The sequence below is a fragment of the Caldanaerobacter subterraneus subsp. tengcongensis MB4 genome (assembly GCF_000007085.1).
GTDB classification, from domain to species: domain Bacteria; phylum Bacillota; class Thermoanaerobacteria; order Thermoanaerobacterales; family Thermoanaerobacteraceae; genus Thermoanaerobacter; species Thermoanaerobacter subterraneus.
This window is the reverse complement of record NC_003869.1, coordinates 433528-664213: the sequence shown is the minus strand read 5'-3', so window position 1 is coordinate 664213 and position 230686 is coordinate 433528. Positions and strand designations below refer to the sequence as shown.

Annotated in this window: 227 protein-coding genes, 13 tRNA genes, 6 pseudogenes and 3 riboswitches (1 of these 249 cut by a window edge); of the genes and pseudogenes, 42 read left to right on the top strand and 204 right to left on the bottom strand. The window is 37.5% G+C overall.

Annotation, left to right across the window (positions count from 1 at the left end; all coding sequences use genetic code 11):
* From wecB to TTE_RS03110, 16 genes and pseudogenes are all read right to left on the bottom strand, one after another.
* On the bottom strand, window positions 1-796 hold the 5' portion of the coding sequence (gene wecB, locus TTE_RS03175; protein WP_011025069.1) for a non-hydrolyzing UDP-N-acetylglucosamine 2-epimerase. It extends 296 nt beyond the left edge of the window; only the first 796 of its 1092 coding nucleotides appear in the window; it begins with the start codon at window positions 794-796; the stop codon falls past the left edge of the window.
* 26 nt (window positions 797-822) lie between these two features.
* A complete protein-coding gene (locus TTE_RS03170; protein WP_011025068.1) occupies window positions 823-2043 on the bottom strand; it encodes a glycosyltransferase in 1221 nt (406 codons plus the stop codon).
* Between the two features lie 12 nt (window positions 2044-2055).
* Window positions 2056-2994, bottom strand: coding sequence for a D-glucuronyl C5-epimerase family protein (locus tag TTE_RS03165; protein ID WP_011025067.1), 939 nt, complete (start codon window positions 2992-2994; stop codon window positions 2056-2058).
* Window positions 2991-4133 (bottom strand): glycosyltransferase, encoded by a 1143-nt coding sequence (locus TTE_RS03160; protein ID WP_011025066.1) that lies wholly within the window; start codon window positions 4131-4133, stop codon window positions 2991-2993. The genes TTE_RS03165 and TTE_RS03160 overlap by 4 nt, the downstream gene beginning before the upstream one ends.
* A gap of 19 nt (window positions 4134-4152) precedes the next feature.
* The gene (locus TTE_RS03155; protein WP_011025065.1) at window positions 4153-5526 is read right to left on the bottom strand and encodes an O-antigen polymerase; all 1374 of its coding nucleotides are present in this window, start codon (window positions 5524-5526) and stop codon (window positions 4153-4155) included.
* 79 nt (window positions 5527-5605) lie between these two features.
* A complete protein-coding gene (locus tag TTE_RS03150; protein WP_235619557.1) occupies window positions 5606-6706 on the bottom strand; it encodes a glycosyltransferase family 4 protein in 1101 nt (366 codons plus the stop codon).
* A gap of 228 nt (window positions 6707-6934) precedes the next feature.
* Complete coding sequence (locus TTE_RS03145; protein WP_011025063.1) at window positions 6935-7642, bottom strand: N-acetyltransferase; 708 nt, start codon at window positions 7640-7642, stop codon at window positions 6935-6937.
* Window positions 7643-7647: 5 nt separating this feature from the next.
* Window positions 7648-8751, bottom strand: coding sequence for a Gfo/Idh/MocA family protein (locus TTE_RS03140; RefSeq protein ID WP_011025062.1), 1104 nt, complete (start codon window positions 8749-8751; stop codon window positions 7648-7650).
* Between the two features lie 8 nt (window positions 8752-8759).
* Window positions 8760-10097 (bottom strand): nucleotide sugar dehydrogenase, encoded by a 1338-nt coding sequence (locus TTE_RS03135; protein WP_011025061.1) that lies wholly within the window; start codon window positions 10095-10097, stop codon window positions 8760-8762.
* 4 nt (window positions 10098-10101) lie between these two features.
* Window positions 10102-11217 carry a DegT/DnrJ/EryC1/StrS family aminotransferase gene (locus tag TTE_RS03130; RefSeq protein WP_011025060.1) on the bottom strand — a complete coding sequence of 372 codons (1116 nt, stop codon included), beginning with the start codon at window positions 11215-11217 and terminating at the stop codon, window positions 10102-10104.
* Window positions 11218-11350: 133 nt separating this feature from the next.
* A complete protein-coding gene (locus TTE_RS14150; RefSeq protein ID WP_011025059.1) occupies window positions 11351-11872 on the bottom strand; it encodes a DUF4351 domain-containing protein in 522 nt (173 codons plus the stop codon).
* A gap of 13 nt (window positions 11873-11885) precedes the next feature.
* Window positions 11886-12128, bottom strand: a complete 243-nt coding sequence (locus tag TTE_RS14455) for an Rpn family recombination-promoting nuclease/putative transposase (protein WP_011025058.1) — start codon at window positions 12126-12128, stop codon at window positions 11886-11888.
* A 29-nt stretch (window positions 12129-12157) separates the two neighbouring features.
* A pseudogene (locus TTE_RS14450) lies at window positions 12158-12361 on the bottom strand (flagellar biosynthesis/type III secretory pathway protein); the annotation flags it as partial.
* 281 nt (window positions 12362-12642) lie between these two features.
* Complete coding sequence (locus TTE_RS03120) at window positions 12643-13497, bottom strand: methyl-accepting chemotaxis protein (protein WP_011025056.1); 855 nt, start codon at window positions 13495-13497, stop codon at window positions 12643-12645.
* Window positions 13498-13630: 133 nt separating this feature from the next.
* Window positions 13631-14116, bottom strand: coding sequence for a hypothetical protein (locus TTE_RS13285; protein WP_011025055.1), 486 nt, complete (start codon window positions 14114-14116; stop codon window positions 13631-13633).
* Between the two features lie 93 nt (window positions 14117-14209).
* Window positions 14210-16693 carry an O-antigen ligase family protein gene (locus TTE_RS03110; RefSeq protein ID WP_011025054.1) on the bottom strand — a complete coding sequence of 828 codons (2484 nt, stop codon included), beginning with the start codon at window positions 16691-16693 and terminating at the stop codon, window positions 14210-14212.
* Window positions 16694-16856: 163 nt separating this feature from the next.
* On the opposite strand from TTE_RS03110, the gene TTE_RS03105 reads away from it, so the two are divergent.
* The 5 genes from TTE_RS03105 to TTE_RS03085 all read left to right on the top strand — a co-directional run bounded on the left by TTE_RS03105 (window position 16857) and on the right by TTE_RS03085 (window position 22063).
* Complete coding sequence (locus tag TTE_RS03105; protein WP_011025053.1) at window positions 16857-17867, top strand: ABC transporter substrate-binding protein; 1011 nt, start codon at window positions 16857-16859, stop codon at window positions 17865-17867.
* 62 nt (window positions 17868-17929) lie between these two features.
* Window positions 17930-18676 (top strand): ABC transporter ATP-binding protein, encoded by a 747-nt coding sequence (locus TTE_RS03100; RefSeq protein WP_011025052.1) that lies wholly within the window; start codon window positions 17930-17932, stop codon window positions 18674-18676.
* Window positions 18669-19481: an ABC transporter permease gene (locus TTE_RS03095; RefSeq protein WP_011025051.1), complete on the top strand. Its 813-nt coding sequence runs from the start codon at window positions 18669-18671 to the stop codon at window positions 19479-19481. Before TTE_RS03100 ends, TTE_RS03095 begins: the two co-directional genes overlap by 8 nt.
* A 71-nt stretch (window positions 19482-19552) precedes the next feature.
* A complete protein-coding gene (locus TTE_RS03090; protein WP_011025050.1) occupies window positions 19553-21184 on the top strand; it encodes an NAD+ synthase in 1632 nt (543 codons plus the stop codon).
* A 12-nt stretch (window positions 21185-21196) separates the two neighbouring features.
* On the top strand, window positions 21197-22063 hold the full coding sequence (locus TTE_RS03085; protein ID WP_011025049.1) for a DMT family transporter: 867 nt from the start codon (window positions 21197-21199) through the stop codon (window positions 22061-22063).
* A gap of 27 nt (window positions 22064-22090) precedes the next feature.
* Here the strand turns inward: TTE_RS03085 and TTE_RS03080 are convergent, their stop codons facing one another.
* From TTE_RS03080 to TTE_RS03010, 15 genes are all read right to left on the bottom strand, one after another.
* Window positions 22091-22507, bottom strand: coding sequence for a F0F1 ATP synthase subunit epsilon (locus TTE_RS03080; protein WP_011025048.1), 417 nt, complete (start codon window positions 22505-22507; stop codon window positions 22091-22093).
* 10 nt (window positions 22508-22517) lie between these two features.
* A complete protein-coding gene (gene atpD / locus TTE_RS03075; protein ID WP_011025047.1) occupies window positions 22518-23903 on the bottom strand; it encodes a F0F1 ATP synthase subunit beta in 1386 nt (461 codons plus the stop codon).
* A 15-nt stretch (window positions 23904-23918) separates the two neighbouring features.
* Window positions 23919-24806 carry an ATP synthase F1 subunit gamma gene (gene atpG / locus TTE_RS03070; RefSeq protein WP_011025046.1) on the bottom strand — a complete coding sequence of 296 codons (888 nt, stop codon included), beginning with the start codon at window positions 24804-24806 and terminating at the stop codon, window positions 23919-23921.
* On the bottom strand, window positions 24806-26326 hold the full coding sequence (gene atpA / locus TTE_RS03065) for a F0F1 ATP synthase subunit alpha (protein WP_009610842.1): 1521 nt from the start codon (window positions 26324-26326) through the stop codon (window positions 24806-24808). The genes atpG and atpA overlap by 1 nt, the downstream gene beginning before the upstream one ends.
* Before the next feature lie 26 nt (window positions 26327-26352).
* Window positions 26353-26886 (bottom strand): ATP synthase F1 subunit delta, encoded by a 534-nt coding sequence (gene atpH, locus TTE_RS03060; protein WP_011025045.1) that lies wholly within the window; start codon window positions 26884-26886, stop codon window positions 26353-26355.
* Window positions 26874-27380: a F0F1 ATP synthase subunit B gene (gene atpF, locus TTE_RS03055; RefSeq protein ID WP_011025044.1), complete on the bottom strand. Its 507-nt coding sequence runs from the start codon at window positions 27378-27380 to the stop codon at window positions 26874-26876. Before atpF ends, atpH begins: the two co-directional genes overlap by 13 nt.
* A 21-nt stretch (window positions 27381-27401) precedes the next feature.
* The gene (gene atpE, locus TTE_RS03050; protein WP_011025043.1) at window positions 27402-27623 is read right to left on the bottom strand and encodes an ATP synthase F0 subunit C; all 222 of its coding nucleotides are present in this window, start codon (window positions 27621-27623) and stop codon (window positions 27402-27404) included.
* Between the two features lie 71 nt (window positions 27624-27694).
* Entirely contained in the window at window positions 27695-28348 is a 654-nt protein-coding gene (locus TTE_RS03045) for a F0F1 ATP synthase subunit A (protein WP_011025042.1), read from the bottom strand.
* 114 nt (window positions 28349-28462) lie between these two features.
* On the bottom strand, window positions 28463-28825 hold the full coding sequence (locus tag TTE_RS03040; RefSeq protein WP_011025041.1) for a DUF2294 domain-containing protein: 363 nt from the start codon (window positions 28823-28825) through the stop codon (window positions 28463-28465).
* Window positions 28826-28975: 150 nt separating this feature from the next.
* Window positions 28976-29560, bottom strand: a complete 585-nt coding sequence (yihA, locus tag TTE_RS03035; protein WP_009610832.1) for a ribosome biogenesis GTP-binding protein YihA/YsxC — start codon at window positions 29558-29560, stop codon at window positions 28976-28978.
* On the bottom strand, window positions 29550-31886 hold the full coding sequence (gene lon, locus TTE_RS03030; protein WP_011025040.1) for an endopeptidase La: 2337 nt from the start codon (window positions 31884-31886) through the stop codon (window positions 29550-29552). Before lon ends, yihA begins: the two co-directional genes overlap by 11 nt.
* 95 nt (window positions 31887-31981) lie before the next feature.
* The gene (gene clpX, locus TTE_RS03025) at window positions 31982-33259 is read right to left on the bottom strand and encodes an ATP-dependent Clp protease ATP-binding subunit ClpX (RefSeq protein WP_009610844.1); all 1278 of its coding nucleotides are present in this window, start codon (window positions 33257-33259) and stop codon (window positions 31982-31984) included.
* A gap of 25 nt (window positions 33260-33284) precedes the next feature.
* Complete coding sequence (gene clpP, locus TTE_RS03020) at window positions 33285-33872, bottom strand: ATP-dependent Clp endopeptidase proteolytic subunit ClpP (protein ID WP_041587108.1); 588 nt, start codon at window positions 33870-33872, stop codon at window positions 33285-33287.
* Between the two features lie 5 nt (window positions 33873-33877).
* Window positions 33878-35176: a trigger factor gene (gene tig, locus TTE_RS03015; protein WP_011025038.1), complete on the bottom strand. Its 1299-nt coding sequence runs from the start codon at window positions 35174-35176 to the stop codon at window positions 33878-33880.
* Between the two features lie 222 nt (window positions 35177-35398).
* Window positions 35399-35659, bottom strand: coding sequence for a stage V sporulation protein S (locus tag TTE_RS03010; RefSeq protein ID WP_031313958.1), 261 nt, complete (start codon window positions 35657-35659; stop codon window positions 35399-35401).
* A 250-nt stretch (window positions 35660-35909) separates the two neighbouring features.
* Between TTE_RS03010 and TTE_RS03005 the strand changes: the two genes are divergently transcribed.
* Window positions 35910-36395 carry an ECF transporter S component gene (locus TTE_RS03005; protein ID WP_011025036.1) on the top strand — a complete coding sequence of 162 codons (486 nt, stop codon included), beginning with the start codon at window positions 35910-35912 and terminating at the stop codon, window positions 36393-36395.
* 333 nt (window positions 36396-36728) lie between these two features.
* Here TTE_RS03005 and TTE_RS03000 read toward each other — a convergent pair.
* Window positions 36729-36813: transfer RNA gene (locus TTE_RS03000), tRNA-Leu, on the bottom strand.
* A gap of 198 nt (window positions 36814-37011) precedes the next feature.
* Between TTE_RS03000 and TTE_RS02995 the strand changes: the two genes are divergently transcribed.
* The 8 genes from TTE_RS02995 to TTE_RS02960 all read left to right on the top strand — a co-directional run bounded on the left by TTE_RS02995 (window position 37012) and on the right by TTE_RS02960 (window position 37719).
* Window positions 37012-37085 (top strand) — tRNA-Gly (locus TTE_RS02995).
* A gap of 4 nt (window positions 37086-37089) precedes the next feature.
* Window positions 37090-37166: transfer RNA gene (locus tag TTE_RS02990), tRNA-Arg, on the top strand.
* Window positions 37167-37177: 11 nt separating this feature from the next.
* Window positions 37178-37254 (top strand) — tRNA-His (locus tag TTE_RS02985).
* Window positions 37255-37257: 3 nt separating this feature from the next.
* A tRNA-Gln gene (locus TTE_RS02980) sits at window positions 37258-37332 on the top strand.
* Window positions 37333-37336: 4 nt separating this feature from the next.
* Window positions 37337-37412: transfer RNA gene (locus tag TTE_RS02975), tRNA-Lys, on the top strand.
* 38 nt (window positions 37413-37450) lie between these two features.
* Window positions 37451-37537, top strand: a tRNA-Leu gene (locus tag TTE_RS02970).
* A gap of 5 nt (window positions 37538-37542) precedes the next feature.
* A tRNA-Gly gene (locus TTE_RS02965) sits at window positions 37543-37618 on the top strand.
* Window positions 37619-37643: 25 nt separating this feature from the next.
* Window positions 37644-37719: transfer RNA gene (locus TTE_RS02960), tRNA-Lys, on the top strand.
* Between the two features lie 55 nt (window positions 37720-37774).
* Here TTE_RS02960 and TTE_RS02955 read toward each other — a convergent pair.
* Genes TTE_RS02955 through rph form a run of 3 tightly spaced genes read right to left on the bottom strand, consistent with a single transcriptional unit; the run spans window position 37775 to window position 39621 of the window.
* Window positions 37775-38275: a metallophosphoesterase gene (locus TTE_RS02955; protein ID WP_011025035.1), complete on the bottom strand. Its 501-nt coding sequence runs from the start codon at window positions 38273-38275 to the stop codon at window positions 37775-37777.
* 1 nt (window position 38276) lies between these two features.
* A complete protein-coding gene (rdgB, locus tag TTE_RS02950) occupies window positions 38277-38876 on the bottom strand; it encodes an RdgB/HAM1 family non-canonical purine NTP pyrophosphatase (RefSeq protein ID WP_041587280.1) in 600 nt (199 codons plus the stop codon).
* Window positions 38836-39621 carry a ribonuclease PH gene (rph, locus tag TTE_RS02945; RefSeq protein WP_011025033.1) on the bottom strand — a complete coding sequence of 262 codons (786 nt, stop codon included), beginning with the start codon at window positions 39619-39621 and terminating at the stop codon, window positions 38836-38838. The genes rdgB and rph overlap by 41 nt, the downstream gene beginning before the upstream one ends.
* A 124-nt stretch (window positions 39622-39745) precedes the next feature.
* On the opposite strand from rph, the gene TTE_RS14550 reads away from it, so the two are divergent.
* Window positions 39746-39925 (top strand): hypothetical protein, encoded by a 180-nt coding sequence (locus TTE_RS14550; protein WP_011025032.1) that lies wholly within the window; start codon window positions 39746-39748, stop codon window positions 39923-39925.
* Here the strand turns inward: TTE_RS14550 and TTE_RS02935 are convergent, their stop codons facing one another.
* The 6 genes from TTE_RS02935 to TTE_RS02910 form a co-directional block, all read right to left on the bottom strand.
* The gene (locus tag TTE_RS02935; RefSeq protein ID WP_011025031.1) at window positions 39926-41473 is read right to left on the bottom strand and encodes a hypothetical protein; all 1548 of its coding nucleotides are present in this window, start codon (window positions 41471-41473) and stop codon (window positions 39926-39928) included.
* 61 nt (window positions 41474-41534) lie between these two features.
* A complete protein-coding gene (locus tag TTE_RS02930; RefSeq protein ID WP_011025030.1) occupies window positions 41535-42497 on the bottom strand; it encodes an ABC transporter ATP-binding protein in 963 nt (320 codons plus the stop codon).
* Window positions 42490-43521 (bottom strand): ABC transporter ATP-binding protein, encoded by a 1032-nt coding sequence (locus TTE_RS02925; protein WP_011025029.1) that lies wholly within the window; start codon window positions 43519-43521, stop codon window positions 42490-42492. Before TTE_RS02925 ends, TTE_RS02930 begins: the two co-directional genes overlap by 8 nt.
* Before the next feature lie 12 nt (window positions 43522-43533).
* Window positions 43534-44451 (bottom strand): ABC transporter permease, encoded by a 918-nt coding sequence (locus TTE_RS02920; protein ID WP_011025028.1) that lies wholly within the window; start codon window positions 44449-44451, stop codon window positions 43534-43536.
* A 2-nt stretch (window positions 44452-44453) separates the two neighbouring features.
* Entirely contained in the window at window positions 44454-45383 is a 930-nt protein-coding gene (locus TTE_RS02915) for an ABC transporter permease (RefSeq protein ID WP_011025027.1), read from the bottom strand.
* Window positions 45384-45475: 92 nt separating this feature from the next.
* Window positions 45476-47119 (bottom strand): peptide ABC transporter substrate-binding protein, encoded by a 1644-nt coding sequence (locus tag TTE_RS02910; protein ID WP_011025026.1) that lies wholly within the window; start codon window positions 47117-47119, stop codon window positions 45476-45478.
* Between the two features lie 186 nt (window positions 47120-47305).
* On the opposite strand from TTE_RS02910, the gene TTE_RS02905 reads away from it, so the two are divergent.
* Window positions 47306-48709: an ISLre2 family transposase gene (locus TTE_RS02905; protein ID WP_011025025.1), complete on the top strand. Its 1404-nt coding sequence runs from the start codon at window positions 47306-47308 to the stop codon at window positions 48707-48709.
* A 474-nt stretch (window positions 48710-49183) separates the two neighbouring features.
* Here TTE_RS02905 and TTE_RS02900 read toward each other — a convergent pair whose 3' ends face one another.
* From TTE_RS02900 to guaB, 27 genes are all read right to left on the bottom strand, one after another.
* On the bottom strand, window positions 49184-50833 hold the full coding sequence (locus tag TTE_RS02900) for a peptide ABC transporter substrate-binding protein (RefSeq protein WP_011025024.1): 1650 nt from the start codon (window positions 50831-50833) through the stop codon (window positions 49184-49186).
* A gap of 448 nt (window positions 50834-51281) precedes the next feature.
* Window positions 51282-52709: an Asp-tRNA(Asn)/Glu-tRNA(Gln) amidotransferase subunit GatB gene (gene gatB / locus TTE_RS02895; RefSeq protein ID WP_011025023.1), complete on the bottom strand. Its 1428-nt coding sequence runs from the start codon at window positions 52707-52709 to the stop codon at window positions 51282-51284.
* Window positions 52709-54175, bottom strand: a complete 1467-nt coding sequence (gatA, locus tag TTE_RS02890) for an Asp-tRNA(Asn)/Glu-tRNA(Gln) amidotransferase subunit GatA (protein WP_011025022.1) — start codon at window positions 54173-54175, stop codon at window positions 52709-52711. Before gatA ends, gatB begins: the two co-directional genes overlap by 1 nt.
* 13 nt (window positions 54176-54188) lie before the next feature.
* Window positions 54189-54476 carry an Asp-tRNA(Asn)/Glu-tRNA(Gln) amidotransferase subunit GatC gene (gene gatC / locus TTE_RS02885; protein WP_011025021.1) on the bottom strand — a complete coding sequence of 96 codons (288 nt, stop codon included), beginning with the start codon at window positions 54474-54476 and terminating at the stop codon, window positions 54189-54191.
* A 52-nt stretch (window positions 54477-54528) separates the two neighbouring features.
* A complete protein-coding gene (ligA, locus tag TTE_RS02880) occupies window positions 54529-56529 on the bottom strand; it encodes an NAD-dependent DNA ligase LigA (RefSeq protein WP_011025020.1) in 2001 nt (666 codons plus the stop codon).
* A 16-nt stretch (window positions 56530-56545) separates the two neighbouring features.
* Window positions 56546-58669, bottom strand: coding sequence for a DNA helicase PcrA (gene pcrA, locus TTE_RS02875; RefSeq protein ID WP_041587107.1), 2124 nt, complete (start codon window positions 58667-58669; stop codon window positions 56546-56548).
* A 37-nt stretch (window positions 58670-58706) separates the two neighbouring features.
* Window positions 58707-59015, bottom strand: a complete 309-nt coding sequence (locus TTE_RS02870; protein WP_011025018.1) for a YerC/YecD family TrpR-related protein — start codon at window positions 59013-59015, stop codon at window positions 58707-58709.
* 181 nt (window positions 59016-59196) lie between these two features.
* Window positions 59197-59514, bottom strand: coding sequence for a PTS lactose/cellobiose transporter subunit IIA (locus tag TTE_RS02865; RefSeq protein WP_011025017.1), 318 nt, complete (start codon window positions 59512-59514; stop codon window positions 59197-59199).
* A 20-nt stretch (window positions 59515-59534) separates the two neighbouring features.
* Window positions 59535-60845: a PTS sugar transporter subunit IIC gene (locus tag TTE_RS02860; RefSeq protein ID WP_011025016.1), complete on the bottom strand. Its 1311-nt coding sequence runs from the start codon at window positions 60843-60845 to the stop codon at window positions 59535-59537.
* 12 nt (window positions 60846-60857) lie between these two features.
* On the bottom strand, window positions 60858-61184 hold the full coding sequence (locus TTE_RS02855) for a PTS sugar transporter subunit IIB (RefSeq protein WP_011025015.1): 327 nt from the start codon (window positions 61182-61184) through the stop codon (window positions 60858-60860).
* Between the two features lie 2 nt (window positions 61185-61186).
* On the bottom strand, window positions 61187-61435 hold the full coding sequence (locus TTE_RS02850; RefSeq protein ID WP_011025014.1) for a hypothetical protein: 249 nt from the start codon (window positions 61433-61435) through the stop codon (window positions 61187-61189).
* Window positions 61436-61445: 10 nt separating this feature from the next.
* Entirely contained in the window at window positions 61446-63530 is a 2085-nt protein-coding gene (locus TTE_RS02845; RefSeq protein WP_011025013.1) for a BglG family transcription antiterminator, read from the bottom strand.
* A gap of 187 nt (window positions 63531-63717) precedes the next feature.
* The gene (gene spoVB / locus TTE_RS02840; RefSeq protein ID WP_011025012.1) at window positions 63718-65274 is read right to left on the bottom strand and encodes a stage V sporulation protein B; all 1557 of its coding nucleotides are present in this window, start codon (window positions 65272-65274) and stop codon (window positions 63718-63720) included.
* Window positions 65275-65624: 350 nt separating this feature from the next.
* On the bottom strand, window positions 65625-66794 hold the full coding sequence (locus tag TTE_RS02835; protein WP_011025011.1) for a M20 metallopeptidase family protein: 1170 nt from the start codon (window positions 66792-66794) through the stop codon (window positions 65625-65627).
* 14 nt (window positions 66795-66808) lie between these two features.
* Window positions 66809-67603, bottom strand: a complete 795-nt coding sequence (gene murI / locus TTE_RS02830; RefSeq protein WP_011025010.1) for a glutamate racemase — start codon at window positions 67601-67603, stop codon at window positions 66809-66811.
* A gap of 11 nt (window positions 67604-67614) precedes the next feature.
* Window positions 67615-68223, bottom strand: coding sequence for a class I SAM-dependent methyltransferase (locus TTE_RS02825; protein ID WP_011025009.1), 609 nt, complete (start codon window positions 68221-68223; stop codon window positions 67615-67617).
* A 58-nt stretch (window positions 68224-68281) separates the two neighbouring features.
* A complete protein-coding gene (gene purD, locus TTE_RS02820) occupies window positions 68282-69535 on the bottom strand; it encodes a phosphoribosylamine--glycine ligase (RefSeq protein ID WP_011025008.1) in 1254 nt (417 codons plus the stop codon).
* 13 nt (window positions 69536-69548) lie between these two features.
* Window positions 69549-71075: a bifunctional phosphoribosylaminoimidazolecarboxamide formyltransferase/IMP cyclohydrolase gene (gene purH, locus TTE_RS02815; RefSeq protein ID WP_011025007.1), complete on the bottom strand. Its 1527-nt coding sequence runs from the start codon at window positions 71073-71075 to the stop codon at window positions 69549-69551.
* Window positions 71075-71698 (bottom strand): phosphoribosylglycinamide formyltransferase, encoded by a 624-nt coding sequence (gene purN / locus TTE_RS02810; RefSeq protein ID WP_011025006.1) that lies wholly within the window; start codon window positions 71696-71698, stop codon window positions 71075-71077. The genes purH and purN overlap by 1 nt, the downstream gene beginning before the upstream one ends.
* A complete protein-coding gene (gene purM, locus TTE_RS02805; RefSeq protein WP_011025005.1) occupies window positions 71695-72705 on the bottom strand; it encodes a phosphoribosylformylglycinamidine cyclo-ligase in 1011 nt (336 codons plus the stop codon). Before purM ends, purN begins: the two co-directional genes overlap by 4 nt.
* 101 nt (window positions 72706-72806) lie before the next feature.
* Window positions 72807-73514, bottom strand: a complete 708-nt coding sequence (purC, locus tag TTE_RS02800) for a phosphoribosylaminoimidazolesuccinocarboxamide synthase (protein ID WP_011025004.1) — start codon at window positions 73512-73514, stop codon at window positions 72807-72809.
* Window positions 73515-73666: 152 nt separating this feature from the next.
* The gene (locus TTE_RS02795; protein WP_041587106.1) at window positions 73667-75103 is read right to left on the bottom strand and encodes an IS200/IS605 family accessory protein TnpB-related protein; all 1437 of its coding nucleotides are present in this window, start codon (window positions 75101-75103) and stop codon (window positions 73667-73669) included.
* The gene (locus TTE_RS02790; protein WP_011025002.1) at window positions 75084-75677 is read right to left on the bottom strand and encodes an IS607 family transposase; all 594 of its coding nucleotides are present in this window, start codon (window positions 75675-75677) and stop codon (window positions 75084-75086) included. The genes TTE_RS02795 and TTE_RS02790 overlap by 20 nt, the downstream gene beginning before the upstream one ends.
* 66 nt (window positions 75678-75743) lie before the next feature.
* Window positions 75744-76205 carry a 5-(carboxyamino)imidazole ribonucleotide mutase gene (gene purE / locus TTE_RS02785; protein ID WP_041587279.1) on the bottom strand — a complete coding sequence of 154 codons (462 nt, stop codon included), beginning with the start codon at window positions 76203-76205 and terminating at the stop codon, window positions 75744-75746.
* A 55-nt stretch (window positions 76206-76260) separates the two neighbouring features.
* Complete coding sequence (locus tag TTE_RS02780; RefSeq protein ID WP_011025000.1) at window positions 76261-77595, bottom strand: NCS2 family permease; 1335 nt, start codon at window positions 77593-77595, stop codon at window positions 76261-76263.
* Between the two features lie 152 nt (window positions 77596-77747).
* A riboswitch (purine riboswitch) is annotated at window positions 77748-77849 on the bottom strand.
* 83 nt (window positions 77850-77932) lie between these two features.
* A complete protein-coding gene (gene guaA / locus TTE_RS02775; RefSeq protein WP_011024999.1) occupies window positions 77933-79471 on the bottom strand; it encodes a glutamine-hydrolyzing GMP synthase in 1539 nt (512 codons plus the stop codon).
* A 13-nt stretch (window positions 79472-79484) separates the two neighbouring features.
* Window positions 79485-80939 carry an IMP dehydrogenase gene (gene guaB / locus TTE_RS02770; protein WP_011024998.1) on the bottom strand — a complete coding sequence of 485 codons (1455 nt, stop codon included), beginning with the start codon at window positions 80937-80939 and terminating at the stop codon, window positions 79485-79487.
* A gap of 396 nt (window positions 80940-81335) precedes the next feature.
* Between guaB and TTE_RS02765 the strand changes: the two genes are divergently transcribed.
* Window positions 81336-81938, top strand: coding sequence for a GNAT family N-acetyltransferase (locus TTE_RS02765; protein ID WP_011024997.1), 603 nt, complete (start codon window positions 81336-81338; stop codon window positions 81936-81938).
* A 155-nt stretch (window positions 81939-82093) separates the two neighbouring features.
* Here the strand turns inward: TTE_RS02765 and TTE_RS02760 are convergent.
* The 5 genes from TTE_RS02760 to TTE_RS02735 form a co-directional block, all read right to left on the bottom strand.
* Window positions 82094-82170: transfer RNA gene (locus tag TTE_RS02760), tRNA-Arg, on the bottom strand.
* Between the two features lie 86 nt (window positions 82171-82256).
* Window positions 82257-83879 carry a chaperonin GroEL gene (groL, locus tag TTE_RS02755; RefSeq protein ID WP_011024996.1) on the bottom strand — a complete coding sequence of 541 codons (1623 nt, stop codon included), beginning with the start codon at window positions 83877-83879 and terminating at the stop codon, window positions 82257-82259.
* 13 nt (window positions 83880-83892) lie between these two features.
* Window positions 83893-84177, bottom strand: a complete 285-nt coding sequence (gene groES / locus TTE_RS02750) for a co-chaperone GroES (RefSeq protein WP_011024995.1) — start codon at window positions 84175-84177, stop codon at window positions 83893-83895.
* Between the two features lie 236 nt (window positions 84178-84413).
* Window positions 84414-85364: a hypothetical protein gene (locus TTE_RS02745; protein WP_011024994.1), complete on the bottom strand. Its 951-nt coding sequence runs from the start codon at window positions 85362-85364 to the stop codon at window positions 84414-84416.
* A 352-nt stretch (window positions 85365-85716) separates the two neighbouring features.
* Entirely contained in the window at window positions 85717-85902 is a 186-nt protein-coding gene (locus tag TTE_RS02735; RefSeq protein ID WP_011024993.1) for a hypothetical protein, read from the bottom strand.
* Between the two features lie 307 nt (window positions 85903-86209).
* On the opposite strand from TTE_RS02735, the gene TTE_RS02730 reads away from it, so the two are divergent.
* Complete coding sequence (locus tag TTE_RS02730; RefSeq protein ID WP_011024992.1) at window positions 86210-87448, top strand: S8 family peptidase; 1239 nt, start codon at window positions 86210-86212, stop codon at window positions 87446-87448.
* Window positions 87449-87465: 17 nt separating this feature from the next.
* Here TTE_RS02730 and TTE_RS02725 read toward each other — a convergent pair whose 3' ends face one another.
* The 33 genes and pseudogenes from TTE_RS02725 to TTE_RS02580 form a co-directional block, all read right to left on the bottom strand.
* On the bottom strand, window positions 87466-88155 hold the full coding sequence (locus tag TTE_RS02725; protein WP_011024991.1) for a DUF554 domain-containing protein: 690 nt from the start codon (window positions 88153-88155) through the stop codon (window positions 87466-87468).
* A complete protein-coding gene (locus TTE_RS02720) occupies window positions 88156-89049 on the bottom strand; it encodes a DNA-3-methyladenine glycosylase family protein (protein ID WP_011024990.1) in 894 nt (297 codons plus the stop codon).
* A gap of 117 nt (window positions 89050-89166) precedes the next feature.
* A pseudogene (locus TTE_RS02715) lies at window positions 89167-89382 on the bottom strand (hypothetical protein); the annotation flags it as partial.
* Window positions 89383-89521: 139 nt separating this feature from the next.
* Window positions 89522-90958, bottom strand: coding sequence for an IS200/IS605 family accessory protein TnpB-related protein (locus TTE_RS02710; protein ID WP_011024988.1), 1437 nt, complete (start codon window positions 90956-90958; stop codon window positions 89522-89524).
* Window positions 90939-91528 (bottom strand): annotated as a pseudogene (locus tag TTE_RS02705) (IS607 family transposase). The gene TTE_RS02710 and the pseudogene TTE_RS02705 overlap by 20 nt, the downstream one beginning before the upstream one ends.
* 25 nt (window positions 91529-91553) lie before the next feature.
* Window positions 91554-91709, bottom strand: a complete 156-nt coding sequence (locus TTE_RS13905) for a hypothetical protein (protein ID WP_157858512.1) — start codon at window positions 91707-91709, stop codon at window positions 91554-91556.
* Window positions 91710-91846: 137 nt separating this feature from the next.
* Window positions 91847-93241, bottom strand: a complete 1395-nt coding sequence (gltA, locus tag TTE_RS02700) for an NADPH-dependent glutamate synthase (protein WP_011024987.1) — start codon at window positions 93239-93241, stop codon at window positions 91847-91849.
* Window positions 93231-94082, bottom strand: coding sequence for a sulfide/dihydroorotate dehydrogenase-like FAD/NAD-binding protein (locus TTE_RS02695; RefSeq protein ID WP_011024986.1), 852 nt, complete (start codon window positions 94080-94082; stop codon window positions 93231-93233). Before TTE_RS02695 ends, gltA begins: the two co-directional genes overlap by 11 nt.
* A 17-nt stretch (window positions 94083-94099) precedes the next feature.
* The gene (locus tag TTE_RS02690) at window positions 94100-94912 is read right to left on the bottom strand and encodes an Asp23/Gls24 family envelope stress response protein (protein WP_011024985.1); all 813 of its coding nucleotides are present in this window, start codon (window positions 94910-94912) and stop codon (window positions 94100-94102) included.
* 288 nt (window positions 94913-95200) lie between these two features.
* Complete coding sequence (locus TTE_RS13415; protein WP_022588134.1) at window positions 95201-95332, bottom strand: cyclic lactone autoinducer peptide; 132 nt, start codon at window positions 95330-95332, stop codon at window positions 95201-95203.
* A 255-nt stretch (window positions 95333-95587) separates the two neighbouring features.
* Window positions 95588-96121 (bottom strand): accessory gene regulator AgrB, encoded by a 534-nt coding sequence (locus TTE_RS02685; RefSeq protein ID WP_226990184.1) that lies wholly within the window; start codon window positions 96119-96121, stop codon window positions 95588-95590.
* A 25-nt stretch (window positions 96122-96146) separates the two neighbouring features.
* Window positions 96147-97016, bottom strand: a complete 870-nt coding sequence (locus tag TTE_RS02680) for a sensor histidine kinase (RefSeq protein WP_011024983.1) — start codon at window positions 97014-97016, stop codon at window positions 96147-96149.
* A gap of 16 nt (window positions 97017-97032) precedes the next feature.
* Window positions 97033-97743: a LytR/AlgR family response regulator transcription factor gene (locus TTE_RS02675; protein WP_011024982.1), complete on the bottom strand. Its 711-nt coding sequence runs from the start codon at window positions 97741-97743 to the stop codon at window positions 97033-97035.
* Between the two features lie 20 nt (window positions 97744-97763).
* Window positions 97764-98222: a hypothetical protein gene (locus TTE_RS02670; protein WP_011024981.1), complete on the bottom strand. Its 459-nt coding sequence runs from the start codon at window positions 98220-98222 to the stop codon at window positions 97764-97766.
* A gap of 124 nt (window positions 98223-98346) precedes the next feature.
* On the bottom strand, window positions 98347-98547 hold the full coding sequence (locus tag TTE_RS14140; protein WP_011024980.1) for a hypothetical protein: 201 nt from the start codon (window positions 98545-98547) through the stop codon (window positions 98347-98349).
* 26 nt (window positions 98548-98573) lie between these two features.
* Window positions 98574-98912 (bottom strand): hypothetical protein, encoded by a 339-nt coding sequence (locus TTE_RS14135; RefSeq protein ID WP_011024979.1) that lies wholly within the window; start codon window positions 98910-98912, stop codon window positions 98574-98576.
* Window positions 98913-98948: 36 nt separating this feature from the next.
* A complete protein-coding gene (locus TTE_RS02660; RefSeq protein WP_011024978.1) occupies window positions 98949-99929 on the bottom strand; it encodes a 3-oxoacyl-ACP synthase III family protein in 981 nt (326 codons plus the stop codon).
* A gap of 16 nt (window positions 99930-99945) precedes the next feature.
* Window positions 99946-100842, bottom strand: a complete 897-nt coding sequence (locus TTE_RS02655; protein WP_011024977.1) for an intracellular short-chain-length polyhydroxyalkanoate depolymerase — start codon at window positions 100840-100842, stop codon at window positions 99946-99948.
* A 116-nt stretch (window positions 100843-100958) separates the two neighbouring features.
* Window positions 100959-102170 (bottom strand): esterase/lipase family protein, encoded by a 1212-nt coding sequence (locus tag TTE_RS02650; RefSeq protein WP_011024976.1) that lies wholly within the window; start codon window positions 102168-102170, stop codon window positions 100959-100961.
* Window positions 102171-102218: 48 nt separating this feature from the next.
* On the bottom strand, window positions 102219-103514 hold the full coding sequence (locus tag TTE_RS02645; RefSeq protein ID WP_009610861.1) for an acetyl-CoA hydrolase/transferase family protein: 1296 nt from the start codon (window positions 103512-103514) through the stop codon (window positions 102219-102221).
* Between the two features lie 38 nt (window positions 103515-103552).
* Window positions 103553-104581: a 3-oxoacyl-ACP synthase gene (locus tag TTE_RS02640; protein WP_011024975.1), complete on the bottom strand. Its 1029-nt coding sequence runs from the start codon at window positions 104579-104581 to the stop codon at window positions 103553-103555.
* Window positions 104557-105396 (bottom strand): alpha/beta fold hydrolase, encoded by an 840-nt coding sequence (locus tag TTE_RS02635; RefSeq protein WP_009610846.1) that lies wholly within the window; start codon window positions 105394-105396, stop codon window positions 104557-104559. Before TTE_RS02635 ends, TTE_RS02640 begins: the two co-directional genes overlap by 25 nt.
* A 38-nt stretch (window positions 105397-105434) precedes the next feature.
* The gene (locus tag TTE_RS02630) at window positions 105435-105851 is read right to left on the bottom strand and encodes a MaoC family dehydratase (RefSeq protein ID WP_011024974.1); all 417 of its coding nucleotides are present in this window, start codon (window positions 105849-105851) and stop codon (window positions 105435-105437) included.
* A gap of 280 nt (window positions 105852-106131) precedes the next feature.
* Entirely contained in the window at window positions 106132-107541 is a 1410-nt protein-coding gene (locus TTE_RS02625; RefSeq protein ID WP_011024973.1) for a sigma-54 interaction domain-containing protein, read from the bottom strand.
* 136 nt (window positions 107542-107677) lie between these two features.
* Window positions 107678-108862, bottom strand: a complete 1185-nt coding sequence (locus TTE_RS02620; RefSeq protein ID WP_011024972.1) for an acetyl-CoA C-acetyltransferase — start codon at window positions 108860-108862, stop codon at window positions 107678-107680.
* Window positions 108863-108883: 21 nt separating this feature from the next.
* A complete protein-coding gene (locus tag TTE_RS02615) occupies window positions 108884-109729 on the bottom strand; it encodes a 3-hydroxybutyryl-CoA dehydrogenase (RefSeq protein ID WP_011024971.1) in 846 nt (281 codons plus the stop codon).
* A 109-nt stretch (window positions 109730-109838) separates the two neighbouring features.
* Entirely contained in the window at window positions 109839-110846 is a 1008-nt protein-coding gene (locus tag TTE_RS02610) for an electron transfer flavoprotein subunit alpha/FixB family protein (RefSeq protein WP_011024970.1), read from the bottom strand.
* A gap of 14 nt (window positions 110847-110860) precedes the next feature.
* Window positions 110861-111643: an electron transfer flavoprotein subunit beta/FixA family protein gene (locus TTE_RS02605; protein ID WP_011024969.1), complete on the bottom strand. Its 783-nt coding sequence runs from the start codon at window positions 111641-111643 to the stop codon at window positions 110861-110863.
* A gap of 13 nt (window positions 111644-111656) precedes the next feature.
* The gene (locus TTE_RS02600) at window positions 111657-112799 is read right to left on the bottom strand and encodes an acyl-CoA dehydrogenase (RefSeq protein ID WP_011024968.1); all 1143 of its coding nucleotides are present in this window, start codon (window positions 112797-112799) and stop codon (window positions 111657-111659) included.
* A 60-nt stretch (window positions 112800-112859) separates the two neighbouring features.
* Entirely contained in the window at window positions 112860-113642 is a 783-nt protein-coding gene (locus tag TTE_RS02595; protein ID WP_011024967.1) for a short-chain-enoyl-CoA hydratase, read from the bottom strand.
* A 79-nt stretch (window positions 113643-113721) separates the two neighbouring features.
* Window positions 113722-114396 (bottom strand): redox-sensing transcriptional repressor Rex, encoded by a 675-nt coding sequence (locus tag TTE_RS02590; RefSeq protein WP_011024966.1) that lies wholly within the window; start codon window positions 114394-114396, stop codon window positions 113722-113724.
* Window positions 114397-114525: 129 nt separating this feature from the next.
* Window positions 114526-115239 carry an OmpA/MotB family protein gene (locus tag TTE_RS02585; protein ID WP_009611186.1) on the bottom strand — a complete coding sequence of 238 codons (714 nt, stop codon included), beginning with the start codon at window positions 115237-115239 and terminating at the stop codon, window positions 114526-114528.
* Window positions 115220-116041 (bottom strand): flagellar motor protein, encoded by an 822-nt coding sequence (locus TTE_RS02580; protein ID WP_011024965.1) that lies wholly within the window; start codon window positions 116039-116041, stop codon window positions 115220-115222. Before TTE_RS02580 ends, TTE_RS02585 begins: the two co-directional genes overlap by 20 nt.
* Before the next feature lie 127 nt (window positions 116042-116168).
* Between TTE_RS02580 and abc-f the strand changes: the two genes are divergently transcribed.
* Window positions 116169-118061 carry a ribosomal protection-like ABC-F family protein gene (abc-f, locus tag TTE_RS02575; RefSeq protein WP_011024964.1) on the top strand — a complete coding sequence of 631 codons (1893 nt, stop codon included), beginning with the start codon at window positions 116169-116171 and terminating at the stop codon, window positions 118059-118061.
* A gap of 7 nt (window positions 118062-118068) precedes the next feature.
* Here abc-f and TTE_RS02570 read toward each other — a convergent pair whose 3' ends face one another.
* From TTE_RS02570 to hpf, 24 genes and pseudogenes are all read right to left on the bottom strand, one after another.
* Window positions 118069-119013, bottom strand: coding sequence for a D-2-hydroxyacid dehydrogenase (locus TTE_RS02570; RefSeq protein WP_009611181.1), 945 nt, complete (start codon window positions 119011-119013; stop codon window positions 118069-118071).
* 150 nt (window positions 119014-119163) lie between these two features.
* Window positions 119164-120189: a tRNA (adenosine(37)-N6)-threonylcarbamoyltransferase complex transferase subunit TsaD gene (gene tsaD / locus TTE_RS02565; RefSeq protein WP_011024963.1), complete on the bottom strand. Its 1026-nt coding sequence runs from the start codon at window positions 120187-120189 to the stop codon at window positions 119164-119166.
* An 11-nt stretch (window positions 120190-120200) separates the two neighbouring features.
* Complete coding sequence (gene rimI, locus TTE_RS02560) at window positions 120201-120647, bottom strand: ribosomal protein S18-alanine N-acetyltransferase (protein WP_041587105.1); 447 nt, start codon at window positions 120645-120647, stop codon at window positions 120201-120203.
* A 3-nt stretch (window positions 120648-120650) separates the two neighbouring features.
* A complete protein-coding gene (tsaB, locus tag TTE_RS02555; protein ID WP_009611185.1) occupies window positions 120651-121343 on the bottom strand; it encodes a tRNA (adenosine(37)-N6)-threonylcarbamoyltransferase complex dimerization subunit type 1 TsaB in 693 nt (230 codons plus the stop codon).
* Window positions 121343-121798, bottom strand: coding sequence for a tRNA (adenosine(37)-N6)-threonylcarbamoyltransferase complex ATPase subunit type 1 TsaE (gene tsaE, locus TTE_RS02550; RefSeq protein ID WP_011024961.1), 456 nt, complete (start codon window positions 121796-121798; stop codon window positions 121343-121345). Before tsaE ends, tsaB begins: the two co-directional genes overlap by 1 nt.
* A gap of 83 nt (window positions 121799-121881) precedes the next feature.
* Window positions 121882-122466, bottom strand: a complete 585-nt coding sequence (locus TTE_RS02545; RefSeq protein ID WP_011024960.1) for an ECF transporter S component — start codon at window positions 122464-122466, stop codon at window positions 121882-121884.
* 98 nt (window positions 122467-122564) lie between these two features.
* Window positions 122565-122684, bottom strand: a riboswitch (FMN riboswitch).
* Between the two features lie 79 nt (window positions 122685-122763).
* A complete protein-coding gene (gene arcC / locus TTE_RS02540) occupies window positions 122764-123705 on the bottom strand; it encodes a carbamate kinase (protein ID WP_011024959.1) in 942 nt (313 codons plus the stop codon).
* 22 nt (window positions 123706-123727) lie between these two features.
* Window positions 123728-124669: an ornithine carbamoyltransferase gene (gene argF / locus TTE_RS02535; RefSeq protein ID WP_011024958.1), complete on the bottom strand. Its 942-nt coding sequence runs from the start codon at window positions 124667-124669 to the stop codon at window positions 123728-123730.
* 69 nt (window positions 124670-124738) lie between these two features.
* Window positions 124739-125979 (bottom strand): annotated as a pseudogene (gene arcA, locus TTE_RS02530) (arginine deiminase).
* A 249-nt stretch (window positions 125980-126228) separates the two neighbouring features.
* Window positions 126229-127380 (bottom strand): amidohydrolase, encoded by a 1152-nt coding sequence (locus TTE_RS02525; RefSeq protein ID WP_011024956.1) that lies wholly within the window; start codon window positions 127378-127380, stop codon window positions 126229-126231.
* Window positions 127381-127451: 71 nt separating this feature from the next.
* A complete protein-coding gene (locus TTE_RS02520) occupies window positions 127452-128123 on the bottom strand; it encodes a TVP38/TMEM64 family protein (protein ID WP_011024955.1) in 672 nt (223 codons plus the stop codon).
* 151 nt (window positions 128124-128274) lie between these two features.
* Window positions 128275-129711: an IS200/IS605 family accessory protein TnpB-related protein gene (locus TTE_RS02515; protein ID WP_011024954.1), complete on the bottom strand. Its 1437-nt coding sequence runs from the start codon at window positions 129709-129711 to the stop codon at window positions 128275-128277.
* A complete protein-coding gene (locus tag TTE_RS02510; RefSeq protein ID WP_011024953.1) occupies window positions 129692-130282 on the bottom strand; it encodes an IS607 family transposase in 591 nt (196 codons plus the stop codon). The genes TTE_RS02515 and TTE_RS02510 overlap by 20 nt, the downstream gene beginning before the upstream one ends.
* A gap of 87 nt (window positions 130283-130369) precedes the next feature.
* Window positions 130370-130897 (bottom strand): cob(I)yrinic acid a,c-diamide adenosyltransferase, encoded by a 528-nt coding sequence (gene cobO / locus TTE_RS02505; protein ID WP_011024952.1) that lies wholly within the window; start codon window positions 130895-130897, stop codon window positions 130370-130372.
* Entirely contained in the window at window positions 130887-131186 is a 300-nt protein-coding gene (locus tag TTE_RS02500; protein ID WP_011024951.1) for a hypothetical protein, read from the bottom strand. Before TTE_RS02500 ends, cobO begins: the two co-directional genes overlap by 11 nt.
* Window positions 131187-131309: 123 nt before the next feature.
* Entirely contained in the window at window positions 131310-131978 is a 669-nt protein-coding gene (locus TTE_RS02495) for a copper amine oxidase N-terminal domain-containing protein (protein WP_011024950.1), read from the bottom strand.
* A 109-nt stretch (window positions 131979-132087) separates the two neighbouring features.
* A protein-coding gene (gene prfB / locus TTE_RS02490) for a peptide chain release factor 2 (RefSeq protein WP_102008940.1) occupies window positions 132088-133189 on the bottom strand; the annotation gives its coding sequence in 2 pieces (ribosomal slippage) (window positions 132088-133119 and window positions 133121-133189; 1101 coding nt in all).
* Between the two features lie 22 nt (window positions 133190-133211).
* Window positions 133212-135908 carry a preprotein translocase subunit SecA gene (secA, locus tag TTE_RS02485; RefSeq protein ID WP_031314145.1) on the bottom strand — a complete coding sequence of 899 codons (2697 nt, stop codon included), beginning with the start codon at window positions 135906-135908 and terminating at the stop codon, window positions 133212-133214.
* A gap of 153 nt (window positions 135909-136061) precedes the next feature.
* A complete protein-coding gene (locus tag TTE_RS02480) occupies window positions 136062-136556 on the bottom strand; it encodes a hypothetical protein (RefSeq protein ID WP_041587275.1) in 495 nt (164 codons plus the stop codon).
* Window positions 136557-136638: 82 nt separating this feature from the next.
* Window positions 136639-137154, bottom strand: a complete 516-nt coding sequence (locus TTE_RS02475) for a transcription repressor NadR (protein ID WP_011024946.1) — start codon at window positions 137152-137154, stop codon at window positions 136639-136641.
* Entirely contained in the window at window positions 137120-137704 is a 585-nt protein-coding gene (locus TTE_RS02470; protein WP_011024945.1) for a DUF5317 domain-containing protein, read from the bottom strand. The genes TTE_RS02475 and TTE_RS02470 overlap by 35 nt, the downstream gene beginning before the upstream one ends.
* A complete protein-coding gene (locus tag TTE_RS02465) occupies window positions 137694-138968 on the bottom strand; it encodes an HD-GYP domain-containing protein (RefSeq protein ID WP_011024944.1) in 1275 nt (424 codons plus the stop codon). Before TTE_RS02465 ends, TTE_RS02470 begins: the two co-directional genes overlap by 11 nt.
* A 223-nt stretch (window positions 138969-139191) precedes the next feature.
* A complete protein-coding gene (locus tag TTE_RS02460; RefSeq protein WP_011024943.1) occupies window positions 139192-139833 on the bottom strand; it encodes a hypothetical protein in 642 nt (213 codons plus the stop codon).
* A gap of 123 nt (window positions 139834-139956) precedes the next feature.
* The gene (hpf, locus tag TTE_RS02455) at window positions 139957-140511 is read right to left on the bottom strand and encodes a ribosome hibernation-promoting factor, HPF/YfiA family (protein WP_011024942.1); all 555 of its coding nucleotides are present in this window, start codon (window positions 140509-140511) and stop codon (window positions 139957-139959) included.
* Between the two features lie 191 nt (window positions 140512-140702).
* Here hpf and TTE_RS02450 point away from each other — a divergent pair, with 191 nt between their 5' ends.
* Window positions 140703-142202: an IS1182-like element ISTte1 family transposase gene (locus TTE_RS02450; RefSeq protein ID WP_011024941.1), complete on the top strand. Its 1500-nt coding sequence runs from the start codon at window positions 140703-140705 to the stop codon at window positions 142200-142202.
* On the opposite strand, the gene TTE_RS02445 is transcribed toward TTE_RS02450, so the two are convergent.
* From TTE_RS02445 to TTE_RS02400, 10 genes and pseudogenes are all read right to left on the bottom strand, one after another.
* The gene (locus TTE_RS02445; RefSeq protein ID WP_011024940.1) at window positions 142197-142919 is read right to left on the bottom strand and encodes an amino acid ABC transporter ATP-binding protein; all 723 of its coding nucleotides are present in this window, start codon (window positions 142917-142919) and stop codon (window positions 142197-142199) included. The genes TTE_RS02450 and TTE_RS02445 overlap by 6 nt on opposite strands.
* The gene (locus TTE_RS02440) at window positions 142906-143568 is read right to left on the bottom strand and encodes an amino acid ABC transporter permease (protein ID WP_011024939.1); all 663 of its coding nucleotides are present in this window, start codon (window positions 143566-143568) and stop codon (window positions 142906-142908) included. The genes TTE_RS02445 and TTE_RS02440 overlap by 14 nt, the downstream gene beginning before the upstream one ends.
* A 55-nt stretch (window positions 143569-143623) precedes the next feature.
* Complete coding sequence (locus TTE_RS02435; protein WP_011024938.1) at window positions 143624-144406, bottom strand: basic amino acid ABC transporter substrate-binding protein; 783 nt, start codon at window positions 144404-144406, stop codon at window positions 143624-143626.
* Between the two features lie 283 nt (window positions 144407-144689).
* Window positions 144690-144890 (bottom strand): zinc-ribbon domain-containing protein, encoded by a 201-nt coding sequence (locus tag TTE_RS02430; RefSeq protein WP_011024937.1) that lies wholly within the window; start codon window positions 144888-144890, stop codon window positions 144690-144692.
* A 104-nt stretch (window positions 144891-144994) separates the two neighbouring features.
* A pseudogene (locus tag TTE_RS02425) lies at window positions 144995-146178 on the bottom strand (amidohydrolase).
* A gap of 125 nt (window positions 146179-146303) precedes the next feature.
* Window positions 146304-146774 (bottom strand): flagellar export chaperone FlgN, encoded by a 471-nt coding sequence (gene flgN / locus TTE_RS02420; RefSeq protein WP_011024936.1) that lies wholly within the window; start codon window positions 146772-146774, stop codon window positions 146304-146306.
* A gap of 4 nt (window positions 146775-146778) precedes the next feature.
* The gene (gene fliS, locus TTE_RS02415; RefSeq protein ID WP_041587104.1) at window positions 146779-147165 is read right to left on the bottom strand and encodes a flagellar export chaperone FliS; all 387 of its coding nucleotides are present in this window, start codon (window positions 147163-147165) and stop codon (window positions 146779-146781) included.
* A 14-nt stretch (window positions 147166-147179) separates the two neighbouring features.
* On the bottom strand, window positions 147180-148769 hold the full coding sequence (gene fliD, locus TTE_RS02410) for a flagellar filament capping protein FliD (RefSeq protein WP_011024934.1): 1590 nt from the start codon (window positions 148767-148769) through the stop codon (window positions 147180-147182).
* 12 nt (window positions 148770-148781) lie between these two features.
* Window positions 148782-149123 carry a flagellar protein FlaG gene (locus TTE_RS02405; RefSeq protein WP_011024933.1) on the bottom strand — a complete coding sequence of 114 codons (342 nt, stop codon included), beginning with the start codon at window positions 149121-149123 and terminating at the stop codon, window positions 148782-148784.
* A gap of 129 nt (window positions 149124-149252) precedes the next feature.
* On the bottom strand, window positions 149253-149435 hold the full coding sequence (locus TTE_RS02400) for an aspartyl-phosphate phosphatase Spo0E family protein (protein ID WP_011024932.1): 183 nt from the start codon (window positions 149433-149435) through the stop codon (window positions 149253-149255).
* Between the two features lie 239 nt (window positions 149436-149674).
* Between TTE_RS02400 and TTE_RS14595 the strand changes: the two genes are divergently transcribed.
* Window positions 149675-149836: an asparagine synthase-related protein gene (locus tag TTE_RS14595; protein ID WP_132039172.1), complete on the top strand. Its 162-nt coding sequence runs from the start codon at window positions 149675-149677 to the stop codon at window positions 149834-149836.
* Between the two features lie 87 nt (window positions 149837-149923).
* On the opposite strand, the gene TTE_RS02395 is transcribed toward TTE_RS14595, so the two are convergent.
* From TTE_RS02395 to TTE_RS02310, 18 genes are all read right to left on the bottom strand, one after another.
* The gene (locus TTE_RS02395) at window positions 149924-151888 is read right to left on the bottom strand and encodes a tetratricopeptide repeat-containing glycosyltransferase family 2 protein (RefSeq protein ID WP_011024931.1); all 1965 of its coding nucleotides are present in this window, start codon (window positions 151886-151888) and stop codon (window positions 149924-149926) included.
* Between the two features lies 1 nt (window position 151889).
* The gene (locus TTE_RS02390) at window positions 151890-153560 is read right to left on the bottom strand and encodes a glycosyltransferase family 4 protein (RefSeq protein WP_011024930.1); all 1671 of its coding nucleotides are present in this window, start codon (window positions 153558-153560) and stop codon (window positions 151890-151892) included.
* A gap of 63 nt (window positions 153561-153623) precedes the next feature.
* Window positions 153624-154454 carry a flagellin Hag gene (gene hag / locus TTE_RS02385; RefSeq protein ID WP_011024929.1) on the bottom strand — a complete coding sequence of 277 codons (831 nt, stop codon included), beginning with the start codon at window positions 154452-154454 and terminating at the stop codon, window positions 153624-153626.
* Between the two features lie 118 nt (window positions 154455-154572).
* Window positions 154573-154800 (bottom strand): carbon storage regulator CsrA, encoded by a 228-nt coding sequence (gene csrA / locus TTE_RS02380; protein WP_011024928.1) that lies wholly within the window; start codon window positions 154798-154800, stop codon window positions 154573-154575.
* Window positions 154781-155233, bottom strand: coding sequence for a flagellar assembly protein FliW (gene fliW / locus TTE_RS02375; RefSeq protein ID WP_011024927.1), 453 nt, complete (start codon window positions 155231-155233; stop codon window positions 154781-154783). The genes csrA and fliW overlap by 20 nt, the downstream gene beginning before the upstream one ends.
* 26 nt (window positions 155234-155259) lie before the next feature.
* Entirely contained in the window at window positions 155260-155817 is a 558-nt protein-coding gene (locus tag TTE_RS02370; RefSeq protein WP_031314149.1) for a DUF6470 family protein, read from the bottom strand.
* Window positions 155818-155822: 5 nt separating this feature from the next.
* Window positions 155823-156713, bottom strand: a complete 891-nt coding sequence (flgL, locus tag TTE_RS02365; protein WP_011024925.1) for a flagellar hook-associated protein FlgL — start codon at window positions 156711-156713, stop codon at window positions 155823-155825.
* Window positions 156714-156722: 9 nt separating this feature from the next.
* Complete coding sequence (gene flgK / locus TTE_RS02360; protein WP_011024924.1) at window positions 156723-158171, bottom strand: flagellar hook-associated protein FlgK; 1449 nt, start codon at window positions 158169-158171, stop codon at window positions 156723-156725.
* Between the two features lie 10 nt (window positions 158172-158181).
* Window positions 158182-158658, bottom strand: coding sequence for a flagellar protein FlgN (locus TTE_RS02355; protein ID WP_011024923.1), 477 nt, complete (start codon window positions 158656-158658; stop codon window positions 158182-158184).
* 20 nt (window positions 158659-158678) lie between these two features.
* Window positions 158679-158954, bottom strand: a complete 276-nt coding sequence (gene flgM, locus TTE_RS02350) for a flagellar biosynthesis anti-sigma factor FlgM (protein WP_011024922.1) — start codon at window positions 158952-158954, stop codon at window positions 158679-158681.
* A 60-nt stretch (window positions 158955-159014) separates the two neighbouring features.
* Entirely contained in the window at window positions 159015-159428 is a 414-nt protein-coding gene (locus TTE_RS02345) for a TIGR03826 family flagellar region protein (protein WP_031314150.1), read from the bottom strand.
* 29 nt (window positions 159429-159457) lie between these two features.
* A complete protein-coding gene (locus TTE_RS02340; RefSeq protein ID WP_009610417.1) occupies window positions 159458-160144 on the bottom strand; it encodes a ComF family protein in 687 nt (228 codons plus the stop codon).
* 77 nt (window positions 160145-160221) lie between these two features.
* Window positions 160222-162429: an SF1B family DNA helicase RecD2 gene (locus tag TTE_RS02335; protein WP_041587103.1), complete on the bottom strand. Its 2208-nt coding sequence runs from the start codon at window positions 162427-162429 to the stop codon at window positions 160222-160224.
* Window positions 162430-162621: 192 nt separating this feature from the next.
* Complete coding sequence (metK, locus tag TTE_RS02330) at window positions 162622-163809, bottom strand: methionine adenosyltransferase (protein ID WP_011024919.1); 1188 nt, start codon at window positions 163807-163809, stop codon at window positions 162622-162624.
* A 52-nt stretch (window positions 163810-163861) separates the two neighbouring features.
* A riboswitch (SAM riboswitch) is annotated at window positions 163862-163971 on the bottom strand.
* A gap of 95 nt (window positions 163972-164066) precedes the next feature.
* Window positions 164067-164570, bottom strand: a complete 504-nt coding sequence (locus TTE_RS02325) for a rubrerythrin family protein (RefSeq protein ID WP_041587102.1) — start codon at window positions 164568-164570, stop codon at window positions 164067-164069.
* A 126-nt stretch (window positions 164571-164696) separates the two neighbouring features.
* Window positions 164697-164782 (bottom strand) — tRNA-Tyr (locus tag TTE_RS02320).
* A gap of 21 nt (window positions 164783-164803) precedes the next feature.
* A tRNA-Val gene (locus tag TTE_RS02315) sits at window positions 164804-164879 on the bottom strand.
* Window positions 164880-164883: 4 nt separating this feature from the next.
* Window positions 164884-164959: transfer RNA gene (locus TTE_RS02310), tRNA-Pro, on the bottom strand.
* A gap of 228 nt (window positions 164960-165187) precedes the next feature.
* Between TTE_RS02310 and TTE_RS02305 the strand changes: the two genes are divergently transcribed.
* Entirely contained in the window at window positions 165188-167551 is a 2364-nt protein-coding gene (locus TTE_RS02305; RefSeq protein WP_041587274.1) for a phosphodiester glycosidase family protein, read from the top strand.
* An 8-nt stretch (window positions 167552-167559) separates the two neighbouring features.
* Here TTE_RS02305 and TTE_RS02300 read toward each other — a convergent pair whose 3' ends face one another.
* The gene (locus tag TTE_RS02300; RefSeq protein WP_011024916.1) at window positions 167560-168015 is read right to left on the bottom strand and encodes a hypothetical protein; all 456 of its coding nucleotides are present in this window, start codon (window positions 168013-168015) and stop codon (window positions 167560-167562) included.
* Between the two features lie 91 nt (window positions 168016-168106).
* Between TTE_RS02300 and yyaC the strand changes: the two genes are divergently transcribed.
* Window positions 168107-168631, top strand: a complete 525-nt coding sequence (gene yyaC, locus TTE_RS02295; protein WP_011024915.1) for a spore protease YyaC — start codon at window positions 168107-168109, stop codon at window positions 168629-168631.
* On the opposite strand, the gene TTE_RS02290 is transcribed toward yyaC, so the two are convergent.
* From TTE_RS02290 to TTE_RS02270, 5 genes are all read right to left on the bottom strand, one after another.
* Window positions 168623-170077, bottom strand: coding sequence for a Gmad2 immunoglobulin-like domain-containing protein (locus TTE_RS02290; RefSeq protein WP_011024914.1), 1455 nt, complete (start codon window positions 170075-170077; stop codon window positions 168623-168625). The two genes, yyaC and TTE_RS02290, sit on opposite strands and share 9 nt — an antisense overlap.
* Before the next feature lie 94 nt (window positions 170078-170171).
* Complete coding sequence (locus tag TTE_RS02285; RefSeq protein ID WP_011024913.1) at window positions 170172-171578, bottom strand: sensor histidine kinase; 1407 nt, start codon at window positions 171576-171578, stop codon at window positions 170172-170174.
* Window positions 171579-171586: 8 nt separating this feature from the next.
* Complete coding sequence (locus tag TTE_RS02280) at window positions 171587-172264, bottom strand: response regulator transcription factor (protein WP_011024912.1); 678 nt, start codon at window positions 172262-172264, stop codon at window positions 171587-171589.
* 54 nt (window positions 172265-172318) lie between these two features.
* Complete coding sequence (locus TTE_RS02275) at window positions 172319-173332, bottom strand: LacI family DNA-binding transcriptional regulator (RefSeq protein WP_011024911.1); 1014 nt, start codon at window positions 173330-173332, stop codon at window positions 172319-172321.
* Window positions 173333-173642: 310 nt separating this feature from the next.
* Window positions 173643-174467 (bottom strand): Cof-type HAD-IIB family hydrolase, encoded by an 825-nt coding sequence (locus tag TTE_RS02270; protein ID WP_011024909.1) that lies wholly within the window; start codon window positions 174465-174467, stop codon window positions 173643-173645.
* 220 nt (window positions 174468-174687) lie between these two features.
* Between TTE_RS02270 and TTE_RS02265 the strand changes: the two genes are divergently transcribed.
* Genes TTE_RS02265 through TTE_RS02255 form a run of 3 tightly spaced genes read left to right on the top strand, consistent with a single transcriptional unit; the run spans window position 174688 to window position 176596 of the window.
* The gene (locus TTE_RS02265) at window positions 174688-175362 is read left to right on the top strand and encodes a YetF domain-containing protein (protein WP_009611278.1); all 675 of its coding nucleotides are present in this window, start codon (window positions 174688-174690) and stop codon (window positions 175360-175362) included.
* 1 nt (window position 175363) lies between these two features.
* Window positions 175364-175747, top strand: a complete 384-nt coding sequence (locus TTE_RS02260; protein WP_011024908.1) for a DUF4363 family protein — start codon at window positions 175364-175366, stop codon at window positions 175745-175747.
* A 57-nt stretch (window positions 175748-175804) separates the two neighbouring features.
* Window positions 175805-176596, top strand: a complete 792-nt coding sequence (locus TTE_RS02255) for a tRNA (adenine-N1)-methyltransferase (protein WP_011024907.1) — start codon at window positions 175805-175807, stop codon at window positions 176594-176596.
* Window positions 176597-176623: 27 nt separating this feature from the next.
* Here the strand turns inward: TTE_RS02255 and TTE_RS02250 are convergent, their stop codons facing one another.
* From TTE_RS02250 to TTE_RS02175, 17 genes are all read right to left on the bottom strand, one after another.
* Window positions 176624-178549, bottom strand: a complete 1926-nt coding sequence (locus TTE_RS02250; protein WP_011024906.1) for an aconitate hydratase — start codon at window positions 178547-178549, stop codon at window positions 176624-176626.
* A gap of 17 nt (window positions 178550-178566) precedes the next feature.
* Window positions 178567-179721 (bottom strand): homocitrate synthase, encoded by a 1155-nt coding sequence (gene nifV / locus TTE_RS02245; protein ID WP_011024905.1) that lies wholly within the window; start codon window positions 179719-179721, stop codon window positions 178567-178569.
* A 114-nt stretch (window positions 179722-179835) separates the two neighbouring features.
* The gene (locus TTE_RS14130; RefSeq protein ID WP_235619555.1) at window positions 179836-180036 is read right to left on the bottom strand and encodes a PRD domain-containing protein; all 201 of its coding nucleotides are present in this window, start codon (window positions 180034-180036) and stop codon (window positions 179836-179838) included.
* Between the two features lie 38 nt (window positions 180037-180074).
* Window positions 180075-180659 carry a PRD domain-containing protein gene (locus TTE_RS02240; RefSeq protein WP_226990153.1) on the bottom strand — a complete coding sequence of 195 codons (585 nt, stop codon included), beginning with the start codon at window positions 180657-180659 and terminating at the stop codon, window positions 180075-180077.
* A 19-nt stretch (window positions 180660-180678) separates the two neighbouring features.
* Window positions 180679-181164 (bottom strand): PTS sugar transporter subunit IIA, encoded by a 486-nt coding sequence (locus tag TTE_RS02235; protein ID WP_031313884.1) that lies wholly within the window; start codon window positions 181162-181164, stop codon window positions 180679-180681.
* A gap of 67 nt (window positions 181165-181231) precedes the next feature.
* A complete protein-coding gene (nagE, locus tag TTE_RS02230) occupies window positions 181232-182623 on the bottom strand; it encodes an N-acetylglucosamine-specific PTS transporter subunit IIBC (protein ID WP_041587101.1) in 1392 nt (463 codons plus the stop codon).
* A gap of 205 nt (window positions 182624-182828) precedes the next feature.
* Window positions 182829-183776, bottom strand: a complete 948-nt coding sequence (locus tag TTE_RS02225; RefSeq protein ID WP_011024901.1) for a hypothetical protein — start codon at window positions 183774-183776, stop codon at window positions 182829-182831.
* A 121-nt stretch (window positions 183777-183897) separates the two neighbouring features.
* Window positions 183898-185544 (bottom strand): methyl-accepting chemotaxis protein, encoded by a 1647-nt coding sequence (locus TTE_RS02220; protein ID WP_011024900.1) that lies wholly within the window; start codon window positions 185542-185544, stop codon window positions 183898-183900.
* Window positions 185545-185649: 105 nt separating this feature from the next.
* Entirely contained in the window at window positions 185650-186945 is a 1296-nt protein-coding gene (locus tag TTE_RS02215; RefSeq protein ID WP_011024899.1) for a pyrimidine-nucleoside phosphorylase, read from the bottom strand.
* A gap of 3 nt (window positions 186946-186948) precedes the next feature.
* Entirely contained in the window at window positions 186949-188130 is a 1182-nt protein-coding gene (locus TTE_RS02210) for a phosphopentomutase (RefSeq protein ID WP_011024898.1), read from the bottom strand.
* Window positions 188131-188160: 30 nt separating this feature from the next.
* The gene (locus tag TTE_RS02205; RefSeq protein WP_011024897.1) at window positions 188161-188568 is read right to left on the bottom strand and encodes a cytidine deaminase; all 408 of its coding nucleotides are present in this window, start codon (window positions 188566-188568) and stop codon (window positions 188161-188163) included.
* 14 nt (window positions 188569-188582) lie between these two features.
* A complete protein-coding gene (locus TTE_RS02200) occupies window positions 188583-189308 on the bottom strand; it encodes a GntR family transcriptional regulator (RefSeq protein WP_011024896.1) in 726 nt (241 codons plus the stop codon).
* Window positions 189309-189328: 20 nt separating this feature from the next.
* Complete coding sequence (locus TTE_RS02195) at window positions 189329-190252, bottom strand: ABC transporter permease (RefSeq protein ID WP_009610797.1); 924 nt, start codon at window positions 190250-190252, stop codon at window positions 189329-189331.
* Complete coding sequence (locus TTE_RS02190; protein ID WP_011024895.1) at window positions 190249-191304, bottom strand: ABC transporter permease; 1056 nt, start codon at window positions 191302-191304, stop codon at window positions 190249-190251. Before TTE_RS02190 ends, TTE_RS02195 begins: the two co-directional genes overlap by 4 nt.
* Window positions 191304-192833 carry an ABC transporter ATP-binding protein gene (locus TTE_RS02185; protein WP_009610785.1) on the bottom strand — a complete coding sequence of 510 codons (1530 nt, stop codon included), beginning with the start codon at window positions 192831-192833 and terminating at the stop codon, window positions 191304-191306. The genes TTE_RS02190 and TTE_RS02185 overlap by 1 nt, the downstream gene beginning before the upstream one ends.
* Window positions 192834-192888: 55 nt before the next feature.
* Complete coding sequence (locus TTE_RS02180; protein WP_011024894.1) at window positions 192889-193947, bottom strand: BMP family lipoprotein; 1059 nt, start codon at window positions 193945-193947, stop codon at window positions 192889-192891.
* A 201-nt stretch (window positions 193948-194148) separates the two neighbouring features.
* On the bottom strand, window positions 194149-194796 hold the full coding sequence (locus TTE_RS02175; protein WP_041587273.1) for a cyclodeaminase/cyclohydrolase family protein: 648 nt from the start codon (window positions 194794-194796) through the stop codon (window positions 194149-194151).
* Between the two features lie 108 nt (window positions 194797-194904).
* On the opposite strand from TTE_RS02175, the pseudogene TTE_RS13895 reads away from it, so the two are divergent.
* Window positions 194905-195054, top strand: a pseudogene (locus TTE_RS13895) (alpha-glucosidase/alpha-galactosidase); the annotation flags it as partial.
* Between the two features lie 71 nt (window positions 195055-195125).
* Here the strand turns inward: TTE_RS13895 and hepT are convergent.
* The 7 genes from hepT to TTE_RS13410 all read right to left on the bottom strand — a co-directional run bounded on the left by hepT (window position 195126) and on the right by TTE_RS13410 (window position 202185).
* Window positions 195126-195551 carry a type VII toxin-antitoxin system HepT family RNase toxin gene (gene hepT, locus TTE_RS02170; protein ID WP_041587100.1) on the bottom strand — a complete coding sequence of 142 codons (426 nt, stop codon included), beginning with the start codon at window positions 195549-195551 and terminating at the stop codon, window positions 195126-195128.
* Window positions 195552-195568: 17 nt separating this feature from the next.
* Complete coding sequence (locus tag TTE_RS02165; RefSeq protein WP_011024890.1) at window positions 195569-196000, bottom strand: nucleotidyltransferase domain-containing protein; 432 nt, start codon at window positions 195998-196000, stop codon at window positions 195569-195571.
* Window positions 196001-196033: 33 nt separating this feature from the next.
* Entirely contained in the window at window positions 196034-197281 is a 1248-nt protein-coding gene (gene hutI, locus TTE_RS02160) for an imidazolonepropionase (RefSeq protein ID WP_011024889.1), read from the bottom strand.
* Between the two features lie 9 nt (window positions 197282-197290).
* Window positions 197291-198187, bottom strand: a complete 897-nt coding sequence (gene ftcD / locus TTE_RS02155) for a glutamate formimidoyltransferase (RefSeq protein ID WP_011024888.1) — start codon at window positions 198185-198187, stop codon at window positions 197291-197293.
* A gap of 23 nt (window positions 198188-198210) precedes the next feature.
* On the bottom strand, window positions 198211-199860 hold the full coding sequence (gene hutU, locus TTE_RS02150; protein WP_011024887.1) for a urocanate hydratase: 1650 nt from the start codon (window positions 199858-199860) through the stop codon (window positions 198211-198213).
* Window positions 199861-199983: 123 nt separating this feature from the next.
* A complete protein-coding gene (locus tag TTE_RS02145; protein WP_011024886.1) occupies window positions 199984-201963 on the bottom strand; it encodes a methyl-accepting chemotaxis protein in 1980 nt (659 codons plus the stop codon).
* A complete protein-coding gene (locus tag TTE_RS13410) occupies window positions 201964-202185 on the bottom strand; it encodes a hypothetical protein (protein ID WP_011024885.1) in 222 nt (73 codons plus the stop codon).
* A 338-nt stretch (window positions 202186-202523) separates the two neighbouring features.
* Between TTE_RS13410 and yjeM the strand changes: the two genes are divergently transcribed.
* The 4 genes from yjeM (at window position 202524) to TTE_RS14440 (ending at window position 209307) form a co-directional block, all read left to right on the top strand.
* Window positions 202524-204062, top strand: a complete 1539-nt coding sequence (yjeM, locus tag TTE_RS02135) for a glutamate/gamma-aminobutyrate family transporter YjeM (protein WP_011024884.1) — start codon at window positions 202524-202526, stop codon at window positions 204060-204062.
* Between the two features lie 262 nt (window positions 204063-204324).
* Window positions 204325-207846 carry a pyruvate:ferredoxin (flavodoxin) oxidoreductase gene (gene nifJ, locus TTE_RS02130; RefSeq protein ID WP_011024883.1) on the top strand — a complete coding sequence of 1174 codons (3522 nt, stop codon included), beginning with the start codon at window positions 204325-204327 and terminating at the stop codon, window positions 207844-207846.
* A gap of 77 nt (window positions 207847-207923) precedes the next feature.
* Window positions 207924-209012, top strand: a complete 1089-nt coding sequence (locus tag TTE_RS02125) for a VIT1/CCC1 transporter family protein (RefSeq protein ID WP_011024882.1) — start codon at window positions 207924-207926, stop codon at window positions 209010-209012.
* Between the two features lie 166 nt (window positions 209013-209178).
* Complete coding sequence (locus tag TTE_RS14440) at window positions 209179-209307, top strand: hypothetical protein (protein WP_259082248.1); 129 nt, start codon at window positions 209179-209181, stop codon at window positions 209305-209307.
* A gap of 45 nt (window positions 209308-209352) precedes the next feature.
* Here TTE_RS14440 and TTE_RS02120 read toward each other — a convergent pair whose 3' ends face one another.
* From TTE_RS02120 to TTE_RS13890, 4 genes are all read right to left on the bottom strand, one after another.
* The gene (locus TTE_RS02120) at window positions 209353-210336 is read right to left on the bottom strand and encodes a M42 family metallopeptidase (protein WP_011024881.1); all 984 of its coding nucleotides are present in this window, start codon (window positions 210334-210336) and stop codon (window positions 209353-209355) included.
* Window positions 210333-211352, bottom strand: coding sequence for a M42 family metallopeptidase (locus TTE_RS02115; protein ID WP_011024880.1), 1020 nt, complete (start codon window positions 211350-211352; stop codon window positions 210333-210335). Before TTE_RS02115 ends, TTE_RS02120 begins: the two co-directional genes overlap by 4 nt.
* Window positions 211343-212383 (bottom strand): M42 family metallopeptidase, encoded by a 1041-nt coding sequence (locus TTE_RS02110; protein WP_011024879.1) that lies wholly within the window; start codon window positions 212381-212383, stop codon window positions 211343-211345. Before TTE_RS02110 ends, TTE_RS02115 begins: the two co-directional genes overlap by 10 nt.
* Window positions 212384-212606: 223 nt before the next feature.
* On the bottom strand, window positions 212607-212963 hold the full coding sequence (locus TTE_RS13890; RefSeq protein WP_162009306.1) for a hypothetical protein: 357 nt from the start codon (window positions 212961-212963) through the stop codon (window positions 212607-212609).
* A 127-nt stretch (window positions 212964-213090) separates the two neighbouring features.
* On the opposite strand from TTE_RS13890, the gene TTE_RS13885 reads away from it, so the two are divergent.
* Genes TTE_RS13885 through TTE_RS02090 form a run of 4 tightly spaced genes read left to right on the top strand, consistent with a single transcriptional unit; the run spans window position 213091 to window position 215424 of the window.
* On the top strand, window positions 213091-213681 hold the full coding sequence (locus TTE_RS13885; protein WP_157858509.1) for a hypothetical protein: 591 nt from the start codon (window positions 213091-213093) through the stop codon (window positions 213679-213681).
* A 9-nt stretch (window positions 213682-213690) separates the two neighbouring features.
* Window positions 213691-214047, top strand: a complete 357-nt coding sequence (locus TTE_RS02100) for a GntR family transcriptional regulator (protein WP_011024876.1) — start codon at window positions 213691-213693, stop codon at window positions 214045-214047.
* Window positions 214040-214630 (top strand): hypothetical protein, encoded by a 591-nt coding sequence (locus TTE_RS02095; RefSeq protein ID WP_011024875.1) that lies wholly within the window; start codon window positions 214040-214042, stop codon window positions 214628-214630. The genes TTE_RS02100 and TTE_RS02095 overlap by 8 nt, the downstream gene beginning before the upstream one ends.
* Window positions 214630-215424 carry an ABC transporter ATP-binding protein gene (locus TTE_RS02090; protein ID WP_011024874.1) on the top strand — a complete coding sequence of 265 codons (795 nt, stop codon included), beginning with the start codon at window positions 214630-214632 and terminating at the stop codon, window positions 215422-215424. The genes TTE_RS02095 and TTE_RS02090 overlap by 1 nt, the downstream gene beginning before the upstream one ends.
* Before the next feature lie 169 nt (window positions 215425-215593).
* Here the strand turns inward: TTE_RS02090 and TTE_RS02080 are convergent, their stop codons facing one another.
* The 3 genes from TTE_RS02080 to TTE_RS02070 are packed head-to-tail and all read right to left on the bottom strand — an operon-like array spanning window position 215594 to window position 217958.
* Window positions 215594-216079 carry a hypothetical protein gene (locus TTE_RS02080; protein ID WP_011024873.1) on the bottom strand — a complete coding sequence of 162 codons (486 nt, stop codon included), beginning with the start codon at window positions 216077-216079 and terminating at the stop codon, window positions 215594-215596.
* A 23-nt stretch (window positions 216080-216102) separates the two neighbouring features.
* On the bottom strand, window positions 216103-216828 hold the full coding sequence (locus TTE_RS02075) for a SurA N-terminal domain-containing protein (RefSeq protein WP_011024872.1): 726 nt from the start codon (window positions 216826-216828) through the stop codon (window positions 216103-216105).
* Between the two features lie 38 nt (window positions 216829-216866).
* A complete protein-coding gene (locus TTE_RS02070) occupies window positions 216867-217958 on the bottom strand; it encodes a WD40/YVTN/BNR-like repeat-containing protein (RefSeq protein WP_041587099.1) in 1092 nt (363 codons plus the stop codon).
* A gap of 328 nt (window positions 217959-218286) precedes the next feature.
* On the opposite strand from TTE_RS02070, the gene TTE_RS02065 reads away from it, so the two are divergent.
* Window positions 218287-218754 carry a L,D-transpeptidase gene (locus TTE_RS02065; RefSeq protein ID WP_011024870.1) on the top strand — a complete coding sequence of 156 codons (468 nt, stop codon included), beginning with the start codon at window positions 218287-218289 and terminating at the stop codon, window positions 218752-218754.
* Between the two features lie 73 nt (window positions 218755-218827).
* Here the strand turns inward: TTE_RS02065 and TTE_RS02060 are convergent, their stop codons facing one another.
* On the bottom strand, window positions 218828-219571 hold the full coding sequence (locus tag TTE_RS02060) for a hypothetical protein (RefSeq protein ID WP_011024869.1): 744 nt from the start codon (window positions 219569-219571) through the stop codon (window positions 218828-218830).
* Between the two features lie 189 nt (window positions 219572-219760).
* Window positions 219761-219976: a copper amine oxidase N-terminal domain-containing protein gene (locus TTE_RS02055; RefSeq protein ID WP_011024868.1), complete on the bottom strand. Its 216-nt coding sequence runs from the start codon at window positions 219974-219976 to the stop codon at window positions 219761-219763.
* Between the two features lie 283 nt (window positions 219977-220259).
* On the opposite strand from TTE_RS02055, the gene TTE_RS02050 reads away from it, so the two are divergent.
* The 3 genes from TTE_RS02050 (at window position 220260) to TTE_RS02040 (ending at window position 221549) form a co-directional block, all read left to right on the top strand.
* Complete coding sequence (locus TTE_RS02050) at window positions 220260-220448, top strand: hypothetical protein (RefSeq protein ID WP_226990181.1); 189 nt, start codon at window positions 220260-220262, stop codon at window positions 220446-220448.
* A 5-nt stretch (window positions 220449-220453) separates the two neighbouring features.
* A complete protein-coding gene (locus TTE_RS02045) occupies window positions 220454-220822 on the top strand; it encodes a sigma-70 family RNA polymerase sigma factor (RefSeq protein WP_011024866.1) in 369 nt (122 codons plus the stop codon).
* Between the two features lie 88 nt (window positions 220823-220910).
* Entirely contained in the window at window positions 220911-221549 is a 639-nt protein-coding gene (locus TTE_RS02040) for a hypothetical protein (RefSeq protein WP_011024865.1), read from the top strand.
* Window positions 221550-221598: 49 nt separating this feature from the next.
* Here the strand turns inward: TTE_RS02040 and TTE_RS02035 are convergent, their stop codons facing one another.
* Window positions 221599-222183 carry a hypothetical protein gene (locus tag TTE_RS02035; protein WP_011024864.1) on the bottom strand — a complete coding sequence of 195 codons (585 nt, stop codon included), beginning with the start codon at window positions 222181-222183 and terminating at the stop codon, window positions 221599-221601.
* 362 nt (window positions 222184-222545) lie between these two features.
* On the opposite strand from TTE_RS02035, the gene TTE_RS02030 reads away from it, so the two are divergent.
* A complete protein-coding gene (locus TTE_RS02030; RefSeq protein ID WP_011024863.1) occupies window positions 222546-223247 on the top strand; it encodes a hypothetical protein in 702 nt (233 codons plus the stop codon).
* Window positions 223248-223290: 43 nt separating this feature from the next.
* On the opposite strand, the gene TTE_RS02025 is transcribed toward TTE_RS02030, so the two are convergent.
* A complete protein-coding gene (locus TTE_RS02025; RefSeq protein WP_031313889.1) occupies window positions 223291-223914 on the bottom strand; it encodes a copper amine oxidase N-terminal domain-containing protein in 624 nt (207 codons plus the stop codon).
* A gap of 464 nt (window positions 223915-224378) precedes the next feature.
* Between TTE_RS02025 and TTE_RS02020 the strand changes: the two genes are divergently transcribed.
* Window positions 224379-225620, top strand: a complete 1242-nt coding sequence (locus TTE_RS02020; RefSeq protein WP_009609769.1) for an IS110 family transposase — start codon at window positions 224379-224381, stop codon at window positions 225618-225620.
* Window positions 225621-226096: 476 nt separating this feature from the next.
* Here TTE_RS02020 and TTE_RS02015 read toward each other — a convergent pair whose 3' ends face one another.
* Window positions 226097-226291: a copper amine oxidase N-terminal domain-containing protein gene (locus tag TTE_RS02015; protein ID WP_050724069.1), complete on the bottom strand. Its 195-nt coding sequence runs from the start codon at window positions 226289-226291 to the stop codon at window positions 226097-226099.
* Window positions 226292-226528: 237 nt separating this feature from the next.
* Here TTE_RS02015 and TTE_RS02010 point away from each other — a divergent pair, with 237 nt between their 5' ends.
* Window positions 226529-227476: an AEC family transporter gene (locus tag TTE_RS02010; protein ID WP_011024859.1), complete on the top strand. Its 948-nt coding sequence runs from the start codon at window positions 226529-226531 to the stop codon at window positions 227474-227476.
* Here TTE_RS02010 and TTE_RS02005 read toward each other — a convergent pair.
* From TTE_RS02005 to TTE_RS01990, 4 genes are all read right to left on the bottom strand, one after another.
* The gene (locus TTE_RS02005; RefSeq protein WP_011024858.1) at window positions 227459-228403 is read right to left on the bottom strand and encodes an alpha/beta hydrolase; all 945 of its coding nucleotides are present in this window, start codon (window positions 228401-228403) and stop codon (window positions 227459-227461) included. The two genes, TTE_RS02010 and TTE_RS02005, sit on opposite strands and share 18 nt — an antisense overlap.
* A gap of 36 nt (window positions 228404-228439) precedes the next feature.
* On the bottom strand, window positions 228440-229195 hold the full coding sequence (locus TTE_RS02000; RefSeq protein ID WP_009610558.1) for a DUF429 domain-containing protein: 756 nt from the start codon (window positions 229193-229195) through the stop codon (window positions 228440-228442).
* A 15-nt stretch (window positions 229196-229210) separates the two neighbouring features.
* The gene (locus tag TTE_RS01995; RefSeq protein ID WP_041587271.1) at window positions 229211-230110 is read right to left on the bottom strand and encodes a CPBP family intramembrane glutamic endopeptidase; all 900 of its coding nucleotides are present in this window, start codon (window positions 230108-230110) and stop codon (window positions 229211-229213) included.
* Between the two features lie 114 nt (window positions 230111-230224).
* Window positions 230225-230635, bottom strand: a complete 411-nt coding sequence (locus tag TTE_RS01990; protein ID WP_011024856.1) for a hypothetical protein — start codon at window positions 230633-230635, stop codon at window positions 230225-230227.
* Window positions 230636-230686 lie beyond the last annotated feature (51 nt).

Here is a 230686-nt window from a genome sequence, read left to right as displayed (position 1 = left end):
ACCCAACTGGCTCTATTATTTTCAGTTTTTCCGATACTTTCTCATAGAGTCCCTCTCTTAATAATGCAGCTTTTGTACGTGGATGAAGTGGCATAACAATCGTGATATCCTTCCCTATTTTACAAAGCGCATTAAAAATTGTTTTCAATCTTTCAGGAATGTCAGTATTATAAGCCCTATGGATTGTAGAAAGGATGTATTCCTTGGGTTTTAAATCCAAAGTTTCTAATATTTTGCTCTGCTGTCCTGCTTTTTCTCCGTAAAATATAGCAGCATCAAACATCACATCTCCAACATAATATATCCTATCTTCAGCTATCCCTTCATTAATTAAATTATTTACTGCCACTTTTGTAGGAGCAAAAAGTAAATCAGATACATGATCTGCAACTATACGGTTAATTTCTTCTGGCATTTTTCGATTAAAAGAGCGAAGCCCAGCCTCTACATGAGCAACAGGAATCTGGAGCTTCGATGCAGCGAGTGTTCCTGCAAGTGTAGAATTTGTATCACCATAAATTAATACTACATCAGGCTTTTCTTTTATTAAAACATCTTCAATTTTTTCAAGCATATGAGCTGTTTGTACTCCATGACTACCTGATCCTATACCAAGATAGTAATCAGGCTGAGGAATTTCAAGTTCTTTGAAGAATATATCACTCATATTATCATCATAATGCTGTCCTGTATGTACAATAATTTCTTTCATATCATTGAAATCTTTTAGCTTTCTCGAGACTGTAGCAGCCTTAATAAATTGCGGCCTAGTACCGATAATAGTTACTATTTTCATAATTCCTTACTCCCTCAAAATCCATTTTAATTATTACCCATCAAATATAGTAACTCTTCTACAATTTTCGATAAATTAAATTCTTTTTCTATTTTCTCAAAACCTTTTTCACCTAACTCTTCCCTCAGTTTTTCATCGTTAATTAATTTCATAATAGCTTTTGCCAATTCATCTGAGTTTTTTTGTTCAACTATAATTCCTGCTCCACCTTCTAATAACTCAGGTATACCACCTGTATTAGTAGAAATAACCGGTATTTTATGGGCCATTGCTTCCATAAGAGAAACAGGAATACCTTCCTTTTCACCATCGTCTGTCACAATACTCGGCAATATGACACAATCAATCTTTCCACTCCTATATAGTTCTATAAGTTCATCATGTGGTAGTTGCCCCTTGAAAAAAATTCTATCTTCTAAATTTAGTTGGGTAACTGTTAGTTTTAATTCATCTTCTAAAAGTCCTTTCCCAAAAAAATAACAATAAACATTGCAATTTTGAGTTTCTATCACCTTTTTAATAGCTTGAATTAAATAGATATGTCCCTTTTTAACTACAAAATTAGCAGGTACCGCTATTAAAAGAGCTCGATTCGCTTTTTTGAGATCTAATTTTTTAAAATTAACATCCACCTTAACCCCAACATGCAAAATATACAATTTATCTCTATATTCCTTGACATATGATAGTATTTCATCATACCCATTTTTATCAATAACTCTTATAAAATTAGAACTTCTAGCTTTTTCTCTTAGCATATTATTTTCTGCGATGTCCCAACGATGCGCTGTAAAACTCCATGGTATACCTGTTAATTCTGATGCAATATAAGCTAAAGTTGAAGGAGTTGAAGCCCAATGAGCGTGAATATGATTTATTTTTCTTTTTTTTAAAATCTCGCTAACAACTAAACCTTTTGGTATAATGAGTAGATTCTTCAATATTTTTCCAAGACTACCTGAATGTCTTAATATCTTAAAAATTATCTCAACAACCCTTAAAGGATGTTTTATAAAAATTAAAAAGCTCTTTAATATTAAGTTTAAACTTAAAAGAGGAATATGCATTGTAAATTTAGCTACCTCTTTTGGTTCATCTCCTAATGCAATTTCTTTCTCGGGTCGAACTGGTATTACAACAACATCATGACCTTTTTTTATAACTTCTAAAATCTCTGGAAGTATAAATTGTTCACCTTTCCCATAAGGTGTCTGCGACGTGATATATGCTATCTTCATCCCTTTCATATCAACTCTCCTCTACTTAATTAATACAACCTCTCCGGGTTCCTTTATTTTTTGATATGCCTTTACAATAAAAGCCCTAGTTCTTTTAAATTTGTTTGATAAATATGATTCCCATTTCTCTTTTACTGTTTTAAACTCAATCGTATTAAAAAGCTCATATAAAACTTCAAGCAAAGCTATATGCAACTTATGATAAAATGGACTCGCAAGATTACCACACTGATCGTAATAACTCCAATATCCTGTGTCATATTTGTACAACTCATCTTTCAAGGTATCCAACGTTCTTTGCAACGCTTCCTTGTATCTACCATCAGAAGTCGCCTTGAATATATCGTATAAGCCAAAAACGGCAAATATCCAGCCATTTAATATCAATACAGGCTTTGATTCGACCACTTCTTCCAAAAATAACTTATCATTAACGTATCTCGCAGTGCCACCTTTTTCCACAGGAAGCAACATTAAATCTATCGCTTTTTTAGCTCTATCCACAAATTCTTCATCGCCACTTTCCTGAAAAGCTCTTATCAATAGAGATGCTCCTTCTCCTTGAGTCATTGCTGAATATTTGTAAAATTTTTTACTTCCAATCCTTTCAAATACATCCCATCCTCCCAATTCATCTTGCTCATTCACAACCCAATTAACTGATTTCCAAAACTGCTCAAAATATATATCTTGCTTCGTTAGCAAATACAAATCGTAATTGCCCAAACCATATTGAATTACAGTAGTAGGAAAATAAATCTTTTCCCCATCCATTTTGACATTCATAGGTAAACCTCTTTTATCAGTTTCACCATGCCAATTAACTTTTAAAGTTAAATCATTATAATACCCTTTTATCCCTTCTTTAGAGTAAATTTTTCCAATTCCCTGGTTAACATGTAAAGCACTTTTCCCTAGAAGTATTCTTAAGTATTTTGATAATATCCTTACATACCTCATAATAAAGAAGCTCCCTTTTTCAACTTAAATTGCAATAAACTTTCATACAATTTTTCATACTTTTTTACCATTACACTAATATCAAACTCTTTCTCAGCAACTTCCTTAGCCTTTTCTCCTAACTTCTGACATAAATCTTTGTTCTCAATTAACATCAGCATTGCTTTAGAAAAAGCGTTTACATTCTTTGGGGGAACAAGAATTCCTGTAATATTATTCTGTATTAACTCTGGAACTCCTCCTACTGACGTTGCTATCACCGGTTTTCCAGCAGCCATTGCTTCCATAACACTTAGTGGATTGCCTTCCCAATCTGAAGATAAAACAAACACATCAGAAGCATTTAAAATATCTGGAATATCCGTCCTTATCCCAAGGAAATAAACTTTTTCTTCAAGTCTATGCAATTTAGTTATCTCTTCAAGCCTTTCACGCTCTTCTCCATCTCCTACAATAATTAGCTTGGAATTATCATGTCTCGCAGGACCTTTTGCAAATGCTTCTATAAGTAACGCTTGATTCTTTTGCGGCGCTAATCTTGCTATATTCACAAACAAAAAATCTTCCTTTTGAAAGCCTTCTTTTTCTCTCCACTCTTCCCGGTTTATATTAGCCTTTTGATAATATTCAACAGGTATACCATTTAAAATTAATGGAATGTTTTTAACCCCATAAACAGAAGTCAAACTTTCACTAACTAATCTTGATATGGAAATTGGGATCACCCCAAAAGAAAAAGCAATTTTATGAACCAATTTGCCAACTTTGTCAACTTCCTTTTCAGCAATATTATGAACAGTATGAACTTTTACAGGTACCTTATGAAGCAACAGAGAAGGCAATGCATATCTAAGAACATACCGGTGGGTATGAACAATATGAGGTTTAAAAGATTTTATTATTTTATCAATTCTAAAAAACATCCTTGGATCAAATCCTTTTTTCTTCCCCAGGTAATAAACTGGTATATTTTCATTTTCTAATATTTTCTCTAGTTCCGTATTTAACGAATCGAACATACTAATAGCTCTTACTTCGTACTTTTCTTTATCTAAATATTTCATTAGATTTACTGTTAAGCGTTCTGCTCCACCATAACCAAAATTAGGTATTATTTGAAGTACCTTAATTCTATTCATAATTACCTCCTCTACATTTTTAAAAGGAATATTTTTTGAAGTTTAATAACAAATACAACATCAAAAAAACTATAGTGGGAAAAATAAGATAAACTCCATCCCAAAGAAGAATTGCTGGGTCTGCGTATAGTACTACCATCGTTGAAAAATATAATATCCAAGCTATTTTTAAAGATCTTAGCACAGGATTAGAAACATTGCTGAATATTCTTTCAAATAACGCTAAAAGCATACCTAAACAAAACATTATAAAAACTACTCCAAAGATATTTGCTGAAAAATAACCTGCCCCTAGGATATCTACAGGAATTCCACCTTTCTCTGTTCCCAAAATAATTAATGTATTCTCTTGAGATAGAGTTAAAGGAAAGTCTATATTAATGTCTAAAATTTTCGATATTAATCCCAACGGAATTCTTAAAATTCCTAGAGGAAAATCTAAAAAATAGCGATAAGAAGTTTTTATAGGCACATTACAAAGTATATTGATTAAAGAAAGGTATGGAAAAGAAAATTCAGCAAAAAAATTAGAGAAAATATCTTGCAAACTATTGTATATAGGCTTTCCAAATCTTATTCCAAACCAATATTTCCCATATAAAATTATTGACAAGCTTACTCCTAGAGAGAGGACAAGAAACAAAATTCTAAATATACGTTTTTCTAACGTAGAGTACAAAGTTAAAAAAACAACAAGTAAATAATTAATTAGATGTAATCTTCCAGCTTTTAGAATTAATACAAGTAAAGAAAGAATACCAGAAATTCCAAAACCAAGAAAATATAAAAAACGCTTCTTAAATGAAGAAAATTTATTCAAACTAAGTCCTAATAGGACATATGAAGAAAAAGTAACGATCAAAGAGAAAGTAAGAAAAGTGAAAGATGTTTCTTCCACTCCCTTTACTTTAATTCCACTTCTTAGTAAACCTGAATACATAATTAGGTCAAAAAGAGGTGCTGATCTTTTGTATATATATAATCCCAAAGAAAAAAAACCCAAAAAAAGTACAATAATGCTTAAAAGTAACCAATAAGAATCACTGATTTTATTTAACTTAAAATTAATACTACAACCAATATTCCTAAATATTGAAAGCCCTAAATAGTAGCCTACTACTGTACAAAAAAAACCTATAACAGATATCACCGAAGCAAGAAAACTCCAATAAGCGTCTTTATAGTTTATATTAAAAATCCACATTGAAGATGGAGGAAGAGAATCAACTTTAAAGTCAAACAGTATTATGTAACTAGGTGCGAGGAAATATATAATAAAATAAACAATATTAAATCCCCTAAGGAAATCAATAAATTTTATTTTTCTCCATCTCCATATTTCAAAAAAAACAATCATTAATCCTAAAATTAGAACCACTATCAAAGTAAACATTATTACTATAAACCCTCCAAATACTAACTCTTATCTACCAATGAAGGTGGTTAAAATTTTTTATTCTCATTTTTTTATATCATTTTATAGCTTTCTCATAAACTTCTATGAACTTGCGTGCATGAACAATATAAGAATGATTCTTTTCTATATACTTCCTTGCTTCTTGTCTAATAGAATCTAATTTGTAAAAATCTTCTTTTATCTTTTCTATAATATAAGCAATAGCTTCTTCTGATTTTTGCTCAACAAAAAAGCCGTTTACACCATGTTTTATAATTTCTTTCATCCCCCCAATAGGAGTACAAACTACAATCTTACCACAAGACATACCTTCAAGCATCGAAAGTGATGTAGCTTCCTCTACACCATCAGATGTTATAGAAGGTATAAGAACAACATCACATGCTTTGTAATATTTTACAATTTCGTCATGCGGAATACCCTCTAGAACTTTAACATTCTTATTTTTGTGAGTGATATTTAGAATTTCTTCTTTCAATGGTCCTATACCTGCAAAAATAAACTTGATATCCTTCTCCTTTAAGATATTTGCAGCCTTGGCAGCATAAATAACCCCATTTTTCTTTACATATCTTCGCGGTATAAAAACAACAAAATCTTCTTCTCCCCATCCTAATTCTTCTCTAATTTGCTTTTTTTCTAATTCACTGATTGGTTTAAAAATATCTATATCAACTGCATTGAAAATGACGTCAACCTTTTCTTTAGGAAAAGAAAATTCACTTACTACATATTCTTTAATTCTGCTATCCACAGTAATTATTCTCTGAGCTTTATCTATTGCCCTCTTCTCAAGATCTCTCCCAAATCTCTCGAAATCTGGAATATCTTCTTTTGAAAAGCCTCCATAATTTATAGCTTCTCTTGTATAATATCCATGCAGTGTTAAAACTATTTTTTTACTATTACAGAATGCCCCTGAAATAACATCATGAGCATTCACTACCTGAAATATTTCGAAATGTTGCTTTTTAAAAAATTTTTCTATTAGTTTTGTTCGAGTAATTACTCTATCTTTATAACTCATAAATTTATAAAAAGGATATCTAAAAACCAATTTTGCCTTTTCAAAACTAGAAAAAGTATAATATTTAGTAACAACATTAACGTTATTTAATCTTAATCCCTTTTCTAAAAGTAAAAGATGTATTTGCAACCCTCCTAAATTTGTAATATAAGGATTATAAGATGAAATTAGAGCAACATCCTGAATACGGTTATCTCTCATTTACTTTACCAACCTTTCTTTAAAATTAGTTTAGCTAAATAATTAACTACCGAAAACTCAAATATTTTTTATATAACTCAACTTTTATGTTCCATACAACTTTAACCACGTTATACTAATTTTGTTAAGGAAGAGCTAGATAACTTCCTACTTTTTTTATTTCTTAACCCGCCCTGGATTCCCTACCACAATCTTACCATCTTCTACATCTTTAGTCACAACTGAACCAGCTCCAACAAAGGCATCTTCACCTATTACTTTTCCGGGTAAAATTGTAGCATTGACTCCAATTCTACTTTTTCTTTTAGCAGTTACTCCTTTCATCTTGCTAAATCTGTCTGGATCTCTTCCAGCCGAGTTATCATTTGAGGTTGCTACGCAAGGAGCAATAAAAACTTCATCTTCTAACTCTGAATAAGCCGTGATATAGGCATTTGTCTCGATTTTGCATCTACTTCCTATTTTGCAGTAATTTTCTATTGCTACACCTCTTCCTACAATAGTCATATCACCTATCACTACATCTTCTCTAACAGTTGCTAAATCAGCAATTAAACATTTTTTACCTATTTCACAGCCAGCATATATCACGGCAGAAGTACCTATTATGCAGTCATCTCCTATTTTACAAGGAGGTTTTTCTTGTTTATCTTTAAAGATGCTAGTTGCAGCTCTCATTGGTTGTTTGCCAATTACTACATTATCGTCAATCCTCACATTGTTACCTATGATACTTCCTTTATATATAGTGACATTATTTCCTATAACGCAGTTATCTCCTATTACCACATTATCTTCAATAACTGTAAAATAGCCTATTTTTACATTTTGCCCTATTTTGGCTTTCTCAGATATGTAATTCATTTTCATCATTCCTTCATATCAAGTGTTGAAAAATCTTTTAAAGGAAATTCTACTGGTAAACCTGTTTTTCTTGATTTGTAAATTGCCAATACTATCTCAACAGCTTTTTTACCATCTTCGCCTGTTATGTAAGGGTCTCTATCGTTTAGTACTGCATCAATAAAATCTCTATATAAAGGAGTATGACCATAACCATATACTGTATCGGGGTCTTCATAGTTAGCTTCTTTTTTTACTTCTTCTTCATCATCTAATCCATCCGCAAATTTCCAGTCAATTATTTTGTTAATAGCAACTCCACCAATTCTCACTGTACCTTTTTCTCCAAATATGCTCAAGGTTTCTTCAAGATTTTTAGGATAAACACAAGCACTTCCTTCTATAATTCCTATAGCACCATTTTTAAATCGCAGTACTGCTGCTCCCATGTCTTCTCCTTCAATATTTCTTAAAAATGTGTCTGCTTCAGCATAGAGTCTTTCAACAGGTCCCATCATCCACTGGAGAAGGTCAATATTGTGTATGCCCTGATTCATTAAAGTACCGCCATCTTGTTCCCATGTACCTCTCCAGGAAGCTTGTCTATAATAATCGTCATTTCTGTTCCACCTTATACTGGCAACTCCATGAACCAATTTGCCAAAACGATTTTCTTCTACAGCTTTTCTCAATTTTTGAACAGTTGAATTAAATCTATTTTGATGGCATACAGTTAGTTTTCTGTTATACTTTTTAGCAGTTTCAATCATTTCATCTGCATCTTTGATAGATAGAGCCATTGGCTTTTCAACAATTACATGTTTACCTGATTTTAAGGCATTTATAGTTATTTCAGCATGTGTACCTGAATATGTAGCAATACTCACTATATCTATATCGTCCCTTTTTAACAGTTCTTGATAATCCCGATATACTTCTATGTTATTTATCTTTACATTCTTTTCATCCAATAGCTCTCTATATCTTTTTTTCAATAACTCAGCCTTTTCAATTTCCAAATCACACAGTGCAACTAATTCTGCATTATCATGATTATTCACTAAAGCTTCAATATGTTTAAAAGAAATCCTGCCACAACCAATTAATCCAAATCTTAATTTTTTATCCATTTTATCACCTACAGCACTTCTATTTTTTCTCTTGATTCTTTTAAATTTTTTGTAGCATTTCTCGTATCAAATACAAATTTTGCTGTCTTAACTATATGCTCATAATCGTACTTTGTGTGGTCTGTTGTAATTACAACAAGGTCAGAGGAACTTAGTAAATCATCAGTTAGGTTCTCTGAATGATACAATTTGCCATTGTGTTTAAACTCAGGTACATGAGGATCGTTATATTTTACTACTGCTCCTTCTTTTTCCAATATTGAGATTATCTTTAGGGCTGGTGATTCTCTTATGTCATCTATATCTTTTTTATAGGCTACTCCTAAAAGGAGTATAGTTGAACCATTGATTGGCTTTTTGAATCTATTTAAAATCCTTGAAATGCGTTCTACCACAAATTCTGGCATGTAATTATTTATTTCACCTGAGGTTTCAATAAGCCTTGTATGATAGTCATATTCTCTTGCTTTCCAAGCAAGATAAAAAGGATCTATAGGGATGCAATGGCCACCAAGTCCTGGCCCGGGATAAAAAGCCATAAAGCCATAGGGCTTTGTTTTAGCTGCCTCAATTACTTCCCATACATCTATACCCATGCGATAACATATAATAGCCATTTCATTAGCTAATGCTATATTGATATTTCTAAAAGTGTTTTCGTAAATTTTTTCCATCTCTGCTACTTTGGGACTTGATACTTCAAACACTTCACTTTCAAGGACATTTCTATAAAGAGCAGCAGCAATTTTAGTACACTGTTTTGTGACGCCGCCTACCACTTTAGGAGTATTTTTTGTCTTATACTCCTTGTTACCGGGGTCTACTCTTTCAGGAGAATAGGCTAAAAAAAAGTCCTCTCCGCATATCAAGCCAGTCTCGTCTAAAATAGGTTTTACAACTTCTTCAGTGGTACCAGGATATGTAGTGCTTTCAAGTACGACCAACATGCCTTTATGTAAATATTTCGCTATTTCTTTGGTAGAGTTAATTATATAGGATAAATCAGGCTGTTTATTTTTATCAAGAGGAGTAGGAACACATATTGCAACTGCATCCACATCTTTTAAAAAAGCATAATCATTTGTGGCTTTTAATCTTCCCTGCTCAACTACTTCTTTTAAGTCTCCATCTAGGATATCACCAATGTAATTTATACCGTTGTTTACTTTTTCCACCTTGTGCTTTTGAATATCAAATCCTATTACTTTATATCCTGCTTTAGCTTTTTCCACTGCAAGAGGCAATCCTACATAGCCCAATCCTATTACCCCTATTACTGCCTTTTTGCTCTCTATTTTGTCCAAAAGTTCATAGTATGTACTGTTAAACTCTTTTTCCCTCTCCACAATCTCAATCTCCTTCGTTTACAATTTTGTGCAGTACCTTACTGATATAGCTAATCTCTTCATCAGTAATTTCAGGATACATCGGTATAGCAAAAATTTTTCTACATACTTCTTCAGCAACTGGCAAGTCGCCTTCTTTGTAGCCTAAATTAGCATACGCCTTTTGAAGATGTAATGGCACAGGATAGTATATCCCTGTTGCAATGCCATTTTCTTTTAATTTTTCCATTAAAAATTCTCTTTTTTCACTTTGTATGCAGTACAAATGATATATGTGTTTAACTTCTGGTAATTTATATGGACTTTTTATAACATCTGATAAATCTTTTAATAGTTCGTTATATTTATTAGCTGCACTAATCCTTTGACTATTCCACACATCAAGATATTTTAATTTTACTCTTAAAATTGCAGCCTGCAATTCATCGAGTCTACTGTTATATCCAATTTCTTCATTATAATATTTCTTTTTACTGCCATGTTTTCTGAGTATGTCTACTTTTTCAGCTATCTCTGGATTATTAGTTACCACCATTCCTCCATCGCCATAACCGCCTAAGTTTTTTGTGGGAAAGAATGAGAAGCAGGCGACATCTCCAAAAGTACCTACTTTTTGGCCTTTATACTCTGATCCTATTGCTTGACATGCATCCTCGATTACGTATAAATTGTGTTTCTTGGCAATTTCCATGATTTTGTCCATATCACAGGGTTGTCCAAAAATATGTACTGGTATAATAGCTTTTGTTTTTTTAGTAATTTTTTCTTCTATCAAATCCGGATTTATATTGTACGTATCTGGGTCTATGTCGACAAAAACTGGTGTAGCACCTACCTGAGAAACTGCTTCTGCTGTTGCAAAAAAGGTAAAAGGAGTTGTTATAACTTCATCTCCTGGTCCTATATTGAGAGCTCTTAATGAAAGCACCAAAGCATCAGTCCCATTTGCTACACCTATTGCGTATCTTATACCCAAATATTCTGCTATTTCTTTTTCAAAAGCTTTTACTTCTGGACCTAGGATATATTGTCCATTTTCTAAAACTTTTTCTATTGCCTTATTTATTTCGTCCCTTAAATTTTTATACTGGCGTTTTAAATTAATTAATTCTATCTCCATATTTAAAACCCTCTCTAGAAATTTTGATTTCCATAAAAATAAAAAATCCCCCGTCCACCCAATTATACGAAATTATGATTTCGTACAATTAGCTTTTTTCTTTCCTTAGGTGAAAAAATAGTTCAAACTTATTTCAATTTATATATTTTTTCAACTCCTCTAATTTTTCCATTTTTAAAATGTCTTTTGCTAACTGGAGCAAAGTCTTGCCATCTAGTTTTGCAATGCCTTCTATATATTCTATAGGAATATCTCTAAATTTTTCTCTGAGCTGTTCAAATACTACCATGCGTATTCCTTCTATTTTCCCTTCTATTTTCCCTATTTTTAGGCCTTCTAGTTTTCCTTTTTTCAATCCCTCTTGTAATGCTTCTCTTCTCGTTTTCCTAAATTCTTCTCTCAAGCTTCGCTCAAGATTAGAAATCATCTCCTTCACCCCCTCACTTTGCATCAAAATCTCTTTTACCTCTTTTTCCTTATCTTTTGGCAGAAACCTCGATACAACTGAGAAAAGCCAATTTCTAAGTATTATGAATTCTTCCTCAGCTATGTTCTTTAAGGTATCCGCTACTTTTCTCAATTTTTCAATTAATTCTTCTTTATCTATTCGTCCATCAAGTAAGAATATACTACTTATCAAATTAGATAACTGCAAAAGCTCTTCTTCATCATATTCTATTTACATCAATTAATATATACCTGAAATCTATTAAGTTCTCTCCAAATAATTGATATGAGTCTACTATTTCTTTGAAGTTCAAAGAAGCAGTCCATCTGTTGACTCCATTATAAAGCACAATAGGAATAACTACAGGCAATTTGAAATCTTTCCTTTTTTGCTCTTCTATTGGAATATCTCCTAAGATTTCTCTCCAAACTTCAACTATGTACAGAAGCAGCCTGTAAGGCATTTGAAAGTCAATTTTTTACTGAAATTCCATCAATACGTAGAAAAAACATCTTTATCTTTCAATTTTGCCCGATAGATAAGATCTGCTTCTTTATTTTTAAAGTCCTGCAGTATAAAAGATTTGTTTATACGGATCAAGCTAGATTCATCTATTTCATTTACCCAGTCCTTTTTGACAAAACTTCTTAAAAGCTCAATAAAGACTTTTTTGTGAGAAAGCAAGTATTTATAACCTTTATCGTGAGGAGCATCAGAAGATCTTCATTATATCTTTCACTTATATTATATCATTTTAAGAAAAAAGGTAATAACCTTCCTTTGGAGATTAGGTGTTTTTGAAAAACACCCTCCCCTTCCCTGTATTTCTATTACCACCAGCGGAATCTACGGGCGCCGAAACAGCCGCATAAACCCTGCTGGATCATGTCAGAAAAATGGATAACCAATCCAATTAATATATATTCGACAAAAAATATGATTTTCCTTCTTAAGCTAGAAAATTTTATTAAAATACCTCAGCTCAAATTTATAAGCTGGTTAGCCACTTTTTTTAGATTATCTGCTGTATGCTCTAATTCCATAATCTCACTTACAATCTGCTGAGTAGAACCTGCTTGAAGCTCTGCGATTTGTGTCGTTTTGCTTATTTCATTGACAATTGCTTCTACAGAATTTTCTATATTTTTCAATATATTTCCAATCTGTTCTACAGCCTGTGCGCTCTCTTCTGCCAATTTTCTAACTTCTTCAGCTACAACAGCAAAGCCTCGTCCGTGCTCTCCTGCCCGAGCTGCTTCAATTGCCGCATTTAAACCTAGAAGTTTTGTTTGACTGGCTACTCTTTTTATAAACGAAAGCACTTCTCCTATGTTTTGAGTGTAATTTCTGGCGTTATTCGCTGAATCGTTTAGATTTGCGCTCATTAAAGCCAGTTCCTCTGCTCCTTCTGCTACATTCTGGGCTGCTCCTTTTATCTCTTTCACCGCATTGCCAAGTTTCTCGGCTTCTTTTGCTAATTCTTGAGCTTGCATATAAAGTTTTTTGGTCATTTCTTCTTTTGACTGAACAACGTTCATCATTAATTTTGCTGCATTGGCATCAATTACTACTGTGTTTTCACTCTTGTGTGTATACAGTATTTCCTGTACTTTAGGATTGCCCGTTACTTCAATCACCAAATCTAGTTGTGGCATTTTTAATAAATCCACGCAATTGGTGAAAGTCCTTATGCCCTTTTCTCTTGCCAACTTCATCCCAGGTGCATTTTCGTCTATGTCCACAACACCCGCAACAAAAACTTCTGGCAATCCGTAAATCGCTTTTAAAATGGCTGTGCCGCCCTTACCAGCACCTACAATCCCTATATTCATGAACGTTTACCTCCGCTTTCTTTTTGTTGAACCCATGATAATATTCGACATAAAACAACATTTTCCTTCTGAATTGAAAAATAAAATTATGCTTATAAATAAAAAAGACGCACTTTATAGTGCATCTTAGGCCCTACAGGTTTACCACTAATTTTTTTAGTAATTGTATGTCCAGTTCTGCTTCCTCTGACTTTTGCTTTAACTCGGTTATAGTTTTATCATAACTTTCTAACTTTTTATCCAATTTTATCTTTATTTCTGTAATAGCTTCCGAATTTGAAGCAGTTTGTTCAAATGTAGCTTTAACCAGATTTTCTACGCTTTCAAGTCTTATTTCTACATTTTCAACTCTTTTTTCTACATCTTGAAGTCTTTTTTCTACACCTTCAACTTTCTTTTCCAGATTTCCAAAGCTTCTTTCTACATTTTCAAATCTCTTTTCTACATCCTCAAACCTTTCCTCAAATCCATCTAATCTTTTCTCTATTTTTTCTAATCTCTTCTCAAAGGCACTAAATCTCTCTTCAAATTCATCCAGTCTTCTTTCAAAGTTGTCAAACCTCTTTTCAAAACTATTGAACTTCTCCACAATAAAATTCATGAATTCTTCGTTTGTCATTTTCATGCCCCCATACAAAAACTTTTTACTAGCTTTATCATACCATTCTTACCACAGGTAATCAATGTTAAACTAAAACAAAAGGGATACAGCTTACTGTATCCCCTGAAGAGCTTTTTTGGATTCTTCAATTATCTGTTTTGTCGCCTCAGTCATGGGCTTTGGCTCAAGTGATCTAGCATTTACTTTTTCATACATTTTCTCTACATCTACAGCTTTTTGCAAGTACTCTTTCGCTTTTTGTTTATCCCCTTTGTTAAGGTAATACATGCCTACTTTGTTGTAAGCGTCAGCCAGCTGTTGATAATTTTCTGGCCTGAAAGGCTGTACCTCTACTGCTTTTTCTACGTACTTAAGCCCCAGGTCAATCTGCCCATGAGCAAGGTAAAAAGCTCCAAGCTGGGCGTTTAACCTTGAGTTGAAAGGCTCAAGCTTAACTGCTTTTTCTTCTTCAAACATGGCTTTCTGAAGCCTTACAGGGTCCTGCCACTTGTCACCAAGAGCCGCAAGAATCTGCCCGTAAGTCATTCTGTACTGGGCATTAAATGGATCGTAAGCAACTGCCTTTTCATAGGCTGCTTCTGCAGAATTTAAATCCTGAGATTTTAAGAAATTATCGCCTTTGACTGCATAGCCCAAAGCTACAGACATAGAGGTAGACATATAAAGAACCACAAAAGTTACTAAAACTGCTGCATAGTTAAGATAGACCTTTCTACTTTTTACTTTTAATATCTCTCTATCCAGAGAATTTATCACTCCAATTAACGCCCAGAGGGCTATTGACACAGCCGAAAGTGAAAAGTCAAAGTCCATGGCAGCATGAGCGTAGAGACTGACTATAGCAGTTATTACACCTGCTATAAGGACTTTGTACTTATCTTCTCCATACCCTCTGTACACCCTTGCCATACTCCTTATAAGAGTAACGAGCAAGAAAAGCAGTGCAATAAATCCAACTATGCCTGTATCAAGCAATACCTGCATGAAGTAATTGTGTGTCTGTGTTGTCCAGTAAAGGTAGGACTGGTACTTAAAGTATAAAGCAGCCCATGCACCTCCACCTGCTCCAAATATGGGATAGTCCTTAAATATTTTTAAGCCGTCTATGTAAAACTGCATTCTCTGAGAGCTGCTGCGGCTTGTGAGGTTTATATCCTGCACACGGGATGCAATGTCTTCCGGCAGGTATTTGTATTTTAACATCACGGTTTGCACGTCTTTTGGGTCGTTTTTGGGATACACTTTTGCTTCTGTAAAAGTCGCAGAAGTGTCTTTAAAATTGTTCATAAACACAATGGCTATGCTTTTTGTGTCTTTAAGGGTTGTAAATTCTAAAGTCTTTTCCCCTATAAAGTCTCCTTTTTCGTAAACTTCAGCAATTTTTGTCGACTGGTCATTTTCATTTCTGCTGTTTATCACTATCCCGTAAGCCCAATCTTTATTTTCGGGATTTTTGGCTATTACATCATACTTTAGTACATAAACTCTATCAGGGTCAACATTCACAAAACGCGTAACTGCCTTCATTCCATCAGGTTCATCCGCTGTGTGCTTCAAAGTAAGCGGCACCTGTGTGGTAAAAACTATGTAACCTCCAATAGCTACTAAAACTATCAGCACAGAAGCTATAGCTAGAGCAATTTTTGCGCTTATTTTATTTACAAAGCCCATGACAAAGCTTATAGCATAAGTAATTACAAGAGAAGATAAGAATCCTATTAAATACCACTTTACAAGCCTCATTGCATCGCCACTTGCAACAGCTGAATTAAATTTCGCTATTGGGAGTGCTGAAGCAATTATTACCCCTATAAAATACATGAAGGGCTCTACCCTTTTCCCTTTTGGCATTAAAGCCATCAATAAAAGGCCTAAAAAGGGAAGCATAAGCCATGCTCCGCGAGAAAGTGTAAACACATAAGCGTAGAATTGAGTGTAGGCAATGGCGCCGTACAGAGCTTTTAGGTATCTATTATCAGTATAGGATATTAATGCCAAGTTTACAAGAAAAAATGCCATCAAAAAGGAAGCTGCGGTGTTGGGGTACTGGAAAGTGGAGTTTATCCTTCCACCTACCCAAGAACCATTGTAATGAATTAAATTTACAGAAGAACCAAGTCCTATGACCGCCACAAAAAAGGAGCTCAAAACTAGAACATTTAATAGCATAAAGATTTTTTTATTATCCTTTACTAGTTTACTTACCATAAAGTAAATGAAAAGATAATCACAGTATCTCAAAACCTCTCCAATGCTTGCTCTTACATTTACAGCGAAAAAAGTGGAAATCACATAGGCTCCAACAAGAGAAAGTGCAGCGTAATCCAGTGTAGTAGCTATGATGGGCTCTTTTACTGCAATCTTATACACAGCCCACAGTATAAACACGACAGAGGTTATAGCGATTGTCGGAAACATCTCTTTCTCAAAGAACATGCCTCTGAAAAAAGGCGGATAAAATACCAGTATTAAAAGTATTATGTAAAAAACAATGTCAAGTTTTCCGCTAATTTTTGGCATTTGTCCTGTCTTTGATTTTGTTTTACTTTTCTTTGCAACAGGTTTTTGCGCCATTTCCAATCCCCTTTTCTATAGCAATCTAATTACAGTATATACTTATTCGACAAAAATTTCACTTCTCCTTCTTTTCTAAAAAGGATAAACCAAAATTTCTCCTAAATCACACATTAAGGCTTCGAGAATATAATAAAGTGAAAACTGAAAAGGGGGATTGTCTATGAGGTTCAAGTACTTAATTGTAATTGCTGTGGTACTTACACTTATAGCCTCTTCAATAACCGGATGTAGCAGTAAAGAGCAAAAGCTCACAAAGATAAATTTCGTAGAAACGGTCCACTCCATTTTTTACGCTCCCTATTATGTAGCGGTAAGCCAGGGCTTTTTCAAAGAGGAAGGTCTTGAGCTTGTAATCACGACTGCTCAAGGCTCAGACAAAGCTGCGACAGCTGTGCTTTCTGGAACAGCAGACATAGGACTTCAAGGTCCTGAGACCACCGTATATGTGCTCTTAGAGGGAAGAGATGATTACCTAGTTAATTTCGGACAGCTGACGAGAAAAGACGGTTCCTTCCTCCTCGGCAAGAAACCTGAACCGAACTTCAAGTGGGAAAACTTAAGAGGCAAAAAAGTCATAGGTGGAAGACCTGGCGGCATGCCAGAAATGACCTTAGAGTACGTTCTAAAGCAGCACGGACTGGACCCCAAAAAAGACCTAACTCTTATCACCAATCTACAGTTTACAGCAGCAGCCGGCGCTTTCATGTCATCAGATGCCGACTATGTGGCTTTGTTTGAACCTACAGCTTCAATGGTAGAAAAACAGGGAGGAGGTTATATTGTAGCTTCTGTAGGAGCGTCAAGCCATGAGGTACCCTACACTACTTTTAACGCCAAAAAAAGCTATATTGAGAAGCACCCTGATATAATACAAAAATTTGTAAACGCAGTGTACAAAGGTATGCTCTGGGTAGATTCTCATTCCCCTAAAGAGGTGGCAGAGGCTATAAAACCTTTCTTCCCTGATGCAGATGTAGACCTCATGGCAACTGCTATTGAAAGGTATAAAAACCAGAATACGTGGGGAACAACTCTCAAAATGAAAGTAGAAGACTTTGACTTCTTGCAGACAATACTTTTAGATGCAGGAGTGATAAAAGAGAAGGTGGATTCAAGGCTTCTTATAAACAACACCTTTGCTGAAAAAGCAGAAAAAACTATTAAAAAGTAAACTGAAGGTTGTGCCCAAAAGCATCTTGGGCACAACCTCAAAATATAGAAAGGAGTGCTTGTATGGACAATGTGATGGTAAGCCTTAAAAACGTCTCTTTTAAATACCACACATTGGAAGGTGAAACTGAAGCTTTAAATGATATCTCCTTTGATGTGTACGAAGGAGAATTTGTGGGAGTAATAGGACCTTCGGGATGCGGTAAATCTACCCTTTTGTCCATAATTTCCGGTCTTTTAAAGCCTTCCAGAGGAAGCGTAGAAGTAAATGGGAAAATAGGCTATATGCTTCAAAGGGACCATCTGTTTGAATGGAGAACTATATGGCAAAATGCGATACTTGGGCTTGAAATTCAAAAAAAGCTCACAGAAGAATCGAGAAGCTACGTAAAAGATCTGCTCAAAAAATACGGGCTGTGGGAGTTTAGAAACTATTACCCCAATCAGCTTTCAGGAGGGATGAGGCAAAGGGCTGCACTAATCAGGACACTCGCTTTAAAACCTGACATATTGCTTTTAGATGAGGCCTTTTCAGCTCTCGACTATCAGACAAAGCTTGCCATATCCGATGAGGTGTATAAAATTTTAAAAAATGAACAGAAAACTGCCGTAATAGTGACCCACGATATTTCCGAGGCAATAGCCATGTGTAATAGGATTGTAGTACTTTCAAAAAGGCCCGCCTACGTAAAGAGAATTTATGAAATATCTCTCACCTGTGATGATTATTCACCAATAGGGAGAAGAAAAGCACCTGAGTTCAGAGAGTATTTCAATTCTATATGGAAGGAGCTGGATATACATGTATGAAGTGGCATCCACCTATGTGTCAAAAGAGCATCAAGAATTTTTAAAAAGCGTTAAAAGAAAAAATATAATGGTAAGAGTAACACAACTGGCAATCCTGGTAATCTTTTTTGGATTGTGGGAAATCGCAGCGAGGTACAAAATTATAGACCCTTTCCTTGTAAGCCAGCCCTCTAGAATGTTAAAGACAATGCTGACTTTAAATCAAAACGGGACTCTTCTCATGCATATATGGGTTACTTTAAGTGAAACTGTAGTGGGATTTACTTTGGGAACAGTTGCAGGGATGTTTATTGCAATACTCCTATGGTGGTCAGATTTTCTCTCACAGGTGGCAGAACCTTACTTAGTAGTCTTAAATAGCCTCCCAAAGATTGCATTAGGACCTATTTTCATAGTTTGGATGGGAAACGGTGAAGCTCCAATTATCACAATGGCACTAGCTATTTCATTAATTGTGACAATTATAAGCCTGGCGACAGGTTTTAAAGAAGTGGACGAAGAAAAAATAAAGCTTTTAAAGACCTTCGGGGCTACAAAAATGCAAATACTCACCAAATGCGTGCTGCCCGCCAGTGTACCCACTATAATGTCGGCTATAAAGATAAACATCGGCCTTTCGTGGGTTGGAGTCATAACAGGTGAGTTTTTGGTATCAAAAGCCGGCCTCGGATATCTGATAGTCTATGGAGGGCAAATTTTTAAATTAGACATGGTAATGACGAGTGTGCTGATCCTTTCCATACTCTCAGCTTTAATGTACGTATTTATAGTGTATCTTGAAAAAAAGCTCATTCGCTGGAGATAGAAAGAGATGCTTTTTATTTTAACATGTGCTAAAATATGTTTGTAATACATCGTACGTAGAGGTGAAAAGAAATGAAAATTGCACTGGCACAGATAAACCCTGTTGTTGGAGATATAAAACATAACTGTGAAAAAATAGTAAAATATATTGAAAAGGCAAAAAAAGAAAAGGCGGATTTGGTTGTATTTCCTGAACTGTCGACTGTTGGCTATCCTCCTAAAGACTTTCTTTTCGTGAAAGACTTCATAAAAACAAATGAAGAGATGATAAATAAAATAATACTGCCGGCAACTGATGAAATTGCCGTAATACTAGGTACTGTGAGAAAAGATGAAAATAAAAATTTGTATAATTCTGCCTTTTTTGTTTACAACAGAAAAATAATAGAAATATTTGATAAAACGCTCCTTCCCAATTATGACGTATTTGATGAGAAAAGATATTTTTCTCCTTCATCACAGATAAAAACAGTTGAATTTAAGGGCGTAAAAGTAGCAGTAAATATATGTGAGGATGCATGGAAAGGCTATGTGTTTGAGCCAAGCGCAAACTATTCTGTTGATGTTTTGGAAGAGCAATTTAAACTAAAACCGGATATTTTTATAAACATCTCTGCCTCTCCCTATCATTTGGGCAAACACAGGACAAGGCTTGGAATAATGAAAGAGAAAACTGATAAATACGGCATTCCTTTTGTGTACGTCAACCAGGTAGGAGCAAATGATGAACTCATTTTCGATGGAAATAGTTTCGTATTAAATGAAAAAGGAAAAGAGGTAATAAGGCTAAAAGGATTTGAAGAGGATTTTAAAGTAGTAGAGTTGCAAAATTTGGAGGACTTCGAAGAGCTGCCAGAACTTAAAGAAGATATATCTTGGATATATAAGGCTCTTGTAATTGGAGTTAGGGATTACTTTCATAAATTAGGATTTAAAAAAGCGGTTCTGGGACTAAGCGGTGGAATTGATTCTGCAGTAGTGGCAGTAATAGCCTCTGAAGCCCTGGGAAAAGAAAATGTATTGGCAATTTCTATGCCTTCAAGGTATTCTTCTGAAGGAAGTGTAAAAGATGCAGAAATCTTGGCCAAAAACTTAGGCATAGACTTTAGAGTGATTCCTATTGAGCCTGTTTTCAAAAGCTATTTATCTGTCTTCAACAAAGATGGAAATGCTTTAGGAGATGTGGCAGAGGAAAATGTACAGGCTAGAATACGCGGAAATTATCTCATGTTCTTTGCAAACAGGGAAGGATACGTAGTGCTTACAACAGGCAATAAGTCAGAGTTGGCAATGGGTTATTGCACTTTGTACGGAGATATGAGTGGAAGTCTAGCAGTGATTGGCGACTTATATAAAACTCAAGTATATGAGTTGGCGAGGTATATAAATAGAGAAAAAGAGATAATACCAGTTTCAATAATTAAAAAAGTTCCTTCGGCAGAGCTAAGGCCAAACCAAAAAGATGAAGACTCTCTTCCCCCTTACAGAATACTGGACCAAGTGTTGAAGCTTTATCTAGAGGAAAATGCTTCTGTGGAGGAAATAGCAGAAAAAGGCTTTGACAAAGACCTGGTAAGGCACATCATAAATACTGTAAATAAAAATGAATACAAGAGAAAACAGGCCCCTCCTGTACTTAGAGTCTCACCTAAAGCCTTTGGCACTGGCAGGAGAATGCCAATCGTACAAAATTTCAAAGCGTAGGGGGAGATAATTTTGTCAAAGCAACTTCAAAGCGATATAGTGCTGACTCTTGTGACAATGATATGGGGTTCTACTTTTATAATAGTGAAAAATGCCATTCAATCCCTTCCTGTGTATAATTTTCTTTTCATACGCTTTTTATTAGCCTTTTTATTGCTGGCAGCAATTTTTTATAAAAAACTTAAAAAGATAGATAAAAGTACTCTAATGGCTGCCTCTTTAATTGGAACAATGTTATTCTTAGGATACGCCTTTCAGACAATGGGGCTTTTATACACCACAGCCTCTAAATCCGGATTTATTACAGGCTTTAGCGTAGTATTAGTACCCATATTGGAGGCCATACTCCTTAAAAGAAAACCCACCAAGGCAGCTACCGTGGGAGTGGTGCTTGCTTTTATAGGCCTTATACTTCTTACAACAAATATTGACCTCAGTATCAATATAGGGGATTTCCTTACTCTTCTCTGCGCCTTTGCCTTTGCCATGCACATAGTTTTGATATCAAAATACGCTTCAAAGATGGACACATACCTACTTGCTACCGTTCAAATTGGAATGGTGGCACTCTTAAGTGGCATTGTAAGTTTGATATTTGAAAAGCCTTTTATACCTACTTCCCTGGATGTTTGGGGAGCTATAATAATAACCGGCGTATTCGCAACGGCTTTTGCCTTTGTGGCTCAAAATACCATGCAGGCTTATACAACTGCCACCCATACGGCCCTAATTTTTTCCCTCGAGCCGGTATTTGCCGCATTAGCTGCTTATTTAATCGCAGGAGAAACAATGTCTATAAGAGCGATCATCGGAGGAGCTTTCATGCTGGCAGGAATAATCTTATCTGAACTACCTGAAAAAGAACCTGAGAAAAGATAAAAAGCTTCCCTCTTTTGAGGGAAGCTTTCACATTTCCTGGTATTTGCTTGCGATTTTAAGCCTCATCAATGCCCTCTTCAAAGCCGCTTCTGCAGCAATGTACTCCTGTTTGCTCTTTTTCTGGCGCAGTTTTTCTTCTGCCCTCTCCTTGGCTGCTTGAGCTCTTGCTATATCTATTTCTTCCGGCCATTCTGCAGCACTTGAGAGTATTGTAACTCCATCTCTTCTCACTTCCATGAAGCCTCCAGAGATGAAAGCTTCTTTCCATTGACCATCTTTTTTTATCTGCAAAGTGCCAGCCTGAGCGATGGGAGTTGTAAGAGGAATGTGGTCTTTCAAAATGCCAATCTGACCTGTGGTAGTAGTCACAATTATCTCTTCCACATCCCCTTCATAAAACTTTCTGTAAGGGGTCAATACTTCGAGGTGAAAGGTTTTATCCATTTATTTCACCTCATTTCATCTTCTCTGCTTTCTCATAAACTTCATCGATCGTTCCTACCATGTAAAAGGCTGGCTCTGGTATGTCGTCCATTTCTCCCTCCACAATCTTCTTGAATCCCCTTATGGTCTCTTTGAGAGGAACATATTTACCCGGAGTCCCAGTGAAGGCCTCTGCTACGAAGAAAGGCTGTGACAAGAATCTTTGTATCTTTCTTGCCCTGTACACAATGAGCCTGTCTTCCTCCGTCAGCTCTTCCATGCCGAGTATGGCTATGATATCCTGCAATTCTTTATACCTTTGCAGAATTTCCTGCACTTTCCTAGCAACGTAATAGTGCTCTTCTCCTACTATGTGGGGTTCAAGTATTCTGGAGGTAGAATCCAACGGGTCAACTGCAGGGTAAATACCCATTTCTGCAATGCTCCTTGACAAAACTGTAGTAGCATCCAAGTGAGCAAAAGTTGTCGCTGGAGCAGGGTCTGTCAAGTCGTCCGCAGGAACGTAAATAGCCTGAACCGATGTTATAGAACCCTTCTTTGTAGATGTGATTCTCTCCTGAAGAGCGCCCATTTCAGTAGCAAGAGTGGGCTGGTATCCAACAGCAGAAGGCATTCTGCCTAAAAGAGCAGAAACCTCTGACCCTGCCTGTACAAACCTAAAGATGTTGTCTATGAAAAGCAAAACGTCCTGATGCTCTTCGTCCCTAAAGTACTCTGCTATGGTAAGCCCTGCAAGTCCCACTCTCATTCTGGCTCCAGGAGGCTCATTCATCTGACCGAACACAAAAGCTGTCTTGTCTATAACTCCAGCCTCGTGCATTTCAAGCCACAATTCATTCCCTTCACGGGACCTTTCACCTACTCCTGCAAATATGGAGTAACCGCCGTGCTCAATGGCCACATTTCGTATAAGCTCCATTATAAGGACTGTCTTCCCAACACCTGCACCGCCAAAAAGCCCTATCTTTCCACCTTTTGGATAGGGTGTGAGAAGGTCAATTACTTTTATTCCTGTCTCTAAAATCTCCGTTGCAGGGTTTTGCTCCTCAAAAGAAGGTGGCTTTTTGTGAATGGGCATGTATTTTACGTCCTTTACTTCTCCCAGCTCGTCAATGGGCTGTCCTAAGACGTTAAACATCCTGCCCAGCACGCCTTTTCCAACAGGAACCATTATAGGTCCGCCGGTGTCTATGCACTCCATTCCTCTTCTCAGTCCGTCTGTAGATGCCATTGCCACACATCTTACTGTGTTATCCCCTATGTGCTGGGCTACTTCCACCACAAGCTCTCTATCTCCCATAGGTATTTTTATGGCGTTATTTATTGGAGGAAGATCCCCTTCAAACCTTATATCTACAACAGGACCAATTACCTGTGTAATGTAACCTTTTTTCAAACTATCATCTCCTTTTTATACAGATGCCCCTGTAATTATTTCTATAATTTCCTGCGTTATAGAAGCCTGCCTTAGCTTGTTGTACAAAAGAGTGAGCTTTTCAATCATCTCGTCGGCATTGGAAGTTGCTCCATCCATTGCCACCATTCTGGAAAAATGCTCTGAAGCAAAAGCCTGAACGAGAATGCTGTATATGAGCCCTTTTAAATATTCTGGAACTATCGCATCAAAGACTTCTGAAGGAGAAGGTTCGTAAATCATGTCGCTGTCAATTACCACGTGCTCTTCCACGGCCTCTTCTTCCTCCGCAGCAATGGACATGAAATTTTCGACATCCAGCGGCAAAAGCCTTAAAGTCCTCACCTTCTGAGAAAGCCCCTTCATTTCAGTGTACACAGCCCATATTTCATCCGCATCGCCATTGTTATACTCTTTCAGAAGAATTTCTGCAATCTCCGCCGCTAAGTCAACAGTAGGATTTTGTGCAGTGTAGAGGAAATCTCTGTCTACGTCGTATCCCTTTTTTATGAAGTACCTTCTCCCCACTTCTCCTACTACTTTCAAATTCGCCTTCTCATTTTTAATTAGCTCTATAGAAGCCTTTATTACATTGTGGTTGTAAGCGCCGCAAAGGCCTTTATCTCCTGTCACTATGAGAAAGACCTTCCTTTTATCCTGTTTTTCAGGGACATCCTTTTTTTCAAGATATCGTGATGTAACTTCTCCTGTGTGAAGCAAAATGTCTTTCATAACCGTCTGAACCCGGTAATAGTAGGGCCTCACTCTGTCCAACATACCTTTGGCTTTCTGGAATTTTGAAGCAGAGATGAGATACATCGCTCTGGTGATTTTTCGCACTTCTTTCACACTCTTAATCCTTAAGGCTATATCTCGTTTTCCCATTATTTTTCACCCTTTGCGGCGTACTTTTCCTTGTACTCGAGGATTGCAGCTTTAAGTTTCTCCTCCGTCTCTTTGGTGAGGTCTTTTGTATCTCTTATGGACTGCTTTATCTCTGGATAAGCTTCGTCCAAGAACTTGAGAAGCCCCATGACAAAAGGTCTTACTTCACTTACCTCAATGTCTGTCACATATCTATTCATCACAGTGTAAATCGCTATTACCTGGTCCTCAACAGCCATAGGCTGGTACTGAGGCTGTTTCGTAATCTCTACAATTCTCTCGCCCTGCCTCAAAACCTCAAGAGTAGCTTTATCTAAGTCAGTTCCAAATCTTGCAAAAACCTGCAATTCTCTGTACTGTGAAAGCTCAAGTCTCAAGCGCCCTGCAACCTTTTTCATCGCTTTTATCTGAGCGGCACCGCCAACACGGGATACTGAAAGACCCACGTTTATAGCAGGCCTTATGCCGCTGTAGAAAAGCTCTGACTCCAGATATATCTGACCATCTGTTATGGATATGACGTTTGTTGGAATATATGCTGATATATCTCCTGCTTGAGTCTCAACAATCGGTAGAGCTGTCAAAGACCCGCCGCCATACTCATCAGAAAGTCGAGCAGAGCGCTCAAGCAAGCGTGAATGCAGGTAAAATACGTCTCCAGGATAAGCCTCTCTTCCAGGCGGCCTTCTTAGAAGGAGCGATAGAGTTCTGTATGCCACCGCATGCTTCGAAAGGTCGTCATACACCACAAGCACGTCTTTTCCCTGATACATGAAGTGCTCTCCCATTGCACAGCCCGCATAAGGAGCTATATACTGCAAAGCCGCCGACTCACTGGCAGTTGCTGCAACTACCGTGGTATATTCCATTGCTCCATATTTTTCAAGCGTATTCACTACACTTGCCACAGTAGAAGCTTTCTGCCCTATTGCAACATATATGCAGTATACCCCTTTGTCTTTTTGGTTTATTATGGTGTCAACTGCTATAGCGGTTTTCCCCGTCTGCCTGTCGCCTATGATGAGCTCTCTCTGACCTCTACCGATTGGTATCATGGAGTCAATGGCGAGAATACCAGTCTGAAGAGGCGTATTAACAGGCTGCCTCCTTACTATAGGAGGAGCAGGACTTTCAATAGGCCTTTTCCCTTCATACTCTATAGGGCCTTTTCCGTCAATAGGCTCTCCCAGTGGATTTACAACCCTTCCTAAAAGTCCTTTACCTACAGGCACTTCCATTATGCGGCCTGTTCTTTTCACTACGTCCCCTTCTTTTACTTTCTCAGGGTCTCCTAACACTACAACACCTACTGTGTCTTCTTCTAGGTTCAGGACCATGCCTACGACTCCGCTCTCAAACTCCACCATTTCACCGTACACAGCATTGTCAAGGCCGTATATCCTCGCTATTCCGTCCCCTGACTGAATAACATAGCCTATTTCTTGAGTTTCTACGCTAAAATCAAAGTTTTTAATTTTTTCCGCCAAAACAGAACTAATTTCCTCTGGTCTTATTCCCATACGCTTTTCACCTTCTTAAATTCATTTTAGACAGCCTGACGCATGTTTTTGAGAAGAGCTTCAAGTCTTGCTTTAATTGAACCGTCAATTACAGTATTGCCAATGACCAGCTTTAAGCCACCTAAAATTTCCTTATCCACTACAGGAATCAAATTTACCTTTTTATTATACTTTTTCTCTAGCTTTTCCCTGACCAGATTTAACACTTCTTCTTTCAAAGGATAGGCAGAAATTACTTTTACATCTATCATATTAAAGTAAGCCTTATACAAAGCTTCAAACTCATTCAGTATCTCTTTGATGAGATTTTCTCTGTGCTTTGATATTGCTACTTTGACAAAATTTACAATTTCTTTTGAAAAACCTTCTAGCACTTCTTCAACAAATTTCATCTTTTTTGTCTTGTCAATGCTTTTATTTACAAAAATCTTCCATACAGCTTCTGTTTGCAATATCTCCACAGCTTTTTTCAATTCTTCGTAGTATTCTTTTACCCTGTCTTCTTTTTTAGCCACATCAAAGAGGGCAGAGGCATACCTTTTTGCTATTATTTGTTCCATGACCCTGCCTCCTCAATGACCTCTTTAATAAGGTCTTCATCCTCAACAGGCAGTTTTTTCTCTAAAACCTTAGAAGCAGCTTCTATTATTAGATGTGACATTTCTGCCCTCAGCTCATGCATAGCCTTTATCTTCTCAAGAACTGCCTCTTCTTTTGCTTTTTCAATTATGCTCTCTGCTTCCTTATTGGCACTCTTTATGATTTCACTTGCTCTTTCTTCTGCTTCTTTTTGGGCTTTTTCAATTATAGCCCTGCCTTCGTTTTCCGCATTCTGAAGTTTTTCCTCATACTGTGCTTTTAAGCTATAGGCTTCTTCCCTTTGTTTGTCAGCATCTTCTAGAGCTGATTTAATTTTATTCTCTCTATCTTCCAAAAACTTTGTAACAGGCTTAAACAAAAGCCTTTTTAGGATATAATAAAGCACCAAAAGGTTGATGATTGTAAACACAAAAGTGGAGAGATTAAAAAGTTCCAAGGCTTTCCCTTCTTTCATCAGGAAATTTTGGTATTTCCTTTATGGCTTGAAGATTATGATCATTATTGCCACAAGCAACCCGTAAATGGCTGTTGCCTCTGCAAGAGCGCCTCCTAACAAAAGAAGTTGCATAATCTTTCCACTTGCCTCTGGCTGTCTTGATACAGCCTCAACAGCTTTTCCAGTGGCAATACCTATGCCAACTCCTGCTCCAATTCCTGTTAAAGCAGCAATAGCTGCACCTATAGCCAATAAATTCATTCATATCCACTCCTTTTCTTTTTTGATTTTTTATTAAAATTTTTTAATCGTTTTACTATTTTTATTATACACTATTCTATCGCTTCTTCAATATATAACATCGTCAGGAAGACAAACACCAGCATTTGTAAAAGGCCGTCAAAAAGGTCAAAGTATATGCTCAAAAATGCAGGTAGGACTACTGGCACGGCTCTTTCTATAAGCTCCATTATGACAACTGCTCCAAAAATGTTGCCAAAAAGTCGCGCAGCCAGAGATAAGGGTCTTACAAAAAGGTCCAAAAGGTTTATAAAGAGGTCTATAGGTGACCTAAAAAAATGCTTTAAAAACCCAAAAAACCCTCTTGCCCTTAATGAAGCTATTATGACTGTCACAATAGACATAATAGCAAGGGCTGAGGTTGTGCTAAAATCTTTTGTCGGAGGGGTTAAGCCGAAAATGCTTATGGTATTTGCAATAGTCAAAAAAGCTGCCACCGTCCCCAAATACGGTGCGTAATCCTTCCAATGATCCCCCAGTGCGCTTTCTACAAATTTATTAAAGCCATCTACAATAAGTTCCACTACATTCTGCACCCCAGAAGGAACCAACTGCCATCCCCTTGTCAACAGAGCAGAACCTATAATCAAAACTGCCATCACTATCCATTCTACCACTACTGTCTCTGTGACAGGTATCCCGCCAAAAATCGGTATGGTAAATACCACCGGAGAGCCTATCTCCAATTAATTCACCTCCTCGCTGCTATACCCCCAACACGTATAATTATATAATTTGTCACAAAATTTTTCAATTTAGTATATTTACTTTCCTGTAAAAAACATACAACCATTTGGGGGTTATCTACTCTTGAGGTCTTCTTCTAAATTCTTGTCAAGTATGAATAAATATACATACTCACCTTTTTCAGGATTTATATCTCTATAAATTCCTACAACTTGGCAGCCAGTGAGGCGCATTATCATCTCTGTAAATTTTGGCTTGAGAATTTCATCTAAGAGTTGTCTCAACTCTTTTACCAGCCTTTTCCCTTCTGCAGTTGAGATGATCTGCCTTTCCTCATGAGTAAGAGACTTACTGAGCCTGACAATAATCATGTCTTCACAAATGCGGGTTTTGGCAGCTTCGGCTCCTCTCCCAATGGCCTCTTTTGTAATTTTGATCATTTCTTCGTTTATCTTGCTTTCAAGCATTCCTTTCATTTTGACCCCTCCAAAAAAGAGACAAAACCATTTCATTATGACTTAATTAAAATTATACTCCCTTTTACAGTATAACACAATAATTTTAACGTTGCTAAATTTGTTCTAATTCAAAAATAGTCAAAAATTTAACGATTTCTCCCCAAAGCTTCACTTCTCAATCACTTCTTCAAAAATTCTAAGTATTTCTGATATTCCTGTCTTTTCGACTGCAGAAAAAACTATCACTCTATCAGAAGAAATGTTAAAACTTCTACAGATATTCTCTATAGCTTTATTGGCTTCGGATTTATTGACTTTATCTGCCTTTGTGAGAACAACACTAAAAGGCAAATTTTTAAAAGAAAACCAGTTGACCATCATAAAATCGTCTTCTGTAGGCTCTCTTCTTATGTCAATTAGGAGCAAAGCGTGCTTTAAATTCTTGGACGTATTTAAAAAAGTCTCTATGTTATAAGCCCATTGTTTTTTCATCTCTTTTGAAACTTTTGCATAGCCATAACCAGGCAAGTCCACTATGTAAAAAGCTCGGTTGACGAGGTAAAAATTTATCCCTCTTGTCTTACCTGGAGTAGAGCTCACTTTGGCAAGATTCTTTCTCCCCAAAACTGTATTTATTAAAGTGGACTTGCCCACATTGGATTTTCCCACAATTGCTATTTGGGGGATTTTATCCTTTGGATATTGACTTTCATTAAAAGCACTTCCTACAAACTCAGCTGTTTTAATTTTCATGTTTTTCCTCCTTGACTAAAGCGTACTCCAACACCTCGTCTATTCTTTCTACAAATTTAAACTCCAGTTTCTTTTTTACGCTCTGTGGAATTTCATCTAAATCTCTCTTGTTTTCCATAGGGAGAATCACTCTTTTTATGCCTGCTCTGTGAGCTGCCAGAACTTTTTCTTTCACACCGCCTATAGGCAAAACTCTTCCAGTTAAAGTTATTTCCCCTGTCATGGCGACATCTTTTCTGACAGGCACTTTCACAAGGGCTGAGACCATAGCAGTCACCATGGTAACGCCCGCTGAAGGTCCATCCTTTGGAATAGATCCTTCAGGCACGTGTATATGTATATCGACATTTTTGTAAAAATCTTTATCAATGCCAAGTCTTTCAGCATTTGCTCTTATATAACTAAGGCCCGCCTGAGCAGATTCTTTCATCACATCCCCCAATTGACCTGTGAGGTTTAATTTTCCGCTTCCTGGCATTATAGAAGCCTCTACAGTCAAAATTTCTCCTCCAACTCTGGTCCACGCAAGGCCCATCACCGTTCCGATTTCGCTCTTTTCATTGGCTTTGTCGGGTCTAAAAAGAGGCTTGCCCAAGTAAGACTGCAAGTTCTTTTTGCCTACCTTCACGTAAGGCACATTATCTTCCATTATCTTTCTAATGGCTTTTCTCACAATTGTGGCAAGGTGTTTCTCAAGCCCTCTCACTCCTGCTTCACGAGTATATTCAGAAATAATTCCTTTAATGGCTGAGTCCTGTATTATTATTTTATTGTCCGGAACACCGTGTTCTTTCAAAATCTTTGGTATGAGATAGCCTTTAGCAATGTGAAACTTCTCCTCTTCAGTGTATCCTGATATGTATATAACTTCCATCCTGTCCAAAAGAGGAGCGGGAATAGTGTCAGTTGTATTGGCTGTGGTTATAAAAAGTACTTTAGATAAGTCAAAGGGCAAATCTAAATAATGGTCTCTAAAAGTGGAATTCTGCTCGGGGTCTAATACTTCCAGCATAGCAGAAGCAGGGTCGCCTCTAAAGTCAGAACTCATCTTGTCTATCTCGTCCAGCAAAAAAACAGGGTTTTTTGAACCTGCAATTTTTATAGAGTTTATAATCCCTCCTGGTATAGCTCCAACGTAAGTACGCCTGTGCCCTCTTATCTCCGCTTCATCTCTGACGCCGCCAAGAGAAAGCCTTACAAATTTTCTGTTCATAGCTTTAGCTATTGACCTTCCTAAGGAGGTCTTGCCCACTCCTGGAGGACCTACAAGGCATAAGATCGGGCTTTTAACTTTATTGTAAAAGGCTCTCACTGCCAAAAACTCTATTATCCTCTCTTTTACTTTTTTAAGCCCGTAGTGGTCCTCATCCAGTATCCTTTGAGCCCTTTTTAAATCTAGAATATCCTCTGTCTCGTAGTTCCATGGAAGTTCCAGTATCCAGTCAAGGTAAGTTCTTACAACAGAGGCCTCAGCAGAACCGGGAGGCATTTTAGATAATCTCTTTAACTCCTCTTTCGCCTTTTTTCTCACTTCCTCAGGCAAATCCTTTTCTTCTATTTTCCTCTCATACTCTTCTATCTCGCTGTCAAAATCTTCCGTTTCCCCTAACTCTGCCTTTATGGCCTTTAGCTGTTCCCTCAAATAATATTCCTTTTGAAGCTTGTCAATCTGGCTTCTCACTTTTGCATTTATTTCTCTCTCAATTTTTAATATTTCCAGCTCCTTCATTAAAAAGCCCAGTAAAATTTCTAACCTCTTTTTCACATCAAAGCACTCTAAGAGCTCTTGATTTTGCGCTGTGCTCAAAGAAATGTGGGCTGCAATCATGTCCGCAAGCCTTCCCGGCTCTTCTATGCTAATTACATTGTATAAGCTTTCAATGGGGACGCGGGAAGTCATATTTACATACTCTTCAAAAGCAGAGACCACACTTCTCATCAGCGCTTCTAACTCTGGAGTCTTTTCAATCTCTGCCTGCTCCTCTTTTTCAACTACCTCCACCTCAAAAAATTCGTCTTCTCTTGTGACTTTGTCAATCTCGGCTCTGCTTATACCTTCAACCAAAATTCTTATGAGCTCCCCGGGAAGTTTCAACATCTGTTTGACTTTAGTTATAGTCCCCACCTTGTAAACGTCCTCAATTGATGGGTCTTCAAGCTCTGGGTCCTTCTGAGTAGTTACAAATATAAGCTGATTTTTCATAAAGGCCTCTTCTAAAGCCCTTATGGATTTCTCTCGCCCTATATCAAAATGAATTACCATATAAGGGAAAATTGTTAATCCTCTTAATGGAATCATAGGGAGTGTGTACCTTTTTTCTGCCATGACCTCACCTCATTTTTCGCAATATAATCAAACCCCTTCCCATTCACTATTTTAGTATGTGAAGGAGAAGGGGAGTTAATGTAAAAACTTATTTTTTATGAAACAGACTCTGTCTTTTTAGCTTTTTTCCTGCCTATCTTCTGGGCATCTGCATAAACCAGTGTGGGAGGAGCAATTTTCCGCACCGTCTCTTCTGTAATAATGCACTTTTCTATCGTCTCATCAGAAGGAATTTCATACATCACATCAAGCATTATGTCTTCAAGAATAGCCCTCAAGCCCCTTGCACCAGTTCCTCTTTCTAGAGCCATTTCTGCAATCAAGTCTAAAGCTTTTTTCTCAAATTCAAGCTTTACACCGTCCATTTCAAACAACTTTTCGTACTGCTTTACAAGAGCATTCTTAGGCTCTGTCAGTATTCTGACAAGGTCATCCTTTGTGAGAGGGTCCAAAGTTACAACTATTGGGACTCTGCCTATAAACTCTGGAATCATCCCAAATTTCAACAGGTCTTCTGGCATGATGTGTTTTAAAATTTCTCCAACGTCTTTTTCTTTCTTGCTCTGAACCTCTGCGCCAAATCCAAGGCTCTTTTTCCCAATCCTTGATTCTATTATTTTGTCTATTCCTTCAAATGCGCCTCCACATATAAAGAGTATGTTCGTTGTATCTATCTGTATAAACTCCTGGTGAGGATGTTTTCTACCGCCCTGCGGAGGCACATTGGCAATTGTCCCCTCCAGTATTTTTAAAAGAGCCTGTTGAACGCCTTCGCCTGAAACATCCCTGGTTATAGAAGGATTTTCTGACTTTCTAGCTATTTTGTCTATTTCATCGATGTAGATTATTCCCTTCTCTGCCCTCTCTATATCGTAATCTGCTGCCTGTATGAGCCTCAATAAGATGTTCTCCACGTCTTCTCCCACATATCCTGCTTCAGTCAGGGTAGTTGCATCTGCTATCGCAAAAGGAACATTCAAAAGCTTAGCAAGAGTCTGAGCCAAAAGAGTTTTGCCAGATCCTGTTGGACCCAGAAGTAAGATGTTGCTCTTTTGAAGCTCCACATCGTCTGACTTAACTTTAGAATTTATGCGCTTGTAATGATTGTAGACAGCAACTGCCAAAGCTTTTTTAGCTCTGTCCTGACCAATAACATACTGGTCAAGGAAAGCTTTTATTTCTTTTGGCTTTGGCAAATCTCTCATAGCCATGTCCATATCCTCTTCAAATTCTTCGTTTATAATCTCCTGACAGAGTTCTATGCATTCGTCACAGATATACACTCCGGGCCCTGCCACCAGTCTCCTTACCTGGTCCTGAGTCTTGCCGCAAAATGAACACTTTAATTGCTTGTGGTCGTCGTATTTAGCCATAAAATTTCACCTCTTTTGGGGGGCCTCATTTTTTGTGCCTTACAAGTATGTCATCTATTATGCCGTAAGTCTTAGCTTCCTCTGCAGTCATGAAGTAATCTCTTTCCATATCGGCTTTTATCTTTTCAAGAGGCTGCCCCGTATTCTCTGAAAGAATCCTTTCTAACTTGTCTCTTAGCCTCAAAAGTCTTTCTGCGTGAATCTTTATGTCAGTAGCTTGCCCTTGCATTCCACCCCAGGGCTGGTGAATCATTATTTCACTGTTAGGAAGTGCAAATCTCTTACCTTTTGCACCTGCAGCAAGCAGGAAAGCAGCCATAGATGCTGCCATGCCCACACAAAGTGTCACAACGTCCGGCTTTATATACTGCATTGTGTCATATATTGCAAGACCAGCAGTGATAGAACCACCAGGACTGTTTATATAAAGCCATATATCTTTGTCTGGATCCTCTGCCTCTAAAAACAGCATCTGAGCGATAACCAAACTAGCTGTGGTATCGTTAATTTCATCTCCTAAAAACACTATGCGGTCTTTTAAGAGGCGGGAAAAAATATCATAAGCTCTTTCGCCTCTATTTGTCTGCTCCACTACAATTGGAACTAAGCTCATAAAAATCACTCCTCTTTACTTACTATTTTACACTGGTTGAAAATAAAGTCAATCGTCTTATAATACGCTATATCCTCTTTTATGCCGTTTATCTGGCTTTCTGTTAAACTTTTCTTGAATTCTTCCAGATTTACTCTGTAACTCTCTGCCAACTCTTTTAATTTGTTCTCCAGCTCTTCTTCTGTGGCTTCAATGTTTTCAACTTTCGCTATTTTATCTATCACAAGCTGGGTTTTTACCCTATTTAAAGCGCCTTCCCACATTTCCTTTCTTAAGTCCTGTATGGTCTTGCCGGTTATAGATAGATAGGTGTTTAAATCTAAACCTTGTAATCTCAAATTATAGTCCAAATCCCTCAAAGAAAGGTCTATCTGCCTTTCTACCATTACGTCAGGAATATCCACTTTGGCGTTTTCTACTACTTTCATGACAGCTTTTTCTTTCATCTCATTCTCTGCTTCTCTTTTGTTTTTCTCTTCTAATTTCTTCCTTATATCTTGTTTTAACTCTTCCAAAGTCTCAAATTCACTTACATCTTTCGCAAACTCATCATCCAGTTCTGGCAATTCTTTTTTATTTAATGCCTTCAGCGTAACTTTGAATACGGCAGTCTTTCCTTTTAATTCTTCCACTCTGTAATCCTCAGGGAAAGTAACAGTCACATCGAAAGTCTCTCCTACATTGTGGCTTATTATTTGATCTTCAAAGCCAGGCACAAAAGTATTGCTTCCTAATTCAAGTTCGTAATTCTCTCCCTTTCCTCCTTCAAAAGGCTTATCGTCTATATAGCCTTCAAAGTCAATTACAGCAATATCCCCCTGCTCTGCGGGTCTTCCCTCAACTGGGATAATTCTTGCATTTTGCTGCCTTAACTTCTCTAATTCGTACTCTACATCTCCATCATACACATCATATTCTATTTTTTCAATTTCTATGCCCTTGTATTCTCCAAGCTCAACTTCGGGCATAACTGCAACAGTTGCTTCTAAAACCAAATCTTTTCCTTTGCCTATTTGCAAGATGTTGATGTCTGGATAATCTACAGGCTCTAAATTAAACGTTTTTAAAGCTTCCTGGTACGCTTCGTGGAACACATACTCTATGGCATCTTCATAAAGTACGCCTTCTCCATAATATCTCTCAACTAAAAATCTTGGAGCTTTCCCTTTTCTGAAACCTGGAACATTGAATTTTGAAGCATTTTTCTTAAAAGCATAATCTAAGCCTTCTTCAAATTTTTCTTTTGGTATTGTAAGTTCAAGAGTAGCCACGCTCTTTTCTATTTTCTTAAGACTCGCACCCATTAAGTAGATCCTCCTGTTCCTTTCTTTCGTGTGGATTCTTCTGAACTTATAATATTATAACATAAAAAATTTGTGAAGCAAAATAAATACAAAAAAAATAATGCAACGCGCATTATTTTCTTGGTAAAATATTTTGGTGCGGGCAAAAGAAAGCCCGCAAAAATGTCAATCCTAAATCATATTATACTCCCTCTGTTTAATTTTGTCTAGTAGACAAATTTTTTATCTAGCTTTTACAATGAACTTCATAGCAGTTCTCTTTTCTCCATCTATCTCTACTTCTACAAATGCGGGAACCATTACCAAATCAATACCATTAGGAGCCACAAATCCTCTAGCAATTGCAATAGCTTTTACTGCCTGATTGACCGCACCTGCTCCTATAGCCTGAATCTCCGCAGCAGACTTTTCCCTCACAATAGCCGCCAACGCACCTGCTACAGACTTAGGATTGGAATTAGTTGATACCCTCAATACTTCCATCACTACTCCCTCCCCTGTTTTAATTGCAAAGTATCACTTGTTGAGATGAGTAGGCTCCATATATAAATTATAAGGATGAAATTTCATTAAGTCTAGTACCTATAATACTAAATTTTTAAATCTAAGGCAAATTTTTTATAACTTGCGGCCAGGCAACAGAGTGTATTGACGCACAGTTTGATAAATATTTGACATTCCTCTAGAAGAGTACTAAAATATAACTGAGCACAACAAAAAGGAGATGTTTCCTATGAATACAAAGTTCATGACAAGGACAGCCATTTTACTTGCCATTACAATAGTTTTTCAATTTATGAAAATGCCTCAGCTTGTAACAGGGTCAGTAGTAAATGCCATGTTATTAATCGCTGCTGGAACTGTTGGAATGTGGTCAGGTATTACAATAGGCTGTCTAACTCCTATAATCGCATTTTTAGTTGGAATAATGGGTTTTCCTCTGATGATACCTTTTATAATGATTGGCAATTCTTTATATGTGATGCTTTTTTCAATGCAGAAAAATAAGATACTGGGCATGATATTAGGCGCTTTAGTCAAATTTATATGGCTTGCAATATCAGTAAAGTATATAATACAGTTATTCAACGTAAAAGTACCTCTAAAAATCGTCCAAGCTTTCACAACCCCTCAGTTTGTAACCGCTATAATAGGAGGTATTTTGGGGCTCATCGTAATTAGCTTGTTAGAAAATTATTTCAGATTTTCAAAAGAGTGAGTTACATTAAAAATAAAAACTCTGCGTTGGGGCTGTTGCAAAATAAAGAAGTGGCATTTTGTGTGTAAATGCGACTTGTTGTCAAAGCGGTAACTAAACTTAGCGAGCGCAAGGAGCGAAGGCGGGGGCGAGCGAAGCGAGCGGCCACGTTGAGCCTGAAAGGCGAATTGGCCGGTACCCCGCCTGAGCCCGAAAAGTGAGCCTTAGTTTAGTCGCTTTGCAACTCTGGAGCATTAACACAAAATGCCACTTAAATGGGAGGGACTTTGTTAACAAAATAAAAACTCTGCCTTAGGGCAGAGTTTTTATTTTGCTAAATTAAAATCTTTCTAATGGTGCGGGCAAAGGGACTTGAACCCCCACGGGAAACCCCACCAGATCCTAAGTCTGGCGCGTCTGCCAATTCCGCCATGCCCGCATCTTATCAAACTTACCTTCTTACATTATATAAACATAGCTTTCTATTGTCAAGACCTCTTTTAAAGGGTCATCTATTAACAAAGATAAAGTTAAAATATTCCTCATACCTGTCCACCAAAAATTTTGAAGCATAAGTGTTGACAAAGATGAAACCATCTGATATAATCTAAAACTGTCAGAAGGAATTATAAATAGTGCGGGTGTAGCTCAATGGTAGAGCCCCAGCCTTCCAAGCTGGTTGCGTGGGTTCGATTCCCATCACCCGCTCCAAGATGCGCCTGTAGCTCAGCTGGATAGAGCAACGGCCTTCTAAGCCGTGTGTCGGGAGTTCGAATCTCTCCAGGCGCACCATTTTTTGTGTGGTGGATATAGTTCAGGTGGCAAGAACGCCAGATTGTGGCTCTGGAGGTCGTGGGTTCAAGTCCCACTATCCACCCCATGCTGGGATGTAGCCAAGCGGTAAGGCACCAGACTTTGACTCTGGCATGCGCAGGTTCGAATCCTGCCATCCCAGCCAGAGTGACCCATTAGCTCAGGAGGTAGAGCACCTGCCTTTTAAGCAGGGTGTCCCGCGTTCGAGTCGCGGATGGGTCACCATCTGATTTTAAAATTGAAAAATGTACGGTTTATAATGTGCGGGAGTGGCGGAATTGGCAGACGCGCTAGATTCAGGTTCTAGTGCCCGAAAGGGCTTATGGGTTCAAGTCCCGTCTCCCGCACCAAACGCGCGGGCATAGCTCAGTTGGCAGAGCATCACCTTGCCAAGGTGAGGGTCGCGAGTTCGAGTCTCGTTGCCCGCTCCAAGTGAATACACTTTAACACTTCCGTGCGCCATTAGCTCAGTTGGCAGAGCAGCTGACTCTTAATCAGCGGGTCCGGGGTTCGAATCCCTGATGGCGCACCATTTTATTTTGTGAAAAAAGAGCTCCCTCTTCTAAAAGAAGGAGCTCTTAGATTTTTTACGCCTTTTTTAAAGCTGAAACCTCTTCAAGATTTAAAAGTCTCGGGAAAATGCCTGTTTTATCGATTGTAACTAGTGCTATAGTCTTTTTTGAGCCCTCTCTTGGCAGAGAAGGACTTCCTGGATTTAGAAGCAAAATATCTTCATGCCTTGAAATCATGGGGACGTGAGTGTGCCCAAAAAATACAGCGTCTACTCCGAGTTCCTTTCCTCTTTCAAGTATTGTGTCATATTCGTATTTCACATAGTATCTGTGCCCATGTGTCAACAATATTTTTTTGCCTTCTATTTCCACAATTTTTTCTATTTCATCTTTTGTAGGAAAATCACAGTTACCTTTCACGTACTCAAGAGGGATATTAAACTCTTTTGCAAGCTGAATTCCATCCCCAGCATGGTCTCCCAAGTGAAATATATAATCTAAGCCTTTAAATTCCTTTAATTTATTCCTCACCAGTGTGAATATGCCGTGTGTATCGCTTATCACTGCTACAACCATTTTAATTTTCCTCCAGCCTTTTTAAGATGTATTCTTTAAGCTTTAAAAGCGCCTTTCCTCTATGACTTATTTTATTCTTTTCCTCTAATGAAAGCTCCGCAAGGGTCTTACCTATCCCATCCACAAAAAAGACGGGGTCATATCCAAACCCGTTTTCCCCCTGCAAATGATCCAAAATATGGCCCTCTAAAACCCCTTCTAAGAGGACTTCTTTTTCACCCTCTATTACAGCAATAATCGTTTTAAAATAAGCCTTTCTTTTCTCATAAGGCACACCTTCAAGCAATTTCAATAATTTCCTGTTATTCTCCTCATAAGTTGCATTTTCTCCTGCAAATCTAGCAGAATACACACCTGGCTGTCCTCCTAAATATTCCACAAAAAGCCCTGTGTCGTCTGAAATGACAATTCCTTCTTTTACTTTGTCCCTTAAAAATCTCGCTTTTATAAGGGCGTTTTCTTCGATTGTATTGCCATATTCTTCAATATCTTCTTCTATTCCCAATTCTTTCATTGAGACTACTTCCACAGGGTAACCTTTAAAAAAGTCTTTTATCTCTTTAGCCTTGTTGGGATTGTGAGTTGCCACTATCAACCTCAACATTCTCCACCCCTATTTTGTCAGCAATGTCTGAGAGCACTTCTTTCTGTATCTTGATAATCTGTTCAATGCCATGAGCAGCTAAATCCAAAAGCTCCTCAAAATTTTGCCTTGAAAAAGGTCCTCCTTCTCCTGTGCCCTGTATCTCTACAATCTCTCCTTTGTCTGTCATAACCACATTCATGTCCACAAGAGCATTGGCATCTTCCTGGAAAGAAAGGTCTAAAAGTTTATTTCCTTCTACAATGCCCACGCTTACTGCTGCAACAAAACTTTTCAAAGGTATCTTCTGTAATTCCCCTTTTTCTACCAATTTATTGAGAGCATCAGCTAAAGCTATAAAAGACCCAGTTATAGAAGCTGTTCGGGTTCCTCCGTCTGCTTGTATTACATCGCAGTCAATCCAAATTGTCCTCTCCCCCAAAGCTTCTAAATCTACAACAGCTCGGAGGGATCGCCCAATTAGGCGCTGTATCTCCATTGTCCTTCCAGAAGGCCTTCCTTTTGTAACCTCTCTGGGATTTCTCACTTCTGTTGCCCTAGGCAACATGCCGTATTCGCTTGTAATCCACCCCTTTCCAGTACCTTTTTGGAAAGGCGGAACTTTGTCCTCAATAGAAGCAGTGCATATTACTTTTGTCTCACCCATTTCAATTAATACAGACCCTTCAGCAAATTTATTAAAATTTCTGGTAATCTTTATTGGTCTTAATTCATTAAATTCCCTTCCATCTATTCTGTTCATTTCTTCAACCCTTTCCCTTCTATTTATCTACATTTATATTTTAAAACCTTTATTACTATTTTACAAGAACAGATTATTTTATTTATGCTCTGCAAAAAATAAGTTATAGAAGGAGGGAAAAACCGTGACCAACATAAACTGCACTCTAAATTGCATATACCAAAAAGACGGAAAATGTACTCTATCATACCTATCACAGGTCACTAAAGATAAAAGTTTTATAAATCAAGCAAATAACAGTGAAAATAAATTAAAAAAAGTAGAAAATATAAACTGCGCTTATTATATACCTGTTAACACATAGCTATTTTATCATAAAAGGAGAATAAAAGACATTTGTAATCAGGCTATCTATTACCCACAAAAAAGTAAAAGCTGCAAAGCTTGAAGGTAATTTCCCTTTGAAATACATTTTCGTAAAAACAAAAGCCAAAATGACTGTAACAACAGGTATAATCATTAGGTTATAAGGAAATGAAACTGTAGCCACAGCTTTTATAGACCTTGGAGGATAAAAGAGGTATTTAGCAATTGAATACAGTATTAAGGCTATATAAAAAGATTTTGGAGATTCGCTCTTAAAATTCTTAGGTTCCAAAAACATCACAATAAGCAGCCACCCATAAGAAGGAAGAGCTGTTATAAAACTCATAATAAACCCTAAAAATACACCACTCGCCAGTGAATAGACCAAAAGGCTTAAGGCATTTTGTACATCTACTTCCCTTATTCCTCCTACTCTTTTTGCAAATTCCTGATTTGTACTTGCCGCTTTAATCAAATAATTTGAAAATCCACCTGTTTCTATCCAAGAAACAAATAGCCCTTCTGGTGTAGATATAAGATAAGGTGCTGACGCCCATTTCCCTTCCTTTGTAATAAATGTCACATAATGAATTGTTCCCTCTCTAAAAAGAGCGTATACAATCTCTACACCAGACTGGGTAAAAGGTCCAAAAACTTGATATTTAGTTGAAGTAGAAAAAGCTGCTCCCACACCTTCAGGGACACTTACTACATCAAAAGAAATCACTTCAGAAGAGGGCAAATAAATTTTAGAAGTTTTTTTAATGTTAATTTCTTCATGAGGGAAATAGGCATAGTAAGAAGCTGTTCCATTCTTAGCTGTGATAAGGTAAAACACATATGCGCCATTTTTATCAGAGGCTACTTTCACATTATCCATTCGCGAAGTACTTGTCTGAAATAACCTATCTATTTCTACAGGTTGCAACCATTGATTTTTTTGTAAGTCGTAAGAAACATAGTACACTTTGTTTTCTTCTCTATCATCCGTCAAAAAAGAGATATGCAAAACATGGTTTTGTTCTACTGCATCTATCTGAGAAATATTGTTAAAAGGCAGAAAAGAAATTTGCTTCATAGAAAAATTAAAGAGTTTTATTCCTTCAGAATCACAAAGCACAATGTAATTTTTAGTTAGCTTAAAATCATTAGCTTTTATATTAAAATTCCCTTCTTTGTCATCACTGAGAGAAAAACTCTTTATCCTATCATTTTCAAGCCAGTATAAAATCCCCTGCCTGAAAGAAAGTGTTTTTACAGAGCTTTCATTGAAATTTTCTATCAGAACCTCTTTCGCTTTCTTAAGTTCAGGATAAATTTCATAAATAAAAAAACCTTTTTTCTGTCCCCAAACTATATATACTTTACCATTATCATAAAAAAGAGGAGATGGAGCGTTTAGGTTTTTCTCCCCCACGAATAAATCCCTACTCCACATTTTAGAAGGATTGCTAGAATATATATTTATGTACTCATAAAGGTGCCATGAGATTATTCCTGCAAGAAGCAAAATAATCAAGACGATGGAAAGCACCTTTTTATTCATACAATACCCCCCTCTTTTCATTTATAAAAAGGCACTCCAAATGAGTGCCTTTCCTTTATTTTTATTTATTGAAAAGATGACAAGCTACAAAGTGCCCACTTGCCACTTCCTTGAGGGGTGGTGCCTGTTCTTTACATATGTCCATTGCGTATTTGCACCTCGTCCTAAATTTGCAACCAGAAGGCGGGTTTATGGGGCTTGGCACATCACCCTCAAGTATTATTCTTTCTCTCTTTTTCTGAACCTTCGGGTCAGGTATAGGGACAGCAGAAAGTAGCGCCTGCGTGTAAGGATGAAGTGGATTTGCGTAAAGTTCAGCACTGCTTGTCATTTCTACTATTGTCCCTAGATACATCACTGCTACATTATCGCTTATATGCCTTACCATACTCAAATCGTGAGCGATAAATAGATAGGTAAGGCCTTTTTCTTCCTGTAAGTTCATCAACAAATTCACAATCTGAGCCTGTATAGAAACATCAAGAGCAGAAATAGGCTCATCTGCTATGATAAATTCCGGTTCTATCGCCATAGCTCTGGCTATTCCAATCCTCTGGCGCTGACCTCCTGAAAATTCATGTGGAAATCTGTTAGCGTGTTCTCTGTTGAGACCTACCATTTCCAGAAGCTCATATATTCTCTCCATTCTCTCTTTTCCAGTATAAAGGCCGTGTATATCGATTCCTTCCCCGATTATGTCTCCCACTGTCATGCGGGGATTTAAGGAAGCATAGGGGTCCTGGAAAATCATTTGCACTCTTCTGGCAAACTTTTTTCTTCCTTCATAACTTAAGTGATCTACTTTTTCCCCGTCAAATACGATCTCCCCTGCAGTAGGCTCATAAAGTCCTATAATCGTGCGCCCTGTGGTTGACTTACCGCACCCCGATTCTCCCACAAGTCCCAATGTCTCACCTTTTTTTATAGCAAAACTTACATCATCTACAGCTTTGAGCACTCCGCCTTTAACGTAAAAGTACTTTTTAAGATTTTTCACTTCAAGTAAAACCTTGCTATCACTCATTAGCTGTAACCCCCGTTTCTACAGGATTTGCTACTTTAGGAGCATAGGGGTGCTTCAGCCAGCAAGCTACGTCGTGGGTTTCCGACTCCACAGTGACTTCAGGAGGCGCCTCATAGCATATTTTCATGGCGTAATCGCATCTTGCTGCAAAAGGGCACCCAGGTGGCGGCGCAAACAAGTCTGGTGGCGTACCAATTATAGGAACTAACTTCTCTTTCTTTTTTGCATCCAACCTTGGAACAGACCTCAAAAGGCCCCATGTATAGGGATGTTGAGGATGATAGAATATCTCTTCCACTGTTCCTCTTTCCACTATTTTACCTGCATACATAACCACAACTCTGTCTGCAATATCAGCTACAACTCCTAAGTTATGCGTAATCATAATTATAGAAGTACCAAACTGCTTTTGCAAATCTTTCATGAGGTCTAAAATCTGCGCCTGTATTGTAACGTCCAGAGCAGTTGTAGGTTCGTCTGCAATTAAAAGCTTTGGTTTTAGAGCAAGAGCAATAGCTATCATTGCTCTTTGCCTCATTCCTCCAGAAAACTCGTGAGGATACTGATGAATTCTTTTATCTGCATTAGGAATGCCAACAATGTCTAGCATTTCCTTTGCCCTTCTCATAGCCTCAGCCTTTGTGACATCTTCGTGCTTTAATATAACTTCTGCGATCTGCCTTCCTACAGTCATCGTCGGGTTTAAAGAAGTCATTGGGTCCTGAAATATCATCCCAATCTCTGGGCCTCTAATAGCCTGCATCTGTTTGTCTGTGTAATTTGTTATGTCTTTGCCATCAAATATTATTTTCCCACCTTTTAGCCTGCCTGGAGGCTCAGGATTTAGCTTCATTATGGCATGCATGGTGACAGATTTACCACATCCTGATTCTCCTACAATAGCAAGAGTTTCTCCTTTGTAAACTTCAAAGCTGACTCCTCTGACAGCTTTAACTTCCCCGGCGTAAGTGTCAAAAGAATACTCCAAATTCTTTACCTCTAAAAGAACTTCCCTTTTCTCCATGTCTACTCCTCCTTATTTGCGCAACCTCGGGTCTAGAGCATCTCTTAATCCATCACCTAATAGGTTGAAAGACAGCATTGTCATGCTGATGAAAAATGCCGGGAAGAAGAGCTGATAAGGATAGAGTAGCAACACGTTTGTAGCATCGCTTGCCAATGTTCCCCAGCTGGCCAGAGGAGGTTGTACTCCAAGTCCTATATAGCTTAGAAAAGCTTCTGTAAAGATAGCTGCGGGAACATCAAAAGTTATGCTAACTATTATAGGACCAATGGTATTTGGAATCAAATGCTTTAAAATTATCCTGGCAGGAGATGCCCCTAAAGTTTTAGCTGCCATCACAAACTCCTGTTCTTTTAGCTGGAGCACCTGTCCTCTAACAAGTCTCGCCATTCCAACCCAACCCGTCATAACCATGGCAACGATTATGGTTACAACTCCAGGTCCCATAACGAGCATGAGAAGTATCACTAGTATGAGATATGGTATGCCGTAGAGTATATCTACAATGCGCATCATTATGTTGTCGACCTGACCGCCAAAATAGCCAGAAATTCCGCCGTAGATGACACCAATTATACCATCTAGCAAAGCTGCTGCGATACCTATCGTAAGGGAAATTCTTGCACCCATCCAAGTTCTTACAAACAGATCTCTACCCAGGTAATCTGTCCCAAACCAGTGCTCTGCAGAGGGCGGTCTATTTGTCATCATCAAATTTTGGTCAGAATACTTGTAGGGCAGTAAATACGGCCCTATAATTGCCATTATTCCTAAAAAAATCAAAAAAGCTAAAGAGGCCATGGCAACTTTATTCATTTTAAGCCTTCTCCAGGCATCTTGCCAGTAAGTCATACTCGGCCTTACTATAGCCTGGCTTTCTTCTATATTAGGACCCACTCTTTCAAATTTATCACGAGTAATTTCTACCACCTTTATTTACCTCCCTTGGCAAGTCTTATTCTCGGGTCTACTAATCCATAGGTTATGTCTACAACAAATACCAAGAATACAAGTATAGCGCTGTAGAAAATGGTGGTTCCCAATATCATCGTATAGTCATTGTTGTAAATGCTCTGCACATAGTATTTTCCAAGTCCAGGAATACCGTATATTCTTTCTACTACGAAAGTACCCGTAACAATACCGGCCGTCAAAGGCCCTAACACTGTTATAACTGGCAAGACAGCATTTCTTATCATGTGCCTCCAGACAATTTCAAAAGGTGAAAGTCCTTTCGCTTTTGCAGTCTTTATATAATCCTGCCCAATGACATCCAACATACTAGCTCTCATCAAACGAGAAATTATAGCCAAAGATGCAAAAGATAGAGCTATTGAAGGAAGCACCGTATGGGCAAAAGTTCCCCATCCAGATACAGGGAATAACTTCCATTTAGAGGCCAGCCAGTACTGCAGTAAAGTAGCAATGATGAAGTTGGGAACAGACCTTCCTATAACAGCAAGTATCATTGATACATAATCCCAAAAACCGTTTCTATTTAGGGCCGCCACAATTCCAAGGAGAAGGCCCAAGAATACTCCTATTATAATAGACTGCATTCCTATCTGAAATGACGCAGGAAAACCGTTTGCTATTATTTCATTCACCGTTCTATTTAAATATTTAAGTGAAATGCCCAAATCTCCATGGAGCAGGTTTCTCAAGTAATATCCATACTGAACAATCAAAGGCTTGTCAAGGTGATATTTAGCGAGCATGTTCTGCCTTATCTGCTCAGGCACCTTTTTTTCACTTGTAAAAGGGTCACCTGGTATCATGTGCATTAAGAAAAAGGTGAGAGTTACAATAACCCACAAAGTGATAATCATATATAAAGTCCGCTCTAAGGTATAGCGCAGCAAATCTTTACACCTCCAAAGACGTTTAATTTAAATATACAGCGAATATATATGGCTTTACGCCATATATATTCGCGTATTCTAGAAACTATTCATTATTTTTTGCCTTCTATATAGGTCCACTTCATCTCCCAGTCAGGTCCAAAAGCAGGGAAGTAGAGGTTCTTTACATAAGGCTTTACTACATAAGCTCTTGCCTGGAACCAGAGTGGACCGATTGGCATATCCTCCATGAGTATTTTTTCTGCCTGAATCATTTCTTCCACTCTTGACTTAGGATCGCCATTTACTTTTGCCTGCTCTATCAATTTGTCATACTCTGGATTGCTGTAGAAAGCTGTATTGTTGCCATTGTTGGTTTCCCACATATCCAGGAAAGTCATCGGATCGTTGTAGTCAGCACCCCAACCAGCCAGCACTATCTGATAATCTCCTCTGTCCATCATGTCAAGTCTTACTTTAAATGCTACGTTCTGAATCTCCACTTGCACTCCAAGGGCTTGATTCCACATCTGTTGTAAAGCCACTGAATACTTTTTAGCAGTGTCGCTGTCTCCTGTCAAGAACTTAATTGTGGGAAGTTTAGAAAGCCCAAGTTCCTGGAGCCCTTTCTGGAGATATTCTTTGGCTTGAGCTACATCATTGTCCTTGAAGTAGCCAGGACCTGCCTCACTTCTAAAATCTCCATTGTAACCTGGAATACCTGGAGGTACTACTGCCTCTGCAGGAATGGACCCATTTTTCATGACTTCTTTTACAAACAACTCTCTATTTACAGCAAGAGTGAAGGCCTTCCTTATATTTGCATTTTTGAATATCTTATCTTTGTTGTTAAACTGCAGATACCAAACTGTTGCTAGTGCATAAGTGTGGAACTCTGGAGAATCTTTGTACTTGTCTATATAATCTCCTGGTATAAAAATTGAATCTAAAGCTCCTGTGTCGTAGTTCTGAACTAGTGAGTTGTTATCCTTAATCATGCTGAAATTAATTTTGTCGAGTTTTACATTGTCCTTGTCCCAGTAGTTTGGATTTTTCTCTAAGACGATGTTTTGTTCGTGGTTCCATTCTTTTATAATAAATGGACCGCTAAATACCATTGTGCTTGGGTCAGAACCTACTTTGTCGCCGTATTTCTCATAAACAGACTTCTCAAGCGGCAAATAAGTTACAAAAGAAGTAAGTCCTAAAAACTGAGGTGCTGGTGCTTTTAATGTTACCTGCAAAGTCTTATCATCCAATGCCTTAATCCCTACTTGGTCAGCGCTTCCTTTGCCGGAGTTATACTCTTCTGCCCCCTTGATGTAGTAGAGCTGATAAGCGTATTGTGAGCCTGTTTTTGGATCCAATGCTCTTTTCCAAGCGTATTCAAAGTCATAAGCTGTAATAGGATTGCCGTCACTCCATTTAGCATCTTTCAAATAAAAGGTGTAAGTTAACCCATCATCAGATATCTTCCAGTCTTTTGCAAGCCCTGAGCCTTTCTCAATTTTTCCATCTTTGTTATACCTTACAAGCCCTTCTAATACAGCATTCAAAACTGTGATAGAAACTTCATCTGTAGCCTTTTGAGGGTCCAATGTTGGGGGCTCCTCACCCAGGTTTAGATTCAGTACCTGCTCGCTTTGTCCCTGAGATGTGGTGGCAGTTTTGCTCTGACTGCTGCAACCGGCTAGCAATGCACCCAACACTAAAACTACTGAAAGCAGTAAAACTACAAGTCTCTTGTGCTTTAACATACCCTTCTCCTCCTTTAAAATTTAGAATGACTTGACCCCCCTCTAAAGCTATGTCCCTCTCCTCGACTATTCCCCCAGCACATAGTGTAAAATTATCGTAGGATTTTTTGAGTGAAAAAAACAAGAGACAACCCCTGTGATAAAATAGAACTTGGAAACAAAACATCACAGAAAGGGGTGTCTCTTGTGAAAAAACATATCTTTGAGGATATTATACTACAAAATGCTCTAAATTTCACTGAGGAAGTAGTAGAAATTTTTGGTGATTTGTTAAACAAAGGAATGAATATTACAGAGCTTGTAGCAAGGATAAAGGAACTCACGGACAAACTAGGTAGAGGGGCAATAGAAGCAATTATTGAAGAGTTAGATAGGATAATAAAAGAAGACAAGAGAAGGAAAGAAAAATGGGTAGTAGAGAGGAAAGATAAAAAGAGATTAACGACAGTCCTTGGGGATATTGAATATGAGAGGACATATTACAAATCTAAAGAGGATGGGAGATATACATATTTGGTGGATGATGCATTAGAGATAGGACGGCACGATAGGATAGAAAAGGGAGTAAAGATAAAGTTAGTAGAAAACGCAATAGAAGAATCATATGAGAGAAGTAGTAAAAAAGCATGTCCAGAGGAGTTAAGTAAACAGACGGTATTAAATGCAATAAGGGAAATAGGGGAAGTAGAAGTAAAGAGAGAAATAAAAGAAAAGAAAGAAGTAAGGGTTTTATACATAGAGGCAGACGAGGACCATGTACCTTTACAGGACGGGAGAGATGAAACTCCACGATTAGTATACATACATGAAGGTAGAGAAGAGAAAAACGGAAGGAACGTACTGAAGAATGTCTATTACAAAGCATATGTAGGAGAGAAACCTGAAGACATATGGATAGATGTAGCAAATTACATAGAAGACAATTACAAAGAAGAGAAGATAGAGAAGATATACATAGCAGGAGATGGGGCACCGTGGATAAAAGAGGGATTAAAATGGATATTAAAATCAAGGTTTGTACTAGACAGATATCATTTAAACAAATACGTATTAAAAGCTACATCAAAAGAGCCAAAGTATAGGGATAAGATATGGAGAGCAATAAATGAAGGGGATAAAGAAAGAGTAAAGAAGGTATTTGATGAGTTAATAAAGGCAGCAGAGGAAGAGAGAGAGAAAGAGAAGATAAAAGAAGCAAAGAAATACATACTAAACAATTGGGAAGGGATAAAAATATACAACGAAGACGAAGATGTAATAGGGTGCAGTGCAGAAGGACATATAAGCCATGTATTTTCAGCAAGACTAAGCAGGAATCCATTAGGGTGGAGCAGAGAAGGATTAAAACTAATGGCGAAATTAAGGGTATTTAGCAAGAATGGAGGAGACTTAAGAGAAGTAGAATGGGGCAAGAAAAAGAATATAAATGCAGGAAGTTACAAATTAACGAAGAAGCAAATAAAAGAAGCGGTAAGGAGAGTTAAAACGTCTACAAATGAAAAGATAAACAATATTACAGTTTTGAATATAGGGAAAGTAACGCCAATATATAGGGTTTTAAGAGCATTAAAATATGCACAAGTTATATAAAAAAGCATGATAAGTTGAAGGCTGAAATTAACTAAGTTTCAGGGGTTGTCTTAAAAAAATCCTACAGTATCTTGACACTATCCCCCCAGCATAAGGGCTTGCAAATGTACTTGATATATAACATTTTATATCATTTGATACAGAGAATCAATACACAAAATAATGCATTTGAGAAAAGCTTTTCTCCATATTAGTATATATTAGACAAAAATCGCGAAAATCCTTCAACTTTCTTTTAAAGTTTAAAATTTTTTTGCAAAAATTATATAAAAACTTAAAAAAATCACCTTCCCCCTCAATATTTTTCTATTTTATTACACTAAAGTTTTATAAAAATAAATTTGCAACAACTTATCCTTTAATATTATGTAACTTTGCCTTTGCTAAATCAAGAAAATATTTTGTAATATCTAAAATTCTTGTTGAATTGTATAAAAATTTAGCCAGGTCCTCTGGACCTGGCTAAATTACTTCTTATTTGTTTTTCCCTTCAATGTAAGTCCACTTCCATTCGTTGGAAACACCTACCGGGAACCTCACCCAGTCGTGAACATATGGTCTTTGTAGATATGCTCTTCCTCTGAAGTAGAGAGGTCCTATAGGCATATCTTCCATCAAGAGTTTTTCTGCTTCGTGCATTGCCTGCATTCTTACAGCATTATCATTTGTAGAGTTTGCCTTCTTTATGAGCTCATCATATTTTGGATTGCTATAGCGGGCAGAGTTGTTACCACCGCCTGTTACCCACAAATCAAGAAAAGTCATCGGGTCGTTGTAGTCAGCTCCCCATCCTGCATATACTATGTCAAAATCCCCTTTGTCCATCATGTCAAGTCTTACTTTGAAAGCAACGTTTAGGATGTTCACTTTGACTCCTAAATTCTTATTCCAGAACTCCTGCAATACCTGGGAATGTTTCTTCGCAGCGTCACTATCTCCTGCTACAAATTTTATCTCAGGGAATTTGGTGAGCCCTAATTCTTTCATACCCTTTTCAAATAATTCTTTTGCTTTTGCTACATCATTGTCTTTGAAGTAATCGCCGCCTTCTTTTCTAAATTCCTCCTTCTCTCCTGGTATTCCAGGAGGCACAAGTGCAAGAGCCGGTATAGAACCGTTTTTCAGAACATTGTCAACAAAAGATTTTCTGTCTATAGCGTAAGTGAAAGCTTTTCTCATGTTAACATTTGTAAATACACCAGTTTCATTGTTAAATTGCAAATAGAAGGTTGTAGCTTCCGCCATTTGATGGAAATTAGGATCGTTTTTGTACTTGTCAATGTACTGTCCTGGAACACCTATTGCATCGTATTCTCCAGCTTCATACTTCTGCACTATAGCATTTTCATCTTTTAACATGTCCATATTTATTCTCTCAAGCTTTACATTGTCTTTATCCCAATAATAGGGGTTTTTCTCCAGCACTATATTCTGTTCGTGGTTCCACTCTTTTACTATGAAAGGCCCTGAATAAACCATTGTGTCAGGTGAGCTGCCGTATTTATCTCCAAACTTTTCAATTGCTGCCTTCTGTGCCGGCAAATATGTTCCAAACGCAGTCAAGCCTAGGAATTGAGGTGCTGGCCTCTCAAGTATGACCTCCAGCGTTTTATCGTCTAAAGCTTTAACTCCTACATCCTCAGCCTTTGCTTTTCCTGCGTTAAAGGCTTCACCATTCTTCAAGTAGAAAAGCATGTAAGCATACTGAGAACCCGTTGCAGGGTCTAAAGCTCTTTTCCAGGCATATTCAAAATCGTGAGCGGTAATTGGAGTCCCATCGCTCCACTTTGCATCTCTCAAGTGGAAAACATACCTTAGTCCATCTGGTGAAATCTCCCAATCAAGTGCAAGTCCTGATCCTTTCTCAACTTTTCCTTCCTTGTTGAGTCTAACCAATCCTTCTAATGTAGCATTTAAAACGTCAAAAGATACAACGTCTGTAGCCTTTTGAGGGTCAAGGTTTGGCGGTTCCTCACCGAGATTGATGTTTAAAACCTGCTCATCTGTGAGCTGTTTCGAAGAAGTCTCTAAAGGTGCTGTCGATTGTTTAGAACATCCTATAAACAAAACTGAAGAGACGATAAATAAAACAGCAAATGCCAACACTAAAATTCTTTTACTCATCAAAAGGCCTCCCTCTTTTTATTTTTTATTTAAAAAATTTCTCCCCCTAACTCTAAAAAGTAAAATTTTAATAAAATTTTTCTCACCACCCCCAGTAAAATATTATCGCTTGTCTTTCTTTTATATAAATTATATTAGGCAAAACTTTTAAAATTCCTCCTATAAATTTAAATAAATTTTTTATTGTCCAAATTGCAAATTCAAAAGAATAAAGTATTATTTTACTATTCAAGCATTGCCAATAAAATTGGAAGGATTAAAATTTTGTTTGAATTTACTTTTAGTTGGGAAAAGTAGATGTACCGCGGCACGCAAAGTTTAGATAAATTATATCACCCTGTCTCCCATTTGGCAAGAGTATTGTAGGAATTCGATGAAAATTGTTTAAAATGTAAACTTGAGTTGTAATTGTCAGTCTTTTAAAAAAATAGCCTGCAATTTGCGCAGGCTATTTGGAAAGTTCTTCTCTTAAAAGTTGATTTGTAAGCTGCGGATTTGCTTTCCCCTTCGTCTCCTTCATCACTTGCCCTACTAAAAAGCCCAATGCCTTCTCTTTTCCTTTCTTGTAATCTTCTACGGATTTTGGATTTTCTTCGATGACTTTTCTGACAATCCTCCTCAATTCACCTTCGTCGGCTATCTGCCTTAAACCCTTCTCTTCCACTATGATTTGCGGATTTTTACCTGTGAAAAACATTTCCTCAAACACTGTTTTCGCAATAGAACCGCTTATAACATTATCATCAACAAGTTTTAAAAGCTCTATTAGCATATCTGGAGTGATTGGCACTTCATCTATCTCTTTACCTGTGTCATTTAAAAGGCGTGCAAATTCTCCCATCAACCAGTTGCTCACTATCTTTGGAGAGTGATAATTTGAAGCACACTTTTCAAAGAAGTCAGCCATCTTCTTTGAAGAGGTTATGACTTTAGCATCATATTCAGGTAAGCCGTATTGTGTGATGAAACGCTCTCTTTTAGCATCAGGCATCTCAGGCAATGTCTTTCTTATCTCTTCTTTCCATTCTTCTGTCACAATTATTGGAACGAGGTCAGGCTCTGGGAAATACCTGTAGTCATGAGCTTCTTCCTTTGTCCTCATCGGCTCAGTAATGCCTTTTGCTTCATTCCATCTGCGAGTCTCCTGAACTATAGTGCCGCCCTCTTCCAAGACTTTTATCTGTCTCTTTATCTCATATTCCAGCGCTTTTTGAACGGCTTTAAAAGAATTTAAATTTTTAAGCTCAATCTTGGTTCCAAGCTCAGTAGTACCCACAGGCCTTACAGAGACATTTGTGTCAACTCTCAAAGACCCTTCCTGCATCTTGCAGTCAGAAACTTCAGTATATTCTAGAATACTCTTTAATTTAACAAGGTACTGATATGCTTCTTCAGGAGTAGAAATATCCGGCTCAGAAACTATCTCAATCAAAGGAACACCTGCTCTGTTGTAGTCTACCAAAGATCCATCAGTTCCTTCGTGTAAAAGTTTCCCAGCATCCTCTTCAATGTGTATCCTCTTTATGCCTATCCTCTTTGTGCCGCCTTCTACCTCGATTTCTATGTACCCATTGCTACAAAGGGGAAGGTCGTACTGGGAAATCTGGTAGGCTTTTGGAAGGTCTGGATAAAAATAATTTTTTCTGTCCATCTTGCTGAAATTAGCAATTGTGCAGTTCAAAGCCAGCCCTGCCCTCACTGCATATTCTACTACTTTTTTATTGAGCACAGGCAAAGTGCCCGGAAGTCCAAGGCATACAGGGCACACCTGTGTATTTGGTTCACTGCCAAATTTGGTGCTGCATCCACAAAATATCTTACTGTCTGTCAAGAGCTCTGCATGAACTTCTAATCCGATTACTGCTTCGTATTTCATTATCTTTCACCTCCTATGGCCTGTGGCTTGGCATCAAATTTGTACGCTTTTTCAAAAGCATAAGCCACATTGAGTATTCTGCCTTCATCAAAGTGCTTGCCAATTATCTGAAGCCCCACAGGTAATCCCTCTGAAAGTCCGCAAGGAATAGATATAGCAGGAAGTCCTGCAATATTTACAGATACTGTGTATATATCTGCTAAGTACATAGCTAACGGGTCATTCGTTCTTTCACCGATCTTAAAAGCCACTGTAGGACTTGTAGGACCTACTATGACATCGCATTTCTCAAAAGCCCTTTCAAAGTCATTTTTAATTAATGTCCTCACCTTTAAAGCCTTCTTATAGTAAGCATCGTAGTAACCTGAGCTTAATGCATATGTCCCCAACATTATTCTCCTCTTTACCTCTTTGCCAAAACCTTCACTTCTGCTTGTCATGTACATATCAACTAAATCTTCGTAGTTTTTCGCAATATGCCCATACCTTATCCCATCGTATCTAGCTAAATTAGAACTAGCTTCCGCCGAAGCGATTATGTAATAGGCAGGAAGGGCATACTCTACATAAGGAACAGATATATCAATTATTTCTGCTCCTAAATCCTCAAACACTTTTATAGCCTTTTCTACTGTTTCCTTTACGCCCTCTTCAATTCCGGCTCCAAAGAATTCCTTCGCAACTCCTATTCTGAGACCTTTTATGTCTTCTTTAAGGTAAGAGGTATAATCAGGCTTTTCTATTTTTACAGAAGTAGAATCCATAGGGTCATGACCTGCAATGGCGTTTAGCACAATCGCGCAATCTGTCACATCCTTTGTGAAAGGACCTATCTGGTCAAGAGAGGAAGCAAAAGCCACCAAACCGTATCTAGAAACTAAACCATATGTTGGCTTCATTCCAACTACCCCGCACAAGGAAGCCGGTTGCCTTATAGAGCCTCCTGTATCTGACCCAAGTGCAAAAGCAGCCTCATCTGCTGCAACAGCTGCTGCAGAACCTCCAGAAGACCCACCTGGAACACGGGACAAGTCCCACGGGTTTTTCGTAGTTTTAAATGCGGAATTTTCAGTTGAAGACCCCATAGCAAACTCGTCCAAATTAGACTTCCCTAATATAACTACTCCCTCATTTAAAAGCCTTTCCACAACTGTTGCGTTGTATGGCGGTATGTAATTTTCTAGCATTTTAGAAGAACATGTGGTTCTTATGCCTTCTGTAGAGATGTTGTCTTTTATTATCACAGGAATTCCTGTTAAATCTTTTGCTTCGCCGTTTTTTATCATCTCATCTGCTACTTTAGCCCTTTCCAGTGCAAATTCTTCTGTAATAGTCACAAGGGCATCTATCTTGGGCTCCACTTCTTTTATCCTTTCAAGGTAGGATTTTGTCACCTCTTGTGCACTTACTTCTCTTTTATGGAGAAGTTCTTTAAGTTCATGTACTGTCAGACTATACAATTCCAATTTGCGTACCTCCTCACTCTATGATCTTTGGCACTTTAAAGCAGCCTTGCTCTGTAAAAGGAGCGTTCATCAACACTTTTTCTCTTGGCATAGAAGGTTTGACCTCGTCTTCTCTGAAGACATTGTGTATTGGAACTATGTGAGCCGTAGGTTCTACATTTTCTGTGTCAAGCTCGTTCAATTTGTTGACATAATCCAGTATCTTGCTGAGCTCTTGAGCCATCGCCTCTATCTCTTCTTCAGTAAATTTTAACCTGGCAAGCTTAGCAATGTATTCTACTTCGCTTTTGCTTATTGCCATTTTACCACACCTTTCTCTTTATTTCTTCACCCTTATAGTTTACCACAAAAATCTACGGTTGGATATCGCCTTTTAGCATGGCTTCAAACTGCTCTTCGTTAATTATCTTAACTCCAAGTTCCTGTGCTTTTTTAAGCTTAGAGCCAGGGTCAGCACCCACAATTAGATAGTCGGTCTTTTTGCTCACAGAGTTAGTAACTTTGCCCCCTCTCTCAACAATAAGTCTTGCAGCCTCATCTCTAGTGTAATTTTTAAGCGCTCCTGTCAGCACAAAAATCTTGCCTTCAAATATATTGCTCACTTTACCTGTGGAGAGCTTCTCCATATTGACTCCCGCTTCTTTCAACCTTTCAACCACTCTTCTGTTTTGCTCTTCAGAAAAGAAAGTAACTATACTTCTTGCCATTTTGGGTCCAATATCCGGAAGTTCAAGAAAATCCTCGTATTTTGCTTTCATTATGTTGTCCATGCTCTTGAAATGCTCTGCAATCACCTGTGCCGCTTTACTGCCTATCAAGTTTATCCCAAGTCCAAAAAGCAACCTGTCTAAGTCTCTTTTCTTGCTCTTTTCAATAGCTTCCAGCAAATTTCTAGCAGACTTATCTCCCATCCTCTCCAAAGTAATTAAATCCCTGTACTTGAGGTAGTAAAGGTCTGCTACATTTTGTATAAGCCCTTTTGAAAGCAGCTGGCTTATTATAGCAGGGCCCAATCCTTCTATGTCCATAGCATCCTTTGAAGCAAAGTGGATTATCCTTCTCGCAATCTGAGCAGGACAGTTAAGGCCTGTACATCTTCTCACTGCCTCTCCAGGAAGCCTTACAGCCAAAGCGCCGCACTCAGGGCATTTGTCAGGCATGACAAATGCCTTTTCATCGCCTGTTCTCTCTTCTTTAACCACTTCCACTACCTCTGGAATTATGCCTCCTGCTTTGTGCACAAGCACAGTATCCCCTATTCGTATGTCCTTCTCCTTTATGTAATCTTCATTGTGAAGAGTAGCTCTGCTCACCACAGAACCAGAAATAACAACAGGCTCGAGGACAGCCGTAGGAGTTAAGGCTCCAGTCCTACCCACTTGTACCACTATATCCACTATTTTTGTTTTCTTCATCTCTGCAGGATATTTAAATGCTATAGCCCATCTGTAGTCTTTAGCAGTCTGCCCCAAAATCTCCCTTTTATCAAGTTCATTCACTTTTATCACTGCGCCGTCTATATCGTACGGCAAAGAATCTTTCATCTCCCCTAGCTCTTCTATAGCTTTGATGACTTCTTCGATTGTAGTGCATTTTTTAATAAGAGGAATTACTTTAAATCCCTGTTCTTTCAAAAATTCTAAGGCTTCCACATGAGTCTTGAAATCTCTTCCTTCAATCCTCTGAAGGTTAAAAATGAAAATGTCTAGGTCCCTTTTTGCAGTGACTTTAGGGTCTAACTGCCTCACAGAACCAGCTGCAGCATTCCTGGGATTTGCAAAAAGGGATTCTCCTCTTTCGGCTCTCTCTTCGTTGAGCTTGGCAAAAGAAGCTTTTGGCATAAAAACTTCTCCTCTTACAACCAGGTTCACAGAATCTTTAAGCCTTAAAGGAATGGACTTTATGGTCTTCAAATTCGGAGTGACATTCTCCCCCACAATTCCGTCTCCTCTAGTAGATCCCACTGTGAACATGCCATTTTCATACACCAGCTCCACAGACAAACCGTCAATTTTAGGCTCTACTACGTACTCTACTTCCCCTACCGCCTCTTTTACCCTTCTGTCAAATTCCTTAATCTCTTCTGCCGTAAAAGCATTGGCCAAGCTCAACATTGGAACAATGTGAGTAAAAGGCTCAAACTCATCAAGTGGCTCTCCTCCTACCCTCTGAGAGGGAGAGTCTGGAGTCTTAAACTCAGGATATTTTTCTTCCAATTCTATGAGTTCTCTCATAAGCATATCATACTCATAGTCTGAAATTTCTGGCTGGTCCAACACATAATACCTGTAGTTGTGATAGTTTATTTTTTCCCTTAACTCCTCTATCCTCTTTCTTGCCTCTTCCCTATCCATAAATTCCCCTCCGGTTTTAAGAAATTGCCTTAATAGGAGCAAATCTCAAATCAAGCTTTTTTATACCAACGTTCGGAAAGGCTACTGTAATCTCTTCCCCTTCCACTTTAACAACAGTCCCTATTCCCCATATCTTGTGCTCCACCTTATCCCCAAGCGAAAAAGACCTTTCATAAACATCTGAAAAAGTATGGACGGAAACAAAGCCCGTTTTTTTGGAAGTCGGTATATTATACCTCACAATTAGCCTCTCAGGTATTTCACTTATAAACCTGGAGTAAGAATTGTACTGGGACCTACCGTAAAGGTTTCTCTGCCTAGCATAAGTTAAATACAATCTTTCTTTGGATCTGGTAATTCCCACGTAACAAAGGCGCCTTTCTTCTTCCAGCTCGTGGTCATCTTCAAAGGAGCTGTAAGAAGGAAACAGTCCTTCTTCCATCCCTACCATAAAAACTACAGGAAATTCCAATCCCTTGGCAGAATGAAGTGTCATCAGAACTACACTTTCTCCAATATCTCCAGCCATGTCTATATCAGAAACTAAAGTTATGCCCGCCAAAAATGCTTCCAAAGACTTATCTTCAGAAGATTCTTCAAACTCATAGGCAGCATTTAAAAATTCGTTTAAGTTTTCTATCCTTCCCTCTGCTTCTTCAGATTCTTCCCTTTTTAACTCTTCTATATAACCTGTCTGCTCCAGAATATATTTTATCAAATCGCTGACACTCATTGCATCTTTTTTATCAATTAAATCCAAAATAAACTGTTTAAACTGAAGAAGGCTTCCTTTGTTCCTTGCGTTTTTTAAATCCTCTATTGCAAAAAAAAGACTAGTATCTTTTTCCCTCGCTACCTTCTCCAATGCCTCAATCGTAGCAGGACCAATGCCTCTTCTTGGAACATTTACTATCCTTTTGAAGGATATGTCGTCATAAGGATTTACAATGAGGCGAAGATAAGCAAGTATATCTTTTATCTCTTTCCTGTCATAAAATCTTAGGGCTCCCACCACTTTATAAGGCACTTTTACTTTCATCAGAGCTTCTTCAAAAGGCCTTGACTGGGCGTTTGTCCTGTAGAGTATCGCAAAGTCTTTAAAGCTTCTGTTTTCTCTTTCTTTTAGTTTTATTATCTCCTGTATAACAAATTCTGCCTCTTCTCTTTCATTTTCCAGCTCACACAGAACTATTTTCTCTCCCTCTTTATTTTGTGTCCAGAGGGATTTTTTCTTTCGATATACATTGTTGTCTATGACGTGATTGGCAGCCTCCAGTATGATTTTTGTAGACCTATAGTTTTGTTCTAATTTTATCACTTTTGCTTCGGGATAATCTTTTTCAAAGTTTAATATGTTTCTCACATCTGCCCCTCTCCAGCCGTAAATGCTCTGGTCATCATCCCCTACAACACATAAATTTCTGTGCCTTTGCGCTAACAAATTTACAAAGTAATACTGAGGAGTATTTGTGTCCTGATACTCGTCCACCATTATGTATCTAAATTTTCTTTGATAAAATTCTAAAATTTCTGGATTTTCTTTAAATAACTCTATCGTTTTTATGATAATGTCGTCAAAGTCAAGAGCATTTATCTTTTTTAGTTTGTGCTGATAAAGCTTGTAAATTTCCTTTATTTTTCTATTCCTATAGGTATCTCCAAAAAAATCAATGTAATCGTCTGGATATACCATTTTATCTTTTGCAGATGAGATGGCATTTAATACCATTTTTATCGGGTATTGCTTTTCGCTTAAGTCTAGTTCTTTAAGGCATTCCTGGACTAGTGCCTTCTGGTCAGTCGTATCAAATATTACAAAATTTCTGTCGTAACCCAGTTTATCAATATCTCTTCTCAAGATTCTGACACAGGCGGAATGAAAAGTAGACACCCACAGGTCTCCGACGTATCCCAGCAAATTTTCCACTCTCGTCTTCATTTCCTCTGCCGCTTTATTGGTAAAGGTTATTGCGAGGATATTGGAAGGAGAGACCTTTTTTTCCTTTATGAGATAGGCAATTCTGTGGGTCAAAACTCTAGTTTTTCCACTTCCAGCACCTGCCAGTATTAAAAGAGGCCCTTCTGTGGTGGTTACTGCTTCTTTTTGCTGTTCATTCAAATTAGCTAGAATCTCTTTCATCTTTTTCACTCCAATCAAGTTTTAAAAAAGCCGGGAATTAATCCCGGGATTCAGAATCAGCTTCCAACCTTTCCAATATAATTTTATATCCATTTGCGCCATAATTCAATGCCCTGTTCACTCTACTTATCGTGGCAGTACTAGCCCCTGTTTTTTCTGCAATCTCTATATAGGTCTTCTTTTGTCTTAGCATTCTAGCAACTTCCAATCTCTGAGCTAAAGCTTTTATCTCATTTATAGTAGCAATATCTTCAAAAAACCTGTAACATTCCTCTATGTTCTTAAGCTTTAAAATGGCCTCAAAAAGCTGGTCTACCAGCTTGTCCTTAATTTTAGACTCATACATACAAAATCCCTCTCTTAAAAAATTTAATGGTTTACACTAATATTGTAATCAAATAAAAAGTAAATTTCAATACTTTAAAGCGATTTTTTATAACGTATACAACTAAAAAGTATATATGGATTTGTGGACAATACTATGCTCAAATTAAATTAAGCTACCCGCAAAAGCGAGTAGCCAAAAATTAACCTAATCTTTTTTCTAATTGACTTACCCTTTTATACAGTTCAATCATCCTCTTTATCAGATTTTTTTCTGCAAGTGCTGTCATCAGCTGGTCCTGTGCATGTATTACCAAAAAATTAGGCGTCTGACTCTGCTCTCCTTGTGTCAGCATGTTCTGGTATTTATGCCCTTCGTAAAACTCTTCATCTGCTTTTTGTAAATGCCTTTCTGCTTCTTCAAAATCTCCTTTCTCCGCTGCATCCAATGCCTCATATGCTTCTGCTCTTGCATTTCCTCCATGCAGCACTAAATTGTATATTATCTGTTCCAAATCCATTGCAGTCACTCCCATTTCAATCATTTTTCTACTTCTCTTTCATTTTTTAAAAGTTGTGCTTCATACATCCTAAAGAAAGGATAGTATATAATCGCCGCTACAATGAGGTCTACCAATTGCAGCAAGGCTCCCTGCCAGTGCCCTCCAGAAGATATAAATCCACTTATAAACACTGGGACTGTAAAAGGCAACTGTATCAGAGGTCTTGGCACTAAATTTAGCGCAAAAGCAAAGTAGTTTATTGTCACAACAGCTGCAGGAGCCAGAATAAATGGAATGATGAGTATTGGGTTTAATACAATAGGTGCGCCAAAGATTATAGGTTCGTTTATGTTAAATATTGCAGGTATAAGTTCAGCTCGCCCAATTGTTCTAAGCTGCATGGAAGCAGAAAGCAAAAACATTATCGTCAAAGGCCATGTAGTTCCTGACCCACCTAAGTGAGTAAATACATGGAAGAAAGGTTCTGTCACAATGCCTGGCAACGGCAAGCCACGAGAAGCCGCTTCTGCATTAGCCGCTAGCTGAGTCATCCAGAAAGGATACGCGATTGATGATACTACGTTCATTCCATGAATTCCTAATGACCACAAAAGCATCATCAATATTATCTCTGCTAAGGCTGCTGGATAAGTGTTTGATGCTGTAACAAGTGGTTTGAACAAATCAAGCACTAATTGAGGTAATGTTATGTGGAATCTCGACCACACAAACCACTCTACAAGCCATGCAGATACCACCATTACAAACATTGGAATTAATGCTAAAAAGCTTCTCACTACATAAGGCGGTACTCCTTCAGGCATTTTAATTACTAATCCTTTTCTATTGAAAAATCTCACTACTATTGCGCTTAATATTCCTATTATTATTGCTACGAATAACCCTTGTCCACCCAAGTAATTTAAAACATCTCCAAAAGTAACCTTCGTCACATCTGTTGCAGGAAAACTTGTTATAAAGAAAGCTAGAAGTGCAATTATTCCAGTCATTGTCTCATCCAAATCCCATCTGGCAGCGAGACTATAAGCTGTACCAAAAGCCACCATCATAGCCATTATTCCAAAAGTAAGTTGAAAAGGTATCATGATTTGGGCTGCAATGGGCTTTACTGCTTTGGCCCACGCGTGTATTGGAGCCCAATTAATTCCTTCTGGTGGATTTGCTATTATGAGGAAAAGAGCTCCGGTCAAAATCACAGGCAAAGCAAAACTCGAAAATGCATCTCTAATTGACTGCAAGTACACGTTTTGAGCTATTCTAGCTAATACCGGCATTAATGATTCTTCCATCCACTTCATAAACGGATTGTTTGAAATTCTGTCACTCATCCTGTTCCCTCCTTATACTTCTTTTCCTGCTTTTTTGGCAAGTTCGATTATTTGATTTAATATTTTTTTGCCATCCATCATGGCAAAAGCCTGCATGTCCACTACATCAACAGGAATATTATATTTGGATGCAATTGACTCAATTTCCTTTTTAAGATGCCTTACCTGGGGCTCCAGTAAAGCCACATCGTATTCCTCCGCTTTTTTCTTAAACTCTCCTGTACCACCTGCATCTACAACCACATCTAACCCTTGCCTTTTTGCTTCTTCTGTCACCTTCTTAGCAAGAGCACTTGAGGTAGCACCCCAGCTGCAGAGTATAACTCCCTTTATTGCCATCTTTAGCACCTCCTTTCAAAGCCAACTACATCTTTTTTTTGCTTCTTCAAATTAGTATCATAAACTTGTATCATTTTTATAACATAGCTCTGTACTGCAAAAATTGCTAACATAAAAACTGCGCCAAAAATAACTATCCTCAAGCCATTGTAGAAACTCTCGCGAAACATGTAATAAATTCCTGTTGAAAACCACACTACACCTAAAAGGAGGTAAAATATTTTTATCTGAGAAGAAGGTATGCTAAACATCTCTATCCTCCTAGACTGTCCTTTTTATCTCTTCATAAAATTTACCCAACAACACTTCTCCTATTCTCTTCTTTATTTCCTCGCAAGACTTTGAACTATTGATGGAATCCAGAAAATCCTCTCTTTCAATCAAAGAAACGCTCAAATCTCCCAAAACTTCAATTCCCTCCCTATCTCCTTCGGGAGCTACCATTAAAAAAACTGTTTCTATATTTTCATAACTTCCTATAAGATTTTTCATTTTAACCTTGTTCTTCATTTTCGCTACAGCCAGTATAGGCTTTTTTAAACTTTTTACAGCGCAATGATATATTACGAATCCTTTATTAGGAAGTACTATTTTACCTAAACTTTCTCTTTGTAAAAGCCTCTCTTTAATTTCCTCTTTTTGAAATTCTTCTATGCCTCCCTGAATCTTTAAATATTCAAGAATTTCTTCCACTATTTGGGACGAATTTTCTCCCTCTACTTCCATGAACACAAGGCTATCCTGTAGCTCTAAAATCCTCTTTCCATATTTAGCTATGTGTTCTGCTTTTTTGACGTATCCTTCTTCTCTCTGCTTATTTTCTGGGACCAAATCATATTCCAAGATAAAGTCAGTATTTAATGCCTTTTTTAATTTTTCTACGTCTTCTTCTAACAAAAGAGGATTTACAACTACTACCTTTTTGCTGGTCAACTTAAGTGGTATTGTGGAAACAATTAAATCTATATCTTTTCTCTTTTCCAATTCTTTTAGCTTTACACTGGAGGCAACTTCCACCACGTTTAACTGAGGAAACATTTGCAGTTTAGACATCAACATCCTAGAAGTTCCTATGCCACTAGCACACACCACCAGTATGTTATATTTTCTAAAAGTTTCTTTTTTTCTTTCAAGTGCAGCTCCAAAATGCATTGCAATATATCCGACTTCGTCTTCTGGAATGTCCCTTTTTAATTTTTTTCTTAGGACATCACACACTTTATTGCTTTTTTCAAAAAGCACAGGATATTTGGCCTTTATATCACCTAACAGCGGGTTCCTTATGTCAAGTCCCATTTCCAACCTGTAAAGTGCAGGAGCTAAATGACTTTGAAGTCCTTCTTCTAAAAGCTTATCTTCTGAAAAATCTACCTCAAATACCTTTGAGGCTTCTTTTATTATCTCTTCAACTATACTTTCAATTTCACTGTCAGTATAATTTTGGGCAGTAGACCTGTATCTTGCAGCTAAAAGATGAATTGTAATATACCCTATTTCATCTTCAGGTATGTCAATATTAAGTTCTTCTTCGAGATATTCCCCTAGTTTCTTGGCAAATAGATACTCTTCTGTTTTTTTAAGGTCCTCTAAAGTCTCTTCCCCTATTTGAATAGTTTCTCCTTCTTGAAGTCTCTTTATCGCAAGAGCCAAATGAACTACTAAAGCCATGTAAGAGCTCTCAACAATTTCGTAATCAATCTGCTGTTTTAACCTCAAAATAGCTTTTTCTATTTTTGAAACAGTGTCGTAATCAATCAAGTTTAAAAGCCTTAAGTCTATATTTCTCTCAATACCACTTTTAGATAGGTATCCTCTTTGCAAAAAATTAGCCAGCTCAGCGGTATCAAAATTTTCATACAAAAAATTAGCAATAGCTCGTCTAAAAGAATTTTCATTTCCAGAGATGTAAACTCCATATCCCGGCTTTGTAACCAAAGTTAACCCCTGTTTTTCAAGCCATTTCTCCAATTCTTTGAGGTCATAACTTATAGTGGCAGTCGTAACCTTGAACTTTTTGCTAAAATATTCTAATTTTACAGGCTCTTTCAGCTGAAGGAGTTCAGAAAGTATCATTTTTCTTCTTTCCTCTGCGTCAACCGGGAAATATCCTATAACGTCCAGTCTCAACTTCTCTATGCCTGCAGCATCTCCATTCAATGTAAATCCTTCTGAAGTGTTGACAAAAATTAGGTTGTATTTTTTCACAAATTCTCCAATTCCAGCTATGTCGCGGTACGCAGTCCTTCTGCTTACATGAAATTCTCTTTCAATATCTGACACAGTTAACTTGGAGGACAACAATATTTTTTTCAAAATCTGTAGCTGTCGGCTGTTTAACTTAACCATTTTTCATCATCACACTTTATGACAGGAATTTAATAATATTTTCTCCTTACACATCTACAATTATAACTCTAATCGCCTAATTAACAAGAAAAAGATGTAAATATTGTGGCATGTCTACCGTGACATATTTTTAAAAATTTTATCAAAAGCGCTTTTCATAAAGTTATTTGCACTCTCTCTACATTATCTAATTTTTCCTCAAAATCATTTTTCTCAAATCTTCAATATAAGGCAATCTCAAAAATTGAGCTACTGAAAAATACACGATAATCCCTAATAAAACTGATAAAGAGAGGTTTATCCACATATTAACATTAGTTGCCAACAATTTACTGTGGGTAATTAACACAGTTACTCCCATAGCTAGAGAAGCAAAAAGAGGCTTTATGACCCAGTTAGAAAGATCTATTTCCACTCGTGTAAGCTTTCTTAAATCTAGGAAATTTAAAACCAAAATGAGAGCATCTGCAAAGATAAAAGTATAAACATATCCAAAAAGCCTGAGGGAAGGTATAGAAGTCAGATAGTACATGCCAGTAATGCACACAACAAGCCATATCAGGGAATTTCGCAAGACTACTTTCTGTCTCCCTAAACCATGTAAAATACTAGCAACTACGGTTTCTAAAAATGCGAAAATACTGCCATAAGAAACCACCCTTACAAAATCCCCTACCCCAGGAGAAGAAGGATATAAAAGTCTGGATATTTCATCTGGAATAATTAAAAACAAGGTAATAGCGGGGAATGCCACTAAAGTAGTGTACCCTATAGCCTGGTTAATTCTCAAACGCACTGCTTTCCATTTTTTTAAAGCTGCAGCTTCTGAAACTGCGGGAAGCACTGTTGTGGAAAGGCTTGAAGTTATTACAGCAGGCATATAAGCGAGGGGAATCGCCATGCCAAATAGCTTTCCAAATTCAGACATTGCTTCCCTGTGAGAAACTCCAGAAGTTACAAGGCGGGATGGAATTAGCAAAGATTCTACTAGATCTAGAGCATTCACAATCAATTTTGAAAAAGTTATTGGTATTGAAGTGAACACCAATAGCTTCGCAATGTAAATACTACTCCATTCTTTTCCATCATAAGGCATTTCTCTTTCTATAATTTTTACCTCTCTCTTATAGAAAAATATGTACATCAAAAAGCTTACAATTTCTCCAACAGAAATCCCAAAAATAGCTATAGCCACAAGATACTCAAGTTTTGCTCCGCTAAATAGCTTCAGAAGATATAAAGTCAGAGAAACTCTCACAATCTGCTCTACGATTTCTGAAATAGAGGCCGGTACCATATTTATTGCACCCTGAAAAAAACCTTTAAAAACTGAAGAAGAAGTGACAATTACAAGAACAGGCGCAAAAATGAGAATTGAAAGATGAGTCCTCGGTTCGTGAAGAAGCTTTTCCGCTATGAACCAGGCATTTAAGAATATAATAGCAAAGACTGAAAAAGCCACTATAAGCACCAGAATAAAGGAAATTTTCAAAATTTTAAACATATTCTTTTTGTTCCCTTTTGCTCTTTCTTCCGAAATAAAGCGGGAAATTACTGACATAGTACCAGAAGTTAAAAAAGTAATAGAAACAAAGTAGATAGGGAGAACTAATTGATAAATTCCTGTGCCTTCAGAACCTAATATGTTGGATAAAATTATCCTGAAAACAAAGCCTATACTTCTGTCTATCACATGAGCAATTGTTAAAATAAAGGCACCGCGAATAAAGGACCTTCCATGCATACTAAACACCTCACAATAGTTTATTCGCAGCGCCTTTTTTATATGAAAAACAAAAAGAGCCGGCATATGCCGGCACTAAAGGGGGATTAGGGGGAGAAATTTTTAATACACTTGAGGGGGGTTAAGACTTACACCTTATGGCTTCCTCTTACCAAAACGGCAGAGGCGTTTTCCGACAAATATTATGCAACATTTGATGAAAAATGTCAAGTTTTAATTTACACGAAATTTTTCCTGCATTTTTGTAATATTATAACTATACCTTAATAAATAAAACTGCGGTAAACCTTTTTCTCATTGTACAAGGAATATTTATAAATGAAAAGGTTAAAGTTTTTCCAAAAAATTTTTTAATATTTCCCCTCAAAATAATTAAGCACTGTCATCACATGAACAGCAATTCCTACTTTTATACATCTTTCATCCACGTCAAACCTACTGCTGTGTAAGGGTTTGTCTATTCCTTTTTCTTTATTACCGCAGCCCAATTTGTAAAAGGTACCGGGCACTCTCTGTAAAAAATAAGCAAAATCCTCTACCCCCATGGAAGGAGAAACTTCAAGGACATTTTCCTCTCCTACAATCATGGAAGCGCTCTTTTTTACAAGGGTTGTAAATCCTTTGTCATTAATGAGAAGAGGATACCCTTTTACCCTTCTGAATTCTGCAGCCCCTCCATAGGCTTTTGCTATGTCTTTACACATCTTCTCCACAGATTCTACTATTTCCTCTCTTCTCTCTTCTTCCATCATCCTTATAATTCCTGACATCTCAACCCTATCTGCTATTATATTTCTCGCATATCCCCCTTTAATTGTCCCTACAGTAACAACTATTGGAGTAAAAGGGCTGGTTTTTCTGCTTGCAAAGGTCTGAAGAGCGCTTATCACATTCGCTGCAATTACAAGTGCATCAATCCCTTTATGAGGCTCTGCCCCATGGGAGCTTCTCCCCTTTATAATCACATCGAACATGTCAGACGAGGCATAAGCTTTTCCGTATGTTATTCCTATTTGCCCTACCTCTAAATCTGGATCAACGTGAAGCCCTATTATAGCGTCAACTCTAGGACCCTCAAGCACCCCTTCCTCAATCATGGGGAGGGCTCCTCCTGTTGTTTCTTCAGCTGGCTGAAATATAAATTTCACATTCCCTTTAACGTTTTTAATCCTTGAAAGCACTTTAGCTGTTCCCAAAAGAATAGCAGTATGTACGTCATGGCCGCAGGCATGCATTTTCCCGGGAATTTTTGAAGCGTACTCGACTTCATTTTCCTCCTGTATGGGAAGTGCATCCATGTCTGCCCTTATAGCTATTGTCCTTTCTCCATCTCCTTTTAAAAGGCCTACTACTCCAGTCTTGGCAAGCCTTTTCACTTCAAGCCCTATATCTTTAAGGTAATTGTAAACTAGTTCAGAAGTCTTCACCTCTTCAAATCCCAATTCAGGGTGCATGTGTATTTTTCGCCTTATCCCTATTATCTCTTCCTCCACTTTTTCAACTTCTTTTAAAATGTCCATATCCATCACCTTTTTTAATATCTTTCAATATCCACAATAAATACTTCATCAATTTTTTTACCGAGCACCATTTCGGCGGCCCTTTTAAAATTTTCAGCATCGCCACTTACAAAAAACTCTATTTTGCCTTTCTTACCAAAATTTAAAATCCTGCTTCTTTCTAGATATTCTTTCACTTCATGGGACAACCTTACAGCTGGGTCCACCACCTTAACCCCATCTCCCATGATGGCCTTTATAATCGGTTCCATCAAAGGATAATGGGTACAACCAAGTATGAGAGTATCTATTTCTTTCCCTTTAAACTCCTCAAGGCAATCTTTAGCAGCTTTATAAGCTAAATGCGAATTGTAAAGGCCTTTTTCAATCAAAGGCACAAATTCAGGACAGGCTTTCTGGTAAACTTCAATTTGAGGATTTATGCTCTTTATATTGATTTCGTAGCTTCTGCTCTCTACCGTCCTCTTCGTAGCAATAACTCCAACTTTTTTATTTTTTGTACAATAAACTCCGCTTTCTGCGCCAGCTTTTAATACGTCAAAAAGTTCAATGTCATACTTTCCTTTGTCAATAGTCGCACACGTAGTATTGCAGGCTATCACAACCGCCTTTACATTTTTTTCTTTCATAAAGTTTATGATCTGACCTGCAAAAAGCTCTATTTCTTCTTTACTTCTATCTCCATAGGGAACCCTTTTTGTGTCGCCAAAATAAATATAATCCTCCTCGGGCAAAACCTGAATAAGTCTTTTTAATACAGTCAAACCTCCTACTCCTGAATCAAAAACTCCTATAGGTCTTGAATCCATTCCACCACACCCTAATTTAAATCTTTGTAAGGTTTCAATATGTAAAGAGAAACTCTCTTGCTCAATTCTACCACTTTCACACCTTCAAAATTTTTTCTTAATTCTTCTTCTACCTGCTCTACAAAATTAAAATAATCTCCTCCCTCCAGCCATTCTACAAATGAGGTTAAAAAATCCCTGTTTCTGTGATAGTCGTGAAGTATTACGTAGTCCCTCGCAACTCTAGACATCTCCTTATATAATATTTCTCTTTCCTCTTTTTTAATACCATGAGCGACATACGAAGCAATGGCAATGTCAAAAAAATTATCATCAAAAGGAAATCTCTCGCCTGGCTCTATTTTGTAAGCTTTGATATCCATTCCCTTAAGTCTTTTTAAAGCCTGGTCCAACATGCCTTTTGATACCTCAACTCCATAAGTATCGAATCCAGCCTCTTTTAAAACATAGCACAAAGGTCCTGTGCCACATCCTACATCTAAAACTCTTTTATAGTTTTCTAATGGAACGTGTTGTTTTAAAATATTGATGACCTTTCTATAATAAGCTACCTGCGAATTAAAAAACCACGCATATACGGGAGAGATGGTATCAAAGAGTTTGACATGGTCTTTAGGCATTATGTCCACCGCCTTTTGAAACCCATTTTATTTGTATTATACCATAAAAATTGCCGGGTTAGTACCCGGCCGCGATATCCTTTCTGTAATAAATTCCTTCAAAAGATATTTTTTCAATTTCTCTATATGCTATTTCCCTTGCCTCTTTATAGGAATCCCCTAAAGCCACAATTCCAAAGACTCTTCCTCCTGAAGTGACAATCTTTCCATCTTTAAAAGAAGTACCTGCGTGGTAGACAAAGGCTTCCTTCACTTCTTCCAATCCCCGTATTTCAAAGCCCTTTTTATATTCTCCAGGATATCCTTTTGAAGCTGCAATAACACATACAGCCTTTTTATCTTCCCACTCCAGCTTCAAATTTTTAAGCTTTCCTTCCAGCGTAGCTTCTATTATTTCCAAAAAATCTGTTTTAAGAAGTGGAAGTATTGCTTGTGTCTCAGGGTCCCCGAATCTCGCATTAAATTCTAGAACTTTGGGTCCTTCTTTTGTCAGCATTAATCCTGCATACAAAACGCCTTTATACACAATTCCCTCTTTCTTAAGCGCATACACAACAGGTTTTAAAATTTTCTCTTCAATTTCATTTAAAGTCTTTTTATCTATGTGAGGATTTGGGGCAATGCTTCCCATACCTCCCGTATTTGGTCCCTCATCTTTTTCATAAACTTTTTTATAATCCATAGCAGTCATCATGGTCAAAACATTTTCCCCATCCACAAAGGCAAATATAGAAGCTTCTTTGCCGTAAAGCATCTCCTCCACAATTACTATATCCCCTGATGGCCCGAAAACTCTTTTCTTCATCATGAGGTCAAGAACCTCTTTCGCCTCAATAAAGTCTCTTACTATGAAAACCCCTTTTCCTTGCGCTAATCCATCAGCTTTTATCACAACAGGATACCATGTTTCCTTTAAGAATTTCAGGGCTTCTTGATACCTGTCAAAAGCTTTAAATCTTCCTGTAGGTATTTCATACTTTGCCATGATCTGTTTTGCAAAGTACTTGCTCCCTTCTATCATGGCTGCTTTTTTGCTCGGACCAAAAATCTTAAGTCCAGTTCTTTCAAACTCATCCACAATTCCCTCTACTAATGGAAGCTCCGGTCCCACTATTGTTATATCTATTTTATTTTGTAAAGCAAACTCTTTTAGCTTCTCTATTTCTTCTACACTTATATTTACGCACTCTGCTAGCTGCCCAATCCCTGCATTTCCAGGTGCACAGTAAATTTTTTCTACCCGATCGCTTTGGGAAAGCTTGTGCACAATTGCGTGTTCTCTTCCTCCTCCCCCAACTACTAATACTTTCAAAGTCAACCCCTCCTCAATGCTTAAAATGCCTTATTCCAGTAAAAATCATCGCAATACCTGCTCTGTCAGCTGCCTCAATTGAAAGCTGGTCATTCTGGGAACCGCCAGGCTGAATTATTGCAGTAATTCCTCCTCTTGCGGCCGCTTCAACTACATCAGGGAAGGGGAAGAAAGCATCTGATGCTAAGACACTTCCTTTCGCCCTCTCTCCTGCCTGTTTTATCGCCTGCTCAGTAGGCCAAATCCTGTTGACCTGCCCAACTCCAATGCCTACAGTAACCCCATCCTTTGCTAAAACTATAGCATTTGACTTGACGTGCTTTACTACTTTCCAGGCGAACTTCAAATCCTTCATTTCTTTTCCTGTCGGCGCCCTTTTAGTTACGACTTTGATACTACTTTCATCTAAATCTATTTCATCCTTTTGCTGGACTAACACTCCTCCTTCTACTTTTTTGAGGTCAAATTCTCTGTAATAGCCTTCCTTCAATTTGAGCACTCTCAAGTTCTTCTTAGACATTAATATCTCTAAAGCTTCCTCTTCAAAATCTGGAGCTATTACAATCTCTAGAAATATTTTCACAAGCTCTTTCGCAGTATCTACATCAACTTTTCCGTTAAAGGCAACAATTCCGCCAAAAATTGAAACGGGGTCAGCTTCATAGGCCTTTAAGTAAGCCTCATATATGCTATTCCCAACAGCTACGCCACAGGGATTGGTGTGTTTTATAGCGACCGCCACAGGTTCACTAAATTCCCTCACAAGTTCTATTGCAGCATTTGCATCATTTATGTTGTTAAAAGAAAGCTCTTTTCCGTGTAACTGCAGGCATTCTGCAATTCCGTAAGATTTGACCGGGTTTTTGTAAAAGGCCGCTTTTTGGTGCGGATTTTCCCCATATCTCAAATCCTGCACTTTTTCATAGGCAAAAGTGATGACTTTAGGAAATTCCATATTAGTCTTCTCTCTAAAATACTCATATATGAGCGAATCGTAAAAAGCCGTATGACCAAAAGCCTTCGCTGCCAGATAAAACCTCGTCTCTTCTTTTGTATCCCCATAAAGCTTTATTTCCTCAATCACTTTTTCATAGTCTACAGGATCCACAAGGACAGTTACATATTTATAGTTCTTTGCCGCCGCTCTTATCATGGCAGGCCCGCCAATGTCAATATTTTCAATTGCCTCCTCAAGAGCAACCTTTTCCCTGGAAATAGTCTCTTTAAAGGGGTATAAATTTATGGCTACCAAGTCTATAGGAACAATGCCATGATCATTAAGGTCTTTTAAATGCTCTTTCTTGTCTCTCACAGCAAGAATTCCACCGTGAATTTTGGGGTGTAAAGTCTTTACTCTTCCTCCCATAATCTCTGGAAAACCCGTAACCTCAGAGACCTTTATCACCTTTACACCGCTTTCTTTAAGGAGATTGTAAGTGCCGCCAGTAGATATTATCTCATAACCCAGGTCTTCAAGCTTTTTCGCAAATTCCACTATTCCATCTTTTTTTGAAACACTTATCAACGCTCTCCTTGACATCACAAATCCTCCTTGTCAAGTACTTTCACTCTTCTACCTTCCACTTTTAATTTCCCTTCAACAAAAAGTTTAACCGCATAAGGCAGGACTTTGTGCTCTACTTCCAAAACTTTTTTGGCAATACTTTCGGGGGTATCATGCTCCTCTATCTTTACCACTTCCTGGAGAATGATAGGCCCTGTATCTGTGCCCTTGTCCACAAAGTGCACTGTACATCCAGTATATTTAACGCCATAATCATAAACCGCTTGATGAACTCTCATTCCATAAAATCCTTTTCCACAAAAGGCAGGGATAAGAGAGGGATGAATATTTATTATTTTATTTGGGAACCTTTCCACAATCTCTTCGCTTAAAATTGTTAAAAAACCTGCAAGAATTATCCCGTCGGGATTTAGGCTTTCAAGAAGTGACAAAAGCTCTTTAAAGAAATTTTCTTTTAATTCCTTTTTTCGAAGGCAGTAAGCAGGAATGCCGTGTTTTTTAGCTCTTTCAAGCGCATAGGCTTCTTTTTTATCGCTCACCACTCCGATTATCTGAGCTTTTATATAACCAGCTTCAATGGCATCGATTATTGACTGCAGATCTGTGCCATTACCCGATGCCATTACCACAAGCCTCATAAAATCACACCGCCTTCTCCCTCCACAATCTCTCCAATCACAAAAGCTGTCTCTCCCACTTCTTTAAGCCTTTTTAGAGCTTTCTCCACTTCTTCTTTATCAATTATGACTACCATTCCAATACCCATATTGAAAGTCCTGTACATCTCTTTCTCTTCTATTTCTCCAAGCCTTCTTATCATGTCAAAGATAATCGGCACTTCCCAGCTCCCTTTGTATATTCTTGCAGAAACGCCTTTTCTCAAAATTCTAGGAATATTTTCAATAAAGCCCCCTCCTGTTATATGAGCCATTCCTTTTATTTTTAATCCTTTCAAAACTTCCACAGATTTTACATATATTTTAGTGGGTGTCAAAAGAACTTCTCCTAAGGTTTTGCCTATATCTGGCACGTAATCTTCTATAGAAAAATTGTTTTTTTCAAAAAATACTTTTCTCACAAGAGAATAGCCATTGCTGTGAAGTCCAGAGGAAGAAAGCCCTATTACTACATCTCCAATCGCCATAGAAGAAGTGTCAATTATTTCTTCTTTTTCCACTATCCCCACGCAAAACCCTGCTAGGTCATACTCCCCTTCTTTATAAAAACCAGGAAGTTCAGCAGTTTCACCTCCAATTAAAGCACACCCAGCAATTTCACACCCTTCTGCTACTCCTTTAATGACCTGTATCGCTTTTTCGCTTTCTAACTTTCCAGTAGCAAAATAATCTAGAAAAAAGAGGGGCTTTGCTCCCACTACAATCACGTCATTTACACACATAGCCACCAAGTCTATCCCTACAGTATCGTGCTTATCCATCATAAAGGCTATTTTAAGTTTCGTTCCAACTCCATCTGTACTAGACACAAGCACTGGATTTTTATAATTCTTTATCTCGTAAAGAGCTGCAAACCCCCCAATTCCCTCTAAAACACCTTCTTTTATTGTCTTTTCTGCAAAAGGCTTTATCATCTTTACAAACTTGTTTCCCTCATCTATATTTACCCCTGCGTCTTTATATTTCATAATTATACACCCGCTATTTTAATTTTCCAAAAGATAATTTTCGCTAAGGCACCGCACACATAAGTGAAATTCCCACTTTTTAAACCCTTCAACTTTTCAGTTTAAACCTGCTGGACCCTTCTCAGAATCTCTAAATATGCTTCTTCTACTTGACCTAAGTCCTTTCTAAACCTGTCTTTATCAAGTTTTTCCATAGTGTTTTTATCCCAGAACCTGCAGGTATCTGGCGAAATCTCATCTGCCAACAATATCCCTTCTTGATTTTTTCCAAATTCTAACTTAAAATCTACTAGGATTATATCTTTAGATAGAAAATACTCTGACAGAATTTCGTTCACCTTAAAAGCTCTCTCTTTTATAAGGTCAATTTCATCTCTTGTAGCAAGTTCTAAAGCCCTGATGTGGTATTCGTTTATCATAGGGTCTCCAAGTTCGTCGTTTTTATAACAAAATTCTAGAACGGGCTCCTTAAATTTTATTCCTTCCTGAAGCCCTAATCTTTTGCAAATACTACCTGCGGCATAATTTCTGATGATAACTTCCAGAGGAAAAATTGTAACTTTTTTGACAAGCATCTCTCTGTCCTTCAGCATTTTCACATAGTGGGTAGGAATCCCTCTTTTTTCTAAAAATTCAAACAAAATTGAGGAAACTTTATTATTGACGACTCCTTTTTCTTCAATTACCCCCTTTTTTAATCCATTAAAAGCAGTGGCATCGTCTTTGTACTCTATGATGTAGTAATCTTCTTTATCCGTCTTATAAACTTTTTTAGCTTTACCCTCATAAAGCAATTCTTTCTTTTCCATACAGCTTACCTGGTCATCTAAACTGTGCAAAACTGCACTAGTTTAGAAGGCTGGGCTATTTATAGTCCGCCTTTTCAGAGAGTGCCTATTCCCAGCAGGCGGTATTTAAGCACTCCCATAGCCCCTGCCCCAGGAAGCAGGAACTCGCGCCCTTACGGGTCTCCCCACTTGCCCTGAATTAATAATTCCTTCAGGACAGAGAAGTCTCTTGGTACCTTCTCAGGAGAGAGTGGCGTTACCACCGCTACCTTGAGAACTTGCCAGAAATCATGGGCACTAAAACTTGTTCCATCCAGAGGTTTTAGCACCCTCCCTGGCTCACTCTCAAGGCTTTGCAATGTCTTTATTGCTTTCTTTATCTCTTTTAAATGTTTCTTCTTTAACTTTTTGTTTCTGACTATTTTCTTTACATGCTCTTTTAATTCTTCTAATTCTTCTACAGTTAATGTGTTGAGAAACTTCATGTAATTATCTGGTATCTTTTCTTGCAGTCCCAATCCTCTTCTTGCTATTACATAGGCTGCTGCTATATCTTTTGTTATCATGTACTGCGGTGCATATTTTAACATCCCTATTATTGAGGTGTAAGAAGGATTGACTTCTATTACTTCTATCCCTTCTCGTTTTGCTAAAACTTTTATCTTTTTTAAAAGTGATTTGTAGCTAAAATTGTGTCTTATCCTTCTTGATTTCCTTCCTGAAAAATCTCCTCTTTCTCCTCTGTTTTTTATGTCCAATGCTTCGATTACAATTGCTTTTCCTTTCCCTTTTGCTATCTTTACTATCTCATGAGCATACTGCCATCTGAAATATTCTCTTTTGTCTTTATTGCCACTTGCAAGCTCTGGCATTGGTATACTCCCATAGCTTATTAGATTCCCTTTTTCATCTGTTTCTGCCCATGATATGTTGTCTGGATATGCATTTAAATCTATGCCTATAACTCCTTTGTCTTTTTTTATCATTATCTCCGGATACTCTTCTTCAATAGTAAAATAAGCGTATACACTGCCATTTTTAAGTTTTAGCTCTACAGAGTATGGTATATTTGATTCGGAAATTTCCTGAAATATCTCTTCTCTGTTTTTATTTTTCTTCCATCCTGCCTGTACTTTTGTATATACGTACTTTCTTTCACCTACGTTTATCCTTAAGAAAGTGCCATTTTCTTTTACTTCTATTCTTGTGTTGAGATTTCCTTTTTTGCTTTTATCTCCTCTTGAATATAGATTTCCTTTCCTCCTCTCCTGCCACCTAATTTTTAATTTTTCATATGCTTTTCCATTTATATGGCGTTTTTGGAGCTTTTTAAAAAGCTTTTTCCCACCAAAAATGACTTTCTTTGGACTCTTACCTAATTCTCTAGCAGATTCTAGTGTGCTTCTTGCTTTCATTATTGCATCGTCTACATATCTCGAGTTTAAGTCAAACATCCCCTGAAGGTCTCTTTTTAGCGTTTTTCTATCATAACCTTCTAAAAGCCTTTTGTATGCGTATCTCATGCAGGATGACCATCTTCTCATTAAGTCTAATACTATTTGTTTGTCTTCTTGATCTAGAAAAATGAGCTTAGTCTGTATTACTATCACGCTTTTTGCCACCTCTTTTCCCATAAATTCTTGCTGCGAAAGATGTTACTATTGCTATTAAGTCCTCTGCTAGTTCTTTATTTACATCTTCTTCGTTTTCTTTCCCGTTTAAAACTATAAGCTCTACTCCAAAACTTTCCATGAAAAATTTAAGATATTCAAAGCCGAATCTCGCAAGTCTGTCTGGATATTCTATTACAACTTTTTCAACTTCTCCTCTTTTTATCTTGTTCAAAAGCTTTAATAAGCCTCTTCTATCTTCATTTACTCCACTTGCTATCTCATGTATAACTTCATACTGCCATCCCTGGGAATTAGCGTATTCTTCAAGCCTTCTAATTTGATTCCTAAGATATTCTTCCTGTTTTTTTGTGGATACTCTTGCATACAAAACTACTTTGGGTTTTGGTTTTTCTTCTATCATACCTAATAACTTCTCTATGTCTTCTTTTCTATACCTTCTTATACCTCTTGGAGTTCTAACAGGAGTAATTAATCCTTCCTTTTCCCAGTTTATAAGTGTCCTTCGACTAATCGAGTATATTTCTCTTACTTTTTGCATACTTAATAACATTTATTATCACCTAATTAAAATTATACCTCTTTGCATGATTATCGTCAACTGCTATAACCTCCAATATTAATTATTTAACACTTCCTCCGCCATTTTCTCCCTGTAATTAGCAAGCTTTTCTTTTAGATGGGGATACTTCAAAGAGAGAATATGACAGGCTAAAAGAGCAGCATTCTCAGCTCCATCTATAGCAACCGTAGCTACTGGAACTCCTTTTGGCATCTGCACAATTGAAAGGAGAGAATCCAGTCCATCTAGAGTGGAAGACTTGATGGGAAGCCCAATGACAGGAAGTAAAGTGTAAGAAGCAATGACCCCTGGGAGATGAGCAGCTTTTCCTGCCGCCGCTATTATAAGGTCGTAATATTTCTCTGCTTCTACTGCAAATTCCTGCGTCTCAAAAGGAGTTCGATGGGCAGACAGAACTTTTACGTCATATGAAATTCCAAATTCATCTAAAATATCTGTACACCTTTCAATTACAGGGAGGTCTGACTTGCTACCCACTACCACAGCAATTTTTGGCATTTTCAATAAAAACCTCCTATTTTAAATTTTGATGAATAAGAGGGGAAAACCCCTCTTATCTCAAAACAAAATTTATTGTAAAGGCAGCAGCAATTACATACATCATCCAGTGTATCTCTTTAGCTCTGCCTGATAATAGTTTAACCAATGTGTAAGAGATAAACCCCAAGCCCAATCCTGTGGCAATGCTGTAAGTCAAAGGCATTCCTATTACAGTAATAAAAGCAGGAAAAGCTTCTGTAAAATCTTCAAAGTTTATGTGAACTATCTCTGTCATCATCAAAGCTCCAACTATTATTAAAGCTGGCGCCGTAGCAAATGCTGGAACTAGCCCTACCAAAGGAGCTATGAAAAGTGCTAGCAGGAAAAACACTGCTACTGTAATGCCTGTCAATCCAGTTTTTCCTCCTTCTGCAATGCCAGCAGCACTTTCAATGTAAGAAGTCACAGTGCATGTCCCTAAAACTGGCGAAATCATCGTCCCAACAGAGTCAGAGATAAAAGCCCTTCCTAAAGCTGGAGGTTCACCTTTTTCTCCTAGCAATCCTGCTTTCTTAAGAAGCCCCATCAAAGTCCCCATGTTGTCAAAAAGTTCAACTATTGTGAAAGTGAAAATTATGTTTAAAAGTCCGTAATGAAAAGCTCCTGCGATATCCAGTTTTCCAAATGTGGGTGCAAGACTCGGTATGTGAAGGCTTATCACATCGCCTATCCCTTTAGGAAGAGGTGAAACGCCAAATATCATAGCTACCACTGTGGTAGTTAGAATTGATATTATGAGAGCTCCTCTGACACCTCTAGATATCAGAACAGCTGCCAGTATAAGTCCAAAAATAGAAAGTAGAGTCTCAGGCTTTAAAATATGCCCAAAAGCCACCAAAGTAGCATCAGATTTTACAACTATCCCTGCATTTATAAGTCCTATAAAAGCTATGAAAAATCCTATTCCGACAGGAATAGCCGACCTCAGTGAAGGAGGAACAGCTTCTATTATCCAGCTTCTTATCTTAGTGACAGTGAGAACCAAAAAGACTACTCCTGAAAAAAACACGGCTCCTAACGCTACAGTCCAGTGCAGTCCAAACTGCTTAACTACTGTATAGGTAAAAAAAGCATTCAATCCCATGCCTGGCGCAACAGCAATAGGATAATTTGCTAGAAGAGCCATAAGAGTCGTAGCAATTGCCGAAGACCATATAGTGGCAGCAATAGCAGCCTCTTTTGGAATTCCGGCTTCGCTTAAAATCTGTGGGTTTACAAATATTATATAAGCCAGAGTGATAAAAGTAGTAGCACCTGCTAAAACTTCTGTCTTAAAATCTGTGTTTCTCTCTCTTAATTTAAATAATCTTTCAATTAGTCCGTTTTGCATATTTGACTTGTTTTTCATTAGTTTTCCTCCTTTTTTAATTTCTAGAAAAAATTAAGCCCGGCAGGAATAGAGTGAAACCTATCCTCCCGGGCTTTTATCCCTAAGGTGTGGTATATGGAAACCCATATACCTGTACCGCTCGGACCGAACGCCTGTTGCCAGGCTGGAACCCTAGGTACACTTTCACTCATAGTCGAACAATTTACGGTTGTTCGGTAGAGACTCCCGAGCCATATTCTCGGGATTATATGAGTGCTTCTTATTAAATTTTTCTAAATATATCTTAGCAACTATTTAACAAAAAGTCAATAGATACTACGAATTTTTTTAAAGAAATTTCTTTTAATGTTCGTTTTTATTCCCACTCTATAGTAGCAGGAGGCTTTGAAGTTATATCGTATAAAACCCTGTTAACTCCCGGCACTTCATTCGTAATGCTGGTAGAGATGCTTTCCAAAATTTCATAAGGCAGTTTTGTCCAATCAGCCGTCATACCGTCCATACTATCTACAACCCTCAAAATTATAGCATAACCGTATGTCCTCTCGTCCCCCATTACTCCCACACTCTTTATTCCAGGCAAAATAGCAAACGACTGCCACACCTTATTGTACCATCCAAATCTTTTCATCTCTCTCTGAACTATGCTGTCAGCCAGCCTTAAAATTTCTAATTTTTCTTCTGTAACTTCTCCTACAATTCTCACAGCCAGTCCGGGGCCAGGGAAAGGCTGTCTATACAATATCTCATCGGGAATCCCTAATTCCTTACCTACTTGTCTGACTTCATCTTTAAAAAGCATTCGTAAAGGCTCAATTAACTCAAATCCGATATCTTCAGGAAGTCCGCCGACATTGTGATGACTTTTTATGGTAGATGAAATCCCATGCCCGCTTTCAATCACATCAGGATATAAAGTCCCCTGAACCAAAAACTTTACATCGCCAATCTTCATGGCTTCTTCTTTAAAAACTTCTATGAAAACATTTCCAATGATCTTCCTCTTCTCCTCCGGGTCAGTAACTCCTTTAAGCCTCGAGAGAAATCTGTCTTTTGCGTCAACTCTTATTATATTCATATCGTAATTCTTTCTGAAAGTTTCAATTACCATATCCCCTTCGTTTGTCCGCAAAAGCCCAGTATCTACAAATATGCACACTAGCTGATCGTGTATAGCTCTATCTACAAGGACTGCTGCAACAGCTGAATCTACACCGCCCGATAGAGCGCATACAGCCTTGTGATTACCTACTTTAGCTCTCACTTCTTTTACAGTCTGTTCAATCAAAGAATCCATCGTCCAATCAGCGGAGCAATCGCACACTTCAAACAGGAAATTTCTTATTATCTCTGTGCCCCTGTGAGTATGGGAAACTTCTGGATGGAATTGAACACCATAGAGTTTTTTTTCTACATTGGCAATAGCTGCAATAGGACAGTTTTCAGTAGAAGCCACAACTTTAAAATCTGGAGGAGGGAGTTCAATTTGGTCAGTGTGGCTCATCCACACAATGGTATCTCTCTCTATCCCTTTAAAAAGCGGAATTGTATTGTTTATCACAACCTCCGTCTTGCCGTATTCTCTGACAGGAGCAGGCGCAACTTTTCCTCCTAGAAGCTCAGTCATAAGTTGAACCCCATAACATATCCCTAAAACAGGGTATCCCAATTCAAAAATTTCTTTATCGCACTTAGGAGCGTTTTTCACATAAACGCTTGCAGGTCCGCCCGAAAGCACAATTCCCTTTGGATCTATCTTTTTTATTTCTTCAGGAGAAATATCGTAAGGCACAATCTCGCAATACACATTAGCTTCTCTTATTCTCCTGGCAATTAACTGAGTGTACTGGCCACCAAAGTCCAAAATCAAAATGGTTTCGCGCTTAATCCCCATCAAAATCCTCCTCTTATCTCAAATTATAATTAGGAGCTTCTTTCGTAATAATTATATCATGAGGGTGACTTTCAATTAACCCTGCCTGTGTTATTCTTACAAATTTAGTTTTAGTCCTCAACTCCTCAATGTTTTTGACTCCACAATATCCCATTCCTGCTCTAAGACCGCCAATTAATTGATAAACAGTCTCTCTCAAAGGCCCTCTGTAGGGTACCCTTCCCTCTACTCCTTCTGGCACCAGTTTCACTGCTTCTTCCTGGAAATATCTATCTGAGCTCCCCTCTTTCATAGCCCCTAATGAGCCCATTCCGCGGTAGACCTTATAGCTTCTGCCCTGGTATATTTCTATCTCGCCAGGGCTTTCCTCTGTTCCAGCAAACAAGCTACCTATCATCACAACAGAAGCTCCTGCCGCGATGGCTTTTACAATGTCCCCTGAATATTTTATTCCTCCATCCGCAATCACGGGAATACCGTATTTGTCGGCTTCTTTAGCGCATTCGTAAATGGCAGTTATCTGAGGAACCCCTACGCCAGCCACCACTCTCGTAGTGCATATTGAACCAGGTCCAATTCCAACCTTTACGGCGTCTGCTCCTCTCTCAATTAAATCTCTAGTGGCTTCCGCAGTAGCAACATTTCCTGCAATAAGCTGTACATCTGGGTACTTCTCTTTTATTTTTGCTACAGCATCTAAAACTCTTGTAGAATGGCCATGAGCAGTATCTACCACAATTGCATCTACTCCTGCTTCTATCAGCGCTTTAACCCTGTCCATCATGTCTTTCCCGACACCAACAGCTGCGGCTACCAGAAGCCTTCCTTTTTCATCCTTTGCTGCGTTCGGAAACTCTACAGCTTTTTCTATGTCTTTGATGGTGATAAGCCCTTTTAGTACGTTATTCTCATCTACTAAAGGCAGTTTCTCTATTTTGTGTTTTTTCAAAATCTGCTTGGCTTCTTCTAAAGTCGTCCCCGGAGGCGCTGTTACTAGATTTTCTTTTGTCATTACTTCTCTTATGGGCTTGTCTAGATCGTCTTCAAACCTTATATCCCTATTTGTGATTATTCCTACCAGTTTGGAATCTACTGTGATTGGAACCCCAGAAATTTTATACCGTGCCATTAACTCTGCTGCATCTCTTATGGTGTGGTCAGGAGAAAGAGAGAAAGGGTCTGTAATTACCCCGTGTTCCGACCTTTTGACCTTATCTACTTCCATTGCCTGCCTCTCAATGGACATGTTCTTGTGAATTACCCCTATTCCGCCTTCCCTAGCTATAGCTATAGCTAGCCGTGCTTCTGTCACCGTGTCCATGCCGGCGCTCATTAAAGGAATGTTTAAAGTGATCTTCTTTGTCAGCCGAGTCTTTAGGTCCACATCCTTAGGCAAAACGTCGGATTTGGCAGGAATTAGAAGCACATCGTCAAAGGTCAGACCTTCCTTTACAAACTTATCCTCCATACTTCCATCTCCTTTGCATTTTATTATAACACACCTCATAGACAAAGTCTTTGTTAAATAATTAGAAGGCTTCAAAAATTTATAGCTTCAAAGCGTAAGAAAAAACCTGAAGAAAAACTCATTCAGGCTCCTGTCTTATTTTCCCCTTCCTCTCGATAATTTTATTATTCAATATATCAAATTTGAATTTTTTCGTCAATAGTAACAGCAGTACTCGATAGGGGCTTTTTTAATTCCAATCACATTTTCTGCTTCATTATCTGCTGAAATCCTACAGTATCTCGCAGTATGAATACGAAGTTTTACACAAAAATGATAATTGCTTTTGTGAACTAAAAGATATGATAGAATTATGGTATAATCCAAAAAGCTTTGAGAACATGTGGAGGGTAAAAAATGAACAATATCCTTATAAAAAGAGGAAAACTTGAATATGCAAAAGATTTTTCTGAACTTATTTTCCTTTCCGCTCCTTCTTTCTTCCCTTATCTTTTTGGACCTAAAGTAAAAGAGCTAATGGAAAATTTATTTAAACAACCTAAAAATTTTTTCAGTTTTGAGCATTCAATCTTTGTTAAAATAGATAACAAAATAGCAGGAATGGTTTTAGGATATAGTTTTGAACAAAAGATAGAAGAAGAACTAAATACTGGTATACTTCTTGCTAAATATTTGAAAGGGGACTTTCTCAGAAAACTTCCTTATTTATTTAAAGCTGAGAGTATATTAGGGAAAATCACAAAAGAAGAATACTACCTGAGCAATATTGCAGTATATTCTGAGTTTAGAGGTCTTGGATTAGGAAGTAAACTGTTAGAGGAAATAGAGCAAGAGGCGAGAAAACTAAAGTGCAAAAGGATAGTGTTGGATGTGGAGATAGAAAATGAAAAGGCGATTAAATTGTATGAAAAATTAGGTTATAAGATAATAGAGAGATCACCTCTTTTTAAAAGTAGGGATAAAAATTTTCAATTCTTTAAAATGCAAAAAGAGTTGTGAATTCTCTTACTTCTTCTTCCTTATCACAGGTGATTATTATCACAAGGTTATTACTGATTTTTAGCTTTGCAATAAAAATAAGGACTCTAACTTTTGCTGCTAGAATCCTTATGTTATCATTTTATGTTGTCATTTTTAATATACAAGTTTTAAAATGGTGCGCCCGAGAGGACTCGAACCTCCGGCACGCAGTTTAGGAAACTGCTGCTCTATCCTTCTGAGCTACGGGCGCACATCCTCAGTACAGATTCATTTTATCAGACAATATAAAATCTGTCAAGGGCAGAAAATCAAAAAAGGCTGAGGAAGCCTCAGCCTTTACATCATGTCCATTCCTGCCCCGGGAATATTGCTTTTTTCTTTCTCTGGCACATCTACTACTATAGCCTCTGTTGTGAGTATCATTGAAGCAATTGAAGCAGCATTTTGAAGTGCTGTCCTTGTAACTTTTGTCGGGTCTATAATACCTCTCTTGATCATATCTGTAAATTCTTCTCTGTATGCATCGTATCCGAAGTTCGGATCTTTAGCAGCTTTAATCTTTTCTACGATTATTGAACCATCAACTCCTGCGTTTTCAGCAATCTGCCTTACAGGTGCTTCTAAAGCTTTCAATACTATCTTGGCCCCTGTCTTGAAGTCTCCTTCTAATGAGTCAACTACTTTCTGCACATCTTCTATTACGTTAAGAAGTGCTACTCCACCACCAGGCACTATACCTTCTTCTACTGCTGCTTTTGTAGCTGCTAATGCATCTTCAATCCTGTGTTTCTTCTCTTTGAGCTCTGTCTCTGTTGCAGCACCTACTTGGATAACTGCTACGCCGCCAGCTAGTTTAGCAAGTCTCTCCTGTAATTTCTCTCTATCGTAATCTGAAGTAGTCTCTTCAATTTGAGCCTTTATCTGGTTAATTCTCTTCTTGATATCTTCTGGATTACCTGCTCCACCTACAATCGTTGTATGTTCTTTTGTGACTTTTACCTGTCTTGCACGGCCTAACATATCTAATGTCACATCTTTTAAGTCATAACCCAACTCTTCAGAAATTACTTGCCCACCTGTCAAGATAGCAATATCCTGGAGCATTTCCTTTCTTCTGTCGCCAAAACCAGGAGCTTTTACAGCCACGCAGGAGAATGTACCTCTTAACTTGTTAACAACTAATGTTGCCAAAGCTTCTCCTTCCACATCATCAGCAATTATGAGAAGTTTCTTTCCGTGCTGTACTATTTGCTCTAGCAATGGCAATAAGTCTTGCACACTAGAGAGTTTTTTATCTGTGATGAGTATTACAGGCTCTTCAAGTACTGCTTCCATCTTCTCTGCATCTGTTACCATGTAAGGTGAGATGTAACCTCTGTCAAACTGCATACCTTCTACAACTTCAAGAGTTGTACCGATAGTCTTTGACTCTTCAACTGTAATGACACCGTCTTTACCAACTTTCTCCATTGCTTCTGCAATGAGCTGTCCAATTTCCTCATCAGCAGCTGAAATAGCAGCTACATGTGCAATTGACTCTTTATTATCAATAGGCTTAGAAATCCTTCTTAAACCCTCGACTGCGGCTTCCACAGCCTTTGCCATACCTCTTCTTAAGAGCATTGGATTGGCACCCGCAGCAAGGTTTTTAAGCCCTTCCAGAACCATTACTTGGGCTAGAAGGGTTGCTGTAGTCGTACCATCACCCGCTACATCATTTGTCTTCGTTGCAGCCTCTTTCAAAAGCTGAGCACCTTGATTCTCAAATGGGTCTTCTAATTCAATTTCTCTTGCAATTGTAACACCGTCATTGGTAACAGTAGGAGTTCCATATTTCTTGTCAAGTACTACATTCCTTCCTCTTGGACCCAGTGTTACCTTCACAGTATTAGCAACAGCATTAACTCCTCTTTCTAAAGCCTTGCGCGCTTCCTCACCGTATTTGATCTGTTTTGCCATTTTCACTACCTCCTTATTCGATTATTGCTAGAATATCGCTCTCTCTTAAAAGTAAATATTCTTCGCCATCCAATTTAACTTCCGTCCCAGCGTACTTGGAGAAAATCACTCTATCGCCAACTTTGACTTCTGGCTCTACTCTTTTCCCATCTATGTATTGACCTGGTCCTACTGCCACAACTTCTCCTTGTTGCGGTTTCTCCTTAGCTGTGCCCGGTAGAATAACTCCGCCTTTTGTGACTTCTTCAGACTGAATAACCTTAACTACTACTCTGTCTCCGAGTGGCTTTAGTCTCATATACCTTTATCCCTCCTCCTTCCTTTGTTAGCACTCAACTTCTATGAGTGCTAATTCCAATCTCTATATTAATTTAAGTGGTAAAACATATCAAACCTGATTATAGCCCATTTTGGGCTGTTTTGGCCGATTATTTATGATTTTTCCCAGATTATTATGTTTTTATGCCATTATTTATCGTTTTAGACTGTGTTTCTTTATTTTGTATTTTTTAATAAAAAAAATACAGGGAATAATTATTCCCCTTCTTTATTATCCTCCAAATTTTCTAATTTATGATGTTTTAAGTAATTTATCATGTTGTACATGTACTGCTGCTGCTCCTTTGTGAGCATGGACTTTAAGTTATCTATGACAGCTTTTTGCTGTTCTGACAGCCCTTCTAATGCCTTTTCTTTTTCTGTTTCTCCCTCCTCTTCTACTTTTTTTTCATCAGGTTTACCATTAATTTCTTCTTCTCCCTCTAAGTTTTCTACTTCTTCCTTTACTTTCTCTTCTTCTACTTCGCTTTCAAAATCTTTCTTCTCTTCTCCTCTTGTCTGGCCTTTAACTTCTTTTATGTTATTCATAAGCCCTTCAGCTTTATTAATAACTTCTAGTAATTTCATATTTCTTGCCAATTTATCTGTTTCTTCCACTTTTTCTTCAGGAATCAATGGCCTTATGGCTTCATAAATTTCCACAAGCTTGCCAAACACGTTGGCTTTCTTCTCCTCTTTTGAAAATTTCTCTATCTTCTCCTGGAGATTTTTCAATGCTTCGTGAAATTTCAGAAATTTATCCACTATAGCCTGTTTATCTTCAGATATGTAGGGTTTAACAGCCTTTAAAATCCCTATCTTATCAGGCTCTTTTTCCTCTTCTGCCTTGACTTCTTCTTCAGATAATGAAAAAAGTTCTTTTTGAATTTCAACTATTTCAGCCATTTTTGTAAACATCTCTACATAGTACTGGTCCCTTTTATTAAGGTAAGGTTTTACACTTTTCATAAGTTCTTTTCCTTTTGTTATAACTTCATAAAAGTCGGTTTTCTTTTCTTCTGGAGTCTCAACCTGTGCCTTTCCCTTGTCTTTTTCTTTATCTGTTTCTTTTTGTCCTTCCTCTTCTGTTTCCATTAGCTGGTATTTAACAAAAGCTAAAATTAAGAGTTCTATTGCAATTATTTTAAGCAAGACCTCTCTTTGCAAGGCAGATTCCCCCTAGTTTTAATCTGCTAATTAAATATATGTAAGGGGGCTAGTCTATTATTATAGACTGCCCCTTTTTTCTAATTCTTTTCGAAGACGATTATCCCTGGCACAAAGAGGAGTATCCAGCAAGAGACCACAAAAATTTTTTAACTTTTTTCCTCGGTTTTTCCTGTTGCAGAAGCACTAACAGGAGGAAAAAGAACAGCAGGCTTTCAATCTCAAATTTTACATCTAGCAAGATAGTGAGAATTATGAAGAAGAATAAAAGGGTATCTCCCGACAAAGTCATTTAAATCCACTCCGCTCATTTTAAGTAAAGGGCTCTATCGGAAGGATAGAGCCCTTTGGTTTATTTCACTTCGTTAAAGAACCAGCCCCAGCCGCCATCCATTATTATTACCAGCAGGATGAAGAAAAGCAACAATGTCTCTAAGGACCAATTTATATTAAACCATCCTCCGTTAAGTCCTAAGACAAGTATTAAGAAGAAAAACAGCAAATTGGTTTGGCCAAAAACTGAACTTGTTCCTGCCATACTAATCCTCCTTTAACCCAATTTTATTCTGGTTAAGCTTTTGGCTCTTCTACAATGATGCCTGGTACAAACAAGAAGATTAAAAGAATTATTATTATAATCCAAAACCAACAGCCAAATCCAGCTCCGCTCTTATCTACTGGCATGAGTTTTCCTCCTTTCGAGTTTTGGCTTTTTATCTACAGGTCTTTTCAAGACCTACTACATAATATGAAGCAACTTTTTAAGGTGACACTTTTTAAAAAATTCCACTAGCAAATTTTTGTGTCTCTCATATTGTGGTAGTAGCGAGAAAGGAGGTATAGATGTGAATATAATCCCTTTATTTGCCTTCTCAAAAATCGCAAAGGAAATCTATACTTTGCAAAAAATTGATAAAAGGCTTTTAAGCAAAGCTTCTTACTTGAGGAGTGAATGTGTACCTGCAATTTTATATTCAAATCTTCCTTATGAAACCTTAAAGTCTAAAATAGAAAAATTTGGCGGGAGCATTAAGTTTGAGCTTCCCATAATAAAAGGATGGTCAGTAAATTTGCCCTGCGATAAGCTAAAGCATTTTGCTTCCATTAAAGGAATCCACTTTATAGCAGAAGACTCTCTCGTAAAACTACAGCTTCACATAGCTACTCAGGAAATCGCATCCAGAAAAGCAAATGACTTAGGATATACCGGAAAGGGAATAACTATAGCTTTTTTAGACACAGGGATATATCCACACCCTGATTTTACAAAGCCTAAAAACCGCATAATCGCTTTTTATGACGTAGTAAATGGGAAAAAGCAGCCCTATGACGACAACGGTCACGGAACTCACGTGGCAGGAGATGCAGCAGGAAACGGATATGCTTCTAATGGAAAATACAAAGGAGTTGCCCCTGAAGCAAATATAGTGGCAGTAAAAGTGCTGGACTCCTACGGAAGAAGCAGTTCCTCAGACATTTTGGCAGGAATGCAATGGGTTTTGGACAACAAGGAGAAATACAACATACGAATCGTCTCCCTTTCAATAGGAGAAACTCCTGCTCTTCCAACTTTCTTGGACCCTCTGGTGAGAGGGGTAGATACTTTGTGGAAAAATGGAATAGTTGTAGTAGTTGCCGCAGGAAATTCAGGTCCTAATTACAATTCCATAACTTCTCCGGGAACAAGTAGAAATGCTATAACGGTAGGAGCAGTGGACGATAAAAGGACTCCAGATATAGAAGACGACGAAGTAGCCAAATTCTCAGGAAGAGGAGGACCTTATCTTTACAAACCAGATGTAGTAGCCCCAGGAGTGAAAATAGTCTCTACAGCTTCTGGAAATGTGCCTTTTGGAGCAGATGAGATAATGATAAACAAACCTTACAGGAGCGCCACAGGTACTTCAATGGCAACTCCAATGGTAGCAGGAGCAGTAGCATTGCTTTTAGAGAAAAATCCACGTCTGACAAATGTAGAAATAAAAAATATATTAAAGAACACAGCCACAAAAATTAACGAAGCAGGTCTTTGGACACAAGGAAGTGGAATGATAAATATAGAAGAGGCTTTAAAAAAAGTTTAAGGAGGGTGTCCCCCTCCTTATCTTATGAGATTGAGTATTAGCTGATAAAAAATGGGTATAAAAATGGAAGGCAGTAAATTTCCAACTTTTATACTTTTAATCTCCAGCATATTCAAAGATATAGCGAATATCAAGATTCCTCCTACAGCTGTCATGTCATCAATTACTGGCTTTATTAAAAGCCCTTGTAAAAAGGAAGCCCCAACTGTAATAAAACCTTGGTATAAAAAAACAGAAATGGCTGAAAAAATTACCCCAACACCAAAAGTAGAAGCAAAAATTATAGAGGATATACCATCTAACACAGATTTAGCAAAAAGTATACTGTGGTCTCCTGATAGCCCTTCTTTTAAGGAACCAACTATAGCCATTGCCCCTACACAGTACACCAAACTCGCCGTAACAAATCCTTTGCTTATAGTAGAACCGTTGTCTTTACTCAATTTCCTTTGAAGAGTATCGCCTAACCTATTGAGATATCCTTCTATGTCAAGAGCCTCTCCTATCACTCCCCCTATCACTAAACTCATAATAACCAACATAAGGTTATTAAACTGAAGACCACTGGAAATTCCTATAATTGCCACACTTAAAGCCACACCCTGCATAACTATATTTTTAAACCTATCTGGAATCCCTACCTTAAGAAGAGTTCCAATCGTCCCTCCGACGATTATCGCAATTGAATTTACGATTGTTCCCAGCATTTACTTCTTCCTTTCCCCAAATATTTTCTTCCCCATCTCTCTCCCATAGTAGAACAAATACTGTTGAGCAAAACCAGAGAGGTCTCCAAATTTGTCAATAGCAAAAAGCTGAATTTCTACAGGGGTACCCTCCCTTTTCAGGTAAAGATGCTCAACTATTCTCTTTATCCAGACATCAGTGGGGAAAGTATCATAACGACCGATAGAGTAAAGAATTACACAATCGGCAACTTTAGGTCCCACACCGTTTATAGTCATCAAGATATCCCTTATTTCACTGGTGCTGTATTCATGCAATTTTAAAAGGTTGATCTCACCCGAAAAGACTTTGGAAGCAGCATCAAAAATGTACTTTGCCCTAAAACCGCATCTGGTCTTTGCAATAGTTTCTACATCGTACATCACAAGCTCTTCAGGTTTTGGAAAAGTGTAATAAATCTTACCTTTATACTCTATTGGATTTCCAAAACTAGTCGCCAAATTTTCTATTACCTTTTTTATTTGGGGGATTCTATTATTCTGGGACACTATGAAGGAAACTAGCGTTTCCCAAGTATCCTGTCTTAAAATCCTAATCCCTTGCCCAAATTTAATCGCTTCTTTGAGAACAGGGTCCTTTGAGAGACTTTCCTTTATTTGTCCGTAATCTCTACCTAAGTCAAAATAATCGAACCATATATCGTAAAAATCGGTCAAATTGGTATTGTCAATGATTAGCGTGTCCCCTTCCAGCTTCACATTTACAACTCTGTCATACGCTACCCCCGTGTAACTTCCATCCTCTTCCTCATTCCATCTAAAGCACTGGCCACTTTCAAAAGTCTCTTTGAGATTAAAATCTGCAATCCCCCTTACAATTACCTTTGTCCCCTTTTCTTCCACATTATATTTCATTCTCCTCACCCACATGAGTTTATATTCACTTACTACTTATCATATTTCTCCCTGCTGTTATTTATTATTATATAATTTTTTTGGTACAAAAAAAAGCCGAAAATCGGCTTTTTTTGTTTAATACCATCCCTTTGCTTTCATGGCCTCTGCAACCCTCTTGACAGACAGCATGTAAGCGGCAGTCCTCAAATTCACATTGTACTGGCAGCTTATCTCGTACACATTGTTGAATGCCTCTACCATTATCTTCTCTTCTCTTTTTAAAATTTCCTCTTCTGTCCAGTAAAAGCCATACAGATTCTGCACCCATTCAAAATATGAAACTGTAACCCCTGGTTACCCAAACTGTACAAAAATGTACAGTTTAGATAGCTGGGGTATTTGTAGTCCGCCCTTCAGACTTTCCCCATCCCCAGCAGGCGGTATTTGGGAAAGCCATAGCCCCTGCCCCAAGAAGCAGGAACTCGCGTCCTTACGGGTCTCCCCACTTGCCCTGAATTAATAGTTCCTTCAGGGCAGAGAAGTCTCTTGGCACCTTCTCAGGAGAGAGTGGAGTCACCACCGCTACCTTGAGAACTCGCCAGAAATCATAGGCACTAAAACTTGTTCCATCCAGAGGTTCTAGCACCCTTCCTGGCTTACTCTCAAGGCTTTGCAAAAATTTTATTGCTTTCTTTATCTCCTTTATATGTTTCTCTCTTAAATGCTTGTTTCTGACTGTTTTCTTTACGTACTCTTTTAATTCTTCTAATTCTTCTACAGTCAATGCGTTGAGAAACTTCATATAATTATCTGGTATCTTTTCTTGCAGTCCTAATCCTCTTCTTGCTATTACATAGGCTGCTGCTATATCTTTTGTTATCATATACTGCGGTGCATATTTTAACATCCCTATTATTGAGGTGTAAGAAGGATTGACTTCTATTACTTCTATCCCTTCTCTTTTTGCTAGTGTTTTTATTTTTGAAAGAAGTGATTTATAGCTAAAGCTATGTCTTATTCTCCTTGATTTTCTCCCTGAAAAGTCTCCTCTTTTGCCTTTTTCTTTTATGTCCAATTTTTCAATTACTATTGCTTTTCCTTTCTCTTTTGCTATTTTTACTATCTCATGAGCATATTGCCATCTGAAGTATTCTCTTTTGTCTTTACTGCCACTTGCAAGCTCTGGCATTGGTATACTGCCATAACTTATTAGATTCCCTTTTTCATCTACTTCTGTCCATGATATGTTTTCTGGATATGCATTTATATCTATTCCTATGACTCCTTTTTCTTTTGTGATTTTTATTTCTGGATATTCTTCTTCAATAGCAAAATAGGCGTATATATTGCCATTTTTGAGTTTTAATTCTACAGAGTAGGGTATGTTTGATTCGGCGATTTCCTGAAGGAGCTCTTCTCTTCTCTTATTCTTTTTGTAGCCTGCTTCTATTCTGGCATATACATATTTTCTTTCCCCTACATTTATCCTTAAGAAAGTACCATTTTCTTTTACTTCTATTCTTGTGTTGAGATTTCCTTTTTTGCTTTTATCCCCTCTTGAATAGAGATTTCCTTTTCTTCTTTCTTGCCACTTTGTTTTTAGCTTTTGGTATTCTTTCCCATTTATATGTCGCTTTTGAAGTTTTCCAAACAAGTCTCTTCCTCCAAAAATGACTTTCTTTGGATTATTGTCTAATTGTCTAGCAGATTCTAGTGTGCTTCTTGCTTTCATTATTGCATCATCTACATATCTTGAGTTTAAGTCAAACATCCCCTGAAGGTCTCTTTTTAATGTTTTTCTATCATAACCTTCTAGAAGCCTTTTGTATGCAAATCTCATGCAGGATGACCATCTTCTCATTAAGTCTAATACTATTTGTTTGTCTTCTTGATTTAGAAAAATAAGTTTAGCCTGTATTACTATCATGCTTTTTGCTCCTTTGTCCGTAAATTCTTGCTACAAAAGATGTTACTATTGCTATTAAGTCCTCTGCTAGCTCTTTATTTATATCTTCTTCGTTTTCTTTCCCGTTTAAAACTATAAGCTCCACCCCAAAGCTTTCCATGAAAATTTGAGATATTCAAAGCCAAATCTCGCTAGTCTATCAGGATATTCTATTACAACTTTTTCAACTTCCCCTCTTTTTATCTTGTTCAAAAGCTTTAATAAGCCTCTCCTGTTTTCATTTACCCCACTTGCTATCTCATGTATGACTTCATACTGCCATCCTTGGGAATTAGCGTATTCTTCAAGTCTTCTAATTTGATTCTTAAGATATTCTTCTTGCTTCTTTGTGGATACTCTTGCATACAAAACTACTTTAGGTTTTGGTTTTTCTTCCAGCATACCTAATAACTTCTCTATATCTTCTTTTTTGTACCTTCTTCTTCCTTTTGGTGTTCTAACTGGGGTTATTAATCCTTCCTTTTCCCAGTTTATTAATGTAATTCTGCTTATATCATACAGCTCTTTAACCTTTTTTATAGTTAATAACATTCATCATCACCTAATCAAAATTATATCATTTTTTACTACTAATTTCAACTGTTTTGACCTCCACCACCTTATAGGGTCTGCTCAAAATCTCACAAACCACAGGGTCAACACCTAATCTGTCACAAGCCATTTTTAACTGGCTTTTTGCAATTTCAAAAGGATTCATCGTCTTTTCCTGCATATTTATACCCCATAAAGTGCAAAAATAAATTTTTAATATGGATTTTATCACAAAATTTTTTCATGTGAAAGTCTTTTTATTGTAAGCCTTCTAATTTTTTAAAAAATACGCCCCTTTTAAGGGACGTACTTGAATAATTATTCTCCTTTGCTCCTCAAATATTCATCTATCGCTTTTGCAGCTTTTTTCCCTGCTCCCATTGCTAAAATCACGGTTGCAGCTCCAGTGACGGCATCTCCTCCGGCAAATACACCTGGCCTTGAGGTCCTGCCATCCTCGTCTGTTATTATTCCACCCCATTTTTGAACTTGAATATCCTTTGTAGTAGAGGGTATAAGCCTGTTAGGACTAGTTCCTAATGCCATGATCACTGTATCTACTTCCATTGTAAATTCTGAACCAGGTATCTCTATAGGCCTTCTTCTTCCTGAACTGTCTGGCTCTCCTAACTTCATTCTTATTACGTCCATGCTCTTGACCCAGCCGTCTTCTGTTCCGTTTATTCGTATTGGATTTGCCAAAAATTCAAACTTTATTCCTTCCTCAATGGCGTGTTCTATTTCCTCAGCCCTTGCTGGCATTTCTTCTTTTGAACGCCTGTATACAACTATAACCTCTTCTACCCCTTCAAGCCTTAAAGCTGAACGGGCAGCGTCCATAGCTACATTCCCTCCACCTATAACTGCCACTCTCTTGCCCACAGCTATAGGAGTATCGTACTCCGGAAATTTATAGGCTTTCATGAGGTTTATCCTCGTCAAAAACTCATTGGCTGAATAGACTCCATTTAAGTTCTCTCCAGGAATTCCCATAAACCTCGGAAGGCCTGCTCCCGTGCCAATGAAGACCGCTTCAAAGCCTTCTTCCTCCATGAGCTCGTCTATTGTAACTGTCTTTCCTACCACTACGTTTGTCTCTACCTTTGCTCCCAGTTTCTTTAACCTTTCTATCTCAGCTTCCACAATTCTTTTTGGCAATCTAAATTCAGGAATCCCATAAGTTAAAACTCCACCTAAAGCGTGCAATGCCTCAAAAATAGTAACATCGTACCCCATCTTCAAAAGGTCTCCAGCACAGGTAAGCCCTGCAGGACCGCTCCCTATTATGGCGACTTTTTTGTTCTTCTTCTCCGGCTTTACTTCCTCTTCAATGTTATTCTGAAGCGCATAATCAGCTACAAACCTCTCCAACCTTCCAATTGCAATGGGCTTGCCTATTCTATTCAAAATGCAGTTCTTCTCACACTGCTCTTCCTGTGGACAAACTCTTCCACAAACGGCTGGAAGACTGTTAGTGCTGGTTATTATCTTGTACGCTTCTTCAAATTTTCTTTCAGTTATAGCTTTTATAAATTCAGGTATTCTCACATGGACGGGGCACCCGGCCACACAGGTAGGATTTGGGCACTGCAAACACCTTGAAGCCTCTAAGATAGCTTCTTCTTCAGTATAACCTAGCGCTACCTCATCAAAATTCTTTATCCTCACTTTCGGGTCCTGTTCTCTCATAGGTACTCTATCCTTAACGGCCATGGTGACCACCTCCATGTTCCTTCTCATACAGCTCTAATGAAATCTTTTCCTGCTTCTTGAACATATTAAGCCTTGTCATAGCTAAATCAAAATTTACAAGATGACCATCAAAAATTGGACCATCCATGCAGACAAATTTAGTTTCTCCTCCCACTTCAATTCTGCAGGCTCCGCACATTCCTGTCCCGTCCACCATCAGGGGATTCATGCTTACAATAGTAGGTATATCGTATTCTTTAGTCATCTTGCAGACATTTTTCATCATTATCACAGGACCTACAGTAATCACAAAGTCCACTTCTTTGTCATTTTCAAGGACATCTTTCAAAACATCTGTTACAAATCCTTTCTTACCAAGTGTTCCATCATCTGTAGCATAATATACTTTGTCACACACTGCCTCCATTTCTTTCCTAAAAATCACATACTCCTCGCTTCTTCCTCCTAAAATTGCTTCTACTCTGTATCCTTCCTGATGAAGCATCTTAAGTTTCGGATAAAGGGCAGGTATGCCGACTCCTCCTCCTACCCCCAAAATTTTCTTTGCCCCTTTAGGAACTTCCATCGTATTGCCCAGAGGTCCTACAAAATCCGCTATATAATCTCCTTCATTTAAAGTGCCCAAAAGCTTGGTGGATTTACCAACTTCTTGAAATACAATGGTTACAGTGCCTTTTTCTGGGTCGTAATCTGCAATAGTGAGGGGAATTCTTTCTCCTTTTTCGTAAATTCTTAAAATTACAAATTGCCCCGGTTTTGCACTTTTTGCAACTCTAGGCGCCTCAATATCCATGAGCTTAACAGCAGGATTTAATACTTCCTTTCTCACAATTCTGTACATCCTCAACACCCTTTTCCTCATTTATTTTTAGTGACGTATAGGCTTTTGACGTAAATATTTATCCGAAGGACATTTAAAGCCGTCATGCGCTCCACTTGTCTTTTAATGTTCTCCATAGCCTGCATCAAAGGAGCTACAAGATTAAAACCGTACCTCATAGTAACTTCAACGTTTAAAATTACTCCTTCCTCTCTCTTCTCCGTCACTACCTTATTCACTCTGTAGACTTCTTTGAATAAAAGAAGCTCATGGGACACAATTGAATTTATAACCCCCTCTGAAATGGTGTACTTTCCAAGGTAGCTGTAGTTTGGACGCACGATTGTTTTTTCGTAATAGCCACTTCTTTTTCTCCTAAAAATCCTGAGGGGGTCAAGGAAATACCCTGAAAACTGTTTTTTTACCTCAAAAGTGGGAACAGGAATCACATGCTTCCCCTCTAAAAGCCTTTTTTCGCGAGCAATCTCTATCTGCTTAGGGGGGAGAACATCTTCAATGTATATCCTCACACTGACAGGCGGAAGTGACAGTTTTTCAGCAATTGCATCTACCATCCTGTCAGATGTGCCTATTATTAAAATTTTGTCAGGTTTTAATTCTGCAATTGCCTTTTTTACTTCCTCCGCATGCTTTGGATCTGTAAACAGAGCCCTTTTTATGGCGCCAATCTTTGTAGCCTCTTTTTTGGCAGAAATGCCTGCCACAATACTATTTCCCTTTATCAAAAGCCCGTCATCAATTATGAATCTTATCCCGTATTTTCCTGCAATGAAAGAGGCATGATGACTTTTCCCTGTCCCACTTTCACCTACCAAAGAATAAACCTTCAATGATAAAAACCCCCCGCAAAGTTTAAAATGCCTTTTATAATACAATTATACGTAGTTTCAAAAATTTTTCAACGAATATTTTTGCATACCCCCCTTACCTATCCCCACAGTGTTTATTATATCTCCTCTTTGAAATCAAAGTCAATACCAGCCCTTCCCTTCATCATGCAAATACCATGCCAAAAAATAAAAGTGCCAGCAAATGGCACTTAAATAAAGTTAACTTTATGTAAAAACTCAGGAGAAATGTTGAAATCCACGAGGGAAGGGTGAAAAATTTAAGAAATATTATTTTCTTCTTAAAATTTCTGGAACTTGAGGTTTATAAAACCAGCCAATGCAAGCAGGAGCAACAAGTCCCAGACTTCCTATGAAAGCGAGCACTGTAGCTATTGCTGTCAGAGGTTGAAATCTTTTCATACATTTCACCTCCAAGTGCTTTTCACTTTTAATTATACAATAGATAAACTTTTTTGTGTTAATTTCGGAACGAAAGTGTCATTTTCGGGAACGAAAATGCATTTTTCGCCTAATTTTATCCAAATATTTACTTATATTTACTTTTTTGAATGTATATCCTTCCATGGGTTCAATTTGTTGCCTTGATTTTTTTGTATTTAATTGATTGATATGTATCAAATTACACAAAAATCCATAAAAATTTTAAAAAAAAATTTATATACCAATTTTAGCCATTAAATTGTCAGCTAGATTTACCAATCTCTCTCCAAAAGCAGTAGTCATCACGGATTGCAAAAATAAGCCTATAGAAGACGCAAAAAAGGCCCGCTCAGAAAATAAAACAAATACAATAGTCTCTAAAACTAGTATTCCCATAAAAAACTTAATTTTTTTCATCAATAACATTATCCCCAAAACCACAAATATTAATGCTATACCTATTACAAGCTCCAGCAAAGGTAAATTATGGGCATCAACAAATTTTGCCACAAAGCTAAAGGGCAAAAAATAAATGCCTGTAAAAGTTACACACCTGCGATATGTAGAACAATGAGCTCCTCCTGTCCCTATTCGCAAAAAGAGGGAAGATATCATTATAACTGCCACATAATATCCAACACCCAACAAAAATCCCACAAAGAAAATTAATATAAACTCAATTAAAACCCCTAAAACTAAACTTAAACCGTATTCTATCTTCGCAAGCTCGATTTCCGACAAATTCTGTCCCTTGAAAACCTTCTGCACTATTCTTTGGGATAGCTTTTCAATACTAATTGCAATCACCCTCCAGAGAAAATTTAGGGATTTCTACAGTTATATCAAAATATCCCTCATCCGTATTAAGATTTATAGTGCCATTGTATTTATCTGTAATATTTTTTACAATGTAAAGCCCCTCTCCTCTTCCCTCTTCTCCTTTTGTAGAAAATCCCTCCTCAAAAAAAGTCCCTGCAGGTATTTTTTGTTCAAAATCGTACTTATTTTTAACCCTGAAAATATAGTCTATTGGATCTTCCTTAATCTCTACTTCAATATACTTATCGTGCTTCATCTCTTCACAAGCCTCTATCGCATTGTCCAGCAAATTCCCCAGTATTGACACCAAATTTAAAACATGCCTTTGACTACATTTGATTTCTGCTGTACATTTAAACTTAACATCTACTCCTTTACTTTTCGCATTGCTGAGTTTAGAATAGAGCAGAATATCAATTTCACTTACACCGGTATTTATATTAAACACATTTTTGTCAATTTCATCAAGATAGGAAGATAGATACTCTTCCACTTCCTCGTATTTTTTTTCTTTTAAAAGCGCTGAAATCACCATCAAGTGATTTTTAATGTCATGATGATTTTTTCTGTATATTCTATTCTGCTCTTCTATGTATCTAAACTTTAAGCTGTTTATTAAGTATTGTCTCTCTTCTTTAAAACGCCTGTAAAGCTCTCTGAGAACAAAAATAGAAAAAAGGTTCAGCACGAATATCAAAATTCCTATTGTCAGCCTAAAAAGTTCCTCACTCTTAGGCTGAAAAATATCTAGACTCCTCATGAAATTATTATTTACCAAAATCACTATTAAGACCATTTGAATTACATAAATCAGCATCGCGCTTTTATAAATATTCTTAAACATCTACATTCCCCGCCATTTAATTTCTATAAATCTCTTTCACCCTTTTCCTAAATTCCTGATATAAATCCTTTGAAAGGTAGGCTTTAAAAGCACAACCTTTAAAAGTAATTTCAAAAGAAGTCCTGTTTTTTTCCTTCAAAGCCTCTACTTTTAAAATATTGACCAGATAAGAGCGATTGGTCCTAAAAAATATATCCCCTGGCAATATTTCTTCCAGTTCTTTTAAAGAATAATCACATTCAATTTTTTCTTCTCCTGTGTAAATTACGCTTCTTTTCTTTTTAGCCTGAACAAAGTAAACCTCTCTGGGATTTATAAGCCTCATATTGTCCTTCACAGGTACTGGAAGGTAATTTTCAATATTTAAAAACCTTTTCTTTATCCTTTCAATAGTTTCTCTTAATCTCTCTTCTTTTAATGGCTTTTCAATATAATCAGAAGCGTAAAGCTTTACTGCTTCTTTTATGTACTCTTCAAAAGAAGTAATAAAAATTATCTCCAAAAAAGGCATGGTTTCTCTTACTTTTTTCGCTACCTCAATTCCTGACATGCGGAAAAGTTCGATGTCCAAAATTGCTATTTCCGGTTTAATCTTGTTTAAAGCTTCTAAAGCCTCTCTACCATCATCAGTAAAGTACTCAACACTTATCCCATCTATCTTTTTAAGAAACTCTATTAACTGCCTCCTGAAAATCTCATCATCCTCCGCGACAACAACTCTGAGCATACCTTTCATCCCCACTGTATTTACTCAACAAAGAGAAAAAGTCTGTATTTGCGGATGAGAATAGAAAACAAAATTGCAACTGCCAGCTGTGGTAAAAAGCAGGCAAAACGAAGCGCATAATTTTGTAACAAAACTGTAGGATCTAGATCAAATAAAAACTGCATTGCATTCACATTGAGATATTCAATGATAAGGTATATGGAAACTGCCAAAGTAACACTCATAATGCTTCTGAATAAATCCATCATTTTAAACAGAAGAAATAAGGTCACCAACAGTATTACATAAATTATTACATTTACTATGTAACTGGTAACCAGTGGCCTTATAAAATACAGTATAAGTCCTAAACTCAAGCTCATGGCTGTGCCTTTTACTGTGTCAAATTTCACTCCAGCTAAGCCCAGCGCTATGCTTATTATAACCAGTGCTTCAGGAACAGAAAATATAAACACTTCCCAAAGAGTCAATCTATCCATTTACCTTCGCCTTTCTAATTTACATAATTTCAAATATAATTGTAATTTTTATTAAAGAAGATGTCAATGAAAATAAAAAAACTGACAAAAAGCCTCCATAGGCCTGTGTCAGTGCTTTTTAAAATCACATGATTCGTGTTTTATTGTAGAGTTCCTCGAACATTTTATTTATTTCTTCAAGTCCACTGGTTGTATTTTCAATAAGTTTATGTAGATTCATATTTGTATTTTTTATCTCTTTCATATTATTATCAATTGTGTAACTTATTTCTTTAAGTTTTGTAAGTATATTCTTTATAGATTCTACAGAGTCTTTGGTAGACATAGATAACTTTCTTATTTCATTTGCAACTATTGTAAATCCTTTACCACTTGTTTTGCTGTAGATTGAAATATACTTACTCCCCCTGTTATTACTCCATTCTCTATTAGCGGAAACGCTATAGCAATATACGGAACTCCATACACTTCACTTCCTACTCTTTTAACAACACGTTTTCCAGTTTTTATCGCTTCATATATAGCTGTTCCTTCTTTCAAAGGATCGCCTACTTTTATGTTATGATTAATCGTTCTAGCAGGTAGATATAATACGCATTCATTAACATCACATATAGATATTCCTAAATCCTCTGTGGTCATTGTATTAATAAATGGTGCTATTTTTTTAAACGCCTCAATAAGGGTCATTTTATCACCCCATATTATTCACCAAGATAAGCACAGTTAATATATAAAAGCTGAGGCAGCCATAGAGAAACCTACTCCGGAACCTACGAATACAATGAGGTCTCCCTTCTTTATCCTATTATTTTTTACTGCATCATCTAAAGCCATGGGAAGACATGCCGAGCCTGTATAACCATATTTTTCCATAATAGTAGTTGTCTTTGATCGATCTAATCCCAATGTGTCCATAACTTCTAATATCACTGACTTATTTATCTGAGTAAAGAAAATATGATCAATGTCTTTAACTTTATAACCTGCTTTTTCCACAACTTCCTTTACAAGAGGAGGCCACATTTTAAGATTCCTATCTGGGGGAAGGGGTTTTAGAGAAGTCAAAAGCTGATCTTTAGGATTGCCCTTTCTAAACGGATTTTTCGCCCCACCATCATATATACCCAAAAAATCATACTGTGTACCATCACCTATAAATTTAGATGCTAAAAATCCAGCATCTTCTTCTGTTGAAGTAAGTACAACCGCTCCGCCACCATCTGCAAATATAGCAGAAAGTCCTGGTGTATTATAGTCAACAAATTTACTCATGTTATATGCACCAATAACTAAGACTTTATTTAACGAGTCATCTGCCATAATCATTTTGGATGCAACTGCAAGTGAACCTGCAAATCCAGCGCAAGAAGCATTTATATCAAAAAATCCAGCATTTATCGCTCCAAGCCTGCCCTGTACAATTGCAGAAGTTGGTGGAGTAATATATTCAGGAGTATCTGTGGCTAAAATTATCAAATCAATATCCTTCGGTGATACATTTGCCATTTCAAGGGCTCTTTTAGCTGCTTCATATGCAAGGTCTGCAGTACTTTCATCCGGTCCAGTTATATATCTTTGAAGTATTCCAACCTTTTTTTCAAAATTTATGCTTATTGGCTCACCTATTCTTTTTGACAGTTCTTCATTTGTTATCAAATTTTTTGGGTGATAACTTCCCACTCCTATGATTCGCGCTCTTCTCATATATTTATCTCCTCCCCTATTTCTCAATAAAGTCTAGCATAACCTTTAATGTTTGTTCTTCATTATCAATAAACACACTATGAGCCGCATTTTCAATAACTACAACATGGGCATTCTCCCCGATTTCTTTTGCTGTTTCTTCGCTATACTCTTTTTTTACGATTACATCATATTCTCCCCATAATAACAATACAGGCATTGTTAGTTTATCTACTTCTCCTGTGCCCATGACTACACCATTATGAAAATGTGATATATTAAAAATCTGCGTCGCCCACGCACAATCAGGATAATTTCTTACTGTAAAAATATCTTCTATGAGCTCTTTGTAATAGTTTTCTTCAGGCTTTTTATAGTTAAACACAGCAGAATCCCAAATATTTTTCATTATTTCTCTGTTTCCCGATCTCAATGCATAAACTATCGGCAAAACTTGTACTTTATCATTAAACACTTCTTCTTTTGTTTTCCAATATTCACCCGGTATCACTTTACCTTCTTCATCTTTTTTTGTAAATGGTATACCTTTGCAAGATGGTGAACTTACAAGGATCAATTTTTTTACTGCATCAGGGTGGTCAGCCGCTAGTTGCATAGAAATTACTCCGCCCATCGACCACCCTACAAGAATAAACTCTTTGATATTCATTTCTTGTGAAAAAAGCCATATATCTTCAGAAAAATCCCTCATTGTTTCAATAGGCTTGTTATATGAAGAGATTCCTGCTCCTCTTAAATCTACTGCATAAAGTTTAAAATTTTCAGGAAATCTTTGCATAAATCTTTCCCAATATTTTGATGAAACTAAATTACCATGAACAAAAATTATTGCGTCTTTTCCTCCTTCTCTTTCTCTGTAACCAATTTCCTCTCCATTTGGTAAAGCAATTTTTTTATATATTACTCTACACATAAATTTTAACCCCCTTTATTTTTAACATCTACAACGTAATATAATATTTTAATTTGTTTCCGAGGAAATAAACTGCTTGAAATATAATTTACTTTTGCTAAAAGCAATTCCTTTTCTCATTTTGACAATTGTGCATCTATCCAATCCATAGCTGATTTATCATATGCCAGCTCAAGGTGATTTAAATGGTATACGTCTTTCGCTAAAAGTTTTGCCCCTGATTTTGTCATTGCCGATGTATCAGTAGCACTTTTTACAAATACTAATCCATCACTGGGCCCTGTGGTCTCCCACGGAACACCATTTATATAATTATAATCTCCAGCCAACACAGCTATTTCTACAGAAGGATCTACAGGGGAATTCTGTAATGTATTAACAAGATTTCCGCCTTCTTTAATTGCATAATTTATTCCATAGGAATAACTAGCAAATCCCCACCCTCCATAATAAGTTGTATACCAATCTTGCTGCGTTGTATTTAGAGGATATACACTATCCCATCTTGCTAGCATCTGAAGTTGTCCTGGATAGGCACCACCTTCTGTATATATACTGTGATAGGTGGTATTATACCATAATCCATAAATCAACATATAAGTATAAGGAACAGGTCCAAATCCTCCAGTTGTCATTATACCCCATGCCATATTTGGATTCCTAAAAGTAAAGTCAATTCCACCATTTGGAGCTCCCAGCTGGATATATCTTCTCACATCTTTTCCAAAATCAACTCCCCATGATTCTTTGACATTTGACACGTACATTCTTGCGGACATATTGCCTTTACTATGTGCTACAATATCAACTTTACTTGCTCCTGTTACAGCCTTAACCTTCTGAATCACATCAGCAAGAATCTCTCTTTGAATGTAATTGTCCCCATGAGGATGCGCAAATGTAACAGCAAAGACTTTATAACCTCTTTGCGAAAGATATTGCATCAAACCAGTAATCGAACCATCCCTTTTAGGATCTGCAAAAAAGTTTGCATCGGACCCAGCACCGTGAACAAGAATTACAGGATATGGCTTTGTGCCTGTATCCCAACCGGGTGCATAGTGGAGCAAAAAATATTGTGAATTTGGTTGAGGATTGTTGTTAAATTCTTTGATAATTTCTGGATCTTTTTGTTGATTATCTGTTATAAATTTTTCTTGTCCTATATTAGGATTGCTATCTCTCAAAAGTTCCACTTTAGCCCAGTATTTAGAGTCGGTAAAGGTTTTTACTGGTGTTGGATCAAAATATGATGTTGCTTTATAATGTCCTTGAAATAATAACAACGACATTATTACCAATAGAGGAAATACTCTTAGCTTCCTCATAAATTGTTCCACCTTTTCTATTGACATTTTATCTTTAACATTCAAATATTACCATATCATAAGCTCTTTAGCCTTTTCCCTGAGCTCATCTCTAAATTTAGGATGAGCAATGTTTATTAAATTTCTGACTCTGTCTCTTATCGACCGTCCTCTCATTTCTGCAATACCATACTCTGTAACAATATAGTCTACATCATTTCTTGATAAAGTTACTGCGGCACCTTCTGTTAATGTAGGAACTATTGTAGATATAGTATCGTTTTTTACTGATGAGTACAATGCTATTATAGATTTGCCTCCTTTTGAAATTTGAGCTCCTATTGCAGTATCTGCTTGCCCTCCAGTTCCGCTAAACTGTCTTATACCTAAAGATTCTGAACAAACCTGGCCTGTTAAATCTACTTGGAGTGCAGTATTTATAGATACCATCTTGTAATTTTGCCCTATTACATAAGGATCATTGACAACTCTACCCCTATGAAATTCTACTCCCATATTGTCATCTATAAAGTCATAAAGTTTTTTCGTACCCAATGCAAATGTAGCTATAGATTTACCTTTCCACAAAGTTTTTTTCCTATTTGTAATAACTCCCGCTTCAAATAAATCTACCATTCCATCGGTGAACATTTCAGTGTGTATCCCAAGGTCTTTTTTATTCATAAGAGCTTGTGCAACCGCATTAGGGATTCCTCCTATACCCAGCTGAATTGTTGAACCGTCTTCTACTAATTCTGAGATATATCCTCCTATTATCTTGTCTTTTTCATTAGGCTCTACAATGGAAAGTTCAGGAACAGGATAATTGTTTTCAACAATAAAATCTACTTCAGTTATGTGTATTTGCGTATCACCATAAGTTCTTGGCAAATTTTCATTTATTTCTAGCACTACATAATCAGCATTCTCTAGGATATCTTTTTCATAAGTAACACCTAGAGACAAGGAAAAATATCCATGTTTGTCCATAGGAGTCGCCGTACCTAGGAAAAACCTGGGTTTTCTATAATGTAATCTCTTTGTTGAAGCTAAATGAAGATGATTAGGTATAAAAGATACTGTTCCATATTTATGTGCTTCTCGTAATCCCGCAGTATAAAACCATGATTCAGTAAGGAAATGGCCCTTCATCGAAGGATCCATAAAGAAATCGTAATTTTTCATTGGAAGGCATACAACCACTGTCACATTTTCCACTCTATCTTTTATAGTATGAAGTTTACTTAAAATGCCCTGGGGTTCTGAAGCAGCCATAGCAGAAACAATTTCATCCCCACTATTAATTTTTGATAAAATTTCTTCTACCGAAACTAGTTTTCTCTTGTACAGTTCTTTATAGTCCATTTTCAAAACCTCCTGCCGTAAAATTTATGCTATAAAATTTACTCTATAGGTCCCCATTTTATCGTTATTGCATCCCATACATATCCTATACCCGCACTTACCCATACTACTACATCGCCATCTTTTATTTTCCCTTCTTCCAGGGCAAGATGTGTTGAAAGTATTTGATCGATCTGTCCCATATGTCCATAGTTCTCTAAGTAAATCGATTTATCAGGAGATAAACCTAGTTCATTTAAAATAAATTCATGAGCAGACCTTTTCATGTGAAGTATCGCAAGATAGCCAATATCGGAAGGCGTATAACCACTTTTTCTTAAAGATTCTTTAATCACATGTAAAAAATTAGGCATCGATTTTTCTTCCAATCCTTTCCTCATATGTTCCGGATTTAACACATCTAATTTATATAGTCCTTTATCAATCATTTCATGACTTACTGGATACTTTGTTCCACCACCAACAACAGCAACATCTTCAGAAAAGGAGCCATCTGTTATAATTGATGCTTCAAGTACAATATTTCTATTATAATTTTTCTTAAGAAGAATTGCCCCTCCTCCTGCGGCAAGGTCATACATGAAAGATACTCGGGGATTTTTATAGTCAATAAAGTCAACATTTCTATAACCACCAGCAATTAAAACAGTGTTGATATTGTCATCTGCAATCATCATATCTTTTGCTATCTTCAGTGCAGCAACTGCCGTACCACATCTCAAAGCCATGTCAAAAGCCCACGCATTCTCTGCACCTATCTCATACTGCAATTTGATACCAGAGGTCCAAAGTAGATATTCCTTATGTTCCTCGCCTATATATATAATAAGGTCTATCTCCTTCGGATCGACACCAGTCCTTTTAAGACAATCTTTAGCCGCTTGTATTCCCATATAGCAAGTATGGTCCTCCGGTCCCGGTATAGGTTTCTTTATAATCCCAAATTTGGTTCTTATAATCTCCTCGGGTATTCCTGTCTCTCTAGCTATATCTTCAGATGTCATGTACGTTTGAGGAATATAAAGTCCTGTTCCCACAATTCCTACATTAACATTTTTTCTTCCCATTTTTTATCTCCTCCTATAGGTTTTGTTAAGAACTCTATAATTTTCCGATTCACTTCTTCTGCTTTTTCTATAAAAAACATGTGTCCTGCATTACTAAACAATTCTATTTCTGAATTTTCTATTTTTGAATGTAATAAAAGTGCATTTTCATAAGGCACTACTTTATCATCTTTACCTGCCATTATTAAAGTAGGATGCTTAATTAAGTGAATTCTTGCCTCTTCATCAAATGTTAAAGCTGCATAAAGTTGTCTTCTGTAGGCATAAAATGGCTGTGGCTTTTCAAACTTCCATTTCACGATTTGTTCAAACTCATCCTTATGGGTAGAGAGATATTCATCACTAAAATTTAAAGACATAGCAATTCGCAAATTTTCTAATGCATTACGTAGACCGGCGCCATTTAATATAATATTAAGAGTAGACAATGGTATTGGCACAATGTTTGGTCCTCCATAATGAGTAGAACATAGTATCAATCTATCAACAAGGTCAGGGTATTCTAGGGCAAGCTCCTGTGCTATATAACCGCCCATAGAAACCCCAAGTACATGAACTTTTTTAAATCCAAGTTCTGCTACTAAAGCCGCTGTATCATCGGCGAGTAGTTTAATAGAATATTCCATATCTGGCTTCTCAGAATCACCAACACCCCTTAAGTCAAAAACAATAACTTTAAAGTGCTTTTTTAATTCATCTATTTGCTTAAACCACATCCATTTCGAACAACCTAGACCTTCTATTAATACAAGAGGTGAGCCATTTCCATGTATTTCATAGTACAAACTGACATTATTAACTGTGATTTTAGGCATCCCTTAGCCTCCTATTTTTTAATATAATTCCTTTCTATTTACTCCTTAGGTGCGAGCACTGTGGCTACACCATCTAATACAACTTCTCCATTTTGATTGGTACATGTGGTTTTTAATTTAACTCGATTTTTTTCGGGGATAATTTCTATTACTTCTACTTCAGCTTTTATTGTATCGCCAATTCTTACAGGTTTTGTAAATTTTAATTCTTGACCAAGGTAAATAGTCCCTGTTCCTGGTAATTTAGTACCCAACACAGTAGAAATCAATCCAGCTGTTAACATCCCGTGGGCTATTCTTCCCTTAAACATTGTTTTTTCAGCTTCTATTTGGTTGATATGTACAGGATTAAAATCACCTGTAATTCCAGCATACAAATACACATCTGTTTCTGTAATTGTTTTTTCAAAATGGTCTTTGTCACCAACTTTTAGTTCATTAATCGTTTTCCCCATGATATTACCCCTTTCTTTTGTTTTCACATAAATTAATAAAAGCAAAAAAAATGCCAACTATTAATTTCTCTTAAAAATTTCAATAAAATAACTAGTTAAATGCGGATTCTTAAGTATGTTCATCTTAAAAAATTTGCTCACTTAATTTATTTTTAGCGACATCAAAACAAAATCTTTTACCTACTAGAGCTTTTATAACTGTCCTATAATAATACAAAAAAAAGCACAAGAGAGGTATCTCCTGTGCTTTTTAAAATATGTATCATTTCGCTACACTGTATTATTTCACTTCATTATTTTCTTCTAGAATCCCAAATTTTTTTAGTTTCCTATAAAGCCTTGACCTTGGAATTTTTAATATTTCTGCTGCCTGTGACTTGTTATAATTGCATTCTTTTAACGTCTCAAAAATTATCTCTTTCTCAAATTCCTCTAACATTTCTTGTAATCCCGAACCTTTCTTTCTCACTGGCAATTCTTTTTTTAAAATGTAAAGCGGAATATCTGTTTTTCTAATTATATCTCCTTCTGAGTTAACAACCATTCTTTCAATTACATTTCTTAATTCTCTTATATTACCCGGCCAGTCGTATTTTTCTAAGATATCGTATACTTCTTTAGAAACTTTTTTGTATATTCCAGAATTTTGTGTTAAAAGAGATAAAAAGTGGTCTATTAATAACGGAATATCTTCTTTCCTTTCTCTCAATGGTGGAACATTAAGCATTAATACATTTATTCTGTAAAATAAATCACTTCTAAACTTACCTTCTTTAACAAGTTTCGAAAGGTCTTTGTTTGTTGCAGATATCACCCGTACATCAACTTTAATAGGTGCTTTTCCTCCTACTCTCTCGATTTCACCTTCCTGCAATACTCTTAAAAGTTTTGCCTGCATTGTATACGGCATATCACCTATTTCATCTAAAAAAATAGTACCGTGATTCGCAAGTTCAAACTTACCTATTTTACCTCCTTTTTGCGCTCCTGTAAATGCTCCTTCTTCATACCCAAATAGCTCTGATTCCATTAATTGTTCTGGTATAGCAGCGCAATTTACAGTTACAAAGGGATAATCTCTTCTTTTACTTGAATTATGGATAGCGTGAGCAAAAAGTTCTTTTCCTACTCCACTTTCTCCATATATCAGAATATTGGAATCCATATTAGCCATTTTCATAGCTTTTTTCTTACATTCAACTATTGCATCACTTTTTCCAATGATATTTTCCCATGAATACTTAGCACCATGAATTTTTCTTAATGTTTTTTTGTAATGTTCAAGCTCTGTTTCTAAGAGTCTATTTTTTTCTATAAGCTTTCTTAGTTCATTTAAATCTTCAAATAAAATCATTCCAAAACCACCAATTACTTCATCTCCATCCTTTATTGCAATTCTATGTACAATAGCTTCCTTTCCATTGGCAAATTTATGTCTGTAAGCAATTTCATTTTGACCTGTTTTTAAAACAAGAGGGAACCTCGAATTTCGATCCACGTCTAAAACATATTTGTTAATGACCTTGTCCTTTTCCAATCCCAAATAATCTAAAAACGTTTTATTTATCATTCTTATATTGCCTTCCGCATCAAGTATATCAATAGCAATTGGTAACTTGTCAAAAACACTCTCGAACAAAAACTCCATTTCTTCACTAAACAAAAATGATTTATCAATATTTTTTGACATTTTTTCACGCCCCCTAAATAATAAAGGAAGGATGTATCATTTTAGTACATCTTTTGATGTCCATTATACACGTAATCGTTATAAAAAGTCAATAACCCCCGGCACAGCCGAGGGTTATTGACTTGTTTTTTCCATTTTACATCTCCACAATCATTGATATACCCATGCCACCGCCTATGCAAAGTGTAGCAAGACCTAAACGGGAACCTCTTCTTTTCATTTCGTGAAGAAGAGTCACTAAAATTCTCGCTCCACTTGCCCCAATCGGATGACCTAGAGCTATTGCACCTCCGTTTACATTCACTTTCTCCATATCAAAGTTAAGCTCTCTAGCTACTGCTATTGCTTGAGCTGCAAAAGCTTCATTGGCTTCTATAAGGTCAATGTCCTCTATCTTCAAGCCTGCCTTGTCAAGAGCTTTTCTTGTTGAGTAAATTGGACCTAGACCCATTACAGCCGGGTCAACGCCAGCGTAGGCATAAGATTTTATAGTCGCAAGAGGAGTTACGCCCAGCTCTTTTGCCTTATCTCTTGACATAACTACTACTGCAGCCGCTCCATCATTTATTCCAGAAGCATTTCCTGCTGTGACTGTTCCATCCGGCTTGAAGGCAGGTTTTAATTTCGCCAGGTCCTCCATAGTAGTTCCAAATCTAGGATGCTCATCTACCTTAAATTCAATTGGATCTCCTTTCTTCTGAGGAATGGGCACAGGAACAATCTCTTCTTCAAATTTTCCCGCTTTTATGGCAGCCTCAGCTAAGTTTTGACTTCTTAGCGCAAATTCATCCTGTTCCTGCCTTGAAATTTTGTACCTTTCTGCAATGTTCTCTGCTGTTATGCCCATGTGGTACTGATTGAAAACATCCCACAGCCCGTCATAGACCATCTCATCAACAAGCTCTCCAGAAGGCATGTTCATCCTGTAACCCCAGCGGGCATCTCTCAGTAAATACGGAGCTCTTGACATGCTTTCCATACCGCCCGCCACAACTATATCAGCATCCCCTAGCATAACAGCTTGAGCTGCCATAGCCACAGTTCTAAGTCCTGAACCACATACCATGTTTATCGTTGTAGCAGGTACCTCCACAGGAATTCCCGCTTTTACAGCAGACTGCCTCGCAGGATTTTGACCTAAGCCCGCCTGTAATATAATGCCCATGAATACTTCATCTACCTGTTCTGGAGCTACTTTTGCTCTTTTTAATGCCTCTTTTATAACAATTGCTCCTAAGTCCACTACTGGAATTCCAGCCAGGCTTCCTCCAAACTTTCCTATTGCAGTTCTCACTGCACTCACGATTACAGCTTCTCTCATATAAATCCCCCTTTTTAATTTTTATTTATATTCAAAAAATCCTTTACCAGTTTTTCTACCTAAAAAGCCCGCTCTCACCATTTTCTTTAAAAGTGGATGAGGCCTGTATTTAGGATCTCCAAATTCTTGATATAATACTTCCATTATTGCAAGAACTACATCATTCCCTATAAGGTCAGAAAGGGCAAGGGGTCCTATTGGATGGTTTGCCCCCAATTTCATGGCTTCATCAATATCCTCTGCAGAAGCTACTCCATCTGCCAAAACTCCTATAGCTTCGTTTATCATGGGAATCAAAATCCTGTTTACCACGAAACCAGGGGCTTCATTGACTTCAACTGGGGTTTTCCCAAGCTTTTGAGCCAGTTCTTTTACCGTATTGAATGTCTCATCAGAGGTCTTCATCCCTCTTATCACTTCCACCAATTTCATCACAGGTACGGGATTAAAAAAGTGCATGCCTATTACTTTTTCAGGCCTTTGAGTGCTACTTGCTATTTCTGTTATTGAAAGAGAAGAAGTGTTTGTGGCAAGTATTACCTCTTTTCTGCATACGTTATCAAGCTCTCTAAAAATTTCTTTTTTTATCTCCATATTTTCTACAGCCGCTTCAATGACAAAATCAGCTTCCCTAGCTTCGTCAATATCAACAGTGCCTCTTATTCTACTTAACACCTCGTTTTTCTTTTCTTCTGTAATTTTCCCTTTTTCTACATTTCTTTTAAGGTTACTTTCAATAACTCCTAAAGCTCTTTCTACAAATTTCATATCTATATCCCTTACTACAACTTCAAAACCATTTTCTGCAAATACCTGTGCAATTCCCGATCCCATTGTTCCTGCACCAACTACAAATATTTTTTGCATTTTGCATTTCCCTCCTAGAAATTTATTGTAAAAGAGTCAGCTGCCAAAAGGTCAGCCGCCCTTCTTGATAAACATACATAAGTCACTACTACTTTATTACATGCAAATTTTATGCCATCGCCTTTTTCTTGGCCTCTTTTATTTCTTCTATCAGGGCCGGTATTACCTTAAATAAATCTCCGACTATGCCGTAATCGGCTATCTTAAAGATGGGAGCATCGGGATTTTTATTTATAGCAACTATGGTCTTTGCACCACCCATTCCTGCAATATGCTGTATAGCTCCGCTAATTCCACAGGCTATGTAAAGCTTGGGCCTTACAGTTTTCCCTGTCTGCCCTACCTGATGGTCAGAAGAAATCCACCCCGCCTCCACCGCAGCGCGGGAAGCACCTACAACCCCTCCCAGCACTTCCGCCAGCTCTTCAATCAATTTAAATCCTTCCGGTCCCCCTACTCCCCTTCCTCCAGATACAATAATATCTGCTTCTTCTAAATTTACCTTTTGCCTTGCCTCTTTTATTATACTGATAATCTCTGTCCTTATATCTTTTTCTTCTATCACTGGTTTTATTTCAATTACTTCTCCCCTGCGCCCTTCATCCATCAAAGCTTTCTTCATAACGCCAGGCCTTATTGTTGCCATTTGGGGCCTTCTTTCGGGACAAATTATTGTAGCGATTAAATTTCCGCCAAATGCAGGCCTTATCTGCAAAAGAAGGCCATTTTCATCTATATCAAGTGCTGTACAGTCTGCCGTAAGTCCTGTGCGCATTCTCGCTGCAATTCTCGGTGCCAAATCCCTTCCTATATAGGTAGCGCCGTATAAAATAACCTCTGGCTTTAAGCTATTCGCAAGGTCACATATGACTTTTGTGTAGGCATCCGTGGTGTAGTTTTTAAGAAGAGGATGATCTATGACATACACTACATCAGCACCGTATTTTATCAATTCCTCTGCCAGCCCTTTTACTTCATATCCTACCAAAACAGCACAAGCCTTTACACCTTTTTTATCTGCAAGTCTTCGAGCCTCTCCCAATATCTCTAAAGAAACATTCATGAGTTTCTGTTCTCTTTGCTCAACAAACACCCATATATCTTTATATTCGCTCATTTTTCCAGCCTCCTTCATATAAGATGTTTTTCAACTAATCTCTGAACGAGGTTTTGTACACATTCTTTTACATTGCCTGTAAAAATCTCTCCTGCTCTCTCTGTCTCAGGGGTTGTAGTGGCTATAACTCTAGTCGGCGAACCCTTAAGTCCCACTTCCTGAGGGTCAATTCCCAATTCTGAAGCAGTTACAATTTTTACTTCTTTTTCTCTATAGGCTTCAAATATTCCCTTTATTGAAGGATATCTTGGAGTGTTAAGTTCCTTAGTTGCCGTGAGAAGCACAGGCATCTTAACTTTTATCACTTCGTAGCCATCTTCAAGTGTCCTTTTGACAATAAGGGAATCCCCTTCAACTTTTATCTCTTTAACGTATGTCACTTGAGGAATACCAAGCTGTTCAGCCAGCTGCGGTCCCACTTGAGCTGTGTCGCCATCTATAGCCTGTCTTCCACAAAATACTAAATCATACTCCAGTTTTTTAATCATCGTTGCCAAAGTTTTGGCAGTTGCACAAGTATCGGCACCTGCAAATGCCTTATCAGAAAGGAGATAAGCCTCATCGGCTCCCATCGCAAGGGCTTCTCTTAAAGCTTCTTCTGCCTGTTGTGGCCCCATAGTGATGACTGTAACCTTCCCTCCATACTTTTCTCTGATTCTTATAGCTTCTTCCAAAGCATTTTTATCCTCCGGATTTATTATACTTGGCACTCCTTCTCTTATGAGAGTCTTTGTGACAGGGTCTATCTTCACTTCACTTGTGTCAGGCACCTGCTTTATGCAAACAATAATGTTCATGATAGTTCCCTCCTTACATCTTTAAAATATTTGAAGCAATGACCATTTTCTGAACTTCTGATGTACCTTCATATATTTCCGTAATCTTTGCATCCCTCATAAGCCTTTCTACAGGATAATCTTTTGTATAGCCGTAGCCGCCAAAAATTTGCACCGCTTTAGTAGTAACCTCCATAGCCGTCTCTGAGGCAAAAAGTTTTGCCATTGCGGCTTCCATGCTGTAACTTAAGTTGTTTTCCTTTCTCCAGGCAGCATAATAGACAAGATGTCTGGCTGCACTCACCTTTGTTGCCATCTCGGCAATATACCACTGCAACCCTTGAAATTTCCCTATAGGCCTTCCAAACTGTTGCCTTTCCTTTACATATTTTATAACTTCATCCAAAGCTGCCTGAGCAATTCCTAGAGCTTGAGCACCAATGCCTATTCTCCCACCATCTAAAGTCACCATAGCTATCTTAAATCCTTCCCCTTCTTTGCCGAGCAAATTTTCTTTTGGCACTATACAGTCTTCAAAAACCAGTTCTGCCGCCCTTGAACCCCTTATCCCCATCTTCTCTTCTATTTTACCTATAGAAAAACCCGGAAAGCCTTTTTCTACAATAAAGGCACTTATCCCTTTAGCTCCTTGAGATTTATCTGTCTTAGCAAAAACTATATATACATCCGCCACACCACCATTGGTAATGAAGATTTTACAGCCGTTTAATACATAATGGTCCCCTTCTAACGTAGCAGTTGTTTGAATGCCTGCTGCATCAGTTCCAGCGTTAGGCTCTGTCAAAGCAAAAGCCCCTAATTTCTCCCCTCTTGCAAGTGGTACAAGGTATTTTTCTTTTTGCTCTTTTGTTCCCCACTGGAAAATAGGAAAACATGCTAGTGATGTATGGGCAGAAAGTATCACCCCTGTAGCTGCACAAGCGCGAGATATTTCTTCAACAGTGATGATGTAACTTATGTAATCTCCTCCTGCTCCTCCATATTCCTTTGGATAGGGAATCCCCATCATATCGGCATTCGCCATTTTTTTAACGTTATCCCATGGAAACTCCCCTGTTCTATCAATTTCTTTTGCGCGTGGCATAATCTCCTTCTCTGCAAATTCCCTCACTACTTTTCTCACCATCTCTTGTTCTCTGGTAAAAGAAAAATCCATATACACTCCTCCTTTTTGATATTTTTTTAACATTCTAGGGTACAGTGAGGGGCATTCCCCTCATCTTCCTTCAAATTTAGGAGCTCTCTTCTCTAAAAAAGCTGCCATGCCCTCTTTTTGATCCTGTGTACCAAAACACATGGCAAAAGCATTGGCCTCATATTCCATGCCTGAATCGATATCAACTTCGAGGCTTTTGTTTATAGCTTCTTTAGCCAGTGATACTGCCACAAGCCCTTTTGACATTATCTTTTTTGCAATACCATAAGCTTCCTCTAAAAGTTTATCTTGTTCTACTACTTTTGAAATAAGGCCTATTCTCAAAGCCTCCTCTGCATCTATCATATCTCCAGTGTATATGAGTTCTTTCGCTTTTGAAACACCTACAATTCGAGGTAGCCTCTGCGTACCACCAAATCCCGGTATAATTCCAAGTCCTACTTCTGGCTGACCAAATTTTGCATTACGACTTGCAATCCTTATATCGCAAGCCAAAGCAAGTTCACATCCTCCTCCAAGAGCGTATCCATTCACAGCAGCAATGACTGGCTTCTTCACAAGTTCAATCTTTCTAAATACCTTCTGACCTAACTCAGCAAACTTTTTCGCCTCAAATACGCTCATGTCCTTCATTTCAGAAATATCTGCTCCTGCCACAAATGCCTTTTCTCCTGCACCAGTTATAACTATAACTTTTACCCCATCGTCATTTTGCAAAACTTCTAAAACATTTTCTAATTCTTCAAGAGTCTCTGTGTTTAATGCATTTAAAGCCTTTGGCCTGTTAATTGTGATTGTGGCAATCCCCTTTTCAATTTTCACTTCTATGTTTTTATATTCCACCAAAGTCACCCTCCTTTTGAGTTTTCGCTTTTAATATTTTATGCAAAAATCATGCCAAAATAAAAAGTAGATGGACATTTCATCCATCTACTTTCACTGTTTCCCCTTTAAGCTTTTTAAATAGCTCTTCTTCATTCAATCTGTAAGATATGGTAAAAAGACTGTCGCTCAAGTGGACATTCTCTAAAATTACATCGTCGGGCACTTTTAAATCTATTGGTGAAAAATTCCATATAGCCTTAATCCCAGCTTTTACTAATCTGTCAGCAGTGTACTGGGCATTGTCTTTGGGAATACACAGTATTGCTATATCTATGTGGTTGTTAGCTATGAATTCTTCCACTTTTTCTACATCCATTACCTCTACATCTCTTATCTTCAATCCAAACAGCCTTGGGTTTATGTCAAATATGCCTTTTAAATTGAATCCAGACTTCTCAAATCGAGTATAATTGGCAATCGCTTGTCCTAAATTGCCAGCGCCTATTATGATAGTGTTATAGGTTTTGTCAAGGCCTAAAATTTTGGTCAGATTATTGTAAAGCTCCTCAACATTATAGCCATATCCTTGCTGGCCAAAACCTCCGAAATTATTGAGGTCCTGCCTTATTTGAGAAGCAGTAACGCCCATTCTCTCGCTGAGCTCTTTTGAAGAAATCCTCTTTATATCATTTTTTAAAAGTTCCTCTAAGCACCTGTGATATCTTGGGAGCCTTCTTATAACGGCCATAGATACTATAGTTTTTTTGCTCACTGTCCTCACCTCATTCTACTATGTATTTGAAATTATACAACATTGTAAATTTCTTGTCAATGAAACAAAAACATAGTAGAATATGAGGAATTATTAAAATTTTTTATGGCCGTTATAAAAAATTTATAACTACTGGGTCTTTGGCTCCCATTTATTGTATTCGGTATTCATTATCACAATGTCTACTCTCCTGTTTAACCTCCTGTGCTCTTCCGAATCATTAGGAACGATAGGTCGGTATTCCCCATATCCTACCGCAGAAATTCTCTGGGGCTCTATTCCAACTTCGTTTACCAATATTTTCACTACAGTAGTGGCTCTTATCACAGAAAGCTCCCAGTTAGAGTCAAATTTTTGGTTGTGTATAGGAAGGTCATCAGTAAACCCTTCCACTCTTATATAGTTAGGCAAATTTTTCAACATTTTTCCTATTTTTATTAATACTTCTTTTTCCTCGGGATGGACATCTGCAGAACCGAGGTCAAAAAGCAACGTGTCCTGCAAGCTCACTACAAGTCCTCTTTCATCCCTATAGGTGGATACCATTCCCTGGAGATTGCTCTCTTTTATAAAAGCCTGAAGCTGAGCCTGCACTTCCCCAAGATTGTCCTTATTTTCCGCATTGCCCGGAACTACGCTTTTGCCGCTGTACTTTCCTAGTATATAATTTGTACCTGTAAAAGTCTTGCTCAAAGAACCGGCAAGCTGTGCAAATTTAGCCGCGTTTAACGTGCTCATGGTGTACATGACTATAAAAAATATGAGAAGCAAAGTTATCATATCAGAATAAGTGAGAAGCCATCTCTCATGATTCGGTTTGGATTCATCTTCCAATCTCCTCATTTAACTCCACTCTGCCTTTCTCTGTTATTGTGCCTCTCTTATCGTTAGTGATGAAAGTCAAAAGCTTTCTCTCAAGGATTCTCGGGTTTTCACCCGCCTGCAGTGAAAGGCTGCCTTCTAATATAAGCTCTCTCTCCGTAGTTTTTATCTTTGCCTTGTTTTTTAATTTCTGGGCAATTGGAAGCCAGAAAAGGTTGGCAGAGCTAACGCCGTACAGCGTAGCAATAAAAGCCATGGCTATTGCAGGCCCCAGTTTTTCTGGCTCACTTATGCTGCTCAAAACGTGAACAAGTCCCATAACTGTACCTATAATTCCCATGGTAGGCGCGTAACCGCCCGCCGCCTCAAAAATGCCTGCCTCTTTTTTGGCCTGCATGTCTTCCATATAAATCTTATTTTCCATCGTGGTCTTAATAAGCTCCATGTCAGAACCGTCTACCACCAGCTCAAGGCATTCTTTCAAAATAGGATCAAACTTATTTATCTCTTCAGACTCTATCTCAGATTCAAGGCTCAAAAGCCCTTCACTTCTAGCTTTTTGCGCAAGATAGGTAAAATATTTTATTATCTCCATGTAATTTTCCTTTTCATCTTTAAAGGCTTTCACCAAAAGCGCGGGAACCTTTTTTATATCCTCTAAAGAATATGAAGTTATAGTAGCTCCAATAGTACCCCCAAACACTATCAAGGCTGCAGAAACTCCTAACAAAGAACCAATTGTTCCGCCTTCAAGAGTAAAAGCATAGACTAAAGACCCTACACCAATTATAATACCCACTATTGTCGCAATGTCCAATTTCATCACCTTCCATCTCAAAAATGAGCTCATTATTCTTTATCGACAAATTTTGAAAAAAAGTTAGCCTTTCACACTTTCGCAAAACAAATTTTTTTGGTATATTTAATATGACGAACAGGAGGTCTTAACCATGGCAGTAATAACTGTAAATAACCTCACAAAAAGTTACGGTGTCGATATAATTCTACAAAATATTTCTTTTATAGTCAACGAAGGCGACAAAATAGGAGTAATTGGAGAAAATGGGGCTGGAAAATCCACTTTATTTAACATACTAGCAGGCACGCTTGAACCTGACAGTGGAAGTATTTTTGTCTCTGCCAATAAAATTGGATATTTGAAGCAAAACACTTTGATTGACTCAGAAAAGAGCATATATGAAGAAGTAAAATCTGTTTTTGCAGAAATATTTCAGTTGGAAAATAAAATCAAAGCTTTAGAAGAAAAGATATCTAATACTAAAGACCATAATTTGCTTGAGAAACTTTTTGAAGAATACTCTTTTTTAATGGACAAATACAATGAACTGGAGGGTTATTCTGTAGAAAGCAAGGTAAGAGGAGTGTTAAATGGACTGGGGTTTGATATGTCCCAATTTGATACACCTGTATCAAATTTAAGCGGGGGACAAAAGACCCGTTTGATGCTTGCCAAAATACTTCTTCTCAATCCAGATGTACTACTTTTAGACGAACCTACCAATCATCTGGACATAAGGTCTTTAGAGTGGCTTGAACAATACCTAAAATTTTATTCTGGCACTCTGCTCATAATATCTCACGATAGGTACTTTTTAGACAAAGTAGTAAACAAAATATTCGAAATTGAAAATCATCACTTAAAAGTGTACGAAGGCAATTACACAGAATATTTAAAAAAGAAAAAAGAAGAGGTACAAGCGAAATTAAAAGCTTATGAAGAGCAGCAAAAAGAGATAAAGCGAATCAAATCAATAATAGAAACTCAAAGAAACAGAAGAACAGAAAAATCAGTAAAAATGGCCCAGAGTAAGGAAAAACTCTTAGAAAAAATGGAAATAATAGAAAAGCCTTTTTTGAATAAAAATTCTATAAAGCTGAAGTTCAATTTCGATATAGAGAGCGGAAACGATGTGTTAACTGTTAAAAATCTCTCTTTGAAATTTGACAGGCCTGTTTTTTCGAATGTCTCTTTTGATGTGAAAAAAGGAGAAAAAATTGCTCTTCTAGGTCCAAACGGAGCAGGAAAGACCTCTCTTTTAAGAATTATAGCAGGTGAAATTAAAGAATTTGAAGGAGAAATAAAATTTGGAACAAACGTAGTGACAGGCTATTATGAGCAGGAATTTAAGAGTTTAAACCCAGAAAAAACGGTGCTGGATGAAATATGGGATGAAAACCCATATCTCACACAGACAGAGGTAAGAACTTTACTCGCATCTTTTCTCTTCAAAGATGAAGAAGTTTTCAAAACTGTGGCCTCTTTAAGCGGCGGAGAAAAAGCAAGACTTGCTCTTCTTAAACTCCTCTTATCAAAAGCTAATTTTCTGTTGCTGGATGAACCTACAAACCACTTGGACTTAAAAGCAAAAGAAGTCCTAGAAGAATCTTTACTGGGTTATTCGGGAACAGTGTTATTCGTATCCCATGACAGATATTTTATAGATAAAATCGCAACAAAAGTAATGATACTAAGTGCTGAAGGGGTAGAAGTGTACCTTGGCAATTACAGTTACTATATAGCAAAGAAGCAGCAATTAGAAGTACAACAAGAGGAACCACCCAAAAAGACAAAAACACAAATAAAAAATGAACGTCAAAAAGAAAGGCTTTTAAGGCTTAAACTAAAAGAACAGAGAGAATACCTCAAAAACCTTGAAAATTCAATCTATCAGGCAGAAGACAGATTAAAAGAACTGGAAGAAAAAATGTGCAATGTAGAAATTTATAAAACGGGAGAAATTGTAGAAATACAGAAAGAATACACTGCCCTAAAAGAAAAACTAGAAGAAATGTACAGGGAATGGGAAAAATTAAGCGGGTAAAACCCGCTTAATACCCCTTGTGAAGGTCCACAATATTTTTAAGAGGCTTTCCTTCTTTATATGCTTTTAAGTTGTACCTTAATATCTCCATTGCCCTCTTCATATAGTGAGGAGTCACCCCTGCAGTGTGAGGAGTGATTATCACATTTTCCATCTCCCACAAAGGGCTTTTTTCACTCAAAGGCTCTTCTTCAAAAACATCAAGAGCTGCTCCACCTATAGTGCCTTTCTGCAATGCTTCAATAAGCTCTTCTTCTTTTACCACCTTGCCCCTTCCGACATTTATAAAAATAGCTTCTTTTTTCATCCTTTCAAAGACATTTTTCCCTATCAAGTGATACGTCTCCTTGGTAAGGGGGAGTATTGATATGACATAGTCAGCCTCTGAAAGGATGTCACATTCACCAATAGAAGTATACATCTTCTCTACATAAGGAGAGGGTCTACCTGAACTGCGTACCCCATATATTTTCATTCCAAACTCTTTTAAAAGCCTTGCAATCTCTTCCCCTATGCTGCCAACTCCTATGATGAGAGCTATTTTCCCTGTCAATTCTGATACTCTCACTGACCTATCCCATACTTTTTTAAGTTGATTCCTCAAAAATACGTGCAAACTCCTCTCAAACATGAGCATGTAACCTAATACCTGCTGAGAAATTTGGTATTTATGTACATCTCTCGAATTTGTCACGACGACTCCTTTTTCTCTCAGCTTCTCAAAAGGCAATGTATCAGCTCCAGCGCTTAAAAGGTGAATCCATTTGAGGTTTGGTGCTTTGTCTACTGCCTCTTCTCTAAACTCAAAATCAAAGCTAATGATTATCTCGGCATCTTTGTAGTCTTCCTCTTTCACTTCTTCCGCAGGAACTACTCTATACCCTTCCATCACCCTCCTAATCTCCTCAATATAATCCTCTTTCACCTTCGTAAAAAGCAAAATATTCTTCATTTCAAATTCCCCCTCTATTTATTTTTAATAAATTTTTTTCTCATTTCATTCCAGTAAATGAAATGAAATATAGTTAAGCACAATATCCACAGAGTTATCCACAAACAGAAAAACTCAAAATTTCTGTTTTATCGACAGTTTTCCCCAATTCTAACAATCACTTTCCCCAATTTTGAGATATGGAATGGCATTTAAATCCATCCCTGAAAATTTTCCTTTTACAAAATCGTAATAGGCAGCTGCAGCTATCATTGCACCGTTGTCTGTGCAATAAATTTTTTCAGGATAATAGACAGAAAGCCCAAACTTTTTCGCATCCTCTTCTAATTTTTGCCTTAAGAAGCCGTTAGAAGCAACACCTCCTGCTATGGAAACTTTGCTGACATTTTTAAACCTCGCTGCCTCCACCAATTTTTTCACCAAAACCTCCACTATATTTCTCTGGAAGCTGGCGGCAACGTCATAAATATTTACTTCTTCTCCCTTTTGCTTCTGCCTGTTGAGGTAATTCAAAACAGCAGTCTTTACCCCGCTAAAACTGAAATCAAAATTTCCTTCTTCCATAAAAGACTTTGGAAACTCGATCGCCTCCATATTCCCAAGCTTTGCAGCTTTTTCAATAGCCGGACCTCCGGGATATCCCAATCCCAACGCCCTAGCCACCTTATCAAAAGCTTCTCCAGCTGCATCATCCAAAGTTTTCCCCATTACCTCATATTCCCCATAGTCCTTCACATAAACTATATGGCTGTGTCCACCAGATGCTACAAGACAAACAAAAGGCGGCGTTAAATTACCACCTATATAATTTGCCGCAATGTGCCCGTCAATGTGATTAACTCCGATGAAAGGTTTCCCTTTAGCATAGGCTAAAGCTTTACCGTAAGATAAACCAACTAAAAGAGGGCCTACAAGCCCTGGCCCGTATGTAGCGGCTATTGCATCCACTTCATCAAGACTTAGCTTCGCCTCATTGAGCGCTTCTTCTACCACAAATGAAATCGCTTCAATGTGCTTTCTTGATGCAATTTCAGGCACCACACCGCCGTACTTTTTGTGCACATTTATTTGAGAGTATATGACATTTGAAAGCACTTCTTTTCCGTTTTTCACAACCCCCGCAGCCGTTTCATCGCAGGAAGTCTCTATTCCTAAAATTACAATGTCTTTCGCCATTTCCACCACCACTACAAATCGTATTTCCACATCACTATAGCATCTTCATTGTTATCCTGATAATATCCTTCCCTTCTGCCTAAAACTTTAAAGCCGAACTTTTTATAGAGGTTTTGGGCAACTAAGTTAGACTCTCTAACTTCAAGCGTCATAGAGGTAATACCGTTTTTCTTAGCAAGGTCAATCAACCCTTCCATTAATCTGCTTCCTATTCCTTTACCTCTGTACTCTGGATGAACCGCTATGTTTGTTATATGCCCTTCATCCAGCACCACCCAAAAGCCAGCGTATCCCACAACTTTTTTATCAACCTCTGCCACTATATACCTTGCACAGCTGTTCTTTGTAACCTCTCCCACAAAAGCTTCTCTAGACCATGGTGTAGTAAAACTCAACTTCTCTATCTCCATCACTTCATCTATATCATCTTCTGTCATCGGCCTTATAATAACTTCCATCAATTAACTCCCCTCGCCCCCAAATCGAATCTCCGCAGCAGACTTCCTTATATAAACAGGCTTAAAATCGAAAAAGTTTATTATTTCGTTTTTCTTTATCTTTAAGACAGCGATCTCTCCTAAAGAAGAAGCCCTTGCCATGTTGTCTTTATCCTTAGCAAATAAAACTCTATCTCCCAATATTTCATAGATACTATCCTTATAGACGTTTACTCCTTCTCCCACAAATAAAACTTTATCGGAATAATTCTCAACAATCTTAGAAATCTCTTCTATGGAATAGACATCTTGCTTTTCAATCACCTCAAAATCTTTTCCCCTAACCAGCATTCCGTATACCTGCCCATTTAAAGCATCCAGTATTGGGCAAATCAATCCATCAAACTCACTAACATTGTATGCTAAAGACAGAAGAGAAGACACTCCTACCACAGGGATGTTAAGTGCATGAGCCAATCCCTTTGCTGTTGCTGCTCCAATTCTTAAACCTGTAAAAGATCCTGGTCCTTCAGAGACAGCTATATGAGTGATGTCTCTTATTGAAACACCGCACCTTTTTAAAAGTTCATCTATCATTGGCATCAAAATTACAGAATGCTTAAGGTAGTTTATTGAATACTCGCCAACTATCCCGTTATCATCCACCAATGCCACTCCAGCCGTCCTGGAAGAAGACTCAATTGCCAAAACCTTCATCAATCCATCTCCTTTAGCAGTTCTTCATATCTTTTCCCAAAAGCGTTTAAAGTTATAATTCTCAAATCCTCCTCTTCACCTTTTTCAATGAGCACTTCTAGCCTCTCCTTTGGAATAAGAGGCCCCAGCCTTTCTGGCCACTCAACTGCGCACACCGCTTCATTATAAAAATATTCTTCATATCCTATCTCGTAAAGCTCAGCGTAATCGTCAATCCTGTAAAGGTCAAAATGATAAAATTTCTCTCTTCCATGGTATTCATTGACCAAAGTAAAGGTAGGACTTGTCACTTCACCTTCAATACCTAATCCCTTCCCAATCCCCTTTGCAAAAACCGTCTTCCCGCTGCCCAAATCTCCATAGAGAAGCACTATATCTCCTTTTTTTAACAATTTCCCAAGCTTTTCCCCTAAATTTTTGGTATCTTCCATGCTCTTTGAGATGTATTTTTTCATCTGCCCTGTCACCTCATACAGCTTATAACTTTATTATATACTAACTTCATAAAAAATAAAAACCCTCATGGAAGAGGGTTAAACTAAGCTTTAAAAAGTGGAGAAATCTTTTTGTAAATCAAAAATGTAATCGCAGAAATGACAAAGCCTTTTAAAAGGTTAAACGGAAAAATCCCATAAGCTATCAAAGTCTTTAAATCCACAATCCTTTTATTCGCCATCTTACCCATCCCTATTATGGCATCCATAGGAAATCCCATGACCTTCTGGTACAAGGGCAAAAACACGTAATAATTGAGTAAAGAAGCAGAAACTGACATCACCAAGGTCGCAACAGCCATCGCTATTAAAGCAGTTTTGCGAGTTTTATTGAGGTGATATATTAAACCGGCAGTTGCCACAAAAATAGCTCCCACTGTAAAGTTGGCTATTTCTCCAATACCTCCTGATTGAGTAATTGTTGCGTGCAGTATGTTTTTTATAAGCTCCACCATCACCCCATACAAAGGTCCAATCGCAAAAGAAGCTACCAGTGCAGGTATATCGCTCAAGTCAAGCTTCAAAAACCCCGGAAATAGCGGCACCTGAAATTCTAAGTACATCAAGATAAAAGCTGTAGCTGAAAGAAAACCTACCTTTACTAAAGCTTGTGTTTTAACTTTTTCCATAAATACACCTCCAACTTTTGCTTTTTCTATTAAAAAACCCCTGAAGACAAATCTTCAGGGGTTTTTTACAAATAATTTACACAAATAGGCACAAAAAAGTAAATCTTCTCCCATCCGGACTTTTACCGTCGGCCTCGGAATTTCACCGAGTCAACCGCATATGCGGCTCGCAGGCTTTCACTGCCGGTCGGGAATTCCACCCTGCCCCGAAGATTTTACTTTCAATCAAATATTCAATTGGTTATTTTTATTTTCTCACCTTTCTATTTGTTTGTCAATAGTTTTACAAAATTTTTTCTACAGGGTTATCACAGTCCCTGCTTTGCCTTCTAAAGCCTCTACGGCTTTATCCAGAGAAGTTATTATTGCGCGCCTTCCCACTTTTGACTTTGCGAATCTAACTGCAGCCTTTACTTTGGGATACATGCTGCCAGGAGCAAAATGTCCCTCTTCCATGTACTTTATAGCCTCTTCAACTGTCATCCTGTCCAAAAACTTTTGATTTGGCTTGTTGTAATTTATTGCAACTTTTTCTACAGCTGTTAAAATCAAGAGCACATCTGCATCTATATCCTCTGCCAATTTTTCAGAAGCCAAATCTTTGTCAATTACTGCTGCAACTCCTTTTAATTTGCCATTCTCTCTAATAACCGGAATTCCTCCTCCTCCCACTGTTATAACTATTACGCCATTTTTCTCTAGCAATTTTATCGTGTTAATTTCCACTATTTCTTTAGGGTCAGGGGAAGGAACAACTCTCCTATAGCCCCTTCCACTATCTTCCACCATCTCATAGCCTTTTTCTCTCATGAGTATTTCTGCTTCTTCTTTTGTGTAAAAAGGCCCAATCGGCTTAGTAGGCTTTTTAAATGCAGGATCGTTTTTATCAACTACCACCTGAGTTATTACAGTAGCAACTTCTTTTTTTATATTTCTCTCCTTCAACACTTCTCCCAAAGCCTGCTGTATCATATAGCCTATCATTCCCTGGCTTTCTGCGCCACACACATCAAAAGGCATTGCAGGTACAATCTTCGATGCCACTTCATTCTGTATCACTATGTTGCCCACCTGAGGCCCATTTCCATGGGTTATAACTATGGAATATCCTCTTTCAATAATATCAGCAAGATACCCAGCTGTCCTCCTCACGACTTCCATCTGCGCCTCTGCAGTAGGAGGGGTGTTCACATCCTGCAGGGCGTTGCCTCCTAAAGCCACAACAACTCTCTCTCTCATACCTTTCTCCCCTAAGTTTAAATTAAAGCAAAGTAGCAATCAGAACAGCCTTAATGGTGTGTTTTCTATTCTCTGCTTGGTCCCAAACTCTTGATTGCTTGCCTTCTATAACCTCAAAAGTGACTTCCTGCCCTTTTACCGCCGGTAAGCAATGCAAGAATATCGTGTCATCTCTTCCTGTCTTTTTCATCATTTCTTCATTCACCTGATATGGCCTTAAAAGCCTTTCCCTTTCCTCTGCCTTTGCTTCTTCTCCCATTGAAGCCCACACGTCAGTATAGATGGCATCTGCTCCTTCAAGACCTTCTCCAGGTACACTTGTGAGTTCGAAAGTTCCTCCATTTTCTGCGGCCATATCTTTAATTTCCTTTATAAAGGACTCCGAAGGCCAGAGCTCCTTTGGTGAATTTATCACATAGTGCATGCCCATTTTTGCACAACCTATAGCCAGAGTATTAGCCATATTGTTTCTTCCGTCTCCTACAAATACAAGTTTTCTTCCCTTTAAACTGCCAAATTCCTCTTCTATTGTCATCAAATCGGCTAACACCTGAGTTGGATGATACTCATCAGTCAAACCATTGTATACAGGGACCCCGGCATACTTAGCTAGGATCTCCACTGTCTCCTGCTTGAAACCTCTGAACTCTATCGCATCAAACATTCTGCCTAAAACTCTTGCGGTGTCCTCAATTGACTCTTTTGCCCCTAACTGTATGTCATCTGTAGACAGAAATACCGGATGCCCTCCTTCTTCTCCAAAGGCAGTCTCAAAAGCACAACGAGTTCTCGTTGACCTTTTTTCAAATATCAAAGCAATAGTCTTACCTACAAACCTCTGATGCACTATTCCAGCCTTTCTCTCCGCCTTTACCTGTTTCGCAATGTCCAAAAGATACCTTATCTCCTGTGGAGTGTACTCTTTTAAAGTAAGAAGACTTCTACCCTTTAAATTGAATGCCATAGCCATCCTCCTTTTGTAAATTTGCCTTAAAATATTTTATCTTATCCTCAATCCTTTAGTCAAGCTTTTTTAGATTTCCTCTCTTAAAAGAGGCATAGACATGCATCTGGGCCTCCCCGCCCTCTGACAAGCTCAGAACCCTCTATTTCCACCACTTTTATACCGTGCTCTCTCAAAGTCGTGTTAGTTATTTCATTCCTGTTATAAGCCATCACAACCCCTGGAGCAATAGCCAATGTATTAGTACTGTCATTCCACTGTTCTCTCGCCCCTGTTATTTCATCACCTCCCCCGCTCTCTATTAGAGTCACTTTATCAAGCCCCAAAGAATTCTCCAGAACTTTTACAAAATTTTCTTCTGCTTTAACCTTTATTTTCCCATTTTCTCCTCTAGTTATTGTGTACACTTTTAATTTTTCCTTTATGCTCGGGTATATTAAGAATTTGTCCACATCCACCATCGTAAAAACTGTATCCAAATGCATAAAAGTTCTCTTCTTAGGTATTTCAACGGCAATAATTTTTTCAACCTCTCCTCTCTCTAAAAGAAAGGATGAAACTTCTTCCACAGCGTGAGGAGATGTCCTCTCACTTATGCCAATTGCCACAACTTTTTTGTTTAAAACTAGTATGTCTCCCCCTTCAATTGGATAATCTGCCCTGTAATCGTACAGCATTTGATTCTGATTTCCCCTGAACTCCTTGGAATATTTGAAGACGTACTTTACAAGCATTGCCTCCCTTTTTCTAGCATTTGTCTTCATGCTGCTTACCACTATCCCATCCCCTATAACTGCTGCAGGGTCCCTCATAAAATAGCAGTTGGGCAGAGGAGGAATGAAAAAAGGAGAATCTTCGTACACATAGTCTACCAGAGTTTGAGGCTTTATTTCAGAAAGCTCTTTTCTCAAAAGCCCGGCGATAGCATAGTGTACCAGCTCTTTTGGACTTTTTTCTCTCAAAAAGTTTGTAATTGTTTTCTTAATCTCCAGAGAGGTATTCATGTAAGAGACAAGGTCGTATATAAAAAACTCTTTTATTCCATCATCCTCTAACACTTCTTCAAGCAACTCTTCCAGGTAGTATACAGTAACTCCATTTTCCTTTAAGGTCTCTGCAAATCTGTCATGCTCTTCCTGTATCCTTTTAAGCCATGGGATGTCGTCAAATAAAAGCTCATTCAAAAACTCTGGAGTAAGTCTTTCTAATTCTTTACCGGGCCTGTGGAGAAGCACTGCTTTCAATTTCCCAACTTCTGAATTGACCTGTAACTGCAACCTCGCTACCCCCTCTACATCTTTCCTCAGCATATAGTATAAAGCATTAACTGGACTTTTGCAATTTAACCCGATAAATTAGTGTAAACGTTTTGTATAAAAATAATCTGAAGGTTTAAATAATTATTCAAACTGCATACTAAAGGTAGAAAAAACGGCAAAATTTCAGAAAACAGCTGAATAAAAATAAATATTCGGCAAAGTTCATGAATAAAAAAATTTTTTTAAGAATAAATTTGTAATAAAAAGGGTGACATTTCAATAAAATGCCACCCTTTTTATTCAGGCTTTATGTACCAGCTTTCCATTTATAAAGACGTACTTGGTTTTAGTTTTAACTTCAAGGGGATGCCCATCAAAGACCACAATATCAGCATCTTTGCCCTTTTCAATTGACCCTACCCTGTCGTCAATGCCGAGTATTTTAGCAGGATTTATGGTTATAGCCTTTAAAGCTTCCATTTCATCCATTCCATCTTTGACAGCTAAAGCCGCGCAAAGCGTCAGATAGTTTATAGGAATTACAGGATGGTCTGTCATTATAGCGACAAGAAGGCCGGCTTTAGACAGAACCCCTGCCGTCTTGAAGCTTAAATTCACAAGCTCAACTTTTGACCTCTCTGAAAGAGAAGGTCCCACAATTACCTTTGCATTTTCCTTCACTAATTCATCTACAATCAAATGCCCATCAGTGCAGTGGTCAAGCGTTATATCGATATTAAACTCTTTTGCAATTCTCAAAGCAGTAAAAATATCATCTGCTCTATGGGCATGAGCTTTTAGCGGAATTTCCCTCTTTAAAACTTTCACCAAAGCCTCAAGGCCTAAGTCCCTTTCGGGTTTTTTGTCTTCATCCTCTTTTTCCATCTTCTCCATGTATTCCTGTGCCCTCACAAGAGCCTGCCTGAGCAATGCAGCCACAGCCATTCTTGTGGTGGGCATTTTGTGCTGTTCATTATACGTAACCTTGGGATTTTCTCCAAAGGCAACTTTTATGGCTGCCGGCTCTTTCACAATCATGTCGTCTATCCTTTTGCCATAAGTCTTTATGACAGCAAACTGACCTCCAATTACATTTGCGCTTCCGGGACCTGTTGCAACAGTTGTAACCCCCGCCTGATAGGCTTCCTCAAAATACTTATCCATCGGATTTACCCCGTCAATTGCTCTTAATTGAGGTGTTACAGGGTCTGTTGCTTCATTTCCATCTGCCCCTTCAAAGCCGACTGCGTTTTCCCACATGCCCAAATGAGTGTGAGCATCGATGAGTCCTGGCATCACGGTAAGCCCTGTAACATCTATCACTTCCGCATCGAGCGGAGCTATTAGGTCTTCCCCTACATCAACAATTTTATCACCATCTATAAGCACATCTCCCTTCTCATAAACCTTCCCAGTCATTGTGTAAACTCTTCCGCCTTTTAAAAGGTACATATAATTCCCCCCTGTTTTTGTAATACAATAACAATTATACCACAAGAAAATCTATTTATGAAATCCTTATCTCATATCCTTCTCAATTTCTCAATAATCACATCTCTTTTATACACTCCTGCCAAAAACAATACTAGCGCTACAATGGCCACTAAGCCAGCCATAAGATAATTTTTACTTCCCAAATTTGACCCTATATAGGCAGAAAAGAATATGCCCGGCAGCCTTGCAAAAAGAGTTATTATAAAGAAATTGTAAAACTTAACAGGAGTAATGCCAGCGATGTAAGAAAGAGCATCCTTTGGCATTCCTGGAAGGAAAAATAACAAAAACAAAACTATTTCTCCTTTAGGGTTGTTTATAATATAGTCAAATTTTTTAAGTTTCTCCTCCGACACAATGTTTTTCACAAAATCATATCCCAAAATCCTAGCAATTGAAAAGCAAATAAGAGAGCCTAGTGTAATGCCTATTACAGAGTACAAAGTCCCTAAAATCGTACCATAAAGGTATCCACCTGCGACTTGCACCACTTCTCCCGGTATTACAAACACTACCACTTGAAAAACCTGTATACTTATAAATATCAAAACACCCAAACTTCCAAAGCTATTTATCCAATTTCTAAATTTCTCAGGATTGCTCACAAGAAGTGTAATTTCCTTCGCATAAGCTACAGATAAAATTAAAATTATTAGGACAAAAATAAGTATGAGCAAAAGGTTAACAGTCACATTTTTCATCCTGATGTACTCCTGGTTACCCAAACTGTACAAAAATGTACAGTTTAGATAGCTGGGGTATTTGTAGTCCGCCCTTCAGACTTTCCCAGCCCCAGCAGGCGGCATTTGAGAAAGCCATAGCCCCTGCCCCAAGAAGCAGGAACTTGCGCCCTTACGGGTCTCTCCACTTACCCTGAATTAGTAATTCCTTCAGGACAGAGAAGTCTCTTTTTACCTTCTCAGGAGAGAGTGGAGTCACCACCGCTACCTTGAGAACTCGCCAGAAATCATAGGCACTAAAACTTGTTCCATCCAGAGGTTTTAGTACCCTTCCTGGCTCACTCTCAAGGCTTTGTAAAATTTCTATTGCTTTATTTATTTCTTTTAAGTGTTTTTTCTTCAACTGCTTGTTTCTGACTGTTTTCTTTACATGCTCTTTTAATTCTTCTAATTCATCTACAGTCAATGCGTTGAGAAACTTTATATAATTATCCGGTATTTTTTCTTCTTTGCCTAATCCTCTTCTTGCTATTACATAGGCTGCTGCTATATCTTTTGTTATCATATACTGCGGTGCATATTTTAACATCCCTATTATTGAGGTGTAAGAAGGATTGACTTCTATTACTTCTATCCCTTCTCTTTTTGCTAGTGTTTTTATTTTTGAAAGAAGTGATTTATAGCTAAAACTATGCCTTATTCTCCTTGATTTTCTCCCTGAAAAGTCTCCTCTTTTGCCTTTGTCTTTTATTTCTAATCCCTCAATTACAATTGCTTTTCCTTTTTCTTTTGCTATTTTTACTATCTCATGAGCATACTGCCATCTGAAGTATTCTCTTTTGTCTTTACTGCCACTTGCAAGCTCTGGCATTGGTATATTCCCATAGCTTATTAGATTCCCTTTTTCATCTGTCTCCGCCCATGATATATTGTCTGGATATGCATTTAAATCTATTGCTATAACTCCTTTCTCTTTTGTTATTTTTATTTCTGGATATTCTTCTTCAATAGCAAAATAGGCGTATATATTGCCATTCTTGAGTTTTAATTCTACAGAGTAAGGTATGTTTGATTCGGCGATTTCCTGCAGGAGTTCTCCTCTGCTCTTATTCTTTTTGTAGCCTGCTTCTATTCTGGCATACACATATTTTCTTTCCCCTACATTTATCCTTAAGAAAGTACCATTTTCTTTTACTTCTATTCTTGTGTTGAGATTTCCTTTTTTGCTTTTATCTCCTCTTGAATAGAGATTTCCTTTTCTCTTCTCTTGCCACTTTGTTTTTAGCTTTTGATATTCTTTCCCATTTATATGGCGCTTTTGAAGTTTTCCAAACAAGTCTCTTCCTCCAAAAATGACTTTCCTTGGACTCCTACCTAATTCTCTAGCAGATTCTAGTGTGCTTTTTGCTTTCATTATTGCATCATCTACATATCTTGAGTTTAAGTCAAACATCCCCTGAAGGTCTCTTTTTAATGTTTTTCTATCATAACCCTCTAAAAGTCTCTTGTATGCAAATCTCATGCAGGATGACCATCTTCTCATTAAGTTTAATACTATTTGTTTGTCTTCTTGATTTAGAAAAATGAATTTAGCCTGTATCACTATCATGTTTTTTGCCCCTTTGCCCGTAAATTCTTGCTGCGAAAGATGTTACTATTGCTATTAAGTCTTCTGCTAGTTCTTTATTTGCATCTTCTTCGTTTTCTTTCCCGTTTAAAACTATAAGCTCTACCCCAAAGCTTTCCATGAAAAATTTAAGATATTCAAAGCCAAATCTCGCTAGTCTATCAGGATATTCTATTACAACTTTTTCAACTTCTCCTCTTTTTATCTTGTTCAAAAGCTTTAATAAGCCTCTTCTATTTTCATTTACTCCGCTTGCTATTTCGGATATGACTTCATACTGCCATCCTTGGGAATTAGCGTATTCTTCAAGCCTTCTAATTTGATTCTTAAGATATTCTTCTTGTTTCTTTGTGGACACTCTTGCATACAAAACTACTTTAGGTTTTGGTTTTTCTTCCAGCATGCCTAATAACTTCTCTATATCTTCTTTTTTGTACCTTCTTCTTCCTTTTGGTGTTCTAACTGGGGTTATTAATCCTTCCTTTTCCCAGTTTATTAATGTAATTCTGCTTATATCATACAGCTCTTTAACCTTTTTTATAGTTAATAACATTCATCATCACCCAATTAAAATTATATCATTTTTTACTACTAATTTCAACTGTTTTGACCTCCAAATCCTATAAATTCTCTCACCAGATTAATACTCTATTCCCTCTTGTGCTTCAATCCCATTTTGGTAGTGGTGTCTGACTTCTTTTACATCGCTTATCATATCAGCCTTTTCTAAAATCCTATCATGCGCATAACGGCCAGTTAAAACAAGCGTAACCCAAGAAGGTTTAATCTCTATCAAATCCAATACATCTTCTTCTTTTACCAAGCCATAATCTACCGCCACATTTATTTCATCCAATATCACCAAATCGTACTCTCCACTGGAAATGATTTCTCTCGCAAGCTCTAACCCCTCATTTGCAAGCTCCAAATCCTCTTTTAGAGGTTCATTTTTCTTCACAAAAACATCTCTTCCCTTTTGAACAATTTCAAAATTTGGAAGATACTTCGAGGCTTTTATCTCCCCATAATTAGGGCTTCCTTTCATAAACTGAATCATATAGACTTTTTGCCCATGCCCAATCGCCCTTAAAGCGAGCCCTAAAGCAGCCGTAGTCTTCCCTTTCCCATCGCCAGTGTATATCATCACAAGACCTTTTCTATTTTTCACTTCCTTCCCCCTCTTTCCTCTTATTCACTAGGTAATTGTAAAGTTGTGTCAAGGCTACTTCTGCGTAGCGCAAATACCTTCTACCTTTTCCCCTCACAAAAGGCAGAAGCTTAGAAGAAAGCCTTCTACCATATTTCTTTTCTGCTCCCCATATAAGCCCAGCACCTAAGCCGTAAGTAATAATTTTTCTGAGAGGCTGCTTAATAACACTCTTATAGCCCGGACCCAATGCACCGAAAACAAAACCAGCTCTACCTCTTTTATCTCTTGAGAGCCCTTTTTTTACCATTTCCTTCGTCCCCCATTGTTTGCTTTTACATTGTTAACCCAATTATAAAGTTTATGCCCTTTTTTGTCAATAAAACAACCCCCAAAACGGCCCTTTAACCAGTTTTGGGGGTATATTATTTTATTATTCATTTTTTTCTACTTCTTCACTGTTATCATATACACTTCCCGAAACTGTCTCAGTGGTGCTGTTGTATACCTCTTGAGAAACTGTATTTTCTTCATTTTCTATTTCTATCTGAGTCTCTTCCTCAATTTCTATGTTTCCTGTCTTTTCATCGTATTTTACTTTTTCACCAAAAATTTCTGAGAGGAATCTCAAGGGCACAAAAGTTCTGTTGCTTATCTCAATTGCTGGAACGTCAAGTGTTATTTCTTGGCCATTTACAATTACTTTGTTTTCACCCAGCACAAACTGAACCACAGTGTCTCCTTTCGTGATTGTTACAGTTTTAGTATCAGGGTCCCACTCCACTTTAGCTCCGAGGCCATTCATTACAGCTCTTACAGGAATCAAAGTTCTTCCATCTTTTATTACAGGGGGAATATCAAATTTGAACTTTTGCCCATTTATTTTTATCTCGCCTTTAAAAGCTTCTATGCCTTTTTTTGATTCAAATTTAGTATGTACCTCAAGCTCCAGCTTGTTCTCTTTGCTCTCTCCTTTTGATTGCAACTTGGTCTTTGTCTCAATCTTTAGCTCATGCTTTTCTTTGTTTGGTTTAGCGTAAACAGTAATACCTGCTGAAAAAACTAAAAGAAGCACTAAAACTAACGCTAAAACTCTTCTCATATCCTTCCCTCCTTTGTTTTTGTTTTCACTATATTATTTCGGAAGGGAATCGAAATTTTTAGGGGTGGCAAGAAAAAATTTTTTAGTAAGAATAAAAAAGAGGCATCCATCAGGATGCGCTCTTTTGCTTTAAATAAGCATTTATAAACCCATCTATCTCTCCGTCCATAACGGCATTTACATTTCCTTCTTCATAATTTGTCCTGTGGTCTTTTACAAGAGTATAGGGCTGAAAAACATAAGACCTTATCTGGTTACCCCATGCAGCCTCTCTGTGCTCTCCCTTTAGGTCCTCTATCTTTTCTTTTCTCTCTTTCATCATCAAATCCAAAAGCTTTGCTTTGAGCATTTTCATAGCAGTCTCTCTATTCTGTATCTGAGACCTCTCATTCTGACATGAGACAACTATCCCTGTCGGAAGGTGAGTAATCCTCACTGCAGACTCTGTCTTGTTAACATGCTGCCCCCCTGCGCCTGATGCCCTGAACGTATCAATTTTTAAATCTTCAGGCCTTATTTCAATTTCTATATCATCTTCAAGCTCAGGTATAACTTCTACCAGAGCAAAAGAGGTATGGCGCCTGCCTGCTGCATCAAAAGGAGAAATCCTGACAAGTCTGTGAACTCCTGCCTCTCCCTTCAGATAACCATAGGCAAAGGGTCCCTTTATGAGAAGAGTAGCACTCTTTATGCCGGCTTCTTCCCCTTCCAGATAATCCAGTATTTCTACTTCAAATCCCTTATCATTAGCCCATCTGGTGTACATCCTAAGAAGCATTTCAGCCCAGTCCTGAGCTTCAGTGCCACCTGACCCTGCGTGAATAGAGAGTATAGCATTGTTTTTGTCATATGGCCCACTCAAAAGAGTACGTATTTTAAGATTTTCAACCTCTTTTTTAAGCTCTTTGTATTCCCTCTCCACCTCTTCAGCGATAGATTCATCCCCTTCTTCCAAACCTAGCTCAATTAGAGTGTACAAGTCTTCACAGCGAGAAAGAAGGGATTCATATTCTTCCAGAAGTTCTTTCAACGCTTTTTGCTTTTTAGAAAGTTCCTGAGATTTTTTCAAATCGCTCCAGAAAGAAGGATCTGACATCTGCTTTTCTATATCCTCTATCTCTTTTTTTATCCCTTCCACGTCAAAGAGAAACACCCATTTCTTTTATCTCATGAAGCATTTGCTCAACTTCTGCCCTGTAATCCTGCAGCAATTCTCATCCTCTCCTTTTCCCTTTATTTTACATTAGCTCCGCAGCATTTTTTGTATTTCTTGCCGCTTCCACAGGGGCACGGGTCATTTCTGCCCACTTTCTTCTCTTTCACTACAGGCTGTTTTTTATTATCTCCTTCGCCGTTTATATTAGTAGAAACTGGCTTTGCAACCTGCTCTCTCTTGAGCTTGTTGTCTTTGTTCACCTGAATCCTGTATAAGAATTTGACTGTATCCTCTTGGATACTGTGTATCAAATCCTCAAACATGTCAAAAGCTATCTTTTTATACTCAATCAAAGGATCTACCTGCCCGTAAGCTCTCAATCCTATGCCCTGGCGCAATTGGTCCATTTCATCTATGTGGTCCATCCACTTAGTATCAACAACCCTCAGTAATACTATTCTTTCAATTTCTCTCATCTGCTCAGGGCCAATTTCGGCTTCTTTTCTCTCGTACTGCCTTACCGCCTCTTCATATATTATGTCAGTCAGAACCTCTTTGTCAAGCCTATCTAGATCCACATCTATTACAACGCTGTCTTTTTCAAGGAACATCTCATATAAGTGATCCAAAAGCCCCTTTATATCCCATTCTTCAGGATATTTGCTACCTGCCGTATAAATTTCTACATATCTTTCTATTATGCTTCTTACCATCTCAAGGATAGAATCCTTGAGGTTTTCCCCTTCCAAAACCTTTCTCCTCTGAGCGTATATGATTTCTCTTTGTTTGTTCATAACATCGTCGTACTGGAGGAGATGCTTTCTTATGTCAAAGTTTATGCCTTCTACTTTTTTCTGCGCCTGCTCAATCTGCTTTGTAAGAATTTTGTGCTCTATTGGCTGGTCATCATCAATCCCTAAACTGTCCATCAGGTTTTTTACCCTCTCTGAACCAAATAACCTCATAAGGTCGTCTTCTAAAGAGATGTAAAATCTTGATTCTCCCGGATCTCCCTGACGGCCAGCACGGCCTCTCAACTGATTGTCAATTCTTCTCGCTTCATGCCTTTCTGTACCTATAACGTACAAACCGCCAAGTTTTACGACTTCTTCGTGCTCTTTCTCCGTCTCCTTCTTGGCTTCTTCCAAAAGCTCAAAATACCTTTCGCGGGCTTTTCTCACTTCTTCACTGGACACGGGACCGTACCCTGCCGCCTCATTTATAATCTCTTTGGAATAGCCTTCCTCCAGCATTTTTCTCTTTGCAATAAACTCAGGATTTCCGCCTAAGAGAATATCTGTACCACGTCCTGCCATGTTTGTAGCAATTGTGACTGCTCCTTTTCTACCAGCCTGCGCTATTATCTCTGCTTCCTTTTCATGGTACTTGGCATTTAAAACCTGATGGGGTATTCCTCTTTTTTTCAGCATTGCGCTTAATTTTTCAGATTTTTCAATAGAAACAGTACCCACAAGAACAGGCTGACCCTTTTTATGCCTTTCCACAATGTCTTCAACCACTGCTCTGAATTTTGCCTCTTCTGTTTTGTATATTACATCAGGGTGGTCTATTCTTATCATGGGCTTGTGAGTGGGAATCACTACAACATCCAATCCGTATATGTCTCTGAATTCCTGCTCTTCTGTCTGAGCAGTACCTGTCATACCGGCTAATTTTTTGTACATCCTGAAATAATTTTGTAAAGTTATAGTAGCAAGGGTTTTACTTTCCCTTTCAACTTTTACTCCCTCTTTAGCCTCAATAGCCTGGTGCAAACCTTCGCTATATCTTCTTCCAAACATGAGCCTTCCTGTAAATTCATCTACTATTATGACCTGACCGTCTTTTACAACATAATCTCTGTCCCTCTTCATTATCGCATGAGCTTTCAATGCCTGCTGAATGTGGTGAGAAATCTCCATGTTCTCAATATCTGCTAAATTTTTTATCCCAAAAAATTTCTCTGCCTTGGCAACTCCTTTTTCAGTTAAACTTACAGCCTTCGCCTTCTCATCAACTACATAGTCTTCATCTTTTTTCAAAGTCCTTACAAACCTGTCAGCTAATTTGTACATATCTGTGGATTTTTCGCCCACTCCAGAGATTATGAGAGGAGTTCTGGCTTCATCTATCAGTATGCTGTCTACCTCGTCTATTATGGCATAATTGAGCTCTCTTTGAACCATATCTTCTTTGTATATGACCATGTTGTCTCTCAAGTAGTCAAAGCCAAATTCATTGTTTGTACCATAGGTTATATCAGCTGCATAGGCTTTCTTTCTCTCTGCAGGTCCCATGTCGTGAAGTATTACTCCCACACTTAACCCCAAAAATTCGTATATCTTCCCCATCCAATCTCTATCTCTTTTAGCCAAGTAGTCATTGACAGTTACAATGTGAACTCCTTTTCCTTCCAAAGCATTAAGATATGCGGGCAGAGTAGCCACCAATGTCTTACCTTCACCAGTCTTCATCTCGGCAATACGCCCCTGGTGAAGGACAATGCCACCTATTATCTGTACCTTGAAGTGCTTCATCTTTAATGTTCTCCAGGCAGCCTCTCTCACAACTGCAAAAGCTTCAGGAAGTATATCATCAAGGGTTTCACCGTTTTTCAATCTATTTTTAAACTCATCTGTCTTCGCCCTTAACTCCGCATCAGTAAGCCTTGCCATCTGGTCTTCATATGACAAAACTTTCTCCGCAATTGGCTCCAGTCTCCTTACTTCTCTTTCACTGTAACTGCCAAATATTTTTTCAACTAAGCCCAACATTTTTATCACCTTCTAAGGTATCGTTAATCAAGTATATATTATATCACTACAGGAAGTGGATGACAATAAAAAACAGCCCTTTTAAATAATATTTTACACTATCTTCACATAATTTTCACAAAAGAAAAAAAATAAATGCCCCTGAATGGGGCTTTAATGCTGTATAGTTTTTAATTTCAATATCGGATTTAAAGCATAAAACACAGCAAGAGCAATTGCAGAATCTATAACGTGATGTATCATGGTTCCAACCCCTACCACCACAAATGCCTTGTAAAAATCAAATCCAAAAGGCATCACAACTAATGCTTCTAATCCTGCGTGTATCGGAAGGGTAGCGGCTAAAGCTACAAGGAATGAGTACCCTCTTTGTATCATTTTCGCCCCCACATATCCGAATACAGCGTGAACTGCTGCTCTTGCTGCAATCACAGGACCTAATTTAATCAAAAAGCCCAGTGCAGAAACCAATCCAACAAAAACCGCTGTGGCAGGGCTTACAACCATTGCCAGCATGACAGGCACATGAGAAGCTAGTGTTGCCGAAAAAGGCGGAATTACTATACCTAGCACTCCTCCAAAAGCCAGAGGAATAACCAAGGCAAGAGCTGCCAAAAGTCCTCCGATAGTTATCTCTTTTGCTTTCATCATCAAATACCTCCCTGTATATATCCTCACAACTACAGTATACACAGGTGTATATACAGCTGTCAATATAAAATTAAAATTTTTATTCCTCTATTAAAAAACCCCTATCTCTTAGCGCTTTTTCTATTCTGTCAAGAGCTTCATCGCTTTCTGCCTCTACAGTATGAAGATGCACTCCTCCTGTAAGAGAAGACAAAAGCGCTGCCTTTTCTTTTTTTATAACCTCCATAAATTTTGCAACATCGTACCTGGAGGAAAGCATTAAAAGCCCTTTTAACTCTCCATAGTAAGGATGCTCCACAATAACGTCCAGTACTTTCCCCCCATTGTCAACTATTAAGTTTAGCTCCTCTTCTGTCCTCTCATACCCGTGTTTTACAGCAAAAACCCTTTTCTTTGTGCCTTCTCTCACAAGGTCTACTATATACCCTTGAGGAGTAGAAATTATCCTGCTACCTTTGGCTCTTAAAATGGCTATATCTTGAACTATTATCTGTCTTGTAACTCCAAAAATTTTGGCAAGCTCAGAACCAGAAATAGGCTCTTTAGCCGCTTTTAAAATCTCAAGTATTTTTTCCCTTCTCTCCTTCGCCGTCATACTTTTTCACCCTGCCCAGCATCGCATCTGTAATAAGCCAGAAAATGCCCACAGCCATCAGCAAATCTCCTACACTAAAAGCCTTGGGAAGAGGATATGGCTTTGGAAGCACAAGGACATCTGCCAGAAATTTAAGCCTTGTAGAGGAGGTTAAAACCTGATGAGTAGTAATTTTATCCTCTACAAGAGGTGGAATCAAATGGGTAAGCCCCGCTGCTTTCAGTGCTTCGATAGATACAGGCATTCTACCTCCATTTGCAAATATCACTATAAAATTGAGAAAAACTCCCAAGGCGATTATCCTGAAATATTTGCTATCTCTATTGTACCACAGCCCTATAAAAAGCAAAAGGTACACAAGGAAGTGGATGTATGCGCGGTACTCCATGATGATGGGAAATTTATCAGACAGGTTCCACAGTATCAACTGTATAATAAAAGCGGCTATAAAAAAATCCATCTTTTTTATTACAATGTCCCCTATTCCGCTTATCTTCCCCCTTCTCAAAAGTCCGTAAATTAGAGAAGCTCCAAGTGAATCAAATATCATGCTTAAATTCCTCCCTGTGCTTTTCAAAGGCTTTCTTAAAGGCATCTATGAGTTTTGGACTGAACTGCGTTCCTTCATGATCTAAAATTATCTTATAAGCCTCTTCCTGAGAAAAAGCATCTCGATAAGGTCTGTCTGAAACTAAAGCATCAAAAACATCAGCCAAAGAAAGTATCTGAGCTTCAAGCGGAATTTCTTCTCCTTTTAACCCATCTGGATATCCACTGCCATTGTACCATTCATGATGATATCTTACCCACAAAGCTACATCCTTTAACGATGGAACTTCACTTAAAATCTCATATCCCTTCACAGGGTGTTCTCTTATAAGGTTCATCTCTTCATCAGTCAGCTTCCCGGGTTTATTTAAAACCTCCTCTTTAACTCCAATCTTTCCTATATCGTGTAAAAGTGCTGCAATTCTAATTCTCTCAATATGAGATTCACTAAGCCCTAGCTCCCTTGAAAGAAGGGCAGCAATTCTTTCAACGCTCTGAGAATGACCTGCTGTGTATTTGTCCTTCGCATCAAGCGCCTTCATAAGCACATTTATTGTGTCATAGTAAGACTGTTTTAAGTCTATGTAAAGCTTAAACATATAGCGAACCATAAATAGAGGAATAAAAAGGAGTACAAAGCTTATGTAACCAATTCTCACAAATGCCTCTGTCATGACAATACCTAAAAAGGCTAGAAAGAGGAAATTAGGAACCATCCATTTAATTTCTTTCATTATAACATAACTGAGAGATTTATTAGTAAGTAGTGACAATAATATTGCTATAATTGAGGTATTAAGAAGATAATATACTGAAGCAGCTATCACTGCAGGTATAAGATATTTAGGATATATGTAAGTGCCTGCAACTCCTCCTGTATATTCAAATACTAAACCTGCAATTCCCACGCTTAAAGCCAGTTCACTTATGTTAAATAACGTCTTATAGTAGGGCAAGTTGAATATATGCCTCAAAGTACCATCTTCACTTTTAACAATTTGAAATGCTGTACCCATAGAAGCAATTAAAGCACCACCATAAGGTCCAAAAATGAGTAGAGCCATTAAATCTACAGCAAATGCCACAGAAACAGTAATTTCTTTAGCAATGTATACTGGCATTGATTCAGCTAATGCAGCAAAAAAACCAAATAAAATTATATCTGGAATTGTATTTTTTGAAGTTCTTAGCATAGAATATATAAGGAAAGAAATTCCTAAAGCAATTATTATAGAAATATACACTTTTACTCTTTTGTTTAACATATTAAACCTCCTCTTTTCTTCAAAAAGCACACCACAAACCGCTTAGTGCCATGTTAAATTTGCGCCTCCTGCTAATGCAAGTGCCATTAAAGCCAAGAGTATCTTTATGAGTGTGGCTTTATTCATACCTGAAACCCCCTTTGCTGTTTTTATTTCTTCTGCCCTTAGGCTTCAGGTATCGCTACGCTAAGTATGTAATAAGCGGTTTGGGTGTGTTTAAAAGCTAACGGGATATAATTGACATAACTCTTCTATTTATGGCATCAAGAGTCGCTTTTACGACAGATTCCCCCTCATCTTTTCTTATTAAAGAAGAACCTGTCAAAAGTTCTTCCTGGCTATTTGTCACATGGGTGACTCCCACCACTACTATCCTGCTTTTCGCTATATTAAATATATCGACATCTTCCAGTAAAAATAAATGGTTTTTGGGAATGAGCTTTGACACAGCATCCAATGTAGCGTTTGCAATGATTTTATACTTGTTCATTGTTGTGTTAGGCCCTTCAGCAAATCCTTCAAAGACTTCGTCTCCGCGGGTGAGTATCACCCTTGCTTCGCTTGTAAGCCCACTATTTACAAAAGAATAGCTTGAAAACACAATCCTGTATTCAGAAGGAGGTTTTGCCCCAACATCAATTTGGGCAACACTTATCACTTTATAATCTATATCAATCCCAAACTGGGCCATTATCACAGATTGCACATCTCTCGCAATCTGCTTGGCATTCCTCGTGCTGTCAGCTAAGACGTGGATCTCCGTTATTTCACCATTTTCTACCACTATCCTGCTAGACAGCACTCCCGGAACTTTATTTATGTACATCTCCATCGAAGCTACCGTATCTTTTGTTATTTCACCCATTATCTTCACACCCTATTAAAATTTGTCCACACATTTTAAATATATTCTATATGCTTTTCAAAATTCCTTCTTTTCTGACAAAAAAATTGGGGATAGAGCCTATCCCCAACCTTCTATAAAATTTTACTCCTCTTCCACCGGCTCTATTAAGCCGTATTTTCCGTCTTTCCTTTTGTAAACCACATTTATCATGTCAGTTTCGGCATTTGTAAATACGAAGAATGTGTGGCCCAAAAGGTTCATCTGCAAAATCGCTTCTTCTGGCGACATAGGTTTTATTGGAAATCTCTTTGTCTTTACTATTTCAAAGGAAGTCTCCTCTTCCTCCCTCTTTTCCCCTTCATCGTAAATAGTAGGAACATCAAATCTTATGGACTCATTGGCGCCAAATCTATTCCTGAGCTTTGCCCTGTGCTTTAAAATCTGTCTCTCTATTTTATCCACTGCTCCCCCGATTGAAACGTACATGTCACCACTTACTTCTTCTGCCCTGAAGATAATTCCTTTAAATGGTATGGTGAGTTCTGCTATGTGGTTATTTCTCTGAACACTTAACACTGCTCTTACCTCTGTATCCTGAGGGAAGTATTTGCTGAGTTTCTGCACATTTTTTACGACGGCATTTCTTAGGCCATCTGTTATGGTCATCCCGTTTTTACCACTTACTATGATGTTCATAAGCATCAAACCCCTCTCATCCTCTATTTATTATAATTTTACATAAAAAACGTGCACACTGCAATATGTGGAAATAAAAAACACCCTTTGCCAGGGTGCAGACTGTTGACAAAATATCGGGAACCCGTTATTATGAGAAGGGTTCCTTGTTTTTTTAACGGTACAAAGCAAAAGAGGAGAGGAGAAGAAAGATGTTATCAAAGAAAGAGGATGCAAGACATCAAATAGAATTTGTAAGCATAGATCAATTAGTACCACAAGACCACCTTTTAAGAAAGATAGAAAAAGTCATAGACTTTAGCTTCATATACGATTTAGTAAAAGACAAATATTCCGAGGGTCACGGCAGACCAAGCATAGACCCAGTAGTACTCATAAAAATACTTTTCATTCAATATCTTTTTGGCATACCATCGATGAGGAGGACAATAGCAGAAATAAAAACAAATGTAGCGTATAGATGGTTTTTAGGGTATGGGCTGACAGAAGAAATACCTCATTTTTCAACATTTAGTCAGAACTACATAAGAAGATTCAAAGGGACAGACATATTTGAGAAAATATTTACGAAGATTTTAGAAGAAGCAATAAAACATGGGCTAGTAAATGCAGAGGAAGTATTCATAGATTCAACCCATGTAAAAGCAAGTGCCAACAAGAAGAAATACACCAAAGAAATAGTAGAACAAGAAGCCAGGACTTATCAAGAAAAACTAGAAGAAGAAATAAACAAAGATAGAGAAGCTCATGGCAAAAAGCCATTAAAGAAAATCAAGAAGATAAAGACGAAAGAAGTGAAAGTAAGCAAAACAGACCCAGATAGCGGAATGTTAAACAAAAACGGAAAAGAAAAAATCTTTGCATATTCTTTTCATACAGCCTGCGATAAAAATGGATTTGTATTAGGAGTAAAAGTAACAGCAGCAAATGTACACGACAGTGTGATGTTTCAAGAAGTATTAGAAGAAGTTGAAAAGAGGGTAAGAAAACCGAAAGCAATAGCAGTAGATGCAGGCTATAAAAATCCGTACATATTAAAGACAATATTTGATAGACAAATAATACCAGCAGTACCATACACAAGGCCAAAAACAAAAGATGGTTTCATGAAAAAACATGAATTTGTTTATGATGAATACTATGACTGTTACATATGCCCGCAGAATGAAATATTAACATATGTTACAACCAACAGAGAAGGATATAGAGAATACAAATCAAACCCAGAAAAATGTAAAAACTGTCCTCTAAGAGAAAAGTGTACCCAAAGTAAAGACTACACAAAGAGGATATTCAGGCACATATGGGAAGGATATGTAGAAGAAGCAGAACACCTAAGGCATACACCTTACTGTAAAGAAGTATATGAGAGAAGGAAAGAGACAATAGAGAGAGTATTTGCAGATTTAAAGGAGAAGCATGGTTTGCGATGGACGACGTTAAGAGGGAAGGAAAAATTGTCCATGCAAGCGATGCTTGTTTTTGCTGCCATGAATTTAAAGAAAATGGCCTTATGGTTATGGAGGAAGGGCAAAGGGCCCTTTGACATTTCAAAACTTTATCCATTATTTGGAGTTTTAAAGAAAATTTTATCCAGATATATACAGCCCCTGCTTTCGGTACTAAGAAAACAGGGGCTAAAATTTTGCTTTGTCAACAAACTGCACCCTTTGCCAGGGTGCATTTTATAAGATTTTGCTCAAAAATTCTCTTGTCCTCTCATTTTTTGCCCTGTAGAAAATCTCTTCAGGCGTGCCTTCTTCTACTATCACTCCATCGTCCATAAAAATGACTCTGTCTCCGACCTCTCTTGCAAATCCCATTTCATGCGTAACAACTACCATTGTCATTCCTTCATTGGCAAGCTGCTTCATCACGTTTAAAACTTCCTTCACCATCTCAGGGTCAAGGGCACTCGTTGGTTCATCAAAAAGCATGACTTCTGGCTGCATGGCTAAGGCCCTTGCAATAGCAAGCCTTTGTTTCTGCCCACCTGAAAGCTTTATGGGATATTGGTCTTTTTTGTCAAGAAGCCCCACTTTTGCAAGAAGGTCTACTGCCAGCTCTTCTGCCTCTTTTTTGTTCATCTTCTTTACCTTTACAGGTGCCAGAGTGATATTCTCTATCGCAGTAAGGTGCGGGAAAAGGTTAAAATGCTGAAAAACCATCCCCACCTTTTGCCTTACCTTGTTTATATTTACTTTGCCGTTGTTTATCTTCACTCCATCTATAAAGACTTCCCCTTTTGTAGGCTCCTCAAGAAGATTTATGCATCTTAAAAGGGTGCTTTTCCCGGAACCGCTGGGACCTATTATGACTACAACTTCACCTTTGTTGACTTTTAATGTAACGCCTTTTAGGACTTCTAAACTGCCAAAGTTTTTGTACACATCATTAACGAATATCACCTGCCCTCAACCTCCTTTCGAAGAGAGAAAGAAGTTTTGAAAAAGTCAAAGTCATTACAAAGTATATGGCAGCGATTATTATATAAGGCTCAAAATACCTGTAAGTCACACTCTGTATGATGTCTGCCTGACGCGTAAGGTCTGCAAAGCCTATCACTGAAACTATAGCCGATTCTTTGAGCATCACAATAAATTCATTTCCCAAAGCCGGAAGGATATTTTTTATGGCCTGGGGTATTATGACATACCTCATGGCCATTGCATGAGTCATCCCAAGAGAACGGGCTGCTTCATTTTGCCCCGGGTCAACAGCCTGTATCCCTGCCCTTATAATTTCTGCCACATATGCGGAACTGTTTATTGCCAGTGCTGAAACTCCTGCTGTAAAAGCAGGAATGTTCATGCCAAACTGCATAAGTCCATTGTATATGAGAAGTAATTGCACTAAAAGAGGAGTTCCCCTTATCACTTCTATATAGCTTGAAGCGACAAGCTTTATAGGTTTTATTGAGGACATCTTCATCAGAGCTATAAAAAGCCCCATCAGAACTCCAATTGTCACTGCAAGGAAAGTCAGTTTAAGGGTCATTATAAGTCCGCTTATAAAAAGTGGCGTGTATTTTACCATGCTCAAAAAGTCTACTGTCATAGCCTACCTTCTCTCCTTCACAAAATTTTAGTGGAGAAAAACTCTCCACTTTAAACTACTGCTTAAACCACTTATCTACAAGTTTGTCGTACTCTCCACTTTGCTTGAGCTCTTTTATCACCTCATTCACCACATCCAAAAGGCTCTTATTGCCCTTTGCCACTGCTACAGCAGAACCATTCTCCACATTGTTTATCTCATCCATATAGAGAATTTTCATATCCTTGTATTCCTTCAAATAAGCTTTAGCAACTGTGTCTTCTACGACAATCGCATCACAGCGGCCATTTTGAAGGTCCATAAATTCATCACTGACTCGATTTAACTGCTTTAACTTTACATTAGGAATCTTTTTAGCAGCTTCTTCCGAAGTAGTTCCTATTTGAACGGCAATTGTTTTGACTTTCAAATCGTCAAATTTTGAAATTGGACTGTCATTCTTTACCACAACAACTTGCCTGCTGTCGTAATAGAGGTCTGAAAAATCTACACTCTTTTTTCTCTCTGCTGTAGGCGTCATACCCGCAATTACCATATCAACTCTTCCAGCCTGAAGAGCTGGAATAAGGCCTTTAAAGTCCATATCTTTTATTTCAAGTTTCACTCCCAGCTTTTTCGCTATAGCATTAGCAATATCAATATCAAAACCTACTATCTCGTCTTTTCCTCCTTCTACTTTGTGGAATTCAAAAGGCGGAAAATCTGCACTCGTGCCCATCACAATTACGCCTTTTTGCTTGATTTGATCTACCGTATTAAACTTACTGCCACAGCCTGAAAGCATAAAAGCCAGAGCAAAAACTACAGCAAAAGCTAAAAATAGTGATTTTTTATTCATATCTTTCTCCTCTCCCTTTTTTAATTTTTCTGAAAATTTCTCCATACTGCTTAATTTCTTTTGACGATTTCACTTTTTATAATTATAATATCTTATGAATAAAATTACAATAATTTTTTTCAACAAGGTGTGAAACAAAGAACTGTGGATAATGTGGATAACTTTGTGAATAAGTCTAAAGTCCTAGTTTAACAATGTGGAAAATAATCTGAAATGTAAAAAAGACACCATTTTGGTGCCTTTTTTACAATCCACATCACTTTCTTTTTGAAAAGTGAGGGGATTACCTGATTCCATAAGCTTTTTTCTCTCTTCTGCCACCCTGATGGTGGTTATGGCTTCTCCTCTTCCGTGCTTCTCTACAGGCTTTGCACCTTACCGGAGCATTCTGGAAGCCCATCTCTGCATAAAATTGCTGTTCCCCTGCCGTCCACACGAATTCTCTCCCGCAGTCCTTGCAAACTAACACTTTGTCCTGATACATTTAACTTGTCCCCTCACTTCTTTATTTTGGTTTTTATAATATAATCTCTTCGATTATATTATAGGTGTATTATATCACCTGTTACCTCAAATATCAATAAAATTTTAAAATTTTTCTACTAGCTCAAATGCCGAGTAAGCCAAAATCCTTAAAGCAATCTCTAAAGCATCTTCATCTATATTAAACCTGGGGTGATGGTGAGGGTAAATTATCCCCTTTTCTTCATTTTTAGCACCTACGAATATAAAGGCTCCTGGAACTTTCTCTAAATAGGCTGAAAAGTCTTCCCCTACCATTACAGGCTTTATCTTCTCTAAAGCCTCTTCTCCGTAAAGACTTTTTGTCACATCTTCCACTATCTTAACTACTCTTTCATCATTTATCACAGGGCCATAGCCAAACTCGAAGTAAAACTCGTATGAAGCCCTGTGAGCTGTCACAATGCCCTTTATTATTCTCTCCAGGGCTTCAGGTATCTTCTTTCTAACCTCCGGGTTTAAGACCCTCACAGTGCCAGCCATTTCTACTTCATTTGGAATCACATTATCAGTAGTTCCACCGGCTATCTTTCCTACAGTTATCACCACAGGTTCAATCGGATCCAATTCCCTTGAGACTATGTACTGAAGATTGCTAATAACCTGAGCACTAATAGCAATAGGATCTACTGTTTGATGAGGCATTGCAGCATGTCCACCTTTTCCTATAATCTTCAGTCTAAATATGTCATCCGATGCCATCATAGGTCCATAGACCATACCTACTTTCCCAACAGGCAAATAAGTCCAGAGGTGCTGCCCTATTATGTAATCAACCCCTTCAAGCACCCCTTTTTCTACTAATTCCTTTGCTCCCCCCGGAGGCACCTCTTCTGCAGGCTGGAATATAAAGCGTACTTTTCCTTTTAACTTATCTTTCAAGCGGGATAAAACATAAGCTGTACCTAAAACTACAGCTCTATATGCCCATCGTGACCACAGGCGTGCATCACTCCCGGATTTTTTGAAGAAAATTCAAACTCATTTTCTTCTTTGATAGGCAAAGCATCTATATCAGATCTTATAGCCAAAGTCTTACCTTCTCCCGCCCCTTTCAAATCTGCTACAACACTGTTCTGAACTGGCCTTGAAATTTCTAAATTGCCAAAACTAGAAAGAATCTCAGAAATTTTTTCAGCGGTCTTTACTTCATGAAAGGAAAGCTCTGGATACTGATGAAAATACCTTCTCCACTCAACAACTCTATCTCTTGCTTCTTCTATAACTTTTTCAATTTCTTCTCTCATCATCATTCCCCCCTTCTCCTCGCCCTTTTAAGCACAAATTAATTACTTTAATAATAAACCAAATCTAAGTTATTATCAACTCCAAATAAAAAATAAAAAAGCGGGAAAATCTGCTTAACCCGCTTTTTTTAACGCTTTTTATCTATAAAGTAACTTTCGGGAGTATAATATCTAAGATATTCTACATATCCTTCTTTGTTTTTGGAAAACTCCTCTAATTTGTCGCTCACTTTTTCAAAAACTTTATTTATCTCTTTGATGTTGCTGTCATCTTTTTCTTTGATTTTGTCAAGCAAAGCTTTAGCATCGATGAACAAACCCTTTAATTTGCTGGCATCGCCAATTATATTGTCTTCCATTTCAAATATGCTCTCGATCTTATTTTCTTTTTTGAAAGCATTATAAAGGTGTATAAATTCCTTGTCTATATCATTTATCCTTTCAATTATCTGCTGCTTTGAAACTAATAGTTTTTTAAGTTCTTCCAGGTCGTTAGAACCTATAGCAACACCTATTTTCTCTGTAAGGTCATAGAGTTGCTTCAGATTCTCTATTTTCTCCTTTGTAAACTCAATTAATTTTTTTAAAATGTTTTCCATCCCATCAACCTTTCGTAGCGTAGACTTTTTCTCTCACCTTTTGAAGTGCTAAACTCCAGGTGTCTCTTAAGTCTACTGCAAATCCTCTTACTTCATCTAAAATTTCAATATCCTTCTTCACATTCGCATCAATCAACCTTCTTAACATGTAGTCATAAAGATTGTATAAATTTTTAGAAATGTCATAATTCATATCAAGAGTAAGCATCAACTCTGTAATAATATCCTGTGCCCTCTGTATTTTAGCATTTGTTTCTACATAATCTTTCTTTTGAAGCGCTGTCTTTGCCTCATCAATAAATCTTATTATCCCGTTATAGAGCATCAAAACCAGCTCTTCAGGACTTGCCGTCAAAATAGCATTCTCTTTATACTGCTGATACGGATTCAAACTTTCGCACCCCCTCACTTAGTCATAATCCCAATCTGCTGATTTAACCATGCGCTTTGCGTATTCATCTGCCCGACAAAAATTTCTAACTGTGTAAACTGCCTGTAATATCTCTCCTCTAAATCCTTTAATCTTTTTTGCATTTCTGCAATTCTGTCATCTATCTCTCTGATTCTATTGCCTATGAAGCTATTGTCATAAAGTTGTGTTGAGCTTCCTGCTTTGCGCGTTATAGCATTTATTGCAGTCCCTAGTACACCTTCTTTAAATGTGCCATTTTCAAAATAGCCATAAAGTTGCTGTGCAATGCCTTTTGACACCAATGTAGTGCCATCAGAGCTGTAAACACCTGTAAATATCTGCATAACCTTATCAAGATTGTTGGCAATCGCATCTTTTAATTTAGCTTCGTCAATATAAAGTTTTCCACCTTCATACCACTGACCTGTAGTAATTCCAATAGAGCTTAATGACCCTACGCCAGATACAGTAGAAGAAACGACCTGTCTTAATGAATAATACGCTCTCATTAAAGTCTCGTCATTAGCTAAGTTACCAGATCTAGCTTTTTCTTCCCACAATTTTATGTCATTTTCCTTCATCGCCTGCTTCTGCTCATCTGTGAGAGGCGGATAATCGTAATACCTTTTTTCTGTGAGTTTAGTGTACATCTGTGTAATTACGTCGTTATAGGTATCTACAAAGTTTTTAATCGTGTTATAAATTTTATCTACGTCTGTTGAAACAGTGAGAGTTATATTCTGCCCGCCCGCAGTTGTACCTGTCAATGTAACGTTTATACCAGCAACTGTAACATTATTAGTAGAGCTAGTTATTTGAACGCCATTGAAAGTAAATATTGCATCTTGCCCTGTTATTTTTCCAGAAGTCAAAACATCTGAAGGTAATTTTAAAACTGATGTCAAAAAATTTTGTGCCGTCTGATCAGTAGTAGCACTAAAATCAATTGTAGAAGAACTACCCGTCACATTAGAAACTAAAAACAACCTATCTAAATTTTGATCATAAGTAGCAACTATGCCTGTATCTTTAGAGACAGAATTTATAGCTGATATTACATCATTAATATTTGCATTCGTTGATATTGTAATATTTGAAAAAGTTTTCCCGTCTTTATTTTTCAGTACGAGAGTTATAGGTCCCCCAGTGGTATTTAGAGGATTATATTGAATCTTATTGTTACTGTCGATATAATACGCCCCAATCTTGTCGGTACTGGCAGTAGAAGCAGCTGTAGCTAACTGAGTAACAGATAAAGTATATGTCCCATTCACCGCATTTGTCCCCGCTGTAGCAGTAGCAACAGAAGTATTAGAGGATGTAACAGTTTTAGCCATAAAGGTTCCCTGCAGCCTCAAACTGGCGACCACATTATTTCTCAAATTCATAAGTTTTGCGTTTATGTCCCTCAAATCTTCCTGCTGCCACTGATACCACTGCTTTTGCTGATTCAACTTATCAAGAGGTAAACTTGCCACTTTCATAAGCTGTTTAACTATTGAATCAGTATCCAGCCCTGTAGCAAGTCCACCTATTCTTAGTAAATTGCTCACATTATAACTGTTCATACCAATGGGATCCATAACTACACCCCCCTATATTTTCCTATCCACAAAAAGCCCTGCTATTTTCCACAAACCTGCTACAAGGTCCAATATTTTCTCCGGAGGAATCTCATCTATAACCTCATTGGTCTCGCTGTCGACAATTTTCACTACAATTGTATTGGTAGGTTTGTGAACAGAAAATTCAAAATATGTACGGTCAATAGTTATCCTCCTGTTTTCCTTATTAAGCTCTCTATTAAGCTTATCTTCATCCACAGGTTTGCTCAGAATATCTTTCACTGTTTTAATTTCATCCACAAGAACGCTTTCCTTCTTAAAATTTGAAGAAGGAATCTGTGCTAGATTCGCATTATTTATACTCTGCAACATCCCTGTTATTACCCCCTACAGTGAAAATATTTATCCTTTGTGAACCAACTCCTTTCTGCTACTATAAATATCGTCATGTATTTTAAAAAGTTTAAATTTTTTTACATAAAAATAAAGGGCAGACAAAACTCACTCTTGTTTTGCCTGCCACTGCCCTTTCATGTAAAGCACAATCAATCTATCCAGCTCTCTACTAAGCTCCAAAACTTTTGGAGCCTGTAAGTCGCTTTCATTTAATTTTTTCTTCAATTCCTTTATCTTCTCTGCAATCTCATTTTCCTCGTAATAATACTCTTTTATAACTTTATTCATCTTATTTCCTCCTGCGAAAGCCTAATATCATTATACCAGACAAAGATTAAAAATTGATTAGAAATCTTCTAGGCCACCGAACAATAATTGTAACAAATACTCAAAGCCAAAGTCAATTAATTGTAAAAAATTGGGTGAAGAAACTTTAGCAATAGCTTTAGTATGCAAAATTTAATCCAAACAGCCTAATTCATATATATAAATACTGGTCCCCTCAAAGCAATCCTCATACAGACACTATGGAGGAGACTATTGAAAAAGTAAAATACCTTGTAAAAGATTCTATAGCAAAGCAAATCCCAGAAATTACAAATATTTTATCCCTCCTTTCAGGAGGATTGGACTCAACTATTATATCGGCTTTTGCAAAAAAAGAGTTAAGCAAAATTCTCACCTTTTAAGATTGCGAACAAAGTTCCTCTTATAGCAGCATTTTGTGTGTAAATACCATTTGTCTAATTTTGCTAAGAAACTAAAATTGGCGGGCTTTACCCGCCATTTACTCTACTTGCAAGGTCTATTTCTGGATAAATTTCTTTTACTACCAAATTGATTTTTTCAGCTTCATTTAAGTTACCCATATCACGGTATATCTTGTAAATTGTTACATAATTATCAACATCCATTGTATCAAGGTTGAATGCATTCATCGCCAAAGACAAAGCCTCTTCGTACATACCCTGTTTTAAAGCTTTTTCAGCAAGATATCTGTACACTTCAGGATTTTGACTGTTTAGGTTTGCAGCCTTAATATAAGCCTCAACAGCTAAATCCTCTAACTCATATTTTATCATCAATTGCCCATATCTTTCGTAATCTTCTCTTCCAAATTTATTTACATACATAGCTAGAACTTTGTTATATAAGTCAAATTCCTGCAATTTGATAAGCAAATCCAGCAAATTAAAGTAATTTTCTTTTATTTCTTCAAATTTTGCTTTCATTTCTCCTACTATACTCATATACAATTTCTTATCTGAAGAATCGGGTAATTCCCACAATACTTTTTTGGCTTCCTCCATTTGATTTAAGATAATGTGACACAACACTTTGTAATAATTGGCCTCTTCTTGTGACTTTCCATATTCGTTCCCAAAGTATTGCAAAGCTTCTTCATATTTTTTCATCCCCATATATACAATTCCTCTTAATGTATTTAAACCTTCTAAATCCATATTTATATTGTCCAAATAGCTTTTAGCCGCATCATATAGACCAACACTTATATATAGCCTAGCCAAAATTGCATTGTTTAAAGGAGAACTCACATCTACATATTTACTGAAAAATTTATAAACCTCCTGTACTGGTTCATTTTTTATAAAAAGGTCAAAAAGCTTTATAAATACTTCCTGATAATTGGGATTTTCTTTTAATACTTCAATATATTCTTTTACTGCATCATTTAATTGATTTAATTTTTCTTTACACAAACCTATCATATACCTAGCACGGTAACTTCCCGTGCCCCCCATTGTTATAAACAATCCATCGTATTCTCCAATTGAAAGACTCTCTTTAAAAGCCTCTATAGCTTTTTCGTACCTCTTTTGATCCATATACATAAGCCCTTCAAGAAAACTAAAATCTGGAATGTCCTTATAATAATCTTTTGCGTCCTTTATAATTTTAAGAGCGGTACTGTAATCTTTTAGCCCTATATAACATCCTATCAGATACCTTAGAAGCCTTGTAGCATTTACACTATTTACATCCATACCTTTAGTGGCTATTAGTAAATGCTTTAATGCTTTCTGATAGTCTCCAATATTAAAATATTCTACTGCTAAATTAGCATGTTGAAATTTATCTTCCGGATGACTTTCCAAGTATTTAGAAATCAGTTTTATATATCGTTCGCTTTTATTTTTTTCTTTTCTTATGTCAGCGAGATATCCGTAATGCAGTATAGTCACATCTGCCTTTTTAGCAATGGGAGGCCTATTCTCTTCTATATTTCTTAAGTTTTCATGAACTGGATAAATATACTTTAACTTTCCATTGTTTCTAAATAACCTGTAATTATAATTTATTTCTGTAAGTCCACTGTTGATGCTGGAACCTGCATAGTTAACAAATTTAAATAGATAAGCCTCAACTGTGTCATCGTACAACAAAGACTTTATTTTGCTCACATCTTCTTTTTTTATCTCCTCATCAGCATCAAGAAATAAAATCCAATCTCCTGTAGCACTTTCTATAGCTGTATTTCTAGCCTTACTAAAATCATCCTCCCACTTTATTTGAATCACTTTTGCGCCAAAACTTTTCGCAATCTCAATAGTTCTGTCTGTAGAACCAGTATCCACCACAACTATTTCATCTACAATGTCTTTTACGCTATTTATACAGCGAGATATATTTTTTTCTTCATTTTTTGTGATAAGGCAAAGGGAAAGGGTTGAAGGAGAAATTTCTTTATACAACATTTTGAATTGGTCTTTCAGATCCATACTAAGCATCCCCTTTCACTTTATAAAGCACCGTTTCCCACATTTCTGTAATTTTTTCAAAATCAAAATTCAAAGCAGTTTGTCTACCTCTTTTAGCTAAAATTTCTCTTAATTTGCTATTTTTTATTAATTCCATAACAGCATATGCAATTCCCTCTATATCTCCTGGTTCCACTAAAATTCCATTTACTCCTGGAGTTATAAAACTTTCAACGCCCCCACACCTAGTGGATATCACAGGAATACCTGATGCCATAGCCTCAAGAGGTGGCATACCAAAACCCTCATACCACGATGTAAACACTAGCATATCAGAATTTCTATAAATTTCAGCTAATTCTTCTTGACTTGGCTTTTTAATGAAATTAATGGGATAGCTAAGATTTTTAACATTAGGTAGTTCTTGACATACCCAATTTACGTTGAATCTGTATCCTTTTCTCCACACCATCTCCAACGCAATAAGAGCCACTTCAAAACCTTTAAACCAAAGGTACGGGTGACCTACTAACAAAATAGAAATATCTTGGCTACTCTTTTCTTTTTTCCTCGGAAAATAAAAAGTCGTGTCAATGCCATTCGGAATTATTGTCGAATCTTTTCCATACCTCACCTTCAATACCTTTGCAATTAAAGGTGAAGCACTCACAAAAGTTACATCAGAAGAAAAACACTCTTTTAAGTGTTCTCTGATTTTTGAATTTGGTGACAAATCTCTATAATCACCAAACAACCATTCACTCCCTTGCTCCCAGTATATTACGTGAATCTTGTTCCTCTTTAATTCTATAAGTTGTCCCAACCAACCAGCAATTACTATATCGCAATCTTCTATATAATAAGAGAAACTGTCTTTATGTGGTAATATTATTTTTTCATCTATTTCAATATCTCTATACCAATTAGGAATTACATCATCATTTGTATCGCTTTTCAAAAAACCACAAATTGTATGACCTCTTTTCTTCATATATCTCATATTCTCTAAAAGCATTTTTAAACCGCCTGTCAAATTTTTGTGAGGTAATAAATAACCTATTTTTAATTTGGGTTTTGCATTTAAAGAATTGTTTTCAATGATTTGTGTATATAGATGAGTATTAATCTTTTCTTTAACACCTTGTGCTGTAGGAAAAATAGTAAATAGTTGTGCACCATTATTCCCAATAGGAATAAGTTTAAAGCTATAATCGTAATCTACAAAATCAATTATTGACCATCTGCTTTTATGCTCTTCATGAGGGTTACCTTCATAATCTTTCTGAATATCGGGGTATAATGGAGTAGAAATTAAAATAAAATTTTTGGTATGTTCAAGCAGTTTATCTAATAAAAGATAACCTTCTTCTTTTGTAAAATGCTCTAATACATCAATAAGCAATATTACATCATATTGTGGAAGTTTATCAATTACATCTAAAATATTGCTATAATACACTTTATCATAAGCATAAGTATGAAGAGGATTTTTATATCCTTCAAAGACCTCTACTCCCTCAACTCTATGCTGCCATTTTAATTTATCGTATCGTTCATAGGGTAATTCTAACACTTCCCTTATCAAAACTCCATATTTACCAAAACCTATACCTACGTCTAAAATACTACGAGGTTTATGTTTTTCGATTAAACTCAATATTTCCGGTATTACGTTGTACCAAGACGTTGGCATAAAAATTTCCTCCTGTAATTCCACACTTAATAAATTTTAAGGGAGGCATCGCCTCCCTTACATTTATCTGAGCAATTGCAGTACTGTCTGCGGTTGCTGATTTGCCTGTGCTAGCATTGCAGTTGCAGCTTGCTGCAGTATGTTGTTCTTTGTGAATTCCATCATCTCTTTTGCCATATCTACATCTCTTATACGAGATTCTGCAGCAGTCAGGTTTTCTGCTGCAACACCCAAGTTGTTTATTGTGTGTTCTAAGCGGTTCTGCACAGCACCAAGATCTGCTCTCTGTTGTGATACCTTGTTAATAGCATTATCAATAGTTGTAAGCCATGCGGCTATATCAGAAGATGAAAGTGTAGAAATTGAAACGTCCAAGGTATCAACACCAAGAGTAGTTGTATCCATTTTACCTATTGTCAATGTCATATTCTGTGCAGCATTTGCTCCTATCTGGAATGTCACACCTGTTGTAGATAAGCTGCCATCTAAAAGTGTCCTTGTATTAAATTGTGTCGTTGAAGCTATTCTATCAATTTCTGCTTTTAATTGGTTTATCTCTTTTTGTATATTCCCTCTATCTACATCAGTATTCGTATCATTTGCTGCCTGTACTACGAGTTCTCTCATTCTCTGAAGTATTGCATGGGTCTCATTCAGAGCACCTTCAGCTGTCTGAATTAAAGATATGCCATCTTGAGCATTCCTTATAGCTTGATTCAACCCATTGATCTGCCCTCTCATCTTTTCTGAAATTGCCAATCCTGCTGCGTCATCTCCAGCTCTGTTTATTCTGTAACCTGATGAAAGTTTCTCTAATGCCTTTTGTGTGTTGAAATTGTTAATTGAAAGTGCTCTCCATGCGTTTAAAGCACTTAAGTTGTGATTGATAATCATACTACCCTTCCTCCTTGAATTTTTATTTTGGCATCCCTGCCTTGATTTTGCCTCACAGTTGGCGCCAACTGTTTATCTTTTGTTTTCACTATATATATCGATATATTTTTGATTTACTTTAGCGTTTTTTAATAAATTTTTCTATCTCCTTCACAGCCTCTTTGCTCACACTTGCCGCCTTTATATTTTCATCCATTACTTCTATGAGTTCTTTTCTTAATACAGTCACTTCTTTTGGAGCGGTAATCCCCAGTTTTACTTTCCCTTCTTCAATACTTACTATCTTTACTTCTACATTTTCCCCTATAATTATGGATTGACCTATTTTACGCGTGAGAATAAGCATTTTTAAGCTCCTCCAGTATAGGATGTTTTATTAGGTATTTATCATTATCCAGTATAATCTGGACTCCTCTGTTGTTTTCAGCGTTTATAATTATAGGAGCTTTCAAGTTGGCAGTCATCTCTTCTATCTTCTCGGGGATTACCACAATCACAAATATTAAAAGGTGATTTACATCCTCTACCGCCAGAAAATTTTTTAACTCCTCATCAATTTCAAAAGTATAATCCGGCTTGAAAACTCTGGGGTCAATAACTACAAAGGCTATGTCAGGGTTATCTATTGATTGAAGCCATTTAAAAGGCATATCTTCCTCTTCATCGCCAATTATCAAGAAATTGTGTAATTCTTCAAAACCTGGAATACCTTCTTCAAAGTAAATGACATCCTCTTCATTGTAATGGATAATTCCAAAATTTTTTGTATTAAGTTCCATCCTAAATTCCTCACTTTCTTTTAAACTCATATCCTCTTATCAACGTGATTTCCTACATACTCTATTTTTATCGAAGGATATTGCCTTAGGTATATTTCTACATGAGCTGGTGTTGCAGATATTATAGGCTTGTGAGGGATTGCTTTTATTTCTACACCACCCAATTCCCAATTTATCTTTAAATATCCTTCAAACCATATTTTAGGCCTTGATTTTGGCATAAGGTCAACATTAAAATCTACTTCCTGGATCATAGCTTCTTCACTCAATTTTACAATTGCATCCTGATGAGTTTCTATAGAAACGAGTACATCCCCATCTTCAGCAATTTTGCCTATAGCATCAAAAGCTATTTGTTTACTCCTTTCTGCCTCATCGTGCACAAGGTCAAAGATATTTTTAAGCCCCGACTCATAAAAACACTGATATTGATCTATCCGAACTTGGGGAAGCTTTTGTTCTATTTCCATTTTTGCAGGTATTTGCTTTATCTCAAGATCGGCTTTAGGACTTTTTATAGAAATTTGGGCAGGATAAGTCTTTATCCCTATCCTGCCAAAAGTCTGGTGTATCGCTATATTCATCCTCATCACCTTAGAAAATCTATTAAACTGGGCTGTATTATGCGGGCACCTGCAGCCAGAGATGCCCTATACACATTTTCATCCATCTTGAGATTTGTGATAACCTCTGCCATGTCTGCGTCTTCATTTTTTGAAAGAAGCGCCGTAAAGTTGTAATTATCATTTTGAAGCCTATTTTGTATGAGGTCTATTCTGTTTGACTTTGCACCTACTTCTGCTCTAACAGATAAAACATTTTCCAGCTGTTTATCTATATCAGCTATCATGCTGCTTACAGCCTGATGGTCTCCATTTTCTAAAGCAGATTTTAAATCATCCATCATCTGAAGAAGCCTAGATGTCCCTCCTACTACATCAAAAAGCCTACTGCCTGGCACATTTACAGCCATTTTATTCCCACCGGGTCCCACTTCAAACTCTATAAAATTGTCATCACCGCTGTAACTGTTGGCAGTTTCACTAAAAGGAGCTGTATCGGTTTTAAACCCTGCGAATATGTATCTTCCATTATACTGCGTATTCCCCACTTGCACCATCTGGGCTTTCAACTGCATTATTTCCTGAGCAATCTTTTCCATGTCACTTTGCGTGAGAGTTCCATTCGCCCCTTCAACAGCAAGCTCTCTCGTCCTTTGAAGCAGGTCTCCCAGCTGGGATAAAGCGCTGTCTGTAATCTCCAGCCAGGACTTTGCATCGTCTGCATTTTTTGTGTAAGCGTCATTTCTTGCCATGTCTGTCTTAATCCTCAAGCTTGTAGCTACAGCGACAGGGTCATCAGAAGGTCTTGTAAATTTTTTACCGGATGAGAGCATATTCTGGCCTTTTTGAAGCCTCTCAAGGTTGTTATAATAGTCAGTCAAAAAAGTAGATATCATCATATTGTGGGTGACTCTCATTCAAAGCACCTACCTTCCAACTATTCCCATTCTATTGATGACCGTGTCTATAAGCTCATCCATAGCAGTTATCACTCTTGCACAGGCGGCATAGGACTTTTGGTATTTTAACATATTCGTCATCTCTTCATCTAAAGATACGCCTGAAACAGACTGCCTGTTTAGGTCTATCTGCTTTACCATAACTTCCTGATTTTTCTTCATTACATTAGCCTGTTCTGCATCTACACCCAGGTTTGAAATCAAAGACCTGGCAAAGTCATCAAAAGTAGCTTTATCAAGGCCATCAAGCGGTCTATCTCTTAATACTATAAGTTCCAAGGCATTTCTATTATCACCGGGAAGAGCGGTAGGGTCTTTTGCAGCAGCTATTTTTAAGAGGCCATCTGATGCTAGTATGTCGCTACTTACTCTTATTAATTGGGCATAAGGAGTGGTTTTATCATAAGCGAGAGATGTATCAAAACCTCCAAAAAGGGGCTTTCCTGTACTTCCATCCAAGCCATACCCTTGGCTGTGCACTTTATTTATAGCTTCTGCTATGTTGTAAGCCAGCTTGTTCCACTGTTCCATATAATAGGGTACTCCTTTTACGCCGTCTGCCCCGTCCCCATTTCTCATATCCAAAAGCCCTTTTAATACGCCGCTTGAAGGGTTGACAGGACTTCCTGTGAGGTCCCATATGACATTACCATTTTTGTCCATAGACATTGTAAAGGCAGTAGTGCCACTTACAAGGGCTTGCCCGCCTATATCTATTCTGAAATTGCCATTGGCATCTTCATAAGTCGTTATGTTTACTAATTTTGAAAGCTGATCCACCAAAAGGTTTCTCTGGTCTCTCAAATCGTTTGCTACCTGTCCTGATAATTCAAATCTGTATATTTCTCCATTTAATCTGCTTATCCTTTCAGCATAAGAGTTTATTTCAGCAATTCTTGATTGTATTGTAGAGTTTAATTCGTTTAATTTGTCATAAAGGTGCTGGTAAACCATGTTGAAAGTATCTGCAAGGGCTATCGCTCTTTCTCTTACCTCTGCTCTGACAGTCAAACTCTCAGGATTTTTTGAAAGCTCCTGTAAAGAGTTAAAAAAATCATTTAAAACTGCTGTTATGCCGCTACTTGATGGCTCATTGAATATATTTTCAATTGCAGAGAGAACTTCTGCCTTTGTCTCCCACTCTCCTAAGAATTTATTCTCTCTTCTGTACTGATTGTCTAAGAATTGATCGCGTATCTGCCTTATGTCCACAATTTTTACGCCTTCGCCTATAGCCTTGCCCCACTGGTCATACATTCCAAAGGTAGTAGGAGGAGCAATTGAAGCCATATCTACTACTTGTCTTGTATAACCAGGTGTATTGGCATTAGCTATATTGTGTCCTGTAACCTCCAGCGCTTTCTGGCTTACAAAAAGGCCCGTTTTGGCTATTTCAAGTCCCTGGAAAGTAGACATATCTATCCCCCTATGCCTTTTTGTCAATTAAACTGGTGTAGCCCTTAGAGCTTCCTTTTTCCCCATAAATGCCCTTGTCTTCCTCTAAAGCTTCCGATATAGCCTTGATAGAATAATTCACATACTCCAGCGCCTGCTCAATTAAAGCCATGTTCAAATCGTTTCTCTCGCCTAACTCTTTTAAAACAGCGCTCAATCTTTCCTTAACGTTGTTAAACTCCATAGCTTCTTCGAGAGGAAGAGTTTTTATAACCTCGCTTATAGTCACACCTTCTCCTTTACCCATCTCTTTTAAAGTGTTTTCCCTTTTTTCTTCCAATTCGACGAGCTTTTTTATGAAATTTCTCTCCATCTGCACAGTCTCATCCAACTCTTTTATCTTCCCATGGATTATTATGTCAGTTTTTTTTGTCGCCAGTTCAAGTAAAATTTCATATATTGCCATTTCTTCCTTTAGAAGGCCTAAAAGCCTTTCACTCGCATTCATTTTTACGCACATCCTTAAAATTAAATTTTTTTGTTAAGAAGCACACCTTTGATGATGGCGTCAGCCACATCTTCAGCTTTAACATTGTAAGTACCTGAGCTAAGCCTTGACTTTATATCCTCAATCTTTTGATTTTTTATTTTTTCAAACTGGCTCAAATTCTTGGCAAGTTTTAAAGCCTCTTCTGAAATTTCTACTTTATCCTTTATTTCCGATTTATTAGGCTTTACCTTCTCTATTGAGTTAACTCTATAGATTGACATTATTTTATCAATATTGTTATTGTAGATTTTCATTCTCAACACCCCCGTACTACCATTAATATCGACTCAACAAAGCAAAAGTTTAATCTCGCATCATTTTTTCTTTTTCTTTGTATCGTATACATACAACCTCTCACCTTTCGTTTCATCTTCATCTTTGGTTGTTTTAGATTCATACCCTTTTGTGAGCTCCTTCGCAAGCTCGAGCTTGCATTCATCACAAAATCTTCCGCTAAGTATTGGCTTGCCGCACCTTTCACATTTTAAGCCTATGTTGACATTGCTCGGCGAAAGTATGAGGCGGCCCTCTTTTAAGAAATCCATTATCTTTTTCGCAGAAACTTGAGTATTTTGAGATATTTCAAGCATTGTGGCATTAGGATGCAGGTCCAGATAATCGCGAACTTTTAAAAAGTCTTCTTCATCCTGCTGATAACACACAGGGCATAAATCTTTTCCCGTATAGATATAAGGCCTTCCACACCGCTTGCAATTCCTTATTTCCATAATTTTCATCCCCTTTTATATAATCCCCATCACATCCTGCCAGTTGCAATAGTGACAACATAAACTTCTTTTGCCCCATTTTCCTTCAATGCTTTCGCACATTCGTCAAGGGTTGCCCCTGTTGTCAAAACATCGTCCACTAAAAGAACATTTTTCCCTTCAATTGTATCTTTATATGTAACTTTAAAAGCCCCTTTTACATTTTCCATCCTTTCCTCTCTGTGAAGAGCAGTCTGAGTTGTGGTATTCTTAACCCGCCTTAGAGCTTTTGACATGAAGATATTGAGCCTGTAAGAAAGCTCCCTTGCCAGAAGTTCAGACTGATTGTATCCTCTTTCATCAAGTCTTATCCTGTGAAGTGGAACGGGAACTATGACTTCAATATTCCAGCCCATATTTTTTACTGCATCAGCCATGTAATCGGCGAAAAATGAAGCTAAGTGCCTTTCATTGAAATATTTAAATTTTCCTATGAGTTCTTTTACCACGCCCTCATATTCAAATGGACTTACATTTTGTTTAAAATAATGCGGTGTTTTGAGGCAATCACTGCATATTTCTCCTTCTTTAAGGGGCTTGCCGCATATTCTGCACCTTTTGCCATTGATAATTTCAAGAGATGCCTTACACCTATCGCACAAGTATCCACTTTTTATAGAGGCATTGCAAACAATGCAACTGGTCTTGGGAGGAAAAAGCAGGTCCAAAAAAGTCATTTATACATCCCTCATCGCTTTCTTCTTTCAATTATGTTATCGGCACAAATAAATTAAAATTTACACTTTTCTATAAATTATTGGATGTAAATCAAGGTCTTTTTTAGCCTGGAAAGAAGTCCTGAATATCTTTTAGAAATCCTGTTGTTGTCAATCATAAATTTTAAATATTTCTCCTGCCCTACTAAAACCACCAGCTTTTTTGCCCTTGTAACAGCTGTGTAAAGAAGATTGCGGGTTAAAAGCATAGGAGGTCCGTATGTCACTGGCATTATCACCACAGGAAATTCGCTGCCCTGACTCTTGTGAACTGTGATAGCGTAAGATAAGGTAAGTTCGTCCAAATCGGAAAAATCGTAAGTCACTACTTTTTCGTCGTCAAAATACACGGTAACTTCTTGAAGTTCCTCATCTATTGACTGGATTATCCCTATGTCACCGTTGAAAACTCCTTCTCCTTCCTCATGCCCTCTTTTCCAGGTCATTCTATAGTTGTTCTTGATCTGCATCACTTTATCACCGACTCTAAAAGTAAATTCTTTCATTGGTTTTTCTGCTTTGTCTTTAGAAGGAGGGTTTAAGACCTTCTGAAGTTCTATATTTAAATTGTGCACTCCTATTATTCCCTTTTTCATGGGAGTAAGGACCTGAATATCGTTAACCGGATGAAAGCCATAAGCTTTAGGAAGCCTATTAGTCACAAGGTCTAGTATTGTCTTTAGCATGTCTTCCTGTGTAGCTACGCTTAAAAAGAAGAAGTCTCCATTTTTGTCATTGTAGGTAGGATATTCGCCGTTATTTATCTTGTGGGCATTTACTACAATAAGGCTCTCTTTCTGCTGCCTGAATATTTCTTTTAGCCGTATCACTTTTACAATTCCACTGTCTATTATGTCTCTTAAAACATTTCCCGCTCCAACAGATGGGAGCTGGTCAGCATCTCCCACAAGAATAAGCCTTGATCCGGCAGGAATAGCCTTTAAAAGAGCATTCATAAGCAAAATATCCACCATAGAAGCTTCATCTATTATGATTACATCGTATTTTAAAGGATCTTTTTCGTTTTTATTAAACCCTTTCCCTTCCTCTTCCGTATAGGTATACTCTAAAAGCCTGTGAATGGTCTTTGCCTCTTTTCCCGTTGCTTCAGTTATCCTCTTTGCCGCTCTTCCTGTAGGAGCAGCAAGGGCCACTTTTTTATTGGCTTTTTCAAAAATCCTTATTATACAGTTTATAATCGTAGTCTTACCCGTGCCAGGTCCTCCTGTTATGACCACGACCGAATTCTTTATGGCTTCTTCTACCGCCAATTTTTGAGTTTTCTCTAAAACTATTCCTGCTTCTTTTTCAAAATCCCTTATTTCTTTTTGCACGTCTATTTTGAGGTCTTCGCACTGGGTCACTGTCATTGTAAAAAGCCTTTCTGCAGTATGAAGTTCTGCCACATAATAGGGGATGTAATAAACCCCTACTGTTTCGTCCTCAAACCTTTCTATGTGTATTTTTTCATTTTGAGCTAAAAGCACAAAAGCATCCTCCACTTCTTCTTCGCTTACCTCGAGGAGCTGGGCAGTTTCTTTTTTTAAGAGTTCTTTTGGCACATAGGTGTGCCCATTTGCAGCGTACTGCATTAAAACATACCTTGCCCCTGCAGAAATGCGGTATGTGGAATGCGGGTCAATGCCCAAGCTCTCCGCAATTTTGTCAGCAGTCTTAAATCCTATGCCGAATATGTCATCAGCAAGTCTGTAAGGATTTTGCTTGATGATTTCTATTGCATTATTCCCGTATTCTTTGTATATTTTTATAGCCATATGGCTAGAAATCCCGAATTGATGTAGAAACACCATTACTTCTTTTATTCCCTTCTGCATCTCATAAGCTTCACTTATTCTCTTTATCTTCTCATCGCTTAAACCTTTTATCTCCCTCAACCTGTGAGGCTCTGTCTCTATAACATGAAGAGAGTCAAGCCCAAATCTTTCTACAATCTTTCTCGCGGTGACAGGGCCAATCCCAGGTATCAGGCCTGATGCTAAAAAGCGCTCTATCCCTTCCAGGGTATTGGGAGAAAGAGTCTGGTAATTGATAACTCGTATCTGGTCTCCGTAATCAGGATGGACTACCCATTCCCCCTGCACCTTTATTCTCTCTCCCACCGTAACAAAGGGCATTACACCTACAGCAGTCACCATATCCCCTTCAATATCCAATTCCAGAACCGTATACCCGTTTTGCTCGTTTCTAAAGATTATCTCTTCTACTACACCCTCTATTTCTACCATGGCTTTTCCACCCGTTAAAGATATTTTACAACTTAATTTTAACCTATTTAGAGGAGGATATAAAGGGTTTAGGCCTTTTATTTTTGTCAAAACTAATGTATAATATATTTTAGCGGAGCGGTTTTAAAAATCTCTGGCGTTACAAAAAATATATAAAAAACGCCACAAGCCCGGGCAAAACCCGGGCTTTAACTATATTCCTGCTAATTTTCTCAATATATCTACTCTATCTGTTTTCTCCCACGGCAGGTCCAAGTCATGTCTTCCAAAGTGGCCATAAGCAGCAACCTGCCTATAAATAGGTCTTCTCAAATCCAAATCTCTTATTATGGCTGCAGGCCTTAAATCAAAAACTTTCTTTACAATTTCTGATATTTTTTCATCAGAAATTTTGCCTGTCCCAAATGTGTTTATCTCAACCTCCAGTGGTGTTGCCACACCTATTGCATACGCCACCTGTACTTCACATTTCTTAGCGAGACCTGCCGCTACGATGTTTTTAGCCACATACCTTGCCGCATAACTTGCTGACCTGTCAACTTTTGTTGGGTCTTTCCCTGAAAATGCGCCGCCTCCATGCCTTGCGTATCCACCATAGGTATCTACTATGATCTTTCTCCCTGTAAGGCCGCTATCTGCTTGGGGACCTCCTAGCACAAACCTGCCAGTAGGATTCACAAAAATTTTAGTGTTCTTGTCCATCATGTTTTCAGGAATAATCACATTTACCACATGTTCAATTATGTCTTTTTCTATCGTGTCATGGTCAACCTCAGGAGCATGCTGAGCTGAAACCACAACAGAGTCGACTCTGACAGGCCTGTCTTCCTCGTACTCTACTGTCACCTGAGTTTTTCCATCAGGTCTTAGATAGCTCAATGTGCCGTTTTTCCTGACCTCAGCCAATCTTCTGGCCAGCTTGTGAGCCAGCATTATGGGCATTGGCATGAGCTCTTCTGTCTCATCGCAGGCAAAGCCTATCATGAGGCCCTGGTCTCCAGCGCCAATTGCCTCGATTTCGGCATCTGTCAGCTCTCCTCTTCTTGCTTCTAAAGCCTTATTCACTCCCATGGCAATGTCTGGAGACTGCTCGTCAATGGAAGTGATTACAGCACAGGTGTCTGCGTCAAAGCCGTATTTTGCTCTGGTATAGCCTATATCCCTTATGACGTCTCTGGCTATCCTGGGAATGTCCACATAGCACTCTGTAGTAATTTCTCCCATTACCAGAACCAAGCCGGTAGTTACAGCTGTCTCACATGCCACGCGGGCGTAAGGGTCTTTTTTTAAAATTTCATCCAAAATGGCATCTGAAATCTGGTCACAGATCTTGTCAGGATGCCCTTCAGTGACTGACTCAGAAGTAAAGAGTCTACGCATCTTCTTCCCTCCTTAAGAGCAAAATAAAACCCCTTCTAAAAGAAGAGGCATACCCTCATCTTTCAGAAGAAAAAATCTTCTGAGAGAATTGGCACCTTATCCTTAAAAGGACAGGTTGCCGGGTTTCATCGGGCTCTTTCCCTCCACCTCTCTTGATAAGAGCGTGTTATTAAATTTTCTGCTGTCTACTATATCACACTTTACAAGGTATGTCAAATATTTTTGTAAAAACAAAAAAGCGCGCTAAAAAGCGCACTTTAAAAGGCTACAAATTTTTCTTTTGGCACCCCGCAGATAGGACATTTTTCTGGAAGCACGTCTACTGATGTATATCCACATACAGGGCATATGTACACTTTAGAAATTTTTAAGTCTTCCCCTTTTAATGCTGCTTCTTTTGCCTCAGCGTAAAGTTTTGCATGTATCTTTTCTGCTTCAATAGCATAATGAATGCTTTTTTTGGCTCCTGACTCCTGCTGAAGTTCTGCAACAGCGTTATACGCAGGATACATCTCCTCTACCTCAAAAGTCTCCCCTTCAATCGCTTTTTCTAAATTTTTTACTGTGTCCCCTACTTCGCCCAGGGTTTTATAGTGATTTGTGGCATGCACCAGTTCTGCATAGGAAATAGCCCTGAAAAGTTTGGCAATATTAGGCTTGCCTTCTTTTTCTGCCACATCAGCAAAAATTTGATACCTCATGTGAGCCTGGCTTTCTCCTGCGTAAGCATCCAGTAAGTTTTTCTTTGTCATCTCTCTCATAAAAATTCCCCCTTGCAAAAATTTATCATGAGAAAATTAGTTTCTAAAAAATATTATACTACTTTCTTTTTTGAAGTCAATAAGGTAAAATAAAAAAGACCTTAAAAAGGTCTCATAAATTAAAAATGGTGGAGGGAGATGGATTTGAACCATCGAAGGCATACGCCAGCAGATTTACAGTCTGCCCCCTTTGGCCGCTTGGGTATCCCTCCACGCTTTTATTTAGTTTGAAATGGTGGTCGCGATAGGACTCGAACCTATGACCCCCTGCTTGTAAGGCAGGTGCTCTCCCAGCTGAGCTACACGACCACACTGGTCGGGATGGGGGGACTTGAACCCCCGACCCCATGCTCCCAAAGCACGTGCGCTACCAGCTGCGCTACATCCCGACCGCAGTAGCAAGATAAATTATAATAAAAAAATTGAATTTAAACAACAGGTATAAAACCTTAAAAACAGCCATTTTCCTCGCTTATACTCTTTTATTCTCCCTCTTTTTAAAGAATGCGCCAAATTTAATTAAATCTTAATATTTGTGTAACACGACTGTAATATACCTGTGGTATAATTCACCTGTAGAAGAAAATATATTCAACAAAGGAGGAAGAAAATTGAAAATATTCTCAAGAAAGCTAATTTCTATCCTCATCATACTGCTGGTAATCGCATTTTCAGTGGAAAATGTAAAGGCAGCTTATACTGTCTTAGAATCAAAGGAACAGACACAAATAGTGACTAAAGGAGTCACTCACACAAACCTCCTTTATTTTACCCCTGAAGGATTTATCAATATAAACATTTTAAAAATTGACTTAAAAGACCCTTATCTGGACCTTTCTGTCATTTTTAGCCCCTCCGGCATAAAGGAAAGGATGCCTATAAGAGAAATGGCAAATTCTTATGGAGCTGTAGCAGCCATAAATGGTGACTTCTTTGATACAAAAACGGGATTTGTGATAGGTGCAACAGTCAAAGACGGAAATTTAATAACAGACCCTGCTTCAAACGGTAAAATGGCGACTTTCTATATTGACAAAACAGGCACACCCTATATAGATTACTGGACAAAGAAAATGTCAATAACTTTACCTGATGGAACCACTGTATTCCTCGCTGCGATAAATAAAATAAGCAGTACTTTTCAGTACACGGTAATGTACACAAGAGACTGGTATAGATTTTCTCCTGGTGCTAATGAAAATGTGCCGCAACTTGTAGAGGTAGTAGTAGACCAAAATGATACCGTAATAGAAGTTCGACAGGGACAGCCTTCCACTGAAATACCTGAAGGAGGATATGTTCTGGCTGCATCAGGGGATATAGGCAATCTCCTTCTTAGGCTAAGCCCAGGGGATAAAATTCAGAAGGATATAACTACCAATCCTCCTTTTGAAGATATAAAAATGGCTGTAAGCGGAGGGACAATACTGGTAAAAGGCGGGAAAATATACCCATTCACCCATGAAATAAAAGGATATGCTGCCAGAACAGCTATTGGGTATACAAAAGATAAAAGGTATGTGCTTATGGTGACAGTGGACGGTCCTCCTTACAGAGGAATGACTCAAGAAGAGCTAGCAAGTCTTATGCTTTCATTAGGAGCCTACGATGCTCTAAACCTCGATGGGGGCGGTTCCACTCAGATGGCAGTAAGACCTTTGGGGGAAACAGAAGCTGTACTTTACAATTATTCTCCTAATTCTTATGAAAGAAAAGTGCCCAACGGGGTAGCCGTCTTTAGCACTGCTCCTAAGGGAAATCTATATGGACTTAAATTAGAAGTCGAAGATAATAAAGTGTTTAAAGGATTGCACAGAAGTATAAAGGTAAAAGGATACGATGAAAACTACAACCCTATTCCGGTAGAACTTCATGAGGTCGAATTTTCTGTAACTGGAGTTGAAGGAAGGTTCGAGGGAAATTATTTCATTCCTTTAAGCACAGGTGAAGGCACTATTGTGGCAAGAGTAGGTGAGGTAACCTCAACCATTAAAATTGCCGTTTTAGAAAATCCTGCAGTATTAGAATTTAAGCCTTCTGAGATAGTGTTAGACAAAAACAAAAAAATTGGTATAAAACTTTTTGGAAAAGATGTAAAAGGATATAGAGCTTTAATAGACCCAATTGATATTGAATGGCAAATTTACAATAACGTAGGTACTATAGACAATAACGGAACATTTACATCTGCTAATTTTGACTCAAGTGGTGCAATCGTAGCAAAAGTCCTTGATAAAACTGCGCTGCTTCCTGTTAAAGCAGGAAAAGGGTCGGAGTTTGATTATTCTAACCTAGTCCCTCAGACTGACTTCACTCAATTTGACCCAGACAATAAAGAAGTTGCTGTCAATAATACTTCAGATTCATTTAAATTTATGATTTTTGGAGACACGAAGTACAACACTCTTCTAAAGCTTCAAATCTCCTTAAAAGCCGTAGATACCGCTAATAAGGAATATCCATTGGCAATTTTTGTAGGAGATATAAATGAAAGGGCTCTTGCTAATTTGAAAACAAGGTACATCGCCGTAGGAGATAAATATCAAAGATATGAATACGGAAACTCCACCTTTATAGTATTAAACAATAGAAACGGCACTTTTGTAAAGCCAGATCCAAACCAGTGGACATGGTTTAAAGACCAGCTTAATAACATACAAGGAGACAACCTCTTTATACTTTTGTCTAAACCAATTTGGGGAAATGAGGGCTTGAAGGATAATAAAGAAGCGTCTTTGTTCGAAGAAACATTAAAAGAATTTCACAAAAAAACTGGGAAAAATGTTTGGGTCATATCAAACAGCAGCAAGAAATTTTACACTTCTTTAGAGGAGGGAATAAGGTACGTGGAAACCTATGGAACAAATGTATCGGGCAATAACAACGACATATACAATGATTTTGGATTCGTTTCAGTGATGGTGAACGGAAAAGATATAAAATACCAATTTAAAAGAGTAGTAAATCCCCCTTCAAATTAGAAGGGGGATTAGTACTTATCTACCAGTTCCAATATGTACTTTATTTCTTCAGGCGTCAGCCTTTCTCTTAAAATTGCCAGTATCTTTTCATTCCCTTTTCCATCTATCCCTTTTTCAACTAGCTTTATTATCTCTTCCACCCTATCATTTCCTAACTTTTTTAAAATTTCTTCTACTCTCTCCCTCTGCCCATCATCTAACATTTTTTCAATTTCTGCTATTTTTTCATTGACTTTTAGCCTTTTGTTTTTCTCTCTAATCTCTTTTTTCATGAGTTCTATTTCTTCTTTTTCCCTGTCCTCTTGGGGCACTAAAAATTTAACTTCACTTTGCGATAAAATCCCCGTCTTTTCAGGAATTATGGTATTTTGTTCTTTCAAAGAAGTTTTAAACATAAATATTGTAGTAGCAGCAATTAAAACCGCCACAGAAATTGCTGTCAAAAACTTTTTGTATCCTTTCATCAGAAATACCTCCTAAAGTTTGATAGCCACATTTCTATTATTCCTTTGAAAATTAGTTTTAATTCAGATTATCGGGCAAAGGGGGATCTTAATGGAAGAGCTGAGACTAAGGTATAATGAAGAAAAAGCTTCCTTTCAAATAGCTAATTTTTTAAGCCGTCATCTGCTCCCCGAAACAGTCTTTTTGTGCATTGGAACAGACAGATTTATAACTGACTCCCTGGGCCCTATAGTGGGAAACCTCATCTCTGGGTCCTTACCGCCTATTTACTACGTGTACGGGACCTTGAAAAATCCTGTACACGCTATAAATTTAGAAGAAAATTTAAGGTACATAAAAAAGAAGCATCCTTACAGCAAAATAATTGCTGTGGATGCCTCTTTAGGAGAAGAAGAAAATATAGGCAAAATATCTATAAAGAAATCTCCAATACATCCTGGCAAAGGCGTAGGGAAAATCCTACCTCCGGTCGGAGACCTCTCAATAGTAGGAATAGTAGATAGTTTCCACGCAAAAGATTTAAATTCAATAAGGCTCGGATTTATTTACGAAATTGCAGAAACAATAGCCAATGGAATACTGATTGCTTCATATTCAAAAAGCCTATCATTTTAATCTCAAAGGAATAGATACAAGGTTCTGGATAGACCCATCCTGAGGGCTTATAGAAAATACCTGTAGAAGGCCATTTCTAGGCTCTTTTAAAGGCTTATAGGAAACTATGGCTTCAAAATCTCCCCACGATGGGGCAGAATTACTAGCCTGAACAAAAGTTTCATTCAATACATTGCCGCTGTTGTCAATAAGCCTTATGTTGACTCCGCCTTCAAAAACCCTCGCCTTTCCTATCACTTTAAAAGGACTTGACACCGCTTCATTTCTAGCAGGAGATAATACCTTTATATTAGGTTCATAAGGAATTAAGCTGGGGTCAGAAACTATTATCGCCCTGGCTTCTTTGTCTTTGGTCAGTATTATGCCAAGCTCATCCCCCACTTTAATCCTATTTAAACTTATATCTTTCTCCGCATATTTAACCCCTGAATCAGGGGTATAGCTTACTTTTGCTAAAAAGTGGATTATAGCGTGTGGAAGTACTTTTATCTCTGGTCCCACTTCGTTTTTTAAATCTCGAGCGTCCTGATACTCTCTTTCAATAGTGATTACTCTCGCTTCATAATCTATGGCTTTAACTTTACCGTATATGAAGGTCTCGCCCTTTGTAGGGTCTGTATCTGGAATTGGAGTAAATAAAGGGGTAACTTTGTGTATAAGCCATATATAGTTGCTGCCCTTTCCAAAAGGCTGTATAAGCTCTACTTTGTACACTTTCCCGTCGTGTACAACTTCTGCTACAGCTTTTCCGCTAAATTCCTCTTTCAAAGCTATCTCGTCCTGCTCTCCAAGCCCTATAATTCCACCTTCTTTTCTCAAAACTTGAAGCGGGTCAAATCTCCAAGCTTCTTTGCCAAAATCAGCCCTCTCTTGCAACCTTTTTATTTTCTCCGGATTGTAGTACACATCTCCTACCACCATGATCCTTTTTAATGGTTCTAGACCAATTTTACACTTTCCTACCTGCTCTACTTTGTTTCCCTCTACTAAAATCTGCACACTGTTTACTCCCAGTATATCCGTCAGAGCATTGACCAAAGCTGCCACTCTTAATTTATCAATTTTCTCATCATCGCCTTCCTGCAAAAATTCCTTAGAAAAATTGACAAAAACTGTGCCCTCCTGCATATCAATTGACAAAAGCCTGGTACCTGCTGGAAATATAGGTCTTGAATACTCTTCATTGGGTCCTTTTATGAGTTCCAGCACAACCTGTTTGAGCACATCCGCATCTTTTGGTATGAATCTTTTTTCCATCGTAAGGCTGTTTGATTTGTCATTTAAAAAGTAAAGCGAAACTTCTTTTGTCTGATTTTCTAAAACCTCCTGAGCTAAAGGCTTGGGATTTATGGGAGGATTATCATCTTTTGCGTTTAAATTCCCCATACACCCTCCCATCAGAATGACAGCAAGCAAAACAAAAACAGCTAAAGAAAATTTTTTCACCCTTCCCCACCTCATCTTTTTTGTTTCTAATTCAATAATACCATTTTCCTCTTTTCCAATGATTAAAAAAATATAAAGAAATTATTAAGAAAAATTAATATTCCTTATTCTTCCTTTTGGGCAGCACAATTTTAAAAGTCGTCCCTTCCCCTACCTTGCTTTCAACAGTGACTTTTCCCTCATGCATATCAATAATTTCCTTGGCAATAGCAAGCCCCAAACCAAAGCCCCCGTTCTTTTTAGACCTTGCTGTATCTCCTCTGGCAAAGCGGTCAAAAATCTTGGGAAGCACCTCTTCGCTTATGCCAATTCCATTGTCACTTATCGCAAGGTAGATATTATCTTCATCTTCGTCAAGGCCCACTAATACATTTCCACCTTCATGAGTGTACTTAATGCCATTTTCTACAATATTGTACGCCATCCTATAAAATCTGTCCGGATCTACTTCTGCAAAAACCTTTTCTTTGCCATTGAATGTAAGATTCACATTCTTCGATTCTGCAAGAGGTGCAAGGCTATCTATTACATCAGATATTACTTCTGAAACCTCTACCCTCTTTATTCGAGGCGATTTTATCTTGTCAAGTCGTGCTAATTCCAGCAGATCGTTAACAAGCCTTGTCATTCTGTCTATTTCACCGTTTACATCATGAAGTATTTCTTTATAAAAGGCTATATCCTGACTTCTGCTGTTTATCAAGGATTCTATCAAGGCCTTTACAGAAGCAAGGGGCGTTTTTAATTCATGGGAGGCATCGGACACAAATCTTTTCCTCTCTTCATCTATTTTCATTAAACTGTAGCTCATCTTGTTAAAAGCATTTGCCAGCTTGCCAATTTCATCTTTACTCTTTACATCTACCTTGTAATCAAGCTTACCTTGAGATAAAATATTTGCAGCCTCTGTAAGCCTCTTCAGAGGATTTGTGATGAAAGATGCCACCAAAAGGCTTAAAAAACCTACTAACACCCCAATTCCTGAAAAAGTGTATATCATCCTGTATTTTATAGAATTTAAAAGGTCAATCACATTGTCAATAGAGGAAGAAATCAATATAGCACCTACCACATTGTTTTTTGAAATGACAGGAACAGCTGTGTACATCGCCCACCCTACACCGCTTATGTTGTGAATGCTGGTGGAACTTTTTCCGCTTAGCGCCTCTTTTATATCTGGATACATTTTTATGCTTTTCCCTTCAAACTCTTTAGAAGGGGCAGAATCCACCATCACCCTTCCGTCTATGTTAGTAAAAAGAATGCGGGCGTTTATCTGCTTGGCATATTCAACTATAGTAGGTTCAATGAGATAAGAGGAGGGGGTCCCCACAAAGCGAGACACAAAATTAGACACCATGTTTGCCTGCATCGAATTGTTTATTTTTAAATTGTCCAAATAGCTTTTTTCAATGTAGTTGTAAAGATAAAGTCCTGTGACAGCCAAAGATATTATCATTATCGTCAAATACAAATAAAAAATTTTCCACCGCAAACTCATTTTATCACCTATTTCATGTAATATCCCGCTCCCCATTTGGTAAAAATGTACTGGGGATTAGCAGGGTCATCCTCTAATTTTTCCCTGAGCTTCCTCACATGCACTGTCACTGTGTTCGCATCGCCATAAAAATCAACACCCCATATGAGATCTAAAAGCTTATCCTTTGTGTACACTTTGCCGGGATTAGAAGCTAAAAGCACTAGTATTTCAAACTCCTTATTTGTGAGCTCAATCTTTTTACCTCTTTTGTAAACTGCCCTCTCAGGAATGTTAATATACAAATCTCCCCTTCTTATCTCTTCTTTTTTCTTCACATAGGGATTTGACGCTCTTCTTAAAAGAGCCCTAATTCTTGCAATCAACTCTCGAGTATTGAAAGGCTTTGCTAGATAGTCATCTGCTCCTATTTCTATCCCGACAATTCTATCCACATCGTCTCCCCTTGCAGTAAGCATTATTATTGGAATGTTTGAAAAAGTCCTTATTTCTCTACAAACTGAGAAACCATCCATTTTAGGAAGCATTATATCAAGAATAACCAGGTCGTAATTTCCTATTCTGACCTTTTCAAGCCCCTCCTCCCCATCGTAAGCCGCATCCACTTCAAATCCTTCCTCTTCTAAAGAAAGTTTCAATCCCTTAACAAACATTTCTTCGTCATCTATGATAAGCAATCTCTCCACCAATTTCACCTCCCAAAATCTAGTATATCATAAAGGCGAATAAAAAAAATAGCCTCATCGGCTACTTCCTTCTTTAAATCCCGTAGATTCTCTTACAATCAGCTGATGAGGCAAAATGACATGCATCTCTTCTATTGGCTCTTTGCCCAGAAGCTTTGTCAAAAGTCTCATAGCAACAGCTCCTATGTCATAGGCAGGCTGCAGTATTGTAGTTATAGTAGGCCTGAAAATCGTGGAAATATAGGTATTATCAAAGCCCACCACATGTATGTCATCAGGAACCCTTAAGTTTGAGTCAAATATAGCGTTTATAGCTGCTGCAGCCATGTCATCTGAAGCCGCAAAAACAGCTGTAACTTTGTGCTCGAGAAGTTTAAGCATTGCAAGATATGCCTTCCTCGTCTTAAATTCGCCTTCTACTACGAGCTCAGGGTCATATTTTATGCCGTGTTCTTCCAAAGCCCTTTTATAACCTTCTATTCTTTGAAGACCTGCTATTGGGTCTTGCATTGAACCTGCAATCATTCCTATCTTCTTGTGCCCAAGGGAAATGAGGTATTTCACCGCATCATAGGCGGCTTTTTCATTGTCAATCATTACACTGGGATACCTTTTCTCTTTGTCCTGTGTGCCTGCAAGCACTACCGGCACTTTAAACTCGTTAAAAGCTTGAATTACGCTGTCTCTTACTACATCCCCCATGAATATAATTCCGTCTACCTGCTTTTCTCCCAGAATTTCTATATATTTTATTTCTTTATCTTCTTTCTGGTCGGTGTTGCACAAGAAGATATTATAATTATACATTGCAGCAATGTCCTCTATACCTCTTACCACCTCAGGGTAAAAGGTGCTTGAAATGTCGGGTATGATAAGACCAATAGTGTGAGTTTTTTGAATCTTTAAGCTTCTTGCAAGAGCATTGGGTTTGTAACCCGTCTTTTTTATTGCCTCTAAAACCCTCTGTCTTGTCTCTTCTGTCACAACAGCGCTGTTGTTTAAAACTCTTGAAACTGTAGCAATGGAAACTTTCGCCTCTCTCGCTACATCTTTTATAGTTGCACCCATTCCTATCACTCCCAGGCTTAATCGTTTTCGCTTTATGTTATTTTACTTGTTCTTAGAGATTTTGTCAATAGATTTTTCAATTTTTTTCATTCATTTTCATGAATTTTTTTAAAGACTTCTGATGAAAGATGGAATCTAATTCTACAAAAAGGGGGAGAAAAGAAAACAAACAGTAAAGTGCCCCAATAAAAAGTATAACCAGATAAATAAGTTTTATAACCGTCCCTTCCATATTTTATCACCTGGGAATAAAAAAATATATTACCGCACTGCGGTAATATATCATATTCCCTGTTTTATTTTTTTGTCACTACACAGCTATGGTTTTTCTGTTCAAAAAGAATTTATCTATGACGTGAGCAACGCCATCTTCATCATTTGATAAAGTTGTATAGGAAGCCTTAATCTTTACGATATCCGGGGCATTACCCATTGCAACCCCCAACCCTGCATATTCTATCATAGAAAGATCATTCAAATTGTCGCCAATCGCCACTACCTGTTCCCTTTTTATGTTGTACATATTGGCAAGGGTTTTAAGAGCATTTCCTTTGCTCACACCTTTAGCATTTATCTCTAAATGACCTCCGCCGGAAGATGAAATGGTCAACTTCTTGGATATTTCATCATACACTCTCGCATCTATGGAGACGGGATTTTTTAAGTCATTTAGAGCGTAAATCTTAGCCGTAACACTGCCTGTGTCCATCAAAAACTCCATGAGGTCTCCCACAGGATTTACCTTCACATTGTTGTTAAAAGAAAGGTACCACTCTACTCTATCAGTTATTTCTTCCACATAAAGTTCATCATCAATGTATAAATTTATATGGTATCCATTTTCTTTCAGAAGCTTTATGGCAAACAGGGCATCTTCGGAAGGAATGGGATTGTAATAGTACACTTTTTTGGTGTATATGTCTTTTATAAGAGCGCCGTTATAGGAAATAACAGGAGCATTTATTTTCAACTCTTCAGCATAGGGCAAGATAGAGGAGAACATCCGGCCTGTCGCTATTGTAAAAATGACTCCCCTCGATATCACCTCTCTCACAGCCTCTTTAGTTCGATCAGAAATCGCCGAATTGCTATTTAACAAGCTCCCATCTGCATCACTGACAAGAAGTTTATACATCCCTCTTCAACCCCTATTTTTATTATCCCTCATCTATATTATAACAGCTTGTAAATTTACATTCTATATCATAATTTGTTATAAAACGTTACCACTGAAAATTTTACATTGCGAAAAAAATTTTAACGAATTTTCTTTCCATAAAATGAATTAAATGTAAGTGAATATTTCTGAAAAATGCCATAAATACTATATATGAAAAGGAGGAAAGGGTGAAAACATGCTAATACTTTTTTTCCGCACACTAATCTTATATGCCCTAGTGGTAGTATTTATGAGAATTTCTGGAAAACAGCAAATAGGACAGCTTCAGCCCTATGAACTGGTAGTAGCAATAATGATAGCAGACCTGGTAGCAATACCAATGCAGAACAAGGGAATACCTCTTGTCGCAGGTATTATACCTGTCCTCACTCTTTTAATATCCCAGCTCGTCCTTTCGTACCTCTCAATGAAAAGCCTAAGAGCCAGAGTTATAATCTGCGGCACCCCTACAATTTTAATTGAAAAGGGTAAGATCTTAACTTCACAGCTTCAAAAAGAAAGGTATAATATAAACGACCTGTTAGAAGAGCTTAGAGTGAAAGGCTATCCCAATATAGCAGATGTGGAATATGCTATTTTAGAAACAAACGGGAGTCTGAGTGTCATCCCTAAAAGTGATAAAAGACCTGTTACTCCAAAAGATTTGAATATAACACCTGAGTACGAAGGGTTGCCCCTTCCTATAATAATCGACGGAAGAATTATGCATCAGAATATGCAAAAAGCAGGCATTGACCTTGCATGGCTTGATGAGCAGCTTAAAATTTGGAACATAAAAAGTGTGAAAGAAGTATTATTTGCCTCCCTTGACTCTAACAAAGTGCTGACAGTGTATAAGAAGGAGGGATAAAATGAGATATGTCACCCCTTTAGTGGTTTTCCTCCTAGTTTTTATATTTTTTCTAGACTTTGCATCAATTAAATATTTAGACAGCACTTCTCAGAAAATTGACAGTCTTCTTTCAAAAGTCGAAGATCACATAAAAAGCGGTGATTGGGAAAAAGCGAAGGACTGGGTGGAAAAAGCCGAAAGTGAATGGAAAAAAATAGATAGGAAATGGGCTCTTTTAGTAGAGCACAGGGAAATAGATGAGATTGAAATAAATATGGAGAAATTGAAAAGTTTTGTGGAGTCAAAGAATAGGGACCAGAGCATGGCACAGCTTAAAACTGTAAAAATGCTTCTTAAATACGTGCCTGAAAATGAAAAACCCACTTTTGAAAACATATTTTAAAATTTGTGTTATAATATAGACATGTGTACCCTTTAAAGAAAAAGGGGGAATGAAAGGGTGAAGTCAATACATAATAAGCGCATTATAGTTGGACCTGACAATTTTAAAAAAGTAGTAGATATAACTTCATCTGGCAAAGTAGGACTTCCAAAAGGGCAGGTAGATGTCCAATTTTTAGCTAAGCTTGCGCCCGGCACAAGCTTTGAGATTCAGGGAGAGAAATATTATCTCCTTGAGTGCGACACCTTTGATTACATCATGTACTCTCTAAAAAGGCAGACACAAATTGTATACCCAAAAGAGGGAAGTTACATTGCCATGAGGTTAGACATTTTCCCGGGCAAAAGAGTTGGGGAAGCCGGAACTGGGTCCGGCGCCTTTACCGTTTACTTATCTAGATTGGTAGGTCCTCATGGAAGAGTATATACTTATGAACAAAGAGAGGAATTTTTCAAACTTGCCCGAAAAAATCTTGATGAGTTTTGCGAATACGACAACGTCATTATGTACAATAAATCCATCTCCGATGGAATTGAAGAAAAAGAGTTAGACGCTTTTTTCTTAGACGTTAGAAAACCCTGGGAAGTGCTAGAACAAGTAAGTGGAGCTTTAAAGCTTGGCGGGCATTTAGGAATATTAGTTCCGACCACAAATCAAGTTTCAGAAGCGCTTGTGGCATTAGAAAAAAGCGGATTTTATACCATTGAAGTCAGTGAAATCCTCCTTAGAAAGTACAAAATAAACCCTGAAAGGCTAAGGCCAGAAGACCTCATGATAGGGCACACAGGATATTTAATCTTCGCAAGAAAAATATCAGACAGAGGGGACGGTTCCTCTCATCCGATTTAAAAATAGGCACCTCTTTGGTGAGGTGCCTCAATTTGTTTTATTTTTACTTTTTACATAATTTATCATTCCACCTGCAATGAGGATTTCCCGATTTCTATCAGAAACTTCCAGTCTTACCTCAAAGCTTTTTCCTTTAGTCAAATTCTTTACAATAATGTTTTTTCCACTTCTCACCTGCTCCACTGTATTCTCTATCTTTAGCACATCTCCCATATCAATATCTTCATAGTCCTCTTCTTTTACAAAAGTAAGAGGAAGAATTCCGCTGTTTATGAGGTTTGCCTTGTGTATTCTTGCAAAAGATTTAGCTATAACCGCCTTAACCCCCAAGTAAAGAGGCACCAAAGCTGCATGTTCGCGGCTTGAACCCTGACCATAGTTATGTCCTCCTACAATTATCCCTCCACCCCATTCAACCGCTCTTTTTGAGAAATTTTCGTCTATTATTTCAAAGCAATGTTTCGAAAGCTCTGGTATATTAGACCTCAAAGGAAGAAGTCTAGCATTTGAAGGCATTATGTGGTCTGTTGTAATGTCATCTCCTACCTTTATCAACACCTTCTTTTCTATATCGGAAAGGGGCGTATTCAATGGAAATGGCTTTATATTTGGCCCCTTTATCACTTCTACGTTTTTCCCATCCTCTGGCGGCTTTACAATCATATTGTCATTTACTTCAAATCTCTCAACAAGTGGCACTTGAGGTGGTTCTCCCAGTTCTCTAGGGTCAATAAGATACCCTGTAAGCGCGGCTGCCGCCGCTACTTCCGGACTTACCAAATACACATATGCAGATTTTGTCCCACTTCTCCCATAGAAATTTCTATTAAAAGTTCTCACAGAAACGGCGCCTGTAGCAGGAGCTTGCCCCATTCCTATGCAGGGCCCACAAGCACTTTCAAGTATTCTCGCTCCAGCCGCTATAAGGTCTGCTAAAGCACCGTTTTTCGCAAGCATAGTCAAAACCTGCCTAGAACCTGGTGCAATTACAAGGCTCACATGCTCCGGTATAGTTTTCCCTTTTAAAATAGAAGCGACTTTCATCAAATCCATATAAGAAGAATTGGTGCAGGACCCTATCGCCACCTGATCTACCCTGGGCCTTCCAGCATCTTTCACTTTAACCACATTGTCCGGGCTGTGAGGAAGTGCCACCATGGGCTCCAATTCAGAAAGGTCTATCTCTATGACTTCATCATATTCCGCATCTTCATCCGCACTCAAAGGCACAAATACATCTTCTCTACCCTGAGCTTTTAAAAATTCGTAAGTCCTTTCATCAGAAGGAAAAATGGAGGTAGTCGCCCCCAATTCCGCACCCATATTCGCTATTGTAGTCCTTTCTGGCACTGACAGAGTCTTTACTCCATCCCCCGAATATTCGAAGATTTTACCTATGCCTCCTTTTACAGTAAGTCTTCTTAAAAGCTCTAGTATCACATCTTTCGCCGAAACCCATGGATTCAATTCACCTTTAAGCCTCACATTTACAATAGCAGGCATTATAATTCTATAAGGCTCTCCTGCCATTGCCAAAGCCACATCGAGTCCTCCTGCTCCTATCGCCAACATCCCCAACCCACCAGCAGTGGGCGTATGGCTGTCTGAACCCAAAAGGGTTTTCCCTGGCACTCCAAATCTTTCAAGGTGGACCTGGTGACATATTCCATTTCCCGGCCTTGAAAAGTATATTCCGTACCTTGCAGCGACTGTCTGTAGGTATTTGTGGTCGTCAGCATTTTCCGGTCCCTGCTGCAAAGTATTGTGGTCAACGTAAGAGACAGAAAGCTCTGTCTTTACTCTATCTATTCCCAAAGCCTCCAGCTGAAGATAAGCCATTGTTCCAGTAGAGTCCTGTGTAAGAGTCTGGTCTATTTTTATCGCTATTTCTTCTCCTTTTGCCATTTTCCCTTCCACAAGGTGCGCCAGAAGTATTTTCTGCGTCAAATTCATCCTCTTCACTCCTATTTTTAGATTGCTTTAGCTTTTCCTTTCACAATCACATCTTCATAAAGGTACATTAGCTCCTTATCAAATAAAGGCCTCTTTAATTGAATGGCCATCTTCCTAACATGAGGGAGCAGCAAATTAGCCTCCTCTTCAGTTAAAACTCTCCCGTACTCTTTAAACTTGTTTATTAAAGCCGCAGTGCCAGAATGCTTTCCTATCACTATCTGCCTCTCAAGTCCTACTTCTTGAGGGTCAAACACTTCATAAGTATACGGATTCTTAAGAGCTCCATCCACGTGAATTCCTGACTCATGGGCAAACACGTTTTTACCTACAATAGCCTTAGAAGGAGGAAGTGGTCTACCTGATGCTAAAGCTACATACTCGGATATCTCTCTAAAGCGGCTGGTGTCAATACCTAAATCCATTTTGTACACGTACTTTAACGCCATGACTACCTCTTCTAAAGCCGCATTGCCAGCTCTCTCTCCTAGTCCATTAACTGTAACCCCCACAAATTTAGCCCCAGCCTTAACTCCTGCAAGAGCGTTTGCCGTAGCCATACCAAAATCATTATGGGTATGCATTTCAATCTCAATATCTACTGCATCTTTAATGGCTTTTACCATCTCATAGGTTTTGAAAGGATCCAAAAAACCTACAGTGTCGCAAAATCTCAATCTATCTGCCCCTGCTTGTTTTGCACACCTTGCAAACTCAATCAAAAAATTCATATCAGTCCTGGAGGCATCCTCCGCGTTAACAGAAACATAAACGCCTTCTTTTTTAGCAAATCTCACCGCTTCTGTCATGCTGTCCAATACCCATTGCCTTGTCTTTTTCAACTTGTGCTCTATGTGAATGTCTGATGTAGAAATAGAAATGGCCACTGCATCTACACCGCACTCAAGAGATTCCTGAACATCTTTTACAACCGCTCTGTTCCATGCCATTATACTAGCCTTCAATCCTAATTTTGCAATTTTAGCTACCGTCTCCTTTTCATCTCCTCCCATTGTGGGGATGCCAACTTCCAGCTGGTCTATGCCAATCTCATCTAACATTTGCGCAATTCTGATTTTTTCGTTATTTGCAAATACAACACCTGCAGTTTGCTCACCATCCCTTAAAGTAGTGTCAACAATGTAAACAGGTTTGTCTTTTTTGAAAGCCATATATGATCCCCCTTCAAATACTCTTTTACATCCTATTTTACACAGAAGCTTTATCAAAGTCAATAGCATTTTGCAATTTTTATTATAAAAAATTGCAGCTCCCAAACTATTTTTTTAGTTTGGGAGCAAACGTTGAATATGAATTGCAAGATAACCTTTTTCTTCTTCCGGAACTTTTTTGCCCAGTTCCTTTTCAATTTCATTAGCCACTTCTTCAGCAATCCTATAAGCTTTCTTGAATTTCCTCTTTATTGTGGGAAGAAGTTCATTTGCAACCTCAATCCCTTTGGCTACTCTATCCACAGCAAACCTCAAGTGAGTAACCAGCCTCAGGTAATCCAGAGAATCTCTGTCTATTTTCCTTGAGAGATTTTTTCTATTATTGAAACCAACAAAGAAACCAATCTAGTGTTTTTTAATGTCACAGAAAGTCCTGCATTTTCTACAGCGGCATGGAGGTGCAACGCTATAAAGCCTACCTCATCCTCTGGAAGGTAAATCCCTAACCTTTCTTTTACCATCTCTAAAGCTTTTTCAGCGATAGCAAAGTCTTCCTTATACAAAGCTTTTATTTCGGCTATAAAAGGATTCTTAATGTCTATACCCATGCTTATCCTCTCAATAGCAAAGGCAAGGTGATCAGCTAAAGCGATGTGAACATGTTCGTTTAATTTTTTCCCCTTTATTTTTTCTGCCATCGCAATTATTTCTTCAGAAATACCGACAACATCAGTTCTTACCTTTTCCATCAAGTCAGAAAATTTAATTTTATTTTCTGTGTCTTTCACATAAAACACTTTTTCTACGCTTTCTTCCTTTATTAAATCCCCTTGCCTTTTCCCAAATCCAATTCCCTTTCCGACCAGTATGCACTCAACACCATTTTTGTCATGGGCCATGCACACATTATTATTAAGTACCTTAACTACCCTGTACATCCCCATACCCCTCTTTTTTCTATTTAAGGTACACTCTCATCACTCTGCTTTCTCCCGCTTTCACCTCTTTTGAGTCTTCTACTTTTTCAATTTTATCAACTATATCGCCGTTAGTAATTATAACAGGTGAAGTCAACGGATGTTTTTCCTTTACCTTTTCTATGTCAAAAGTTATTAATTTATCACCTATTTTTACCCTATCTCCTTCTGACACAAAACTTTCAAAACCATCCCCCTTCATCTCTACCGTGTCCATACCTATGTGGATGAGTATCTCCAATCCTTCCTTCGTCCTGATGCCTAGTGCATGTTTTGTAGGGAAAAGCTGTATTACAGTACCGTCAACCGGTGAAACAACCAGTCCTTTTGCTGGTTCTACTGCAATCCCATCTCCTACCATCTTTTGTGCAAAAACAGGATCCGGAACTTCTTCGATTTTTACCAATATCCCATCCATAGGCGAATACACGTCTACGTATTTTTTCCTTTTAAAGAGTCCAAACATCACTACCATCCCTTTCTCCATTTTCTAAAACTTTGATGGCGGCCCCCATCGGCCGCCAAAATTGTCATTAAGATTTTTTCTTCATATGCTTTTTCATCTCTTGAGCAATCAAATCCGCTTTAGTACCCACAATCACTTGAAGAGCATTTTTGCCCATCCTCATTACACCAGTTGCACCTAACTTTTTCAATTTCTCATCATCTACTATTGTATCGTCTTTTACAGTAAGGCGCAACCTGGTAATGCAGGCTTCTAAAGATTCAATATTGTCAGAACCTCCCAATACCTCCACGTATTGTGCTGCTACATCGCTTATTTCTGATTTAGACATATCTCTGTACTGGTCTTGAGCTTCTTCCTCTAATCTTCCAGGTGTAGGTAGGTTGAACTTAGTTATAACATAGTAGAAAATTACATAGTACACAACTCCGTAAATTACTCCTATTACTACTAACAATAGAGGCTTTGTGGCAATTCCATAGCTTAAAATGTAGTCAATGAGTCCTGCTGAAAAGCCAAATCCATTCTTTATCCCGAGCACGTAAGTTACAGCGAGTGAAAGACCTGTCAAAAGGGCATGTATTACATAAAGCACCGGCGCTAAAAACATGAAGGAAAATTCAATGGGTTCTGTAATCCCTGTCAAGAAAGATGTCAAAGCAGCGCTTATAAACACACCAGATACAACTTTTCTCTGCTCTGGCTTAGCTGCTGCCCACATAGCCAATGCTGCTGCTGGAAGTCCGAACATCATTATTGGGTAAAAGCCTGCCATAAAAATTCCTGCCGTCGGGTCTCCCGCAAAAAACCTGTTTAAGTCTCCTGTCACAATTTTACCAGCAGGCGTCTTAAAAGTTCCAAACACAAACCACACAAGGCTGTTTATAACGTGGTGCAGTCCAAAAGGAATGAGCAATCTGTTCAATACTCCATACACGAATACTCCCAAAGCTCCTGCTCCTATAATCCATTCACCTACGGCATAGATGCCATTCTGTATAGGCGGCCATACATATCCCATTATGAGAGCTAATACAATCGCTGCAAATGCCGTCACAATAGGTACAAACCTCTTGCCGCCAAAAAATCCCAGGAAATCGGGAAGTTTTGTGTCATGGTACTTATTATAAAGGTATCCAGCTATTATACCCATTAAGATACCGCCTAAAACTCCCATGTTTATATCTTTGTTTATTGTAGTAGCACCTTTTGTTAGCACGAAATACCCTACAGCTGCTGCTAAAGCTGCTACTCCATCCCCTTCGGCAAAGCCTATAGCGATACCAACAGCAAATATTAAAGGCAAATTATCAAATACTGCTGCACCTGCCTGCATAATAAATGGGATATTGAAAACATCAGGCGCACCAAGCCTTAAAAGTAATGCTGCTGCAGGCAATACAGCTACTGGAAGCATTAATGCTTTACCTAGTTTTTGAAGGCTTCCCAGCCATTTCATATAATACCCTCCTTTTAATTTATTTTCAGGCATTAAAACAAAAGAGCCGGCAAGGTCTTCTCGACCTTTACCGGCTCATGCCTGCTTATGCAGTAACACGCCGCATAGTATTCGTTTTCGCTTTTATTATATACTTTGTATTAAACTTTGTCAATAACCGTTTTTTGTATTTAAAAGACCTTTTTAAAAGGAGGTAAAAAGGTCTTCACTTGTTCAAAGAATAAGCCATTCTCCTGTAAGTATGCCTTACCCCTCTTATAGCTATGGAAAGAGCCATTATGTTTTCTGGAAACGCAACTCCTGAATACCCTGCATCGCCTATGTGCTGTATATCTGCCCCTGCCATTTTAGATTGAATAGCTATATACTCTATTACGCTTTTTTGAGCTCCTTCCTGAGAAGTACCTATGGCAGTCATTGCCAGTGCACCTTCTTCATGGATGGCATCAATCTGCTTTTTAGCGAGATCTAAATCAATACCAGGAACAGTACCAGGAGCTGGAATTAGTACGCAATCTGCTCCGGCCTTTACAAAATCTCTTAAAACTTTGTCATCGTATATATTGCCTGAACCTGCCCCGTGCATTTTCCCCGCCACAATCATCAATTTGTCTCCTAAAATCTTTTTGGCTAGCTCTATTCCCTGTATTACAGTTGTCTCATTGACACCTGTATTAGGATTTCCTGTAATTACTATATAGTCAAAGCCGTATTCTCTTGCCCTCTTCAAATTTTCTTCTGTAAGCTTCCTACCTTCAACGTACTTTACTCCTTCAGGTACTGGTTCTAAATTAACTCCAATGAATCTCCCCACAATTTTCTTTATCTTTTTTACATATTCTGTATCTTTAGCATTCTTTAATGCAATTTCTTCCATCATACTTAAAGCCCCAGCTACATCTGAGAGATTTACTCCAACATCATCTATGCCGAAGATAAAAGGTCTTTGGAAATCAAAAAGATTTAATGTAATCATGTCACTTCCAAAAGCTGCAGCTAATTCTAAATTAGAAACTCCGTAAATTAGTGGCGGGACTGTTATTACAGTTTCGGCCATTACCGTCCTGCCTTCCGAATTTTTAATGGTCTCAATTAGCGTGTTTTTGTCCATACCCTCAATATCCTTTAATGTAAGCTCAAAAATTCTCTTCATAACCCTTCACTCCCTTTTATTAAATTAAAAGCTGGCAAGGAATGTCCCTTGCCAGCTCGTGCCCTTTTAGGTTACACGCTGTTTAACAAAATTTTATACTATATATTCCTAATTGTCAACTTTAAAGCTGTAAAGCTATGTTGGCAATTTTTTGCATGTTTTCTTCCTGAGTCTTTGCGTATTTTACCTGTTCCTTTATACTTTCAAGATTTTTCAAATTGTTTTCATTTACTTCATTTATCTCAGAAAGCAGCTGCTCAGAAGAAGCAAGCAATTCCTCCACTTGCGCAGAGATGTTTTGAGATGCTTCCATCACACTTTTTACAGCCTCTAATGCCTGACTAGAACTTAAGGCTGTCTCTTCTGCAGCGATAGATATTTCGCTCACAATATCAGCTACCTGCTCAAATCCTTCTTTTGTACGCTCAAAAATGTCTAACACTTTATTAACTTCTTGAGAAGCTTTTACAGACTCATTTATATTTTCTATAACATTTCCCACCGTCTCTTTAGTGAACAAAGTCAAAGACTCAATTATCTCACTTATCTTGTCAACACTTTCTGTCGACTGAGCAGCTAACTTCCTTATCTCTTCTGCTACAACAGCAAATCCTCTGCCGTTTTCGCCCGCTCTTGCTGCTTCAATCGCAGCGTTGAGAGCCAAAAGATTTGTTTGGTCAGCTATATTGGAAATAGAATAGAGAATGTTTTTAATTCCGCTCATTTTCTCTTCTAATTCACTCAATTGCCATGACACATCTTTAGAACTGTGAAGCCTTTCCTCCAGGCTTCTAATTAAAGTTTTGACTTCTTCCCCTTGTTTTGAAACAATCCCTTCTATCTCTTTTATTTTTTCCATAGCTTCATTCATATCCTTCATGAGTTTGTCTGAAACTCTCGACAGAGCTTCACTTACTTCAGAAACTTTATTCATAGAATCTGCCACTTCACTTACATTTCCTGCAATAATATTTATCCCATTGACTAGCTCCTCTAACCCCTGCCTGGAAGAAGTTATATTCCTCGCATTCTCTTCAGATTTTTCCTGAACGTAAGAAGCGTATTTTACAACTTCTTCCGACTGTTTTTCAGCATTTAAAATTTCTGAATTGATAAACTCGGCATACTTTTTCAACTTCCTTATGATTACAGTAGCATAGACAAAAAGTATAAGTAAAATAACTCCGCTTATAGCAAGAGAAACATAAAAATTTTTCTTGTTATCCTGTATTATTTTATTAAAATACGGCAAAAAGCCTTGAGAATATGTAGAACTAAAGTCGTTTAAGGCACTCTGAAGATGATTAAGATGATAACTCACCGCTACAACTTTATCGCTGTCTTCTGAAGGATTGTACTTCTCTGGCAGTTCAGATATGGCTTTTTTCAAGTCCTCAACTGCTTGCTTAATAGTTGTAAGATTTTTATTCAGAGAATCGTAAACTTTTGTGTTTTTATAGTCGTTTAAGCTGTTCTGTATATTATTTACATAAGTTTCAATAGAAGTAACAGGCGCTCCTACTGAGAAATTAGTTACATTGCCATTCATGTAGTCATTTAGCGTCTGCTGAATGTTTCCGCTCAAAACAGCAATCTGCACTTGAGCACTTGACACGTTGATAACTTGATTTACAACGTAGGTCCTGAGCTTTTCAATATTGTTAAGAGTATTTATAAGACCCAAATTGACAGTAAGAGATAATAGCAACATCAAAATGCCGATAATTACAAAAGAACGCACTATTTGTGCTTTGATAGTTTTTCCCATTAAGCCGTCTCCCCTTCATCTAAATTTTTGTAAAAAGTTCCTATTTATTTATCGGTTTAAATTGAAAAAATTTTAATAAAAAAAGGGGTGTAAAACCCCCTCAGCTTATTCGTATATTAAAACAGGCCTTTCCACTGGTTCATCTGAAAGCAGGATGTATTTCTTAATCTCTTCAAATGCCCAGTCAGCTTTGCTTTCATCATTAGCATATATAGTAGCAATGGGTTCACCTTTCTTTATTACTTCTCCTACCTTTCCACCCAGCATTATTCCAACTGCCAAATCAATTTTATCTTCTTTTCTTTCCCTGCCTGCTCCCAACTTCATTGCCAAAAGCCCTAAATCTAGTGCCATTAAATCCTTTATATACACATCCCTGTCAGCAATCCACGGCCTTACATATTTAGCCTGAGGCAAAAGGGTTGGATCATCTACTACTCTGTCGTCTCCTCCCTGTGCTCTTATGAACTCCTTGAATTTCTGAAGTGCTTTGCCACTCTCTAAAGCGTCTTTTAATTTGGCTCTTGCCTCATTATCATCTTTGGCAATACCTGCAATCTGCAGCATATCTGAACCTAATAACATGCAAACCTCCAGGAGGTCTTTTGACCCATGCCCTTTTAATACCTGTATCGCTTCTAAAACCTCAAGAGCATTTCCTATTGCAAGCCCTAGAGGATAATCCATATTGGTCACATGAGCTACTGTCTTTCTTCCAACAGAATTCCCAATGTCCACCATTAATTTTGCGAGTTTTTTTGCGCTTTCCAAATCCTTCATGAAAGCGCCTCTTCCAACTTTTACGTCCAATACTATTCCGTCAGCTCCTGCCGCAATTTTTTTACTCATGATAGAACTTGCTATAAGAGGAATAGAATCTACAGTTGCAGTAACATCTCTTAAAGCGTACAATTTTTTGTCGGCAGGAGTCAAATTTTTTGTCTGACCGATAATTGCAATTCCGTATTTATTCACATTATCAATAAATTCCTCTTCAGAAAGCTCTACTCTCATTCCAGGTATGGATTCCAGTTTATCTATCGTTCCTCCAGTATGCCCTAAACCTCTTCCCGACATCTTGGCAACAGGCGCTCCGCAAGCAGCTACCATAGGAGCAAGCACTAATGTAGTAGTATCCGCCACTCCACCAGTTGAATGTTTATCCACTTTTATTCCTTTTATTCTAGATAAATCAAGTACATCGCCAGAGTAAGCCATTGCCATTGTAAGGTGAGAAGTCTCCTCAGGAGTCATTCCTCTAAAATATATGGCCATTAAAAGAGCGCTTATCTGGTAATCAGGAATGTAGTCTTTTGTGTAGCCTGAGATTATAAAATCTATTTCCTCTTTGGTGAGTATACCGCCATCCCTCTTTTTTAGTATAAGGTCATACATTCTCATAAATTATACCCCCACTTTCAAAGGTAATTCCCTTAAAAAAGAAGTGCCTGTGTGTATAGGACCCACGTTGAAAATTTCAGCAATTGTAGCTGCCACATCAGCATATGTTTTTCTCAGCCCAAGATTTCTACCTTCTTTCATAGAAGGACTGTAAACCAAAAGAGGCACGTATTCTCTTGTATGGTCTGTTCCTGGAGTTGTGGGGTCACAGCCATGGTCAGCTGTTATAATCAGCAAATCTTCCTCTTTAAGCCTTAACATTATCTCAGGAAGCCTTTCATCAAAATGCTTTAAAGCTTTTGCATACCCGTTAACATCATTCCTGTGCCCATACACCATATCAAAGTCTACTAAATTAGTAAAAATAATCCCCTTCTTTACCGCATCCATTGCCTCTATAGTAGCCGTAATGCCCTCGTCATTATTTCCAGTATGAACGCTGTCTGTAATGCCCTGCCCTGCAAATATGTCCTCTATCTTCCCAACTGCATATACCTGATAACCTGCTTCTTTCAACATGTCAAGTACAGTAGGTCCAAAAGGCTTGAGAGAAAAGTCTCTTCTATTAGCTGTCCTTACAAAATTGCCCGGTGAACCTATAAAAGGCCTTGCAATAACCCGCCCTACGGCATGGTCCCCTTTCAATATTTCCCTGGCAATTTCACACATTCTATAAAGCTCTTCCAAAGGAATGACTTCTTCATGGGCTGCAATTTGAAACACGCTGTCAGCAGAAGTGTATACAATGGGATAGCCTGTCTTTATATGCTCTTCTCCCAGCTCTTTTATTATCTCAGTACCTGAGGCAGGTTTATTGCCTAGGACCTTTCTTCCAATTCTTTTTTCAAATTCTTCAATAATCTCCTTTGGAAAGCCCTCGGGATAAGTAGGAAAAGGTTTTTCTACAATGAGCCCTGCTATTTCCCAGTGCCCTGTCGTAGTGTCTTTACCAGCGGATTTCTCTGCCATCTTGCCATAAGCACCAATGGCATTTGGATTTGGAGCCACTGTCTTCAAAGGTATGATATTCCCTAACCCCAGCTTCTCCATTGTAGGAAGCTTAATCCCAGTCTTTTCTACCACGTGCCCCAAAGTATTAGTCCCTTTATCGCCAAACTTGTACGCGTCTGGAAGTTCCCCTACTCCGACGCTATCCAGGACTATAAGTATAACTCTTTGCAGCATTTTACCACCTCTTTTGTTAGTATAGAATTACTACTTTTCCATATCTTTAGATGTGAAAGCTCCTGGCAATAAATCTCTTACAGTCATTATCGCATGGTCACCCTTCATATTGCTCAATATAACGACCATATCTTCTCCGCCCAGTTCCATCATAACTTGCCTGCAAGCACCACAAGGCGAAACAGGTCCATCAGTATCGGCTACAACGGCAATAGCTTTAAGCTTCCTTTCCCCTCCGCTATAGGCGTTAAACATGGCAACCCTTTCTGCGCACACAGTAAGACCAAAAGATGCATTTTCAATGTTACATCCTTTGTATATATTTCCATCTTCCGTAAGCACACAAGCTCCTACTTTAAAATTAGAGTAAGGAGCGTAAGCATTTTCCCTCGCTTCTTTTGCAATTTCTATTAGTTTTTCATAGTCCCTGTACTCCATTTACACACCTACTTTCACAATGTTCTTTTTCTGACAATGTAAAAGTCAAATTTAGAGGCATTAAAATAATTTGACGAAAACAAAATTGGCGTGTTATTTTCATCATAATGAACTTGTTCTAAAAGCAATATCGAATCGTTTTTGTCCATCATGAGCTTTTTCTCAACTACAGGGTCGTGCTTTATAACTCTGATGTGGGAAATAGCATAAGTAATTCTTATAGAATGCTCTGCCTCAAGATAACTAAAAATTGACTGTTCAAATCCGGTAAAAGACTCTCCTACGATGTTCTCTGGCAATCTATCTATGCAGTAAACAACAGGAACATTGTCAGCCGTCCTAATTCTCTCTACTTTGTATATTATATCCCCCGGCTTTATCCTCAAATGCTTTGCTTCATTCTCAGTTGCAGGCAATTTATACACAGTAAAATCTTTGGTACCAGGCACCATTCCCTGCCTTTCAATTAAAGCAGTAACGCTGAACAACTCCTCCAAACCGCTTTTTATGAGCGGTTTTCTTCTCACAAAAGTACCGACCCCTTGCTGCTTTACAATTAATCCTTCCTCTTCCAGAATCCTCATAGCTTCTCTCAAAGTGGCTCTGCTTATGCCAAACTGTTTTGCAAGCTGGGACTCAGAAGGAAGTTTACTGCCTTCCTTCCATTGTCCCGTCTTTATAAGTTCCTCCATCTTTTTTAAAGCAAGCTCATACAGCGGCTTTTTCTCAGGCAATAACATGACAAACGCCCCTTTTATTTTTACTTTTTAGGTGTGTAAGGCACACCATCAGCAGCAGGTGGTACACTCTTACCTCCAATACCTACAAGTGCAAGAATTGTCAAAGCATAGGGCAACATCATTATCAAATTTTTGGAAAAAGCAGTATTTTGTAGCTGCATACTAAGGGCTGTAGCAAATCCAAAAAGAAGTGATGCTCCAAAAGAACCAAAAGGTGTCCATTTTCCAAATATCATCGCTGCCAGCGCAATATAACCTCTTCCACTCGTCATATCTGGGTTAAAGCTGTTTAATGCTCCTATAGAGAGATAAGCACCGCCCATCGCTGAAAGAAGACCACTTAACGCGACACCTAGATATCTTAACTTTATAACGTCAATTCCAGCTGTTTCTGCAGCTTCCGGATTTTCACCTACTGCTCTTAATCTTAATCCCAAATTTGTGTGGAACAAGAAATAATCTGATATGAACAAAATTATTATCATTAAATACACTATGACGCTATGACCACTTAGGACATGTCCTACAAAAGGAATATCTTTTATAATAGGTATCTCAACTGTTGGAAGCATAGGCGTATCAACAGGAGTACCAGTAAAACCGTATATAGTATTAAGAAGGTAAGCCGTAACACCAGAAGCAAAGATATTTATGGCCATACCAAGTATTATCTGGTTAGCAGTCAAACTAACAGCTGCCCAAGCAAATATAAGCGCAACTATCAAACCAACTACGATAGCTCCTAAAAGGCCTATCCAAGCATTGCCAGTCATATGAGCAAACATAACAGCAAAAAACGCGGCAATCAACATAATTCCTTCCATTGCGATATTTACAACACCAGACCTCTCAGAAAAAGTTCCTCCAAGAGCAGGCAGTGCCAGTGGAGTAGCCATAGCCAAAGTTGCTGCCCAAAGTTGCGGATTTAACAATATCTCCTTCATGCTTTTACCTCCTTTTTCTGCTTCCTGGCTAGCAGGTCTTTTATTACCTCAGCTATTCTGTGAGCTGCTACGAAAAATACTATCAAACCTGTTATAACATCTGCCATCTGACCAGGAACTTGAGCATTAAGCTGCATGTATTGAGAACCTGTACCTAATGCTGCAAACAGAATTGCCGCAAATATAACTCCTATAGGATGATTATTAGCAAGCAAAGCCACCACTATAGCTGTATAACCATAGCCGGAAGTAAAGCTGTCATAAAGTCTATGCTGGACACCCAGCATTTGAACAGCTCCTGCAAGTCCTGCAAAAGCACCGCTCAACCCCAATGCAAATACCATATTAAGAGGAACGTTCATTCCCGCATATCTTGCAGCCCTCTGATTGTAACCAACTGCCCTCATTTCAAATCCCCATGTGGTCTTAAACATAAACCAATACACAAAAATTGCTGCAGCAAGAGCTATAAAAATTCCATAAGACAGCTGAGTATTTTTTATCAAAAATGGTATAACAGCACTATCCTTTATAAGCGGAGACTGGGGAATTGTACTACCTTTTTCCATCATAGGCCCAAATTCCAGCAAGAAGTGGCTGAAATATATAGCAATATAGCTCATCATCATTGTGGTTATAACTTCATTAGCTCCAGTATAGGCTTTTGCAAGACCAGGGACAATTCCCGCCCAAAGTCCTCCTGCTATCATAGCAGCTATAAGTGCAAGAGGAATGTGTATATACCAAGGGAGAGAAAAACTATAACCAATCCACACAGCAACTATTGCCCCTATCCAGTACTGCCCCTCTGCACCTATATTGAAAAGGCCTGTTTTGAAAGAAATAGCTACACCTAATCCTGTCAATATAAGGGGCACAGCATTTGCTAGAGTATTAGCAATATTATTTAAATTACCAAATGCACCTATGAAAAGGGAAACATAAGCCTTTACTGGATTGAATCCTGTAGCTAGCATTATTATAGAACCTATGATAATTGCCACCAATACAGCTACAATCGGTATATAAAGTTCTTTCCATAGATTTTTCATTATCTCGCCTCCAATGTCGTCTTATCAAAACGAGAACCTGCCATGAGCAAACCTATTTGCTCTTTTGTTGCAGTTTTGCCATCTAAAATATCCATAAGCTGTCCTTTGTATATTACACCAATTCTATCAGATAGAGACATTATCTCTTCTAGCTCCAAAGACACTAAAAATATAGCTGCCCCTTTATCTCTTAACTCTAATATCCTTCTGTGAATATACTCTATTGCTCCTACATCCATACCTCTTGTAGGCTGCACAGCAATCAAAAGTTTGGGATTATATCCTACTTCTCTTGCTAGTATCACCTTTTGCTGATTACCTCCTGACAAATTGCGAGCCTTTAGCATATATTCAGGAGGCCTTACGTCAAACTCTTTCACTTTCTTCTCAGCATTTTCATACACCTTTTTATATTGAATAACTCCACGGCGAGAGTAAGTAGGGTCCTTATACTCTCTTAAGATCAAATTTTCTGCAATCGTAAAATCTAGAACAAGTCCATCTGCCTGCCTATCCTGCGGGATATACGAAATCCCTTCCCTGTAGAGCTGCCTTGTAGAAAAATTGGTTACATCTTTGCCGTAAAAGAACACACTTCCTGATTTTTTAGGCCTTAATCCCATTATCGCTTCTACCAGCTCCAGCTGCCCATTTCCATCAATTCCGGCAAGTCCAAATATTTCTCCTTCTCTAATTTCAAAGCTTACATCTTTAACCCGTGTCACATTCTGCTGATCTACTACAGTCAAATTCTTAACACTTAAGACAACGTCCCCAGGTTTATACTCGCTTTTTTCTATTCTCAGTACTACTTCCCTACCCACCATTAGATTTGCTAATTCTTGCTCATTCGTCTCTTTTGTTTTTAAAGTCCCAACTGTTTTTCCTCTTCTCATAACTGTAACTCTATCAGATATTTCTAAAACCTCTTCCAGCTTATGGCTTATAAATATAATAGACATGCCCTGCTGTTTGAGTTCTCTCATTATTTCAAACAATTTCTGCGTCTCCTGGGGAGTAAGCATTGCCGTCGGCTCGTCGAGTATAAGAAGTTTTGCTTTCCTGTAAAAGGCTTTTAAAATTTCTACCCTCTGCTGTAATCCAACAGAAAGGTCTTTTACTTTTGCATCAGGGTCTATTTCTAAATGATACTTTTCAGAAATCTCTCTTATAAGCTCATTAGCTTTTTTTCTATCATAAGTTATCCCTTTAGGCTCAGCACCTAGCACTATATTTTCTGCAACAGTGAAAACCGGAATGAGCATAAAGTGCTGGTGCACCATTCCTATTCCCTTTTCAATCGCTTCATGAGGTCCGCTTAGATTAAGCTCTTCCCCGTCAAAAATGAGTTGCCCTGAGTCCGGTTTATACAGCCCGTATATGATATTCATAAGAGTTGATTTTCCTGCACCATTTTCTCCGAGTATTGCATGGATTTCTCCTCTTTCAACTGTGAGATTCACATTGTCATTCGCTACAACCTTGGGAAATCTCTTTGTTATATTTCTTACTTCAAGTATAGCGCTCATCTACCTCTACCTCCAAAAGGGGGCTGAACAGCAGTCAGCCCCCGATTTTTATAGTTTACTTTGATATTTTATCTGAAACCTGAATCTTGCCATCTATAATGTCTTTTGCTAATTGATTGACCTGGTCTATTATAGATTGTGGCACATCTTTGTTAATCTTACCCAATCCTACACCATTATTTTTCAAGTCAAAGTACATTATCCCGCTCTTAAAGTTGCCATTCAAGGCATCTTTTATTACATCGTAAACTGCAACGTCCACTCTTTTAACTGCAGAAGTTAAAACATTGTCAGGAGCTAAGTAGCTTTGATCTGCGTCAACACCAATTGCGTACAGATTTTTCTCTTGAGCTGCCTTAATTACTCCTTCACCAGTTCCTCCAGCAACTTGGAATATGATTTCTGCACCTTGGCTTATCTGTGTTAAAGCCATTTGCTTTCCTGCAGCTGGGTCATTAAAATTGTTAGTATAATTGATGAGAATCTTTATATCAGGATTAACTGCCTTTGCACCCTGTTGATAACCTGCAATAAAACGGTCAACAGGAGGTATTTGCATTCCGCCAACTGCACCTATTATGTTTGTCCCTTTCACTTTTCCAACTTTTTCTTTTTCAACCAACCCTGCTAATGCACCTGCTAAATAACCAACTTCCTGTTCTTTAAACATAGCAGAAGCAACGTTTGGTCTATCAGTAATTTCAGAATCTATGATTAAGAACTTCGTATTGGGGAATTTCTGTGATACCTCTTCTGTAGCATCGTGCATCATAAAACCAACTGAGATAACCAAGTCATACCCTTGCTGTGCAAAATTTGTCAAGTTTGGCACGTAGTCTGTCATTTGTTTTGACTGAATTACATTTACTGTAACACCCAATTCTTTCGCAGCTCTTTGCAGTCCTTCATAAGCCATTTGATTGAAGCTACGGTCATTAATACCTCCAACGTCTGTAACCAATCCTACTTTAAAGTTCTTGTTCTTATTTGCCTCAGTTGTCTGCTGTGGCTGTGTGCTCTCTTGTTTAGTTTTTGAAGAACATCCTGACAAAACTACTGAAAGAGCTAGCACTAAGATCAGCAAAGATGCTAAAACAACACGCCACCTTCTCATCATCTAACCTCCTATGAAAAATTTTGTTACCGTTTACTGAGTTTGTACTCAGTAAACATGTAAGCTTGTCTGACATCTAACATCATTATAACTGCCTACAGTTTCATATACAACTCTCAAATAACCCTGTTTTTCTTTATAACTTATATATTTTCTCTAAAAATCGCCTCCTCTCTTTAGATATCTTCCACAATTATTTTTTTAGTATTCCCCAGAAATTTTATTCAATACTTTACTTACAATCTCATTCCTCACACTTCTATATTTATTGAGTAATTCATCGCACTCTTTTTTAGCCTCTTCGGCAAGCTTTTTATCCTTGATATAAGGTAGATTGACCTTTACATTCAAAACTGCTCCTTCCATAGCTGCATATAATAGTATTGCACCAACAGCTGCATCTGATACAGCGTTGGGATTGCCATACTCAGCAATTAAAGCAGTGGGAGTAAATCCTTCGCCGCAAAGTCTTGCAAGTTTTAAAGGAACATTCATTGCATTTATGTATGCCTTCTGCAAAACCTCACTTCTTATCTTCTTTTCTTCCTCCGTATTTTTTGGCATTTTTAAAGCTTTCATAACTTCATCATAAGCAGCTGTATCCTCATCTACAAGCTTCATGTATTCCTCTAAAAGCCTATTGCAAATATTAAGTCCTTCTTGAATCTCTTCTTTTATGTCCTCTGAATACTCTTCATAAAATTTCCTCCCAATAGTCAAATCGTAAACCATTTTTGATAGAGCAATTCCAAGGCTTGCAGCCGCTGCCGAAACACTTCCACCACCCGGCGTAGGTGAAGCTGAGGCAACCTTTTCAATATACCCTTTTAAAGAATCATTGATTAGCACAACACCATCTCCCTTCTCAAATGTTTTCACACCACTTATTATACCAATAAACGCGAACCTTTGTAACAAAATTGTCAACTCCTAACTTTGTTTCATTTTTTAATATTGGCGTTGTCAACAGGGGACATAGACATAATAAAAGAACTTCTGTACAGAGACCCTAGAACTCAAAATGATGAGCAGGTAGAAAAAGTTTTAGAAGAAATTCTATCATTGCCAGAAAATAAAGAGATGAGAAAACATTATTTAAAAAAATAGTAAGGCTAAATTTAACTAATGAGGTGCCATTTGTAAAATCTTTGTATACAAATGGCACCTTCTTTTTTACGCTATTCCAATAGTACTTTATTCTTTATCTCTTTTACAAATTCTTCAATATCGTTAAGGTTAGATGTAATAATCTCATATAATTCTTCATCTGTCACTAAATTGTAAAGATGCACCATCCTATTTCTATATCCTGCCATTTTCACTAATTTTTTACTCAATTCCTCATCTATATATCCGTATTCTCCTAACCCTCTCGCAATTGATTTATATTCTTTTGATAATTCGATATTACCTGACTTTGCTAATATATGCCTTCCTATATCAAAAATTGCCTCCAAAGTTCTCCTTAAAAAACTTTCTGCAGCCGCAGAATTTCTTTTATCACTTAAAAAAGTTGCTTTATCCATTGAAGACAAAACTTTTAGTTCCTCCAAATACTCGCTAATAAGAATAAGTCTTTCCAAAATTAACTGGCGATTTATCATATTCCCCACCACAACTTTTAATATTTTTCCAGCACCTCTTCAATATATTTATCGTACATATATTTGAAGTCTGCTGCTCTTCTTAAAATCTGCATTTCATAACTATCTTTAAACTCTTCAGAGTAAGAATATACGCATATCCCTTTCAAGGCTTCTAGCTGGAATATGGAATGATTTTCTTGAAGAAATACCAAGTCCAATTTATAAGGTTTAAAGAGGTCTTCTAGCTCATTGTAAATATCCGCATAAAGCAAATAACGCTTTTCTATTTTTTCTATATCCTCCAAAAAAACCACGCCCACATCAATGTCTGCCAAAGGGTCATCTATTACTACTTTTTCCCCCTGCAGTAATTTCAATGCATTTTCTTTTTGTGAACCAAACAGGTACACCAAACCTATTTTATATTTTTCACATATTTCTAATAACTTCTGGGATACAGCAAACATTCTTCTTCACCCATTTTCATTGTAACATAAAAACTATTTTATTCCAATAACAACCACATCATTTCCTTTTGCCTTTATCACTGTATTTACATGGTTAATTCCAAAGTGATACATCATATAGTCCAGATTTGGAGCATCAACTAAGACAATATCAGCTCTTTTCCCTTCCTCTATAGTCCCTATTTCATCACCTCTATCAATAGCACAGGCAGCATTTAATGTAACAGCTGTTAGGATTTCCTCTGCCCTCATTTTCATGTTAATATAGGCAAATGACATTATAAGCTGTAAATTCTCTGTAGGGCTTGTACCGGGATTGTAATCTGTACCTAATGCAACAGGCAATCCCCTCTCAATTAATCGCCTCGCATCAGCATAAGGTCTATTCAAAAAGAAAGAAACCCCTGGCAAAAGGACTGCCACTGTGCCTGCTTTTTTCATGAGGTCTATTCCTTCATCAGAGACTTCTTCTAAATGGTCAGCACTTATAGCCCCTAATATCCCAGCCAATTCTCCACCTTTACTGTGGGTAAGTTCATCCGCATGAATTTTTAGTCTAAACCCCAGTTTTTTAGCTTCCTCTAATATTTTCTTCGATTGTTCATAATCAAAAGCCCCTTCTTCACAGAATACATCGCAAAACTCTGCCAGGTCTTCCTCTTTTACCTTAGGAAGCATCTCATTTATTACTTTCTCCACATACCTCCAAGGGTTCTCTTCAAACTCCTGTGGAATAGCATGGGCTCCTAGAAAAGTAGGCACAATATCCACAACAGAAAGGCTTTTTAATTGGTTCATAAGTCTTAAAAGCCGTATCTCTTGCTCTGTATTAAGGCCATACCCACTTTTTACCTCTACAGTAGTCACTCCATGAGAAAGCATGATTTCAAGGCTTTTTAAAGCCTTTTGAAGCAATGCCTCATCAGAGGCCTCTCTAGTCGCTCTTACTGTGGAATGGATACCTCCGCCTTGTTTTAAAATGTCAATATAGGAATAACCTTTAAGCTTTAGAGCCATTTCATTTTCTCTGGATCCATAATGCATCACATGGGTGTGAGGGTCAACAAATCCAGGGAGTGCAATCATACCTTTCGCGTCAATTTCCCTCTCTGCAGAAATTGCGGCAGGAGATTTCCCTGCCGCCAAAATTTTTCCATCTTTTATTGCTATGTAAGCATTCTCTATCTCTTCTATTTTTTCCATATCTTCTCCACAAAGAGGTTTCGTCCCAATCGGCGTATAAATTTTACTTATATTGTATATTAATAAATCTGCTCTCATATGAACACCTCATTCGTAAATTCTGTTTTCCAAAACCATATCCATGGAGAAATTTTCTAATCTCAAATAATAATCGGCAACATCTAGCAACGCTTTTGAAGGCACAAGGCCTATTATTTCACTTCCTACTACATTCACACCATACCTTGAAGCTTCTGCTTTAATTGTCTCAAAAACTCTGTAAATCGGTGTCTTGTTAAAATCTGTAAGGTTCATTGAAACCTGCACAATCCCTCTTTCTCTTAATTCAACCCCCATTGCCTTCACATATCTATAGCCACCACTTGAAAATCTGACAGCTTTAGCGATTTTATTAGCTATTTCAATATCATTTGTGCCAAGGTTTACATTGAAGGCAATCAAAAAATTTCTTGCCCCAATTACTATTGCACCGCTTTTAGGATTCATCTCAGAAGGTCCAAAATCGGGCTTCCACTCTGGCTGTTTTATCTTTTCAAAAAAGCCTTCATATTCCCCTCGCCTTATATTCTCTAAATTTTTTCTCTCAGGAGTTGTAGCTGCTTCTTCATACAGATAAACAGGTATATTAAGCTCTTTCCCTACTCTTTCTCCTAGTTCCCTTGCAATCTGTACGCATTCTTCCATTGTAACATTTTTTACAGGAACAAAAGGAACCACATCCACAGCTCCAATTCTAGGGTGTTCTCCTTTGTGATATCTCATGTCAATTATCTCTGAAGCTTTTTTTATGAGCTTAAAAGCCGCTTCTTTTACCCCCTCTTTATCTCCAACAAAGGTTATAACTGTCCTATTGTGGTCTTTATCTGAAGAATAGTCCAAAAGTTTTACTCCTTCTGTTGAAACCACTTCTTTTATGAGCTCAGAAATCTTTTCCTGATCCCTTCCTTCGCTCACATTGGGCACACATTCAATTATCTGATTCATCTTTCTCCCACGCCCTTTCAAATTCATTTAAGCATAGGCATTTTTATTCCCTTTTCTTTTGCAGTCTTAATTGCTATTTCATATCCTGCATCGGCGTGTCTTACTATCCCAAGACCTGGATCCCCTGTCAGAACCCTTTCAATTCTCAAATCTGTCTCCTTTGTTCCATCAGCACACACAACTACTCCTGCGTGGATGGAATAACCTATTCCTACTCCTCCTCCGTGGTGTACAGAAACCCATGTAGCTCCTGAGGCAGTGTTTAAAAGCGCATTTAGTATCGGCCAGTCTGCTATAGCGTCACTTCCATCCTTCATAGCCTCTGTCTCTCTATACGGTGATGCCACAGACCCTGTGTCATGGTGGTCTCTTCCTATTACAATTGGCGCTTTAAGCTCTCCTTTTCTTACCATCTCGTTTATAGCAAGGCCAAATTCTGCTCTCTGACCATAGCCCAGCCAGCAAATCCTCGCAGGAAGCCCTTGGAATTTCACTCTTTCTCTAGCCAACCTAATCCACCTATTGAGTATGGGGTCATCAGGGAAAAGTTCTAATACTTTCTGGTCTGTCTTGTAAATGTCTTCAGGGTCACCAGACAACGCCACCCAGCGGAAAGGCCCTTTGCCCTCGCAGAACAGGTCCCTTATATACTCGGGAACATAGCTTGGGATGTTGAAGGCGTCTTTTACTCCTTCGTCATAGGCCATTCTCCTTATGTTGTTACCGTAGTCAAAAACTATAGCCCCTCTTTTCTGCATTTCAAGCATAGCTAAAACATGCTCTGCCATCGCCTTTTTAGCTCTCTTTATGTATTCTTCAGGATTGGATTTTCTAAGTGCTATAGCTTCATCTAAAGTCATTCCATTTGGCACATATCCATTTAAGGGGTCATGGGCTGAGGTTTGGTCTGTTACAACATCTGGGATTATGCCTCTTCTCACAAGTTCTGGATGAACATCTGCTGCATTGCCCACCAATCCTACAGATAAAGCCCTTCCTTCTTCTTTTGCCTTCATAACCATTCCCAAGGCTTCATCCAGGTCTTCCGCCATTACATCTAAGTATTTAGTCTCCAGTCTTCTTTTTATCCTGTTTCTATCAACTTCGACTATAAGGCAGGCTCCATCTAACATGGTAATTGCCAGCGGTTGAGCACCGCCCATTCCTCCCAGCCCTGCTGAAAGGACAAACTTGCCCTTTAAGCTTCCGTCAAAGTGCTTTTTGGCTAAAGCAGCAAAAGTTTCAAAAGTCCCTTCTACAATTCCCTGTGAGCCTATATATATCCAGCTTCCTGCCGTCATCTGGCCGTACATGGTAAGCCCTTTTGCTTCAAGGTCCCAAAAAGTCTCCCAGTTGGCCCATTTTGGAACCAGCATGGCATTTGAAATCAAAACTCTTGGTGCCATCTCGTGGGTTTTGAAAATTCCTACAGGTTTTCCCGATTGAACTAGCAAAGTCTCATCCTCTTCCAGGTTTTCAAGGCTTTCTAGTATTTTGTCAAAAGCTTCCCAATTTCTTGCGGCTTTTCCTGCCCCACCGTACACTATCAAGTTTGCAGGATCTTCAGCCACTTCAGGGTCTAGGTTGTTCATAATCATTCTGTAAGGAGCTTCTATCTGCCAGTTTTTGCAGTGAAGCTCTGTCCCTCGAGGTGCTCTTACAACTCTTGACATTAAAATCCCCCCATGTTCTTGTTTCTATAAAGCTTTATAGTATTATTCTATTTAGACTCTCAAAAATCCTGCTAATATTTATACATTTTAAAAAAACATTAAAAAAGCAGGGGAAGACCCCGCTTACTCTACCTTAAACTGCTTAATCGCCTCAATCAATGTATTGGCATAGCTCTTTAACTCATTTGCAGTAGAAGCCATCTCCTCCACTATCGCCGACTGCTCTTCTGATGTGGCTGATACTTCCTCTGCCGACGCTGCCGCCTCCTCTGATACTGCCGCTATGTTCTGTATTGAATCTACTATCCTGTTCTTGTGCTCCTCTATCTCCCTCAAAGATTTCGTCAAATTCTCTATCTTCTCCACTATGAACTTCACTGCATTTAGTATCCCTTCAAATACGTCCTTTGTCGTATTTACTACTTCGCTCTGCTCCTCTATTGACTTCGTCGAATCCTCCACTGTCCTGTGGGTGTTGTTTATCGTAGACTGTATCTCTGCTATCAAATTCGCTATGTTCCTCGCTGCCTGGGAGGACTGCTCCGCTAATTTCCTAACTTCATCCGCTACAACTGCAAAGCCTCTTCCTGCTTCCCCTGCCCTCGCTGCCTCTATCGCTGCATTTAAAGACAATAAGTTCGTCTGGTCTGCTATATTTGTTATTGTCTCCACTATCTTTTCTATCTCTGCCGACTTCTCTAACAGATAATTTGTCGCCTCTTTTACGTTGTTGTTGGCTTGTATTGTGTGCTTTGTCTTTTCTATTAGCTCTTTTATCGTGACAAGACCTTCATTTGAAACCATGTTCACATTTTCTACTTCATGGTTTATTTCCTCAGCGTTTTTGAGAGAGCTATCTATAAGCTGCCCTAAGACCACAGTTGCATTGGCGCTTTCTTCTGCCTCTTTCGCCTGACTTGATGCCCCTTGAGCTATTTCTTCAATCGCCTTTGCTACATCCTGTGTAGCCTGAGCTGCCTGCTCTGAAGCAACTGCCAGGTTTTCTGCAGAGTGGTTTACAGATTCTGATACGCTCTTTATGTCAAATATTAGCTTCTTTATGCCTTCTAACATTGTGTTAAAGCTATTTGCAAGTACTCCTACTTCGTCCTTTGTCTTTACATCGGCTCTTACCGTGATATTGCCTTGTGAAGCTTCTTCCATAGCAGTTACTACTTTCTTTATGCCTGAGGATATGGAGTTGGAGAAGAAGTATGCAATCACAATGCCTATTAGAAGTATTACTATGCTTACTGTGATTATAAAATTCCTTATCTTTGTTACATCTCCTGTCAATTCGCTGTTATCCATCGTAACAACAGCTTTCCAACCGAAACTGTCAAGGTCTCTCACACTAGCAAATTTTAATATATTATTTGATACGTACTGAATCGTAGAATTTTTTGTAGCAAGCAACCTCTCACCAAAATCGTACTTCTTAATTGAAGTAAAAAGTTTAGTAGAATCTGGATGAGAAATTGTAATACCGTCCTTTGTAACGACGTATATGTACCCTGTTTTGCCAAGTTTTACATCAGAAATATTTTTTGAAAGCTGCTCTAAACTTATGTCAATTCCTAAAACACCTATCAATTTTCCACTAGAATCTAAAACAGCTTTTGTCACAGTAATTTCCGGAACCTTTGTGTTAAAGTCTTGATAGGGTTCTGTCCAGGTAATCTTTCCATTTGCATTTACCGCCTCTTTGTACCAGGGCCTTTCCGTAGGGTCGTAATTTTCAAGTTTTTGAATTGGATATAAAATCATTTTCTTTGAAGGAGTTGCAAAATACACGTTCATAGCATCAGGCATAGCCTTTTTTGTCTCTTCTAGCTTCTTTAACACCGCTTCATCTGAGGCCTGACTTCCATCGTAATTTAAAATCTCATTAGACTCTGACAACATTTGCACTATTGTTTCAGTATCCCGCTTAAATGAGTTTACATATTTGTTCAGTACAGACAAAGCTGTCTGATTGGAATCGTTTATCTTAGATTTAAGAACAGATTCTGCGATATTTGTAGAAAAGTAACCTGCTATCACAAGAGGTATTAATATAAAAAGCACCATTAAAACCAGAAGTTTTGTCCTGACACTCCTCATTCAATTACCCTCCCTATACTGTGATATGAAATACCTCTGATCCCCCTTTATCTCCCTCACTACTTCTTCCAATGCCTCTACAATCTTGTAATTATATTTGTAAGGCATTGTCTTCAACTCAAGCATAGCTTCATGCATGCTCTTTAACCTTTTTTGATTGTAAGGCCTTTTTGTAGTCATGGCATCGAAAGAATCGCAAATTCCTATTATATGAGCGCTCAAAAGAATAAGCCCCAGCCCAACGTGAAGTAATCCCCACCTTGCAGTTATAAATTTGCTCCTCCTTAGGAAGCCCTAACTTTTTAGAAACCAAATAAGTAAGCTTCGCAACTCTTATTTCCCTTCTTTTCGACATAATTTGACAAGAAAAATTATACCATATTCCCCTCTAGAAAGTCAATTTTTTAAATTTTTTCAAGTATTAAATTTTACACGCTGGAAATACTGTAAATTAGCGACCTTGACAAAATTCCTAAAAAAGTTATATAATACGTTTGCAATATTTTTGTATGTATTAAAATTTTTTTGTAATAAAAATTTTTGTGTAAAGGAGGAAGTTTATGCAGAAGGGTGTAAACGATGCAAAAAAACTGGCACTAATTCCACTTATTCTGATGATCTTTACCTCTGTATTTGGCTTTACTAACATCCCCCGTTCCTTCTACTTAATGGGATATGGAGCTATTCCATGGTATCTGCTTTCAGGAATAACTTTCTTTATACCTTACGCTTTTATGATGGCAGAGTACGGCTCGGCTTTTAAAGAGGAAAAAGGCGGAATTTACTCGTGGATGGAAAAATCAGTAAATCCAAAGTATGCTTTTATAGGAACTTTTATGTGGTATGCTTCCTACATCATATGGATGGTAAATGTAAGCTCCTCTATATGGATTCCTCTTTCAAATGCCATATTTGGTAAAGATACAACCTCCACATGGAGCCTTTTTGGCTTAAAGGCTACACAGACTCTTGGTCTTCTTGGCGTAATATGGGTAATCACTGTAACGTATATAGCATCTCATGGACTAAAAAGTATTTCAAAAGTGACATCTGTAGGAGGAACAGCTGTAGCACTTCTTAATATCGTTTTACTCTTTGGAGGTATTTTCGTACTGGTTGCGAATAAAGGCAAAATTGCTCAACCCGTTGCATCTGCTTCCGCCTTCATAAGTTCTCCAAACCCAGCTTATCAGACTACTCTTGCGATGCTTGCATTTTTGGTTTTTGCTATATTTGCTTATGGAGGTCTTGAAGTAGTAAGCGGTCTTGTAGATCAGACAGAAAAACCTGAGAAAAACTTCCCAAGAGGGCTTTTGATTTCCGCTATTCTCATTTCTATAGGATATTCTTTAGGAATTTTTATGGTTGGAACCTTCACCAACTGGAAAGAAGTGCTGGGTTCACAAAATGTAAACATGGCAAACGTAGCATATGTTGTTATGAATAACTTGGGATATCAAATAGGTCATGCATTGGGACTTCCAGAAGCTACTTCTCTAGCAATAGGAGCATGGTTTGCAAGGTATGTAGGTCTTTCAATGTTTTTGGCTCTAACCGGCGCTTTCTTTACCCTCACATATGCTCCTTTAAAGCAGATAATAGAGGGAACTCCTGCAAAACTGTGGCCTGGCAAAATAGCCAAAATTGAAGACGGAATTCCTAAAACTGCTATGTGGGTACAGTGCAGCATAGCAGTAGTGATAATCATATTAGTATCTTTTGGAGGCGAAGCTGCAGCTAGATTCTTTGCAAAACTAATTTTGATGACAAATGTGGCAATGACATTGCCTTACGTATTTCTTTCAGGAGCTTTCTATTCTTTTAAGAAAAATAAACAAATTAAAAAGCCTTTTGAAATCTTCAAAAGCAATGCATCATCTCTCATAGCAACAGTTATAGTAACTGCAACAGTCGCATTTGCAAACTTCTTTACAATAATTCAGCCTGCAATTGAGGGAGATTTGAGTTCTACCATTTGGATGATTGTAGGTCCAGTATTCTTCTCATTAGTAGCTCTACTCATGTACAATCGTTATGAGCACGTAAAAGAAAAATCGCCAGTTAAAGTTTCTACAAAAATAAAACCTGAACACAAGTAAGAGAGAGGGTTTTTCCTCTCTCAGTTTATTTTAATTTCACCTAGAAAGTTTTAATTTTTACGCGTATATGGTATAATAAAGGTGTACCTGTTATAGTAATTTGAAAGCTTTAAAAATCTCAAAAAAGCAGTACTGTTATACAGTGTATAAACATCTGTTATATAATATAGCTGTTACACTGTATACTGTACTATAGCAGGTACAATTTTCTTAAAATGGTATGCTCAATAAAAAAAATTACATTAAGGAGAGGAGTAATAAGATGGCTAAAGTGATGAAAACCATGGATGGTAATACGGCTGCTGCCCACGTCGCATACGCCTTTACGGAAGTAGCAGCGATTTACCCAATAACCCCTTCATCACCCATGGCAGAGCTGGTAGACGCCTGGAGTGCCCATGGAAGGAAAAACATATTTGGACAAACTGTAAAAGTCATTGAGATGCAATCAGAGGCAGGGGCAGCAGGAGCTGTTCATGGGTCACTGGCAGCAGGTGCCCTCACAACTACTTTTACTGCATCACAGGGTCTTCTTTTAATGATACCGAACATGTACAAGATTGCGGGTGAACTTTTGCCTGGCGTTTTCCATGTAAGCGCTCGTGCAGTAGCAACTCACGCCCTTTCAATCTTTGGAGATCATTCTGACGTCATGGCTTGCCGTCAGACAGGTTTTGCATTGCTTGCATCAGGCAGCGTACAGGAAGTAATGGACTTAGGTGCAGTAGCACATCTTTCTGCAATTAAAGGAAGAGTGCCATTCTTGCACTTCTTTGACGGATTTAGAACTTCTCACGAAGTGCAAAAGATTGAAGTCTTGGATTACGATGACCTGGCAAAACTTATAGATTACGAAGCACTAAAGGCATTCAGAGACAGAGCTTTAAGGCCAGAAAAACCTGTTACACGCGGCACAGCCCAAAACCCAGATATCTTCTTCCAGGGAAGAGAAGCTGCTAACAGGTTCTACAACGCCCTCCCTGAAGTTGTAGAATACTACATGAACGAAATAAATAAACTCACAGGCAGAAATTATAAGCTCTTTAACTACTATGGAGCACCAGACGCAGAAAGAATAATAGTAGCAATGGGTTCTGTGACCGAGACAATTGAAGAAACAATAGACTATTTGATGAAAAAAGGTGAAAAAGTAGGATTAGTAAAAGTTCACCTTTACAGGCCATTCTCAATAAAGCACTTCCTCGAAGTAGTGCCAAAGACAGTAAAGAAAATTGCTGTGCTTGATAGAACAAAAGAGCCTGGTTCTATTGGAGAACCGCTCTATGAAGATGTAAAGACTGCCTTTTATGAGAGTGAACTGAAACCTGTAATTGTCGGAGGACGCTATGGACTCGGTTCAAAAGACACAACTCCTGCGCAGATTATCGCAGTATTCGAAAACCTAAAATTAGAAGAGCCAAAGAACCACTTCACAATAGGAATAGTAGATGACGTCACAAATACTTCGCTGCCTGTTGGAGAGGAAATAGATACATCGCCAGAAGGGACAACCAGCTGCAAATTCTGGGGATTTGGTTCTGACGGTACAGTTGGCGCAAACAAGAGCGCTATAAAGATCATTGGAGACAACACTGACCTTTATGTTCAGGCTTACTTCCAGTATGACAGTAAAAAATCTGGCGGCGTAACAGTATCTCACTTGAGGTTTGGCAAAAAACCAATAAGGTCTACCTACCTGGTAAACACCGCTGATTTCATAGCATGCCATAAGCAGTCCTATGTGTACCGTTATGACATCTTGAAAGGACTAAAAGATGGCGGCACATTCCTCTTAAACTGCAACTGGAAACCAGAAGAACTGGAAGAAAAACTTCCAGCTTCAATAAAGAGATACCTCGCAAGACACAACATAAACTTCTACATTATAAACGCAGTTGACATAGCAAAAGAAATAGGCTTGGGCGGAAGAATTAACATGATAATGCAGTCCGCTTTCTTCAAGCTCACAAATATAATACCAATTGAGGATGCGGTAAAACACCTAAAAGAAGCAATAGTAGAAGAATACGGACACAAAGGCGAAAAGATAGTCCAGATGAACTTTGAAGCAGTAGAAAGAGGCATCAATTCTCTCGTAAAAGTGGAAGTACCACCTCACTGGGCAGATGCACAGGATGAACCTGAAGAAGAAAGAAATGTACCTGAATTTATTAAAAATGTCGCAGATGTAATGAATAGGCTCGAAGGAGACAATCTCCCTGTAAGTGCTTTCTTGGGAAGAGAGGATGGAACCTTCCCGCCGGGAACTGCAGCTTATGAAAAGCGCGGAATTGCAGTAGACGTACCAGAATGGCAAATAGACAATTGTATCCAGTGTAACCAGTGCGCTTTTGTATGTCCACACGCTGCAATAAGGCCATTCTTGCTCACTGAAGAAGAAGTCAAAAATGCTCCTGAGGGATTTAAAGTCAAGAAAGCCATTGGAAAAGGCTTTGAAGGCTTATATTACAGAATACAAGTCAGCGTCCTTGACTGCACAGGATGCGGAGTGTGCGTAAATGAATGTCCTGCAAAAGAAAAGGCTCTAGTAATGAAACCATTAGAGACACAATTGCACGAAGCAGAGAACTGGGAATATGCAATGACCTTGTCTCCAAAACCCAATCCAATGAGCAAAGAGACAGTAAAAGGAAGCCAATTCGAACAGCCGTTGCTTGAGTTCTCAGGAGCATGCGCTGGTTGTGGTGAAACACCTTATGTGAAGCTAATAACACAGCTATTCGGCGATAGAATGATGATAGCAAACGCAACAGGTTGTTCTTCAATATGGGGAGCAAGTGCACCATCAACGCCTTACACAGTAAACCACGAAGGAAAAGGACCTGCTTGGGCAAACTCTCTATTTGAAGACAATGCAGAATTTGGATTAGGCATGGTACTCGCTGTAAAACAGCAGAGAATGAAGTTAGCTGATATAGTAAAAGAACTGCTAGAGCAAAACATCACAGCAGAGTTAAAAGAAGCACTGCAATTCTGGCTTGACAACATGATGGATGGCGAAAAATCCAAAGAAGCTAGCAAGAAGTTGCTGCCAATACTTGAAAACTATAAAGCTGAAAATGAAAAAGTAAAGACATTAATAAATGAGATACTTGAAAGAAAAGACTATCTGGTTAAAAAATCTCAGTGGATAATAGGTGGAGACGGTTGGGCATATGACATCGGATACGGCGGTTTAGACCACGTACTAGCATCAGGAGAAGATGTAAACATACTGGTGCTTGATACAGAAGTTTACTCCAACACAGGCGGACAGTCCTCAAAGGCAACACCATTAGGCGCAGTTGCACAATTTGCCGCAGCAGGTAAACCACTTATAAAGAAAGACTTAGGTAGAATGGCAATGACATACGGATATGTGTATGTAGCTCAGGTCGCAATGGGAGCAAGCCAGACACAGCTTATGAAAGCCTTAATTGAAGCAGAAAGATATCCTGGTCCATCCCTTATAATCGCTTATGCACCATGTATAGCACACGGAATTGACATGAGCGAGAGCCAGATAGAGCAGAAGAGAGCGGTAGAATCTGGTTACTGGATACTTTATAGATACAACCCGCTCCTCAAGAAGGAAGGAAAGAATCCGTTCATACTGGATTCCAAGCCTCCAAAACTCTCCTTCCAGGAATTCTTGAGGAGAGAAGTAAGATTTACAGCTTTGGAAAGAACCTTCCCGGAAAGAGCAAAAGAACTCTTCGAAGAAGCAGAAAAAGCCGCAATGGAGAGGTACAAAATCTACGAAAGAATGGCAAAAGAAGAGTAAAATTGGAGGGGGTCACTCCCCCTCCTCTTTTATGATATAATTTTGATGTACAATCAAAAATGGGGTGACTTACAGAAATGGATTTTATAAATCAGGCCCTTAACTTTTACAGTGAAGAAATTGAAGCTTACACACTTTACTCCTATCTTTCAAAAATAGAAAAAAGCCCTGAAATTAAAAAAAGATTCAAAAAGCTTTCCGAAATGGAAAAAAATCACGCAGCCTTTTGGGAGAAATTTCTAAAAGATAGAAAAGCTCAAGTTCCAAAATTAAAAAGCCAGCCTTTTAAATTGTTTATCTACAGGATATTTCGCAAACTCCTTGGAAATAAGCTATTCGTAACAATTTTAGAAATGAATGAAACTTCAACTACAGAATGCTATTTTAAATTTCTAAACGAAGTACCTTTATCCGATGAAGAAAAAACAGTTCTCTCCAGAATAATTGAAGAGGAACTGGAGCATGAAAAACTATTCAGTCAGCAAAAAGATAGGATAAGCATTGAAAATATTCGAGATTTCATAATGGGTATGAACGATGGCCTTGTTGAAATCTTAGGAACTGTAACAGGTCTTTCTGCTGTTTATCCGAAAAATCCTATTACTGTAGGCACTGCAGGCCTTGTGGTAGGAGTAGCGGGAGCACTTTCTATGGCAATAGGAGCATATACTTCTGTAAGGTCTCAAAGACAGGTAAATGAAGGGATAAAAAAGAAAATGGAGCTACTATTCAAAGTTTCAAAAGAAAGAGCAAAAGAAGAATTTCTAAATAAGTTGCAGGATTCAGGAATACCAATGGAAGTTGGCGAAGAAATAGCCGAAAAATTAAACAATAATGAGGAGGCCATGACAAATCTCTTGACAGAAGAAATAACTGAAAACGAGGTAAAATCTGCATTGTACACAGGCATCGCATATCTTGTAGGGCTTGTATTCCCTGTAATCCCTTATTTCTTTATCTCTTCCTCTTCTCTATTGGCTTTAGCATTTTCTGTGATATTTGCAGCTATAGCCCTTTCCATAGTGGGAACTGTGGTATCTGTAGCATCAGAAAGCCTATCTATCAAAGGAAAGATAACAGAAATGGTCATCACAGGCCTTGGAGCAGCAGCATTATCTTACCTCTTTGGAACACTGGTACAAAAGGTATTTGGAATAACCGCCTAAACTCCAGACAAAGGGGACGGTTCCTTTCATCTGAACAACTTAGAATTCAGACAAAAGGAACCGTCCCCTTTGTCTGATTTTAAAAAAAGTTGATATTATCATAAATATCTTGTACAATGAAGATAAGAACAATAAATTTTAACCTCTTCCCGAGGAGGGAGAAAAAATGTTTAAATTCAACATAAAAAATCTCATTTGGGCCATAGCAGGGCTTGTCCTCCTCATAGTGGCTGTATTTTTTATAGTCAACTGGCTTGTAAATTCAAAAAATAGCACCTCCAGTGAAAGTGCATAAGCCTATAAATAAAAAGACCCCGCTTAAAAAGCAGGGTCTTTTGCTTTATTTTTCCAGTATTTTTATCAGGAGGTTAATACTTGCCTCTACGTCCTTCTTATCCACCATCTCTGAAACGCTGTGAACATACCTTGTGGGAATAGAAATCACTCCAGAGGGTACTCCCCCTCTTGAAAGGTGAATCGCTCCTGCATCAGTACCGCCAAATTCCAGTATTTCTAATTGATACGGAATACTGTTCTCTTTCGCCACTTCAATCATCATATCTCTCACAGAAGGGCTCACAATTATCGATCTGTCCATTACCTTTATTGCTGCACCTTTACCGAGAGCTACCGCCATTTTCTTCGCTTTAGGAGTATCTCCCGTTGCAGTTACATCCACAGCAATAGCAAAATCAGGATTAATACTGTAAGCGGCTGTAGTAGCACCTCTTAAGCCTACCTCTTCTTGCACTGTGAAAACAAAATACAGCTCATTTTCTGTCTTCACGTTTTTTAGCGCTTCAATCGCCACATAGCATCCTATCCTGTCGTCAAAAGCCTTGGAAATTAACCTATCTCCAGCTTCTACAAACTCTCCTACGAAGCTTCCACTCTCCCCTATTTTGACAAGCTCTTCTGCCTCTTTTTTATCTTTTGCACCTATATCTATGTAAAGCTTCTCCAGTTTAAAATCCTTTTTATCCTCCAAATGCTCTACTCCAATTACTCCTACTGTACCATTTTTAAACTTAACTCTTCTTCCTACAAGGTGCTCTACATAAACGCCACCTATCGTTGTGAACCTCAAGAAGCCTTCCTCTTCAATATGCGTAACCATAATGCCTATTTCATCAGCATGAGCAGCCACCATTATCTTTTTCCCTTTTCCCTTTTTCACACATATCATGTTTCCCATCGCATCATGAGTAATTTCATCGCAAAAACCTTTGACTTCCTCTCTTATAATCTCAAAAACCTTCTCCTCACTTCCCGAAGGTCCAAAAGCCTGTGTTAGCTTTTTTATAAGTTCCACATTCACACTCATTTCAATACCTCCTCAATATTTTTAATCACTAAGTCCACAAGCTTAACTGTATTTTCAAAGTCACTCAGCTTAGCTACAGAGTTGAAAGAATGGATGTATCTACAAGGCACAGAAATAGCTACTGTCTTTATTCCTCCTTTTGTAAGGTGTATTTTACCTGCATCATTTCCACCGCTCGCTATTCTCCTAAACTGATAAGGTACATTATTCTCTTCTGCTATCCTGACAATCTTGTCAATAATCTTTCTGTCATACAAAGTAGTTCTATCCATAAGTGAAATTGCAGGCCCTTTTCCCAGCTCTGTGGAAACCAGATGAGGCTCTGAATCCACAACATCCGCAGCTACAGTTCCTTCCACAACTAACGCAAAATCAGGCTCTACATTATAAGCCGCAACACCCGCTCCTCTTAAACCAACCTCTTCTTGCACTGTAAAAGCCGCGCAAACAGGATATTCATATGTATTTTTCAAAATTTCTATTAATACATTACAGCCTATTCTATCGTCCAAAGCCTTTGCCTTGACATAGCCATCCCCTAAAATCTCGAAATTTGATTCAAAGTAGACATAGTCACCGGGTGAAATGTGCTTTAAAGCTTCTTCTTTAGATGCTGCTCCAATGTCTATATAGAGTTCATCAAAGTCAAGAGGTTTTTCCTGCTCTCCTTTTTTCTGAAGATGTATAGGTTTTGCACCTATTACCCCGTTTATCTTCTTCTCCCCTACCTTTACTGCTTTGGCTACCAGAATACGGTTGTCAACTCCGCCCACAGGAGAAAAACTTAATGTCCCGTCTTCATTTACAGACTTCACCATTAAAGCAACTTCATCCATGTGAGCAGCCAGCATCACCTTTGGCTTTTCCTTTTTCCCTTTTTTGCAGGCTATCAAATTCCCAATTCTATCCACATAAAGCTCATCCACATAAGGTTTAACTATCTCTTTTATCTTCTCTCTTACCTCTTTTTCATCTCCAGAAGCACCTAAAAGCTCAGTTAACTCCTTTAATAACATAAATGTCCCTCCAATTCCTCAGGCAGATTGGCAATATAGTGTGCCAGCAGTCTGCCGCTTTCTATTATGTCTTTCATATTAGCAGTTTCCACAGAAGTATGCATGTACTTCAAAGGTATTGACACAAGCCCTGTAGGAACTCCTTTTTTTGACACCTGGATTGCCCATGCATCAGTGCCTGAATGCCCAGGAAGCGGCTCTATCTGATAATTTATATTGTATTTTTTCGCTATATCTACAAGCCCTTTATATACAGCAGGATGAATATTAGGCCCCTTCCCAATCGCAGGCCCTTTCCCTATCTCTATGTCGCGGCTAACTCCCCTCGCTTTCGCATGAGTCACATCAATCGCTATAGCTATGTCAGGTTCAATATTGTAAGAAGAAGTTATAGCTCCTCTTACCCCCACCTCTTCCTGAAGAGTAGCTACAGCATACACGTCGTGATAATGGTACATCTTCCTTAGTTCATCAAGGCATACTGCCATCACCACAACCCCTGCCCTATCGTCTAAAGCCTTTCCTGAAACATTATCATTCAAAAGTTCTCTAAACTCCCTTTTCACAGTTATAATATCTCCAATGCTTACCAGCTTCTCTACTTCCTCTTTCGGAAGCCCTACGTCTACGTACATATCGTCTATTTTTATTGCCTTCTCCATATCTTCGGAGGATAAGAGATGAGGCGGTTTACTCCCTATAACTCCCAATAATTCTTTTTTACCGTGCACTATGACTTCTTGAGAAGGAAGGGTTCTTTGGTCCACTCCTCCAACCGGTGTAAATTTTATAAATCCTTTCTCATCAATATCTTTCACCATAAGCCCTATTTCATCCAAATGGGCTGCCAGCATCACCTTATACTTGCCTTTTAAACCCTTCTTTTTAAAAATTAAATTTCCAAAATTGTCCTCTAGAACTTCATCGGAAATCTCTTCAAATTCTTTTTTCAAAAGCTGATAAATTCCTCTTTCATGTCCGGAGACCCCGTGACTTTCACTAAGCTTTTTTAACAGCTCCTTATAATCCATTTTCTACCCCTTCCCATCTAATTTTATTAAACAAAGTGGTAAAATTCTGCTTTTGCCCTTCCTGAGTTTATTATTTCTACATAAATCTCTAAAATCCTTCTGTAATTTTTCATCTTCTAAAGATATTTTAAAAAAAATGGACCCTACCCCCTTGACAAAATACATTTATACTGTTATATTATTATATAACAGTATAAATGTTTGGGAGGTCATTTCATATGCATCAAAATCTAATTGAAACAATCGCGTTTTTAGCATCTTTTACACTTGTAGTAGGAGGCTTAGCATTTTTATTTTCAGACAAGGCTTCAAATATACCTTTGCTAAAAACCCTAAAAGAAAGCTCTATCGCAAAAATAGCAGCATCAGGAGCTTTTGCCTTAATCGCCTGGTTTTTACCCTGGATTTCACTGAAAGTACTTTTTCTCGCTTTGGCTTTTGTGCTACTTCTGAGCATTTTTCCTCTCAAAAAAACTCTCTCTCCTCTTGGGACAGTTATTCTCATATTTTTTCTTATAATAATCGCTCTGGGACTTTTAGCAATACCTGTAAGTACCCTGCCGCAGATAAATATAAACATACCTCCAATAGATATTTCTGACTCCTCAGGAGACGTCGTTATTAATCGCTTAGATAAAAAAGTACTTCCTGATACAGAAATACCTCTAGAAGACGTACAAAATATCCAAATTTCGACATATTCAGGCATGGAATTAGAATTTACAAAAACTAACACTATTGAAATTCCTTCTGATTTTGTCGTGAAAAAAGAGGGAGAAAACTTAATTTTATCAGAACTAAGCCAAAAAAACGTAACTTATGTAATAAAAGTGGGAACCCTATCCCCAAAAAACCTGGAGATAAATTGTTCAGGAATTAAAATCACTAGAAAAGCTGACTTAAAAGATTTCTCACTGAATTGCGACGGTGCTAAAATAAATGCTGACATAACCTCAGAAAAAGAAACTTCAATCCACTGTAGCGGCTTGAACCTGACCGGAAAACTGCGCGGAGAAAATTTAAATATCGACGCAGACTGCATTAACATGTCTGGAGAATTATATTTTGATAAAATTTTTATCAATTCTTCGGGAATAAATATTCACACCTCTGCAAAATTTAATGACTTTAAAATAAGTTCTTCAGGTTTCAATGGGACTATTGAAATTTTGAATTCCTCAAATGAGAGGGGAAACTTATTAATTGACAGCGATGGCGGTTTAGCAAGAATTATTAACAAAAATAACGCTCCTGTAGAAATAAAAACTCACGGTTTTATAAAACTTGTAAAAGAGTGAGGGTAAAAGATGTTAAGAAAAGTTGATAAACACAGTGGAGTACCTGCTTATTTACAAATAGTAAATATGATAAAATCCGAAATCTTACTGGGAAATCTCCAAAAAGGCGCTCAATTGCCTTCCGTAAGAGATTTGCAGGTAATTTTCGATGTCAATATAAACACTGTCTTGAAAGCGCTAGAAAAACTCAAAAACGAAGGGTATATAGAATCAGAACAGGGAGTCGGCTATTTTGTAAAAAAAGACATTGATGTAAACAAAGAAGTAATAGAGATAATAAGAGAATGTGTGTCAAAGCTCAAAAATGGCCGGATAGACTACTATACAGCAATGTTAATTTTTGAGGAGGTCTGGAAAAATGAATGAAATGATAAGTAAAATGGACGTGTATATACAAAAAGAAGTAAAAGAAAAAGCTGTACGAATATTTCTCCTTACTTTTCTTCTTCTTATACCGGGGATATTCATAAAAACGATAGTTTTGTTGTTTCTTTCTGCCAGCTTTATAGTATACGATATAAGGCACCAGAACGCAGAACTTCTATATTTTCTGCCTTTTTCCAGAAAGGAATTGTTTTTCTACAATCTCATTTTATTGAGCCTAATTGTAATTGCAACATCCAATATTTCTGCTATCTTTGTAGGTATTACTTTAATAGACAAATTAAAAATAATTTTACAAAGTTTAATCCTTCTCTTTGCAATATTTGGGCTTCAAATGACCTTTTCAGGATTTGAAATGGACGGCCTTGTCTGGAGCGTACTGATAGTGCTTTTAGACATGATTTTTGGATATATTGGCAGCCCGAATATAAACAGCGCTCTATTTAATCCCTACAGCTTAGTAAGCTTTACCAGACAGGGAAACTTGGTTTTGTCATTTATATACTCTTCTCTAATCTCCTTTTTGGGTTATTGGTCATATGTAATAAAAGGTGGTGAAAATTAATGTATGTAGTAGAAGTAAAAAATTTAAGCAAACAAATAGATGGGAAACAAATACTCTCAAGTGTCAGCTTTAAAGTACAGGAAGGAGAAATAATGGCACTTGTGGGTCCAAATGGCGCAGGAAAAACTACAACATTAAAATGCATAATGAATGCTATGAAAAAAGACTCTGGTGAAATATTCATATTTGAAAAGCCTTTTCACCCCTCCATAAAAAAGGATATAGCCTTCGTCACAGAACACAGAAAGGTCTTTAGCAATTTACAGTTAGCAGATTACTACAAAATGTACAAAACATTATACCCTTTGTGGGACGATACTTTTTTTAAAAATTTTCTTTCCAAATATGGATTCAATCTAAATGATGAAATGCAAAAATTTTCAAGAGGTCAAAAAACTCTAATACTTGCAATTCTGGCTTTCTCAACAAATGCAAAACTCATAATACTTGATGAGCCTACACAGCACCTTGACCCAGCTACAAGATTTGAACTAATTGAAATTATAAAGCAGTATGTCAATGAGAAAAAAGGCACAATACTTCTTTCATCCCATGAAATATTTGAATTAGAAGAATACGCAACAAGTTTTGCTATAATAAAAGATGGGAAAATACTCTATACAGACTCAATAGATGAGGCAAAACAAAAGCACAGAATAGTTAGTCTAAACGAAAACATAAAAGGGGCAAAAGTAATTGCAGTAATGAATAACGAAGTTTTAGTACAAACCGAAGAAGATATAGGCGAATATCCTCGTCTAAATCAAATAATCGTAGGCTACCTAAAATCCTAAGGGGACAGTAATAGGCCAAAAACCTGTCCCCCTAACAAACAAAGCAAACAAAAGGGAACGGTTCCTTTTGTCTGATTTTTAAATGCATAAAAAATATTAGTGGCTTGCTTTGGAAACTTTTCCATAAAGCAAACCGCTTTTTTTGGTAATTTAACCTTTTGAGGTTTTCTTATTCTCCCAATTTCCACAGTTCTTCTATATACTCGAAATTTACCTCCACATTTAATATCTCATACGTATTATGGCTGACATATAAAAACAAACGTCTATTTATTATATCCGGAAATATTTCTAAAACATGGGGGTTATCCTTTGAAATAGCTATAGCTAAATCATAAATTTTGTAATCTTTTTCCCCTTCAAAATAGATTGAATATCCATTTGTCCGGTAATCATAATTTGCATAGTTTCTTTCATTGCTTTCCTTTAAATCAAAATTTTTAAAATACCTGAGTATTTCTTTTATCTTATCAGGATTTTTTATTGTTTTTACCTTAAAATCAAAATCTTGGTATTTTATTATCATAACTTTATTGAAAGATATTCCTGAATAATGCGAAAGAATTAGATTATTAAAAGTTCCATTTCGAGGGTAAAAAGCATATATCAGCAAAAATGCCAAAGAGAGCAATAGTATTATAAAAAATTTTTTCATTCTCCTCTCCTGCCTTTGCACATTCATTCCACTTTAAATCCTCTAAACATATCTTTATACTTCTTATTAATCGATATTTTAGCCTGTTTTACATATTGATCTATTATATTGTCAAAATACTTTTTATACTCATTTTGCACCTCTATAGTCATTTTATCCGTTTTCTTCAATTCCCCATTTTTAATTCCTTCATCGACTATCGCATTGTACAGCTTATCAAAAAGCAACATTCTTTTTACATTGTATCTTTCATAATCGTTCCAGTATTCCTCATATGTCATGCCACTTGCAGAAATTAACTCTTTCAATTTTTTCTCCGCTTCAGGAAATTCTTTAAATTGTTGTTTCTCTTTTTCAATATATGAATTTATTTCATCTTCCGATACCTTTAGATTGTATTTCATAGCAAGATATTCTTTTACTTTCTCTCTCACCAATTTATTCAAAACAAAATTATTTATATCATTTATTTGTTCGTCTGATGCCAATGTCAACCCTTTACGCAATTCAAATTCATTTTTATATATTGGTATACCGTTAACCTCTGCAATTATATCCCCTTCGTTGACTTTCAATTTACCCTTATCACCCTTTAAAAAACTGCCTACTTTTTCAATAATTTTATTAAACTGTGATTGATTTGGCCCATCCCCTGCACTAACCCTCGACACTGACAATCCAAGGGCAATTATACTCAATGATAAAACAATGGCAAAAGCGATTAATAAAAAAGTTTTTGTTTTCCTCATTACACTCTACCTCTTGATATCCCGATACCTTAATTATCTTAAAATTTCTTATCCCACGTATAACCGCCATTTTCACTGTAAAATAAATTTGTTCCGGTTGAGGTTGAAGCTAAAGCCCATCCTATTTTATTGTCTATAAATTGAATCTGAAATGTATTTTGCGGAATATTTAGCTTTTTCCATGTATGCCCTCCATTATTTGTTTTAAGTAATTGATTTTCAAATAAAACGTACCAGTTTTCTTTATCCAATACGTAAATTTTTCTAGGAGAATTCTTATATATAAAAGAAGTCTTTTCTCCCCAACTGTTTCCATTATCTTTGCTCACTAAAAACAGTATTGCAAAATCCTTTTTCACATCATCAAATGCAGATATTGGCCAAATTATTTCACCATCAACAAATTTAAGAGAATATACAGAAATATATTTATCATTCAATTTTGAAAGTAAAGGAATATCTTTCTTATTCCATGTATATCCTCCGTCAGTTGTCATGTATAAACTAGACTTTCCCGGATCCCGCCTTTCTGTTGCAATAAAACCGGTCTTTGCATCAGGTAAAAAAATGAAACTCTTTTTTTCTCCCTCATAGGGAAGCGGATTGGGAGATGCTGAAGTGCTGTTAGGTAATTCTCCTTTGTGAATTAGCGTCCATTTATTGTTTATTAATCTATACACATCTACAGGTACATTCCCAGATGCAGGACCATATTCTTTTAGGACCCAACCTTCATATTTTCCATTAGAATTTATAAAAAATAATTTACCCATATCAAAAGGCACTTCATCAGCATCCCAGTTTTTACCTCTATTTTCTGTCCTGTAAAGAGTCCCATTAGAATAAAGTATCCAGCCATGATCCGAATCCATAAAAAACCATCCGCGAATATCACCTATGCCAGAAGTCGAAGTAGTAATCCATGTACTACCTCCATCAATTGTAATAAATACTTTATTTTCTCCCATATTTTCTCCAATAGCCCATCCATTATTTCTATCTATCATTTGGAAATATTGAAAATTAGGAATTAGTTTGTGAAACGTATTACTCTCCTTAACCTCTCTTTTTGTTTGGCATCCGCCAAATAACAAAGTTAAAATTATCAAAATTACAAGAGCTTTTTTCATTCCTCACCAAAACCTCCCATAAATTCTTCTACCAACATTATACCATTATTTCGTTTGTCAGATATTACAAATTGGTTACAAATTATTAAATTTTTATTAATTCCCCTTAATAATTTGCTTAGAAAATAGCCTTAAAGCTCCATATTTCGCAGCAGGCAGTAAATAAAACAAAGAAAAAAGCATTGAAAAAAATGAGAGAATTTTTAGGAGAAGATTTTTTAGATGGGTTGTAAATTAGCATATAAAACTCTCTTTAATAGGTAGAAGGGTAAATCGGCCGATTAGTCCTTTGAAAGTAAAAAATAAAAGAAAAAGGAGGAAATCTAAAATGTGGAAAATAACGATTGACCTATATAAAGATAGGTATAAAGAAGGAGTTTTAAGACTATGGACATATTCTACCATATCCGGTAAATATATTGAAAGATATAGATGCCCTTGTTTGGGTAGGGGAACAACATATCCAGACTCCCCAGATAGTTGGAAATATATTAACGGTAACACTCCGACAGGAACCTGGGATGCTACAATAGATGGAATTGGTGATCCTGAAGTTTATGGTCCTAATCCAAGAATAGCTCTAACTTCCATAAGCGGAAATGCATATATTGCAGAACATACTTATGGTAGAAGTGGATTTATGATACACGGGGGAAGGGCTGATTATGAACCACCATTATATCCAACAAATGGATGTATAAGAGTATATGATAATGACCAAGCTGCGTTAGTAAATATCATAAATGCAGATGGTGAAAGTCATGGTACTGTGATAATTAGTGAAAATCTCGGATAAATAGGTTTCGATGTAAATGGCCTAAAGGAAAATTGACCAATTCATTTTTCCTTTAGGCCCTATTTTTTTACTTTTATTTAACTATAAAGCTAAAAACATGTTTCCCATCTGGTATCATGACAAATATTTTATCCCCATCCCATTTTATTAAAGCTTTGCTCATAGAAATTTTCTCTTCTTTTATTTCTCCAATTGTTTTTGTTAAGTTATTGTTTAAATTATAGATTTTTAATGTATGAGCCCCATCTGGTCCTTTTATATCTGCAGAAGGCAAAAAAGCGAATTCATCTTCATTATTGGGATTAAAAGAAATACTCATCATACTCTCATGCTTTGCCTCATTATACCAAAGTATTTTACTATTGTTTGTATCTGTATCTACAATAATACTTATAGGTAAATCTGAGGAAAATTGCACAACAATGTATTTGCCTTCTGAAGAAGCTGTAATATACTCCACACCATCAAATAAATTATACTGCAACGCATATTCTGTTAAATCTGCTGTTTTTATAATGCCATCTTTCAAATATTTAAGTTTTATGTATGTCTTATCCCCATAAGGAGATTGTTCTTTTATCTCCCCATTGCTAGTAAAAATAAACTGATTGACCCAGGCAGTTGTACTGTTGCCGTTATAAAAAATGAATTGAGGAGCACTAGGATTAATATGAGAAGCAGCTTGCTCTTCCTCACTTTTAATTTTTGAAACAGTTTCTGAACCCGAACTATTGTTTTTCTCATAATCACTAAGATTATTATTGCAGCCAGCTAAAAAAAGAACAAACACAACCAAAAAGACGAAAAACTTTTTCAAGATAACTCAACTCCTTTTTGATTAATAGGTTAAACATTATATACCTACCCAATTGTAAAATGAATGATAATATAAACGTATTCTTTTATTAATAATTAGGTATAAATTCAGTCTTACCTTTAATCCAATCCAATTTGGTAATAAAATACCTACTCGAAGCCACTGAACCGTCAGGATATCTTTCTGGTTCTACTTATCCCATTCTACTTCTGCCCCTAGAGCTTCAGCCATCCACTTAATAGGCACCATTGTTCTTCCATTGATAATTTGCGGTGGCACATCCGGTTTAATCTCACTACCATTTACAATTAATTTGATTGTGCTATTTGCAAAAGCAATTATAGTAAAAAATGACACCATTAGAATAGCACTAATAAACAACATCAAACTTTTTTTCAACAGCACTCAACCCCTTTTAATATTTTCTTTTCCAAAATATTTCTATCCTCATTATACCATTATTTCGTCCATCTGATATTACAAATTGGTTACAAATTATTAAATTTTTATTAACTTATCTTAATTTTCCTTAATAAATTCTTTGGAGAATATTGCTATAATAGTTAGTACCAACTATTAACCAACCTTGGACTTTAACTTTTACTTGTAAAAAATTTCTTTCAATAGGTTGTTTTTTATACTAAAAATAGCTCTTTAATATATAGAAGGTGATTTTTCCCATGTGAAGGTGATTAAATTGAAAAATAAATCTCTCACCAGTATAAAACCAAAGGAAAAAGATGAAAAAATATTATTAGAAATTATCGCTAAATTTAAACCTCTAATCAATAAATACAAGAAAAAGCTCGAATATGATGGTGCTGAAGAGGATCTATTACTATGGCTTTTGAAAACAATTACTAAACTTAAAGGGTGATTTTTATGCTCAATATAAATGATAAAAAATTAATCTCATATATCGCAAAAGGTATGAAAAATGAATACATAAGACTTTATAAAAAATATAAGAAGATTAAGGAAAAAGAGATTCCCGTTGAAGATGAAGAAATTATTAGCAGTGACGATGAAAATACTCAAAATATAGAAACCAAGCTTGCAATAGAGGAAGCACTGCAAAAACTAACTCCTTTGCAAAAAGAAATAATAATTGAAACGATTTTATATGGGGAAAAAGAAAAGGAAGTAGCTTTAAAGCTCCATATTTCGCAGCAGGCAGTAAATAAGACAAAGAAAAGGGCATTGAAAAAAATGAGAGAATTTTTAGGAGAAGATTTTTTAGATGGGTTGTAAATTAGGATATAAAACTCTCTTTAATAGGTAGAAGGGTAAATCGGCCGATTAGTCCTTCGAAAAAATAATAAAAGCGAGGTAGATTTTTATGGCTACTTGCCCAACAAACCCAAAACCAAATTATACAACTTTTGTAAACAACTATTTAAGTTATGCACAAACAGCTTCACGCTCCTTACAATTGCCCGTTGCTGCAATATTAGCTCATTGGTATCAAGAATGGGGAATACCAATAAAAAATCCTGCATTTCAAACATGGGCTCCAAGTGGAATATGTGTGAGTGGATATTGTGGAGGTAGTACTGGAAATACATTTCCTATATTTTGTACTTTAAACGACGGTGTGCAAGCTTATATAAAACAAATGAATTATTACAATGATGGCAGTCATATAGACATTTTTGGCTTTCCAACTAAACTTTCAACGTTCTATAACATCGGTTATAAAGCGGGAGGAAAAACAGCAACAGTAAAAAATGATAATGGAAATACAGTAACAGCTCAAGGCGTAACACATTATGGATTAAATGATATTCCTGAGTTCCCAACTCCTCAACAATTGACATATTATGAACATCAAGCTCTATATTCTGTTTTAGAAGCTCTTGGTGCATCTGAATGGGATGCTGGTCATTATTTTAGTGGAACAGATACGCAGCCTGGACAATCTCTAATTAATATTGTAATAAATTCGGGTTGGCAAGATTCTCACAATTATATTTATTAAAGAGGGACTGTAACTTTATCAGTCCCTATTTAATAAAAAATTGTTACATTTACTTTAATGCTCTTTTCCATCCTTCAGGCAAAGGATAACCCTTTATAAATGCTTGCCCATGATATACAGGTATTATACCTGATTCAACAGCAGGTTTTATAGGAACATGCTGTGCAACTATTACTGAACCAGGTGGTATATCACCAAACATAGGCACAGTCGGCCAATACCTACCGTCAGGTGGAAAATATAAGAAAACAACTCCTTGAAGCGTTATGTACAAAAACTTATCATTGGAATCATTGTTAATAGATGTAGGGTCTGTTTTATCATCTTGAGAATAAATATATTTTTGCCACACTTTAGGTAATTTCCAATCATCAAATGAAGCAGAATTAACCCCATAATCTTTCCATATCCCTCCATAAATATCAGAACCGCAAACGGGTATTTGTGACATATCAAAAGATGGACTGTCCTTTAATTGTTTCAAAATTTCTTTTTGAGAAATTGGATTTGCCAAGTCAATGTTTTGAATATTTTTCGCCATAGTCTCCTTAGCTGTATATTTTGTAAATCCCTGGGATATCAATACGCCAATTATTATTCCAAGGATAAAAATTAAAAAATATCTTCCTCTCATCTTATCCCCCCAATTACTGGTTTAAAAACTTTTTAATCTTTCACCCAAGCATCCAATGTTTCTACTCATATTACCATTATACCATTATTTCGTCCATCTGATATTACAAATTGGTTACAAATTATTAAATTTTTATTAATTTTTCTTAATAATTTGCTTATAAAATAACTTTTAAAGCTCCATATTTCACAGCAGGCAGTAAATAAGACAAAGAAAAGAGCATTAAAAAAATGAGAGAATTTTTAGGAGAAGATTTTTTAGATGGGTTGTAAATTAGCATATAAAACTCTCTTTAATAAGTAGAAGGGTAAATCGGCCGATTAGTCCTTCGAAAAATAATTTAATTAAGGAGGAAATAAAGAATGGCAACTTTACTAAAAATATCTACTGGTCCAAATCATAATGCAGATCCTCAAAATGAATGGAATGTTACAGCAAAAAAGTCTTTTCGAGTAATTATAACAGCATATGATGTTTACGGTAACGTTGATACTAGCTATAATAAAATTGTTAACATTTATGCAGATGATGGAAAAGGAAATTACCCCTATCAAATCGGGTCAGCACAAGCTTTGAATGGACAAGCTACAGTATGGTGTAATCCTCTTACAATCATTTATGGAACCAATCCCTTTAGATACATAATAGCACGTGACATTGACGGTCTTCAAAGTCTTCCCATTCGTATAGCAGTTTACTTCTATGTTTATGGTTCTATAGAATTTCATACAAATTGTGATGGGACACTTTCTTATGGAGCACAAACAGCATGTGTACCAAATGGTTTGCCACCAAATAGTATATTTGTTGCTTTACCTGCAACTGGACTATGTAATAAAAGTATATATATTTCCACTTCTTCTACAGGCACTTTTAAAAAATCACAAATACTTGATGTTGGACCGTGGCGAACTAATGATCCTTATTGGAATACCGGAAATTATGGAATTTATCGTGCGGACATTGATATTTCAGATGGTTTAGCTACTCAACTCGGCATTCCATATGGTTGCAACGGTAGCACTCCTTGGGGAGGAGCGTATGTTTTGTGGCGCTTTTCATAATGTTTAAACTATAGGAGATTAAGCAAGAATTTGTTTAATCTCTTTAATTAGGTATAAATTCAGTCTTACCTTTAATCCAATCCAATTTGGTAATAAAATACCTACTCGAAACCACCGAACCGTCAGGATATCTTTCTGGTTCTACTGTCAACTTTACTTCAAAAGCTAATGTTGGTGAATTATTATCATAAGGACCATAATATGCCTTAACATCATATATCCAATAATAATTACTATAAGAAACTTCTTTAATTTCTATTTTTGTCACTGGTGTAGATGGACCTATTATTTCAGGTTTTATTTGCCCCCTAATTTCAGGACTTAAAAATAAACGGGCCACAGCTCCATTTCGTTCTTGCAAAGCATGGGCAAAATTTTCTACAAAATGTTTTGAAGTTTCAGCTGTCCTCAAATAATTGCTAATCAAATCTGTTTCTACTTTTTTGTCAAAAGAGACCTTAACAATTTTCTTCTGTTTATCCCATTCTACTTCTGCCCCTAGGGCTTCAGCTACCCACTTAATAGGTACCATTGTTCTTCCATTGATAATTTGCGGTGGCACATCCGGCTTAATCTCACTACCATTTACGATTAATTTGATTGTGCTATTTGCAAAAGCAATTATAGTAAAAAATGACACCATTAAAATAACACCAATAAACAACATCAAACTTTTCTTCAATAGCACTCAACTCCTCGTATAATATGATTGTAATCCACATTAAAAATTTAATAATAAACACACAAATTAAATCCTTAAAAACCATTTTTACCCTGGTAAAACAATCTCATAATTAAATTTCTCATTTTTATTTAAATGGTCCTTTGTCTCTGATAAACTTAAAAGTAGAAGGTCCCTTTTAAGTTTACTGAGGTATTTTTGACTCACTCCTGTGGCATGCTGGTAAAGCAGCATTACCACTCGGCAAAGACTGAACCTCTGGAGTTATTTGAGTAATACATACTCGTTTGTTGTGCCTCTTTAGCTTATCTGTCCATCGCTTGAGCATCGATGGTCAGGCACCCTATAAGCTAAATCTGAGCACTAATCACGGCGAGGGTGTATTACAAAAACTTAAGAGACAAAGGACCTTCAAAAAACTTTTTGCAAAAAGGAGCGTGAATTTATCCATGAGCTCTACACTTATTGTGGGCATTGATATCTCTAGCGAATTAAATGCTGCTTCCTTTATTGATGAGGCCGGTAACCGCTTAGTTAAAAAAGCTTTATTCTTCCCCAATGATTTAGATGGCGCTCAGCAGCTTATAGATTTCACTATCTCTCTTGCTCAACAGTTCAATATTTCATCCATTAAATTTGGCATGGAAGCTACTTCACACTATGCCTGGCATTTGCATACTTTCCTGGCTTCTTCTCCTGAACTTGCTCCTTTTAATCCTCTATTCTACGTCATCAATCCTTCTATCATTAAATCTTTCAAGGGTGCTTATATCCATCTCCCTAAAACAGATTCTGTTGACGCAACTGTTATCGCTGAATGTGTTAGATTTGGTCAAGTCAAACCAACTCCGCTGCCAGATTTAAGATACGCTGCACTGCAAAGACTCACTCGCATGCGTTATCATATTGTCCGCAGTCTGGTCCGCGAAAAAAATCGCGCCCTAAACCTTATTTCCTTCAAGTTCTCAACCTATCCTTCAGAGTGCCCTTTTAGCAACATATTTGGTAAAGCTTCCTTAGCTATCATTGAAAATTTTACTCCTGATGATATTGCTTCCATGCCTCTTGATAACCTTATCGACTTTATTGTGAAAAACGGCAATAACAGACTCTCAGACCCTACTCAAATCGCCAAAACTTTAAAAGCTGCTGCTAACAGAGCTTACAGGCTTCACCCTGATCTTGCTGAAGCAAACGACTTAGCTCTTTCTATGACACTTGAAAATATTCGCTTCCTTGAATCCCAACTTAAAAAGCTTGACGGCGAGATATCAAGACAGCTTAAAGCTTTTAATCAAACTCTAACTACTATCCCCGGCATTGGGGACGTCCTTGCTGCTGGTATCATCGCCGAAATTGGAGATATCAAAAGGTTTAATAATGAAGCTGCTCTTGCCAAGTATGCCGGCCTCATCTGGAATAAATACCAGTCTGGTAATTTCAATGCCCAGGATACTTCTTTGGTTAAGTGTGGTGATCAGTACCTGCGATACTATCTTGTTGAAGCCGCTAACTGTGTTAGGGTGCACACAGTGAGGTTTAAAGAGTACTACAACAAGAAGTATCGCGAGGTACCTAAACACCAACATAAACGTGCCCTCGTCTTAACTGCTAGAAGATTAATCCCTCTGATCTTTGCAATGCTCAGCAAAGGTCAAATATATCAAGAAAGAGGTGTTGTTAGTATTTAAATACTCTTTTGTTAAAAATTAATAAAGAACTCTATTTTGGAACTTCCAATTCCATTTATTGGCATGTTGGAAGAAGGGTATTTTTTTGTCTTTTTGCCCTTTAAATGCCTCAAAAATTTTTTAATTACCCCCTTGACATTTTACCGTTTGTCTTAAAATATATGTTTTCATTAATTTCAAAATTTATCATCTATATCTTTCTAGCATCATCAATAAGAGTTAAGAGAAACAATTAATATTAAAATTACGATATTGATTGTTATATCTTATTAGCCTTTAGCTACAATAAGCCCAATTCCCTATATCTATTGATGGTATATAACCCATTCAAGAAAACTTTTTCTCTGAAACTTTCTTAAACCCAGACAATATTTCTCTTTAATTAGGTATAAATTCAGTCTTACCTTTAATCCAATCCAATTTGGTAATAAAATACCTACTCGAAACCACCGAACCTTCAGGATATCTTTCTGGTTCTACTTATCCCATTCTACTTCTGCCCCTAGAGCTTCAGCCATCCACTTAATAGGCACCATTGTTCTTCCATTGATAATTTGCAGTGGCACATCCGGTTTAATCTCACTACCATTTACAATTAATTTGATTGTGCTATTTGCAAAAGCAATTATAGTAAAAAATGACACCATTAGAATAGCACTAATAAACAACATCAAACTTTTTTCAACAGCACTCAACCCCTTTTAATATTTTCTTTTCCAAAATATTTCTATCCTCATTATACCATTATTTCGTCTATCTGATATTACAAATTGGTTACAAATTATTAAATTTTTATTAATACAATTTCCATAAAACGGAATTAATTATGTGTTATTTGAAAATTGCACTCCTTTGTGCTATTCTAAAGAAGTAAACTTTATCTTTTTCTCCTAAGGGGTGACTTTTTAATGGAAGTCTTTTTTTCATCAGTCCAAGGAGTTTTAATAATTGTATTCATACTGGCTCTGGGATACTATTTATCTAAGATAGGCTGGTTTGACAGTTTTACAGCAGACCTTTTTGCAAAGCTTGTAATTAACGTATCTTTACCTCTTAATATGATAATAAACATCTCCACAACTTTTTCTAAAGAACAATTGGAACACTCAGTAAGAGGACTTTTGATCCCATTTTTATCTATTCTCCTATCATATGTCATCGCCTACATATTTGCTGAAATTTTTAAAATAAAAAAGGGAAGAAAAGGTGTGTTCGTAGTGATATTTTCTCTTTCAAATACTATCTTTGTTGGGCTCCCTATGGCTCAAGCTCTTTTTGGAGATATAGCAACACCTTATGCCCTTTTATACTACATGGCAAATACAACAATACTGTGGACTTTAGGAGCTTATAGCATTATACAAGATGTGAATGAAAATGAAAAAAATATATTAAACTGGGATACTGTAAAGAGAATATTCAACCCTCCTCTTTTAGGTTTTATAATAGGAGTAATTTTTGTACTTGAAAATATTTCTCTCCCAAAATTTCTCTTTGAAAGCTTTAAAATGATTGGAAACCTCACTACTCCTTTATCAATATTCTACATTGGCATAGTCATTCATGAAATGGGTTTTGATAAATTTAAACTTGACAAAGATGCCATTTTAGTTTTTGTCGGAAGATTTTTAATAACTCCTGCTTTCGTATTGCTTCTAAACATATTCATTCCAGTACCAAAGCTTATGAGAGATGTATTTGTCATAATGTCAGCAATGCCTGTGCTGGTAAACTCTGCAATTATAGCAAGAGTTTACGGAGCAGATTATGAATTTGCCACAAGTATGATCACATATACAACAATATCCAGTGTCGTTATAATGCCCTTTTTGATGGTCTTACTGCGAGTAATTTAATACTCTCTTTCCAATCCATGTAAGAATATCTTCATAAACCTTTTCCCTCTCTACTTCATTGAGAAGCTCATGCCTTTTCCCTGGATAAAGCTTTATATTCACTTGTTTTAATCCTATACTTTTGTAAAGCTCATAGAGCCTCTTTACTAATTTACCATACTCACCTACAGGATCTTCTTCTCCAGAAATTATAAATAAAGGCAAATCTTTTGGTATTGCCAGTAACCTTTGAGGCTTATACAGATTTAAAAGTCCTTTAAAGAAATAATAAAAAAATCCTGCTGTAAAGACGCCCCCACAGTAAGGGTCTTCTTCATATTTTTTAACTTCTTCTTTATCTGTTGAGAGCCACTCAAATTTGCTCAAGCTATCGCCCTTTATCCTTTTATTATAGCTTCCAAATGTAAGTCTATCTAAAACTTTACTCCTCTTTTTCTCACCAAAAAGTGTTTTCTCAATAAAAGCCAAAGCATAACCAAATCTAAGAGGCAATTCCTTAACTGCAGAGGAACCGCTCAATATAACGCCATTAACTTCTTTGCCATACCTTATCATAAACTCTTGAGCCACAAAAGATCCAAAACTATGTCCAAATATGACAATGGGAAGATTTCCGTATTTTTCTTTCAAAAACTTCATTATCAGATATTCATCTTCTACTATCTTATTAAAGCCATCTTTTCCTATGTAACCTACATTATCCAGGCTCCCTGCTGTTTTCCCGTGACCTCTATGGTCATCGGCACATACTACAAATCCTTTTTCATTCATATAACGGGCAAAATTTTGATATCTTCCCCCGTGTTCAGCCATTCCATGAAATATCTGAATAATACCTCTGTAAATTTCTTCCGGCTCCCACAAATGAACATATATATCTGCCCCATCCTCCCCTTTTATAGAAAAACCGTCAAAATTCTCTGCCATCTTGCTCCCCCTCTTTAAACTTTTTCACAATAATATTTATTCTATAAAAATTTCATTTAACCTGCTAAATTTTACAAAGAAAATTTCCATTGGCAGCCCCAAAAGGTCTTTTTCTTTAAAATTTGTAGGGAAAGAGTATATATTTCCCTCTTTCTTAATAGCCAAAATCCCTGTTGCAAGTAAAATCAAAGCATCCACTATATCGTCTCTTCTTAAGCCTTTAATTTTATCTTCAACTATCTCACAGTCAAACTTTCTAAAAAGTATTCTTAAAAACTCCATTCTCTCTTTATACCCTTCCTCATCTCTTTTACTAAATTTTGCTACCTCACCTTTTAATCCTTTAAACGCCACCTCTGGATGAGATTCTTTTAAAAACTTAACCACTTCCGGAATTTTAATTATAAATTCATCCACTTCCTTTATTTTAGGAATAATATTCCAGGCCTGTTTTGACAACCCTTTCCCCAAAATCTTTTTATTTATAGCTAGTGCCTCTTTATAATCTCTGGCCTCAAAAACTTCTCTACAGGGAGGAGAAAATATACTGGAAGAGCGAGGATGCCCAAGAAATTTCCTTGCTTCTTCATCACAGCTTCTATACCTTTTCTCCGAATGAGGAAGACCAATGGGAATATCAATAAGAACAAGTTCTAATTTATCCCTGTAAAAATACCATACATCCTCAATTTTTTTAAAAAATTGCACAAAAGCCTTCCCATTTTTACAAGTAGCTACAGCCCATCCGCCACAAGCACCGTCTATACCTAAAACTCTTTCGTCAATATTCACTGCTATCCCTTCTTTTTATCCCAATTCTACTTCTTGCACTTTCCTGTATCTTTCAAAATAATAGTACAGTATTAAAAAAGTAATTAAAATAACAAGAGTAGCAATTATTCCACCTTCCAGTCCAAAGTCCCCACCAGAGAGAAAATTGTTTTTCGGAAAAGCATTGTAAATACCTCTTATAGCATTGCCACTTACATTAAACCCGAATATGTAACCTTGAAAATAATTCCATGATATGTGATATCCAATCGGCATCCATAAATTCCCTGTTTTTAGATACATATAGGAAAACAAAACACCTATAAGAAATATATTTAAAAGCCCAAGAAAAACTATATTAGGATTTAGAATATGCATAAGTGAAAAAATAATGGAAGAAATCAAAACAGAAACCCACGGCCTTTCCATCTGGTTTAACGCATTTATAAAATATCCTCTGCTCATGAGCTCTTCTTCCAAACCCACAAGAATAAAAGCGTACATGCCACCAAGTAAATAGTAAGCACTTATATTACTATTTCTTTCGATTGTTACAGCCCCTATTATGTAAAGTATCAAAACAATTATTGCAATGGAAAAAGCTCCAATTAAAAATCCAGCTACCAAGTCCTTATAACCATCTTTTAGAGAAGTAAAGCCTATGTCTTTAAATTTTTTCTTATCTATAAATTTTAGCATTAAAGCTATCATGATTAATGTAGACAAAAAACTTATAGTAGTGAAAAGATAAAATCGCTCTTCTCCCACCATCAATAAAAGAAGCAATTTATGCATTGTATATTCTGAGTACTTACCTATCAAACCAATTATTAAAAAAGCTAAAAACGCAAATAACAATGTGATGACAAAAGTTCCTGCTATCAAAATAGCAATTTTCCAGCCCGAACGCATTTGCCCATTTTTATTTACAAACATTTTCTTCAAGGCAATCCCTCCAAATATTTTATTAAACTTTCTTAAAGGTAGAAAAAGAACAACCTATTACCATAATATACAAACTTGAACTAAAACTCAAGTAAAACTTATTCATCACACAAAAGTAAAGAGTCCCTTTTGTCTAAAAAGACAAAAGGGACTCTCCCGCTGTTTTCTATTATCCCTCAATTTTTTTATTAACTGGAAAAGCTTCTCCTGACTTTCTTTGTCATTCGAGTTCTCAAGTAATTTTTTTAAAAGTTCACCTAACTCATATCTATTTTCCTTAATTTTGTCCAACCATTTTGGTGCACCCCAAAACATATTATTCAATTCTGTAAACACTTCTGACACAAGCAAATGATTTTTATAAAATCCATTAACTTTACATGCTAATGATAAAGCATACACAGAGCCGGTTATAGAACTAAAAATCACCAAATCTTCTACGCTTCCATTAAATTCTTCAATATTTTGACTTAAGAAGCGCAATTCACTTAAAAAATAATCGTTAATACTGTCCATTTGGGCTTGATACTTTTGGATTGTTTTATACTGAATATAAATTTAAGATCA

What these genes read in the sequence shown, in the direction of transcription:
- TTE_RS03170 (WP_011025068.1), bottom strand. Translation starts at nt 2,043, where the DNA reads ATGAAAGGGATGAAGATAGCATATATCACGTCGCAGACACCTTATGGG.
- TTE_RS03165 (WP_011025067.1), bottom strand. Translation starts at nt 2,994, where the DNA reads ATGAGGTATGTAAGGATATTATCAAAATACTTAAGAATACTTCTAGGG.
- TTE_RS03160 (WP_011025066.1), bottom strand. Translation starts at nt 4,133, where the DNA reads ATGAATAGAATTAAGGTACTTCAAATAATACCTAATTTTGGTTATGGT.
- TTE_RS03155 (WP_011025065.1), bottom strand. Translation starts at nt 5,526, where the DNA reads ATGTTTACTTTGATAGTGGTTCTAATTTTAGGATTAATGATTGTTTTT.
- TTE_RS03145 (WP_011025063.1), bottom strand. Translation starts at nt 7,642, where the DNA reads ATGAATTACATATCTGAGAAAGCCAAAATAGGGCAAAATGTAAAAATA.
- TTE_RS03140 (WP_011025062.1), bottom strand. Translation starts at nt 8,751, where the DNA reads ATGGATAAAAAATTAAGATTTGGATTAATTGGTTGTGGCAGGATTTCT.
- TTE_RS03130 (WP_011025060.1), bottom strand. Translation starts at nt 11,217, where the DNA reads ATGGAGATAGAATTAATTAATTTAAAACGCCAGTATAAAAATTTAAGG.
- TTE_RS14455 (WP_011025058.1), bottom strand. Translation starts at nt 12,128, where the DNA reads ATGCCTTACAGGCTGCTTCTGTACATAGTTGAAGTTTGGAGAGAAATC.
- TTE_RS03120 (WP_011025056.1), bottom strand. Translation starts at nt 13,497, where the DNA reads ATGAATATAGGGATTGTAGGTGCTGGTAAGGGCGGCACAGCCATTTTA.
- TTE_RS13285 (WP_011025055.1), bottom strand. Translation starts at nt 14,116, where the DNA reads ATGACAAACGAAGAATTCATGAATTTTATTGTGGAGAAGTTCAATAGT.
- TTE_RS03110 (WP_011025054.1), bottom strand. Translation starts at nt 16,693, where the DNA reads ATGGCGCAAAAACCTGTTGCAAAGAAAAGTAAAACAAAATCAAAGACA.
- TTE_RS03105 (WP_011025053.1), top strand. Translation starts at nt 16,857, where the DNA reads ATGAGGTTCAAGTACTTAATTGTAATTGCTGTGGTACTTACACTTATA.
- TTE_RS03100 (WP_011025052.1), top strand. Translation starts at nt 17,930, where the DNA reads ATGGACAATGTGATGGTAAGCCTTAAAAACGTCTCTTTTAAATACCAC.
- TTE_RS03095 (WP_011025051.1), top strand. Translation starts at nt 18,669, where the DNA reads ATGTATGAAGTGGCATCCACCTATGTGTCAAAAGAGCATCAAGAATTT.
- TTE_RS03090 (WP_011025050.1), top strand. Translation starts at nt 19,553, where the DNA reads ATGAAAATTGCACTGGCACAGATAAACCCTGTTGTTGGAGATATAAAA.
- TTE_RS03080 (WP_011025048.1), bottom strand. Translation starts at nt 22,507, where the DNA reads ATGGATAAAACCTTTCACCTCGAAGTATTGACCCCTTACAGAAAGTTT.
- atpG (WP_011025046.1), bottom strand. Translation starts at nt 24,806, where the DNA reads ATGGGAAAACGAGATATAGCCTTAAGGATTAAGAGTGTGAAAGAAGTG.
- atpA (WP_009610842.1), bottom strand. Translation starts at nt 26,326, where the DNA reads ATGGGAATAAGACCAGAGGAAATTAGTTCTGTTTTGGCGGAAAAAATT.
- atpH (WP_011025045.1), bottom strand. Translation starts at nt 26,886, where the DNA reads ATGGAACAAATAATAGCAAAAAGGTATGCCTCTGCCCTCTTTGATGTG.
- atpF (WP_011025044.1), bottom strand. Translation starts at nt 27,380, where the DNA reads ATGAAAGAAGGGAAAGCCTTGGAACTTTTTAATCTCTCCACTTTTGTG.
- atpE (WP_011025043.1), bottom strand. Translation starts at nt 27,623, where the DNA reads ATGAATTTATTGGCTATAGGTGCAGCTATTGCTGCTTTAACAGGAATT.
- TTE_RS03040 (WP_011025041.1), bottom strand. Translation starts at nt 28,825, where the DNA reads ATGAAAGGAATGCTTGAAAGCAAGATAAACGAAGAAATGATCAAAATT.
- yihA (WP_009610832.1), bottom strand. Translation starts at nt 29,560, where the DNA reads ATGAAAATTAAAACAGCTGAGTTTGTAGGAAGTGCTTTTAATGAAAGT.
- lon (WP_011025040.1), bottom strand. Translation starts at nt 31,886, where the DNA reads ATGGCAGAAAAAAGGTACACACTCCCTATGATTCCATTAAGAGGATTA.
- clpX (WP_009610844.1), bottom strand. Translation starts at nt 33,259, where the DNA reads ATGGCTAAATACGACGACCACAAGCAATTAAAGTGTTCATTTTGCGGC.
- clpP (WP_041587108.1), bottom strand. Translation starts at nt 33,872, where the DNA reads ATGAGCTTAGTTCCAATTGTAGTGGAGCAGACAAATAGAGGCGAAAGA.
- tig (WP_011025038.1), bottom strand. Translation starts at nt 35,176, where the DNA reads ATGGGTGCGAGTCTTAAGAAAATAGAAAAGAGCGTGGCTACTCTTGAA.
- TTE_RS03010 (WP_031313958.1), bottom strand. Translation starts at nt 35,659, where the DNA reads ATGGAAGTATTGAGGGTATCAACTAATTCCAATCCTAAGTCTGTAGCA.
- TTE_RS03005 (WP_011025036.1), top strand. Translation starts at nt 35,910, where the DNA reads ATGAATACAAAGTTCATGACAAGGACAGCCATTTTACTTGCCATTACA.
- TTE_RS02955 (WP_011025035.1), bottom strand. Translation starts at nt 38,275, where the DNA reads ATGGTTGTAGCAGTGATAAGCGATACACACGGCATATTCACACTGGTG.
- rph (WP_011025033.1), bottom strand. Translation starts at nt 39,621, where the DNA reads ATGAACAGAATAGATGGAAGGGAATTTAATGAATTAAGACCAATAAAG.
- TTE_RS02935 (WP_011025031.1), bottom strand. Translation starts at nt 41,473, where the DNA reads ATGAATAAAAAGGTGCTTTCCATCGTCTTGATTATTTTGCTTCTTGCA.
- TTE_RS02930 (WP_011025030.1), bottom strand. Translation starts at nt 42,497, where the DNA reads ATGAGTGATAGCAAGGTTTTACTTGAAGTGAAAAATCTTAAAAAGTAC.
- TTE_RS02925 (WP_011025029.1), bottom strand. Translation starts at nt 43,521, where the DNA reads ATGGAGAAAAGGGAAGTTCTTTTAGAGGTAAAGAATTTGGAGTATTCT.
- TTE_RS02910 (WP_011025026.1), bottom strand. Translation starts at nt 47,119, where the DNA reads ATGTTAAAGCACAAGAGACTTGTAGTTTTACTGCTTTCAGTAGTTTTA.
- TTE_RS02900 (WP_011025024.1), bottom strand. Translation starts at nt 50,833, where the DNA reads ATGAGTAAAAGAATTTTAGTGTTGGCATTTGCTGTTTTATTTATCGTC.
- gatB (WP_011025023.1), bottom strand. Translation starts at nt 52,709, where the DNA reads ATGAAATACGAAGCAGTAATCGGATTAGAAGTTCATGCAGAGCTCTTG.
- gatC (WP_011025021.1), bottom strand. Translation starts at nt 54,476, where the DNA reads ATGGCAATAAGCAAAAGCGAAGTAGAATACATTGCTAAGCTTGCCAGG.
- ligA (WP_011025020.1), bottom strand. Translation starts at nt 56,529, where the DNA reads ATGGATAGGGAAGAGGCAAGAAAGAGGATAGAGGAGTTAAGGGAAAAA.
- pcrA (WP_041587107.1), bottom strand. Translation starts at nt 58,669, where the DNA reads ATGAAAGAGATTCTAGCTAATTTGAATGAACAGCAAAAAGAAGCAGTA.
- TTE_RS02870 (WP_011025018.1), bottom strand. Translation starts at nt 59,015, where the DNA reads ATGTATGAGTCTAAAATTAAGGACAAGCTGGTAGACCAGCTTTTTGAG.
- TTE_RS02865 (WP_011025017.1), bottom strand. Translation starts at nt 59,514, where the DNA reads ATGGATTTGGAACAGATAATATACAATTTAGTGCTGCATGGAGGAAAT.
- TTE_RS02860 (WP_011025016.1), bottom strand. Translation starts at nt 60,845, where the DNA reads ATGAGTGACAGAATTTCAAACAATCCGTTTATGAAGTGGATGGAAGAA.
- TTE_RS02855 (WP_011025015.1), bottom strand. Translation starts at nt 61,184, where the DNA reads ATGGCAATAAAGGGAGTTATACTCTGCAGCTGGGGTGCTACCTCAAGT.
- TTE_RS02850 (WP_011025014.1), bottom strand. Translation starts at nt 61,435, where the DNA reads ATGTTTAGCATACCTTCTTCTCAGATAAAAATATTTTACCTCCTTTTA.
- TTE_RS02845 (WP_011025013.1), bottom strand. Translation starts at nt 63,530, where the DNA reads ATGGTTAAGTTAAACAGCCGACAGCTACAGATTTTGAAAAAAATATTG.
- spoVB (WP_011025012.1), bottom strand. Translation starts at nt 65,274, where the DNA reads ATGCATGGAAGGTCCTTTATTCGCGGTGCCTTTATTTTAACAATTGCT.
- TTE_RS02835 (WP_011025011.1), bottom strand. Translation starts at nt 66,794, where the DNA reads ATGGACATTTTAAAAGAAGTTGAAAAAGTGGAGGAAGAGATAATAGGG.
- murI (WP_011025010.1), bottom strand. Translation starts at nt 67,603, where the DNA reads ATGGATTCAAGACCTATAGGAGTTTTTGATTCAGGAGTAGGAGGTTTG.
- TTE_RS02825 (WP_011025009.1), bottom strand. Translation starts at nt 68,223, where the DNA reads ATGCCTAAAGACCATGTCAAACTCTTTGATACCATCTCTCCCGTATAT.
- purH (WP_011025007.1), bottom strand. Translation starts at nt 71,075, where the DNA reads ATGTCAAGGAGAGCGTTGATAAGTGTTTCAAAAAAAGATGGAATAGTG.
- purN (WP_011025006.1), bottom strand. Translation starts at nt 71,698, where the DNA reads ATGAGGCTTGTGGTAATGGCATCGGGTAATGGCACAGATCTGCAGTCA.
- purM (WP_011025005.1), bottom strand. Translation starts at nt 72,705, where the DNA reads ATGAAATATAAAGACGCAGGGGTAAATATAGATGAGGGAAACAAGTTT.
- purC (WP_011025004.1), bottom strand. Translation starts at nt 73,514, where the DNA reads ATGGAAAAGAAAGAATTGCTTTATGAGGGTAAAGCTAAAAAAGTTTAT.
- TTE_RS02790 (WP_011025002.1), bottom strand. Translation starts at nt 75,677, where the DNA reads ATGTTATTAAGTATGCAAAAAGTAAGAGAAATATACTCGATTAGTCGA.
- purE (WP_041587279.1), bottom strand. Translation starts at nt 76,205, where the DNA reads ATGCCAAAAATTGCTGTGGTAGTGGGTAGCAAGTCAGACCTCCCTGTA.
- TTE_RS02780 (WP_011025000.1), bottom strand. Translation starts at nt 77,595, where the DNA reads ATGAAAAACAAGTCAAATATGCAAAACGGACTAATTGAAAGATTATTT.
- guaA (WP_011024999.1), bottom strand. Translation starts at nt 79,471, where the DNA reads ATGGGGATTAAGCGCGAAACCATTTTGATTTTGGACTTTGGTGGCCAG.
- guaB (WP_011024998.1), bottom strand. Translation starts at nt 80,939, where the DNA reads ATGGAGGATAAGTTTGTAAAGGAAGGTCTGACCTTTGACGATGTGCTT.
- TTE_RS02765 (WP_011024997.1), top strand. Translation starts at nt 81,336, where the DNA reads ATGAACAATATCCTTATAAAAAGAGGAAAACTTGAATATGCAAAAGAT.
- groL (WP_011024996.1), bottom strand. Translation starts at nt 83,879, where the DNA reads ATGGCAAAACAGATCAAATACGGTGAGGAAGCGCGCAAGGCTTTAGAA.
- groES (WP_011024995.1), bottom strand. Translation starts at nt 84,177, where the DNA reads ATGAGACTAAAGCCACTCGGAGACAGAGTAGTAGTTAAGGTTATTCAG.
- TTE_RS02735 (WP_011024993.1), bottom strand. Translation starts at nt 85,902, where the DNA reads ATGGCAGGAACAAGTTCAGTTTTTGGCCAAACCAATTTGCTGTTTTTC.
- TTE_RS02725 (WP_011024991.1), bottom strand. Translation starts at nt 88,155, where the DNA reads ATGCTGGGAACAATCGTAAATTCAATTGCGATAATCGTCGGAGGGACG.
- TTE_RS02720 (WP_011024990.1), bottom strand. Translation starts at nt 89,049, where the DNA reads ATGAAATATAATGTGGAAGAAAAGGGGACAAAGGTAATTGTAAGGGGG.
- TTE_RS02710 (WP_011024988.1), bottom strand. Translation starts at nt 90,958, where the DNA reads ATGATAGTAATACAGGCTAAACTTATTTTTCTAAATCAAGAAGACAAA.
- TTE_RS13905 (WP_157858512.1), bottom strand. Translation starts at nt 91,709, where the DNA reads ATGCAGGAAAAGACGATGAATCCTTTTGAAATTGCAAAAAGCCAGTTA.
- gltA (WP_011024987.1), bottom strand. Translation starts at nt 93,241, where the DNA reads ATGGCCGTTAAGGATAGAGTACCTATGAGAGAACAGGACCCGAAAGTG.
- TTE_RS02695 (WP_011024986.1), bottom strand. Translation starts at nt 94,082, where the DNA reads ATGTACAGAATTGTGAGAAAGGAAGTATTAAATCCTGCTGTTAAGCTC.
- TTE_RS13415 (WP_022588134.1), bottom strand. Translation starts at nt 95,332, where the DNA reads ATGAAAAGATTTCAACCTCTGACAGCAATAGCTACAGTGCTCGCTTTC.
- TTE_RS02680 (WP_011024983.1), bottom strand. Translation starts at nt 97,016, where the DNA reads ATGTTTAAGAATATTTATAAAAGCGCGATGCTGATTTATGTAATTCAA.
- TTE_RS02675 (WP_011024982.1), bottom strand. Translation starts at nt 97,743, where the DNA reads ATGCTCAGAGTTGTTGTCGCGGAGGATGATGAGATTTTCAGGAGGCAG.
- TTE_RS02670 (WP_011024981.1), bottom strand. Translation starts at nt 98,222, where the DNA reads ATGGATAGATTGACTCTTTGGGAAGTGTTTATATTTTCTGTTCCTGAA.
- TTE_RS14140 (WP_011024980.1), bottom strand. Translation starts at nt 98,547, where the DNA reads ATGTCTACCAAAGACTCTGTAGAATCTATAAAGAATATACTTACAAAA.
- TTE_RS14135 (WP_011024979.1), bottom strand. Translation starts at nt 98,912, where the DNA reads ATGACCCTTATTGAGGCGTTTAAAAAAATAGCACCATTTATTAATACA.
- TTE_RS02660 (WP_011024978.1), bottom strand. Translation starts at nt 99,929, where the DNA reads ATGAGAAGAGCGCGAATCATAGGAGTGGGAAGTTATCACCCAAAAAAT.
- TTE_RS02655 (WP_011024977.1), bottom strand. Translation starts at nt 100,842, where the DNA reads ATGTGTAGAGTAATATATAAAAAAATTGCTTTACCAAATGGAGAGGAA.
- TTE_RS02650 (WP_011024976.1), bottom strand. Translation starts at nt 102,170, where the DNA reads ATGAGGAAGCTAAGAGTATTTCCTCTATTGGTAATAATGTCGTTGTTA.
- TTE_RS02645 (WP_009610861.1), bottom strand. Translation starts at nt 103,514, where the DNA reads ATGGACTATAAAGAACTGTACAAGAGAAAACTAGTTTCGGTAGAAGAA.
- TTE_RS02640 (WP_011024975.1), bottom strand. Translation starts at nt 104,581, where the DNA reads ATGGGAAGAAAAAATGTTAATGTAGGAATTGTGGGAACAGGACTTTAT.
- TTE_RS02635 (WP_009610846.1), bottom strand. Translation starts at nt 105,396, where the DNA reads ATGCCTAAAATCACAGTTAATAATGTCAGTTTGTACTATGAAATACAT.
- TTE_RS02630 (WP_011024974.1), bottom strand. Translation starts at nt 105,851, where the DNA reads ATGGGGAAAACGATTAATGAACTAAAAGTTGGTGACAAAGACCATTTT.
- TTE_RS02625 (WP_011024973.1), bottom strand. Translation starts at nt 107,541, where the DNA reads ATGTCAAAAAATATTGATAAATCATTTTTGTTTAGTGAAGAAATGGAG.
- TTE_RS02620 (WP_011024972.1), bottom strand. Translation starts at nt 108,862, where the DNA reads ATGAGAGAAGCTGTAATCGTGAGTGCAGTGAGAACTGCAATAGGAAAG.
- TTE_RS02615 (WP_011024971.1), bottom strand. Translation starts at nt 109,729, where the DNA reads ATGCAAAAAATATTTGTAGTTGGTGCAGGAACAATGGGATCGGGAATT.
- TTE_RS02610 (WP_011024970.1), bottom strand. Translation starts at nt 110,846, where the DNA reads ATGAGCGAATATAAAGATATATGGGTGTTTGTTGAGCAAAGAGAACAG.
- TTE_RS02605 (WP_011024969.1), bottom strand. Translation starts at nt 111,643, where the DNA reads ATGAACATTATTGTTTGCATAAAGCAGGTGCCTGACACAAGTGAAGTG.
- TTE_RS02600 (WP_011024968.1), bottom strand. Translation starts at nt 112,799, where the DNA reads ATGGATTTTTCTTTTACCAGAGAACAAGAGATGGTGAGAAAAGTAGTG.
- TTE_RS02585 (WP_009611186.1), bottom strand. Translation starts at nt 115,239, where the DNA reads ATGAGGAGATTGGAAGATGAATCCAAACCGAATCATGAGAGATGGCTT.
- TTE_RS02580 (WP_011024965.1), bottom strand. Translation starts at nt 116,041, where the DNA reads ATGAAATTGGACATTGCGACAATAGTGGGTATTATAATTGGTGTAGGG.
- abc-f (WP_011024964.1), top strand. Translation starts at nt 116,169, where the DNA reads ATGGCAGTAATAACTGTAAATAACCTCACAAAAAGTTACGGTGTCGAT.
- TTE_RS02570 (WP_009611181.1), bottom strand. Translation starts at nt 119,013, where the DNA reads ATGAAGAATATTTTGCTTTTTACGAAGGTGAAAGAGGATTATATTGAG.
- tsaD (WP_011024963.1), bottom strand. Translation starts at nt 120,189, where the DNA reads ATGGCGAAAGACATTGTAATTTTAGGAATAGAGACTTCCTGCGATGAA.
- rimI (WP_041587105.1), bottom strand. Translation starts at nt 120,647, where the DNA reads ATGGAAGTTATTATAAGGCCGATGACAGAAGATGATATAGATGAAGTG.
- tsaB (WP_009611185.1), bottom strand. Translation starts at nt 121,343, where the DNA reads ATGAAGGTTTTGGCAATTGAGTCTTCTTCCAGGACGGCTGGAGTGGCA.
- tsaE (WP_011024961.1), bottom strand. Translation starts at nt 121,798, where the DNA reads ATGAAAAAATACATCTCAAAGAGCATGGAAGATACCAAAAATTTAGGG.
- TTE_RS02545 (WP_011024960.1), bottom strand. Translation starts at nt 122,466, where the DNA reads ATGGAAAAAGTTAAAACACAAGCTTTAGTAAAGGTAGGTTTTCTTTCA.
- arcC (WP_011024959.1), bottom strand. Translation starts at nt 123,705, where the DNA reads ATGAGAGAGAGAGTTGTTGTGGCTTTAGGAGGCAACGCCCTGCAGGAT.
- argF (WP_011024958.1), bottom strand. Translation starts at nt 124,669, where the DNA reads ATGGCATTCAATTTAAAGGGTAGAAGTCTTCTTACTTTAAAAGAGTAC.
- TTE_RS02525 (WP_011024956.1), bottom strand. Translation starts at nt 127,380, where the DNA reads ATGTACCTTTTAAAAGGCGGAAGAGTTTACACAATGACTGGGAAGGTT.
- TTE_RS02520 (WP_011024955.1), bottom strand. Translation starts at nt 128,123, where the DNA reads ATGAAAAATGTGACTGTTAACCTTTTGCTCATACTTATTTTTGTCCTA.
- TTE_RS02515 (WP_011024954.1), bottom strand. Translation starts at nt 129,711, where the DNA reads ATGATAGTGATACAGGCTAAATTCATTTTTCTAAATCAAGAAGACAAA.
- TTE_RS02510 (WP_011024953.1), bottom strand. Translation starts at nt 130,282, where the DNA reads ATGTTATTAACTATAAAAAAGGTTAAAGAGCTGTATGATATAAGCAGA.
- TTE_RS02500 (WP_011024951.1), bottom strand. Translation starts at nt 131,186, where the DNA reads ATGGTAAAAAAAGGGCTCTCAAGAGATAAAAGAGGTAGAGCTGGTTTT.
- TTE_RS02495 (WP_011024950.1), bottom strand. Translation starts at nt 131,978, where the DNA reads ATGAGAAGAGTTTTAGCGTTAGTTTTAGTGCTTCTTTTAGTTTTTTCA.
- secA (WP_031314145.1), bottom strand. Translation starts at nt 135,908, where the DNA reads ATGTTGGGCTTAGTTGAAAAAATATTTGGCAGTTACAGTGAAAGAGAA.
- TTE_RS02480 (WP_041587275.1), bottom strand. Translation starts at nt 136,556, where the DNA reads ATGAAAGCAAAAGAGATAACTATCGGAGGACTTTTGGCAGCTCTTGCC.
- TTE_RS02475 (WP_011024946.1), bottom strand. Translation starts at nt 137,154, where the DNA reads ATGACGGCGAAGGAGAGAAGGGAAAAAATACTTGAGATTTTAAAAGCG.
- TTE_RS02470 (WP_011024945.1), bottom strand. Translation starts at nt 137,704, where the DNA reads ATGATATTTGATTCACTTGGAGCTTCTCTAATTTACGGACTTTTGAGA.
- TTE_RS02465 (WP_011024944.1), bottom strand. Translation starts at nt 138,968, where the DNA reads ATGTTAAACAAAAGAGTAAAAGTGTATATTTCTATAATAATTGCTTTA.
- TTE_RS02460 (WP_011024943.1), bottom strand. Translation starts at nt 139,833, where the DNA reads ATGGGTGAAATAACAAAAGATACGGTAGCTTCGATGGAGATGTACATA.
- hpf (WP_011024942.1), bottom strand. Translation starts at nt 140,511, where the DNA reads ATGAACATCATAGTAAGTGGTAAAAACGGGATGACCATAACAGATGGC.
- TTE_RS02450 (WP_011024941.1), top strand. Translation starts at nt 140,703, where the DNA reads ATGTTATCAAAGAAAGAGGATGCAAGACATCAAATAGAATTTGTAAGC.
- TTE_RS02440 (WP_011024939.1), bottom strand. Translation starts at nt 143,568, where the DNA reads ATGACAGTAGACTTTTTGAGCATGGTAAAATACACGCCACTTTTTATA.
- TTE_RS02435 (WP_011024938.1), bottom strand. Translation starts at nt 144,406, where the DNA reads ATGAATAAAAAATCACTATTTTTAGCTTTTGCTGTAGTTTTTGCTCTG.
- TTE_RS02430 (WP_011024937.1), bottom strand. Translation starts at nt 144,890, where the DNA reads ATGTATCAGGACAAAGTGTTAGTTTGCAAGGACTGCGGGAGAGAATTC.
- flgN (WP_011024936.1), bottom strand. Translation starts at nt 146,774, where the DNA reads ATGGAAAACATTTTAAAAAAATTAATTGAGTTTACAAAGGAGAAAATA.
- fliD (WP_011024934.1), bottom strand. Translation starts at nt 148,769, where the DNA reads ATGGATCCCATTGGTATGAACAGTTATAATGTGAGCAATTTACTAAGA.
- TTE_RS02405 (WP_011024933.1), bottom strand. Translation starts at nt 149,123, where the DNA reads ATGTTGCAGAGTATAAATAATGCGAATCTAGCACAGATTCCTTCTTCA.
- TTE_RS02400 (WP_011024932.1), bottom strand. Translation starts at nt 149,435, where the DNA reads ATGAATAAAGTTATAAAAGAGTATTATTACGAGGAAAATGAGATTGCA.
- TTE_RS14595 (WP_132039172.1), top strand. Translation starts at nt 149,675, where the DNA reads ATGGAGGAGACTATTGAAAAAGTAAAATACCTTGTAAAAGATTCTATA.
- TTE_RS02395 (WP_011024931.1), bottom strand. Translation starts at nt 151,888, where the DNA reads ATGGATCTGAAAGACCAATTCAAAATGTTGTATAAAGAAATTTCTCCT.
- TTE_RS02390 (WP_011024930.1), bottom strand. Translation starts at nt 153,560, where the DNA reads ATGCCAACGTCTTGGTACAACGTAATACCGGAAATATTGAGTTTAATC.
- hag (WP_011024929.1), bottom strand. Translation starts at nt 154,454, where the DNA reads ATGATTATCAATCACAACTTAAGTGCTTTAAACGCATGGAGAGCACTT.
- csrA (WP_011024928.1), bottom strand. Translation starts at nt 154,800, where the DNA reads ATGCTTATTCTCACGCGTAAAATAGGTCAATCCATAATTATAGGGGAA.
- fliW (WP_011024927.1), bottom strand. Translation starts at nt 155,233, where the DNA reads ATGGAACTTAATACAAAAAATTTTGGAATTATCCATTACAATGAAGAG.
- TTE_RS02370 (WP_031314149.1), bottom strand. Translation starts at nt 155,817, where the DNA reads ATGAATATAGCGATACACCAGACTTTTGGCAGGATAGGGATAAAGACT.
- flgL (WP_011024925.1), bottom strand. Translation starts at nt 156,713, where the DNA reads ATGAGAGTCACCCACAATATGATGATATCTACTTTTTTGACTGACTAT.
- flgK (WP_011024924.1), bottom strand. Translation starts at nt 158,171, where the DNA reads ATGTCTACTTTCCAGGGACTTGAAATAGCCAAAACGGGCCTTTTTGTA.
- TTE_RS02355 (WP_011024923.1), bottom strand. Translation starts at nt 158,658, where the DNA reads ATGAATGCGAGTGAAAGGCTTTTAGGCCTTCTAAAGGAAGAAATGGCA.
- flgM (WP_011024922.1), bottom strand. Translation starts at nt 158,954, where the DNA reads ATGAAAATCTACAATAACAATATTGATAAAATAATGTCAATCTATAGA.
- TTE_RS02345 (WP_031314150.1), bottom strand. Translation starts at nt 159,428, where the DNA reads ATGGAAATAAGGAATTGCAAGCGGTGTGGAAGGCCTTATATCTATACG.
- TTE_RS02340 (WP_009610417.1), bottom strand. Translation starts at nt 160,144, where the DNA reads ATGACTTTTTTGGACCTGCTTTTTCCTCCCAAGACCAGTTGCATTGTT.
- TTE_RS02335 (WP_041587103.1), bottom strand. Translation starts at nt 162,429, where the DNA reads ATGGTAGAAATAGAGGGTGTAGTAGAAGAGATAATCTTTAGAAACGAG.
- metK (WP_011024919.1), bottom strand. Translation starts at nt 163,809, where the DNA reads ATGCGTAGACTCTTTACTTCTGAGTCAGTCACTGAAGGGCATCCTGAC.
- TTE_RS02325 (WP_041587102.1), bottom strand. Translation starts at nt 164,570, where the DNA reads ATGAGAGAGATGACAAAGAAAAACTTACTGGATGCTTACGCAGGAGAA.
- TTE_RS02300 (WP_011024916.1), bottom strand. Translation starts at nt 168,015, where the DNA reads ATGAAAGGATACAAAAAGTTTTTGACAGCAATTTCTGTGGCGGTTTTA.
- yyaC (WP_011024915.1), top strand. Translation starts at nt 168,107, where the DNA reads ATGGAAGAGCTGAGACTAAGGTATAATGAAGAAAAAGCTTCCTTTCAA.
- TTE_RS02285 (WP_011024913.1), bottom strand. Translation starts at nt 171,578, where the DNA reads ATGAGTTTGCGGTGGAAAATTTTTTATTTGTATTTGACGATAATGATA.
- TTE_RS02275 (WP_011024911.1), bottom strand. Translation starts at nt 173,332, where the DNA reads ATGGGTGCAACTATAAAAGATGTAGCGAGAGAGGCGAAAGTTTCCATT.
- TTE_RS02270 (WP_011024909.1), bottom strand. Translation starts at nt 174,467, where the DNA reads ATGTATAAACTTCTTGTCAGTGATGCAGATGGGAGCTTGTTAAATAGC.
- TTE_RS02265 (WP_009611278.1), top strand. Translation starts at nt 174,688, where the DNA reads ATGCTAATACTTTTTTTCCGCACACTAATCTTATATGCCCTAGTGGTA.
- TTE_RS02260 (WP_011024908.1), top strand. Translation starts at nt 175,364, where the DNA reads ATGAGATATGTCACCCCTTTAGTGGTTTTCCTCCTAGTTTTTATATTT.
- TTE_RS02250 (WP_011024906.1), bottom strand. Translation starts at nt 178,549, where the DNA reads ATGAATTTGACGCAGAAAATACTTCTGGCGCACCTTGTGGAAGGGAAA.
- nifV (WP_011024905.1), bottom strand. Translation starts at nt 179,721, where the DNA reads ATGGCTTTCAAAAAAGACAAACCTGTTTACATTGTTGACACTACTTTA.
- TTE_RS02240 (WP_226990153.1), bottom strand. Translation starts at nt 180,659, where the DNA reads ATGTACAGGGTAGTTAAGGTACTTAATAATAATGTGTGCATGGCCCAT.
- TTE_RS02235 (WP_031313884.1), bottom strand. Translation starts at nt 181,164, where the DNA reads ATGTTTGGACTCTTTAAAAGGAAAAAATACGTAGACGTGTATTCGCCT.
- nagE (WP_041587101.1), bottom strand. Translation starts at nt 182,623, where the DNA reads ATGAAATGGCTGGGAAGCCTTCAAAAACTAGGTAAAGCATTAATGCTT.
- TTE_RS02225 (WP_011024901.1), bottom strand. Translation starts at nt 183,776, where the DNA reads ATGAAGAGAATTTTTGAGCTTACATTAAAGGATATTGAGGGTATGGAC.
- TTE_RS02220 (WP_011024900.1), bottom strand. Translation starts at nt 185,544, where the DNA reads ATGGGAAAAACTATCAAAGCACAAATAGTGCGTTCTTTTGTAATTATC.
- TTE_RS02215 (WP_011024899.1), bottom strand. Translation starts at nt 186,945, where the DNA reads ATGAGAATGTATGACCTTATACTAAAAAAGAGGGATGGCGGTATACTC.
- TTE_RS02210 (WP_011024898.1), bottom strand. Translation starts at nt 188,130, where the DNA reads ATGCTGCAAAGAGTTATACTTATAGTCCTGGATAGCGTCGGAGTAGGG.
- TTE_RS02205 (WP_011024897.1), bottom strand. Translation starts at nt 188,568, where the DNA reads ATGGAGTACAGGGACTATGAAAAACTAATAGAAATTGCAAAAGAAGCG.
- TTE_RS02200 (WP_011024896.1), bottom strand. Translation starts at nt 189,308, where the DNA reads ATGTTATTGCCTGAGAAAAAGCCGCTGTATGAGCTTGCTTTAAAAAAG.
- TTE_RS02195 (WP_009610797.1), bottom strand. Translation starts at nt 190,252, where the DNA reads ATGAAGGAGATATTGTTAAATCCGCAACTTTGGGCAGCAACTTTGGCT.
- TTE_RS02190 (WP_011024895.1), bottom strand. Translation starts at nt 191,304, where the DNA reads ATGAAAAATCTATGGAAAGAACTTTATATACCGATTGTAGCTGTATTG.
- TTE_RS02185 (WP_009610785.1), bottom strand. Translation starts at nt 192,833, where the DNA reads ATGAGCGCTATACTTGAAGTAAGAAATATAACAAAGAGATTTCCCAAG.
- TTE_RS02180 (WP_011024894.1), bottom strand. Translation starts at nt 193,947, where the DNA reads ATGAGAAGGTGGCGTGTTGTTTTAGCATCTTTGCTGATCTTAGTGCTA.
- hepT (WP_041587100.1), bottom strand. Translation starts at nt 195,551, where the DNA reads ATGATAAATCGCCAGTTAATTTTGGAAAGACTTATTCTTATTAGCGAG.
- TTE_RS02165 (WP_011024890.1), bottom strand. Translation starts at nt 196,000, where the DNA reads ATGTTTGCTGTATCCCAGAAGTTATTAGAAATATGTGAAAAATATAAA.
- hutI (WP_011024889.1), bottom strand. Translation starts at nt 197,281, where the DNA reads ATGAGAGCAGATTTATTAATATACAATATAAGTAAAATTTATACGCCG.
- ftcD (WP_011024888.1), bottom strand. Translation starts at nt 198,187, where the DNA reads ATGAATCAGATAATTGAATGTGTGCCCAATGTGAGCGAAGGAAGGGAT.
- hutU (WP_011024887.1), bottom strand. Translation starts at nt 199,860, where the DNA reads ATGTCAAGAGTTGTAAGAGCACCTCGAGGGACAGAGCTTCACTGCAAA.
- TTE_RS02145 (WP_011024886.1), bottom strand. Translation starts at nt 201,963, where the DNA reads ATGAGGAGTGTCAGGACAAAACTTCTGGTTTTAATGGTGCTTTTTATA.
- yjeM (WP_011024884.1), top strand. Translation starts at nt 202,524, where the DNA reads ATGCAGAAGGGTGTAAACGATGCAAAAAAACTGGCACTAATTCCACTT.
- nifJ (WP_011024883.1), top strand. Translation starts at nt 204,325, where the DNA reads ATGGCTAAAGTGATGAAAACCATGGATGGTAATACGGCTGCTGCCCAC.
- TTE_RS02125 (WP_011024882.1), top strand. Translation starts at nt 207,924, where the DNA reads ATGGATTTTATAAATCAGGCCCTTAACTTTTACAGTGAAGAAATTGAA.
- TTE_RS14440 (WP_259082248.1), top strand. Translation starts at nt 209,179, where the DNA reads ATGTTTAAATTCAACATAAAAAATCTCATTTGGGCCATAGCAGGGCTT.
- TTE_RS02120 (WP_011024881.1), bottom strand. Translation starts at nt 210,336, where the DNA reads ATGAGTGTGAATGTGGAACTTATAAAAAAGCTAACACAGGCTTTTGGA.
- TTE_RS02115 (WP_011024880.1), bottom strand. Translation starts at nt 211,352, where the DNA reads ATGTTATTAAAGGAGTTAACTGAGCTTTTAGGTGCTTCTGGAGATGAA.
- TTE_RS02110 (WP_011024879.1), bottom strand. Translation starts at nt 212,383, where the DNA reads ATGGATTATAAGGAGCTGTTAAAAAAGCTTAGTGAAAGTCACGGGGTC.
- TTE_RS13890 (WP_162009306.1), bottom strand. Translation starts at nt 212,963, where the DNA reads ATGTTTATATTTATCTGCGGCAGGGTACTTACAGGTATTGCTAAAAGT.
- TTE_RS13885 (WP_157858509.1), top strand. Translation starts at nt 213,091, where the DNA reads ATGGAATTAGAATTTACAAAAACTAACACTATTGAAATTCCTTCTGAT.
- TTE_RS02100 (WP_011024876.1), top strand. Translation starts at nt 213,691, where the DNA reads ATGTTAAGAAAAGTTGATAAACACAGTGGAGTACCTGCTTATTTACAA.
- TTE_RS02095 (WP_011024875.1), top strand. Translation starts at nt 214,040, where the DNA reads ATGAATGAAATGATAAGTAAAATGGACGTGTATATACAAAAAGAAGTA.
- TTE_RS02090 (WP_011024874.1), top strand. Translation starts at nt 214,630, where the DNA reads ATGTATGTAGTAGAAGTAAAAAATTTAAGCAAACAAATAGATGGGAAA.
- TTE_RS02080 (WP_011024873.1), bottom strand. Translation starts at nt 216,079, where the DNA reads ATGAAAAAATTTTTTATAATACTATTGCTCTCTTTGGCATTTTTGCTG.
- TTE_RS02075 (WP_011024872.1), bottom strand. Translation starts at nt 216,828, where the DNA reads ATGAGGAAAACAAAAACTTTTTTATTAATCGCTTTTGCCATTGTTTTA.
- TTE_RS02070 (WP_041587099.1), bottom strand. Translation starts at nt 217,958, where the DNA reads ATGAAAAAAGCTCTTGTAATTTTGATAATTTTAACTTTGTTATTTGGC.
- TTE_RS02065 (WP_011024870.1), top strand. Translation starts at nt 218,287, where the DNA reads ATGTGGAAAATAACGATTGACCTATATAAAGATAGGTATAAAGAAGGA.
- TTE_RS02045 (WP_011024866.1), top strand. Translation starts at nt 220,454, where the DNA reads ATGCTCAATATAAATGATAAAAAATTAATCTCATATATCGCAAAAGGT.
- TTE_RS02040 (WP_011024865.1), top strand. Translation starts at nt 220,911, where the DNA reads ATGGCTACTTGCCCAACAAACCCAAAACCAAATTATACAACTTTTGTA.
- TTE_RS02035 (WP_011024864.1), bottom strand. Translation starts at nt 222,183, where the DNA reads ATGAGAGGAAGATATTTTTTAATTTTTATCCTTGGAATAATAATTGGC.
- TTE_RS02030 (WP_011024863.1), top strand. Translation starts at nt 222,546, where the DNA reads ATGGCAACTTTACTAAAAATATCTACTGGTCCAAATCATAATGCAGAT.
- TTE_RS02025 (WP_031313889.1), bottom strand. Translation starts at nt 223,914, where the DNA reads ATGTTGTTTATTGGTGTTATTTTAATGGTGTCATTTTTTACTATAATT.
- TTE_RS02020 (WP_009609769.1), top strand. Translation starts at nt 224,379, where the DNA reads ATGAGCTCTACACTTATTGTGGGCATTGATATCTCTAGCGAATTAAAT.
- TTE_RS02015 (WP_050724069.1), bottom strand. Translation starts at nt 226,291, where the DNA reads ATGTTGTTTATTAGTGCTATTCTAATGGTGTCATTTTTTACTATAATT.
- TTE_RS02010 (WP_011024859.1), top strand. Translation starts at nt 226,529, where the DNA reads ATGGAAGTCTTTTTTTCATCAGTCCAAGGAGTTTTAATAATTGTATTC.
- TTE_RS02005 (WP_011024858.1), bottom strand. Translation starts at nt 228,403, where the DNA reads ATGGCAGAGAATTTTGACGGTTTTTCTATAAAAGGGGAGGATGGGGCA.
- TTE_RS01995 (WP_041587271.1), bottom strand. Translation starts at nt 230,110, where the DNA reads ATGTTTGTAAATAAAAATGGGCAAATGCGTTCGGGCTGGAAAATTGCT.
- TTE_RS01990 (WP_011024856.1), bottom strand. Translation starts at nt 230,635, where the DNA reads ATGGACAGTATTAACGATTATTTTTTAAGTGAATTGCGCTTCTTAAGT.